Source organism: Leisingera sp. SA215 (assembly GCF_055902035.1).
The window spans coordinates 1-220,258 of the sequence record NZ_JBVVXU010000007.1 but is presented as its reverse complement, the minus strand read 5'-3'; the positions used below and the strand labels follow the sequence as shown (position 1 = coordinate 220,258).

Annotated in this window: 202 protein-coding genes; 98 read left to right on the top strand and 104 right to left on the bottom strand. The window is 63.7% G+C overall.

Annotated elements, in window-relative coordinates; translation table 11 throughout:
* Both AC0KW6_RS10270 and AC0KW6_RS10265 read left to right on the top strand, forming a co-directional pair.
* Positions 1-339: transposase (locus AC0KW6_RS10270; RefSeq protein ID WP_474034657.1), on the top strand; the 339-nt coding region annotated here is incomplete at its 5' end.
* Positions 340-1,036: 697 nt separating this feature from the next.
* Positions 1,037-1,720, top strand: a complete 684-nt coding sequence (locus AC0KW6_RS10265) for an ABC transporter ATP-binding protein (RefSeq protein WP_323781383.1) — start codon at positions 1,037-1,039, stop codon at positions 1,718-1,720.
* Positions 1,721-1,745: 25 nt separating this feature from the next.
* Here AC0KW6_RS10265 and AC0KW6_RS10260 read toward each other — a convergent pair whose 3' ends face one another.
* Genes AC0KW6_RS10260 through AC0KW6_RS10250 form a run of 3 tightly spaced genes read right to left on the bottom strand, consistent with a single transcriptional unit; the run spans position 1,746 to position 3,016 of the window.
* Entirely contained in the window at positions 1,746-2,210 is a 465-nt protein-coding gene (locus tag AC0KW6_RS10260) for a host attachment family protein (RefSeq protein WP_323781424.1), read from the bottom strand.
* Positions 2,200-2,412: a hypothetical protein gene (locus AC0KW6_RS10255; RefSeq protein ID WP_024092031.1), complete on the bottom strand. Its 213-nt coding sequence runs from the start codon at positions 2,410-2,412 to the stop codon at positions 2,200-2,202. The genes AC0KW6_RS10260 and AC0KW6_RS10255 overlap by 11 nt, the downstream gene beginning before the upstream one ends.
* Positions 2,405-3,016: a hypothetical protein gene (locus tag AC0KW6_RS10250; RefSeq protein ID WP_323781387.1), complete on the bottom strand. Its 612-nt coding sequence runs from the start codon at positions 3,014-3,016 to the stop codon at positions 2,405-2,407. Before AC0KW6_RS10250 ends, AC0KW6_RS10255 begins: the two co-directional genes overlap by 8 nt.
* A 260-nt stretch (positions 3,017-3,276) precedes the next feature.
* On the opposite strand from AC0KW6_RS10250, the gene AC0KW6_RS10245 reads away from it, so the two are divergent.
* Positions 3,277-4,689 (top strand): mechanosensitive ion channel domain-containing protein, encoded by a 1,413-nt coding sequence (locus tag AC0KW6_RS10245; RefSeq protein WP_474034850.1) that lies wholly within the window; start codon positions 3,277-3,279, stop codon positions 4,687-4,689.
* A 46-nt stretch (positions 4,690-4,735) separates the two neighbouring features.
* On the opposite strand, the gene AC0KW6_RS10240 is transcribed toward AC0KW6_RS10245, so the two are convergent.
* The 9 genes from AC0KW6_RS10240 to AC0KW6_RS10200 all read right to left on the bottom strand — a co-directional run bounded on the left by AC0KW6_RS10240 (position 4,736) and on the right by AC0KW6_RS10200 (position 9,614).
* A complete protein-coding gene (locus tag AC0KW6_RS10240) occupies positions 4,736-5,719 on the bottom strand; it encodes an AI-2E family transporter (RefSeq protein WP_323781392.1) in 984 nt (327 codons plus the stop codon).
* Between the two features lie 53 nt (positions 5,720-5,772).
* Positions 5,773-6,537, bottom strand: a complete 765-nt coding sequence (locus tag AC0KW6_RS10235) for a hypothetical protein (RefSeq protein WP_323781394.1) — start codon at positions 6,535-6,537, stop codon at positions 5,773-5,775.
* Entirely contained in the window at positions 6,524-6,925 is a 402-nt protein-coding gene (locus AC0KW6_RS10230) for a phage holin family protein (RefSeq protein ID WP_323781397.1), read from the bottom strand. Before AC0KW6_RS10230 ends, AC0KW6_RS10235 begins: the two co-directional genes overlap by 14 nt.
* Complete coding sequence (locus AC0KW6_RS10225) at positions 6,912-7,349, bottom strand: hypothetical protein (RefSeq protein WP_474034849.1); 438 nt, start codon at positions 7,347-7,349, stop codon at positions 6,912-6,914. The genes AC0KW6_RS10230 and AC0KW6_RS10225 overlap by 14 nt, the downstream gene beginning before the upstream one ends.
* A gap of 125 nt (positions 7,350-7,474) precedes the next feature.
* Complete coding sequence (locus AC0KW6_RS10220) at positions 7,475-7,660, bottom strand: PLD nuclease N-terminal domain-containing protein (protein WP_323781403.1); 186 nt, start codon at positions 7,658-7,660, stop codon at positions 7,475-7,477.
* Between the two features lie 179 nt (positions 7,661-7,839).
* Positions 7,840-8,121, bottom strand: a complete 282-nt coding sequence (locus AC0KW6_RS10215; RefSeq protein ID WP_323781406.1) for a hypothetical protein — start codon at positions 8,119-8,121, stop codon at positions 7,840-7,842.
* A 55-nt stretch (positions 8,122-8,176) separates the two neighbouring features.
* Complete coding sequence (locus AC0KW6_RS10210) at positions 8,177-8,338, bottom strand: DUF1328 domain-containing protein (RefSeq protein ID WP_024092022.1); 162 nt, start codon at positions 8,336-8,338, stop codon at positions 8,177-8,179.
* A gap of 563 nt (positions 8,339-8,901) precedes the next feature.
* Positions 8,902-9,450 carry an RNA polymerase sigma factor gene (locus tag AC0KW6_RS10205; protein WP_323781409.1) on the bottom strand — a complete coding sequence of 183 codons (549 nt, stop codon included), beginning with the start codon at positions 9,448-9,450 and terminating at the stop codon, positions 8,902-8,904.
* A complete protein-coding gene (locus AC0KW6_RS10200; protein WP_323781412.1) occupies positions 9,447-9,614 on the bottom strand; it encodes a NepR family anti-sigma factor in 168 nt (55 codons plus the stop codon). Before AC0KW6_RS10200 ends, AC0KW6_RS10205 begins: the two co-directional genes overlap by 4 nt.
* 392 nt (positions 9,615-10,006) lie before the next feature.
* On the opposite strand from AC0KW6_RS10200, the gene AC0KW6_RS10195 reads away from it, so the two are divergent.
* A complete protein-coding gene (locus tag AC0KW6_RS10195; RefSeq protein ID WP_323781414.1) occupies positions 10,007-10,495 on the top strand; it encodes a hypothetical protein in 489 nt (162 codons plus the stop codon).
* Positions 10,496-10,505: 10 nt separating this feature from the next.
* Entirely contained in the window at positions 10,506-10,631 is a 126-nt protein-coding gene (locus tag AC0KW6_RS10190) for an entericidin (RefSeq protein WP_323781416.1), read from the top strand.
* Between the two features lie 103 nt (positions 10,632-10,734).
* Here AC0KW6_RS10190 and AC0KW6_RS10185 read toward each other — a convergent pair whose 3' ends face one another.
* Genes AC0KW6_RS10185 through AC0KW6_RS10170 form a run of 4 tightly spaced genes read right to left on the bottom strand, consistent with a single transcriptional unit; the run spans position 10,735 to position 14,719 of the window.
* Positions 10,735-12,222 carry a phospholipase D-like domain-containing protein gene (locus AC0KW6_RS10185; RefSeq protein ID WP_474034848.1) on the bottom strand — a complete coding sequence of 496 codons (1,488 nt, stop codon included), beginning with the start codon at positions 12,220-12,222 and terminating at the stop codon, positions 10,735-10,737.
* A complete protein-coding gene (locus AC0KW6_RS10180) occupies positions 12,200-13,972 on the bottom strand; it encodes a sensor histidine kinase (protein ID WP_474034847.1) in 1,773 nt (590 codons plus the stop codon). The genes AC0KW6_RS10185 and AC0KW6_RS10180 overlap by 23 nt, the downstream gene beginning before the upstream one ends.
* A complete protein-coding gene (locus tag AC0KW6_RS10175; protein ID WP_323777152.1) occupies positions 13,969-14,526 on the bottom strand; it encodes an RNA polymerase sigma factor in 558 nt (185 codons plus the stop codon). The genes AC0KW6_RS10180 and AC0KW6_RS10175 overlap by 4 nt, the downstream gene beginning before the upstream one ends.
* Positions 14,519-14,719, bottom strand: coding sequence for a NepR family anti-sigma factor (locus AC0KW6_RS10170; RefSeq protein ID WP_474034846.1), 201 nt, complete (start codon positions 14,717-14,719; stop codon positions 14,519-14,521). Before AC0KW6_RS10170 ends, AC0KW6_RS10175 begins: the two co-directional genes overlap by 8 nt.
* Before the next feature lie 92 nt (positions 14,720-14,811).
* Between AC0KW6_RS10170 and AC0KW6_RS10165 the strand changes: the two genes are divergently transcribed.
* Positions 14,812-15,627: a response regulator gene (locus tag AC0KW6_RS10165; protein ID WP_474034845.1), complete on the top strand. Its 816-nt coding sequence runs from the start codon at positions 14,812-14,814 to the stop codon at positions 15,625-15,627.
* Between the two features lie 87 nt (positions 15,628-15,714).
* On the opposite strand, the gene AC0KW6_RS10160 is transcribed toward AC0KW6_RS10165, so the two are convergent.
* On the bottom strand, positions 15,715-15,885 hold the full coding sequence (locus tag AC0KW6_RS10160) for a DUF1328 domain-containing protein (RefSeq protein WP_323777199.1): 171 nt from the start codon (positions 15,883-15,885) through the stop codon (positions 15,715-15,717).
* A gap of 264 nt (positions 15,886-16,149) precedes the next feature.
* Between AC0KW6_RS10160 and AC0KW6_RS10155 the strand changes: the two genes are divergently transcribed.
* The 3 genes from AC0KW6_RS10155 to AC0KW6_RS10145 all read left to right on the top strand — a co-directional run bounded on the left by AC0KW6_RS10155 (position 16,150) and on the right by AC0KW6_RS10145 (position 19,875).
* A complete protein-coding gene (locus AC0KW6_RS10155; RefSeq protein WP_323777158.1) occupies positions 16,150-16,335 on the top strand; it encodes a hypothetical protein in 186 nt (61 codons plus the stop codon).
* Between the two features lie 319 nt (positions 16,336-16,654).
* Positions 16,655-18,844, top strand: a complete 2,190-nt coding sequence (locus AC0KW6_RS10150; protein WP_323777160.1) for a dehydrogenase E1 component subunit alpha/beta — start codon at positions 16,655-16,657, stop codon at positions 18,842-18,844.
* Complete coding sequence (locus AC0KW6_RS10145; RefSeq protein WP_323777161.1) at positions 18,841-19,875, top strand: ACP S-malonyltransferase; 1,035 nt, start codon at positions 18,841-18,843, stop codon at positions 19,873-19,875. The genes AC0KW6_RS10150 and AC0KW6_RS10145 overlap by 4 nt, the downstream gene beginning before the upstream one ends.
* A gap of 218 nt (positions 19,876-20,093) precedes the next feature.
* Here AC0KW6_RS10145 and AC0KW6_RS10140 read toward each other — a convergent pair whose 3' ends face one another.
* The 3 genes from AC0KW6_RS10140 to AC0KW6_RS10130 all read right to left on the bottom strand — a co-directional run bounded on the left by AC0KW6_RS10140 (position 20,094) and on the right by AC0KW6_RS10130 (position 22,777).
* A complete protein-coding gene (locus tag AC0KW6_RS10140) occupies positions 20,094-21,668 on the bottom strand; it encodes a DUF427 domain-containing protein (protein WP_323777163.1) in 1,575 nt (524 codons plus the stop codon).
* Positions 21,669-21,810: 142 nt separating this feature from the next.
* On the bottom strand, positions 21,811-22,512 hold the full coding sequence (locus tag AC0KW6_RS10135) for a winged helix-turn-helix domain-containing protein (protein WP_474034844.1): 702 nt from the start codon (positions 22,510-22,512) through the stop codon (positions 21,811-21,813).
* The gene (locus AC0KW6_RS10130; protein ID WP_323777167.1) at positions 22,484-22,777 is read right to left on the bottom strand and encodes a hypothetical protein; all 294 of its coding nucleotides are present in this window, start codon (positions 22,775-22,777) and stop codon (positions 22,484-22,486) included. Before AC0KW6_RS10130 ends, AC0KW6_RS10135 begins: the two co-directional genes overlap by 29 nt.
* 169 nt (positions 22,778-22,946) lie before the next feature.
* Here AC0KW6_RS10130 and AC0KW6_RS10125 point away from each other — a divergent pair, with 169 nt between their 5' ends.
* From AC0KW6_RS10125 to AC0KW6_RS10110, 4 genes are all read left to right on the top strand, one after another.
* Positions 22,947-23,462: a hypothetical protein gene (locus AC0KW6_RS10125; protein ID WP_474034843.1), complete on the top strand. Its 516-nt coding sequence runs from the start codon at positions 22,947-22,949 to the stop codon at positions 23,460-23,462.
* A gap of 94 nt (positions 23,463-23,556) precedes the next feature.
* Positions 23,557-24,174 (top strand): ribonuclease HII, encoded by a 618-nt coding sequence (locus AC0KW6_RS10120; RefSeq protein WP_474034842.1) that lies wholly within the window; start codon positions 23,557-23,559, stop codon positions 24,172-24,174.
* A gap of 107 nt (positions 24,175-24,281) precedes the next feature.
* Complete coding sequence (locus tag AC0KW6_RS10115) at positions 24,282-25,385, top strand: DNA methyltransferase (RefSeq protein ID WP_474034841.1); 1,104 nt, start codon at positions 24,282-24,284, stop codon at positions 25,383-25,385.
* 186 nt (positions 25,386-25,571) lie between these two features.
* Positions 25,572-26,960 carry an adenylate/guanylate cyclase domain-containing protein gene (locus tag AC0KW6_RS10110; RefSeq protein ID WP_474034840.1) on the top strand — a complete coding sequence of 463 codons (1,389 nt, stop codon included), beginning with the start codon at positions 25,572-25,574 and terminating at the stop codon, positions 26,958-26,960.
* A 2-nt stretch (positions 26,961-26,962) separates the two neighbouring features.
* Here AC0KW6_RS10110 and AC0KW6_RS10105 read toward each other — a convergent pair whose 3' ends face one another.
* Positions 26,963-28,096, bottom strand: coding sequence for an alkane 1-monooxygenase (locus AC0KW6_RS10105; RefSeq protein ID WP_474034839.1), 1,134 nt, complete (start codon positions 28,094-28,096; stop codon positions 26,963-26,965).
* Positions 28,097-28,181: 85 nt separating this feature from the next.
* Positions 28,182-29,246, bottom strand: a complete 1,065-nt coding sequence (gene mutY, locus AC0KW6_RS10100) for an A/G-specific adenine glycosylase (protein ID WP_323777178.1) — start codon at positions 29,244-29,246, stop codon at positions 28,182-28,184.
* A gap of 84 nt (positions 29,247-29,330) precedes the next feature.
* On the opposite strand from mutY, the gene AC0KW6_RS10095 reads away from it, so the two are divergent.
* A complete protein-coding gene (locus AC0KW6_RS10095; RefSeq protein ID WP_323777179.1) occupies positions 29,331-29,858 on the top strand; it encodes a DUF721 domain-containing protein in 528 nt (175 codons plus the stop codon).
* On the top strand, positions 29,855-30,526 hold the full coding sequence (locus AC0KW6_RS10090) for a DsbA family protein (protein WP_323777181.1): 672 nt from the start codon (positions 29,855-29,857) through the stop codon (positions 30,524-30,526). The genes AC0KW6_RS10095 and AC0KW6_RS10090 overlap by 4 nt, the downstream gene beginning before the upstream one ends.
* 109 nt (positions 30,527-30,635) lie before the next feature.
* On the opposite strand, the gene lpxK is transcribed toward AC0KW6_RS10090, so the two are convergent.
* The 5 genes from lpxK to AC0KW6_RS10065 all read right to left on the bottom strand — a co-directional run bounded on the left by lpxK (position 30,636) and on the right by AC0KW6_RS10065 (position 36,710).
* Positions 30,636-31,637 carry a tetraacyldisaccharide 4'-kinase gene (lpxK, locus tag AC0KW6_RS10085; protein WP_323777183.1) on the bottom strand — a complete coding sequence of 334 codons (1,002 nt, stop codon included), beginning with the start codon at positions 31,635-31,637 and terminating at the stop codon, positions 30,636-30,638.
* Positions 31,624-32,817: a 3-deoxy-D-manno-octulosonic acid transferase gene (locus tag AC0KW6_RS10080; RefSeq protein ID WP_323777185.1), complete on the bottom strand. Its 1,194-nt coding sequence runs from the start codon at positions 32,815-32,817 to the stop codon at positions 31,624-31,626. The genes lpxK and AC0KW6_RS10080 overlap by 14 nt, the downstream gene beginning before the upstream one ends.
* Before the next feature lie 104 nt (positions 32,818-32,921).
* On the bottom strand, positions 32,922-33,731 hold the full coding sequence (locus AC0KW6_RS10075) for a 3'(2'),5'-bisphosphate nucleotidase CysQ (RefSeq protein ID WP_323777187.1): 810 nt from the start codon (positions 33,729-33,731) through the stop codon (positions 32,922-32,924).
* On the bottom strand, positions 33,718-35,064 hold the full coding sequence (locus AC0KW6_RS10070) for a TldD/PmbA family protein (RefSeq protein WP_474034838.1): 1,347 nt from the start codon (positions 35,062-35,064) through the stop codon (positions 33,718-33,720). Before AC0KW6_RS10070 ends, AC0KW6_RS10075 begins: the two co-directional genes overlap by 14 nt.
* A 122-nt stretch (positions 35,065-35,186) precedes the next feature.
* A complete protein-coding gene (locus AC0KW6_RS10065; RefSeq protein WP_474034837.1) occupies positions 35,187-36,710 on the bottom strand; it encodes a DUF2125 domain-containing protein in 1,524 nt (507 codons plus the stop codon).
* Between the two features lie 135 nt (positions 36,711-36,845).
* Here AC0KW6_RS10065 and AC0KW6_RS10060 point away from each other — a divergent pair, with 135 nt between their 5' ends.
* Genes AC0KW6_RS10060 through AC0KW6_RS10050 form a run of 3 tightly spaced genes read left to right on the top strand, consistent with a single transcriptional unit; the run spans position 36,846 to position 38,886 of the window.
* The gene (locus AC0KW6_RS10060) at positions 36,846-37,595 is read left to right on the top strand and encodes an SDR family oxidoreductase (RefSeq protein ID WP_474034857.1); all 750 of its coding nucleotides are present in this window, start codon (positions 36,846-36,848) and stop codon (positions 37,593-37,595) included.
* Positions 37,592-38,203, top strand: a complete 612-nt coding sequence (locus tag AC0KW6_RS10055) for an enoyl-CoA hydratase/isomerase family protein (protein ID WP_474034836.1) — start codon at positions 37,592-37,594, stop codon at positions 38,201-38,203. The genes AC0KW6_RS10060 and AC0KW6_RS10055 overlap by 4 nt, the downstream gene beginning before the upstream one ends.
* Positions 38,200-38,886: a VOC family protein gene (locus AC0KW6_RS10050; RefSeq protein WP_474034835.1), complete on the top strand. Its 687-nt coding sequence runs from the start codon at positions 38,200-38,202 to the stop codon at positions 38,884-38,886. Before AC0KW6_RS10055 ends, AC0KW6_RS10050 begins: the two co-directional genes overlap by 4 nt.
* A gap of 79 nt (positions 38,887-38,965) precedes the next feature.
* Here AC0KW6_RS10050 and AC0KW6_RS10045 read toward each other — a convergent pair whose 3' ends face one another.
* The 3 genes from AC0KW6_RS10045 to AC0KW6_RS10035 form a co-directional block, all read right to left on the bottom strand.
* Positions 38,966-40,516: a TRAP transporter large permease gene (locus tag AC0KW6_RS10045; protein WP_474034834.1), complete on the bottom strand. Its 1,551-nt coding sequence runs from the start codon at positions 40,514-40,516 to the stop codon at positions 38,966-38,968.
* Complete coding sequence (locus AC0KW6_RS10040) at positions 40,513-41,010, bottom strand: TRAP transporter small permease subunit (RefSeq protein ID WP_323775505.1); 498 nt, start codon at positions 41,008-41,010, stop codon at positions 40,513-40,515. The genes AC0KW6_RS10045 and AC0KW6_RS10040 overlap by 4 nt, the downstream gene beginning before the upstream one ends.
* A gap of 65 nt (positions 41,011-41,075) precedes the next feature.
* A complete protein-coding gene (locus AC0KW6_RS10035; protein WP_323775504.1) occupies positions 41,076-42,161 on the bottom strand; it encodes a TRAP transporter substrate-binding protein in 1,086 nt (361 codons plus the stop codon).
* Between the two features lie 205 nt (positions 42,162-42,366).
* On the opposite strand from AC0KW6_RS10035, the gene AC0KW6_RS10030 reads away from it, so the two are divergent.
* The gene (locus AC0KW6_RS10030; RefSeq protein ID WP_474034833.1) at positions 42,367-43,068 is read left to right on the top strand and encodes a GntR family transcriptional regulator; all 702 of its coding nucleotides are present in this window, start codon (positions 42,367-42,369) and stop codon (positions 43,066-43,068) included.
* A 138-nt stretch (positions 43,069-43,206) separates the two neighbouring features.
* Complete coding sequence (locus AC0KW6_RS10025) at positions 43,207-44,406, top strand: TIGR03862 family flavoprotein (protein WP_323775502.1); 1,200 nt, start codon at positions 43,207-43,209, stop codon at positions 44,404-44,406.
* Here AC0KW6_RS10025 and AC0KW6_RS10020 read toward each other — a convergent pair.
* From AC0KW6_RS10020 to AC0KW6_RS10000, 5 genes are all read right to left on the bottom strand, one after another.
* Positions 44,379-44,969: a glutathione S-transferase family protein gene (locus AC0KW6_RS10020; RefSeq protein WP_323775501.1), complete on the bottom strand. Its 591-nt coding sequence runs from the start codon at positions 44,967-44,969 to the stop codon at positions 44,379-44,381. The two genes, AC0KW6_RS10025 and AC0KW6_RS10020, sit on opposite strands and share 28 nt — an antisense overlap.
* Before the next feature lie 72 nt (positions 44,970-45,041).
* Positions 45,042-46,070 (bottom strand): DNA polymerase III subunit delta, encoded by a 1,029-nt coding sequence (gene holA / locus AC0KW6_RS10015; protein ID WP_323775500.1) that lies wholly within the window; start codon positions 46,068-46,070, stop codon positions 45,042-45,044.
* Positions 46,067-46,582: an LPS assembly lipoprotein LptE gene (lptE, locus tag AC0KW6_RS10010; protein ID WP_323775499.1), complete on the bottom strand. Its 516-nt coding sequence runs from the start codon at positions 46,580-46,582 to the stop codon at positions 46,067-46,069. Before lptE ends, holA begins: the two co-directional genes overlap by 4 nt.
* On the bottom strand, positions 46,569-49,133 hold the full coding sequence (gene leuS / locus AC0KW6_RS10005; RefSeq protein WP_323775498.1) for a leucine--tRNA ligase: 2,565 nt from the start codon (positions 49,131-49,133) through the stop codon (positions 46,569-46,571). Before leuS ends, lptE begins: the two co-directional genes overlap by 14 nt.
* An 88-nt stretch (positions 49,134-49,221) precedes the next feature.
* A complete protein-coding gene (locus AC0KW6_RS10000) occupies positions 49,222-49,710 on the bottom strand; it encodes a DUF3576 domain-containing protein (RefSeq protein ID WP_474034832.1) in 489 nt (162 codons plus the stop codon).
* 307 nt (positions 49,711-50,017) lie between these two features.
* Between AC0KW6_RS10000 and AC0KW6_RS09995 the strand changes: the two genes are divergently transcribed.
* Together AC0KW6_RS09995 and AC0KW6_RS09990 are read left to right on the top strand one after the other, a co-directional pair.
* Positions 50,018-51,022: a porin gene (locus AC0KW6_RS09995; protein ID WP_474034831.1), complete on the top strand. Its 1,005-nt coding sequence runs from the start codon at positions 50,018-50,020 to the stop codon at positions 51,020-51,022.
* A 122-nt stretch (positions 51,023-51,144) separates the two neighbouring features.
* Complete coding sequence (locus tag AC0KW6_RS09990; RefSeq protein WP_474034830.1) at positions 51,145-51,804, top strand: YggS family pyridoxal phosphate-dependent enzyme; 660 nt, start codon at positions 51,145-51,147, stop codon at positions 51,802-51,804.
* Between the two features lie 47 nt (positions 51,805-51,851).
* Here the strand turns inward: AC0KW6_RS09990 and AC0KW6_RS09985 are convergent, their stop codons facing one another.
* Both AC0KW6_RS09985 and ribA read right to left on the bottom strand, forming a co-directional pair.
* Positions 51,852-52,325, bottom strand: a complete 474-nt coding sequence (locus tag AC0KW6_RS09985; RefSeq protein WP_474034856.1) for a L,D-transpeptidase family protein — start codon at positions 52,323-52,325, stop codon at positions 51,852-51,854.
* A gap of 35 nt (positions 52,326-52,360) precedes the next feature.
* Entirely contained in the window at positions 52,361-53,449 is a 1,089-nt protein-coding gene (ribA, locus tag AC0KW6_RS09980; protein WP_474034829.1) for a GTP cyclohydrolase II, read from the bottom strand.
* Positions 53,450-53,621: 172 nt separating this feature from the next.
* On the opposite strand from ribA, the gene AC0KW6_RS09975 reads away from it, so the two are divergent.
* The 5 genes from AC0KW6_RS09975 to AC0KW6_RS09955 all read left to right on the top strand — a co-directional run bounded on the left by AC0KW6_RS09975 (position 53,622) and on the right by AC0KW6_RS09955 (position 57,355).
* The gene (locus tag AC0KW6_RS09975; protein WP_323775493.1) at positions 53,622-54,308 is read left to right on the top strand and encodes a response regulator transcription factor; all 687 of its coding nucleotides are present in this window, start codon (positions 53,622-53,624) and stop codon (positions 54,306-54,308) included.
* Between the two features lie 233 nt (positions 54,309-54,541).
* Positions 54,542-55,330 (top strand): exodeoxyribonuclease III, encoded by a 789-nt coding sequence (locus tag AC0KW6_RS09970; protein WP_323775492.1) that lies wholly within the window; start codon positions 54,542-54,544, stop codon positions 55,328-55,330.
* A gap of 241 nt (positions 55,331-55,571) precedes the next feature.
* Positions 55,572-56,498 (top strand): tetratricopeptide repeat protein, encoded by a 927-nt coding sequence (locus AC0KW6_RS09965; RefSeq protein WP_474034828.1) that lies wholly within the window; start codon positions 55,572-55,574, stop codon positions 56,496-56,498.
* 27 nt (positions 56,499-56,525) lie between these two features.
* On the top strand, positions 56,526-57,170 hold the full coding sequence (locus AC0KW6_RS09960) for an LON peptidase substrate-binding domain-containing protein (protein WP_323775490.1): 645 nt from the start codon (positions 56,526-56,528) through the stop codon (positions 57,168-57,170).
* Positions 57,167-57,355, top strand: coding sequence for a Trm112 family protein (locus AC0KW6_RS09955; RefSeq protein WP_024091971.1), 189 nt, complete (start codon positions 57,167-57,169; stop codon positions 57,353-57,355). The genes AC0KW6_RS09960 and AC0KW6_RS09955 overlap by 4 nt, the downstream gene beginning before the upstream one ends.
* Before the next feature lie 26 nt (positions 57,356-57,381).
* Here the strand turns inward: AC0KW6_RS09955 and AC0KW6_RS09950 are convergent, their stop codons facing one another.
* Complete coding sequence (locus AC0KW6_RS09950; RefSeq protein ID WP_323775489.1) at positions 57,382-58,608, bottom strand: FAD-dependent monooxygenase; 1,227 nt, start codon at positions 58,606-58,608, stop codon at positions 57,382-57,384.
* Between the two features lie 111 nt (positions 58,609-58,719).
* Between AC0KW6_RS09950 and AC0KW6_RS09945 the strand changes: the two genes are divergently transcribed.
* The 4 genes from AC0KW6_RS09945 to AC0KW6_RS09930 all read left to right on the top strand — a co-directional run bounded on the left by AC0KW6_RS09945 (position 58,720) and on the right by AC0KW6_RS09930 (position 65,140).
* Positions 58,720-60,051 carry an amidase gene (locus tag AC0KW6_RS09945; protein ID WP_474034827.1) on the top strand — a complete coding sequence of 444 codons (1,332 nt, stop codon included), beginning with the start codon at positions 58,720-58,722 and terminating at the stop codon, positions 60,049-60,051.
* 109 nt (positions 60,052-60,160) lie between these two features.
* Complete coding sequence (locus AC0KW6_RS09940; protein ID WP_474034826.1) at positions 60,161-61,339, top strand: aminotransferase class I/II-fold pyridoxal phosphate-dependent enzyme; 1,179 nt, start codon at positions 60,161-60,163, stop codon at positions 61,337-61,339.
* Positions 61,340-61,455: 116 nt separating this feature from the next.
* Positions 61,456-64,476, top strand: coding sequence for a DNA translocase FtsK (locus AC0KW6_RS09935; protein ID WP_474034825.1), 3,021 nt, complete (start codon positions 61,456-61,458; stop codon positions 64,474-64,476).
* A 79-nt stretch (positions 64,477-64,555) separates the two neighbouring features.
* Positions 64,556-65,140, top strand: a complete 585-nt coding sequence (locus AC0KW6_RS09930) for a LolA family protein (protein ID WP_323775485.1) — start codon at positions 64,556-64,558, stop codon at positions 65,138-65,140.
* A 145-nt stretch (positions 65,141-65,285) separates the two neighbouring features.
* On the opposite strand, the gene AC0KW6_RS09925 is transcribed toward AC0KW6_RS09930, so the two are convergent.
* Together AC0KW6_RS09925 and AC0KW6_RS09920 are read right to left on the bottom strand one after the other, a co-directional pair.
* On the bottom strand, positions 65,286-65,873 hold the full coding sequence (locus AC0KW6_RS09925) for a transglycosylase SLT domain-containing protein (protein ID WP_474034824.1): 588 nt from the start codon (positions 65,871-65,873) through the stop codon (positions 65,286-65,288).
* A 72-nt stretch (positions 65,874-65,945) separates the two neighbouring features.
* Positions 65,946-66,827, bottom strand: a complete 882-nt coding sequence (locus AC0KW6_RS09920) for an AEC family transporter (RefSeq protein ID WP_474034823.1) — start codon at positions 66,825-66,827, stop codon at positions 65,946-65,948.
* An 86-nt stretch (positions 66,828-66,913) separates the two neighbouring features.
* Here AC0KW6_RS09920 and hspQ point away from each other — a divergent pair, with 86 nt between their 5' ends.
* Positions 66,914-67,240: a heat shock protein HspQ gene (gene hspQ / locus AC0KW6_RS09915; protein WP_474034822.1), complete on the top strand. Its 327-nt coding sequence runs from the start codon at positions 66,914-66,916 to the stop codon at positions 67,238-67,240.
* Positions 67,241-67,276: 36 nt separating this feature from the next.
* Here the strand turns inward: hspQ and AC0KW6_RS09910 are convergent, their stop codons facing one another.
* The 3 genes from AC0KW6_RS09910 to AC0KW6_RS09900 all read right to left on the bottom strand — a co-directional run bounded on the left by AC0KW6_RS09910 (position 67,277) and on the right by AC0KW6_RS09900 (position 69,986).
* Positions 67,277-68,851: a gamma-glutamyltransferase family protein gene (locus AC0KW6_RS09910; protein WP_474034821.1), complete on the bottom strand. Its 1,575-nt coding sequence runs from the start codon at positions 68,849-68,851 to the stop codon at positions 67,277-67,279.
* Between the two features lie 305 nt (positions 68,852-69,156).
* Positions 69,157-69,606: an ATP-binding protein gene (locus tag AC0KW6_RS09905; RefSeq protein WP_323775480.1), complete on the bottom strand. Its 450-nt coding sequence runs from the start codon at positions 69,604-69,606 to the stop codon at positions 69,157-69,159.
* Positions 69,607-69,641: 35 nt separating this feature from the next.
* Positions 69,642-69,986 carry an STAS domain-containing protein gene (locus AC0KW6_RS09900; RefSeq protein WP_323775479.1) on the bottom strand — a complete coding sequence of 115 codons (345 nt, stop codon included), beginning with the start codon at positions 69,984-69,986 and terminating at the stop codon, positions 69,642-69,644.
* 95 nt (positions 69,987-70,081) lie between these two features.
* Here AC0KW6_RS09900 and AC0KW6_RS09895 point away from each other — a divergent pair, with 95 nt between their 5' ends.
* The 11 genes from AC0KW6_RS09895 (at position 70,082) to AC0KW6_RS09845 (ending at position 83,220) form a co-directional block, all read left to right on the top strand.
* Positions 70,082-71,254 (top strand): acetyl-CoA C-acyltransferase, encoded by a 1,173-nt coding sequence (locus AC0KW6_RS09895; RefSeq protein ID WP_323775478.1) that lies wholly within the window; start codon positions 70,082-70,084, stop codon positions 71,252-71,254.
* A gap of 92 nt (positions 71,255-71,346) precedes the next feature.
* The gene (locus AC0KW6_RS09890) at positions 71,347-71,802 is read left to right on the top strand and encodes a GAF domain-containing protein (RefSeq protein ID WP_323775477.1); all 456 of its coding nucleotides are present in this window, start codon (positions 71,347-71,349) and stop codon (positions 71,800-71,802) included.
* Positions 71,803-72,002: 200 nt separating this feature from the next.
* Positions 72,003-72,572: a helix-turn-helix domain-containing protein gene (locus AC0KW6_RS09885; protein ID WP_474034820.1), complete on the top strand. Its 570-nt coding sequence runs from the start codon at positions 72,003-72,005 to the stop codon at positions 72,570-72,572.
* A 10-nt stretch (positions 72,573-72,582) separates the two neighbouring features.
* Positions 72,583-72,954: a GFA family protein gene (locus tag AC0KW6_RS09880; RefSeq protein ID WP_323775475.1), complete on the top strand. Its 372-nt coding sequence runs from the start codon at positions 72,583-72,585 to the stop codon at positions 72,952-72,954.
* 15 nt (positions 72,955-72,969) lie between these two features.
* A complete protein-coding gene (locus AC0KW6_RS09875; RefSeq protein WP_323775474.1) occupies positions 72,970-75,417 on the top strand; it encodes a GcvT family protein in 2,448 nt (815 codons plus the stop codon).
* A 122-nt stretch (positions 75,418-75,539) separates the two neighbouring features.
* Positions 75,540-76,436 carry a homocysteine S-methyltransferase family protein gene (locus tag AC0KW6_RS09870; protein WP_474034819.1) on the top strand — a complete coding sequence of 299 codons (897 nt, stop codon included), beginning with the start codon at positions 75,540-75,542 and terminating at the stop codon, positions 76,434-76,436.
* A gap of 23 nt (positions 76,437-76,459) precedes the next feature.
* Positions 76,460-77,479, top strand: a complete 1,020-nt coding sequence (locus AC0KW6_RS09865) for a GlxA family transcriptional regulator (RefSeq protein WP_474034818.1) — start codon at positions 76,460-76,462, stop codon at positions 77,477-77,479.
* A gap of 83 nt (positions 77,480-77,562) precedes the next feature.
* Positions 77,563-80,013, top strand: a complete 2,451-nt coding sequence (locus tag AC0KW6_RS09860; RefSeq protein WP_474034817.1) for a GcvT family protein — start codon at positions 77,563-77,565, stop codon at positions 80,011-80,013.
* Between the two features lie 292 nt (positions 80,014-80,305).
* Positions 80,306-81,427 (top strand): DNA polymerase III subunit beta, encoded by a 1,122-nt coding sequence (dnaN, locus tag AC0KW6_RS09855; RefSeq protein ID WP_474034855.1) that lies wholly within the window; start codon positions 80,306-80,308, stop codon positions 81,425-81,427.
* Between the two features lie 78 nt (positions 81,428-81,505).
* Positions 81,506-82,603: a DNA replication/repair protein RecF gene (gene recF, locus AC0KW6_RS09850; RefSeq protein ID WP_474034816.1), complete on the top strand. Its 1,098-nt coding sequence runs from the start codon at positions 81,506-81,508 to the stop codon at positions 82,601-82,603.
* Entirely contained in the window at positions 82,600-83,220 is a 621-nt protein-coding gene (locus tag AC0KW6_RS09845) for a LysE family translocator (protein WP_323775468.1), read from the top strand. Before recF ends, AC0KW6_RS09845 begins: the two co-directional genes overlap by 4 nt.
* Here AC0KW6_RS09845 and AC0KW6_RS09840 read toward each other — a convergent pair.
* The gene (locus AC0KW6_RS09840) at positions 83,217-83,810 is read right to left on the bottom strand and encodes a TetR/AcrR family transcriptional regulator (RefSeq protein ID WP_323775467.1); all 594 of its coding nucleotides are present in this window, start codon (positions 83,808-83,810) and stop codon (positions 83,217-83,219) included. The two genes, AC0KW6_RS09845 and AC0KW6_RS09840, sit on opposite strands and share 4 nt — an antisense overlap.
* A gap of 108 nt (positions 83,811-83,918) precedes the next feature.
* Between AC0KW6_RS09840 and AC0KW6_RS09835 the strand changes: the two genes are divergently transcribed.
* From AC0KW6_RS09835 to AC0KW6_RS09815, 5 genes are all read left to right on the top strand, one after another.
* Entirely contained in the window at positions 83,919-84,512 is a 594-nt protein-coding gene (locus AC0KW6_RS09835) for an NAD(P)H-dependent oxidoreductase (protein WP_323775466.1), read from the top strand.
* Positions 84,513-84,597: 85 nt separating this feature from the next.
* Positions 84,598-87,015, top strand: a complete 2,418-nt coding sequence (gene gyrB, locus AC0KW6_RS09830; RefSeq protein ID WP_474034815.1) for a DNA topoisomerase (ATP-hydrolyzing) subunit B — start codon at positions 84,598-84,600, stop codon at positions 87,013-87,015.
* Between the two features lie 914 nt (positions 87,016-87,929).
* Positions 87,930-88,247 carry a hypothetical protein gene (locus AC0KW6_RS09825; RefSeq protein WP_474034814.1) on the top strand — a complete coding sequence of 106 codons (318 nt, stop codon included), beginning with the start codon at positions 87,930-87,932 and terminating at the stop codon, positions 88,245-88,247.
* Positions 88,248-88,253: 6 nt separating this feature from the next.
* Positions 88,254-88,538 carry a nitrate reductase cytochrome c-type subunit gene (locus AC0KW6_RS09820; RefSeq protein WP_474034854.1) on the top strand — a complete coding sequence of 95 codons (285 nt, stop codon included), beginning with the start codon at positions 88,254-88,256 and terminating at the stop codon, positions 88,536-88,538.
* Positions 88,539-88,613: 75 nt separating this feature from the next.
* Positions 88,614-88,823, top strand: coding sequence for a NapC/NirT family cytochrome c (locus AC0KW6_RS09815; protein WP_323775507.1), 210 nt, complete (start codon positions 88,614-88,616; stop codon positions 88,821-88,823).
* Here the strand turns inward: AC0KW6_RS09815 and trhO are convergent.
* Positions 88,799-89,710, bottom strand: coding sequence for an oxygen-dependent tRNA uridine(34) hydroxylase TrhO (gene trhO, locus AC0KW6_RS09810; RefSeq protein ID WP_474034813.1), 912 nt, complete (start codon positions 89,708-89,710; stop codon positions 88,799-88,801). The genes AC0KW6_RS09815 and trhO overlap by 25 nt on opposite strands.
* Positions 89,711-89,889: 179 nt before the next feature.
* On the opposite strand from trhO, the gene pncA reads away from it, so the two are divergent.
* From pncA to pncB, 3 genes are all read left to right on the top strand, one after another.
* A complete protein-coding gene (pncA, locus tag AC0KW6_RS09805; RefSeq protein ID WP_474034812.1) occupies positions 89,890-90,486 on the top strand; it encodes a bifunctional nicotinamidase/pyrazinamidase in 597 nt (198 codons plus the stop codon).
* 72 nt (positions 90,487-90,558) lie between these two features.
* The gene (locus AC0KW6_RS09800) at positions 90,559-92,826 is read left to right on the top strand and encodes a PAS domain-containing hybrid sensor histidine kinase/response regulator (RefSeq protein ID WP_474034811.1); all 2,268 of its coding nucleotides are present in this window, start codon (positions 90,559-90,561) and stop codon (positions 92,824-92,826) included.
* Positions 92,827-92,888: 62 nt separating this feature from the next.
* Entirely contained in the window at positions 92,889-94,178 is a 1,290-nt protein-coding gene (gene pncB, locus AC0KW6_RS09795; RefSeq protein WP_474034810.1) for a nicotinate phosphoribosyltransferase, read from the top strand.
* Positions 94,179-94,298: 120 nt separating this feature from the next.
* Here the strand turns inward: pncB and AC0KW6_RS09790 are convergent, their stop codons facing one another.
* The 4 genes from AC0KW6_RS09790 to AC0KW6_RS09775 are packed head-to-tail and all read right to left on the bottom strand — an operon-like array spanning position 94,299 to position 99,106.
* A complete protein-coding gene (locus AC0KW6_RS09790) occupies positions 94,299-95,750 on the bottom strand; it encodes an aldehyde dehydrogenase family protein (RefSeq protein ID WP_474034809.1) in 1,452 nt (483 codons plus the stop codon).
* Positions 95,743-97,350 carry an ABC transporter ATP-binding protein gene (locus AC0KW6_RS09785; protein WP_474034808.1) on the bottom strand — a complete coding sequence of 536 codons (1,608 nt, stop codon included), beginning with the start codon at positions 97,348-97,350 and terminating at the stop codon, positions 95,743-95,745. The genes AC0KW6_RS09790 and AC0KW6_RS09785 overlap by 8 nt, the downstream gene beginning before the upstream one ends.
* Positions 97,347-98,162, bottom strand: a complete 816-nt coding sequence (locus AC0KW6_RS09780) for an ABC transporter permease (RefSeq protein WP_323780315.1) — start codon at positions 98,160-98,162, stop codon at positions 97,347-97,349. The genes AC0KW6_RS09785 and AC0KW6_RS09780 overlap by 4 nt, the downstream gene beginning before the upstream one ends.
* Positions 98,159-99,106: an ABC transporter permease gene (locus AC0KW6_RS09775; RefSeq protein WP_474034807.1), complete on the bottom strand. Its 948-nt coding sequence runs from the start codon at positions 99,104-99,106 to the stop codon at positions 98,159-98,161. Before AC0KW6_RS09775 ends, AC0KW6_RS09780 begins: the two co-directional genes overlap by 4 nt.
* 211 nt (positions 99,107-99,317) lie before the next feature.
* On the opposite strand from AC0KW6_RS09775, the gene AC0KW6_RS09770 reads away from it, so the two are divergent.
* A complete protein-coding gene (locus AC0KW6_RS09770; RefSeq protein WP_474034806.1) occupies positions 99,318-100,436 on the top strand; it encodes an acetoin utilization protein AcuC in 1,119 nt (372 codons plus the stop codon).
* 40 nt (positions 100,437-100,476) lie between these two features.
* Here AC0KW6_RS09770 and AC0KW6_RS09765 read toward each other — a convergent pair whose 3' ends face one another.
* On the bottom strand, positions 100,477-101,955 hold the full coding sequence (locus AC0KW6_RS09765; protein ID WP_474034805.1) for an ABC transporter substrate-binding protein: 1,479 nt from the start codon (positions 101,953-101,955) through the stop codon (positions 100,477-100,479).
* Between the two features lie 164 nt (positions 101,956-102,119).
* On the opposite strand from AC0KW6_RS09765, the gene panB reads away from it, so the two are divergent.
* The 3 genes from panB to glpK all read left to right on the top strand — a co-directional run bounded on the left by panB (position 102,120) and on the right by glpK (position 105,377).
* The gene (gene panB, locus AC0KW6_RS09760; protein ID WP_474034804.1) at positions 102,120-102,950 is read left to right on the top strand and encodes a 3-methyl-2-oxobutanoate hydroxymethyltransferase; all 831 of its coding nucleotides are present in this window, start codon (positions 102,120-102,122) and stop codon (positions 102,948-102,950) included.
* Between the two features lie 8 nt (positions 102,951-102,958).
* Positions 102,959-103,819, top strand: a complete 861-nt coding sequence (gene panC / locus AC0KW6_RS09755) for a pantoate--beta-alanine ligase (protein WP_474034803.1) — start codon at positions 102,959-102,961, stop codon at positions 103,817-103,819.
* A gap of 67 nt (positions 103,820-103,886) precedes the next feature.
* On the top strand, positions 103,887-105,377 hold the full coding sequence (glpK, locus tag AC0KW6_RS09750) for a glycerol kinase GlpK (RefSeq protein ID WP_474034802.1): 1,491 nt from the start codon (positions 103,887-103,889) through the stop codon (positions 105,375-105,377).
* Positions 105,378-105,627: 250 nt separating this feature from the next.
* Here glpK and AC0KW6_RS09745 read toward each other — a convergent pair whose 3' ends face one another.
* The 11 genes from AC0KW6_RS09745 to AC0KW6_RS09695 all read right to left on the bottom strand — a co-directional run bounded on the left by AC0KW6_RS09745 (position 105,628) and on the right by AC0KW6_RS09695 (position 115,282).
* The gene (locus AC0KW6_RS09745; RefSeq protein WP_474034801.1) at positions 105,628-106,887 is read right to left on the bottom strand and encodes a flavin-dependent oxidoreductase; all 1,260 of its coding nucleotides are present in this window, start codon (positions 106,885-106,887) and stop codon (positions 105,628-105,630) included.
* 78 nt (positions 106,888-106,965) lie between these two features.
* Positions 106,966-107,508 (bottom strand): isopentenyl-diphosphate Delta-isomerase, encoded by a 543-nt coding sequence (idi, locus tag AC0KW6_RS09740; RefSeq protein WP_323780339.1) that lies wholly within the window; start codon positions 107,506-107,508, stop codon positions 106,966-106,968.
* Between the two features lie 150 nt (positions 107,509-107,658).
* A complete protein-coding gene (locus tag AC0KW6_RS09735; RefSeq protein ID WP_323780341.1) occupies positions 107,659-108,120 on the bottom strand; it encodes a c-type cytochrome in 462 nt (153 codons plus the stop codon).
* A gap of 109 nt (positions 108,121-108,229) precedes the next feature.
* Positions 108,230-109,252 carry a P1 family peptidase gene (locus tag AC0KW6_RS09730; RefSeq protein ID WP_474034800.1) on the bottom strand — a complete coding sequence of 341 codons (1,023 nt, stop codon included), beginning with the start codon at positions 109,250-109,252 and terminating at the stop codon, positions 108,230-108,232.
* Positions 109,249-109,995 (bottom strand): SDR family oxidoreductase, encoded by a 747-nt coding sequence (locus AC0KW6_RS09725; RefSeq protein ID WP_323780348.1) that lies wholly within the window; start codon positions 109,993-109,995, stop codon positions 109,249-109,251. The genes AC0KW6_RS09730 and AC0KW6_RS09725 overlap by 4 nt, the downstream gene beginning before the upstream one ends.
* Positions 109,996-110,062: 67 nt before the next feature.
* Positions 110,063-110,482 (bottom strand): alternative ribosome rescue aminoacyl-tRNA hydrolase ArfB, encoded by a 420-nt coding sequence (arfB, locus tag AC0KW6_RS09720; protein WP_323780350.1) that lies wholly within the window; start codon positions 110,480-110,482, stop codon positions 110,063-110,065.
* Between the two features lie 260 nt (positions 110,483-110,742).
* On the bottom strand, positions 110,743-111,378 hold the full coding sequence (locus AC0KW6_RS09715; RefSeq protein WP_474034799.1) for a queuosine precursor transporter: 636 nt from the start codon (positions 111,376-111,378) through the stop codon (positions 110,743-110,745).
* A gap of 187 nt (positions 111,379-111,565) precedes the next feature.
* Positions 111,566-112,480: an esterase-like activity of phytase family protein gene (locus AC0KW6_RS09710; RefSeq protein ID WP_474034798.1), complete on the bottom strand. Its 915-nt coding sequence runs from the start codon at positions 112,478-112,480 to the stop codon at positions 111,566-111,568.
* Positions 112,453-113,322 (bottom strand): penicillin-insensitive murein endopeptidase, encoded by an 870-nt coding sequence (mepA, locus tag AC0KW6_RS09705; RefSeq protein WP_416361569.1) that lies wholly within the window; start codon positions 113,320-113,322, stop codon positions 112,453-112,455. Before mepA ends, AC0KW6_RS09710 begins: the two co-directional genes overlap by 28 nt.
* Entirely contained in the window at positions 113,319-114,683 is a 1,365-nt protein-coding gene (locus AC0KW6_RS09700; protein WP_323782910.1) for an MFS transporter, read from the bottom strand. The genes mepA and AC0KW6_RS09700 overlap by 4 nt, the downstream gene beginning before the upstream one ends.
* A 50-nt stretch (positions 114,684-114,733) precedes the next feature.
* Entirely contained in the window at positions 114,734-115,282 is a 549-nt protein-coding gene (locus AC0KW6_RS09695; protein WP_323782913.1) for an acyl-CoA thioesterase, read from the bottom strand.
* A 133-nt stretch (positions 115,283-115,415) separates the two neighbouring features.
* Between AC0KW6_RS09695 and AC0KW6_RS09690 the strand changes: the two genes are divergently transcribed.
* From AC0KW6_RS09690 to yaaA, 3 genes are all read left to right on the top strand, one after another.
* On the top strand, positions 115,416-115,703 hold the full coding sequence (locus AC0KW6_RS09690) for a YggT family protein (RefSeq protein ID WP_024091912.1): 288 nt from the start codon (positions 115,416-115,418) through the stop codon (positions 115,701-115,703).
* Between the two features lie 185 nt (positions 115,704-115,888).
* Complete coding sequence (gene recQ, locus AC0KW6_RS09685; RefSeq protein WP_474034797.1) at positions 115,889-117,946, top strand: DNA helicase RecQ; 2,058 nt, start codon at positions 115,889-115,891, stop codon at positions 117,944-117,946.
* A gap of 56 nt (positions 117,947-118,002) precedes the next feature.
* Complete coding sequence (gene yaaA, locus AC0KW6_RS09680) at positions 118,003-118,767, top strand: peroxide stress protein YaaA (protein ID WP_323782921.1); 765 nt, start codon at positions 118,003-118,005, stop codon at positions 118,765-118,767.
* 434 nt (positions 118,768-119,201) lie between these two features.
* Here yaaA and AC0KW6_RS09675 read toward each other — a convergent pair whose 3' ends face one another.
* Positions 119,202-121,475, bottom strand: a complete 2,274-nt coding sequence (locus tag AC0KW6_RS09675; protein ID WP_474034796.1) for a response regulator — start codon at positions 121,473-121,475, stop codon at positions 119,202-119,204.
* A gap of 148 nt (positions 121,476-121,623) precedes the next feature.
* Here AC0KW6_RS09675 and AC0KW6_RS09670 point away from each other — a divergent pair, with 148 nt between their 5' ends.
* Positions 121,624-127,071, top strand: coding sequence for an alpha-2-macroglobulin family protein (locus AC0KW6_RS09670; RefSeq protein WP_474034795.1), 5,448 nt, complete (start codon positions 121,624-121,626; stop codon positions 127,069-127,071).
* 143 nt (positions 127,072-127,214) lie between these two features.
* Entirely contained in the window at positions 127,215-129,221 is a 2,007-nt protein-coding gene (gene pbpC, locus AC0KW6_RS09665; protein ID WP_474034853.1) for a penicillin-binding protein 1C, read from the top strand.
* A gap of 180 nt (positions 129,222-129,401) precedes the next feature.
* On the opposite strand, the gene AC0KW6_RS09660 is transcribed toward pbpC, so the two are convergent.
* Genes AC0KW6_RS09660 through AC0KW6_RS09645 form a run of 4 tightly spaced genes read right to left on the bottom strand, consistent with a single transcriptional unit; the run spans position 129,402 to position 136,131 of the window.
* Complete coding sequence (locus AC0KW6_RS09660; protein ID WP_474034794.1) at positions 129,402-131,444, bottom strand: hypothetical protein; 2,043 nt, start codon at positions 131,442-131,444, stop codon at positions 129,402-129,404.
* Between the two features lie 9 nt (positions 131,445-131,453).
* On the bottom strand, positions 131,454-134,237 hold the full coding sequence (locus AC0KW6_RS09655; RefSeq protein ID WP_474034793.1) for a DUF4159 domain-containing protein: 2,784 nt from the start codon (positions 134,235-134,237) through the stop codon (positions 131,454-131,456).
* Positions 134,234-135,127: a DUF58 domain-containing protein gene (locus tag AC0KW6_RS09650; protein ID WP_474034792.1), complete on the bottom strand. Its 894-nt coding sequence runs from the start codon at positions 135,125-135,127 to the stop codon at positions 134,234-134,236. The genes AC0KW6_RS09655 and AC0KW6_RS09650 overlap by 4 nt, the downstream gene beginning before the upstream one ends.
* Positions 135,124-136,131, bottom strand: coding sequence for an AAA family ATPase (locus AC0KW6_RS09645; RefSeq protein ID WP_474034791.1), 1,008 nt, complete (start codon positions 136,129-136,131; stop codon positions 135,124-135,126). Before AC0KW6_RS09645 ends, AC0KW6_RS09650 begins: the two co-directional genes overlap by 4 nt.
* A 64-nt stretch (positions 136,132-136,195) precedes the next feature.
* On the opposite strand from AC0KW6_RS09645, the gene AC0KW6_RS09640 reads away from it, so the two are divergent.
* Complete coding sequence (locus AC0KW6_RS09640) at positions 136,196-136,780, top strand: DUF1285 domain-containing protein (protein WP_474034790.1); 585 nt, start codon at positions 136,196-136,198, stop codon at positions 136,778-136,780.
* 353 nt (positions 136,781-137,133) lie between these two features.
* Positions 137,134-137,886, top strand: coding sequence for a hydroxypyruvate isomerase family protein (locus tag AC0KW6_RS09635; protein WP_323776453.1), 753 nt, complete (start codon positions 137,134-137,136; stop codon positions 137,884-137,886).
* A gap of 109 nt (positions 137,887-137,995) precedes the next feature.
* Here the strand turns inward: AC0KW6_RS09635 and AC0KW6_RS09630 are convergent, their stop codons facing one another.
* The 4 genes from AC0KW6_RS09630 to AC0KW6_RS09615 all read right to left on the bottom strand — a co-directional run bounded on the left by AC0KW6_RS09630 (position 137,996) and on the right by AC0KW6_RS09615 (position 142,421).
* The gene (locus AC0KW6_RS09630; protein WP_323776454.1) at positions 137,996-138,259 is read right to left on the bottom strand and encodes a hypothetical protein; all 264 of its coding nucleotides are present in this window, start codon (positions 138,257-138,259) and stop codon (positions 137,996-137,998) included.
* 368 nt (positions 138,260-138,627) lie between these two features.
* Complete coding sequence (polA, locus tag AC0KW6_RS09625; protein WP_474034789.1) at positions 138,628-141,432, bottom strand: DNA polymerase I; 2,805 nt, start codon at positions 141,430-141,432, stop codon at positions 138,628-138,630.
* Positions 141,433-141,709: 277 nt separating this feature from the next.
* Positions 141,710-142,195, bottom strand: coding sequence for a flavodoxin family protein (locus AC0KW6_RS09620; RefSeq protein WP_474034788.1), 486 nt, complete (start codon positions 142,193-142,195; stop codon positions 141,710-141,712).
* Positions 142,196-142,238: 43 nt separating this feature from the next.
* A complete protein-coding gene (locus AC0KW6_RS09615; RefSeq protein ID WP_323776459.1) occupies positions 142,239-142,421 on the bottom strand; it encodes a zinc-finger domain-containing protein in 183 nt (60 codons plus the stop codon).
* A 71-nt stretch (positions 142,422-142,492) separates the two neighbouring features.
* On the opposite strand from AC0KW6_RS09615, the gene AC0KW6_RS09610 reads away from it, so the two are divergent.
* Complete coding sequence (locus tag AC0KW6_RS09610; RefSeq protein WP_323776461.1) at positions 142,493-143,422, top strand: ABC transporter ATP-binding protein; 930 nt, start codon at positions 142,493-142,495, stop codon at positions 143,420-143,422.
* A gap of 154 nt (positions 143,423-143,576) precedes the next feature.
* Here the strand turns inward: AC0KW6_RS09610 and AC0KW6_RS09605 are convergent, their stop codons facing one another.
* Positions 143,577-144,041, bottom strand: coding sequence for a DUF1203 domain-containing protein (locus AC0KW6_RS09605; RefSeq protein WP_474034787.1), 465 nt, complete (start codon positions 144,039-144,041; stop codon positions 143,577-143,579).
* Positions 144,042-144,270: 229 nt separating this feature from the next.
* On the opposite strand from AC0KW6_RS09605, the gene AC0KW6_RS09600 reads away from it, so the two are divergent.
* The 7 genes from AC0KW6_RS09600 (at position 144,271) to AC0KW6_RS09570 (ending at position 154,361) form a co-directional block, all read left to right on the top strand.
* Positions 144,271-147,198, top strand: coding sequence for an error-prone DNA polymerase (locus AC0KW6_RS09600; protein ID WP_474034852.1), 2,928 nt, complete (start codon positions 144,271-144,273; stop codon positions 147,196-147,198).
* Positions 147,199-147,346: 148 nt separating this feature from the next.
* Entirely contained in the window at positions 147,347-148,864 is a 1,518-nt protein-coding gene (gene gpmI, locus AC0KW6_RS09595; protein ID WP_323776465.1) for a 2,3-bisphosphoglycerate-independent phosphoglycerate mutase, read from the top strand.
* A complete protein-coding gene (locus AC0KW6_RS09590) occupies positions 148,861-149,994 on the top strand; it encodes a murein hydrolase activator EnvC family protein (RefSeq protein WP_474034786.1) in 1,134 nt (377 codons plus the stop codon). The genes gpmI and AC0KW6_RS09590 overlap by 4 nt, the downstream gene beginning before the upstream one ends.
* Positions 149,995-150,001: 7 nt before the next feature.
* Entirely contained in the window at positions 150,002-151,336 is a 1,335-nt protein-coding gene (locus AC0KW6_RS09585) for a S41 family peptidase (protein WP_323776468.1), read from the top strand.
* 496 nt (positions 151,337-151,832) lie between these two features.
* Positions 151,833-152,474: a LysE family translocator gene (locus tag AC0KW6_RS09580; RefSeq protein ID WP_474034785.1), complete on the top strand. Its 642-nt coding sequence runs from the start codon at positions 151,833-151,835 to the stop codon at positions 152,472-152,474.
* Positions 152,475-152,556: 82 nt separating this feature from the next.
* Positions 152,557-153,621 carry a bifunctional transcriptional activator/DNA repair enzyme AdaA gene (locus AC0KW6_RS09575; RefSeq protein ID WP_474034784.1) on the top strand — a complete coding sequence of 355 codons (1,065 nt, stop codon included), beginning with the start codon at positions 152,557-152,559 and terminating at the stop codon, positions 153,619-153,621.
* On the top strand, positions 153,618-154,361 hold the full coding sequence (locus AC0KW6_RS09570) for an isocitrate lyase/PEP mutase family protein (protein WP_474034783.1): 744 nt from the start codon (positions 153,618-153,620) through the stop codon (positions 154,359-154,361). The genes AC0KW6_RS09575 and AC0KW6_RS09570 overlap by 4 nt, the downstream gene beginning before the upstream one ends.
* A 6-nt stretch (positions 154,362-154,367) precedes the next feature.
* On the opposite strand, the gene AC0KW6_RS09565 is transcribed toward AC0KW6_RS09570, so the two are convergent.
* From AC0KW6_RS09565 to AC0KW6_RS09555, 3 genes are all read right to left on the bottom strand, one after another.
* On the bottom strand, positions 154,368-154,745 hold the full coding sequence (locus AC0KW6_RS09565) for a hypothetical protein (protein WP_323776474.1): 378 nt from the start codon (positions 154,743-154,745) through the stop codon (positions 154,368-154,370).
* Positions 154,746-154,757: 12 nt separating this feature from the next.
* Positions 154,758-155,519, bottom strand: coding sequence for a DUF6478 family protein (locus AC0KW6_RS09560; RefSeq protein WP_323776476.1), 762 nt, complete (start codon positions 155,517-155,519; stop codon positions 154,758-154,760).
* Positions 155,520-155,618: 99 nt separating this feature from the next.
* The gene (locus AC0KW6_RS09555; protein ID WP_474034782.1) at positions 155,619-156,434 is read right to left on the bottom strand and encodes a hypothetical protein; all 816 of its coding nucleotides are present in this window, start codon (positions 156,432-156,434) and stop codon (positions 155,619-155,621) included.
* 155 nt (positions 156,435-156,589) lie between these two features.
* Between AC0KW6_RS09555 and AC0KW6_RS09550 the strand changes: the two genes are divergently transcribed.
* From AC0KW6_RS09550 to AC0KW6_RS09540, 3 genes are all read left to right on the top strand, one after another.
* Positions 156,590-157,516 carry a lysostaphin resistance A-like protein gene (locus tag AC0KW6_RS09550; protein ID WP_474034781.1) on the top strand — a complete coding sequence of 309 codons (927 nt, stop codon included), beginning with the start codon at positions 156,590-156,592 and terminating at the stop codon, positions 157,514-157,516.
* Positions 157,517-157,578: 62 nt separating this feature from the next.
* The gene (gene accD, locus AC0KW6_RS09545) at positions 157,579-158,529 is read left to right on the top strand and encodes an acetyl-CoA carboxylase, carboxyltransferase subunit beta (RefSeq protein ID WP_323776482.1); all 951 of its coding nucleotides are present in this window, start codon (positions 157,579-157,581) and stop codon (positions 158,527-158,529) included.
* Between the two features lie 110 nt (positions 158,530-158,639).
* Entirely contained in the window at positions 158,640-159,911 is a 1,272-nt protein-coding gene (locus AC0KW6_RS09540; RefSeq protein WP_474034780.1) for a bifunctional folylpolyglutamate synthase/dihydrofolate synthase, read from the top strand.
* A 174-nt stretch (positions 159,912-160,085) separates the two neighbouring features.
* Here AC0KW6_RS09540 and AC0KW6_RS09535 read toward each other — a convergent pair whose 3' ends face one another.
* A complete protein-coding gene (locus tag AC0KW6_RS09535) occupies positions 160,086-160,991 on the bottom strand; it encodes a bestrophin family protein (protein ID WP_323776486.1) in 906 nt (301 codons plus the stop codon).
* Complete coding sequence (gene zapE, locus AC0KW6_RS09530) at positions 160,988-162,064, bottom strand: cell division protein ZapE (protein WP_323776488.1); 1,077 nt, start codon at positions 162,062-162,064, stop codon at positions 160,988-160,990. The genes AC0KW6_RS09535 and zapE overlap by 4 nt, the downstream gene beginning before the upstream one ends.
* A 184-nt stretch (positions 162,065-162,248) precedes the next feature.
* Between zapE and AC0KW6_RS09525 the strand changes: the two genes are divergently transcribed.
* Positions 162,249-163,505, top strand: coding sequence for an MFS transporter (locus tag AC0KW6_RS09525; RefSeq protein ID WP_474034779.1), 1,257 nt, complete (start codon positions 162,249-162,251; stop codon positions 163,503-163,505).
* Positions 163,506-163,631: 126 nt separating this feature from the next.
* Here the strand turns inward: AC0KW6_RS09525 and AC0KW6_RS09520 are convergent, their stop codons facing one another.
* The 9 genes from AC0KW6_RS09520 to mbfA form a co-directional block, all read right to left on the bottom strand.
* Positions 163,632-164,567, bottom strand: coding sequence for an alpha/beta fold hydrolase (locus AC0KW6_RS09520; RefSeq protein ID WP_474034778.1), 936 nt, complete (start codon positions 164,565-164,567; stop codon positions 163,632-163,634).
* A complete protein-coding gene (locus tag AC0KW6_RS09515) occupies positions 164,564-165,481 on the bottom strand; it encodes an ornithine cyclodeaminase family protein (RefSeq protein WP_474034777.1) in 918 nt (305 codons plus the stop codon). Before AC0KW6_RS09515 ends, AC0KW6_RS09520 begins: the two co-directional genes overlap by 4 nt.
* Positions 165,482-165,514: 33 nt before the next feature.
* Positions 165,515-166,135, bottom strand: a complete 621-nt coding sequence (locus AC0KW6_RS09510) for an HAD family hydrolase (RefSeq protein WP_474034776.1) — start codon at positions 166,133-166,135, stop codon at positions 165,515-165,517.
* Positions 166,136-166,140: 5 nt separating this feature from the next.
* Positions 166,141-167,103 carry a DMT family transporter gene (locus tag AC0KW6_RS09505; protein WP_474034775.1) on the bottom strand — a complete coding sequence of 321 codons (963 nt, stop codon included), beginning with the start codon at positions 167,101-167,103 and terminating at the stop codon, positions 166,141-166,143.
* Positions 167,104-167,333: 230 nt separating this feature from the next.
* Complete coding sequence (locus AC0KW6_RS09500) at positions 167,334-167,789, bottom strand: YaiI/YqxD family protein (protein ID WP_474034774.1); 456 nt, start codon at positions 167,787-167,789, stop codon at positions 167,334-167,336.
* A complete protein-coding gene (gene sthA / locus AC0KW6_RS09495) occupies positions 167,786-169,294 on the bottom strand; it encodes a Si-specific NAD(P)(+) transhydrogenase (protein WP_474034773.1) in 1,509 nt (502 codons plus the stop codon). Before sthA ends, AC0KW6_RS09500 begins: the two co-directional genes overlap by 4 nt.
* An 18-nt stretch (positions 169,295-169,312) precedes the next feature.
* Positions 169,313-170,146 (bottom strand): S-formylglutathione hydrolase, encoded by an 834-nt coding sequence (gene fghA, locus AC0KW6_RS09490; RefSeq protein ID WP_323777581.1) that lies wholly within the window; start codon positions 170,144-170,146, stop codon positions 169,313-169,315.
* A 266-nt stretch (positions 170,147-170,412) separates the two neighbouring features.
* Positions 170,413-171,348, bottom strand: a complete 936-nt coding sequence (locus AC0KW6_RS09485; protein ID WP_323777579.1) for an AEC family transporter — start codon at positions 171,346-171,348, stop codon at positions 170,413-170,415.
* A 296-nt stretch (positions 171,349-171,644) separates the two neighbouring features.
* Entirely contained in the window at positions 171,645-172,619 is a 975-nt protein-coding gene (mbfA, locus tag AC0KW6_RS09480; protein WP_323777576.1) for an iron exporter MbfA, read from the bottom strand.
* Between the two features lie 147 nt (positions 172,620-172,766).
* Between mbfA and AC0KW6_RS09475 the strand changes: the two genes are divergently transcribed.
* Positions 172,767-173,384 carry a TetR/AcrR family transcriptional regulator gene (locus AC0KW6_RS09475; RefSeq protein WP_474034772.1) on the top strand — a complete coding sequence of 206 codons (618 nt, stop codon included), beginning with the start codon at positions 172,767-172,769 and terminating at the stop codon, positions 173,382-173,384.
* Positions 173,385-173,414: 30 nt separating this feature from the next.
* On the opposite strand, the gene AC0KW6_RS09470 is transcribed toward AC0KW6_RS09475, so the two are convergent.
* Positions 173,415-173,891, bottom strand: coding sequence for a cytochrome c (locus AC0KW6_RS09470; protein WP_474034771.1), 477 nt, complete (start codon positions 173,889-173,891; stop codon positions 173,415-173,417).
* Between the two features lie 112 nt (positions 173,892-174,003).
* Here AC0KW6_RS09470 and AC0KW6_RS09465 point away from each other — a divergent pair, with 112 nt between their 5' ends.
* From AC0KW6_RS09465 to AC0KW6_RS09455, 3 genes are all read left to right on the top strand, one after another.
* Positions 174,004-175,698, top strand: a complete 1,695-nt coding sequence (locus AC0KW6_RS09465) for a Y-family DNA polymerase (protein WP_474034770.1) — start codon at positions 174,004-174,006, stop codon at positions 175,696-175,698.
* A gap of 80 nt (positions 175,699-175,778) precedes the next feature.
* Positions 175,779-176,468, top strand: coding sequence for an ArsR/SmtB family transcription factor (locus AC0KW6_RS09460; protein WP_474034769.1), 690 nt, complete (start codon positions 175,779-175,781; stop codon positions 176,466-176,468).
* Between the two features lie 115 nt (positions 176,469-176,583).
* Entirely contained in the window at positions 176,584-176,928 is a 345-nt protein-coding gene (locus tag AC0KW6_RS09455; RefSeq protein ID WP_474034768.1) for a DUF2794 domain-containing protein, read from the top strand.
* Positions 176,929-177,023: 95 nt separating this feature from the next.
* Here AC0KW6_RS09455 and AC0KW6_RS09450 read toward each other — a convergent pair whose 3' ends face one another.
* The 3 genes from AC0KW6_RS09450 to AC0KW6_RS09440 form a co-directional block, all read right to left on the bottom strand.
* Positions 177,024-177,848, bottom strand: coding sequence for a C40 family peptidase (locus tag AC0KW6_RS09450; RefSeq protein ID WP_474034767.1), 825 nt, complete (start codon positions 177,846-177,848; stop codon positions 177,024-177,026).
* Between the two features lie 4 nt (positions 177,849-177,852).
* A complete protein-coding gene (locus AC0KW6_RS09445; protein ID WP_474034851.1) occupies positions 177,853-179,235 on the bottom strand; it encodes a leucyl aminopeptidase family protein in 1,383 nt (460 codons plus the stop codon).
* Positions 179,236-179,320: 85 nt separating this feature from the next.
* On the bottom strand, positions 179,321-179,680 hold the full coding sequence (locus tag AC0KW6_RS09440) for a hypothetical protein (RefSeq protein ID WP_323777585.1): 360 nt from the start codon (positions 179,678-179,680) through the stop codon (positions 179,321-179,323).
* A 179-nt stretch (positions 179,681-179,859) separates the two neighbouring features.
* Between AC0KW6_RS09440 and AC0KW6_RS09435 the strand changes: the two genes are divergently transcribed.
* Entirely contained in the window at positions 179,860-180,510 is a 651-nt protein-coding gene (locus AC0KW6_RS09435; RefSeq protein WP_323777563.1) for a carbonic anhydrase, read from the top strand.
* Positions 180,511-180,512: 2 nt separating this feature from the next.
* On the opposite strand, the gene AC0KW6_RS09430 is transcribed toward AC0KW6_RS09435, so the two are convergent.
* Complete coding sequence (locus AC0KW6_RS09430; RefSeq protein ID WP_474034766.1) at positions 180,513-181,676, bottom strand: DUF3095 domain-containing protein; 1,164 nt, start codon at positions 181,674-181,676, stop codon at positions 180,513-180,515.
* Positions 181,677-181,805: 129 nt separating this feature from the next.
* On the opposite strand from AC0KW6_RS09430, the gene AC0KW6_RS09425 reads away from it, so the two are divergent.
* The 3 genes from AC0KW6_RS09425 (at position 181,806) to AC0KW6_RS09415 (ending at position 185,886) form a co-directional block, all read left to right on the top strand.
* Positions 181,806-182,978 carry an MFS transporter gene (locus AC0KW6_RS09425; RefSeq protein ID WP_474034765.1) on the top strand — a complete coding sequence of 391 codons (1,173 nt, stop codon included), beginning with the start codon at positions 181,806-181,808 and terminating at the stop codon, positions 182,976-182,978.
* A gap of 82 nt (positions 182,979-183,060) precedes the next feature.
* Positions 183,061-184,083, top strand: a complete 1,023-nt coding sequence (locus AC0KW6_RS09420) for an aspartate-semialdehyde dehydrogenase (RefSeq protein WP_323777557.1) — start codon at positions 183,061-183,063, stop codon at positions 184,081-184,083.
* Positions 184,084-184,221: 138 nt separating this feature from the next.
* Positions 184,222-185,886 carry a DUF4139 domain-containing protein gene (locus AC0KW6_RS09415; protein WP_474034764.1) on the top strand — a complete coding sequence of 555 codons (1,665 nt, stop codon included), beginning with the start codon at positions 184,222-184,224 and terminating at the stop codon, positions 185,884-185,886.
* 192 nt (positions 185,887-186,078) lie between these two features.
* Here AC0KW6_RS09415 and AC0KW6_RS09410 read toward each other — a convergent pair whose 3' ends face one another.
* From AC0KW6_RS09410 to AC0KW6_RS09380, 7 genes are all read right to left on the bottom strand, one after another.
* Positions 186,079-186,849 (bottom strand): HpcH/HpaI aldolase family protein, encoded by a 771-nt coding sequence (locus tag AC0KW6_RS09410; protein ID WP_323777553.1) that lies wholly within the window; start codon positions 186,847-186,849, stop codon positions 186,079-186,081.
* Positions 186,850-186,864: 15 nt separating this feature from the next.
* Positions 186,865-187,665: a 2-oxo-hept-4-ene-1,7-dioate hydratase gene (gene hpaH, locus AC0KW6_RS09405; RefSeq protein WP_323777551.1), complete on the bottom strand. Its 801-nt coding sequence runs from the start codon at positions 187,663-187,665 to the stop codon at positions 186,865-186,867.
* Positions 187,662-188,531: a fumarylacetoacetate hydrolase family protein gene (locus AC0KW6_RS09400; RefSeq protein ID WP_323777550.1), complete on the bottom strand. Its 870-nt coding sequence runs from the start codon at positions 188,529-188,531 to the stop codon at positions 187,662-187,664. The genes hpaH and AC0KW6_RS09400 overlap by 4 nt, the downstream gene beginning before the upstream one ends.
* Positions 188,528-189,940 (bottom strand): pyridoxal phosphate-dependent decarboxylase family protein, encoded by a 1,413-nt coding sequence (locus AC0KW6_RS09395; RefSeq protein WP_323777548.1) that lies wholly within the window; start codon positions 189,938-189,940, stop codon positions 188,528-188,530. The genes AC0KW6_RS09400 and AC0KW6_RS09395 overlap by 4 nt, the downstream gene beginning before the upstream one ends.
* Positions 189,941-190,017: 77 nt before the next feature.
* Positions 190,018-190,998: a 3,4-dihydroxyphenylacetate 2,3-dioxygenase gene (hpaD, locus tag AC0KW6_RS09390; RefSeq protein ID WP_323777546.1), complete on the bottom strand. Its 981-nt coding sequence runs from the start codon at positions 190,996-190,998 to the stop codon at positions 190,018-190,020.
* A gap of 92 nt (positions 190,999-191,090) precedes the next feature.
* Positions 191,091-192,602: a 5-carboxymethyl-2-hydroxymuconate semialdehyde dehydrogenase gene (gene hpaE, locus AC0KW6_RS09385; protein ID WP_474034763.1), complete on the bottom strand. Its 1,512-nt coding sequence runs from the start codon at positions 192,600-192,602 to the stop codon at positions 191,091-191,093.
* Positions 192,602-192,994 carry a 5-carboxymethyl-2-hydroxymuconate isomerase gene (locus AC0KW6_RS09380; RefSeq protein WP_323777544.1) on the bottom strand — a complete coding sequence of 131 codons (393 nt, stop codon included), beginning with the start codon at positions 192,992-192,994 and terminating at the stop codon, positions 192,602-192,604. Before AC0KW6_RS09380 ends, hpaE begins: the two co-directional genes overlap by 1 nt.
* A gap of 114 nt (positions 192,995-193,108) precedes the next feature.
* On the opposite strand from AC0KW6_RS09380, the gene hpaR reads away from it, so the two are divergent.
* The 5 genes from hpaR (at position 193,109) to AC0KW6_RS09355 (ending at position 198,973) form a co-directional block, all read left to right on the top strand.
* On the top strand, positions 193,109-193,549 hold the full coding sequence (hpaR, locus tag AC0KW6_RS09375) for a homoprotocatechuate degradation operon regulator HpaR (protein WP_323777542.1): 441 nt from the start codon (positions 193,109-193,111) through the stop codon (positions 193,547-193,549).
* A gap of 273 nt (positions 193,550-193,822) precedes the next feature.
* Positions 193,823-195,073, top strand: coding sequence for a sarcosine oxidase subunit beta family protein (locus AC0KW6_RS09370; protein ID WP_024091841.1), 1,251 nt, complete (start codon positions 193,823-193,825; stop codon positions 195,071-195,073).
* Between the two features lie 15 nt (positions 195,074-195,088).
* Positions 195,089-195,376 (top strand): sarcosine oxidase subunit delta, encoded by a 288-nt coding sequence (locus tag AC0KW6_RS09365; RefSeq protein ID WP_323778265.1) that lies wholly within the window; start codon positions 195,089-195,091, stop codon positions 195,374-195,376.
* Positions 195,373-198,399 (top strand): sarcosine oxidase subunit alpha family protein, encoded by a 3,027-nt coding sequence (locus AC0KW6_RS09360; RefSeq protein WP_323778263.1) that lies wholly within the window; start codon positions 195,373-195,375, stop codon positions 198,397-198,399. The genes AC0KW6_RS09365 and AC0KW6_RS09360 overlap by 4 nt, the downstream gene beginning before the upstream one ends.
* A complete protein-coding gene (locus tag AC0KW6_RS09355; RefSeq protein ID WP_474034762.1) occupies positions 198,392-198,973 on the top strand; it encodes a sarcosine oxidase subunit gamma in 582 nt (193 codons plus the stop codon). Before AC0KW6_RS09360 ends, AC0KW6_RS09355 begins: the two co-directional genes overlap by 8 nt.
* A gap of 664 nt (positions 198,974-199,637) precedes the next feature.
* Here the strand turns inward: AC0KW6_RS09355 and AC0KW6_RS09350 are convergent.
* Complete coding sequence (locus AC0KW6_RS09350; protein WP_024091837.1) at positions 199,638-200,642, bottom strand: GlxA family transcriptional regulator; 1,005 nt, start codon at positions 200,640-200,642, stop codon at positions 199,638-199,640.
* A gap of 90 nt (positions 200,643-200,732) precedes the next feature.
* Complete coding sequence (locus AC0KW6_RS09345) at positions 200,733-202,079, bottom strand: NAD(P)-binding domain-containing protein (protein ID WP_474034761.1); 1,347 nt, start codon at positions 202,077-202,079, stop codon at positions 200,733-200,735.
* A gap of 161 nt (positions 202,080-202,240) precedes the next feature.
* Here AC0KW6_RS09345 and AC0KW6_RS09340 point away from each other — a divergent pair, with 161 nt between their 5' ends.
* The gene (locus AC0KW6_RS09340; protein WP_323778258.1) at positions 202,241-203,542 is read left to right on the top strand and encodes an ABC transporter substrate-binding protein; all 1,302 of its coding nucleotides are present in this window, start codon (positions 202,241-202,243) and stop codon (positions 203,540-203,542) included.
* Between the two features lie 21 nt (positions 203,543-203,563).
* Here AC0KW6_RS09340 and AC0KW6_RS09335 read toward each other — a convergent pair whose 3' ends face one another.
* A complete protein-coding gene (locus AC0KW6_RS09335; protein ID WP_323778256.1) occupies positions 203,564-204,289 on the bottom strand; it encodes a FadR/GntR family transcriptional regulator in 726 nt (241 codons plus the stop codon).
* A gap of 1,101 nt (positions 204,290-205,390) precedes the next feature.
* Between AC0KW6_RS09335 and AC0KW6_RS09330 the strand changes: the two genes are divergently transcribed.
* Entirely contained in the window at positions 205,391-206,047 is a 657-nt protein-coding gene (locus AC0KW6_RS09330) for a helix-turn-helix domain-containing protein (protein ID WP_323778252.1), read from the top strand.
* A gap of 296 nt (positions 206,048-206,343) precedes the next feature.
* On the opposite strand, the gene AC0KW6_RS09325 is transcribed toward AC0KW6_RS09330, so the two are convergent.
* The 4 genes from AC0KW6_RS09325 to AC0KW6_RS09310 form a co-directional block, all read right to left on the bottom strand.
* Positions 206,344-207,390 carry a heme-dependent oxidative N-demethylase family protein gene (locus AC0KW6_RS09325; RefSeq protein WP_474034760.1) on the bottom strand — a complete coding sequence of 349 codons (1,047 nt, stop codon included), beginning with the start codon at positions 207,388-207,390 and terminating at the stop codon, positions 206,344-206,346.
* Between the two features lie 10 nt (positions 207,391-207,400).
* Positions 207,401-208,366, bottom strand: a complete 966-nt coding sequence (locus tag AC0KW6_RS09320; RefSeq protein WP_323778248.1) for a PDR/VanB family oxidoreductase — start codon at positions 208,364-208,366, stop codon at positions 207,401-207,403.
* On the bottom strand, positions 208,363-208,974 hold the full coding sequence (locus AC0KW6_RS09315) for a dimethylamine monooxygenase subunit DmmA family protein (protein WP_323778247.1): 612 nt from the start codon (positions 208,972-208,974) through the stop codon (positions 208,363-208,365). The genes AC0KW6_RS09320 and AC0KW6_RS09315 overlap by 4 nt, the downstream gene beginning before the upstream one ends.
* A 72-nt stretch (positions 208,975-209,046) precedes the next feature.
* Complete coding sequence (locus tag AC0KW6_RS09310) at positions 209,047-210,192, bottom strand: aminomethyl transferase family protein (protein WP_323778245.1); 1,146 nt, start codon at positions 210,190-210,192, stop codon at positions 209,047-209,049.
* Positions 210,193-210,744: 552 nt separating this feature from the next.
* Between AC0KW6_RS09310 and AC0KW6_RS09305 the strand changes: the two genes are divergently transcribed.
* The 9 genes from AC0KW6_RS09305 (at position 210,745) to folD (ending at position 220,151) form a co-directional block, all read left to right on the top strand.
* A complete protein-coding gene (locus AC0KW6_RS09305) occupies positions 210,745-212,121 on the top strand; it encodes an ammonium transporter (protein ID WP_474034759.1) in 1,377 nt (458 codons plus the stop codon).
* Positions 212,122-212,131: 10 nt separating this feature from the next.
* Positions 212,132-212,347 (top strand): hypothetical protein, encoded by a 216-nt coding sequence (locus tag AC0KW6_RS09300; protein ID WP_323778242.1) that lies wholly within the window; start codon positions 212,132-212,134, stop codon positions 212,345-212,347.
* Between the two features lie 134 nt (positions 212,348-212,481).
* Complete coding sequence (locus AC0KW6_RS09295; protein ID WP_323778240.1) at positions 212,482-213,378, top strand: class II glutamine amidotransferase; 897 nt, start codon at positions 212,482-212,484, stop codon at positions 213,376-213,378.
* 1 nt (position 213,379) lies between these two features.
* A complete protein-coding gene (locus tag AC0KW6_RS09290; RefSeq protein WP_474034758.1) occupies positions 213,380-214,063 on the top strand; it encodes a protein GlxC in 684 nt (227 codons plus the stop codon).
* 17 nt (positions 214,064-214,080) lie between these two features.
* Entirely contained in the window at positions 214,081-215,412 is a 1,332-nt protein-coding gene (locus tag AC0KW6_RS09285; protein ID WP_323778236.1) for an FMN-binding glutamate synthase family protein, read from the top strand.
* A 73-nt stretch (positions 215,413-215,485) separates the two neighbouring features.
* The gene (gene glnT, locus AC0KW6_RS09280; RefSeq protein WP_474034757.1) at positions 215,486-216,817 is read left to right on the top strand and encodes a type III glutamate--ammonia ligase; all 1,332 of its coding nucleotides are present in this window, start codon (positions 215,486-215,488) and stop codon (positions 216,815-216,817) included.
* A 299-nt stretch (positions 216,818-217,116) separates the two neighbouring features.
* On the top strand, positions 217,117-218,793 hold the full coding sequence (locus tag AC0KW6_RS09275; protein ID WP_474034756.1) for a formate--tetrahydrofolate ligase: 1,677 nt from the start codon (positions 217,117-217,119) through the stop codon (positions 218,791-218,793).
* Between the two features lie 59 nt (positions 218,794-218,852).
* Positions 218,853-219,161, top strand: a complete 309-nt coding sequence (locus AC0KW6_RS09270) for a chorismate mutase (protein WP_474034755.1) — start codon at positions 218,853-218,855, stop codon at positions 219,159-219,161.
* Positions 219,162-219,260: 99 nt separating this feature from the next.
* The gene (gene folD / locus AC0KW6_RS09265) at positions 219,261-220,151 is read left to right on the top strand and encodes a bifunctional methylenetetrahydrofolate dehydrogenase/methenyltetrahydrofolate cyclohydrolase FolD (protein ID WP_474034754.1); all 891 of its coding nucleotides are present in this window, start codon (positions 219,261-219,263) and stop codon (positions 220,149-220,151) included.
* The last annotated feature ends 107 nt before the right edge of the window (positions 220,152-220,258 follow it).

Here is a 220,258-nt window from a genome sequence, read left to right as displayed (position 1 = left end):
GGGCTGATGGCGCTTCTCCGCGCCGGGGAGCTGGCCTTCTTCGGCGGCCTGGAACCGCTGGCGCAGGCCGGTGCCTTCGCAGAGTGGCTGGCTCCTTTGCGCAAGTCCGAATGGGTGGTCTATGCCAAACCGCCCTTTGGAGGCCCGGAAGCCGTGCTCGCCTATCTGAGCCGGTACACCCGCAGGGTGGCCATCTCGAACCGCCGCCTCGTCAGCGCCGGCGCGGGCACCCTGCGTGAGCCATGCCCGTGCTGTGGCGGGACAATGCACATCATCGAGATCTTCCGGCGCGGGCAAAAACCCCGGTCCCGCGCGCCACCGCGGGACCAAGCCGCATGACGAAACACCCGTCCTTCCGGAATTGTGAACACCGGGCATCCCGACAAGCCCGGCGGGAACCCTGTTTGCGGGCTCTCTACCCGGAGCCGGGGACCACGCAGCAACGTCGCTGCCTATGCCCGATTTGGCCCACCGTCCGCAACGCAGGCATCCGCCCCGGCATCATTATTCAACCGGCATATTCGCTGGCACCAGCCGCGCATTGCACCGTCAGCGCTCTTTCCCCATAGACAGCCCCAAGAGCCCCGCGGCTTCCACCTTGGGAGGTTTTCCAACCCGGACCGATGCCGCGCCAAGCCGCACCTTCACACCGCGGCCCGCATCAGAAAACCTTCACCGAGGCAGTCCCGGCAGGAACAGTAGTATGACCATCTGCTAATTGGTCGAAATCGCAGGGCGACCTCTCCACCTCCGTCCAAGCCAGCCTGCCCTGGCTTGCCGATCAGCAGAAAATTTCTGGAGTGATCAACTGAATTGAGGCGGACTGGCAGACGAATGAGTGGGTGGCGCTGTTAAATTGCATGGGAGCTGTGTGTTGCCGGTGATAGGACGCGAACCTACGCCCCCATCATAACGAATGACTACGTATGGTGTTTTCCGTTGTTTGCTATAAACCGCGATGCTTTCATTTTTCGTCGCAAAACATTGACTTAGTCGTACGTAAGGTTTTCGTGCCCCGCCTACATTTGGCGACAATATGGCTTCAACGAAAGGTGCGGATCATGACGCGAACACCGCTCAACGCGAAGACAATATCCGAACTCTCCTACCCTGGCGAAGGCTCCAAAATCGTTTTGGACACCATATTCCGGGGGGCTGGCATTCTGCTTACCAAGGCGTCCAAAACGTACATTGCGGAAGGTCGCGTGCTGGGCAGAAAGCGCCGGGTAACTATTGGCCGAAGGCAGCAAGCGGGCGGATCCGCGTTGGGGGTGAAGACATTGCGCGTTTGTCCCCCCGCGCACTGGCCGGGCGGCAGGCCCTGTTGGCGCAGGACAATGAAGTGCCGCCCGGGGTCACCGTAGCTGATCTGGTGGGTTATGGTCGCGCGCCGCATCAGAACCTGCTGGGCATCGGTGATGCCGCCGACCGGGCTCATGTGGCCTGTGCCATTACCTGGACGGGGCTGGAGGATCTGGCCGGGCGCAAGCTGGCGGCCCTATCCGGCGGCCAGCTCCAACGGGCTTTCATTGCCATGGTTCTGGCCCAGGACATGCCCGCGATGCTGTTTGATGAGCCGACCAGCTGGCTCGACATCCGCCGCCATGTGGATGTGCTGCGGCTGATGCGCAGCCTTGCCCGCGTAGGCCCGGCCAGCAAACGCACTGTCCGTTCGTGTCAGAAGATATGCAAACAGCACGAGGCTTGCCACACCGGGTAACAGCCAGAGCGGCAACCGGTCCAGGTCAGGCCGTGTTTGCGGCCTCGCGCAGGATGGCCTGCTCGATCTCGTCCAGCGGGTGGTTGGTCAGTACCTTCGGCACGTCCAGCATCAGCTTCTCGGTCACTTCGGGGTGCATTTCATCACGCAGGGCACTGAGCACCGGGCGGCTGGCAGCTATCAGAAGCGTGTCGAACTTTCCAGCGTGGGCTGCTTTATACAGGTCTTCTGCCACTGTTTTCGCAAAGCGGGCCTTTTCCAACTGGTGCCAGTCGGTGTCATCGACTGCCGAGCGCTGTACACCAGGGCCGTCATTGAAGCGGCCGGGGCGGCTTGCGGCCCAGTCCTGCGCCTTTGGGTTGTCCTGCTCCTCCTTGCGTCGCACGGTGAGGTGTATGTTCTGTTCATCGCCCTGATTGACGAGGTACAATGCCTTCTCGCCGTCCGCAATGAGCACCCAAGCTCCGGATGGAATTCCCTTAACTGCCATCACCACTGCCCTCCTGTTCCTTGGACTTTGTCACGCGGGTTGCCCCGGCTGGCCTCTCCTGAGCGCGCTTCAACTCGTCTTCGGTGCCGATGTCGCGGGCCAGACGGCCGCCTGTGCGGCCCTGGTGGGCTACGCCGCCCTGTTTTCCCAACACTTCGTCGGTTTCCTTGCGTCCGTCTTTGGATCTGTGACGTTCAGCCATAACGTGCTCCTTTCATTTGAGATGGCGGTGGTAGCGGAAGGAAAAGGGCTGTAAGGCACGGCCTTTCGCCCATTCCGCATCGGCAGCGGTGCTCGACACAATGGGAACAACCATGCACCGCCTCCAGCCCGGTCTTGGACTGGCCAGTTGCCTTGGATGCGGAGTAGCAGGCCAAGCTAGGGATGGCACATGCGGCGATGCCGAGCGTCGTGCTGTCTGCCATCAGCACCTGGCGCAATTTCTCGAACGGGAGGAAACCGGCTTCTTCCGGCACCACTCCTGTAAGTATGTGAGAGTCCTCTAACATCACGCTGGGGGACAGCGTGATACATGCCAAAGCGGCCCCGGCAGTGGTGGAAGGGAACAGAAAAACAGGTGCGCGCAAGGTGATATCTGCAGTGAGAACATCTGAGCTTGCTGCTTTTTTGCACACCCAGTGGTAGCGTAAGAGGCGGATGCTTCCGGGTGCTGGTTCGCGTGTCTCCTGCATCGCCATTGGCATCCTCCTGCGTTTTGGGTTCACAAGCTCAACGCGCGGGAAGGGGAGTGGTTCCGGCATGATGCGCTCGGAAGAAGAAATCATCCGCAATTTTCTGAAGTTCAACGCCGAGCCTCATTAGCTGTCGCAAGGCAGATTTTTCCAGAGGAGCGTGCCAGAGTTTCGGTCGCCGCAGGCTTTCACGTGTTTTGGTATGCTTGATGGCAGATATGTACATCGTCCCATGTGGCTCCGCGCGGGTACCACCAGGCGTGTTCAAAACGGGGGTTCTGCTTTATGGACTTTGTATGGGGCAGCCGGCCTGCAGAGCAGCTGCGCGCAACGGTAGTGGATTTGATCGTGAGGATGCGGAATTGAACCGTAGAGTGACTTGCACCTGGCAGCACCTGAAAGGCATCCTGACACTAGGACGGAGGCTGAAGCCGCTTCTGCATTGCTGGGTTGTTACTGCTGCACTTTGCCTGGGGGGCGGCAGCAGCCAGGCCCAGACTGCGGCTGATCCGGTTCAGACCGACAGCCTTATCGAAGTCGGCGATGCAGCAGTGCGCGATAGTGCGATTCTAAGCAGGATAGAGAAACTGCTCGCTGAAATTGACGGATATAGTGCCGTGAAGGTGTCGGTGTCAGAAGGGGTCGTCCGTACCACCGGCCCAGTGATTGACAATGCGGCCCAAGAGCGGCTGACGCAGATCATCAACCGTGTGGCCGGTGTCGTCGCGCTAGAGAATGAAACCGAAATCAGCGGCACCCTCGAAGAACGGCTGGCACCAGCGGTGGACCGGATTGCAGCACGCACACGGAACCTGCTGGCGAACGGACCGATTTTCCTGGTCGCGGTGACGGCCTTCTTGCTCGTGGCGGCAGGGGGCTGGCTTCTGACCACGCGGATTGGCATCTGGACCCGGCTGGCGCCCAACCCTTTCATTGCAGATGTCTACCGCGCGGTGGCGCGTATCCTGTTCATCGTGATCGGACTGGTTCTGGCATTGGATATTCTGAACGCTACGGCTTTGATCGGGGCGGTGCTCGGGGCGGCAGGTGTAGTTGGCCTCGCGCTTGGTTTTGCTGTGCGTGACACGGTGGAGAATTTCATCGCCTCCATCTTGCTCAGCTTGCGCCAGCCGTTTCGGCCGAATGATTATGTGGACATCCAGGGCGACCAGGGAACGGTGGCGCGGCTGACGTCGCGGGCGACCATCCTGATTTCTCCTGAGGGCAATCATATCCGAATACCCAATGCTACCGTTTTCAAAGGGCGGATCGTGAATTTCACCCGCGATCCCCATCGCCGCTTTGGCTTCGATTTGGGGGTGGATGCCGATGCTGATCTGGCGGCGGCGTTGTCCACCGCCGTAGCCGCACTCGAGGTGCAGCCGTTTGTGCTCAAGGATCCCGAAGTCGGTGCCTGGGTCAGCGAGGTCGGGGATTCCAACGTTATTCTGACTTTTACCGGCTGGGTGGATCAGACCCGGGTGGATTTCGCCAAGGCGCGCGGCGAGGCGATCCGAGCCGCAAAATTGGCGCTGGAAGGCGCAGGTTTCGGTCTCCCTGAGCCTATCTACCGGGTTCGGTTGGACGGGGCGCAGGACCAGACAGCCGCCGCCTCGGCGAAACGTATTGGCACCCGGCAGGCCGGTCCGGCGGCCAGCAGTTCCGATCTGCCAGAGGCCGCTGATCCAGCCCGTGCCGAGCTACCCTCTGAAGGTGCAGCAGAGCGTGAGCGTGAAGGGTTGGACGGCGGGGAAAATCTGCTGGATGCGCAGCAGCAGGCAGAGTGAGGCCTGGAGGCCGCCGACACTGCTGGATCGGCGGGGGCGCCGTTCTTCAAAGGATCTTCTCCAGCGGATCCTCCATCTGCTTTTCCGGCAAACTGTGGCGTGGATCCAGCATCACACCCAGCCACAGCAGCAGCGGCAGCGCCACAAAGGCGCCGATCGGCCCCCAGAGCCAGAGCCCGAAGATGATGGCAAGGAAGACCAGCAGCGGATTCAATGCCATGCGGTTGCCAACCATCAGCGGAGTAACAATATTAGCCTCAGTCAGGTTAATGAACAGGAACAATATCGGCGGCAGAACCGCATACAGGCCGTGAAACTGCAGTGCTCCGGCAATCGCCAGTCCGATCATTATCAACAGCGGGCCGAGGTACAGAACATAGTTCAGCAAGGACGCCGCAAGCCCCCACAGCACAGCGTACTCCACCCCTGCGGCCATAAGAACCGCAGCCGTCACCACTCCAAGTCCGGCATTCACTACGGTTATGGCCGCAAAATAGCGGGCGACAATCTTATCGGCATGCTTGAGGCGGCCATACAGTGCACCGGTTAGGCGATAAAGGTCGTCCCGGGTCAGTGTGAAGAAAAACAATGTGCCTACGAAGATGAAGACCTGAGAGAGAAAGCTGGGCGCAAGCCATAGGGCGTTTCCCACCGAGGGGATGGCAGTCTGGGGTTCGACTGTGTCAGCGCCGACAGTGTTTTCAATTTCCTCGCTGATCGTCTCGATCCCGCGCAGCAAAGAAGAAGCTTGATCGACTAGAGAAGATACGACGGACCTGATGCGCGGAAGCTCCTCGATCAGGGCGTTCACAACGGGTTCGATAAGCAGTATTGCAGTGGCTACAAATAGAGTGCAGGCCAGAAGAAGGGACAGGGCAACCGCCAGCCGTGGCACACCAAAGCGAGCTAGTTTGTCTGCAAGCGGTGAGACAACAATGCCTAGCACCAGTGCAAAACTCATCGGTGCCAGAACCTGCTGGGCATGCTGCAATGCAGCTGTGATGCTGATGACCGTTAGGATCATCAGCATCACCCGCACCCCTCGGCCGCTGAGCGTGGTTTTCAGGATCCTTGGCATTCCCGTTAGCCAGCGGCTGTGTGCGGTGCCGGGCGGGATGGTCGCGGATCAAGACTGGCGCTGGCAGTGCGGTGCAATTTGTCCATTTCCTCCCGCAAGGCGGCCTCGGCTTTGACGGCCAGCGCATCACGGCGTGCGCCAAGCAACTCGTCTTCCTGGCGGGTGGAGGGCAGCAATGCCCCTATCAGCGCGCCCAGACCCAGCGCTATAGCCCCGGCGGCGAGTGGGTTCTGATCGTAAAACGTCCGCGAGCGTGCCGCAGCATTGGCGGCATGGGACTCGACCTTCTCCTGCGCCTGCAGGGCAGCAGAGCGCGCCTTCAGCACCCGCTTGCGGGCCGCGGCAGGCAGGACGTCCAGGCCTGCATTCAATGTCTCGCGCATCTTCCCAGCGCGGAGGTTTTCTTCACTCATACCGGTCATCTCCTTTTTCATGGCGGCATCTGCTGCGGCGACACGCGCGTCGAAACCGGCAAAGGCGGCCTCGGGGGGAACGGCAGCGGGGGGCGGAGGGGCAGTGCGCGAACGGCTGCTGCCGTTGCCGGTGAACAGAAGGGCCAGCCCGGCCCCGGCAAGTACAAGGGCAGCGGGATTACGCTTAGCTGCGCTTATGGCTTGGCGCCCGAGTTCGCCGCCATAGCCATTTGCCGCCGCCGAGAGCTGTTCTGCCACCGAGTGCGGGGCAACGGCGCCGGACAGGCCGGACAAGGTTTCTGCCAGCCGGCGGCGGTTTGCGTCCACGCGTTGTTCAATATCTTCAGTAGCGGGCATTTGCGGCCTCCATGATGCTTGCGGCATCCTGCTTGACACTGAGGATGGTGCGGTTTGGCAACAGCGCCTCGCTGCTAAGCCGCGATTTGCCGGCCAGTAACAGGCCCAGTGCAACTGCCATCAGCCCGCCGCCGACGATCAGCGCGGCCCACCCGGCCGACAGGCCCGAGGATGCGATCAAGGCGACCAGCGCCGCCGCCAGAACATGCAACCCTGTCAGCGCTATTAGCGCGGCGATGGCGAAACAGGCTATTCCGGTTCCGGCGCGGGCGGCGTTCTCCTTAAGCTCGCTCTTGGCAAGCGCTGCTTCACTGTGCAGCAACGCTGCGAAATGCCGGAGAGCCTCCGAGAACAATTCCGGCACTTGGCGGAGGTCATGACGTGCCATGGCCGACCTCCCGGGTCATATGTGTGCGGTCGGTACCAAGGCTGTCCTGTTCGCTTGCTTTGAGGAAGCGGGTAGCGGCAAATCCGGCCAATGCAGCACCGCCGAGAAACAGTAGCGGGTTGCGGCGCGCAAAGGCGCTGACATCCCGTACAGTTTGCTCGACATCCAAGGCTCGAACCCGGTGGGCGGCGTCCTCAAGGTGGCCCGCAACGACTTGTGCGGCCTGCGCTTGCATGGTGCCTGGTTCAAATGCATCTGCCGCGGCGCCAACAGCATCGGCGGTTGCCTGCACTTCGCGGGCGGCCTGCAACTGCGCTGCATCAGCGGTGCCGCGGACTTTGTCCGTAACTGCGGCTTTGGCCTTGCGGCTCAGGTCGGCAGCTTGGGCACGGGCCTGCGTTTCCAAATCAGACGGAACGGTCATATCATCTGCCTCCTTGCTATCAGTGTTCAATGGGGAAACGCGCGCTCGCGTTGTTTGTTCCCCGCATCGAAAGAAAATGGCCCGGCGTCCGAACGCCAGGCCGCGACATGTTGGCTGCAGCCCTGTCAAATGCTTGCAGCAGAGGATTTAGGACCTGCGATCAGCCAGATGATGAAGCCCAGCACTGGCAGGATGAGAATGACCAATGTCCACACGATCTTGGCAGCGGTGGAGGCACCCGAGGACAGGATTTGAATGATTGCATAGATATCTGCAGCCAGGACAAGCAGGCCAATAATTCCATATTCCATAATTCGCTCCCTTCAGTCTGTTGCTCTGAAAGAGGAACGCGGTCCTAGGAAAATTGTTCCCGGTTCGGCAAAAATTGCATTTATCGTAACCGCTTTAAATGGTGTGAGCCGTTTCCCGAATATGTCAAAGCCGCACTAAACGGCGCGGCTTTGGTTGGTTGCGATGTAGGGGATACAGGTCAGAAACGACTGCGCATTGCCAAGCCGAGCAGGACGCCAGCCCCTAAGGCCCCGGCAACGGCAAGGCCCGGATTTTTTTTCACAAATTCCTGACCCTCTTTTGCAAAGCGCTGCATTTCACCGGAACTGTACTGCAAGCCGGCGTCGATTTGCTCCTGCGCCTGCTGAACCGTTTGCGCGGCCTGCTCCTTGACGCGCCCGGTAAGGTTGCCGGACGCGTTGCCAGCGGCGGAGCCGGTGCTGCCTTTGGTTTGCTGCTGAGTTTCGGCTGTTTTGGTCATGTGTCTGTCTCCTTGTGTTAGCGGCCATTCTGCTGAGCGCAGCTGGCGGGGCGGGTCAGCCTTTAAAGAGGCGGACAACGATCGAGAGAACGAAAAGCGCGAGGAAAATCACAAAGAGGATCTGTGCGATCCCAGCGGAAGCGCCTGCGATGCCGCTGAATCCAAGAACTGCGGCGACGAGTGCCACGATAAGAAACGTGATTGCCCAACCAAGCATGGCTCTTTTCCTTCATTGTTTGCGCGCTGCGGTGAGCGCCATCTGGCAAGTCAACGGTTGAGCAGAAGAATGGTTCCAGCACTGTTCCTAGGGTTGGCGTTTTATCTGCACTAAGTGCGAAGAGCGGAGCTTTCGCGTGGCGAAGCAAGACCCGCACGGGCTGATCGGCGGACGGGTTGATCTTCTGCTCGTGCCTGATTTGTCTGCCTCATGTCGGGGCGGCAGCTCTTTTTAGGACCTGGTCAATAACTTCGTCATTTGGAAGAAACGAGGCCTAGCCCAGACCGATTAGCATTTGCAGAGAACTGCCCGCAAGGGGCCAGCACATCGTCTAACAAATGCTCCTCAACAGCACCGAATGGGCGACAGCAAAGGCACGTTCGCATCGGCCGTTACAATGTTGTCATCGTTGGCACCGCGGTACCGCTACCGCGGTGCAAGCACCTGCCGAATTCGCCCGCGCAGATTTTGTCACACGGCCCTGCCGCGGGCAAGGAAACGGCCCAGAACAACATCGGGCTTCCGGCAATGGGCAGCACCTTTCTAAGACCCGGGCCGGACACTCAGGCCGCGGGATGTTTGGATAGAATTCCCGCCGTTACACTGTCAGTCAGCTCCAGCGTTTCGCCATCTTTCAGGTGCAAAAGATTCACCAGCGAAGCGCGGGCGCGTCCCACGCGGCTTTTGATCGTGCCGACTGCGACACCGCAAGTTTCGGCGGCTTCTTCATACGAAAACCCCCCCGCACCCACTAAGGTCAACGCCTCTCGCTGGCTGTCCGGCAGTTGGTCGAAGGCTTGCATAAAATCGCGCATGTTCAGCCGGCCGTCGTGATCGGGTTTGGAGGCCAGTGCCAAAGCCAGTGAACCGTCAGCATCTTCGACCTCACGCTTGCGCTTGCGGCGCAGAGAATAGAAAGTGTTGCGCAGAATGGTAAAGAGCCAAGCCCGCATGTTAGAGCCTGGTTTGAACTTTTCGATATTGGTCCAGGCCTTGATCAGCGTATCCTGCACCAAGTCATCCGCGGCTGCGGAATTCCGGGTAAGACTGAGCGCAAAGGCGCGCAGCGCACCAAGATGCTCGGTCAACTCTTCGCGTGGATCAGCGGTCATCGCATGTCCTTCTTTTGAAGGTCAGCCTTACGTAACTGATCAAGCAGATCGGAGAACCGGTCCGGCAGCGGTTCCGTTGCCAGCTCGTGAAAGGCTTTCTTCAAGTTGCGGTCGATTCGATCCGCCGTTAGGGGCGCTTGATGGTTGTGTTCTAGCTTTGCCATTCTTCCCTCTGCTCAACGCTCACCGGAAGCCAACGCGTGAAGATGGGAATGGTTCCTGCCGGGGCCCTCATAACCGATGTGGGATGGGCACCCGCTTCAATCTCCGCGGATTTCAATCTGCAAGTTTAGATCCAATGCCTCGCCTGTGTCCGAGCCTATTGCCCAGAGGATACCGTGCCCGGATTTTGTATGCGCTGTTGCGCGACGCGTGTGGAAGCGCGTGTCTGTACCCTAGTGCGGGCAAACACGCACCGCTTGATGTTCTGAGGAAGAAAACAAATGGGTAACTGATCAGCTGCAGGTATCTCCAAAAATTCAGGAACCTTTTGAGAAACCCGCGCGTTTCTATGCTGCATCCCCTAAAGGGACAGAAATTGAAGGAGCATTCAAACATGACTCATCTGATCCGCACCACCGCTCTGGTTTCGGCGATTGCGACGGCCGCTGTTGCTGGCTCCAAAGTCTCCGAAATCGACGTGACGGCAGATCTGAGCGCGATCGAGAATTACCCGGCCGCTGCAATTTGGACCAGCCTTGAAACCGATTTGGAAACTGCTCTGGCCAAGCGCCTTGTCGGCCGGATCGCGGGTGAGGACACGGGAGAGGCGGCAGAGATCCATGTCGAGATTGATTCTGTTATGCTGGCCAGCAATTTCGAACAGGCGCTGGGCGTAGGAGAATGGATGCTGAAAGGCGATGTGGACATCGATATGCCCGATGCGTCCAAGGATATGCGCTATGACCTGACTGTCTCTGCGGACCAGCTGAATGCCTATTACCCCGACGGCACTGACCCTGCCGCCATCGCTGTTGACAGCGAAGTGTTCTACACCGCCATAATCGATGCCTTTGCAGGCAACATTGCGTCGAAACTGAAATAAGGAGGCTATAATGCGTATCTTTCTCGCACTTTTTGCACTGGCCGGCCTGGCAGCTTGTGAAACAACCGAAGGCTTTGGCAGGGACGTGTCCAATCTTGGGAATGAAATCACTGAAGAGTCCCAGGAAGCTCAGTAACGCGTTGCTGCGTTCCAGTTTCACATAGGCCCGGCGTTTTAACAGCGCCGGGCTTTTTGCGCAGACTGCGCTGACACGCCAGGCAAAGCGCGCTGCCGACGGCTCAGACGATGTCTTCGGTCGCGCCAGGCAAAGGCTGCTGAAGCTCTGCCATCCTGTCCGGGTCATGCGGTACCAGAAGCCCGCGGCGCGCTTCCGGGCGGCGGATCTTGTTACGGCGGATCTCCTGCTGCCACCAGGCGGCTGCACAGACCGGGTCCAGTGCTTCGGCCGGAAGGTCTTCCTGCCACCAATGCCGCGCCAGCGCATGCCACAGCTGCCCGATCCTGTCTTGCTGCTTGATCCGCAGGGCGGCCTCAGTATCCCATCGCATCGAGCGCCCGTTCAGATTGGCCGAGCCCACCATGGCAAAATTTTGGTCGGCAAGCAGAACCTTGCTGTGCAGATAGATCATCGGAGATCCCGCCAGAACAGAGGGCGATACACGAGCTGCCATGCGCCGCTGCACCGGGCTGGCAATACAGGCGCGGCCCCCGAAGGCAGCGCTTACCTCCTGCAGCGCTTCAGCCTGCAATGCCATGCCGTAGCGCGCATCCAGTCCGCAGTTTTCATCAAAGGCGACCTCTTCAGGCAGGGCCGGAAGGATCAGGATCAGTGATAAATCCGGGTTGCTCCGGGCGGCATCGGCCAGCCCGCGGGCTATGGGGCTGGAACGAAAGTACTGGGTTTCCAAGTAAATCAGGTGCCTTGCCTGTCCAAAGGCTTCAAGGTGGTCTTCTTCGATTTCCTTCAGGACAGTGCGCGGCGACAATGCCCAAAAACCACCGCGGCGCGGTACAGACAGGGTGCGGCGGATATGCTTGCCTTGGGGCGGCCGCCTGCGCAGTGCGGTTTCGTCCTGGAACCGCTCCAGATGGCTTGCAGCCTCCTCGGCTTCGGGCCCGCGCAGCATCAATTGGACATCAGCCCAGGTCTCATGCGCTGGCTGGTCATGGGCCTGGGTGTCAAAGCGGCGCCGGTTCAGATCCAGGCCGCCGATATATAGAACCTCGCGGTCGATCACCGCAATTTTTTGATGTTGCGAAACCGGACAGAGCTGCGGCAGCCGTTGACGGCTGGCCGCGGCGGGCCGCAATCGCTTGGGCAGTTTGCGCAGCTTGCGCAAAACAAAGGGTGAAAAGGCAAGCCGCGGCAATAGCCCCGCCCGTGCTGGATGCAACGCGGCGGAGACTGACAACAGCGCAACCTGTTCCGGGCCGAGCTGTGCCGCGATCTCTTGCGCCTGCTCAAGGGTCTTTTGTGCGGCGGCATGCAGGGGCGCTGCCATGACCGGATCAAAGTCGCTTACAACCAGCCGGACCCGCACCCCGCGACGCAGCGCATCGGTAATCAGATCGGCCCAGGTTCCGCCGGTTTTCTGCGCCTCGGGACTCAGCAGGAGGGTGGCGAAATCGAACAGACGGAAGCTGGCAATGATCTCGCGACGGGCATCCAGGACCGCGCGTTCAAAGGCAGGCCAGGCTTGCTCGGCTGTGATCAGCACTGCGAATTCCCCGCAGCGGTTTTCTTCAGGCGGCAGGCTCTGTTGCATCTTGTTTCTGTTCCTGCGAGTCGGCTTCTGGAGGTGCGGCCCCGGCAACGGCGGGGAAGCCAAGCCGGTACGTATACGTGTCTTCTGTTTCCTGAGTGACGCCTTTGCCGCCGAGCTGCGTCGCAAAAGCCGTCATCAGCCGTGCTCCGATTCCAGATCCGCCGACGTCCTCCTCCGGATCCAGCAGGGGCTGCCCTTTGGTGTTGGTCAATTCCAGCTCCAGCCAGTTCTTGGCTGTTTCGCGCAGGCTGACTTTGATTTCCGGCCGCCCCCCTTCAGGCACACCGATATATTTCACCGCATTGGTCATCGCCTCTGATACCAGCATTGACAGGGTTACTCCCTGATCCTGGCTGAGCGGCACCTGAGCAAGATCCGTTTCGATCACCACATCCTGTCCGCTACCGGCGTTCATCGAGCCGATCTCCGCGATCAGCTCGTCGATCAGTTCGCGGCTGTCCACTGTGGAAACGTCTGGATTGGTGTTCAGGCTGCGGTGGATGGTGGCCAGACCGCGCACCCGCCGCTGCAGCTGTGACAGCATACGCCGGGCTTCGGGAGTCTGCGCGTTCCGTCCCTGCATGTTCATGATGGACGCCACAAGCTGGAGGTTGTTTTTCACCCGGTGATGAACTTCGCGCAGCAGCATAGTCTTTTCATCAAGGTCAAGCTCGCGCCGTCTCTCTGCTTCGCTGAGGATTGCCACCATGCGGTTAAAGGACAACCGGGCCTCATCGAACTCGCGCGGGGGGCTTTTCAGATTGAGGTTCGGGTTATCCCGCTCTCCCAGCGCATACCGCCGCATGGCCCGGCGCAATGCGTTCAAGTGGCGGATCACCATCTGCTGCAAACCGAGAACAGCAACGGAAATCCCGGCAAGCCACATCAGCACCGGAAATGCCAGCGTCATCCATGAGGTCGGGCTTGCACTCACCGACATGGCTTTTTCCACCGGCCAACTGCCGACGACGGCAACCTGGCCAGGGAGAATTTCACTGACCGCAAAGAAACGCTCCTGTCCGGACCGCGCATCTTCAAAAAATGTGCCGCCGGCGCGGAGCAGCAGTTCGCGGCGAGGTACTGAAACCGGAAGTGACTGTGTGGCCTGCTCCTGCGGTACGCTGGCGGAGAGAATCTCCCCTTGCGCGTCCAGGGTGACAAACCGGATGCCCTGCTCGGCCCATTTTGTGCCCGCCAGTGACTTGGTCAATTGGTGGGGGACCGCGATGGAGACATAACCAAGCAGGATGCCGTCGCGCTGCACCGGGCTGGTTGCCACCAGTTGAGGCCCGTCTTTGCCCAATATGCCCTGGCCGGCTGCAAATGAAAGGCGGGAGGCTTGCTGGGCCTTTAGAAACAGCCACTTTTCGGAGACATCCCCGATACTACCGTCCGAGGTGCATTCCATCTTGCCGACGGGCGTGATGAAGGCTGCAAAAATGAATGGATTTTGCCCCCGCGTAAAGGCTTTCATGAGGTCTGCACAACGTCCGCCACTGGCGAATACCGGCAGGATCGCGGCGGCCAGCCCTTCGGTGGCGCCGCCGGCCCGCTGCAACAGTTCCCGCTCCCTGGCAGCGGCCTGTTGTGTATGGGCCAGCAATGATGCATGCGACAGCCGGTTGGCTTCCGCAACTACAGCGTTGGTTTGATACAGAGCGATCAGGCCCAGCGGTAGCAGCGCAAATGTCATCAGCGCAGCCAGACGTACCAGCAAGCTGCCGGCTTGCAGCTGCGGAACTTTGATCATGCGGCGCTTTGCTGAGCAACGATCCCAGCCGTGACCGTATCAGTCAGTTCCATTTTGCTGTTGTCATCCAGTTCCATCAGCTCAGCCAGTCGGGCACGGGCGCGGTTCACCCGGCTCTTGATGGTGCCGGTTTTCACGCCGCACATCTCCGCTGCCTCATCGTAGGAGAATCCGCCCGCGCCAACCAGCACCAGGGCTTCACGCTGCTCGTCATTCAATTGCGCAAAGGCCGAGTTGAAATCGCGCATGTGCAGACGCCCGTCGTGATCGGGTTTTTGTGCCAGGGTGCCGGACAGCGCGCCATCCGAATCCTCCACCTCGCGCTTGCGCTTGCGGCGCAAGGAGTAATAGGTATTGCGCAAAATTGTGAACAGCCAGGCCCGCATGTTCGATCCAGGATTGAACTTGTCGATATTGGTCCAGGCCTTGACCAGCGTATCCTGAACCAGATCATCGGCAGTGGCGCCGTTGCGGGCAAGGCTGAGGGCAAAGGCGCGCAGGGCGCCCAGGTGATTGACCAGGTCTTCTCTTGGATCTCGCGCGGTGTCAGCCATCGGAGCGGTTCTCCTCCGGCTGGTCCGGGACGCGGGTTTTATCCGCCTCCTTTTCCTTCAGCCGCTTCAGCAGATCGGTAAAACGGTCGGGCACAGGCTCGCTCGCGATCTGATCGAAGGCCCGCTTTAGATTTTCGTCTATTTCGCGGTCGGCCTGTTCATTGCGCGGCCGGGCGCGTCGTCGCTGTGTCATGCAATCCATCGGTTTTTTGCGCAGTTTCTGGAACCAAACGCATTTGAGCGCGTATAGTTCCATATGTATTGCAAAAAAGGGGACGACGCAAAATGACCGCTCAATCGGGAGACTTGATCGCCAGCCAGATTGGCGCAACCCTGCCCTACCTGCGCCGCTACGCCCGGGCACTGACTGGCAGCCAGAGCAGCGGCGACAAATTTGCGCTGGCTTCGCTGGAAGCCATCCTGTCCGGCGAAAGTGACTATGACAGCGGGCTTTCCCCCAAAGTCGCACTTTTCCGCGTATTTCATGCGATCTGGTCCTCTTCGGGCGCACCTGCCGGAGAAGATGAAGACGGAACCAGCCTGGCGGCGAAGGCACAGAAGCACTTGCGGCGGCTTACGCCGAACACCCGTGAAGCGCTTTTGCTGCACACAATTGAAGAGTTCAGTGCAGCGGATACCGGCACCATCATGGGGATAAGCCAAAGCGAAGCCTCCGAGTTGATCTCGATCGCTTACGAGGAAATGTCGCGCGCCACCGCAGGCCGGATCATGATCATCGAGGACGAAGCGATCATCTCAATGGATCTCGAGGCTATCGTGTCTGGAATGGGCCACAGTGTGACTGGCATTGCCCGAACCGAATCCCGCGCTCTGGAGCTGGCAGCCGAGGCTCAGGCCGATCTGATTCTGTCGGACATTCAGCTGGCAGATAACTCCAGCGGCATCGACGCCGTCAACAATATCCTGGCCAATCACGGTGATCGCCCGGTAATCTTCATCACGGCCTACCCCGAGCGCCTGTTAACCGGCGAAGGGCCGGAACCGGCCTTCCTTATCTCAAAGCCATATACCGAAGATCAGGTTCGTTCAGCAGTGAGCCAAGCGATGTTCTTTTCCTCGACCGAAACGCTGAAAGTCTAACCAGTGTCCGCAAGGATATGGAATGCAATATCCGGGCCAGGCTCCGGACTGGGCCGGAAGCCGCGCTGATTTCAGGAATCGCAAGGGTTAGCGGGAGGCACCGCGAAGAACGCGCACTATCACTGCTAGAGCAAACAAGCCGAGGAAAATAATGAACAGGATCTTCGCTATCCCAGCGGAGGCCGAAGCGATGCCGCCATATCCGAAAATGCCGGCAATTATGGCAACGGCCAAGAAAAAGAGGGCCCAGTATTGCATACCGTGTCCTTTCGATTGCGAGTTGCTGCTAGGAAAACCCCTAAGACCGCCGAAAGTTCCTGGTAGCGGTTTGAGACATCTGAGGCCGCCGGTTGTTGTCTTGGGCGCGCCAGTGCGAATTCGCTGATCAAGCAGCGGAACCGGAGCCTTCATTACCATGCCCACCGATTTTGGCCACCAGGGGCGGACACAAGGGGGAAGCTCAGTCAGGGCAGGACACGTGCCTATCCTATCATTTGCGATATAATCCCGGACTTCGATCTAATGGCCGAAATCAGCGTGCAAGCGTGGTATGCTGGCGCGCTGATGTTGATCACGCCATACTGGTGGGTTGCTGTGGCTTTTATCCAGGAGGGATCCGATCAGGCTACCAGGTTTATAGTCGATCAGGCAGTTCAAGACCGCGGTGGACAGCTTGTCCTGATGGGCGATGCTGCCGAAGAATACTGACATTGGCACGAGTGCCGCCAGGAGCGGCTGCCTGCTCTGAAACATAGATGTAGTACCGAGAATGACTAAGGTACGCGGCTAGTCTCAACCTGATAGTCCCTTGCTAGAATAATAATAAGTTATCGATAAACTTCATAAACTTTTATTCTATCAATCCCGACGGTCTCATTGGCATCGAAATGGCTTAAGCTGATGTGAGGAAACGGACTGATTTGGCGGCGTATCATTCCAATTTGGAATGATACAAGTAGGCAATCTCATTGGCCTTGGGGACGCGCTCGCGGATAAATGCACCCAGAGTTTACGCCAAGGAGGCCGCATGGACCGCGCCCAGATCGTGCATAAGAATTTCCTGGACCGGGTAAATGCCGCGGACTTCCCTGCAGGTGCGGCGCCTTCGGGGCCGCTTGCCGCGTCAGAAGCCGTCGGCATCTTCCATGCACAGGTGCTGAGCCGGGCGCTGGACCTGACCAGCCGGGCAATGCAAAAAGCGGGAGAGGGGTTCTATACAATCGGTTCCTCGGGGCATGAGGGGATGGCAGCGGCGGCGCGGGCGCTGCGTCCGACCGACATGGCATTCCTGCACTACCGTGATGCGGCGTTCCAGATTGCCCGGGCGGAACAGGTTCCGGGGCAGCGGATTGCCTGGGATATGCTGCTATCCTTTGCCTGTTCCAGCGAAGACCCGACCTCAGGCGGACGGCACAAGGTTTTGGGTTCCAGGGCGCTGATGATTCCGCCGCAGACTTCTACCATTGCCTCGCATCTGCCAAAGGCGGTTGGCGCGGCTTATTCCATCGGCGCGGCCAAACGGCACCAGCCGGAGCATCAGGTGATGCCGGAAGACGCCATTGTCATGTGCTCGTTCGGAGACGCTTCGGCCAACCATTCGACCGCGCAGGGAGCTATCAACACCGCGGGCTGGACCTCGGTGCAGTCGACGCCGCTGCCGTTGCTGTTTGTTTGCGAGGACAACGGTATCGGCATTTCTGTGAAAACGCCGAATGGGTGGATCGAAGCCTCAATGGCGCAGCGGCCGGGCATCAAGTATTTCAAGGCTGACGGGCTGGATATCTATAACGCCTTTGCGGTGGCGCGAGAGGCAGCGGAGTATGTGCGGACCCGCAAGAAGCCGGCATTCCTGCATTTGCGTACTGTAAGGCTGTACGGCCATGCCGGGGCGGATGTCCCGACCACCTATCTCAGCAAGGCCGAGGTTGAGGCGGATGAAGCCAATGATCCTCTGCTGCATTCGGTGCGGCTGCTGAATGAAGCCGGGGCGCTGTCTCCCATGGAGGCGCTGAAGGTCTACACGGATACTTGCGCGCGGGTGGAGCGGATCCGGGCCGAGGCGGCAACACGGCCGCATCTGAAAACGGCAGAAGATGTGGCTGTCAGTCTGGTCCCCCCAAAGCGGGACTGCTCGCCCACCAATGGCCCGCGCTTAGAGGAGCGGGCGGCGGCGTTCGGCAGTGACATGCGGGCGATGGAGGAGCCGCAGCCGATGTCGCGGCTGATCAACTGGGCGTTGACCGATTTGATGCTGGAACATGGCGAGATCGTTATGATGGGGGAGGATGTAGGCCGCAAGGGCGGCGTCTATGGTGTCTCTCAGAAATTGCAGCAGCGGTTCGGACCGGACCGGGTGATCGACACGCTGCTGGATGAGCAGTCGATCCTGGGGCTGGCAATTGGTATGGGCCACAATGGGTTTGTGCCTATCCCGGAGATCCAATTCCTGGCCTATCTGCACAATGCCGAGGACCAGTTGCGCGGCGAGGCAGCGACGCTGCCGTTTTTCTCCAACGGGCAGTTTACCAACCCGATGGTTCTGAGGATTGCGGGCCTCGGCTACCAGAAAGGCTTTGGCGGGCACTTCCACAATGACAACTCGCTGGCGGTGCTGCGGGATATTCCCGGAATTGTGATTGCCTGCCCGTCAGACGGGGCCGAGGCTGCAATGATGATGCGTGAGGCGGTGCGGCTGGCGCGTGAGGAGCAGCGGGTGGTGGTCTTTGTCGAGCCGATCGCACTGTATCCGATGCGGGATCTGTATGCGGCGAAGGATGGCGGCTGGATGCGGATCTACCCTTCACCGGACCGGCGGATCGCTTTGGGCGAAGCGGGTGTGCATGGGGAAGGCACCGATCTGGCCATCGTGACCTATGGCAATGGACGGTATCTCTCGACCCAGGCGCAGGCGGAGCTGGCGGTCCGGGGTGTGAACGCGCGGATTGTGGATTTGCGCTGGTTGGCACCCTTGCCCGAGGCGGCGCTGCTGGACGCGGTGAAAGGCTGCAGGCATGTGCTGATTGTCGACGAATGCCGGATCACCGGCAGCCAGTCGGAGGCGCTGATGGCGCTGTTTGCGGAACAAGGCGATGCTCCAACGGCGCGGGTTACAGCCAGAGATTGCTTTATTGCAACGGGGCCTGCCTATGGCGCGACGCTGCCGTCGAAGGACAGTATTGTCGAGGCCGCGTTGAAGCTGGCAGGAGCAAAGTCATGACCCGGACGGCCGTTCTTATCTGCCCGGGGCGGGGCACCTATAACAAGGCGGAACTGGGCTATTTGCACCGTCATCACGCGGACAAGGCTGCTCTGCTTGCCGGTTTTGACGCGCAGCGCCTTGCTGCCGGGCAGGAAGAGCTCACAGCGCTGGATGGTGCCACGCGGTTCTCGGTGTCGAAGTACTCACGCGGTGATATTGCGTCGCCATTGATTTATGCCTCAACGCTGGCGGACGCGCAGTCGCTGGCCAAGGACATAGAAATTGTCGCGGTTACCGGCAATTCCATGGGCTGGTACACCGCGCTGGCGGCGGCCGGGGCGCTCAGCGCGGCGGATGGGTTCAAGGTGGTGAACACCATGGGCACGCTGATGCAGCAGCAGCTGATCGGCGGCCAGCTGGTCTATCCCTTTTCCGGTCCAGATTGGCAGGATAACCCGCGCCGCAGGACGGAGCTGCTGACCTTGGCGGCGGAGCTCAATGCACGCGATGGCCATGACTTGGCGCTGTCGATTGATTTGGGCGGAATGCTGGTGCTGGCCGGAAACGAGGCCGGATTGACAGCCTTCGAGGCCGCGGTGCCGGTGCTGGACGACCGCTTTCCCATGCGGCTGGCCAACCACGCCGCATTCCATACTGCCATGCAAGCGCCGGTGGCGGCTGAGGGGCGCAGCCGGCTGAGTGCCGAGATGTTCACGCAGCCGGATGTGCCGCTGATCGACGGCCGCGGGCAGATTTGGTGGCCGGGTGCCACGGACAATCAGGCGCTGTGGGATTACACGCTGGGGCCTCAGGTGGTGGAGACCTATGACTTCACCCGTGCGGTGCAGAATGCAGCTTGTGAGTTTGCGCCGGACCTGTTCATCGTGACCGGCCCCGGAACCACCCTAGGCGGCGCCGTGGCCCAATCCCTGGCGCAAATTAATTGGAAAGGGGTGGCCGGAAAGGCGGACTTTAAAGTGCGGCAGGCGGAGGCTCCGCTGCTGATCTCAATGGGGGATGACGTACAGCGGTCATCGGCGACCGGCTGATCCAGCAGCCTCCCGCGCCTGTTGCCTGCATCATAGATGCAGGCAAATCAGCCTTGGGCATGGCACTGCCCTGCGGGCAGTGCTGTGTAGGCATTCAGGGGCAGGTTTTCCCCGAAAGCCTGTGTGCATCGAGAATCTGCATCCCGGCCTCTAGGATAAACCTCGCAAAGCGCGGCGGCTGGCGCTGCTCTCGATCCGGGGATGAACCCGTGGCAAGGTTACTCGGCTGCGGCTTGCGGTTCGGTTTTGACCCGGATAGCAAAACAGGTCACCGGCTGGGACACGTTGTGCAGGGTGACCGCACCCAGCGAAACACCTTGCGACGGATCGCTCAAGATGTCGCGGCTGACGACGACCGGATAATTGACTGTCTTGCCGTAGTCGCCCAGCCGGGCGGCGATATTGGCGGCCTGGCCGATCACCGTGAAATCCAGCCGCTCGCGGGAGCCGACGTTGCCGTAGGTCACGCGCCCATAGGCGATGCCGATGGCGGCTTCGCAGTGGTGGCCGTTCTCCTCTTTGGCGATTTCTTCCAGCCGGGCCACGATGGTGCGGGCGCTGTTCAGGGCCTGGGTGCGGGCCTTTTCAGGATCGCTGCCAGCCGGGAAAACCGCTAGCACAGCGTCGCCGATGAATTTCAGCACTTCGCCGCCGTGATCATGCACGATGGTCGAAGCGGTTTCGAAAAACTGATTCAGGAGCGCGATATAATCCTGGCGGCCCAGCTGCTCTTCCAGCCGGGTAGAGCCGCGCAGATCGCAGAACATAATGGCGGCGTCGATTTCGTCTCCGTCGCCGCGCCGGATTTCGCCACCCAGCACCCGGGCACCGGTACGCTTGCCGACATAGGTTTCCAGCAGCGACTGTGCGTTTTCGCGCTGCATGAAGATTTCATAGTAACGGGCGATCACATCCGAGCATTCGAAGATCAGCCCGAGATTGGCGGTGGAGAAACCGTTCGGGTGGTCGCTGGTGAGGGTTAGTACATTGATGCGCCCGTCGGAAAACCGCAGCGGCATCGCGACATAATCAGTGGCGCCTTCTTTGCGCAGGTCCTCAAGAATGGGGAATGCATCCGTGGACCGGCAGCAGCCGAGCCGGTGCCGCACACCGCCCAAGCCATTGGAGACGTGGCGCAACGGGCTGTTCTGATAGGCTGGGTGGTCGTGGATTTCGTAAGATGGAGCGTAGGTGGTGACCTGGCCGGTATTCTTCTGCCAAATGTAATTCTTGCCTGCGATCATCGGGTGCAGCGACCATGCCATGACGGATAGGCGGGACAAGCAGATGCCTTGCTCCACGAATTTTTCTGCGAGGGCGGCTGTAAGGTCATCGGGGGTCGGAATCAGGGCGGCGTCCCGCAGCAGCCAGTCGATCACCGGGCCGGATATATTGCCGTAGTCCGGCATCTCGACGCTGTTGCTGCCCAGGTCGAATTCGGCTTCAGCGCCAGGCATAAATCCGATATAGCCTGAGATGGCTGCTGCCTCCGGCATCGCCTCCTCATAAGACCAGACACCGTTCTCTACGCCGCTGCCAGTCAACATCAAGTCGCGGTAGCTGGCAGTGCCCTTAAAGGGGCAGAAGGTCTGCAGGGGGGTTTTGGGCGATAGCGGAGTCGCCACATCTTCCAAGGGAAAATAGATCGCCGGGGGAAGCCGGGTTTCATACATCACCTTTGCGCGGGAGCTTTGCGCCAGAAGGCTGCCATTGCGCCGGGCGGTGACCAAGCCTTGAAGCGGCTCGATAACAATGCCGTAGCCTCGCTGCGGTGCGTGTACCTGTGCATCCATCCCTGAGGTCCTTGTCATTTGCTCCGGAGATGCGCTGAAAATCAGGACCGGCCGGAGTGGGCCGCTTCTGGACTATCTGGGGTTCGGGGACAGAAATTCCAGAGCCGAACACATGATGTTGAGCACAGCGGAGCCATACTGTTCAGACCATACGGATCACGTCTCTGCTGATGGCCAGAACATAGCCGCGCTTAGCAATGTTCTTGACCAGCAGTTCGCTCACCATCTGATTGCCGAGAGTGTCCCGCAGGCGTTTGATCCGGGTGGCGCCGGCGGCTTCCTCGCAGTCGGCGGAGGTGCGGCCTGAAATCACCGCTTCGATCTCGGCGCCTGATAGAACGTCATCGTCGAGCCGGGCCTCTGCCAGAACCGCCAAAGTTTCCATCGCAGCAGGCGTCAGTTTGAACCCCATGTTGTTCAGGTAGACAGTGTTCTCATCACGGCTGATCAGAAGTTCGTTCACCTGGATGCCGGAGCGTTCGATCTGCGCCATGCGGCGGTTGAGCATCACCAGCATGCCAAGCACCGTCAGTGCGGCCACCATCATTGCAGTGGCGAACAGCAGCAAGACAAAGATCACCATCCGGTAACTGGTCAGGGTGTCGGCAAAGGCGGTGCCGGACTGGGCCAGGATTTCCAGCAGTCTGATCTCGGCCTGGGCTGTCAGGTCATTTTCGACAAACAGCTGCTCAACCCGTGCGTTAAAGGCATTGGCATCAGGCAGCGTCAGAAAGAGAACAGTGCCGGCAATGACTAAAAGCGCAACAATGGCGGCTATGCCGAATGCGATTACCCTGCTGCCAGCCGCGCGAGCCTCAGAAACGGAGATAATAGGATCCGGCATTGGCCTTCCTTTGCTGCAGGCCTTCGGGGCCGAAAACGGACAGGACATTCAAAAGCTTCCAGCCGCCGGGTGCAATACGGGCCTGGATCTCGTCCCGCGCGGCCTGTTTCTTGCAGGCGCCGGAGAGCTGGATCACACCGTAGTGCAGGCGCAGCGGGTTGTCCTGCTTGGCTTTGTAATCGGCATAGCAATCAGCCGCTTGGGCTGGCAGGGACAGCGCCAGAAGGGCAGCTGCAAGTGCGGGGATCAGGAGGTACTGTTTCATACGGGCATCCTGCGGCGGCGGGCCTTGAAATTCAATAACCGCAAAGGGTTGAGACCGCTGATATTCGATAACAAGCGGCCGATATTGCCTGTCTGAAGGGGTTGGGGACAGGTTGGAGACATCCAAGCGCACAGGCTGCGCATCCGGCAATCAATAGAAAGGTCCCGACATGGCCCAGACAAAAGGTTCCCAGCCGCACCGCAAATTCATCGCATTGATTGTGGCAGCCTCAATCGCCATTACCGGCTTCTCGGCAGCGCCTGCCCGCGCAGACGAGGATGTCGCCAAGTTCATTGCAGGCATGGCCCTGCTTGGGATCCTTGGCGCTGCAATCAATGATGCGAGGAAAGACGACGACCACGCAGTGACCCGGACCTACAATCCCCCGCGCGGCCACGGGCATGGCGGTCACAGGCACAATTCGCACAAACGCTATGGCGGGCATGTGAAGCCGCTGCCGCCGCGGCTGCACCGCTATGACTTGCCAGCGCAGTGTGTCCGGTACTTCCCGCGCTACAGCCGCAACTATCCGCTGGTCGGCAAAGGCTGTCTCGACCGTAATTACGGGTACACACAGAAACTGCCGCGGGCCTGCAAGGTGACCTTCTGGAACGGCAACCGCAACCACACCGGTTACAAACCCCGCTGTCTGAACCAGCATGGGTACCGGATGGTCAACCGCTAACGACACTCCGCTATCGGGCAGCATTAACTCGGGGGCTTTGGCCCCCTTTTTTTGGCGGGTTGAAATTCGTGCCTGAATTGGTTTTCTCATTGGTATGACAAAACCTGACTACAGCCTGGAAGATGCCGCTCTTGCCCAAGGGTTTCTGAGAATAGCCGGAGTGGACGAGGTGGGACGCGGACCGCTGGCCGGGCCGGTCACCGCCGCAGCGGTGGTGCTGGACATCTCAGCGATTCCCGAGGGACTCAATGATTCCAAAAAACTCAGTTTGCGAAAACGCCAAGCGCTGGAAGGAAAAATTCTGACTGCTGCTCAGGTGACCGTTGCGCATGCATCGGTTGAGGAGATTGATTCTTTGAACATTTTACGTGCCTCGCATCTGGCGATGGAGCGCGCGGTGTCCGCACTTGATCCGGCGCCTGATTATCTGCTGATTGACGGCAACTTGATCCCAAAAGGATTGAGCCTGCCTGCAGAGGCAGTGGTCAAGGGGGATGCCAAATCGGTCTCCATTGCGGCGGCGTCAATCATCGCCAAACAGGTGCGTGACAGGGTCATGGTGGATTTGGCGCAACAGTTTCCGGGATATGGCTGGGAGAAAAATGCAGGCTATCCCTCGAAACAGCACCGTGAAGCGCTAGTTGATCTAGGTGTGACCCCACATCATCGGCGATCATTCAAACCCGTACACAACATCTTGTATCAAGAGTGAACCGTAGGGTGTTGTTCTAATAAACAAATTGACCTCGAATCCGCGATGACTCATCCTGTGGACAACCTAATGAGCGCAAAAATGCGCCGCGGTTATGAGGCAGAGCAATGAATAAAACCATGACAAAGGGCGCGGCAGCGCTCCCTTTAAACACGATTATGGGCGGGGACTGCATCGAGGCGATGAACAGTCTTCCGGCCAATTCGGTCGATCTGATCTTTGCGGATCCGCCGTATAACCTGCAGCTGAAAGGCCAGCTGCACCGTCCCGACAATTCCAAAGTCGATGCCGTGGATGACCACTGGGACCAGTTTTCCAGTTTTGCGGTCTATGACCAGTTCACCCGCGAGTGGCTGAAGGCGGCGCGCCGGGTGCTGAAGCCGAACGGTTCGATCTGGGTGATCGGCTCTTATCACAATATCTTCCGTGTCGGATCTGCGCTGCAGGACGCAGGCTATTGGGTGCTGAACGATGTTGTTTGGCGCAAATCGAACCCGATGCCGAACTTCCGTGGCAAGCGGTTCACCAATGCGCATGAAACAATGATCTGGGCCTCCAAGTCCGAGGGTGCGAAATACACCTTCAACTACGAAGCCCTGAAATCGCTGAATGAAGGCATTCAGATGCGCAGTGACTGGGTGCTGCCGATTTGCACCGGGCATGAGCGGCTGAAGGACGAGAACGGCGACAAGGCGCATCCGACGCAAAAGCCGGAATCGCTGCTGCACCGGATTCTGGTCGGCTCGACCAATCCGGGCGATGTTGTGCTGGATCCGTTTTTCGGGACCGGGACCACCGGTGCTGTTGCCAAGATGCTGGGACGCGAATTCATCGGCATCGAGCGCGAGGAAGCTTACCGTAAGGTGGCGGAGAAGCGGATCAAGGCCGTCCGTAAGTTCGACCGCGAAGCACTGGAAGTGTCCGCCAGCAAACGCGCGGCACCGCGGGTTCCCTTCGGTCAGCTGGTTGAACGCGGCATGCTGCGCCCGGGCGAGGAGCTGTATTCGATGAACCGCCGCCACAAGGCCAAGGTGCGTGCCGATGGCACTTTGATTGGCGACAACATCAAAGGTTCGATTCATCAGGTGGGCGCGCATCTGGAAAATGCGCCGTCCTGCAACGGCTGGACCTACTGGTGCTTCAAGCGCGAGGGCAAGACAGTGCCGATCGACGTGCTGCGCCAGCAGATCCGGGCTGAGATGCAGAACTAAGGCTAAGGGCTTTTCTGAACGTGAAACCTATTGCAGGTGCCTGTGCTTGTTGCACGGGTGCACACCTTGCCCCGCCTGCTTCAGGCGGGGTTTTTTGCTATTGCGGCCTGATGCGCTATTCCCTGCTTGAGGCGCAGCACTTATCTGGAGCTCGATAGCCGCGGCACCTAGCGGAAAGGGAAAACAATGACCGATACCGCGTTCGTACCCGGGCACCATGCGCCCCAGGCGGCAGCAAGCAAAAACCAGCAGATTTCTGACGCGGAAAACAGGTTTGCAGAGGCCGCGCTGGATGCGCACAAACGGCGGGGGCTGCAGCTGGCGGTAAGAGCCCGGTGGATTGCATTGCCCCTGATCGCGGTTTTCATAGTCTTCTTGAACCCGCATTGGAACGTTCTCTACTATCACGGCCTTCTGGCGTTGTTGTGCCTCAACGGCTGGTTCATTAGCCGCACTGGCAAAGTCGGCCGGTCACGCCTGGAACTATTCCTTATATTTCTTGATCTTGTGATCATGACCTTTGCGCTGGTCGTGCCCAACCCGTTTGATACCCGCGAAATACCGGCGGCGATGCTGTACCGATTCGAGAACTTCCAGTATTTCTTCATCATCCTTGCGGCTGGCACGATGGCTTATTCCTGGCGCACAGTAATTGCGATCGGCACATGGACGGCGGCAATGTGGCTCAGCGCGCTGGCGCTGGCTTGGTGGTTTGCCACTCCGGTTCCCGGCCTTTCGGAAGCTGTGGCCGGAGTGCTTGAATTGGACCCAGAGCTGGCGGAATTTTTTGACCCTAATAGTTTTGTGATTCAGTTGCGGGTGCAGGAGGCCGTGGTCTTTGTGCTGGTGGCGGTAACGCTGGGATTTTCGGTGCGCCGGTTCAACGCGCTGCTGAGGAGCAACGCCAGCCTGGAGCGGGAACGGGCCAATCTGTCGCGTTATTTCTCGCCTAATGTGGTGGAGCAGCTGTCAAAGAACGACGAGCCGCTGAAGCAAGTGCGCAGCGAAAATGTGGCGGTGCTGTTCATCGATATTGTTGGCTTTACCAAGTTGTCTTCAGGGATGGACCCGCGACTGGTGATTGACCTCCTGCGGGACTTCCACGGCCGGATGGAGCGGGAGGTGTTCCGTCATCACGGCACGCTGGACAAATACCTGGGCGACGGGCTGATGGCGACTTTTGGAACGCCGGTTGCTGGCCGGCAAGATGCCACCAATGCGCTGGCCTGTGCCCATTCGATGCGCGTCTCTCTGATGGCATGGAACAAGGAACGCGCCCGCGAGGGCAAACTGGAGATCCGCGCCGGGATCGGCGTTCATTGCGGCGAAGCGCTGCTGGGCGACATTGGCTCCAACCGGCTGGAGTTCGCGGTGCTGGGTATGACGGTGAACATCGCCGCCCGGCTGGAGAACCTGACCCGCAAGCTGCAGGCCGGGATTGTGATCAGCGAAACGCTGGCGGCGCAAGTGAGGACGGAGCAGGCAGGTCTGGATCTGCTGGCCGGCAACGCCCGGCACCCGGATCAAGAAGTGCGCGGACTGGATCAGCCGATGACGGTTCTGGCCTGGACGTAAGGCTATCGCGGCATCGGATTCTGCGCTTTGTTGTAAGCATGCCAATCAGTGATCTCGGGGTAATACGTCTGCCGCCAGCGCCGCACCCGCGGGTTCATCACCCGGCGCCACAAGGGCGGGATCATCGCAGCGACAGTCATCACCGGGTAGCCATAAGGCAGCTGCGGCGCGTCAGCTTCAGTATAGTTCTGCAGCAGCGGAAAGCGGCGGTTTGGTTTGTAATGATGGTCCGAATGGCGCTGCAGGTTGATCAGAAGCCAGTTCGATGCCTTATGCGCAGCATTCCAGGAATGACGCGGCTGCACGGGTTCGTATTTTCCATCACCAAGATGCTTGCGGGTCAGACCGTAATGCTCGACATAGTTGACCACCTCCAGCTGCCAGATTGCGACGCCGGCCTGCACCAAGAACAGCAAGACGCCGGTCAGCCCGCCCAGCATCAGCGCCAGCAACAGCATGGCTGCCTGCAGCGCCCAATACCGGAAGAACGGATTCGAGCGGTCGGTCCAGGGGCGGTTCTTCTTCCCCAGCTTCTCCCGTTCGGCGCGGAATGCGGAATGCCAGCACTGCCGCAAAACACGCGGGTAAAACCGGTGGAACCCCTCGTTATAGCGGGCAGTCACCGGATCGCGCGGGGTGCCGACATAGCGATGATGCACCAGCAGGTGTTCGGACCGGAAATGGGAGTACATCACCATCGCCAGCAGAATGTCGCCGAGCCAGCGCTCAACCCGGCTGGACTGATGCATCAGCTCATGGCTGTAATTGATGCCAACAGCTCCTGTAACCACGCCAACGCCAAAGAAGGCTGCGAATTTTTCGAAGGCACTGAGGTGCTCCGCGCTGCTGACATACCAGATCAGCCAGAACAGCGTGACGAATTGCAGCGGCACCCAAGCAGCGGTCAGTGCCTTGTACCATTTCAACTCGCTGTCCGGCGTTTCCGGGTCGGCGTTTTCCAGGTTCAACCCGAATGCCCCGTCCAGCACTGCAAACAGATGCCAGGTTACCAGCGGCGGCAGGATAAGTGCCCAGCCGCCTTGAAGTGCAGCAATCCAAACCAGCGGCAGCAGCAAAAAAGACATCCAGAACGGCAGGGCGCTTTGCCATCGGGAAAGGGTTTCGGGGGCGATCATGCCTGTGTCTTCCAATTCAATCAGAGCGCGTTTTCACCGACACTATGCCCTAACATCTGAAAACCCAAGCGCGTCGCCGGGTTCCTCAGCGGCCTTGATAAAGCTCGAAGGCCTTGCGCATTACCGTAGGCAGGCTGGAAGGGCGGAAGTCGCGGCGTGATATCAGTTCCTGTGCTGCGTTCTGATTGAAACCTGCTGGCAGTTCGGCCGTCATCACCCGCAGCATCAGGTGGAAATGAGTAAAGGTGTGGCGCACTTCACCATCCTGCTCCTGCCAATCCGCTTCAAAGGGCGGGTTCGGACACGGGGCGTCACTCCACTCCGAACCGGGCCAGCCAAGCATGCCGCCCAGCAGCCCCTTGTCTGGCCGCCGTTCCAGCAGCCATGTGCCGTCGGCAGATTTCGCCAGGTAAACGATGCCGCTCCGGGTGGGTTTTGGTTTTTTCGGCGTCTTCTTCGGCAGCTCAGCCGCAGTGCCCGCAGACTGCGCAGCACAGTGTTCGCGCCAAGGACAGATGCCGCAGGCAGGGTTGCGGGGTGTGCAGATGGTGGCGCCAAGGTCCATCACCGCCTGGGCGTAGTCACCGGGGCGCTGGGACGGGGTCAGTTCTGCCGCGTGCGCTTTCAGCACCGGTTTCACACCTGGAAGCGGCTCGTGAATGTCATGCAGCCGGGCCATCACCCGCTCCACATTGCCATCCAGAACGGTCTCTGGTCGGCTAAACGCAATCGAGGCGATGGCGGCGGCCGTGTAGGGGCCGATACCAGGCAGCTTTAACAGGTCATCGTAATTGTCCGGGAACGCTCCACCGAAACCGTCTGCGACCGATCGGGCGCACTTCAGCAGGTTGCGGGCGCGGGCATAATAGCCAAGGCCGGCCCATTCGGCCATGACTTCGGCGTCAGCCGCCGCGGCAAGATCGGACACAGTCGGCCAACGGCTGGTAAAGCGGAGAAAATAGTCCCGCACTGCGGCCACCGTAGTCTGCTGCAGCATCACTTCGCTGAGCCAAACCTTGTATGGATCGGGGCGGATGCCTGCCGTACGTTCGGCGGGGCCCACCCGCCAGGGCATCCCGCGGGCATGGACGTCATACCAAGCAAGCAGGTCTCCGCTCATCGCGGCGGAATTGCTGTTCAAGTCACGCATTCGTTATTCCCTGGCTCGAGGTTTGGCTGGCGCCTGCATTCCGGCTCTTTACAATAGGGCAGGCAGTCGAGCAAAAGCTAGATCATGGCATTCAGGCGCAGCACCACACGCGGGTTCGCACGAACCTCCAAACTCCTTAACGAGCAGATCCGCAAGGCAGGGGAGAGCCGCGGTTTTGCGGTGTCGCGGCTGTTGACCCATTGGGAAGAGATCGCCGGGCCGGATATCGCTGCAATGGCGCGTCCGGTGAACGTGGGCTATGGGCGCGGTTCCTTTGGGGCGACGCTGACGGTGCTGACGACCGGAGCCAATGCTCCAATGCTTGAAATGCAAAAGGAACGCCTGCGTGAGCGGGTGAATGCAGTTTATGGCTTCAACGCCATCTCCAAGGTGCGGATCACGCAAACGGCACCGACAGGATTTTCCGACGGCCGCGTGGAATTCAAGTATGCCCCCAAAGTGCAAGCGCCGGGTCAGCCCGATCCGCAGGATAAAGCGGCTGCCAGCCAAGCGGCGGCCGGTGTAGAAAACGATGATCTGCGCGCCGCCCTGGAGCGTCTGGGGCAGAACGTGCTGACAAAACAGAAAACGCAAGGAAAGGGGTTTAAATGACCCGTCTGATGTCTGGTGTCTTTGCCGCGTTTGCGGTTGTAACAGGTAGTTATGCCCTGTCCGGGTTCAACACTCAGAACAATCTGTCGCAGAGTCCTCTGGTAGGCGCGGCCTTTGCACAGGAAGCCGAAGTCGACACATCCACTGTAGCTGAAATGACTCTGGGGGCGGAGGACGCTCCAGTCACTCTGATCGAATATGCCTCCTACACTTGTCCGCATTGCGCTAACTTCCACAACGAGACTTTTAAGCAAATAAAGGCCGATTACATTGACACCGGCAAGGTGAAGTTCATTTACCGCGAAGTCTATTTTGATCGTTACGGGCTGTGGGCTTCGATGATCGCGCGCTGCAGCGGGCCGGATAAGTTTTTTGGTATCTCCGATCTGATCTACAAGGGTCAGTCCGAATGGGCACGGGCCGGCGGCGCAACCGAGATTATCGATGAGCTGCGCAAGATCGGCCGACTGGCGGGGATCGGGGACGAGCAGTTGGAAGCTTGCCTGCAGGATGGCGAGAAAGCGCAAACCCTCGTGGCCTGGTATCAGGAAAACGCAACCGAGCACGGAATCGAGTCAACGCCGTCGTTCATTCTGAACGGCGAGAAGATTTCTAACCAGTCTTATGAAGATTTTAAGGCGCTGTTGGACGCAGAACTGGAAGGCTGAACTGTTTTCTGCAGAAAAGATTTTAAGCCTGGGTCGTGAGCCCGGGCTTATTTTTAGGCGGAGAATGCCGGGCAGGCGCTCTTCCCGCGGCCTCGGCTGGAGCTAAGGGTCAGGGTGCAGGTGCCGCCTTCTTCAACAGTTCCTTCAACGCATCATCTCCAGCAACCTGCATCCGCACAGGCAAGGTGATGACCTTGGAACGGAAGCTATCCGGCAGGCGGACGGCGTCTTTTTCTGTTGTGACCAGCTGGGCGTTCAGCAGCTTGGATTCGTTTTCCAGCCGGGTCATCAGCGCCGGTGAAAGCGGCTGGTGATCGTCCAGCGCTTCGGCGCGGGCAATGTCGGCGCCAAGGCCGCGCAGAGTGTTGAAAAACTTCTGCGGGTGACCGATGCCTGCAAAGGCAAGAACGCGTGTCCCGTTCCAGGGCATCCCGGTTTGCAAAGGCCGCAGCGCACCAGTGAAATGCGGCAAGCCCTGCAGATGGCTCCCCCAGCCCGCGGCAAAAGTTTCCTGAGCCTCTTGCGGCCCAAGCGAAAGCACGGCGTCAGCCCGCTTCAATCCAATGGCAACCGGCTCGCGCAGCGGGCCGGCCGGCAGGCAGCGGCCATTGCCGAAGCCTTGCTGCGCATCCGCCACGATCAGGGACAGGTCCTTGGCCACCGCGGGGTTCTGAAATCCGTCGTCCAGCACGATGACAGTTGCCCCTGAGTCTGCTGCGGCGCGCGCGCCGGCGGCACGGTTCTTGGCAACCCATACATCGGCAAAGGCTGCCAGAAGAAGCGGTTCATCGCCCGTCTGCGCGGCTTTGTGGCGGTGAGGAAAGACTTGCACCGGCCCTTCCAGCGTGCCGCCATAGCCGCGGGTGACAACATGCGGTTCATGCCCTTGGTTGCGCAACGTTTCCAGCAGCCAGATCACAGTGGGCGTCTTGCCGGTGCCGCCGGCATTCAGATTGCCAACGCAGATCACCGGGACGCCAGCCCGCACTGGGCTGCCTTTGGCTATCCGGAAAGCAGTGGCGCGTGCATAGAGCCAGCCAAGCGGCGCCAGCAAAGCTGACCGGAAGTCAAAATCACCCGGCGGTTTGTGCCAGAATTCAGGTGCCCGCATCGGTCTCCTCGCGCTGGTCCAGAAGGGTCTGGACCATTTCCAATAACATGTCTGCTGTGGCGGCGCTTTCAGTGACGCTTTGCCAGCCGGCCAGTGCCATTTCGGCGGCCTTGTCCGGGGCGGAAAGCGCAACGACTGTATCGGCCAGTTCCGATTGAGACAGCACCGGCTGGGCGGCACCCGCCGCGGCCAGTCTTTCATACAGGTCGCGGTGAGCATGGATACCCGGCCCGTGCAGCAGAGCCGAGCCTAAGGCTGCGGCGTCCAATGGTGACTGGCCCTGCGCCCCAGGGTCCAGGCTGCTGGCGATCAGCGCGGCTGGAGACAGGCGGTACCACAGGCCTAAATCCTCGCTGCCCGCCAACAGCACCTGGGTGAGATCCTCGGGTTCACCGCCGTCTTCCCAATCGGCAAAGGACAGCCCGCTGTCCTGCAGCAGGCGGCGGGCTGCTGCAAGATCTACGCTGTTTTCCAGCGCGACCACAAGCAGCAGCCGGTGCAGCAGCCGTAAGGCGGCGCGATGCGCGTCCAGAATACGGGGAAGTTCGCTGAGCTTGGTATGGGCGGCCAGCCAGACCGGGCGGCTGCCCAGGGTCTGCTGCATTGCGACAAGTTCCTCATCATTGCATCCGGGCGGAATTGCTGACACCCGCAGCTTGCCGGCCAATTGCACCCGCTCGCCAGGAAATCCGATCCGGAGCAACCGGGCATGTACTGCCTTGGAGGGGGTCAGGATGCAGGTTAGCCCGTCCAGCAGCCGCCGCCGCTGGTCCGGCAGCCAGCGGCTGGCGCGGTTGGGCATTTCATCCTCCAGCAGATCCGCCAGCAGCACCCCAATGCCGTTCTCACGTAATTGCCGAAGCAGTACCCGCCGTGCCGGTGGGCCGGTCCAGATGCAAGCGTCGGGTTGCCAATGGTTCAGGAATCCGCGGGCCTCGGCCATGGTGTCTTCAGGCAGCGGGCCAATCGGAATATCGCAGCCAACTGTGCCAGTCAGCCGCAGTCCGGGCTCCCAGCTCGCCAGCACCGACAAGTCCGGGCGCAGGGATTTGAGGCGGCGGCCGATATCGCACAGTGCGTGATACCGTTCAGAAGTGGTTGCGTGCACCCACAACAGCTCTCCTTTGGGGCGGGGCTGCAGAACGGAGGAGGAGTTGGAAGCTGTGGTTCGCCGTTGCATCTGGCTCGATCTGAAATTTCCGGCCCAAGGTATCTGCAACATGCGGGTTTGTCTGTGATAAATTTGCGCGTGACGATGGCGCTGCTGCTGCCGCTTAAGGCCGGTCAGGTTAAATGTCCAGCGATGCCAGGACCGTTCGGGTCCAGTGCCGCCAGCAGCGAAGCCTGCAGCGCCGAATTACCAGCGACCACACCGTTCAGGCGCGGGTGCGGATTGTTAAACCGCAGGGGTTTGCCGGCTTGGTCCGTAAGAATGCCGCCGGCCTCGCGTATCAGCAGATCGCCTGCCGCGATGTCCCATTCCCAACTGGGACGCAGCGTCAGCATGGCGCCGAAACGGCCGTCCGCCACCTTGGCCAGCCTGTAAGCAAGCGAGGGCCGGTAGCTGCGGATAAATGCGGGCGGGCTGCCGCCCTGCCAGTGATGGGCCTGCAGGTTGGGTTTGGCGGCAAGCACTTCAGTACGGGACAGATCCGTGGCGCGGGACACATGAATCGAAGCGCCGTTGCAATCCGCCCCCAGTCCCTTGGCGGCTGTGTACATCAGCTCCCGCTGCGGCAGGTAGATCACGGCGGCGGTCACCACGCCGTGTTCAGCGACGGCAATGGAATGCGCCCAGGTGCGAGAGCCTTCGGCAAAGCTGCGGGTGCCGTCGATGGGGTCGATGATGAAGACCTTTTCGCGCAGCAGCCGCGCGTTGTTGTCTTCGCTTTCTTCAGACAGCCAGCCGTAGCCGGGCCGCGCCTGCTGCAGCAGGTCTTCGAGCATGGCATTGACTGCCAGGTCGGCTTCGGTCACGGGACCAGCGCCGCCGGGCTTGTCCCAGCGTTTGGCTTGGGGGCCAGAAAAACGGCACGCAATATCGCCGGCCTGTTCCGCCGCTTTCACAAGCAGGGAAAGGTCAGTTGCCGGCAAGGGTCATTCCTTCGATCAGCAGTGACGGCACTACGGTCGATAGGTGCCGGCGCGCGTCATTGGCGGGAACGATCCGGCGCAGCATTTCCAGCAGGTTGCCCGCGATGGTGCATTCATTGACCGGGTAGGCGATCTCGCCGTTTTCCACCCAGAAACCCGACGCCCCGCGGGAATAATCGCCGGTGTTGGGGTTGATGGTGGATCCGATCATCGATGTCACCAGGAGGCCAGTGCCCATTTGCCCAAGGAGATCCTCGCGGCTGGCTTCTCCTTCAGTCAGCGCAAGGTTCCAGGTCGCGGGCGAGGGCACCCCACCGATACCGCGGGCGGCGTTGGCGGTGCTTTCCAGGCCCAGTTTTCGGGCAGAGGCAAGGTCCAGCGTCCAGCCGGTCAACATGCCGTTGTCGACCACGGTGCGCTTGCTGGTGGGCAGCCCTTCTCCGTCAAAGGGGCGGGAGCCGGAAATGCGCGGCCGGTGCGGATCTTCAATAATGGACAAGGTGCCGGGCAAAACCTGTTCACCCAGTGAATCCTTCAGCCAAGAGGAGCCGCGGGCGATCGCGGCACCATTGGCAGCAGACAGCAAGTGGCCGACCAGAGACGAAGATATACGCTCGTCAAAAAGCACTGGAAAACTGCCGGTCTTGGGCTTGCGGGCGCCCAGCCGTGCAACCGCCCGTTCACCGGCGGTGCGGCCAATATCCCGGGCGCTGCGCAGATCGGACTGAAAGGTGCGGGAATCCCCGTCGTGGTCTCGCTCCATGACTGAGCCGCTGCCTGCGATACCGGTGCAGGAAAGTGACCGGCCGGTACGATGGTAGCCGCCGGAAAATCCATTGGTCGCGGCCATATGCACAACGTGTCGGCCATAACCCGCCGCTGCGGATTGCACCTGGGTTATACCGTCGATTTCCTGACAGGCAGCTTCGGCCGCCAGTGCGTCAGACTGGAGGGCAGAGGGTTCCGGCTCTCCACTGGGGTCTTCCAGCTCCAACGCCGCTAGATTCCAGTTCTTGGCCAGCTGCGACGGTTCGGCAAGGCCTGCATAAGGGTCCTCGGGTGCTTCCTTGGCCATGGCAACTGCTCGCTCGGCCATCGCCGCGATGGTTTCGGGGCGCATGTCCGATGAAGAAACCAGCGCCTGCCGCTTGCCCACAAATACACGCAGGCCCAGATCGGTGCCCTCGGAGCGCTCTGCATGCTCCAGCTTGCCGGTCCGGACTTCGATGCTGAGAGAACTGCCCTCTGCCGCCATGGCATCGGCGGCATCCGCACCTGCCTTGCGGGCGGCATCAATCAGGGCGTGGCAAAGCGCTTCGGGGGATTGGGTCATGGGCACCTTCTGTTCTGCTCCCTTAAAGAGCTATCCAGTGAGGCGGCTTGCCGCAAGGGCGGGCTGCAAAAAAGGGGCCGCACGCGGCGGCCCCTTTGCAAAACCTGTCAGAAATTTGACGGTTATTTGATGCGCTGGCCATTGGCGTGGATCTGGCCGTTTTCGGAGATCGCAATCTTCGAAGTCAGGGTGTCCTCACCCTCGCCCGGCACGGCTAGCATGCCCATCATCATCCGCGCGCCCATGGCGTCGCTGTCAGACATCAGGCCCATCCCGATCAGCTTGTCGATCAGGGTATTGGCGCCGGTCAGTTTAAGGTCAGCCTCGCCCGACGGGGCAGGCATGCCGTCAAAGCTGACGAGGTCCTCGTTGTTGAAAGTGAAGTTGCCTGTGCCGGTCAGCTCGGCACCCGCTGCGGAGACCTGCAGTTTCTTCACGGTCAGCGCATTCAGCTCACCCGGCTGCTCATCACCCGATTCCACGGCTTCCATGGCTTCCGGGTCGAACAGGTCGAACAGCACTTTGCCTTTGCCGGCAAGGTCCAGCACCACAGTGGCCGGATCATGCGGCAACTGGCCGGTCGGGTCGACCATGCCCCACAGCATTTCCGGAACCGCAAAGTCGCGCAGGGTAACTCCGAGGGCAAAGTCCTGCTCTTCCTCGGATTTGGCGAGCGGCATCATCAGTTTGAAACCGGTTTCGGCCATGCTCAGCGCCAGCGGGAAGGGGATCTCGGAACCGGTGATATTCACATTGGTGCCGATCTGGGACACATCATAGGTCATATGCTGCCTGTCCATCGCCACTGTGATTGATCCGCCTTGGGAATTGCTCTCCATGGCGAAGTTCTCGCTGCCATCCGCACCGGATACTGCACCGTTGCCGCCGGTGAAGGTGAAGGTGCCGTCAAATGCAAAACCGGCCCGCAGAAGCGCCGCCATGTCGGGGCCTTCCAGATCGGCAGGCACGGTGCTGGTGCCTGTAAAGCTCAGACCTTGCAGGGCACCCTTAAAAGAGCCTGTGCCGTTGCTCTCCGGATCGTTGAACCCCATGTCATAGCTGAGGCTGGAGGCAGTCAGCGCCTGGTCATAGTTGCGCGCGCCAGCGATCTTCATAACGGTTTTTGTGGCAACATCGTTCATGACGATCTCAACATTCGCCACGTCCGCGGGCACAGCCTCACCATCTGCAGTCAGCTCCTGCAGCGTCATGGTGACCTTGGAGGAGTTGTAATCATATTCCATGCTGTCGGTGTCGCCCGACACTTTCATCGGAGCACCGTCATGGGCATAAACCAGTTTGCCCGCAAAGCTCTCGCCTTCGCCTGAAAATTTGAAGCCCACAGGAAATTCCGCAGGCAGCAGCACATTGACAGTGCCATCGCCGTTTTCCACAAACTGGATCTCCGGGAAGCTCACCGTGCCGGAACCGTCCTCTTCCGGGATCGGCATGACCATCGAAACATCGGAGACGGTCAGGGTACTGCCTGAAACAGCTTCAGTGCCGGAAACGGTGTAGCCGGTGCTGGTCAGATACGCCTTCCAGTCAGCCCAGACGTCCTGGGCACTCAGATCGGCCAGGGCACTTTGGGCGGACACAACAAAAATTGCTGCTGCAACGCCGCTGCGTGCAATAATAACGGACATATGAGAACCTTTCTCAGTGAGATAATTGAAATCATCGTCGGCCCGGCGGACGGTGCCGTCAAGGGGGCCTTGGACTGGACCGTTCCCCTTAACCGCTTTACCACTTGGGTCAGCAGCCACTTGGAGGGACGGCGGATGGATTTCAATGGAAAAACAGTTGCAATTACAGGCGCCAGCCGCGGGATCGGGGCAGATACCGCCCGGGTTTTTGCCGCTGCCGGAGCCAACCTGGCCTTGTTGGCAAGGAGTGGGGAGGCGCTGCGGGAGCTGGCGGAGGAGATCGGCGGAAATGCGCTGACCTATATCTGCGATGTATCAGACTATGCGGCGGTGGAGGACGCGTTGGTCAAGGCGCATCAGCACTTCGGCAGCCTGGATATATTGATCAATAACGCTGGTGTGATCGAGCCTATTGCGCGATTGGCTGATGCGGAGCCCGGCGGCTGGAGCAAGCTGATTGATGTTAATCTGACCGGGGTGTTCAACGGAATGCGGGCGGCGCTGCCGCTGATGAAGCCGACGGGCGGCGGCACCATAATCACCGTCAGTTCGGGCGCAGCGCACCATGCGCTGGAGGGCTGGAGCGCATACTGTTCGTCAAAAGCAGGCGCGGCAATGCTGACCAAAGCACTGGACCTGGAAGAGCGCGCCAACGGGATCCGCGCCATGGGACTGTCGCCGGGCACGGTCGCAACTCGGATGCAGCGCGAAATCAAGACCAGCGGCATCAACCCGGTGAGTGAGCTGGAATGGGAAGACCATATCCCTGCCGAATGGCCCGCGCGGACGCTGATGTGGATGTGCACGGATGATGCGGACGATTGCATCGGCTTGGAAGTTTCCCTGCGCGAGGACAGCATCCGCCAGCGGGTTGGCCTGGCATGATTGATCTGGAGATTGCGCAGAACGGCCTGTGGACCATCACCATCAACCGTCCTGACAAGGCGAATTCCCTGACTGAAGCGATGCTGACCGAACTGGCTGAAATCGCCGAACGCGCGCAGCAGGCCCGCGGATTGATCCTGACCGGCACTGGTAAGGTGTTCAGCGCGGGTGCTGACTTGGACGAGGCGCGGGCGGGTCTGGCGACTTCGCCGGTATGGGAGCGGTTGTCGAATGCGATGGCTTCAATTCCCTGTCTGAAAGTTGCGGCGCTGAATGGCACTTTGGCTGGCGGTGCCAATGGCATGGTACTGGCTTGCGATATTCGCATTGCAGTGGCCTCGGCCAAATTTTTCTACCCGGTGATGAAGCTTGGCTACTTGCCGCAGCCCTCGGATGCCGGGCGCATGGCGGCGCTGATCGGACCTGCGCGCACCAAGATGCTCTTGGCGGCCGGGCAGAAAATCTCTGCCCAGGAAGCCTGCAACTATGGCCTGGTCGACCGGATCGTGGAACCGGACGCGCTGATGGATACTGCGCAGAATCTGCTGGCGCATTCCTTGGAGGCCCGACCGGAGATTGCGGCCGGGATTTTGAGGATGTGCCGGTGAAACGGCTGTCCGGCTTGCGGCTGCAGGTGCAGAACCCTGAGCGGCTCGCTGGATTCTACGCGGATGTGTTCGGCATGGACGTTCAGGCTGAAGGCGAGGCCTGGCGTGCGGGTTATGCAGGTCAGGATGCAGATCTGATCTTGCTGCCCGGCGGTGTCCAGGTTCCGCCCAAGCAGGATGAGCGGTATTGGAAGATCGGGATCTGTCTGCCCGATCTGGACATCGCCTGCACACAGCTGCGGCACAAAGGAGTTGAGGTTTCCGCCCCGCATCAGTTCCGCGATATCGGGTATATGGCGCATCTGCATGATCCCGAAGGATATGCGATTGAGCTGCTGCAGCATGATTTTGCCGGCAGCCGGCCTGGCAGGGCAGGCGATACAGCGCTGCCGCTGGGCGGCGGGGCGCATATCGGCCAGATCACCTTGCGCACCGGGGACATCGCCGCCGAAATTCTGGCACATGCGGATATGAAGCTGGTGTCGGTGCAAGATGTTGCGGAATTCGGGTTCGACCTGCATTTTCTGGCCTTCACAGACGAAACACCGTCGGACCCGGATTTGCGGGCCGTGGCGAACCGCGAATGGCTGTGGCGGCGTCCTTATACCACTTTGGAATTTCAGCATATTGCCGGTGCGTATTTGCGGCAAAGCCCAGCGTTCCTAGGTTTGGAAAACACCTAGCGCAGGCACCGTTTCCCAGGCACGCCCAACCCCCGGATGCCGCTGGCCGGGATGGGTGGCGCGGAAAAGGCGCCTGGTGTCAGAAAATTGCGGACGGCAGCCAGGTCGCCAGGCCGGGGATCAGCCAGACCAGCAGCACCCCCAGCGCCTGCAGGCCGATAAATGGCACGACACCCTTGTAAATGTGGCGGGTGGTGACCTCCTTGGGGGCGGCACCGCGCAGGTAGAACAGCGAGAAACCGAATGGCGGCGTCAGGAACGAGGTTTGCAAGTTGATCGCGATCAGGATGCCCAGCCAGACCGGGTCATGCCCCATCAGGATCAGGGCCGGCGTCACCAGCGGCAGCACGATGACCGAGATCTCGACGAAATCGAGGAAAAAGCCCAGCACGAAAATGAACAGCATGCAAAAGATCAGGGCGCCGGTCGGGCCGCCCGGCATGTTGCCGAGGATATGGGCGACCCGCTCCTCGCCGCCAAGGCCGATGAACACCAGCGAGAACATGCCCGCGGCCAGGATGGTGGCAAAGATCATCGCCGTCATCGTGGTGGTTGAGGTTACCGCCTCGTGCAGGACCCGCTCTTTCAACCCGCTGCGCAGCGCCGCGGCAATCGCAACCGCGCCGGCCGCTGCCAGGAGCGCATAGAATAGCCCCGCCGCAAAATCGCTGCTGCTGAGGTCGCCGCGCTGCAGGCGGACCGGATGCAGGCCGGACAGGATGCCCAGCAGGATCAGCGCCGCTGCGCCCAGCAGGATCAGCCGGGCCGGGCCGCCTGCGCGCACCCCCGCCATCAGCAGCGCGCCGATGCCGCCCACCGATGCCGCCTCGGTCGGCGTGGCGATGCCGCCCAGGATGGCGCCAAGCACCGCAAAGATCAGCAGGATCGGCGGCACCACCGCGCGCACCACCTGGCCGCGGCTGGGCCGTGCCATCCCGGCCGGAGCCGAGGGCATGTCCTGCGGGCGCAAGAAGCCGCGGACCAGGATATACAGCAGATACAGCAGTACCAGCACCAGCCCGGGGATCAGGGCGGCGGCAAAGAACTGCCCCACCGACAGCGCCTCGACCGAGAATTTGCCCTGCTCATACTGCGCTTGCTGAAAGGCGTTCGACATCACGTCGGCGAGGATAATCAGCAGCGTCGAGGGCGGGATGATCTGCCCCAGCGTGCCGGCCGTGCAGACGATGCCCGAGGCGACCCGCGGGTCATAGCCTGCCCGCAGCATGGCGGGCAGGGCGATCATGCCCATCGCCACAACCGTGGCGCCGACAATGCCGGTCGAGGCCGCCAGCAGCGCCCCTACCAGCACCACCGAGATGCCCAAGCCCCCCTTGAGCTGGCCGAACAGCCGCCCCATAGTGTCCAGAAGCTCTTCGGCGATGCGGCTTTTCTCCAGGATCGCGCCCATCAGCACGAACAGCGGAATGGCGATCAGCACCTGGTTGCTGAGCAGGCCGAAGGCGCGCTGGCCGAGCGCGCCCAGCAGGGTGACATCCATCACTCCCAGAACCCAGCCGAGATAGGCAAACAGGATGGCGATGCCCGCGATCGAGAAGGCCACCGGAAACCCCATGAGGATCGCTGCCATCAGGGCCGCGAACATGATCAGGTCAAGATATTCGGTCATTGGGGGGCTCTCTCCGAAAACAGGCGGATCAGAAGGGAAACAGATTGCAGCATGACCAGCACGCAGAAGGCGGGGATCAGCGATTTCAGCAGGAACACGGCTTCGATGCCGCCAACGGCAATCGGGCCCTCTAAGATGGCCCAGGAATTGCGCACCGAGGGCCAGGACCAATAGATCAGCGCTGCCATCGACGGCAGCAGCAGGAACAGGTGGCCGAAAATGTCGATGCGCCGTTTCGTGCGCGCCGCCGCCGCCGCATAGAACACGTCGACGCGGACGTGCTTGTCTACCAGCAGCGTGTAACCCGCGGCCAGCATGAACAGGGTGGAATGCATGTACAGCACGCTTTCCTGAGCGGCGATCGAATTCACCCCGAACACATAGCGCCCGACCACAATGGCAAACTGCACCAGCACCATGATCAGCGCCAGCCAGCGTATCACATGCGCCAGCCCCTGGTTGATGACGTCCAGCGTATCCGCAACCCGTAACATGCTGCTCTCTCCCCATCAAAAAGCCGGCGCCTGGTTTCCTCAGGCGCCGGCAGGTGTTTTGCAGATCAGTAGCCCATCACCGAGGCGCGGGCATTCATCTGGCCATTGTCGGCGTAGGTCATGTAACCGCCGACGCTGTCGCGGTAGGCGATGAAGCTTTCGGTGATGCGGCGGACCAGTTCGTCTTCATCTTCCTGCAGCTCGGCAAGCACTTCCTTGGCGGCGGTGCCCATGGCGGTGATAACGTCTTCGGGGAACATCTTCACTTGCACCCCATGCTCGTCGACCATCGTCTTCAACGCCAGCGCGTGCTTTGTGGTGTATTCGGTCCACACCGGGTTGTAGAGGCTTTCGCAGGCCATCGTCACCACCTGCTGCAGATCTTCTGGAAGCTCAGCAAACACGGCGGCGTTGACACCGCACTCCTCGGCCGAGGATGGTTCGCCCACGCCGGGCCAGTAGTAATTCTTAGCCACCTGGTAATATCCCAGCGCGCTGTCGGTCCACGGCCCGATGAATTCGCCCGCGTCCAGCGCCCCGGTCTGCAGCCCTTGGAACATCGCCGGGCCGCTGGTGGCTTCCGCCGCCATGCCCAGTTTCGATGCCATCTCCGATGCCAGACCTGTTGTTCGGAACTTCAGCCCTTTCAGGTCCTCGGCAGAGTTGATCTCGGACTTGAACCAGCCGCCCCACTGCGGCCCGGAATTGCCGCACAGGAAGGGTTTGATGCCGAAACGGCCGTACATCTCGTCATAAAGAGCCTGGCCGCCGCCGTGGTACATCCAGCCGAATTGCTCGTCCGCGCGGAGGCCGAAAGGCTGCGAGCCGAACAGCAGGATACCTTTGGATTTCGACCCCCAATATGCCGGCACGGCGTGGTACAGCTCGGCTGTGCCTTCGGAAACCGCGTCAAACGCACCCCGGCCCGGAACCAGTTCACCGGCGGCAAAAAGCTTTACCTCGATTCTGCCGCCCGAAAGGGTGGTGATCCGGTCGGCCAGCATCTGTGCCGCTACACCGGGGCCAGGCAGGTTTTTCGGCCAGGCGGTAACCATCTTCCATTGCATTTTGCCCTGGGCAATGGCGGGGCTGGCCAGCGTTGCTGCTGCTGCGCCCAATGCGCCGGTTTTCAAAAACGCGCGTCTTTCCATGTTTTCATTCCTCCGTCTGTCGGTGCATCTGCGATGGGCGGATGCCGGCAGCGCAGACTTCGCTATGTTTTGTAGGCGCTTTACATTAATATGTGGATACATATTAATGTCAATCACAGTTGCGCGGATCAATTTCGCCTTTCTGCGCAGACTGCAATATGGAGCGGCGGCAATTGTTTTCCCGTTTGATCTGGGGGAATGAATATTGACGGACAAGCCACGGCATTCCTGGGTAACTATCCGCGATAGCATCCGGGAGATGATTCTGAACTCCACCTACGGGCCGGGAGACAAGCTGCCGCAGGATGAGGAATTCGCCGCCCGATTCGGCTGCGCCCGCTCCACCGTTCACCGGGCAATGCAAGATCTGGCCCAAAACGGGCTGGTGCAGCGGCGCCGCAAGGGCGGCACAACGTTGCAGCGCGATCCTGTGACCCGCGCAACCCTAAGTATTCCAATCACAAGGCTTGAGGCCGAGCAGAAAGGCAGCGTGTACCGCTACCAGTTGATCCGACAGTCGAGGCAGCCATTCCACCCGGCCATACTGGCCAATTTCGGCCTGCATGAAGCCCGCCCGATGCTGCGAGTCGAAGCATTGCATCTTGCCGACAGCCGCCCCTATGTCTTCGAAGACCGTTGGATCTGCGTGGAAACCGTGCCGGAGATAAAGGATGTGGACCTGACCCGCGAAAGCGCAAACGAATGGCTTGTCCGCAACCGTCCCTACAGCAGGTGCGATTTACGCCTGTATGCGCGCCGCGGAACCAAACGCGACAGCGAAATACTCCAGAGTGACGTCGGCAATGCGCTGTTTGTCATGGAACGCACAACCTGGATCGGCGACGCTCCGATTACCAGCCTGCGCGCCGTAGCCCACCCGGGTTACCATTTGTTCACTCAGGGTTGACGGGACGTGTATAGCCCGGGAGTGACTGGCCGCTTTGCGGGCGGAATGGAATGAATATACACGGGCTGCATGGGCCCCGTGCAGTGAAGTGAAGCGCTGTCGCCGGGCGCTGGAAACGGGCGCTGGCAAGGGGGTGGCATGACGGAAACTTGGGATGCAGTGGTGGTCGGAGCCGGGCCTGCAGGGCTTATGGCCGCCGAGGAGCTGGGCCGCGCCGGGTACCGCGTGCTGGTGGCCGAGGCCAAGCCGTCGGCGGCCCGCAAGTTCCTGATGGCGGGCAAATCCGGATTGAATCTGACAAAGGACGATCCGTTTGAGCAGTTGATTGCCCGCTATGGAGAGGCCGCAGACTGGCTGATGCCAATGATCCGCCTCTGTGATGCACAGGCCGTTCAGGATTGGGCGCGGGGATTGGGGAGCGAGCTGTTCACCGGCTCAACGGGCCGGGTGTTTCCGGTGGTCATGAAAGCTTCACCGCTGCTGCGCGCCTGGCTTGCACGCCTTGATGGCTTCGGCGCACATGTCCGCACGCGCTGGCGCTGGACTGGCTGGGAGGGCAGCGTGCTTGCTTTTGAAACCCCGGACGGGGCAAAACGGATTGAAGCCAGGGCGGTGGTTCTGGCACTGGGCGGCGCCAGCTGGGCGCGGCTTGGCTCGGACGGGGGCTGGGTTCCTCTGCTGCTCGAAAAAGCTGTAGAATTTGCACCGTTCAAACCTGCAAATGCAGGGCTCCTGGTGGATTGGTCCGGTTTCATGGCGCTGCAGTTCGGGCAGCCGCTCAAGGGAATCGCATTGCAGGCCGGCCCTGTGTCTTCCCGCGGGGAAGCCGTGATATCGGAGCGCGGGCTGGAAGGCGGTGGGGTCTATTCCGTCTGCGCCGCCGTGCGGGAGGGAGAGACGCTGCGGATGGATTTGCTTCCGGATCTGGACATGGCAGAAATTGTCCGCCGCCTGTCCCGTCCGCGCGGTAAGGCGAGCCATACTAATCATTTGCGAAAGGTGCTGAAGCTGGGAGCTGCCCGGGCAGCAGTACTGCAAGAGTTCGGACGGCCTTTGCCGCAGGATATCCAGGCCCTGGCCCGGTTGATCAAAGCGCTGCCAGTCAATCACGCAGGCCTGCGGCCGATGGACGAAGCGATTTCCACCGCTGGCGGCGTATGCCGGGATGCGCTGGACGAGGGGTTGATGCTGAAACAGATCCCCGGCACGTTCTGCGCCGGGGAAATGCTGGATTGGGAAGCGCCGACAGGCGGCTACCTGCTGACCGCCTGCCTGGCAACCGGGCGCTGGGCCGGGCGGGCTGCCGCAGCTTACTTGGCGAGCGCCGCAACCCGCTGATAAGCCTCGCGGTCCCGCATCCGCTTGCCGTAGTCCTGCAGCTTTTCGCCTTCGACAGGGAATTTCGCGCTGCGGGCCCAGTTCAGACAGTGGGTGCAGATGATATCCGCGATGGTGAACTCCTCTCCCATCAGGAAGGGGCCGGCCATCTTGCCTTCGAGCCGCGCCAGATTGTGGGAAAATTCCCATTTCAGGCTGCCTTTCACTTCCGGCACCCGCTGTTCCTCAGGCAGGATGAAGCTGTGGCGGGCTGCGGCCCAGAGCACGGCATCGACTTCGTCCAGCAATAAATGGGTGATGGCGTCCTGCTTGGCGCGGGCCACGGTGCCGGCGGGGGCGGTCAGCGCGCCATGCTTGTCGGCCAGGTAAGTGAGGATGGCGGTCGAATCGGTGATGGTTTCCCCATCCGCCTGCAGCACCGGCACCTTGCCCGAAATATTCAGCGCCTGAACTTCCGGGCTGCGCGGCCCGTGCTGTTTCAGTTCGTAAGGTTCCCCAAGCTCTTCAAGCGCCCAAAGCACCCGGAAGGTGCGGGTGAGCGGGATGCCGGTGACGGTATACATCGTCTCTCTCCTGTTGTGCCCTGCTAAGATGGGCAGCCCGGGGGAGCGGATCAAGCCGAGGGGCTGTGATGATCAGCGCGCACGGCCCAGCATGGCAAGCCGGATCAGGGCGCGCTCCATCAGCGCCAGCGCCGGGGCGGTCTGACCTGCAGAGCGCAGTGCCAGGTCTGTGTCGGTAATGATCGTCAGCGCGGTTTCCAGCCGGTTCGCGCCCCAGTTCTGCGCTTGGCGCAGCATCCGGTCGCGGCGCTTGCCATATAGCGGCGGGCGCAGCTGGCCGATGCCCTGGGCCGGGCCGCCGGGGGCGGCGGCAATGGTGTAAAGCGTGCGGAAATGGCGGGTGGCGCCGATGCAAAGCGTCACGGCATTGGTGCCTTGGGCTTGCAGGCGGCGGATCAGCGGGCCGATTTCGGCGCTGCGGGCCTCGGCCACCACATTCAGAACGTCGTCCAGCGCGGCCTCGGTCGATTGCGGGGCAACGGCGCTGATGTCGTCCAGTGACAGCGGGCTGCTGTCGCCGTGCTTATATAGCGCCAGCTTTTCGATCATGCGGGAGAAATCGCCGGGACCGGTATCATTGGCGATATCCGTCAGCGCCGACATGCTGTCACCCGGGACCTCGCGGATACCGGCCTCAGTCAGGATCCGCTCGATCTCGGCGCGCGAGGGCGGGTCGTCGTAGATGCCCACAGCATAAGCATTTTTGTGGCTTTCAAACGCTTTGCGCAGTTTGGACGTTGCTTTGAGCGGTCCAGCCGTAACCACGATCTGCGCGTCGCCGGGCTGCCATTCCTCCAGTGCGGCCGCTATAGCAGGGGTCGCGGTGTCATTGGCACCCTCGACAAAAACCGCCCGGACGCCGGGGAAAAAACCGACCGCCTTCACCGCATCCAGCAGCTGCGCCGGGTCTTTGCGCAGGTCACTGCCGGGCATCCGGTTCAGCCTCATTTCCTCTTCGGCGCCGGGGCCAAGCAGGGCAGCTAGAACCTGCTGCCGTTTCAGCGACACGCGCATCGCATCGGCACCATAGATCAGAATACCGGTTTTGCCCGGATCGGGCTTGGCAAAATAGCCGTCAGCTTCACGCGGGGAGAGCTTCATTCCGCAGGCGCGGAAAGATCCGCGGTTGCCAGGATCTGCGCGGTGATTTGGTCGGCCAGGATCACCATCAGCCGCTCATGCGCGTCGCGCTCGCCTGCCAGCGTCTCCACGGTCGAACCAGTCGCGGAATAGCCAGTGAAGTTTCGTACCGTTCCGCTGGATGCCACGTTGCCGTCCGACAGGCGGGTAAGCGAATAGCCTGCACTTCCGATCACCGAATAACGGGTGATCTCATTGCCTGCAGTAATCGCCTGGCCTTCTTCCTGGGTGCTCAGCGTCAGGTCCAGCTTATAGGCGGTGCTGCCGCCGCGGCCCAGGCGCTGCTCCAGGTTCCGCACCAGGAAATAGGCGTCCGTGCCGCTGGCCGCCTTGATCTCCTCCGGTGCTTGCACCGCGATCCGGCCGTAAAGAGCTGCCCCGGTGCCGCCAGGAGCATGCACCGGGGTAAAGCCGCAGGCCGCCGCCACCAGGGGCAGGGCCAGCAGCAGGGTTCGACAGTTAAGCAACGACATTCACAATCCGGCCCGGCACAACGATCACCTTTTTCGGGGCGGCGCCATTCAGCGCCTTCTGCACAGTTTCATGGGCCAGAGCGCGTTTTTCAACCTCTGCCTTGTCCAGATCCTTGGCAACTTCGATCTCACCGCGGCGCTTGCCGTTGATCTGGATCGGCAGGGTGACAGTGTCCTCGACCAGCATCGCCTCATCGGCAACCGGCCAGGGCGCCGTAGCCACCAGACCCTCGCCGCCCTGATGACTCCAGATGTCCTCTGCCAGGTGCGGGGTCATCGGCGACATCAGCTGCGCCAGCGTCATGATTGCCTGCTTTTGCACCTTGGCGCCGGCCTTGGATTTGGCAAGCGTGTTGGTAAAGGCATAGAGCTTGGCGATTGCAGCGTTGAATCCAAAGGAGTCCACGCCAAGGGTCACATCGCGGATCGCCTTGTGCATCTCGCGCAGCAGATCCTCGTCGCCCTGACCTGTGGTTTCGGGGTCCATGGCGGCGATCTTGTCGCAGAGGTTCCAGACGCGGTTCAGGTGCTTGTAGGCGGCTTCCGCACCGGAGGCGGTCCATTCCACGTCACGTTCGGGCGGCGAATCGGACAGCACGAACCAGCGTGCGGTATCGGCGCCAAAGGACGAAATGATGTGCAGCGGGTCCACCACGTTGTTTTTGGACTTGGACATCTTGGCCGAGGGGATGATCTCCACCTCGGTGCCGTCCTTCAGGAAGCCCTTGCCGTCGCGCAGTTCCACTTCCTCGGGGTAGTGGTAGACAGGGCGATGGTTGCCGCCGGTAGTCTTGTAAATTGCGTGGGTCACCATGCCCTGGGTGAACAGCGCATCAAACGGCTCGATGGATTTTTCCGGCAGGTGGCCGCAGATCTGCATCGCGCGGGCAAAAAAGCGCGAGTACAGCAGGTGCAGAATCGCATGCTCGATGCCGCCAATATACTGGTCGACGTTCATCCAGTATTCGGCCTCGGCCATGTCGGTCGGGGTTTCGGCGCGGGGCGCGGTGAAACGGGCGAAATACCAGGACGAATCGACGAAGGTATCCATGGTGTCGGTTTCACGCAGGGCCGGTTTGCCGCAGGAAGGGCAAGCACAATCGCGCCAGGAAGGGTGGCGGTCCAGCGGGTTGCCCGGCACCGAGAAGTCGATTGCTTTGCCGTCCTCGTCATAAGGCAGGGCAATCGGCAGGTTTTCTTTCTTCTCCGGCACCACGCCGCAGTCTTCGCAGTGAACCACAGGGATAGGGCAGCCCCAATAGCGCTGACGGCTGAGGCCCCAGTCGCGCAAACGGTATTTGGTGACGCCCTGGCCCCAGCCGGCCTTTTCCGCAAAATCGACGGTGGTGTTTATTGCATCCTCGCCAGTGGCCCCGGTCAGCCCGGCAAAATGATCGACCCAGCGGACCTTTTCGGTTTTCGGTGGCACCAGTGCCTCATTCACAACCGGCGTGTCATCGTCCAGCGCAAAGAAGGCATTGGTGACCGGCAGATCATACTTGCGGCAGAAGTCGAGGTCGCGCTGGTCATGCGCCGGGCAGGCAAAGATCGCGCCGGTGCCGTAGTCCATCAGGATGAAGTTGGCGATCCAGACCGGCAGTTCCCAGTCGGGGTTCAGCGGGTGCTTCACGCGGATACCGGTGTCATAGCCCAGCTTCTCGGCCGTCTCGATGGCTTCCTCGGTAGTGCCGCCCTTGCGGCACTCGGCAACAAATGCTGCGACCTCTTCCGATTCGGCTTCCAGTGCTTTGGCAATCGGGTGGTCGGGCGAGATGCCGACAAAAGACGCGCCCATCAGCGTATCGGGGCGGGTGGTGTAGACCTCGATCGGCTCACCGTTATCGGTGCGTTCAAACGAGAACTGCAGGCCGCGGGACTTGCCGATCCAGTTCTCCTGCATCAGCCGCACCTTGGCGGGCCAGTTTTCCAGATCGTCCAGCGACGCCAGCAACTCTTCCGAGAAATCGGAGATCTTGAAGAACCATTGGGTCAGCTCGCGCCGTTCCACCAGCGCCCCGGAACGCCATCCGCGGCCGTTTTCGACCTGCTCATTGGCCAGCACGGTCATGTCGATGGGGTCCCAGTTGACCACGGCGTTTTTGCGGTAGACCAGACCTTTTTCCAGGAAATCAAGAAACAGCGCCTGCTGCTGGCCGTAATACTCCGGGTCGCAAGTGGCGAACATCCGGCTCCAGTCCAGCGACAGACCCAGCGGTTTCATCTGTTCGACCATGGTGTCGATGTTGGAATAGGTCCAATCCTTGGGGTGGCCGCCGCTCGCCATCGCGGCGTTTTCAGCCGGCATGCCAAAGGCGTCGAACCCCATCGGGTGCAGCACGTTGTGGCCGGTCGACAGCTTGTAACGCGCGATCACATCGCCCATCGTGTAATTGCGCACATGGCCCATATGCAGCTTGCCCGACGGATAGGGGAACATCTCCAGCACATAATACTTCGGCTTGCCGCCGGTACGCTTGGCCTGAAAGATCCCGGCCTTGTCCCAGGCTTCCTGCCATTTTGCTTCGATTTCCGTGGCGGAGTAACGCGACATCAGAGCGGTCCTTTGCATAAAAACGCCGGGCAAGTGGCCCGGCGCTTCTGATAATGGGGTTTGGCTGGTGTTTCCAGAGCGCAGCGGATCAGAGTTTTTTGTCTGCGATCCGCAGCTGCCGGGCGCGGGACAGAATCGCGTCCTCGACCGCTCGGGAGGTGCTGGCGCTGACCGGGCCGCCCTTGGACTGCAGCGCAACATTCAGGGACCGTGCGTCCAGTGCAGGATCCTTTATATGCACCGTGGCCCGGTAGCTGCGGCCGCCGCCAGGCGGGGTGCCATAGCCGGTGACGATAACTCCGGTGAATGGATCGACCGATTGCACCGGCAGGAAGTTCAGAATATCCAGGCTGGCAGCCCAGAGGTAGCGGTTGACCTGCACGGTCTGGTCCGGCTTTGCATTCAGAAAATCAAAGACCGAGGACTTGGTCGCGGCGCCCTGGATTTCTTCTTTATGGCTGGTTGTCCGCGCTGTGCTCGCCGGCGGTTTTCCGCCCTTGTTACCACCGCCGCAGGCCGCAAGGCCAAGACAGATCGCGCCGATCACTGTTACCCGCAGGGTCTTTCCGTATTTCATAACCGCTCCCGGAGCCATTTTCTGCGCGAACACCTAACGCAAGCCGCGCCGGCGGAGCAAGGCCTTAGCGTCTATAGGGCTGCTCCATGTGCGTTTCCGGGAAATTCAGGGCCTGGAAGGGGTAAAGGTTCCTCAGGACGGGCGCCGCGGAAGCGGGACTGTGGCAAAGCTGCACCATCCCGCGGCACATCGTTTCGCCTGACTTTCCCAACACTTGCCAAAACGGGGGTGAAAGAGCGAAACCCCTTGGCATACCCACGCCGGATTCCCCGGTTTGGGCTGTGGAATTGAAAACCGAGGGAAAAACATGAAAAAGGTTCTCTTCGCGACTACCGCGCTGATCGCCACCGCAGGCATGGCCGCGGCAGAAGTCAAAATCTCCGGCTACGGCCGTTTTGGTCTGGATTACAACGAAGCCAACAAAACTGTTGTTGGTCGTTCGGACACCAACATCACCAGCCGTTTCCGCCTGACCTTTGACGCGTCGACCGAAACCGATGGTGGCGTCACCGTTGGCGGCCGTATCCGCGCTCAGGCAGAAAACCGTGACGGCGGCCAAGGCGCAGCCACCTTCTCCAGCCCGCAGTTCCACGTCGCATACGGCGGCCTGCGTGTGAACGTTGGCAACATCTGGGGCGCGATCGACTCCGCACCGGGCTTGTACCTGAACACCACCTCGGTTGGCACCGGCATCGACGGCATGGGCTTCAACTCCCTGGCCATCAAAGGCGCTGGCTTTGACACCTTCACCTCCGCAGGTGCTGGTGTTGGCGGCGTGGAAGCCATCTACTCCGCTGGCGGCTTCACTGGCCACATCTCCTTCTCGCAGCAGAATGGCGGCGCTGTCGCTGGTTCCGCTGATGGCCTGCAGCGCACCGCCATCATGCTGAACTACGCGTTCGGTGATTATTTCGTGACCGGTGCTTACCAGTCCGCAGACAACGGCCGTACCATCACCAAAGGTGGTGTTGCAGGTGTTGAAGCAGACGACGATCTGATCTTCCTGGCTGCTGGTGCAGACTTTGGTCAGTTCGGCGCAACTCTGCAGCTGGCACAGACCGAAGAAGCTGACAGCGTGACCCTGGCAGGCGAAGCCGAAATCGGCGCAGCCTCCACCCTGATCGGCTGGGTGAACTCCACCGACATCGACAACAGCGTGACCGTTGGTCAGACTGTAACCGACGGCACCGCCTTCGGCATCAACTACGAGTACGACCTGGGTGGCGGCGTGACTTTCGTTGCTGGCTACGTTCAGACTGCAGCTGCGGTCAACGAAAACTCCGTTCAGGCAGGTCTGCACTTCAGCTTCTAAGCTGAAGCACGCCTAGCGTGAATTCGGGGCGGGTTCCTTCGGGGCCCGCCCTTTTCTTTTGGCTCTTAACATTTACCGGCAAACAGTGTTTTTTGCGGCCGAACAGATGCGAGGCCAAATCCATGCCGCTTGAAGAGATCAAATCCCGAATCGCCAAAGCTGAAGACCAGGCCGGCCGCGTGCCGGGCTGCGTGCAATTGATTGCTGTTTCCAAGGTGCAGCCGGACAAACGGGTCGAGGCCGTTCTGCAGCAGGGCCATCGCTGTTTCGGTGAAAACAAGGTGCAGGAGGCCGCTGGAAAGTGGCCGGGATTCGCCGAGCGGTTTGACGATATCGATTTGCATTTGATCGGCCCGCTGCAGACCAACAAGGCCCGCCAGGCGATGGAGTTGTTTGGCAGCATCCATTCAGTCGACCGGCCCAAGCTGGCCAGCACGCTGGCCCGGCTGGCGCAGGAATTGGGCAAGTGCCCGGAATTGTTCATTCAGGTGAATACTGGCGAGGAGCAGCAAAAAGCAGGCGTGATGCCGTCCGATGCAGATGCTTTCATCGCAGACTGCCGCCAGCTTGATCTGCCGCTCAAAGGGCTGATGTGCATCCCGCCGGTGGAGGAGGAAGCCAGCCTGCATTTCGCGCTGCTGGCCAAGATTGCCGAGCGCAACGGCCTGAAGGGACTATCAATGGGAATGAGCGGCGATTTCGAGAAAGCCATTGCGCTTGGCGCCACCCATGTTCGCGTCGGATCTGCCATTTTCGGCGCCCGGACCTACCAGGGCGGATAAGTATTCGGAAATCTTTGGTCAGGACTTTTCTACAAGTGTTCGCCGCGTCAGGCCTGCGCCAGAGGTGGTACAATGATCCGGGTTCCAGGTTGAACCCGGTCAGCAAGCCAATGAAGATCAGCGCGCGAGAAAGCGATGCAGCCTTCGGTGGGGTATCCAGGGCGGCGCCATTGGTGAATGAAGATTGCAGAACCGCTTCCCGGAGATGCGGCTGGCCAGTTCCAATCGGTGACCAAAACCAGATCATACAGCGGATCGCTGCGCCGCAGCCTTTCGTGGCTGAACGGATAGGGCGCCCGCACATGGCGATTGTAATTTGCATCCCCCGAATCATCCGACCACAAGTCCTGCGGCCCAATAGGCTTGGCCCAGAAGGCCGGGCGGGGCAGCCTGTCAGGGCGGTAAAGCATCCCCGCAACGCGGTGCACTCCGACGGGGGTCGCACCATCCCCTTCGCGTTTGTTCCGGGACAGTCCGCCTTTGCCGATTGTGCAAGGCAGCACCCGTCCCAGGAAACGCATCCCGCGGGGCGTCAGGACCAGATCGGCGGGTGATGTCACAGCATGTGCCCGGATTTCCGGGCCTTGGTGGCCAGGTAATGCTGGTTGTGGGCGTTTTCACCTACCTTCAACGCCACCCGTTCCGCGACGTGCACGCCGGTTTTCTCCATCATCGCGATCTTGTTCGGATTGTTGGTCAGCAGCCGCACCTGGGCAAAGCCCATCTTCTTCAGAATGGCGGCCCCCAGACGAAAATCGCGTTCGTCATCCTCGAACCCAAGCCTGTGGTTGGCCTCCACCGTGTCAAAGCCCTGGTCCTGCAGGGAATAGGCCCGCATCTTGTTGGCGAGGCCGATGCCGCGGCCTTCCTGGTTAAGGTACAGAAGCACGCCTGCGCCTTCCTCGCCCATCTGGGCCAGCGCACCGCGCAGCTGCGGGCCGCAATCGCATTTGAGCGAGCCCAGCACGTCGCCGGTAAAACAGGCGGAATGCAGCCGCGCCAGAACCGGTCTGGAGCGGTCGGGGCGGCCGATTTCCACCGCGTAATGCTCCTCGGCGCCGTCCTCGGGCCGAAAGATGTGCAGCCGCCCGGCTTCGGCGGCGTCCATCGGCAGGCGCGCCGCAGCAACAGGGTGCAAGGGCGAGCTCTCGCTGAGCAGCGGAGCCGCGGCTGTCCGCGAAATGACAGTCAGCCCATGGTCCGCGGCAAAGGCGGCTGCACCCTGTACCGGCACCAGTGCTGCGGCCGGCAGCAGACGGGCTGATTTCACCAGCGCAATCGCCAGCCGGTGCAGGTCTGCGCTGCCGCCGCGCTGGCTTGCCAGCGGGCCCTTCATCGGTGTGTTCAGATCATCTGCCGGATCCGCCAGCGCCTGGATCCAGTCCAGGCCTTCGGATTCAGGCACGGTTACGCGGGCAACGTCTTCATCATAGACGCGGGCTTTAAGTGTTTCCGCCCTGCGCGCCGTCACCGCCAGTGACAGGTCTCCCAATGTGCGCATGGAATCCAGGCGGGCACTGGTCAGCGTCTCGACCGCTATGGCCAGAGCGGCGTCATCGCCGCAGGTCAGGACCACCGGCAGGCCCATGCGCAAATCGACCCGGGCGCGGGCCAGCAATTCGATCATAGTGGGCATCAGGCTCATTCGGGGTTCCGGTGTTATTTTGTAACAAAGGCTCGCTGTCTTTACGCCCAAATGCAACGGATGTGAAACAATTTCCCTGCCATGGACACGTCGGCGTGAGAGTATTGCAGCAAATCTTGCCGAGGGCGCAAGGGATGCGCATGTGTGGTCATGTGAACAGGAGGGCGAGCCGATGGCGCAACTGAAAAAAATTCTGCTGGTTGATGATGATGAAGACCTGCGAGAGGCCTTGAGCGAGCAGCTGGTGATGACCGAGGACTTCGATGTATTCGAGGCTGAAAACGGTCAGGGCGCGATGGAGCGGGCCAAGGAAGCCCTGTATGATCTGATTATCCTGGATGTCGGCCTGCCGGACACCGACGGGCGCGAGCTGTGCCGCCTGATGCGCAAGCAGGGGGTGAAGGCGCCGGTGCTGATGCTGACCGGTCACGACAGCGATGCAGACACCATCCTGGGTCTGGATGCCGGCGCCAATGACTATGTCTCCAAACCCTTCAAGTTCCCGGTTCTGCTGGCACGGATCCGCGCTCAGCTGCGCCAGCACGAACAATCTGAGGACGCGGTCTTTGCGTTGGGGCCGTATACCTTCAAACCGTCGATGAAGCTTTTGATCGCCGAGGATGAACGCAAGATCCGGTTGACCGAGAAAGAAACCAACATCCTCAAGTTTCTCTATCGCTCCAGCGATGGAGTGGTGCCGCGTGATGTGCTGCTGCATGAGGTGTGGGGATACAATGCGGGCGTCACAACGCATACGCTGGAAACCCATATCTATCGTCTGCGGCAGAAAATTGAGCCTGATCCGTCGAATGCGCGGCTGTTGGTGACGGAATCCGGGGGCTACCGGCTGGTCGCCTGATGTATTCTGCGTTAAGTCAGACCAAAGAAGACTCTTTGGTTCATCTTTGAATCAGGCCCTATCCCGCGCATATCCGGGTCACGATATGCACCTCCCTGTTGGACTTGGCCGGGCATGACGCCCGGCCTTTTTTGTCTGGGTTGTTTGCATCCGCTGAACATTTCCACTCTGGTCCTTCCCTGCCCGGACAGGCAGTATCGCGCGCGAACCCGGATTTCATCATGAGGCGCGCGATGCCATTTACTCTTGCCACCTGGAATATCAATTCGGTCCGCCTGCGCGAACCGATTGTGCAGAAGCTGTTGCAGGAGGAGGGGCCGGATGTGCTCTGCCTGCAGGAGTGCAAAAGCCCGGTGGAGAAGATTCCGTTGGAAGGCTTTGCGGCTTTGGGCTACGGCCATGTGGTTGCGCGCGGCCAGAAGGGGTACAACGGGGTGGCGATCCTGTCGCGCCTGCCGATCGAGGATGCAGGGGATCAGGATTTCGCAGGTCTTGGCCATGCCCGCCATGTGGCCGGGCGGCTGGAGAACGGAGTGGTGATCCACAATTTCTACGTACCGGCGGGCGGTGATGTGCCGGACCGGGAAAAGAATGTGAAATTCGGCCAGAAACTTGATTACCTTACGGAAATGCGCGACTGGTTCCAGTCGGATAAACCGGAAAAGTCCATTCTGGTCGGCGACCTTAATATCGCCCCCCGCGAGGATGATGTCTGGGACCACAAGAAGCTGCTGAAGGTCGTCAGCCATACGCCCGTCGAGGTGGAGCATTTCGCACAAGTGATGGACGCGGGCGGATGGTCCGATGTGACCCGGAACGATGTTCCCGATGGCCGCCTGTACAGCTGGTGGAGCTACCGGGCCAGGGATTGGGATGCTGCCGACAAGGGACGCCGTCTCGATCACGTCTGGGCGACGCCGGACATCAAGAACGCGGCCCACTCCAGCCGTATCCTGCGGGCTGCCCGCGGCTGGGAAAAGCCCAGCGACCATGCGCCGGTGTTTGCGACCTTCGATCTGTGACCGCAGCCCCGCACCCCAGCCAACGACCAGATGGCGGTTGTCACCAGAGGCGCAACCGTCATTATTATCGCTACGCTTCACGGGCTCGAGTGCCGCGCCCAGGCGGCGCCATCCATGCGCATCTTCTTTCCGGATAACGCGATGGGATCGAACCTGCGGCTGGCTACCTGCAAACTCCTCTCTTGGTTTCCGGCGCTTAGGATTCCATATAGGGGGCAAGTTCCAAGCGGAGAACAATCTGATGACCGAAATTCTTGGCAGCACCGCACCGGCGGGTGATCTGATCAAAGACGTGACCGAAGCCACTTTTATGCAGGACGTTGTCGAAGCGTCGATGCAGGCGCCGGTGATCGTGGACTTCTGGGCGCCCTGGTGCGGCCCGTGCAAGACCCTGGGCCCGATGCTGGAGGCGGCCGTTACCAAGGCCAAGGGCGCGGCCACCATGGCCAAGATCAACGTGGACGAAAACCAGCGCCTGGCGCAAGCACTGGCGCAACAGGGGCTGCCGCTGCAGTCGATCCCCACAGTGGTCGCCTTTGTGGAAGGGCGCCCGGTCGACATGTTCCAGGGCGCTCTGCCAGCATCAGAGATCGAAGCTTTTGTGAAAAAGGCCATCGAAGCCGGAGGCGGATCAGCCGACGGCGGTCTGGCCGAGGCGTTGGAAGCGGCCGAACAGATGCTGGCTGAAGGCGCCGTGGCGGATGCCGCCCAGACCTTTGCCGCGATTCTGGGGGAAGATGACAAAAGTGCTGCTGCTTACGGCGGTTTGGCACGCGCGCATATCGCGCTCGGCGATCTGGATCAGGCAGAGGCCGTTCTGAACGGCGCTCCCGCCGAAATCGCGGAGGCAGCAGAGATCGAAGCAGCCCATGCGCAGATCGCCCTGGCGCGGCAGGCAGAGAACGCAGGCCCGGTGGGGGAACTGAGCGCTGCGGTGGCCGCCAGCCCGGATGACCTGCAGGCGCGGTTCGACCTGGCGCAGGCGCTGCACGCAGCAGGAGACGCGGAAGCTGCAGTGGACGAACTTCTGGAACTTTTCCGCCGTGACCGCGAGTGGAACGACGGCGCCGCCAAGGCGCAGCTCTTCACCATCTTCGATGCGCTCAAACCCAACGACCCGGTGGTTCTCAACGGGCGGCGGAAACTTAGCTCGATGATATTTGCCTAAGACCGGGGCAGCACTACACTCTGTCCCATGATCCAGCCTGCTGATCTGCCGGACACGATTGCCGTGTTTCCATTGCCCGGGGCACTTTTGCTGCCCCGGTCGCGCTTGCCGCTGCACATCTTCGAGCCCCGCTACCTGCAGATGCTCGAAGACACTCTCAAAACGCCGCAGCGGCTGATTGGCATGGTGCAGCCCTGTCCGGGTCCGCAAGGGACGGGGGAAGAACTGCACGCGATCGGATGTGCCGGACGCGTCACGCAGTTTTCCGAGACGGAAGACGGAAGATACCTGGTCACGCTTTCAGGCGTGTCCCGGTTCCGGATTACCCGCGAAGCCAACGGATTTACCCCCTATCAGCGTTGCGATGTCAGCTGGACGGGATTTGACCGGGACCTTGGCCGCTCCGAGGCGGATGATACCCTTGACCGGCCCTCCTTCCTGGATCTGCTGGAGCGTTTCTTTTCTGCCCGGAGCCTGTCGACTGATTGGGAAGCATTGAAAGATGCGGACGACGAGCTGCTGATCAATTCCCTGGCGATGCTTCTGGAATTCGACATTGAGGAGAAACAGGCCTTGCTCGAGGCGCCCTGCCTTGCCACAAGGCGGGAAACGCTTGTCACTTTGATCGAATTCGCCCTGCGCGGCGGCTCTCAGGAGGAAACCCTGCAATGACCGAGACACAGGCGCCCGCCTTTGACCGCAGGATGCTGGAAGCATTGGTCTGCCCGCTGACCCAGGCGGTGCTGGAGTATGACGCTCCGGCGCAAGAGCTGATTTCACGCAAGGCCAACCTTGCCTTTCCGATCCGCAATGGGATCCCGGTGATGCTGGTGGACGAGGCCCGCGCGCTGGAGTGACACCGTATTGGTCACCGCCAAGGCAATCAGATTGCCTGCCCCTTCAGCAGCTTGGGCACATCACCGGTCAGGCCCGCAGCCTCGCGCAGGAAATTGCGGCGCAGGCTGGGAAACGCCCCTGCCACTCCCATGCCGATGTCCCGTCCCAGCCGTAGCAGCGGGTTATCGTTGGAAAACAGTCGGTTGAAAACATCCGTGGCCGCGGCCAGCGAGGCGGTGTCGAAGCGGCGCCATTGCTGGTAACGTTCCATCACTAGGGATGAGCCGATATCTTCGCCCCGCCGTGTGGCTTCGGTGATGACTTCCGCCAAGGCGCCGACATCGCGCAAACCCGCATTCAGCCCTTGGCCAGCGATTGGGTGCATCCCATGCGCCGCATCGCCCACCAGCGCCATGCGGTCGCCGATAAAGCTGTTGGCGATGGTCAGGTTCAGCGGGTAAGTGAAACGCTTGCCCGCCAGTGAAATCTCTCCGAGGAAATCACCAAAGCGCGGCCGCAGTGCCTGAATATATTCGGCGCCCTCCAGCGCGTGGATGGCCTTGGCGGTCTCCGTCCGCTCACTCCACACGATGGAGGAGCGGTTGCCCGGCAGCGGCAGGATCGCAAGCGGCCCAGGCGGCATGAAAAACTGATGGGCGATGCCGTGATGCGGTTTTTCGTGGTCGATGGCGCAGACCAGGGCCGTTTGGCCGTAATCCCAGCCGGTGCGCCTGATGCCTGCCCGCTGCGCAGTACCGCTGCGGCGCCCGTCCGAGCCGACCAGAACCTGGCCGCGCAGCTCTCCGCCATCGTCCAGCCTGACAGTTACACCGGTCTGGTCCGGCGTCTGCGCCACCACGGTGCGCCCGGACACCAGGGTGATTCCCGGCGCCTCTTCCATTGCCTGCAGGAAGGCCCGGCGCAGGAAACGGTCTTCAATCATATAGCCCATCGGGCCTTCTTCCAGCTCGGCATGATCGAAATGGATGAAAAACGGAGATGGGCCGTGACCCGCATGACCGTCTGTCACCTTGATCTCCAGCATGGGTTGCGCCTTGTCCCCGGCATGCTGCCAGACGCCGGTCTGCTGGAGCAGCCGCTGCGAAGCCAGCGCCAATGCATAACCGCGCCCGTCAAAGCCCTCGTCAGCAAGCTTGTCCGGGGTCAGCGCGTCGACCACAGTGACGCTGTGACCGGTCTGCGCAAGGGCCAGGGCCAGCGCGGGGCCGTTCAGCCCGCCGCCCACGATCAGGATATCAGACGTGTTTTTCATGCCCCGCAATATGCGCCTGCTGACGGGATTGTCCATCCGCCAAGCACGGGATTGTGCCCGTGTCTTACTGCAGCTACCGTTTGCATCAACTGCATTTGGGGAGACGGGCTGATGCAAGATTGGCTGACAATGACCGCCGCTGATCTGGGGCGGGGGATCAAAGCGGGTGAAATCGGTCCGCTGGCGCTGACCCGCTGTTATCTGGATGCCATTGACGCGCACCCGCTGAAGGACCGGATCTTTACCCAAGTGACCCATGATCGCGCCTTGGCAGAAGCCGAGGCTGCGCAGCAGCGTGCGGATCTGGGCCTGCGGCGGTCGTTGCTGGACGGGGTGCCGCTCAGTTGGAAGGATCTGTTCGACAGCGCAGGCACCGCGACCGAATCCGGGTCGGATCTGCTCAAGGGCCGGGTGCCGGACCAGGATGCAGCAGTCCTGCGCAACGCAACCCTCATGGGGGCGGTCTGCCTGGGCAAGACCCATATGAGCGAACTGGCGTTCTCTGGCCTTGGCTTCAATCCGATCAAGGAAACGCCGCCCTGCGTGAATGATCAGTGTGCTGCACCGGGAGGGTCGTCTTCCGGGGCGGCTGCGTCCGTTGCCTTTGGTCTGGCCGCCGCCGGGATCGGCTCTGATACGGGCGGCTCGGTCCGTATACCGTCTGCCTGGAATGATCTGGTGGGTCTCAAGACCACCTCAGGCCGGATTGCCCAGGAAGGTGTGGTGCCGCTGTGCCTGAAGTTCGACACCATCGGCCCGCTGGCCCGCTCGGTGGAGGATGCCGGGCTGTTGCTGGGGGTGCTGGAGGGAATGGCGGGACCGGATCTGCGCAATCCTGCGCCGCTCAAAGGGCGCCGTTTTGCTGACCTGCAAAACGTGGCGCAGAACGATCTGGATCCGCAAATCGCCGCCGCCCACCGTGCAGCACTGGACAGGCTAAGGCAGGCCGGAGCGGAGATTGTGCCGCTGGAAGTGCCGGAGCTTGAGGCGGCGATGGAGCTTAGCCCGATTCTCTACACCACCGAGGCCTACGGCCTGTGGAAAGACGTGATCGAGGCAGCGCCGTACCTGATGTATGCGGAAATCCTTGAACGCTTCCGCTCCGGCGCGCAGTTCAGCGGTTCGGATTATGTCGCGGCATGGGGTAAACTGGAACAATGCCGGATGGCCTGGGATCAAGCGGTGGCCGGGTTTGATGCGGTGCTCAGCCCGGTATCGCCGATCATGCCGCCAAATTTGGACAGGCTGCAAAGCGATCATGACTTCTATGTGCAGTCAAACCTGCTAGCACTGCGCAATACGCGGATCGGCAACCTGATGGGGCTGTGCGCGCTATCTTTGCCCTCCGGCACTCCCAGCTGCGGCCTCCAGGTGCTCGGCCAGCCGGACTGCGAGGAAGCCCTGCTGCGCACCGGTGCCGCGATCGAGATGGCCTTGGCCTGAAAGCCACATTCGGCCCAGCGGGCCACTCACCGGGTGGACGCATCCGCCCGCCACCTGTATCCTGAGGCGCAAACGGGGCGCCAATGATCCTGTGACTGAGGCATTAGATATGGATTTTCCTGAGCGGTTTTCGAACCTGCCGGCCTATGCTTTTCCGCGCTTGAGGGCGCTTTTGGACCATCACACTCCCGGCGGGGATGTGGTGCATATGACCATTGGCGAGCCGAAACATGCGTTTCCGGCCTGGGTCACCGATGTCATCACTGAAAACGCTGCCGGGTTTAACCAGTATCCCAACAACGACGGCACGCCCGAGCTGCGCGGGGCCATCGCGGGCTGGATTACCCGCCGTTATGGCGTGAGCGCGGACCCGGAGACGCAAGTTATGGCGCTGAACGGGACCCGCGAAGGGCTGTACAATGCCGCCATGGCGCTGTGCCCGGAGCAAAAGAACGGGCAAAGGCCGGTGGTTCTGATCCCGAACCCCTTCTACCAAGTCTATATGGTGGCCACGATTTCGGTGGCGGCAGAGCCGGTGTTTGTGCCCGCAACCGCCGCCACCGGCCATCTGCCGGACTATGAAAACCTGCCCGAAGAGGTGCTGAACCGCACCGCAGCGGCCTATATCTGCTCGCCCGCTAACCCCCAGGGCGCTGTCGCGTCGCGCGGCTACTGGACCCGTCTGATCCAGCTGGCCGAGAAATACGATTTCCGTATCTTCGCGGATGAATGCTATTCCGAGATTTACCGCGATGAAGCCCCCGTCGGCGCATTGACCGTGGCCCAGGAGCTGGGTGCCGACCCCGAGCGTGTGGTCTTGTTCAACTCCCTGTCTAAACGCTCCAACCTTCCGGGGCTGCGCTCTGGTTTGATTGCCGGCGGCCCCGAAACCATCAAACAGGTCAAACAGCTGCGTGCCTATTCCGGTGCCCCGCTGCCGGCCCCCCTGCAGGCGGCCGCGGCCAAGGTCTGGGCGGATGAGACGCATGTGGTGGAAAACCGCGCGCTATATCAGGAGAAATACAGGATAGCCGATCAGGTCTTTACCGGCCTCAACGGCTATATGGCGCCCGAAGCGGGCTTCTTCCTTTGGCTTCCGGTAAAGAATGGCGAGCAGGCTGCGCTGAAGCTGTGGCAGGAGACCGGCGTGCGGGTGCTGCCCGGCGCCTATCTGGCGCAGGGTACGCCCGGACAGAACCCCGGCGAAAGCTACATCCGGGTGGCGCTTGTCGCCCCCGCCGAGGACACCCGCAGGGCGCTGAGCACTCTGCGCGGCTGCCTGTACTGAACTTTTGCAGCGCGGCTCCTGGCTGGGGGCCGCGCAGCCAAGACCAATAAACGGACAGGTTCGTGACTTTGCGGGTAACAGCGGGCACGGACAAAGGAAACGGAACTGAGGTAGGCATGGCATTTCAAACACGCAGCCGCGATCCGCTGCTCGACAGCAATATGCAGGCAGCCATTGAAAAGCGCGGCAAGGAACTGATCGGGATTGCATTGATCCTCGTGGGGCTGGTGGTTGCCGCCATGCTGGGTTCGTATACGCCGGACGATCCGAACTGGACCGTATCCACGGATGCGCCGGTGCAGAATTGGCTGGGCCGTCCCGGCGCCTCTGTCTCTTTCATCCTGATAACCCTGTTCGGCAAGGCCAGCTGGGCCATGCCTCTGTTCCTGTCCGCCTGGGGGCTGCGGTTCGTGCTGCACCGGGGCGAGGACCGGGTGGTCTGGCCGCTGCTTTTGTCGGTGCCATGGCTGTTGGTGGTGGCGCTGCACATGGAAACCCTGAACGCCGGCAGCACCTGGCAGCAAAACTATGACTTCGGCCTTGGCGGCATGGTCGGCTACACCTTCCTGGGCGCCTTGCTGGCGCTCCTGCCCGTGGGCCTGCATTTCATGGTCAAAATCATGTCGCTGCTAAGTGCTGCGGGAATGCTGGCGCTTGGCTGCGCGGTGCTTGGGTTCACATGGCCCGAGGTCAAGAAGGGTCTGCACAAAGTGATGATCGGTCTGATCCTCGGCTATGGCGCTGTGGCCGCGTTGCTCGGCCGCGGGGCGTCCAGCGGGTTGCAGGCTGCGATGACCTATCGCAAAGGGCGGGCGGAGCAGGCGGACGGTTCTGCTTACGAGGCTGCAGAACCCGAGCCCGAGATGTTCGAGGACTATTCTGAAGCCAGTCACATCGCTTACGATTCTCAGGAAGAGCAGGAAGAACCTGCAAAAGGCGGCCTGCTGTCGCGTGTGCCCGGCCTGATCCGCCGGGTTGCGCCCGGACCGGCACCTGAAAGCTTTTATTCTGCTGAGACGCAGGATGAGGCTGAGTCCGAAGCCCTGGCAGATGGCGAGGCTGGCGAAGACCGGATCTCCCAGAAAATCGCCAACGCCGTGCGCATTCGCCGGGCAGCAGATGTGCCGCCGGAGCAGGATCCGGCCCTGCCGCTGACCAAAGGCCGCGGCCAGCGCCCTGCACCGCTGATCTACAACCCTGCCGCGGCCCACGACGGCCTGCCGCCAGAGCCGCCGCTGACCTCTGCGTTCGCACCGGTACCGCCGGTGCCGGAAGATCCTTCGTTGTCCTGGCCGGCTCCCACTGATGGCGCATATGGTCCGGATGCATCGGATCCCGGCCTTCCAGACGAAGTTGAGATTGCAGATTTCGCTCCGGATCACAGTATGATTGCCCCGGACCACGTGCCGGCCGAGGCTCTGCCGGATGCTGCGGAACCGCCTGCTCCGGTTCCCTCCGCGCCCGAGCCGCACCCGGCGCCGGGACCGCGCCTGACCGTGGACCTGCCGGTGGCCGAGCCGCGCAAAGCGGTGGTTGAAAAGCCGGCCCGTAAAACCGTGCAGCCCTCGGCGCGTGCCAAGGCCGAAGCTCAGCCCAACTTGGCATTCGATGACAGTGGCAGCGATTTTGAACTGCCGCCGCTGAGCCTGCTGACCAACCCGAACGGCGTCGAGCGTCACCACCTGAGTGACGAAGCGCTGGAAGAAAATGCGCGGATGCTGGAGGCCGTTCTGGATGACTATGGCGTCAAGGGAGAGATCACCTCAGTTCGTCCCGGCCCTGTCGTCACAATGTATGAGCTGGAACCGGCTCCGGGCCTCAAGGCATCCCGGGTGATTGGGCTATCCGATGACATCGCCCGCTCGATGTCGGCGCTTTCGGCACGGGTATCAACCGTGCCGGGCCGGACGGTGATTGGCATCGAACTGCCGAATGAGAAACGCGAAAAGGTGGTCCTGCGCGAGATCCTGTCGTCCCGGGATTTCGGCGACGGCAACCACGCGCTGCCGCTGGCGCTGGGCAAGGATATCGGCGGCGATTCCATGGTCGCCAACCTCGCCAAGATGCCCCACCTGCTGATTGCAGGCACCACCGGCTCCGGTAAATCTGTGGCCATTAACACCATGATCCTGTCGCTGCTGTATAAGCTGACGCCGGATGAATGCCGCCTGATCATGATTGATCCCAAGATGCTGGAACTTTCCGTCTATGACGGCATCCCGCATCTGCTCTCACCTGTTGTGACCGACCCGAAGAAGGCCGTGGTGGCCCTGAAATGGGTGGTGGGCGAGATGGAAGACCGCTACCGCAAAATGTCCAAGATGGGTGTGCGCAACATCGCAGGCTACAATGGCCGCGTGAAGGAAGCGCTGGCCAAAGGCGAGATGTTCTCGCGCACCGTTCAGACCGGCTTTGATGATGACACTGGTGAGCCGGTGTTCGAGACTGAAGAGTTCCAACCCGTTGTGCTGCCCTATATCGTTGTGATTGTTGACGAGATGGCAGACCTGATGATGGTTGCGGGCAAAGAGATCGAAGCCTGTATCCAGCGACTGGCGCAGATGGCGCGGGCTTCGGGCATCCATCTTATCATGGCGACCCAGCGCCCCTCGGTTGACGTGATCACCGGCACCATCAAGGCCAACTTCCCGACCCGGATTTCCTTCCAGGTCACCTCCAAGATCGACAGTCGCACCATTCTGGGCGAAATGGGGGCCGAACAGCTCTTGGGCATGGGCGACATGCTGTACATGGCCGGCGGCGCCAAGATCACCCGCTGCCACGGCCCGTTCTGTTCGGACGAAGAGGTCGAGGAAGTGGTCAACCACCTCAAGCAGTTCGGCCCGCCGGACTATGTCGGCAGCGTTCTGGATGGTCCGGCTGACGACAAGGCTGATAACATCGATGCGGTTCTGGGGCTGAACACCGGCGGCAACACAGATACCGAGGATGCTTTGTATGACACCGCGGTTGCGATCGTGATCAAGGACCGCAAATGCTCCACCTCCTACATCCAGCGCAAGCTGGCGATCGGTTACAACAAGGCCGCACGGCTGGTTGAACAGATGGAGGACGAGGGCGTCGTTTCGGCTGCCAACCACGTGGGCAAGCGGGAAATTCTGGTGCCAGAGCAATAGCCTGACAAAAATCTGCCGATGCCGGGCCCGTAGGGGCCCGGCATCTTCACTTCTGCCGCAGCGTGCCTATGTTGAGGCCATGAAACGGATTGTACTAGCCCTTGCGCTGACCTTTGCAGCCCCGGCCGCCTGGGCGGCTGAACAGCTGAGCCTCAATGAGATCTCCAGCTACCTGAACGGGATTTCCACCGCGGCTTCGCCCTTCACTCAGATCAATGACGACGGCAGCCTGTCGACCGGCAAGCTTTACATGCACCGCCCGGGCCGGATGCGATTTGAATATGACGGCAAGGGCGGCGGCACTGTGGTTGCCGGCGGCGGCGCGGTGGTGATCCACGATCCCAAATCAAACCAGCCACCCGAGACCTACCCGCTCAAACGGACGCCGCTGTCGATCATACTGGACCGCAACGTGAATTTGGGGCGGGCCAATATGGTGGTCGGCCATAGTTTTGATGGAACCTCCACCATCGTGCGGGCGCAAGACCCTGAACACCCGGACTATGGCAGTATCGAAATGATGTTCACCAGCGCTCCGGTAGAACTGCGCAAATGGGTCATTCACGACAGCGCGGGCGGCCAGACAACCGTGATCCTGGGCGCAATGGAAACCGGTCAAAAACTGTCCTCCAGCCTGTTCACCAACAGCGGCAGATCCCGCTAGGGCAGTGGCTCCCGCGCCTGCGGCGGCTCCGGCTTTGCCGGAACCGTCTGGCGGCCTTGGGCCCGGTGCCGGGCTGGCGCCCGGGGCGCATAGCCACCTCAATTTCAGCTGTCAGGAACGGGCGGGAGACCGCCCCTTTGGTATCTCAGCGGAACTTACGGCAGGTCGCGAGCTGGGCCTGATAGGTCTGGGCGCGGGATTCGACTTGTCCTGCAACACGCTGCAGCCACGGTTTGGACCGGTAGCTGCCGCGCGAATAGCCATAATGCCCTTCGTGGTAGGCGAGGTATTGATTGCGCGCGTCATAAAGCTGGATGCCGTTCTTTTCGCGGCTCTTGCGCATGTACCAGCCCATGAAATCAGCCGCATCGCTGATCCGGTCGCGCTTGGCCCGCCGCCGCCCGGTATCGCGCCGGTAATCGTCCCAGGTTCCGTCCAGCGCCTGGCTGTAGCCGTAAGCACTGGATTGCCGCCCGACCGGGATCACGCCCAGCAGATACTGATGCGGGGTGCGGGCATCGCCGCGAAACCGGCTTTCGTGATAGATCGTTGCCATCTGCACATGCACCGGCACACCCCAGCGGCGCTGGGTTGCACGGAAGGCTTTCAGGTATTCGGGCCGCTGCTGAATGATGCTGCACGCATTATCCAGATTGCGCGGCGGCGCTTTGTGCCCGCCTCCGCAAGACGCAACCGCCATGAGGAGAACGAGGGCGCTGAAGAGTCTGCTCATTGCCTCTGCCCATATTTTTTTGGGTTATTCTGCAGCAAGTTTAGCGGATTGCGGCAGGCGAGGAAATCACATTTACAGAAGCCGCGACAGAAGCAGTGGCAGCAAGGCCGCTGACATCAGGGTTGAAACCACCACAAGCCCGGCCACAGCGCTGGAATCGGCTTCATATTTCTCTGCCAGCAGATAGGCGGTCACGGCAACAGGTGTCGCGAACTGCAGAATCAGCACCCCGGAGGCTGTCGGATCCAGCCCGAAAGCAAACGCCAGCGCCCAGCCTGCCGTGGCGCTGATCAGGAATTTCACCAGCGAAAATGCAACGGCGGTTCCCGTCTTGCCCGGGGTCAGCCGTGCGACCGCTGTGCCTAGGGTGATCAGCATCAGCGGCACCGCCATCTGCCCGGTCAACTCCAGCGCATTGGTCAGGAAACGCGGTGTTTCCCAACCCTGCCACAGGAACAGCCCTCCCAGCAGGGTTGCCCAGACCATCGGCTCGCGGATTACTTTGCTGCCGGCACTGCGGCCTGCGACCAGATAGATGCCGTAAGTGAAGGATAGGATGGCCGAAACGGCAAGCATGACAACGGCATAGCCAAGCCCGGCCTCGCCAAAGGCAAACATCGACAGCGGGATGCCCAGGTTGCCGGTGTTGCCAAAAATGAAGGGCGCCAGATAGGTCCGGCGGTCCAGATGCGCCATGCGGCAGGCAATTTCGCCTGCGCCGGCCAGCACCGCATGGCCGGCCAGCGCGGCCAGCATGAATGCGCTGAGCGCCCCCTTGTCCAGCTCCGATTTCATCAGTGCGGTGAAGATCAGGCAGGGCACGGCGAGCGTCATCGCCAGCCGGGTTACAAACTGGGTCCGGTACTCAAACCCCAGTTTCACCCAGATGAACCCGGCCATGGCCAGCAGGAACACCGGGGCGGATATTTCGAGCACTGTCAAAGCGAGGTTCACAGTCTGTTTCCCTGAAAATTTACGTCAAGAGTTGGACAATTGCTTGATGGGCGCGCTATTTACAATGAACGGGGGCGAACATGATCATGATGAGAACACGCGCGAAATACAACCTTGGCCAAGTCGTCCGCCACCGGAAGCATCCCTTCCGCGGGGTGGTCTTTGATGTTGATCCTGAGTTCTCCAATACCGATGAATGGTATGAGGCGATTCCGGAAGACAGCCGCCCGGTAAAGGACCAGCCGTTCTACCACCTGCTGGCGGAAAACGACCAAAGCTATTATGTGGCGTACGTGTCGGAGCAGAACCTTGTCGCGGACTATTCCGGGGAACCAGTTGGCCACCCGGATGTCCCTGAAATGTTTGGCAATTTCGATGGCGGCGCCTATGTGTTGCATTATCAGCTGAACTGAACTCCGCTGTTTCAGGCGGGCAGGAACACCCGGAAATCAATATCCCAGCGCGCAGCCGTCCTTGCGCGGATCACTGGCGCCTTCCAAAACGCCTGAGGCGTGCATCCGTATTGCCTGCGCGCCGCCCAGCGGTGTGTCCGGCACCACCACACGGTGCCCCGCATCTGCAAGCTTCCGGTGAACCTCAGCAGCATAGCCGCGCTCCAGTTTCAGCACGCTGCCATCGGCAAAGCAGCGGGGCGCATCGACAGCGGATTGCAGGTCCATGCCAAAATCAGCGAGGTTTGAGACCAGCCGGGCGTGCCCGGTCGGCTGATAACCGCCGCCCATCACCCCAAAGGGCATGATCACCTCCCCGTCCTGCTGCAGCAGGGCGGGGATGATCGTATGCATCGGCTGTTTTCCGGGGCCGAATTCATTCGGGTGACCCGCCTTCAGGGTAAAGCCAGCGCCGCGGTTCTGCAGCAGGATGCCGAATTTTTCCGACGCAATGCCAGAGCCGAAGCCGTGGAAGATAGAATAAATCAGGGAGACCGCCATGCGGTCCTTGTCCACCACGGTTATATAGACCGTGTCCCTGTGCACCGCCTCCGTTAGCGGCTGCGCTGCCGGCAGGGCGTGCTTGGGGTCAATCAGCGCGGCAAGCCCGGCAGCCGTTTCAGGCGCCAGCATATGCGCCAGCCGGGTGGTGTGGCCGGGATCTGCGAGGAAACGGTTGCGCGCATCATAGGCAAGTTTGGCGGCCTCCGCCTCGATATGCGCACGGTCTGCGCCAAAGGGATCCATCCCGGCGATGTCGAAATGCTTGAGGATGTTCAGCAGCAAAATGGCTGTTGCACCCTGGCCGTTGGGCGGATGCTCGGATAGACTCAGGCCTTTGTAGCAGCCGTCAACCGGCTGCGTTGCAAAGCTGCCAGCCGCGGCGAAATCCTCCAACGTGTGGACGCCTCCAAGCTCCGTCAGTGCGGCGGCCATATCTTCGGCCACTTCCCCGCAATAAAAGGCATCCCGCCCGTCCTTCGCGATGCGGCGCAGTACCTCGGCTTGTCCGGGCGCGCGGAACACATCGCCGGTTCTTAACGGCTGGCCGTCTTTTAAATAGTGGCGCCGGGCCGCGCCCTGCAAAGCCTTCGCATTGTTTTGCCAGTCAAAGGCGGTGCGCGGTGCCACGGGAACGCCCTCTTCGGCATAGTGGATTGCCGGTTGCAGCAGTGCATCCATCCCAAGCCGCCCTTCGCTTTCGGCCAGGCGGCAGAACGCGTCAATCGCGCAGGGGATCGTCACCGCATCGGGGCTGTCCAGCGGCACGGTTTCCAGCCCCTTTGCCCGGAGTGCTGCAGCGCTGGCCCCGGCAGGGGCGCGGCCCGATCCGTTCAGTGCCTCAATGCCCTGTCCCGGGCGGGAATAAAGAACAAAGCAATCCCCGCCGATTCCCGTCATTTGCGGTTCGCAGATCCCCAGCAAGACCGCCCCGGCCAAAGCGGCGTCCATTGCATTGCCGCCGCGTTTCAGGATGTCGATGGCGACACTGGCGGCCAGAGGATGCGAGGTTGCGCACAGGCCGTTTTGGGCCAAGACCGCTGATCGCCCCGGAAGATGGAAGTCGCGCATTTTCCTGCTCCTGCTGTCACTTGCCAAAGGCTAGGCGCAAGCGGCGGGAACGCAACCTAAATCCACCGCGGGTCCGAAGGAACGGAACGTTATCGTGAAGCAGGAAAGCTGGCCAGATGAATTATCCCCGGTGCCGCGCACTGGTGGGGGCTAGAACACGCGGCACCGGGGGAAGCTCATTTCAGCTACAGCTCAGACGTCGCATATCTATCTGGCCGAGGTGGGCCGGGTTTGCGGCGGGATTATGGCGCTGCGTTAAAATGCAGCAAACCGGCGGCCGTGTCCCCGGCGAACCGGAGCCCGGTTCAGACTTCGGCTGAAGGGCTGGTCACTTTGAATTCAAAGCAGAGCGACAGTTTGTTGCTTCCTTCCGAACGCTCATATTGGACTTGGCTTGCCAATTCGCGGATCAGAAACCAGCCGAACCCGCCTTCGGGCAGATTTTCGGCCGGAACGTTGATATCCGCGGGTTTGCCCTCCGGCAACTCACCTTTAGGATAGGGGGCGCCTGCGTCCTGAATGCTGATCCACAAGTGTTCAGGATAAACCTCGCCCCGAATCCGCACCTTCCCCGGCGACGCACTTTCATAGGCGTGTTCAACGATGTTGTTCACGGCCTCCGTCAGAGCAATTTGCACCTCATCCACACGGGCTCCCGGTACTCCCAGGGACCGAAGCCGGGCCACAATCGAGGAAATGCCGGAACGGGCATCCAAGTTCGTCGCCGTGAACGAGCAGGCAAAGGTTTTTACCATCGATTTCTCGCTTTACGCTGACAGCGCAGTTGTCGTCAGGAGCTTGCTTCTGCCGGAGCGATTGCGTCGCTAAGCGAACCATAAAGGTCAAAGATCGTATCCATGCGGGTCAGCCGGAACACTTTTTCGACCATCGGGGTCAGTCCGGCGAGGTCCAGTTTCCGGGTGCCGCCAAGCTGTTTCATCGCGGCGACGATCGCGCCAAGCCCGCTGGAGTCGATAAACTGCACTTCGGAGAGATCCAGGATGACACGATCGGCACCGGATTCTGTTTCCGCGCGCATGTCCTCCTTGAACTGGATGGCCATGGCGGCATCAATGCGATCGGCATTGACTTTGACGATTTGTGCATCGTCCGTCATGGTAGTGGTCAGGCTCATTTCAGTCCCCCGGGATGTAACGTCATTTGCCAGCACTCTAGACCGCAAAGCTTACTATTCTGTAGGTATTATTTTGACGATTGGAGGAAAATTGCATGAAAGATGTTGTTATCGCCGGGGCGGCCCGGACCCCTATGGGCGGGTTCCAGGGAATGTACGACGGGGTGACGGCTTCGGAGCTGGGCGGCGCGGCCATCCGGGCGGCCCTTGAAGGCGCCGGTGCTGCCACTGTCGATGAGGTGCTGATGGGCTGCGTTCTGCCTGCCGGCCAGGGCCAGGCGCCGGCGCGTCAGGCGGGTTTCGCCGCGGGCCTGGGTGAGGAGGTTCCGGCCACGACCGTTAACAAAATGTGCGGCTCGGGCATGAAGGCGGCGATGATCGCCTTTGACCAGATCGCGCTGGGCCATGCCGGGACAATGGTGGCCGGCGGCATGGAAAGCATGACCAACGCGCCCTATATGCTGCCCAAGATGCGCGGCGGCGCCCGTCTCGGCCATGGCCAGGTGATCGACCACATGTTCCTCGACGGGCTGGAAGATGCCTACGACAAGGGCCGCCTGATGGGCACCTTTGCCGAGGATTGCGCTGAAAAATACCAGTTCACCCGCGAAGCTCAGGACGAATACGCGCTGAAATCGCTCGCCAACGCGCTGGAAGCCCAGGACAGCGGCGCATTTGACGGGGAAATTGCGGCCGTTACCGTAAAAACCCGCAAAGGGGAGGTGGTGACCGACGCGGATGAGCAGCCGAAATCGGCGCGCCCGGAAAAAATCCCGACCCTGAAACCGGCGTTCCGCAAGGACGGCACTGTAACGGCGGCGAATGCCTCCTCCATTTCCGACGGCGCGGCTGCACTGGTTCTCGCCTCAGCCGAGGCTGCCGCGGCACAGGGATTGCAGGTCCGCGCCCGTATCCTCGGCCATGCCAGCCATGCGCAGGCACCGGGCTTGTTCACCACCGCACCGGTCCCGGCGGCGCAAAAGCTGCTGAAAAACATTGGCTGGCAGGTTGAAGACGTCGACCTGTGGGAAGTGAACGAAGCTTTTGCTGTGGTGCCGATGGCCTTCATGCATGAGATGGGCATTTCCCGCGGCAAGGTGAATGTAAACGGCGGCGCCTGTGCGCTGGGCCACCCGATCGGGGCCTCCGGCGCGCGGATCATGGTGACCCTGCTGAACGCATTGGAAAAACGCGGTCTCAAGCGCGGCGTGGCCGCCATCTGCATCGGCGGCGGCGAGGGCACGGCGATTGCAATTGAGCGGGTCTGACCTTCACCTTTGTAAAATACTCAAGGGGTGAATTGACCGTTAGGTCAAGAGGGGGCATTGAGCCCCCTCAATGCGTTGAAGGAGAACAGGACATGCGGGCCGACTATGAAACCCTGGCCAAGACAATCGCGTCGCTGACCGAAGGCGAGACGGATGAGGTCGCTCTGATGGCCACTGTCACCTGCGAAGTGCATCATGCCGACGACCGGTTCGACTGGACCGGCTTCTACCGCGCTGTTGCTCCGGAGTTGCTGAAGATAGGCCCGTATCAGGGCGGCCACGGCTGCCTGCAGATCCCGTTTTCCCGTGGTGTCTGCGGTGCCGCGGCGCGCACCGGCGAGGTGCAGCTGGTGGCGGATGTGGAGGCGTTCCCCGGCCATATCGCCTGTGCCTCCTCAACCCGTTCGGAACTGGTGCTGCCGGTCTGGAACGGGCAGGGGGAGTTGATCGGGGTGTTCGACATCGACAGCGACCAGCCGGACGCTTTCACGGCGGAAGATGCGGATCACCTGGCCGCAATCCTGCAGCAGGTGTTCCGCCGCATCTGATTCGCGCATTCAGGGGCTTTGCCCCTCGGCCTGCGGTCTCACCCCAGAGTGTTTTTGACCAGAAAGAAGCAGCCCGGCGCCTGATGGCGCTGGGTTTTTCCTTGCCGGTTACAGGCGGCGTGAAAAAATGCTTGGAAATTTCACGATTCCGGGGCATCGTGAAAAACGAGAGGAAATTTTCACGGACGGGGAGAAGGCTGGTGAACGATCAGGCGCTGGCAGCGGCCACACTGGGGGCGGACATCAGGGCATTGCGCAAGGCGCGCGGGCTGACGCTGGCGGATCTCGCGGCGGTGCTGAACCGGTCTGTCGGCTGGCTGAGCCAGGTTGAGCGGGACAAGTCGGACCCCTCGATTTCCGATCTGCGCGAGCTGGCGCAGGCGCTGGGCGTGCCGATGTCGATGCTGTTCGCCCATTCCGAGGCGCCGGCCGAGGAGCATGGCTATGTGGTGCGGGCCGGCAGCCGCCGCCCGATGGGCTCGGGCGAGGAAGGGTTGATCGAAGAGCTGCTGTCGCCCGACCTGACCGACGATTTCGAGATGGTGCATTCCACCTTCCGCGCGCACTCAAAGATGCAGAAACCGGCGCACCGGCCGACGCAGGAGGTCGGCTATGTGATCTCGGGCAAGCTGGATCTGCTGATCGGCGGCCGCGCCTTTACCGTTGGTCCTGGCGACAGTTTCCGGATCAAGCATGAACCCTATCAGTGGTCGAACCCCTATGACGAGCCTGCCGTGGCGGTCTGGGTGATCGCGCCGCCGGTGTATTAGGAGAAGTTCAATGATCAAGGGATCCTGCCTCTGCGGCGACATCCGCTTTGAAACAGTGGCCCGGCCGCAAGGCGCCTCGATGTGCCATTGCAGCCAGTGCCGCAAGCAATCCGGCGGCATCTGGTCCTCGGCTTATGTCAAGGATGACGAATTGACTATCACCGGCCCTGTCAGCTGGTTTGCGTCCAGCCCGCTGGCCAAACGCGGCAGCTGCCCGCGCTGCGGCTCCTTCCTGTTCTGGAAGGCGCATGACGAGGACACCACCAGCTTTGCGCTTGGCGCAGTCGACGGCGCCACGGGGATGAAGATCGAAAAGCACATCTTCACCGCCAGTAAAGGCGATTTTTACGAGATTGCGGACGGCGTGCCGCAAAAGGACTGAGACTAGGGAGCGACAATGTCTGATTTTCCAACCAAGGCCCGCGTGGTCATCATCGGCGGCGGCGTCATCGGCGCCTCGTCGCTTTATCATCTGGCCAAGAAAGGCTGGACCGATTGCGTGCTCTTGGAAAAGAACGAGCTGACCGCCGGTTCGACCTGGCACGCGGCCGGCAATGTGCCGACCTTCTCGACCTCCTGGGCGATCATGAACATGCAGCGCTATTCGACCGAGCTGTATGCGCGACTTGGCGAAGAGGTCGACTATCCGATGAACTACCACCAGACCGGCTCGATCCGGCTGGCGCATACCAAGGAGCGGATCCAGGAGTTCGAGCGCGCCTGTTCAATGGGCCGCTACCAGGGCATCGGGATGGAGATGTGGACTCCGGAACAGGCCAAGGCGAACTACCCGTTCCTGGAAACCCACGACCTGGAAGGCGTTCTGTGGGACCCGTCGGACGGCGACATCGACCCGGCGCAGCTGACCCAGGCGCTGGCCAAGGGCGCGCGCGACATGGGACAGAAGATCATTCGCTTTTGCCCGGCCACCGGTGTGACCCAAAAGGAAGACAAGACCTGGGTCGTGCACACCGAAAAGGGTGACATCGAGTGTGATTACGTGGTCAACGCGGCTGGGTATTATGCCCAGCGTGTCGGGGAATGGTTCAAACCCTTTGGCGGCCGCACCGTACCGATGATGGTGATGTCCCATCAGTATCTGCTGACCGAGCAGATCGATGAGGTGGAAGCCTGGAGCAAGGAACACGGCAAAAAACTGCCGCTGATCCGCGACGTGGACGTGTCCTATTATCTGCGTCAGGAAAAGAACGGCTACAATCTCGGCCCTTACGAGCCGAACTGCAAAGGCCACTGGATGACCGACGACGACCGGATGCCGGACGATTTCTCGTTCCAGCTGTGGTCGGACGATCTGGACCGGATCGAGGACATCGTGACCGATGCGATGGAGCGGGTGCCGCTGATGGCTGCCTCGGGCGTCTCCAGCGTGATCAACGGGCCGATCCCCTATGCCCCCGACGGTCTGCCGCTGATTGGCCCTATGCCGGGTGTCGACAATGCGTTCGAGGCCTGTGTGTTCACCTTCGGCATCGCTCAGGGCGGCGGCGCGGGCAAGGTGCTGGCGGAATGGATCGTCGATGGTCAGACCGAGTGGGACATGTGGGCGGTCGATCCGCGCCGCTACACCGACTACACCGACCAGGATTACTGCGACAAGAAAGGCATGGAGGTCTACGGCAACGAATACGCCATGCACTTCCCGCACCACGAATGGCCGGCCGCGCGCGGCAAGAAGGTCAGCCAGGTCCATGACAAGATCAAGGAGCTGGGCGGCCAGATGGGGGCCTATAACGGCTGGGAACGCGCCAACTGGTTTGCCAAACCCGGTGACGACACCTCTGAAGAGGCTACCCATACCTGGGGCCGCTCCGGCCCGTGGCAGCAGCGGATCAAGGAAGAATGCGAGGCGGTCCGCGACAGCGTCGGCGTGCTGGATCTGCCGGGTTTCTCCCGCTTCAACCTGGAGGGTGAAGGCGCCGCGGAATTCCTGCGCGGCCTGGTCACCGGCGGCCTGCCGAAAGCGGGCCGGATGAACCTGGTCTACATTGCGGACGAGCGCGGCCGCATCCTGACCGAGATGTCCTGCATCCGCCATGGCGAAGACCACTTCACCATGATCACCGCAGGTTCGGCCCAGTGGCACGACTTCGAGATCCTGCGCAAGGCACTGCCCGCAGGCCTGACCCTGACTGATCGCACCACCGATTTTGCGACCATGATTGTCACCGGTCCGAAATCGCGTGAGCTGTTTGCGGGCCTCTCTGACGCCGACTTGTCCCTGGGCTGGCTGACCCACCAGGAAGCCACCGTCGCTGGCAAGCCCGCCTTCTTGGCGCGGGTTTCCTATGCCGGCGAACTGGGCTGGGAAGTCCACTGTGCCAACGAGCATCAGGCAGAGATCTATGCGGCCCTGATCGAAGGCGGCGCCAAACCGTTTGGCATGTATGCGCTGAACTCTCTGCGCATTGAAAAAGGCTACCGCAGCTGGAAGGGCGATCTGTCCACCGATTTCTCCCTGCTCGAAGGCGGGCTGGAGCGGTTTATCAAACTGGACAAGCCGCAGGGCTTCCCGGGCAAGGCCGCTATTCAAAGGGAAAAGCAGCAAGGTCCGAAAAAGACCTTTGTGACCCTGATCGTCGAGGCTGGCGATGCGGATGCACCCTATATGTCCTGCATCTGGAAAGATGGCGGGATCGTGGGCGAGACCACCTCGGGCGACTGGGGCTACCGGGTCAACGCCTCGATTGCGCTGGGCATGGTGCGCAGCGACCTTGCGGTGCCGGGCACCGAGCTGGAGGTCGAAATTTACGGCCAGAAATGCCGTGCGGTGGTCCAGAAAGACGAACCGCTGTGGGATCCGGTCAACGAGCGCCTGCGTGCCTGATAACGGCCATGAGTCCGGGCTGTAGCGGTCCGGGTTGACGCCGCAAAGAAAGACAGCCTGCGCCGCCGGATCGTTTCATGTATCCTGGCGGCGCAGGCGCTCCACGGAAAGGACAGTCCGGTATGGCTGAGATCACGCTTCTTGACGGCTCGATCGGGCAGGAGGTTGTCAAACGGTCCGGCGACCGGGCAACCCCCCTATGGTCCACCGCAGTGATGCTTGACAGGCCCGAAGTGGTCGGCGGCATCCATGCCGATTACTTCGCCGCAGGCGCCACGATTGCCACCACAAACACCTATGCGGTTCTGCGCGACCGGCTGCAGCGCGCCGGGCTGGAAGGCCGCTTCGAAGAACTACTGGAAACGGCAGCTGTTCAAGCGGCCGCCGCACGGAACACCCATGGCTCCGGCCGCGTCGCTGCAGCGCTTGGCCCGCTGATCGCCTCTTACCGCCCGGACATCTGTCCGCCGCAGGACGAAGCGAAACACACTTACGCCGAGCTGGTCTCGCTGCTGGAGCCTTCAGCCGACCTCTTCCTGATCGAGACGGTCTCCTCAATAGAGCATGCCAAAGGCGCGCTGATGGGCTGTTTGGACACGGATAAGCCGGTCTGGCTGGCCGCCTCCGTCAAGGACGAGGATGGCACCCTGCTGCGTTCCGGAGAGCCGCTTTCAGCGCTTGCCCAGATAATCGAGGAGTTCCAGCCCGATGCGGTTCTGCTCAACTGTTCCCGGCCCGAGGTCATCGGCGAAGGACTGAATATCGTGAGAGGATTCGGTAAGCCGTTTGGGGCCTTCGCAAACGGGTTCACCCGGATATCCGAGGGTTTCCTGCAGGACGCCGCCACCGTGGATGCGCTGGAGCAACGCCAGGATCTGGGGCCGGCGGCCTATGCGGATTTTGCGATGGCCTGGGTTGCCCAGGGCGCCGCAATCGTGGGCGGCTGCTGCGAAGTCGGCCCGCATCATATTTCCGAACTGGCCCGCCGGCTGCGCGCGGCCGGGCACCGGATCGTCTGACATCGTCTGGCAGGGGGATCTGCATGGCTACTCCGGAAAAACTCAAACCCGCCGCCCCGGCCCCGGCCCGGGTCTGGAATATAGACATCATCGTCACCGAAGGATTTGTGCTGATCGAGATGTCGGCGCTTCTCGAAGTGCTGCGCATTGCCAACCGGGTGCTGGCACAGCCGCCGTTCAAGTGGACGGTGCGCTCGCTGCAGGGCGGCCGGGTTGGCTGCCGGGCAGGCCTCAGCCTGGATACCGAACCCTTTGCGGCAAAACCGGACGCGGATTTCGCCTTCTTCCTGGGCAACTCGGATCCGGATCATCCGGGCCTCAGCTTGGGGCGGGTGATCTCCAGCTACACCTGCCGCGGCATCAAGGTCTATCTGCTGGCCGAGGCCGCCGCCCGCTATATCCGCGACCAGGGCGGGACGGCCGGACGGCTGACCACCCATTGGGAAAACTCCGCCCTGCTGCGCGAGCGCATGGGGCTGAACGATTCCAGCCATGCGCTAGCCAGCGAGGACGGGCTGGTGGTGACCTGCGCTGGCATGGGCTCCACAATCGACATCGCACTGGCTCTGGTCGGGCGGCTCACCTCTGCCGCGGTGCAGATGACCGTGGGCAACATCATGCTGCACGAACAGGTGCGCGATTTCTCCTCACTGCAGCCCTTTGCCGGCGCCAAACCGACGATCACCGGCGACAGCGACCTGGACCATTGCATCCGCATCATGCAGGACAATATCGAGGAACCGGCGCCGATCAGCGAAATCGTGGATGAACTCGGCATCTCGACCCGCTCCCTTGAACGCAAGTTCAAGACCTTCCTGGGCACCACCCCCAACGGTTTCTACCGTGAAATGCGGCTCTCCAAAGCCAATAACCTGCTGCTCAACACCACGATGAGCGTCCGCGAAATCGGCCTCGCCTGCGGATTCCCGAACGGGTTCTCTTCCCTTTACAAAAGCTTCTTCGGCATCACGCCTTTCACCTTGCGCAAACGCCGCCGGCTGGGACAGGACGGTTCGGAGAATATCCTCAAGACCGGAGAATAGCCGGGGAAGCCTGGCGTTTTTGATACATTTTCCGCCGCCTGCTCATGGTAATCAGATGCAAACACTGACTGTGGAGCGATGAGATGAGCGATCTTCCCAACAAGGCCCGCGTGGTCATTATCGGCGGCGGCGTGATCGGCTGCTCGGTGGCCTATCACCTGACCAAGCTCGGCTGGAAGGATGTTGTGCTGCTGGAGCGCAAGCAGCTGACCTCCGGCACCACCTGGCACGCCGCCGGCCTGATCGCCCAGCTGCGCGCCACTGCCAACATGACCAAGCTGGCAAAGTACAGCCAGGAGCTGTACGGCGCGCTGGAAGAGGAAACCGGCGTTGCCACCGGCTTCAAGCGCTGCGGCTCGATCACCGTTGCCCTGACCGAAGAACGCAAGGAAGAGATCTTTCGCCAGGCTGCCATGGCGCGGGCATTCGGCGTCGAGGTAGAGGAAATCTCGCCTGAGGAAGTAAAAGCCCGCTACGAACACCTGAATGTCGGCGACGTGACCGCTGGCGTGTGGTTGCCCAAGGACGGGCAGGGCGACCCGGCCAACATCGCCCTGGCCCTGGCCAAGGGCGCCCGCCAGCGCGGCGCGCTGGTCAAGGAACGCATCAAGGTCACCGGCATCTCCAAGGACGGCCGCCGCGTCACCGGGGTGGATTGGATCAGCGACGACGGCCAGTTCCAGGGCCATATCGAGGCCGACATGGTGGTGAACTGCGCCGGCATGTGGGGACACGAGGTTGGCCGCATGGCAGGCGTCAACGTGCCGCTGCACGCCTGCGAGCATTTCTATATCGTGACCGAAGGCATCGCGGGCCTCACCCAGATGCCGGTGCTGCGAGTGCCGGACGAATGCGCCTACTACAAGGAAGACGCCGGAAAGATCCTGCTGGGCGCCTTTGAACCGAACGCCAAGCCCTGGGCGATGAACGGCATCCCCGACACATTCGAATTCGACCAGCTGCCCGAGGATTTCGACCACTTCGAGCCCATTCTCGAGGCCGCCTGCAACCGGATGCCGATGCTGGCCGAGGCCGGTATCCATACCTTCTTCAACGGGCCTGAATCCTTCACTCCCGACGACGCCTACCACCTGGGCCTGGCACCGGAGATGGACAACTTCTGGGTTGCTGCGGGCTTCAACTCGATCGGCATCCAGTCGGCCGGCGGCGCTGGCATGGCTCTGGCGCAGTGGATGGAAGACGGCCAGAAACCGTTTGATCTGGGCGATGTGGACATCTCCCGCATGCACCCGTTCCAGGGCAACAAACACTACCTGTTCGAACGTTCGAAAGAGACCCTGGGCCTCTTGTACGCCGACCATTTTCCCTATCGCCAAAAGGCCACCGCCCGCGGCGTGCGCCGCAGCCCCTTCCACCACCATTTGCTGCAGCAGGGCGCGGTAATGGGTGAAATCGGCGGCTGGGAACGCGCCAACTGGTTTGCGGGCGAAGGCCAGGAACGCGAATACCAGTACAGCTGGAAGCGGCAGAACTGGTTCGAAAACTCGGCTGCCGAACACAAGGCGTTGCGCGAAAACGCCGGCATGTACGACATGTCCTCCTTTGGCAAGATCCGCGTCGAAGGCCCGGATGCCGAAGCCTTCCTGAACTACATCTGCGGCGCCAATGTCTCGGTGCCTGCGGGCAAGATCGTTTACACCCAGTTCCTCAACCCGCGCGGCGGCATCGAGGCTGACGTCACCGTCACCCGCCTGTCGGAGACCGTCTATCTGGTGGTCACCCCGGCAGTGACCCGTCTGGCCGATCAGACCTGGATGATGCGGCACAAGGGCGATTTCAACGTCGTGCTCACCGATGTGACAGCGGGCGAGGGCGTGCTGGCAGTAATGGGGCCGAACGCCCGCAAACTGCTGCAGAAAGTGTCGCCCAACGATTTCTCCAACGAGGTGAACCCTTTTGGCACCGCGCAGGAGATCGAGCTGGGCATGGGTCTCGCCCGTGTGCACCGGGTGACCTATGTCGGCGAACTCGGCTGGGAGATTTATATCCCGGCGGAAATGTCCGGCCATGCGTTCGAAACCCTGTGGGAAGCCGGCCAGGACATGGGGCTGAAACTCTGCGGCATGCACATGATGGACAGCTGCCGGATCGAAAAGGGCTTCCGCCACTTCGGCCATGACATCACCTGCGAGGACAATGTCATCGACGCAGGCCTCGGCTTTGCGGTTGCCACCGGCAAGGACGATTTCATCGGCAAGGCGGCGGTGCTGGCACGCAAGGAAACCGGTCCCAAGAACCGCATGGTTCAGTTCAAGCTGACTGACGCCGAGCCGCTGTTGTTCCACAACGAACCGATCCTGCGGGACGGCGAATACGTGGGCTACCTCAGCTCCGGAAACTACGGCCACACGCTGGGCGCTGCCATCGGCATGGGCTATGTGCCCTGCGAAGGCGAAAGCGCAGCAGATGTTCTGGGTTCATCTTACGAGATCGACGTCTGCGGTGTGAAGGTCAAAGCCGAAGCCTCCTTGAAGCCGATGTATGATCCGAAATCGGAGCGGGTGAAGGCCTAAGCACCTCTCCAGTGTTTTGCCCGCCCCCTATCACGCCCCGGCCGCAACGCCGGGGCGTTTTCCGGTACTGTCCCCGCGGGGATACGACCAGATTATCCAACCTTGTCCCCGCAGGGACAGCGACGGGTTCTGCGGCAACGTTTTCCACGGTTTGGCCCTAATGCCGCCTGCCGCCTCTTGACCCCGCCGGGAAACCCTTGGAGAAATCCATAAAAGCCTTGTGCGGCAGGGGTAAACCGGTAGGTTGCTTGTCCCGGCCACTGACACGGGCATGACGAAGAGGATTTGGGACATGAAGATCAGCATCGAACGCGGCACGCTTCTCAAGGCTGTGGCTCAGGCACAGTCTGTGGTTGAGCGCCGCAATACCATTCCAATCCTGGCGAATGTGCTGATCGAAGCCGAGAGCGACAGCGTCCAGTTCCGCGCAACCGACCTGGATATCGAAGTGGTCGACAAGGCGCCCGCCCAGGTGGAGCGCGCCGGTGCCACCACCGTGGCCGCCACCACCCTGCACGAGATTGTCCGCAAGCTGCCCGACGGTGCGCTTGTCACCTTGAGTGCGGACGCCGCAACCGGCCGTCTGACGGTGGAGGCGGGCCGGTCGAACTTCTCGCTGGCGACCCTGCCGCGGGAGGATTTCCCGGTGATGGCCTCGTCGGAATACCACTCGAATTTCGCCGCCAAGGCCGCGGTGCTGCGCCGTCTGTTCGACAAGTCGAAATTTGCGATCTCAACCGAGGAGACCCGGTACTATCTGAACGGTGTCTATTTGCATGTCTCCACCGCGACGGAAGGCGGCAAGGCGCTGCGGGCCGTGGCCACCGACGGTCACCGTCTGGCCCGGATTGACGCCGAACTGCCGCTGGGCGCCGAGGACATGCCGGGCGTGATCGTGCCGCGCAAGACCGTGGGCGAGCTGCGCAAGCTCCTGGACGACGATGACATGGACATCGCCGTGTCGGTTTCGGAAACCAAGGTGCGCTTTGCCACCCCGAACATCACCCTGACCTCCAAGGTGATCGACGGCACCTTCCCCGACTACACCCGGGTGATCCCGGCCGGTAACACCCGCCGTCTGGAAGTGGACGCCGCCGAGTTTGCCCAGGCGGTGGACCGGGTCGCAACTGTGTCCTCGGAACGCTCCCGCGCGGTGAAGCTGCAGCTGGAAGAAGACCGCCTGATCCTGTCGGTGAATGCCCCGGACAGCGGTGCCGCGGAAGAAGAGCTGGCGGTGGCTTACAATGATGAGCGGCTGGAGATTGGATTTAATGCCAAGTACTTGCTGGAGATCGCCAACCAGGTGGACCGGGAGAATGCCGTGTTCATGTTCAATTCCTCAGGCGATCCGACGCTAATGCGCGAAGGCAATGACGAAAGCGCTGTCTACGTCGTGATGCCGATGCGGGTCTGACGCGGCTGACGGTGCTGACTGCCCTGCCGGGCGGCGGGACGCGAGTATTTTTGGAAAGATGAAACGGGAGCGCGCCGCGTGCTGGCCCTGACAGCCCTGACCTTGTCCCATTTCCGCTCGCATTTGCGGGCGGAACTGCGTTTGGACGGGCGTCCCGTGGCCATTCACGGGGACAACGGCGCGGGCAAGACCAATATCCTGGAAGCGGTGTCTCTGTTTTCGCCCGGCCGCGGGTTGCGCCGGGCCAGCGCGGCGGAGATGGCGCGCCAGCCGGAGGCGCTTGGGTGGAAGCTGAAGGGGGAATTGCGGGCGCCCTCGCAGGCCTATGAGGTGGAAACCTGGTCCGAGGGTGGCAATGCCCGGCAGGTGAAGATCGACAATAAATCCGCCAGCCAGATTGCGCTGGGGCAGGTGGCCCGGGTGGTCTGGCTGATCCCGGCGATGGACCGGCTGTGGATTGAAGCAGCCGAAGGGCGGCGGCGCTTTCTCGACCGGATTGCGCTGAGTTTCGAGCCGTCTCATGCCGAGGTCTCGCTGGCCTATGAAAAGGCGATGCGCGAGCGCAACCGGCTGCTGAAGGAGCAGGTGCGCGACGCCGCCTGGTACCGGGTGCTGGAAGACCGGATGGCCGCCGCCGGGCACCGGATCCATGTGGCACGGGTGCAGGCAGTGGATTTGCTGCAGCTGGCGCAGGCGGAGGCGGAAACGGCCTTTCCAGCGGCGGAGCTGGAGTTGCTGCAGTCCGAAGGCAGCATGCCGTCGTCTGAGGCGGATTTCAAAGAAGCCCTGGAGGAAAGCCGGTTCCGCGATCTCGCGGCGGGCCGGACCCTTGTCGGGCCGCACAGAACCGATCTGATCGGCACCTACCAGGCAAAAGGCATCCCGGCCAAAGAGTGCTCCACCGGCGAGCAGAAGGCGCTGCTGGTGTCGCTGATCCTGGCCAACGCGCGGGCGCTGGCGCAGCGGGAAGGCGCGCCGCCGATCCTGCTGCTGGATGAGGTCGCCGCGCATCTGGATGCCGCCCGCCGCGCCGCGCTCTATGACGAGATCTGCACGCTCGGCACCCAGGCCTGGATGACCGGAACCGGGCCGGAGCTGTTTGCCGAATTGGACGGGCGGGCGCAGGTGCTGGAGGTGTCCGACAGCGGCGGCACCTCGGAGGTTTTGCAGAAATGACCGTTTCTCCCTGGGATCTGACCCTCTATGCGGGGGCGCTGCTGATCTTGTTCCTGACTCCCGGCCCGGTGTGGCTGGCGCTGATGGCACGTTCGGTGTCGGGCGGGTTCCAGGCGGCCTGGCCATTGGCGGCGGGGGTGGCTTGCGGCGACATCCTGTGGCCGCTGATCGCCGTGGCCGGCATGTCCTGGGTGGTGTCGGAATTCACCGGCATCATGACCGCGCTGCGCTGGCTGGCCTGCCTTATGTTCCTCGGCATGGGTTATTTGCTGATCCGCCATGCCGGCGAGGCGGTTGAAGAAAACCGGGCACTCACCCGCCCTGGCATTTGGGCGGGGTTCATGGCCGGCATAGCGGCGATCCTGGGCAATCCCAAAGCCATTCTGTTCTACATGGGCGTTCTGCCCGGTTTTTTTGACCTGACGTCCACGTCCTGGACGGATGTTGCCGCGATCGTGACGTTGTCTTTCGTGGTTCCGCTGGCGGGCAATCTTGCATTGGCGGGCATGGTGCACCGGGTGCGGCGTGCGGTGACCTCGACGCGGATCCGGCGGCGCATCAACCTGGTCTCCGGCGGCCTGCTGATCGCGGTGGGGCTTTTGATTCCGGTATTCTAGGCAGGCGGCTGCAGCCAGGCCTTCAGGTAAGGCTCCAGCGTCCGGGCAGGCGGTGCCTCGTTGTTATGCTCCATGCAGAACCAGACGCCCAGCACATGGTTCAGGAAGGCCTGAATGCCTTCTGCCAATAGCTGCGGCGGCGGGCTTTGGCGAATGCTGCCGGCGGCCTGCATGTACTGCAGCCAGCGGGCCAGCAGCGCGACCTGCCGGGTGAAGCTTGCGGTAACCACCTCATCCGGTTCCGCCGCTGTGGTGCCTGAGTAGCGCAGCAGAAGATCGAAAATGACCCGGTCTTGCGCGACATAGTCTAGATGCGGTGCGAGGCGGGCGGTCAGGCCGGGAATATCCGAAGGGGCCCCGGCGGATTCCATCCCGTCGAGCAGCCGCGTCACCTCCTCCCCGATCAGGACTGCCAGCAGCCCGTCCTTGTCCTTGAAATGGGAAAACAGGGTGCCCTTGGCGACGCCGGCCCGGGCAACCACATCTTCGACCCGCAAACCGCTGTAGCCCTGCTCCTGCACGATGGCTGCCGCCACACTTAGCAGTTTTGCCCGGGTTTCCAGCCGCCGCTTCTGGGGTGCGCGTGTCATGTCTGAGCCTCACGGGTTCGTTATTGACCGCGGTCACTTTTATAATTGACCGCGGTCAATTTTGATTCAATAAAGTGACCAAGGTCAACTTAATGCGTGGAGCCCGAAATGTCTGCCCGGAAAATCCTGATCCTGAACGGCCACCCCGGCCAAGCATCCCTGTCGAAATCGCTGTGCGCCGCCTATCAAGCCGCCGCAGAGGAAAACGGCCATAAAATACGCAGCCATGACATCTCGCAGATGCAGTTCGACATGGATTATGGCCAAAGCGGGTATAAGGATCCCAAGCCGCTGGAACCGGATCTGGCAGCCTTTCTGGAGGATCTGGAGTGGGCAGAGCATGTGGTCATGGCCGCGCCCCTGTGGTGGGGTGCGATTCCTGCCAAGCTGAAGGCAGTCTTTGACCGCGCATTGCTGCCCGGGCGGGCCTTTGACACCCGCAACGCCAATTTCATGGGCCTGCCAGCGCCGATGCTGACAGGAAAGACGGCCCGGGTTCTGCTGACGTCGGACACCCCGGCGCTGCTGCTGCGGCTGTTCTACGGTAACGCAGTGAAGACATTCATCAGCCGCCAGATCCTCGGCTTTGTGGGCATTAAACCCACCCGCTTCACCACTTTTGCCCCTGCAACAGACGCGCCGGAAACCAAGGTGAAATCCTGGCTTGCGGCGGCTGGCGGGCTGGGGGCCAAGGCGGCCTGATTCTGCCCAGAAAAAAAAGGGCTTGCGCGTGACAATCCCGGCCAGGTTTCGTATAAAATCCCGAAGCAAAGACAGGAAGATGCGAATGTCCGGAAACGAGCAGGCCCCCGCAGAATATGGCGCGGATTCCATCAAGGTTCTCAAAGGGTTGGAGGCGGTTCGCAAACGCCCCGGCATGTATATCGGGGACACCGACGATGGCTCGGGCCTGCACCACATGGTCTATGAAGTCGTGGACAACGGCATCGACGAGGCGCTGGCGGGCCACGCCGACCACGTGACGGTGAAAATCCACGCCGATTCCAGCGTCTCTGTCAGCGACAACGGCCGCGGCATTCCGGTCGGCATCCACGAGGAGGAAGGCGTCTCGGCGGCCGAGGTCATCATGACCCAGCTGCATGCCGGCGGCAAGTTCGACAGCAACTCCTACAAGGTCTCGGGCGGTCTGCACGGCGTGGGTGTTTCGGTGGTGAACGCACTCTCCGATTGGCTGGAACTGCGCATCTGGCGCGACGGCAAGGAGCATATCGCCCGGTTTGAACGCGGCGAGACCGCCAAACATCTGGAAGTGGTCGGCGATTGCGGCGACCGGACCGGCACCGAGGTGCGTTTCCTGGCCTCGACTGACACGTTTTCGAACCTGGACTACATCTTCGAGACGCTGGAAAAGCGCCTGCGGGAACTGGCCTTCCTGAACTCCGGCGTGCGGATCATCCTGATTGACGAGCGCCCGGCCGAGCGGCTGGAGATTGAGCTGTTCTATGAGGGCGGGGTCAAGGAATTCGTCAAATATCTGGACCGCCACAAGACTCCGGTGATGGAAACCCCGGTTTACATCATCGGCGAACGGGACGAGATTGTCGTCGAGATCGCCATGTGGTGGAATGACAGCTATCATGAAACGGTGCTGCCCTTCACCAACAACATCCCGCAGCGCGATGGCGGCACCCATGTGGCGGGCTTCCGCGGCGCGCTGACCCGGACCATCAACAATTACGCGCAGACCTCGGGCATCGCAAAGAAGGAAAAAGTCAGCTTCACCGGCGACGACGCCCGCGAAGGGCTGACTTGCGTGCTGTCGGTGAAAGTGCCGGATCCGAAATTCTCCAGCCAGACCAAGGACAAACTGGTGTCGTCCGAGGTGCGCCCGGTGGTCGAAAGCCTGGTCGGGGAAAAACTGTCAGAGTGGTTTGAGGAAAACCCCGGCCAGGCCAAGCAGATCGTCGGCAAGATCGTCGAGGCCGCGCTGGCCCGCGAGGCCGCCCGCAAAGCCCGCGAACTGACCCGCCGTAAGACCGCGATGGATGTGAATTATCTGGCCGGCAAGCTGAAAGACTGTTCCGAGAAAGACCCCTCCAAGACCGAAGTCTTCCTCGTCGAGGGGGATTCGGCCGGCGGCTCGGCCCAGACCGGCCGGGACCGGCAGACGCAGGCGATCCTGCCGCTGAAAGGCAAGATCCTGAACGTGGAGCGCGCCCGCTTTGACCGGATGCTGGGCAGTCAGGAGATCGGCAACCTGGTGATGGCGCTGGGCACCGGCATCGGCCGCGACGAGTTCAATATCGAAAAACTGCGCTACCACAAGATTGTCATCATGACCGATGCGGACGTCGACGGCGCCCATATCCGCACCCTGCTGCTGACCTTCTTCTACCGGCAGATGCCGGAGCTGATCGAAGGCGGCTACCTCTATATTGCGCAGCCGCCGCTCTATAAGGTCAGCCGCGGCAAATCCGAGGTCTATCTGAAGGATCAGGCCGCTATGGATGACTACCTGGTCAACCAGGGGGTCGAGGGCGCGGTGCTCAAGCTGGGAACGGGCGAAGAGCTGACCGGCCAGGATCTGAAACGCGTGGTTGACGAGGCGCGCCAGCTGAAACGGGTTCTGGATGCCTTCCCGACCCATTACCCGCGCCACATTCTGGAGCAGGCCGCCGTGGCAGGCGCCTTTGTCCCCGGTGCGGTGGATTCCGATCTGCAGGGCGTCGCCGATAAGGTTGCGGCGCGGCTGGACGCCATTGCGCTGGAATATGAGCGCGGCTGGCAGGGCCGGATCACCCAGGATCACGGCATCCGCCTGGCCCGCATCCTGCGCGGCGTCGAGGAAGTGCGCACCCTGGACGGGCCGATGCTGCGCTCCGGCGAGGCGCGCAAGACCGGCAGCTTCACCCAAAGCCTGCAGGAAGTCTACGGCACCACTGCCCAGCTGCACCGCCGCGACCGCAGTCAGATTATCCACGGGCCGCTGGAGCTTCTGAAAGCGATCCTGGAGGAAGGCGAAAAGGGTCTTTCGCTTCAGCGCTACAAAGGTCTCGGCGAAATGAACCCGGACCAGCTGTGGGAAACTACACTGGATCCTGATGCCCGCACCCTGCTGCAGGTGCGGATCGACGATATGGTCGAGGCGGATGACCTGTTCACCAAACTGATGGGCGATGTCGTCGAACCCCGCCGCGAGTTTATCCAGAAGAACGCGCTCAGCGTCGAAAACCTGGATTTCTGATCGGTTGTAGGGAAGCGGATATTTCTTCGCGGCGCGCATAGTTTTTCGCGCTGCGAGAGACCCAAAATCTAAAATAATTGTTTATTATAAGTAGATTGTAGAAAAAATGCTCTCCAGCACCGTGTCGGGCAGGATTACCCCGCGTCAGTGTTTTAGTTAGGTCTTGGAACTTCGTGCTTGCGCCCTGATTATTCTCAATTTTGCCATTGCCCATGAAGGGCAACGGAAGACGGTTCCAGCAAAACTCCAACGCTCGATGCGGGGGGAGAGAGAGGACAACGAAAACGGCGGAGAGCAGATGGGGTGGACGACTCCCGCTCCCGGCGTAGCAATGCGCCATAAAGCAGGTGTCAGAATCTGCGATAGAGAGGAGTCAGCCCATGAAAGTTTCCACCGCGGTTTGGATTTGGCCAAGTCCATCTTTCATGTGCACGGTGTCACGGAGGACGGAGACACTGCGTTCAACCGCGGGCTCAGGTGTTGACATTCTTTCAGCGTATTGAGCCGTGGCTTGTAGGCTTGTATGTTACCGCTTCGACCGCGAGTATGCAGTGCTGCGGTCGAACAGCACCATTGGCGGTGACTTCTGGAGGCTCCAGGGCAATGGCGCGGAGTGGTGAAAAAAAATTGCGCGCAAAGTAAGCGCAAGTCATTGCCCGGTAACACCACAGACGAAAAAATAAGCGGACACCTACAGACGCTTCGCTTGAGATCTGCGGTGCATTGCTACCTGCTGAATTTTGAGTTGTTGTGCCCCGATGCCCATCATTTATGGGGCCAACCACCATCAGCACGGGTATTTCCCTGTGAACAGCGTTCTCGGCTTCTCTCGCTGTCGCTGCTGTAATTTTTAACTGCCGAGGGCCACATTGAGCCTCGTTGCCACGGTGGCCGCAGTCGGTGGGTAACTACGTTTGCCGGAAGAAAACACCTGGCGTTCGGCTGGGTGGATTACGGGATTACTCTACGCGCCAAGGCAGCGCTCAGACATGGTGGTGGACAAGCCCGAACACGGCGCAACCGCCGAAAAGATCTGGAAACTTCCTGCAGGCACCGTTCCCGGCTGGGCCGGCTCCCATGCGGTGAATCAGAGCCGCGCTCCGAAGGACGGCAAAATCCACTGCTGCTGGGGGCAGGTGAACAACAATATGCAGGCCGCCCCCAACATGATACAGGAAGGGCCGCCGGGTTCCCGCAATCCCGACAACTTCATCGTGGTGCCGAATGCTTAGCCGCCGCTGATCCCGCACAAGACCGACAACTACAAGGTCGATCGCAACTCCAACAAATGCCTGACCTGCCACAGCCGCACCACGGGGGAGGACAGCCATACGCCGATGATCCCGGTCACCCATTTCATGAACCGCAAGGGCCGGACACTCGGCGCGGTCAGCCCGCGGCGCTATTTCTGCACCCAGTGCCATGTGGTGCAGACCAATGCGCGGCCGCTGGTCGAAAATGAGTTTGTCGATGTCGACAAGCTGCTGGACTACGTGCATTCGAAACAGGACGGGGCTGACTGATGTAGAGTTTCATCAAACGCGCCTGGTGGATCATCACCCGCCAGTCCAAGCGCGGCAGATGCCCATGAGCGGTTCCTGTTCACCGGTGAAAAGACCTGCATCAACTGCCACAAGGGCATCGCCCACCAGCTGCCTGGCATGGCCGCAGCCGAAGGCAAAGACCACGCAGGCGCGTGGCCGCCGCTGGCGGGGCGGGCAGCCGCACACCGCACGGCCGCGCCGGCGCGGCCGTTTCGAAGGGCTGATTTCGCGCCGCAGGCTTACAGCGGGATGCTGCCCAGATGATCCGCACCGCGCGCGCGGGCCAGCTTCATCTGCTTCTGCCGCTCGCGGAACCGTGCCTTGTCCTCGTCCGAGGTCCGATCGATGCACAGGTGGCAGGACACGCCCTGTTCAAACCCGGGGCGGGTCTTGTCTTCCGGCAGGATCGGGCGGCGGCAGCCGTGGCACAGCTCATGCGGGCCTTGCACCAGCCCGTGGCCGACCGACACCCGGTTGTCGAAGACAAAGCATTCGCCGTCCCAGGTGCTGTTCTCCGCCGGCACTTCCTCCAGATAGCGCAGGATGCCGCCCTTCAGGTGGTAGACATCCTCCACCCCTTGGCCCAGCAGGTAATTGGTCGATTTCTCGCAGCGGATGCCGCCGGTGCAGAACATGGCCACGCGTTTGTTATGAAAACGCGCCTTGTTTTCTTCCCACCAGGCCGGGAATTCGCGGAAGCTTTCGGTCTTGGGGTCGATCGCGCCCTGAAAGGTGCCGATCGACACTTCGTAATCGTTACGGGTATCGATCACCACAACGTCGTCCTGCTGGATCAGCGCGTTCCAGTCTTCCGGCTCGACGTAGTTGCCGACGCTGGCCCGCGGGTTCACGTCGGGCTGACCCATGGTCACGATCTCTTTCTTCAGCCGCACCTTCATCCTGCCGAACGGCGGCTCGGCGGCGGTGGCTTCTTTCCACTCCAGATCCGCACAGCCGGGCAGCGACCTGATATGCGCCAGCGCCGCATCGATTCCGGCCCGCGGGCCGGCAATGGTGCCATTGATCCCTTCCTGCGCCAGCAGCAGCGAGCCTTTGACGTCCTGAGCCTGGCACAGTTCCAAAAGCGCCGGGCGGATCGCGGCGGGATCGGGGAAACGGGTGAAGTGATAGAGGGCGGCAATCGTGTACATACCCCGGCCTTAGAACCATGGCGCGCGGTTTTCAAGAGAAAGAACCCCCTCCGCGGCGCCAATAAAATAAGGGCTTTGGATATATGTTTTCCGCGGCACCGGGCGGCCGTCGGCCAGCAGGAGTTCCCAAGACGCAGCTGTATCGCTACAAATTGTGCAAGCCAGCAAAGGAGTTGCCGATGACCGAGGCCCTGATCGTTGTCGATGTGCAGAATGATTTCTGCCCCGGAGGCGCACTGGCGGTACCCGGCGGGGATGAGGTAACGGCCCCCATCAATGCGATGATGGACCGGTTTGACGCGGTGATCCTGACCCAGGACTGGCACCCGGCGGGGCATTCCTCCTTTGCCTCGTCGCATCCGGGAAGGGCCCCGTTCGACACGGTGGAGATGCCCTATGGCCCACAGGTTCTGTGGCCGGATCACTGCGTGCAGGGCAGCAAGGGGTCGGAATTTCACCAGGATTTGCGCACCGGCGGCGACCTGATCATCCGCAAGGGCTTCCGGCCGGGAATCGACAGCTACTCGGGGTTCTTCGAGAACGACCAGACCACCCCGACCGGGCTGGAGGGGTACTTGCGCAGCCGTGGCATCACGGCGCTGACCCTGGCCGGGCTGGCCACAGATTTTTGCGTTGCCTTCACTGCCCTGGATGCGGCGCGGCTTGGCTTTTCCGTCACGGTTGAACTGGCGGCCTGCCGCGCCATCGATCTGGATGGATCGCTGCAGACAGCACTGGAGGGAATGGCGAGTGAAGGTGTGAACCTGCAGCCTTGAGGGGAGTGGAAAAATATTAACAAACGTGTTGCTATGCTGCCCGGGCACCCGGACAGACGCCAAGGCTGATTGATGGACACTTCGGACTGGGCCGGCAATGGACCGCTGGCCAACTTCAACAGGCGATACGGTTCGCTTGAGCTGCTGCTGCGCTATTGCCGCGGCCATGTCCGGGCGTTCCGGGCCCGTCTGCTGTTCATGACCTTTGCCTTCGCCGTTCTTGGCCTGGCCGTGCCGCCGGTTTACGCATTGCTGGCTTTTGCGCTTGCCGTTGCCGGGGATGTTGCCGACTGCCTCCTGCTGCGCCGGGCGGATCATCTGGTCCGCCGCGGGATGGGCGAGGGGGGGCTGCGGCGGCTGACAGCGCTGACCGCCTTTTTGCACGCCTTGGCGCTTGGCGCGGCGGCGTCGGTTCCGTTCTGGGGCGAAACGCAGGCACCGCTGTCGCACGCGCACTATGAACCGCTGTATACTATCTGCCTGCTGACCGGGATGGCGATCAATGCCGGGCTGGTGCTGCCGTATCACCCGCTTGCGGTCACTGCCAGACTTGTCACCTATGCTGTGCTGCCGGTTGTCTTTCTGGCAGTGGAGATCGTTGAAACCCCGGTCATGGCGCCAGTGTATTCGCTGCATCTGGCCGGGCTGCTTGCGCTTATTGCCTCGTTTATCTGGTTTCTGACCCATGTCATGCGCAATTTCAGCCGGAACCGCAGCGTCCTGCTGGCCCAGGCCCTCCAGCAGGAGGAACTGGAAGCCGCCTATGTCCGGCTTTCCGATCAGAAAATGGAGGCCAAGCGCCTGGCGCTGGTCGCCAAAAATGCCAATGACAGCGTGATGCTGATGGACCGCGACGGGCGCATCACCTGGGTGAACGACAGTTTCACCCGCATCTCCGGTTACAGCTTTGACGAGGCGCGGGGCCAGTTTCCCGGCGATCTGCTGAAATGCGATGAGACCGATCCTGCGACGGTCCAGCTGCTGCAAGACAGCCTGCGTCATGCGCGGCCTGTGCGGGTGGAGGTCCGCAACCGCTGCAAGGACGGGCGGCGGGTCTGGATCGAGACCAACCAGGTGCCGATGCTGAATGCGGCCGGCGATCTGGAAACCCAGATCGCGGTGGAGCGCGACATCACCGCGGCCAAGGAGCATGCTCAGCAATTGGAGCAGGCCCGTGCCGCTGCCGAGGAAGGCGCCCGCGCCAAGGCCGACTTCCTGGCCACGATGAGCCACGAAATCCGCACCCCGATGAACGGGGTGATCGGCATGGCGCAGCTGTTGCGCGAGAGCAGCCTGACCGAAGAGCAGGCCCTGTACGCCGACACCATCCTCAGTTCGGCGGATACCCTGCTGGCGCTGATCAATGATGTCCTCGATTTTTCGCAAATGGATGCCGGGGAGCTGAACCTCAGCCAGGTCAACTTTGATCCGCACGCCTGCTTTGAAGAAACGATCCGCCTGCTGCAGGCCCAGGCAGACGCCAAGGGGCTGGAGCTGGTTCTGAAAATCACGGGCCGCGTGCCCTGCCGGCTATGCGGGGATGACCGGCGGATCCGGCAGATTCTGATGAACCTCACCGGCAATGCGATCAAGTTCACGGAACAGGGCCGTGTGGTGGTGACGCTGGATGCCGAACCGGCGGCATCGGGGGCCGGCTACGATCTGGTGTTCTCGGTGGCAGATACCGGAATTGGCATCGCCGCAGAAAAGCTTGGCAAGGTGTTTGAGCGGTTTTCCCAGGCGGATGCCGCGATCAGCCGCCGCTTTGGCGGCACCGGGCTTGGGCTGGCCATTTCCCGCCGCTTGGCGGAAGCAATGGACGGCAGCATCGCGGCCGCGTCGGAACCGGGCCTGGGATCCTGTTTCACGGTGCGGCTGGGGTTGCAAACGCCTCTGGCGGAACCTGTAAAAACGCCCGCTGCACCGGCCTGTCCGGATGGGTCCGCGGCACTGGAGGGGCTGCGGGTTCTGGTGGCCGAGGACAACGCGGTGAACCGGGTGCTGATAGAAAAGTTCCTGCAATCCACCCCGGTGGCGCTGGCCTTTGCCAAGGATGGCCGCGAGGCCGTGGCGCGTTTTGAAGACTTTGCGCCGGATGTCATTCTGATGGATATGTCGATGCCGCAGATGGACGGGCTGGAAGCCACCCGGGCGATCCGTGCCGGGGCCCTGCCGCAGCCGGCCATCGTGGCCCTGACCGCCAACGCATTCGAGTCCGACCGCAAGGCCTGCCTGGATGCCGGCATGGATGACTTTATGAGCAAGCCGATCAGCCGGAGTGCGCTTCTGGACGTGCTGGGCCAGGTGGCCCAGCAGGCGCAAGCCCGCCGCGCGGGTTGATTTCCTTGCCCCTGCAGTCGGGCTAATCTATCAATCAGTGACCCTTATGATCGAGGCTGCCGGTGGATATTGCAACCCGCGTTTACAATCACAAATGGAAGATCGATCCGATCGTCCGGTCTCTGATTGATACCGACTTCTACAAGCTTCTGATGTGCCAGTCAGTGTTCCGCAACAAGCCGGACACCACGGTGACATTCTCGCTGATCAATCGCTCCGCCCATGTGCCGCTGGCCCGGCTGATCGACGAGGGCGAGCTGCGCGAGCAGCTGGATCACATCCGCTCGCTGTCGCTCAGCCGCGGCGAAAGCACCTGGCTGCGCGGCAATACGTTTTATGGCAAGCGGCAGATGTTCCGCCCCGATTTCATGGAATGGTTCGAGGGGCTGCGCCTGCCGCCCTACCATCTGGAACGGAAGGGCGACCAGTATGAGCTGACCTTCGAGGGCAAATGGCACGAGGTGATGCTGTGGGAAATCCCGGCGCTGGCAGTGCTGATGGAACTGCGCAGCCGTGCGGTGATCAACAGCATGGGCCGGTTTGAACTTCAGGTGCTCTATGCCCGCGCCATGACCAAGGTCTGGGAAAAAATCGAACGCCTGCGCGGCATCGGCGGGCTGACGATTGCCGATTTCGGCACCCGCCGCCGCCATTCCTTCCTGTGGCAGGACTGGTGCGTGCAGGCGATGCACGAGGGGCTGGGGGGCAAGTTCACCGGCACCTCCAACTGCCTGATCGCCATGCACCGCGAGGTGGAGGCGATCGGCACCAACGCGCATGAGCTGCCGATGGTCTATTCGGCACTGGCAGACAGCGACGCGGCGCTGGCCCGGGCGCCCTATGACGTGCTGTCCGACTGGCATGACGAGCACGAGGGCAACCTGCGCATCATCCTGCCGGATACCTATGGCACCCAAGGTTTCCTGGACCGCGCCCCGGACTGGCTGGCCGGCTGGACCGGCATCCGCATCGACAGCGGCGACCCGGCCAAAGGCGCGGAGGTGGCGATCAACTGGTGGCAGCAGCGGGGCGAGGATCCGGCGGACAAACGGGTGATTTTCTCGGATGGCCTCGATGTGCAGCAGATCGCCGACCTGCACGCCCGGTTTTGCTCCCGCACCAAGGTCTCCTTCGGCTGGGGGACGCTGCTGACCAATGATTTCCGCGGCCTTGTCCCCGGCGACGCGCTGGCGCCGTTCTCGCTGGTCTGCAAGGCGGTTGCCGCCAATGGCCGCCCCACGGTGAAACTCTCCGACAACCCGGAAAAAGCGATGGGACCGGCGGCAGAAATCGCGCGCTACAAGCGGGTGTTCGGCGTTGGCGATCAAGAGCGGCAGGCGGTAATCGTTTGATAAGACTTCGCCAGTCTTGCGGCGGGTTTCAGGCAAGGCGGTACAATTAGTGGCAGAACCTCTGCCCCAATGTTTCGCGCGCGAAACATTGGGTAATAGTTGCTGACCTGAATGCCGGCCCTAGCCGTGATGCGCCGCAACGGTTTTAAGCTGCGAAAATCCGTACAGCGCCTCAAACCCCTTTTCCCGCCCGTGGCCGGATTTTCCGACCCCGCCGAAAGGCAGTTCCACGCCGCCGCCGGCGCCGTAATTGTTGAGGAATACCTGCCCCGCGCGCAGGCGTTTCGCCAGCCGCATCTGCCGCGCACCGTCACGGGTCCAGACGCTGGCGACCAGCCCGTAATCGGTCGCGTTGGCGATCCGCAGCGCGTCTTCCTCCGTGTCAAAGGGGATCAGCACCTGAACCGGGCCAAAGATCTCCTCCCGTGCCAGCACATGGTCTTCCGGCACGTCGGCAAACAGGGTGGGGCGCACATAGGCGCCGGTCTTTGGCGCCTGCGGAACGATGCTGCCTTGCGCCGCCACCAGCAGGTCTGCGCCCTGCTCCAGATAACCCTCGACAATCTGCTTTTGCCGGGCAGAGATCAGCGGTCCTAGCCGCAAGTCCGCGACTGCCGGCCCCACGGTCAGCGCGCCATAGGCCGCTGCCATCCGCGCCTTCACCTCGTCATAGACCCCGCGCTGCACCAGAATGCGGGAGGAGGCCGAACAGGTCTGGCCCGCATTCTGAATGCCCGCGTTCACCAGAAATGGCAGCGCCGCATCCAGATCGGCATCGTCAAACACCAGCTGCGGGGATTTCCCGCCCAGTTCCAGCGTCACCGGAACCACATTGGCGCCCGCCGCCTGCTGCACCAGCGCCCCGGTCCTGACCGAGCCGGTAAAGGAGATGTGCTGCACAGCGGGATGCCCCGCCAGCGCTGCGCCGGCGTCCCGTCCCAGACCCGGCACCACATTCAGCGCCCCGGCGGGCAGCCCGGCCTCCATCGCGATATGAGCAAAAGCCAGCGCCGTGAGGCAGGCCTCTTCGGCGGGTTTCAGCACGCAGGCATTGCCCATCGCCAGCGCCGCCCCGACCGAACGTCCGATGATCTGCATCGGGTAATTCCAGGGCACGATATGGCCGGTCACCCCATGCGGCTCGCGCAGGGTATAAACGGTGTAGCCGTCGAGATAGGGAATGGTCTCCCCCGTCACCTTGTCCGCCGCGCCGCCGTAGAACTCGCAGTAGCGCGCCAATGCCACCGCATCGGCACGGGCCTGGGCCAGCGGCTTGCCCACATCCATCGCCTCCAGCGCGGCCAGCAGTTCCACCCGCTCCAGCACAAACCGGCCGATCCGGGTCAGGATGCGGCCCCGCTCCAAAGCGGTCATGCGGCCCCATTCACCGTCCAGCGCCGCCTCTGCCGCTTGTACGGCGGCGTTTATGTCGGCCTCTCCGCCCCGGGCAATCCGGCAGATTTCGCTGCCATCCGACGGGTTTGCCAGCGGCAGGGTCCCGCCGCTGGCGGCAGGCCGCCACTTCCCACCGATGAGGCAGTGTGCGGGATCAAACCAGAGAGGGTCAGACATGCTGCGGGCTCCTTTCGGTATCGGTCAGCTCCGGCAGCACCGGGGCTGCGGCAATCAGCTGCCGGGTATAGGGATGCTGCGGATTGGAGAACACATCCTCGGTCCTGCCTTGTTCGACGATCTCTCCCTGCTGCATCACCAGGCAGCGGTCGGTGATCGTCCGCACCACGCTCAGGTCGTGGCTGATGAACAGATAGGTGAGGCTGTAGGCCTCGCAAAGCTCCGCCAGCAGGTCGAGGATGCGGGCGCGGACTGAAACATCCAGCGCCGAGACAGCTTCGTCAAAGATGATCAGCTCCGGCCGTGTGATCAGCGCGCGGGCAATGGCGATGCGCTGGCGCTGGCCGCCGGAGAACTGGTGGATGTATTTGCCGCCATCTTCAGGCTTTAGCCCGACGGCGGAGAGGGTTTCGGAAATAAGCCCGGCGCGCGCCGCCCCGGTCGGCGGATCGGACAGCGCGTAAAAAGGTTCGGTGATCAGCCGCTCCACCTTATGGCGCGGGTTGAAGCTGCCATAGGGGTCCTGGAACACCACCTGCATCTTGCGCCGGACCGTTGGACCGGGGTGAGTCGCGACGAGTTCTCCATCAAGGCGAATCTCCCCGTCCTGCAATGGTTCCAGCCCCAGAATCGCCCGTGTCAGGGTCGATTTACCGCAGCCCGACTCACCCACCAGCCCCAGCCGCTCCCCCCGGTTCAGGGTGAAGGAGACATCGTTCACCGCCCGGAATGTGCCGGGCCTGGCAAACAGCGATTCGCGCGGGGTTTTGTAGTCGCGGACTGCATTCCTGACCTCCAGCAGCGGCGCCGGGGCAGGCGGGTCCGGCAGCGCCACCTGATGGTTTGAAGCGGCAAACAGCATCCGCGTGTAGGGATGGCGCATGTTGCGCAAAAGCCAGCTGGTGCGGCCGGTCTCCACCACCTCGCCGTGGCGCATGACGACGATCCGGTCGGCCAGATCCGCAACGACGGCCAGATCATGGGTGATGATCAGCAGCCCCATGCCATAGTCCTGCACAAGATCCTTCAGCAGGTCGAGGATCTGCGCCTGGGTGGTGACATCCAGCGCGGTGGTCGGCTCATCCGCAATCAGCAGCTTGGGGCGCAGGGCGATGGCCATGGCGATCACCACCCGCTGCCGCTGGCCGCCCGACAGTTCATGCGGATAGCGCGTGAGGGGGAACCGGTCCGCCGGCAGGCCCACCCGCTGCAGCACCTCGCGGGCGCGGGCTTCGGCCTGCGCGCGGGGCATCGCCTGGTGGATCAGAATCGTCTCCATCACCTGATCGCCGATGGTTTTGACCGGGTTCAGCGCGGTCATCGGCTCTTGGAACACCATGCCGATGGACTGGCCGCGGATGGCGCACATCTGCGTCTCGGACTGCTCCAGCAGCTGGGTTCCGTTCAGGGTGATGTAGCCCTTGGCGTGGACTGTTTCCGGCAGCAGCTGCATGATGGCCAGCGCGGTCATCGACTTGCCGGATCCGCTCTCGCCGGTGACGGCGACGGTTTCGCCCGGATCGACGTGGAAGCAGACGTCCTTCAGCACCTGAAAAGCGCCGATCCTGACCGACAGGCTGGTGATATCAAGCAAGGTCATGCGCGCGCCACCCGCAGCTTCGGGTCCAGCCAGTCGCGCAACCCGTCACCCAGCAGGTTAAGCCCCAGCACGGTGAGGATGATGGCAGTGCCTGGCACCAGCGCCAGATGCGGGGCAAAGCTGACCATGGTCTGCGCGTCCGCCAGCATCCGGCCCCAGCTGGGCGTGGGCGGCTGGGCGCCGAGGCCGACATAGCTGAGCCCCGCCTCCGCCAGGATGCCCAGCGAGAACTGGATGGTGCCCTGCACGATCAAAAGGTTCATCACATTGGGCAGGATGTGCTCGGCCGAGATTCGCGCGGCCCCCTTGCCGGCAACCCGCGCGGCGAGAATGAACTCGCGCTCCCACAGCGACAGCGCTGCGCCGCGGGTGATGCGGGCAAAGACGGGGATGTTGAAAATGCCGATGGCGATGATGGCGTTGACGGCACCGGCGCCAAGGACCGCGGTGATCAGGATGGCAATCACCAGCGAAGGGAAGGCAAAGACCAGATCATTGCCGCGCATGATCCCCTCATCCAGCCAGGTGCCCTTGCGCGCCGCAGCCGCAAGGCCCAGCGGCACACCGGCGCCCATGCCGATGCCGACAGCCACCAGCGCCACCGCGATGGAGGTGCGGGCGCCGACCATGATCATCGACATCAGGTCGCGGCCGAAATGATCGGTGCCCAGCCAGTGCTGCGCATTGGGCGGCTGCAGCTTGGCGGGGATGTTCATGGCTGCGTGGTCAAAGGGGGTCCACAGGAACGACACCAGCGCCGCCAGCAAAACCAGCGCCGACAGCGCGCCGCCAAGGATCAGGCCGCGGGTCATGTCCGGCTCCTCAGCCGCGGGTCCACCAGCGCATAGGCTAGATCGACCAGGAAATTCACCGTGATCACCGCAAAGACCAGCAGCATCACCACCGATTCCACCACGATCAGATCCCGCGCCGAAATCGCCTGGAACACCAGCCGCCCGAGGCCGGGCAGAAAAAACACCTGCTCGATGATGATGGCGCCCGCAAGCAGGAAGGAGAATTGCAGGCCGATGATGGTCAGCACCGGGATCAGCGCATTGCGGACCCCGTGCCGCCACAGGGCCTGGCGCCGGGTCAGCCCCTTGGCGCGGGCGGTGCGCATGAAGTCTTCGCCGAGAATGTCCAGGAGTGCAGAGCGCATCACCCGGGTCAGGATCGCCGCCTGCGGCAGCGCTAGCGCGATGGCGGGCAGGGTGAGCGCATGAAGACCCGCCCAAAGCCCGGCCTCCCAGCCCGGAAAGCCGCCGGCCCCGAACCAGCGCAGGTTGATGGCAAAGACCAGCACCAGCATCATCGCAAACCAGAAATTCGGCACCGCAACACCCAGCTGGGTGGCGCCCACCACCGCCATGCCGCCCGGCTTGCCGCGGCGGGCGGCGGCATAGATGCCGGCCGGAAAGGCGATCAGGGTGGACAGGGTCAGCGCATATAGCGCCAGCGGCAGCGACACCCACAGCCGGTCGGCGATCATCCCCGCAACCGGCGTGCGGTAGGTATAGGAGGTGCCGAAATCGCCGCCCAGCAGACCCGCGGCCCATGTCAGGTAACGGGCCGCCTTGCCCTGATCCAGCCCCAGCTCTGCCCGAAGGGCCGCAACCGTATCGGGCTGCGCATTGACCCCCAGCATAAAGGCCGCAGGATCGCCCGGCGCCACCTCCACCACAAGAAAGATCACCAGCGAGGCAACGGCCAGGCTGACGATCAGCGACAACAGGCGTTTCAGGGCATAACGCAGCATGGCCGCCACGTTAGGAGCGCAGCGCAGCGCGGTCCAGAGGAGATGCCGAGAGCAGAGCCAAAAAAGGAAATAACCTCCCGTTCTCAGCGGGTTAAATGTGCAGCATTTGAAAATTTGCGCGGGTATCGCACAGATCACGGGGGCCGCGCCTGCGGCTTGTTTCCGGACGGGGTCTTCCGCATTGCGGGCCGGGCAGGCTATCACATGCTTCATGCTGGCGCGTCCCTTGTTCATCGGATCGGAAATCTACCGTGGCTCCTCTTATGGCGGCACCCACCCCCTGCGGGTGCCGCGGGTGTCGACCGTAATGGACCTGTCCCGGGCGCTGGGCTGGCTGCCGGACGGGGCCTATGTGAATTCCCCGCGGGCGAAACCGGCGGTGCTGACGGCCTGGCACACGCCGGAATATGTGGCGGCGCTGCAGGCGGCCGAGGCCGCGCAGGCCGTAACCGGTGCGGTGCGCGCGCGGCATCATCTGGGGACACTCTCGAACCCGGTGTTTCCGGAGATTTTCCGCCGCCCGGCCACCGCGGCGGGCGGGTCGGTCCTGGCCGGGGAGCTGCTGGCGGATGGCGGCATTGTCTATAACCCGGCGGGCGGCACCCACCACGGGATGCCGGACCGGGCCAACGGCTTCTGTTATCTGAACGATCCGGTGCTGGCGATGCTGTCGCTGCGCCACCACGGCGCGCAGCGGATCGCCTATGTGGACATTGACGCCCATCATGCGGACGGGGTGGAGCATGGCTTTGCCGGCGATGCGGAGGTGCTGATGATCTCGGTGCATGAGGAAAACCTGTGGCCCAAGACCGGCAGGCTGACCGAGGATGCAGGCGGGTCGGCGCTGAACCTGCCGGTGCCGCGCGGCTTCAACGATGACGAAATGGCCCATATCCGCGACGGGCTGATCCTGCCCGCGGTCGCGGCCTTTGCGCCGGATGCCATTGTACTGCAATGCGGAGCGGATGCGGTGACGGAAGACCCGCTGCCGCATCTGGATCTTTCGAACAACGCCCACTGGTCGGTGGTGCGGGCGCTGATGGGGATGGCGCCGCGGTATCTGGTGCTGGGCGGCGGCGGCTATAACCCGTGGTCGGTGGGGCGGCTGTGGACCGGGGTCTGGGCCGTGCTGAACGGCTTCGAGGTGCCGCAGCGGCTGCCGCAGGCAGGCGAGGACGTGCTGCGCGGACTGGAGTTCAACGGCAACCGCCTGGGCCGCAATCCGCCGGAGCATTGGTTCACAACGCTCAGGGATCAGCCGCGCGGCGGGGCGGTGCGGCAGGAGATTCGGGAGCGGGTGAAATACTTGCGGGCAAGGCGGCGATTATAGCCCGGCCTATCGGCCGGGCGGTCTTCTTGCATTGCAGGCTCTACTCCGCCCAGCTGATCGCGGTCAGGTCGATGGCGGCTGTGGGGGCGTTCTCCCACAGCCCCTGCAGCCCGGCCTTGGCGATGCCCAGCTTGGCCAGCTGGAACAGGTAGCCGTTGACATAATCCGCCGAAATCATCTCCTGCGCCTCTTGCAGCAGCGCGGTGCGGGCGTCGGGATCAGTGGTGGCGTTCAGCTTGGCCATCAGCTCCTGAAAGGCTTTGCTGTCATACTGGAAGTAGTAATCGGGCCGGGCGTAGATGCCGATGTCCATCGGCTCGGTATGGCTGACGATGGTCAGGCCGAAGTTCTTGCCGCGGAACACCGTCTCCAGCCATTGCGCCCATTCCACGTTGACGATCTCGGCCCGGATTCCTACTGCGGCCAGCTGCGCCGCCACAATCTCACCGCCGCGGCGGGCATAGGAGGGCGGCGGCAGGTGCAGGGTGGTCTCGAAACCCTCGGCCAGGCCAGCTTCGGCCAGCAGCGCCTTGGCTGTCTCCGGGGCAAAGGCAGAATTGCCGGTCAGGTCTGTGTAGGCCGGGTTGTGCGGTGCAAAATGGCTGCCGATGGGGGTGCCATAGCCGAACATCGCGCCGTCTATGATCGCCTGCCGGTCAATGGCATGGGCCACCGCCTGGCGCACGCGCAGATCGTCGAACGGCGGCTGCTTGTTGTTGATGGACAGGATCGTCTCACCCTCGGTTGAGCCCACCAGCACCTGGAACCGTGGATCGGCCTCGAACTGCGGCAGGTTCTCCGGCGCTGGGAAATTGTCAAAGGCGTCGATATCCTCGGCCATCATCGCGGCAAACGCAGCGGTCGGGTCGGAGATGAACTTGAAGGTGGCCGACGCCAGTGCGGGCTGTTCGCCCCAGTACTCCGGATTGCGGGCCAGGCTGATCCGGTCGCCCTGCACCCATTCCTGGAAGGTATAGGCGCCAGTGCCGACCGGGGCGGTCTTGATATCTTCGATGCTTTCGGGCGCGACAATCACCGCATCGCCCCAGGCAAGATTGAACAGGAAACCGCCGTTCGGGGCGTCCAGCGTGACTTTGACGGTATGCGGATCCACCGCCTCCACCGATGAAATCCCCTCGAACAGTGTCTTTTGTGCGTTGGTGCTGTCGTCGGCGCGGGCGCGGTCGAGCGAGAATTTCACGTCCTCCGCATCCATCGCGCTGCCGTCATGAAAGGTCACGCCCGCACGCAAGTGAAAGGTATAGACAGTGCCGTCTTCGGAAATTTCCCAGCTTTCGGCCAGGCCTGGCACCACAGATCCATCGCCCATGAACCGGGTCAGCCCTTCGAAAATGTTGCTGTAAACCACCGAGTCGATGGCCTGAGCCGCGGCGCTGGTCGGGTCCAGATGCGGCGGCTCCAGCTGCAGCGCAATGGTGACGCTGTCCTTGGCCCAGGCGCTGCCTGCCGCCAGTGCAAGCGCCGAACCGGCGGCGAAAACGTAGGATCTGAAAGCCATCGGAAAACTCCCTGTGTGCAAAATACGGGCCGGTTATGGCGCCTATTGGAAACGAGTTTCCCCTTTTCCCAAGCGTAATCAAGGCCGGGCGGCATTTCGCGCACTGGAAGCACGCGGCGTTAATTGATAATCCGTGTCCACTCTTGAACCGCGGACAGGACACCATGAGCGCAACAGCCAAGAAACAGGCGCCCAACGCCGAAGACATCCGGGCCCGCAAGGGCGGCACGCCGCTGGTGAGCCTCACAGCCTATACCACGCCGATGGCGCGGCTGATGGACAAGCACTGCGATTTCGTGCTGGTCGGCGACAGCGTCGGCATGGTGCTGCACGGTCTGACCTCGACCCTGGGCGTGACGATGGAGATGATGATTATGCACGGCCAGGCGGTGGCACGCGGGCTGGAACAGGCGATGCTGGTCATCGACATGCCGTTCGGGTCCTACGAGGAAGGCCCGCAGCAGGCGTTCCGCAATGCCGCCCGGCTGATGGCCGAGACCGGCTGCGCCGCGGTCAAGCTGGAGGGCGGTGTCGAGATGGCCGAGACCATCCGCTTTCTGGTCAAGCGCGGCATTCCGGTGATGGCGCATATTGGTCTCACGCCGCAGTCGATCAACACCCTTGGCGGCTACAAGGTGCAGGGCCGCGATACGCAAGCGGAGGCGGTTCTGGCGGATGCCCGTGCCGTGGCGGCGGCCGGGGCGTTTTCGGTGGTGCTGGAAAAGGTGCCGCAGAAACTGGCCGACAAGATCACCGCCGAGGTTGCCATTCCCACTATCGGCATCGGCGCCAGTGCCGGATGCGACGGGCAGATCCTGGTGGTCGACGACATGCTGGGCTTTTTCACCGCCTTCAAGCCGAAATTCGTGAAACGCTACGCCGATCTTGGCCCGCTGGCCGAGGCCGGCATTGCGGAATACGCCGCCGAGGTGCGCGCCCGCAGCTTCCCGGCGGCGGAACATGTCTTTGCCGATCAGGCGCCCTCCAAAGGATGACTTCCGATATGACTGCTCCTATCCTGCGCCGCCTGCCGGACCTGCGCGCCAAGACGGCAGAGTGGCGCCGCGCCGGTGAAACCATTGCCGTGGTGCCCACCATGGGGGCGCTGCACGCGGGCCACCTGTCGCTGGTGGCGGCGGCCAAGGACGCCTGTGACCGCGTGATCGTCACAATCTTCGTGAACCCCAAGCAGTTCAACACACCGGAAGACCTGGAAAACTATCCCCGGACCGAAGCTGACGACGCGCAAAAGCTCGCGCATCTGGGGGTGGATCTGATCTATGTCCCGGACCCGGATCAGATCTATCCGGACGGCTATGCCACCAATGTCTCGGTCGGCGGCAGCATCACGGATGTGATGGAGGGGCCCTTTCGCCCCGGCCATTTCGACGGGGTGGCAACGGTGGTGGCCAAGCTGTTCCTGCAGACCAGCGCGGACAAGGCGTTTTTCGGCCAGAAGGATTACCAGCAGCTGATGGTGGTGACCCGGATGGCCCGCGACCTGGATATCCCGATCGAAGTCGTCGGTTGCGAAACCGTGCGCGAGGCGTCGGGGCTGGCGATGTCCTCGCGCAATCTGCGCCTGTCCGCGGATCAGCTGGCGCGGGCGGCCGCTCTGAATGCGGCAATGCGGGAGGCCGCTGCCAAGGCATCGGCGGGAGAACCCTGGGCGCCGCTCGAGGCCGCCGCGCGCAAAACACTGGCCGAGAGCGGGTTCGGCGAAGTGGAGTATTTCGACCTGCGTTGCGCCGGGACGCTGGAAGCCCTGGAGACACCCGCCCGGCCTGCTCGTCTGCTGGCCGCCGCCTGGATGGGAAACATCCGGCTGATCGACAATATCGAAGTTCTCCAACTAAAATCTTAGTAGGGACTGGCAGCGGTAACACATTTGCGTTTATGCTCCCCGGTCAGAGGAGACTGGAGGGCAGCAGATGACCTATATTCTGGCAATTGATCAGGGCACCACGTCGACCCGGGCAATCCTGTTTGATGCGGGCATGCAGGTCGCGGGCACCGCGCAGCAGGAGTTCACCCAGCATTACCCGCAGGCGGGCTGGGTGGAGCACGACCCCGAGGAGATCTGGGACACCACCGTCGCGGTCTGCCGCAAGGTGATGGCGGAGCTGGATGTCTCTGCCCCGGATATCGCCGGCATCGGCATTACCAACCAGCGCGAAACCACCGTGGTCTGGGACAAGGCCAGCGGCAAAGCCATCCACAATGCCATCGTCTGGCAGGACCGCCGCACCGCCGCCATTTGCGAGCAGCTGCGCCAGGACGGCCATGAGGACATCGTCACCGAACGCACCGGGCTGCTGCTCGATCCCTATTTCTCCGGCACCAAGGTGAAGTGGATCCTCGACCTGGTGCCCGGCGCGCGGGACAAAGCGGCGGCAGGGGAGCTGCTGTTCGGCACGGTGGACAGCTTCCTGATCTGGCGCCTCACCGGCGGCGCGTCGCATGTGACCGATGCCACCAATGCTGCGCGCACGCTGATGTATGACATCCGCAAGGGCTGCTGGAGCCGCACCATCAGCGACCTTTTGGAGGTTCCGCAGCAGATGCTGCCGGAGGTGAAGGACAGCGCTGCCGATTTCGGCACCACCGATCCGGAGATCCTGGGCGGCGCTGTTCCGATTCTGGGCGTGGCCGGCGACCAGCAGGCGGCCACCATCGGCCAGGCCTGCTTCCGCCCGGGGATGATGAAATCCACCTATGGCACCGGCTGTTTTGCCCTGTTGAACACCGGCGATGCGCCGGTGGTGTCGAAGAACCGGATGCTGACCACCATCGCCTATCAGCTGGACGGCAAGCCGACCTATGCGCTGGAAGGTTCGATCTTCATCGCCGGGGCCGCGGTGCAATGGCTGCGCGACGGGCTGGGGATCATCGAACAGGCATCCGACTCGGGCGAGCTGGCGCTGCGGGCGGATCCGGGCCAGGACGTGATCCTGGTGCCCGCCTTCACCGGCCTTGGCGCGCCTTACTGGCAGCCGGAGTGCCGCGGCGCGGTGTTCGGCCTCACCCGCAATTCCGGCCCGGCGGAATTTGCCCGCGCAGCCCTGCAAAGCGTCGCCTATCAGACCCGCGACCTCTATGAGGCGATGCGGGCCGACTGGGAGGACGACAGCCATCACACCGTGACCCTGCGCGTCGATGGCGGCATGAGCGCCAGCGACTGGACCATGCAAAGCCTCGCCGACCTGCTGGGGGCCGCTGTCGACCGCCCGGTGATGCAGGAAACCACCGCGCTGGGCGCGGCCTGGCTGGCGGGGATGCGGGCCGGGATCTATCCGGACCAGACGGGTTTTGCCGATACCTGGAAGCTCGACCGCCAGTTCGTGCCGCTGATGCAGCCTGCCGCCCGCCAGGCGGCCTATGCCCGCTGGCAGCGTGCCGTGCAGGCGGTGATCGGGGTCTGACTGCTTGCGAATAGGGCAGGGCGGGGGGCTCCCGCCTGTTCCTGCCCATTCACAGAATGGGCCACACAGTTGGGCGTGGCGCCGCGCTTTGCGCGGCGTTTTCTGTTTGCTGAGAAGCGATTGAAGGTCAGGACTGCCCTTCAATGCGCCTTTCTGACTCTGTGTCCGCCCCTCCGCGCCTCAAAGGGGAACCGTGCCCGCGGCACGGCGGCTGGGCCGCCCTTGACCCGCGGCTGGCCGCGGGCGCGCCTTAGTAGCTGACGCGGGCGCCTGCCGGGATGGTGGGGGGGCGGGCGTTCAGCCCCTCGATGGAAAAACCAGCAATCGACTTGTACTTGGCTGCATGGGCAGCCAGCTCCGCCTGCGGGATCACCTCGCCGATATCCGTGAAGTTGCCGCCGCAGAGATCCTCGACCCGCTGCAGCACCCCGTCCGGCCCGCTGCCTGCGCGATTGGCACGGCCCACGGCTGTGGTCAGCGGGCGCAGTTCTGCCTCATAGGCCTGCAGCGCCTTTGCTGTCACGCCGTGTTCCAGCAGCCGCGCACCGATCACCCGCGCATCGACGATGGCCTGGCTGGCGCCGTTCGATCCGACCGGATAGGTCGGATGCGCCGCGTCGCCCATCAGGGTCGTATTGCCGATCGTCCAGCTGTCCAGCGGATCACGGTCCACCATCGGGTATTCATAGACAACGTCCGCCCCCCGGATCAGCGCCGGCACATCGATCCAGCCGAACCGCCACTCCGCAAAGTCGGGCAGGAAGTCATTGATATCCGCAGGCCGGTTCCAGTCCTCCCGGCGCCAAGGCGCGGAAGGGTCAAAGCTCTTTTCCGCAATCCAGTTCATTGCAACGCGGCCCGCCGCGTCCGGTGCCGAGATCGGATAGGCCACCAGCCGCAAGTGGTCGTGCCCGATCATCGCCATCGCCGCGCCGCCCTTGAAGGCAGGCGCGCAGGCGGTGGCGCGCCACAGGATGCGGCCGTTCCAGACCGGGGCGCCCTCCTCCGGCACCATCTGCGCGCGCAGGGCGGAGTGGATGCCATCCGCGGCTATCACCAGGGAGCCGTCAACCCGCCGCCCGTCCGCCAGCAGCAAAGCAGCGCCGCCCGCAGTGTTCTCAAACCCCGCCGCCCGTGCTCCGGTTTCGATGCACTCCGGCCCGGCGCGCTCCATCAGCGCGCGGTACAGCAGCATTTGCAATTCGCCCCGGTGCACCGAGAACTGCGGCCAGGCATAGCCTGCGCTGGTGCCGCGGGGCTCCTCCCAGATGGTGTTGCCAAGCTTGCTGTAAAACCCCAGCTGCCGGGTCCGCACGCCGATGGCGTCCAGCTCCGCCTCCAGCCCCAGATCCAGCAGCTCCCGCACCGCGTTGGGCTGCAGGTTGATACCGACGCCCATCGGTTTCAGTTCCCGGGCGGCCTCAAAGATGCGGAACGGCACCCCGATCTGATGCAGTGTGAGCCCCAGTGACAGCCCGGCTATGCCGCCGCCGGCGATGAGAATGGACATATTAAGTATACTCCCTAATTGTGCGGGCACATAACCACGGCGCGCGGCCGCAGGCAAGCTGGCAATAAGGGAAAGCGGTCAGCGCCGCCCGGCGATCATCAGGTCAGGCCCGAAAATCACATCCGCATAATTGTGCAGATAGATTTTCAGCCACGGCGTGAAACGCTCCGGGTGGCGGCTCACTTCGGCCAAAAGGTCATGGTATTCGACCCAGCGGGTCTCCATCACCTCATCCGGGTCGGGGGTGATAGTCAGGGGGCGGTGGGCATGGGCCAGAAAGACATCGACGGCCTCATGTTCGATCAGGCCATTGCCGACATCGGCGCGGTATTCCAGGTGATGGCGGAACTCGGGATAGAGACCCGTCAGCCCCAATTCCTCACGCATCCGCCGCACGGCGCAGGCCGAAGGCTGTTCATCCCACATCGGGTGGGTGCAGCAGGTGTTCGCCCAGAGGCCGGGCGTGTGGTATTTGCCCATCGCCCGGCGCTGCATCAGGATATCCACGCCTTTGACCACAAAGACGGACACCGCCTTGTGCTTCAGTCCGCGCTCATGCGCGGCGAGCTTGTCCACCGGTGTCAAATCGCCGTTCACCCAGGCGGGGATCATGTGGCTCATACTGTGTCCATGACGGTTCTTTTGCGGGGCGGCCTGCCGCAACTGCGATGGCCTGGCTCCTACCGCTAACGTCTGCGGGTGACGAAAGCAATTACGCGAAAAGCCGCGGCGAAAATGCCGCGGCTCTGTGGCCGGTCTGTCAAAAAGACCTTATTCGGAAGCGGCTTCTGCGGCGTCCCCGGTTGCGGCGTCCTCCGCCGGCGCCGGGCCGTGGCCGGCCAGGAAGGCAAAGATATCCTCGCCGCCCTTCTTCAGGCGGAAGGACATTTTCGACTTGGCTTTGGCGTTGCCGGTTTCGGCCTGCAGGAATTTCTTGGGATCGGTGGTGAAGCTGACGAACTTCTCTTCGTCCCAGACCAGCCCGGCTTCGCCTGCCGCAACCAGGTCGTCGCTGTAATTGAAGCCTTCAACGCTGCCCGCGGTGCGGCCTGCCAGGCCCCACAGGTTGGGGCCGGTCTTGCCGCCCTTCACGATCACATCGCCGCTGTCCGAAACGACCGTGTGGCAGGATTTGCATTTGTTGAACCCCTTCTCACCCTTGGCCGGGTCGCCTTCGGCAAAGGCTGGGGCGGCGAGGAGGCCGAAAACGGCGGCTGTCACGAGAAGTTTCATATTGCTTGCTCCGGTTTTGAGTTGGCAGGTTTGACTCATGATCCAATAGCCTGCGGTGTCAACAGGCAGTTTGACGCGCATCAATGCCATGGCAGGACGTTGCGGAGGTTCAGGGCGCCGCCCAGCAGGGCAGCAGATCGCCGGGTTCCGGACGGGCGTGAGAGATGGCGCGGGCGATGGCGCGGCTGAGGCACAGCGCGGCGGCATGGCAGAGCGGCCCAAGCTCTGCGTCCGGGTGTGCCAGGGCGCGGGCGCCAGTGCTGGCGGCAAAGACCAGATCGCCGTCGCCGGGCGCGTGGGCCGGCACGATGGCGCGGCCGATGCCATCATGGGCGGCGGTGGCCAGCCGCTGGCACTGCGCCTTGCTGAGTGCGGCATCGGTGGCAACGATGGCGATGGTGGTATTGGCGCGTTCTTCCGGCAGGCGGGCATTGCCCAGCGTCTGCATGGCGGCCAGCTTGCGGCTCTCCAGGCTTCGGCCCAGCCCGGCTGCGGGGTCCGGGCCCAATCCGCCGAATTCATCCCCGATTTCAAACGGCGCCGCCCAGAAATGCCGCTCACCCGGCGTGGTGACGGCGCCCAGCGGGTTGGCGGCCACCAGCGCCCCCACGGTCACGCCGCTGTCCAGAACCAGCGAGGCCGACCCCAGCCCGCCCTTCAGCATCGCGGTCAGCGCGCCTGTGCCCGCACCAAAAGTGCCAAGATCAAACGCCCCTGCCGCGGCTTTGAACGCCGCCCGGCCCAAGGCGCGGTAAGGGTTTTCCTCCCATGCCTTGTCGCCGCCGTTCAGCAGATCGAACAGGATCGCGCCCGGCACCAGCGGCACCCGCGCCGGGCCCACCGGAAAGCCGCGGCCCTGGCTGTGCAGCGCATCCATCACGCCGGAGCAGGCATCCAGCCCAAAGGCCGAGCCGCCGGACAGCACCAGCGCGTCGATCTTTGCCACCGATTTGTCCGGCGCCAGCAAGTCCGTCTCCCGCGTCCCCGGTGCGCCGCCCATCACATGAACGGATGCCGCGAAGGGCCTGTCCGAGGTCAGCACCGTAGTGCCGGATTTCAGCGCCGTATCCTGCGCATTGCCGACCAGGATACCGGGCACGTCAGTGATCAGGTTCCGGGGGCCGGGGGTCATATGCAGCGCCCTCCGTCCACTTCCATTGCCACACCGGTCACCATGCCGGCCTCGTCCGAACACAGGTAGCAGGCCGCGTTGCCCATGTCTTCGGGGGTCGAAAAGCGGCCGATGGGGATGGTCGACAGGAACTTGGCGCGCATTTCGGGGGTGTCTTCGCCCATGAAGGTTTTCAACAGCGGCGTTTCCCCGGCCACCGGGTTGATCGCATTGGCCCGCACGCCGTGCGGCGCCAGTTCCACCGCCATGGTTTTGGTGGCGGTGATCATCCAGCCCTTGGAGGCATTGTACCAGTTGAGGTTGGGCCGCGGCGACACGCCGGCGGTGGAGGCGACGTTCAGGATCGCGCCGGTCTGCCGCGCCTTCATATGCGGCACCAGGGCGCGGGCGGTCAGGTAGACGGATTTCATGTTGACGGCCATCACCCGGTCGAAATCATCCTCGGCGATTTCCTCCAGCGGCGCGGGCAGATGGGTGACCCCGGCATTGTTGACCAGAATGTCGAGGTGGCCAAAGGCGGCAAGCGCGGCCTCTGCCATCGCATTGACCGAGGCGCCGTCGGAGACATCCACCTTATGGGCGGTGGCGTTGCCGCCCAGTTCGGCGGCCAGTTCCGCAGCCGCGGCGCCATTGATGTCGGCGATCATCACCCGCGCGCCTTCCGCCACGAACTTGCGCGCAATCCCGGCACCAAAGCCCGAGGCGCCGCCGGTCACGATGGCGGTCTTTCCTGCCAGCCGCATGATTTTATCCTCCCTGCTGTTTTGCCAGCAGCATGGGCGGAGCGGGCGGCGGGTGCAATCCGCTGGATCAATCCGGGTCGATTTTACCGCGCGTCGCTTTCAGCCCGCCGCGCTGTTTCTTGGCCTCAAGCCGCCGCTTGACCGAGCCGCGGGTCGGTTTGGTGGCAATCCGCCGCTTTGGCGCCACCAGCGCCTTGCGCACCAGCTCGGCCAGCCGTTCGCGCACAATCTCGCGGTTGCGCTGCTGCGACCGGGTCTCGTCGCATTGCAGGATGATGGCGCCTTCCTTGGTCCAGCGGCGCCCGGCCAGCCGTTTCAGCCGGGTCTTGACCGCGGCCGTCAGCGCAGGCGAGCGTTCGGCCTCGAACCGCAGTTCCACTGCGGTGGCCACTTTGTTCACATTCTGGCCGCCGGGGCCCGAGGCGCGGACAAAGCTTTCGGTGACTTCCCAGTCCTGCAGGGTGATTTGCGCGTTAACGTGGATCATGGCTCTTTATGAAACGCGCTTTGCAAAAACGAAAGGGCTGTCCCTTACACGCGGGGACAGCCCTTCGAGATGATAGGAGGTGCGCCGGTTAGGTCAGCACCAATTCAGGGGTCTATACGCACCAAGGGCTGCCTCGGCCGCACACCTTCTGAACTGTTCCGGCACTGCTCTCCATAGCTTCTCTAGACAATGGGCACCTCCTTTCTGAATGTTTCGTGTGACTTCAGCCTGCCACAGATTCGGCAGATGTCAAAACAAAATCATGTGGTCTTTTCAGTCAGTTTACGCACGATGATGCGGAACGGCACAAGCGCCAGCAGCGCAAGCGACAATTTCACCATCCAGTCGGCCGCCGCCAGCGAGACCCACAGCGGCGCCAACGGGCCGCGGCCCAGCAGCGGCAGCACCTCGCCCGCCCAGGCCACATCGTTGCCGGGCTCCAGCCAGCTGAGCGCGCCGGAGAAGGCGATGGTGAAGAACAGCGCGGTATCGACGGAGGAGCCGATCAGGGTCGAGGCCAGCGGCGCGCGCCACCATTTGCCCTCGCGCAGGGCCGAAAACACGGCCACGTCCAGAAGCTGCGCGGTGAGGAAGGCAACACCGGAGGCAAGCGCAATGCGCAGGGTCACGGCCGGATAGGTAAAACCGTCGCCCTGCAGCATGATCCGGGTGCCGATCAGCGAACAGGCAACCCCGGCCAGGAAACCGGCCACAACCACCTTGCGCGCCGCTGCGGTGCCGTAGACCCGGTTCATCACATCCGTGACCAGAAAGGCGATGGGATAGGTGAAGGCGCCCCAGGTCAGCCATTGGCCGAACAGGAATTGCACCAGGATATTGGAGGCCACCACGACGGCAGCCATGGCAACGATGCCGGGAATATGCGAGCGGGTCATGGGCCGGATCCATTTTTCAAGGCCGCGGGCATCATCCCTGCCACGGCAGAAGTCTGGCGCTTTAAACCGGAGCTGCTGCTGCTGCAAGCAGCCTGCGGGGCAGGGGCTCCCGCCCGCTTGGGCGCATTTCAGGAAATGCGCCGCCCGGTTGGGCCCGGCGCCGCTGCCGCGGCGCGGCGGCAGCAGGTCAGCGGGGCAGCGCGTATTCCACTATCTCGGTGCGTTGAAAGGGCAGGAAATTGTCGTCCGAGACCATCGTGGCGCGCAGCCGCCCGCCGCCATCAGCCCAGACCGACAGCCCTTCCAGATTGTCATGGGTGCCGGGGCGGGTCTGCAGCAGGATCGCCTCGTTCACCGGCCCTGCGGCGGTGATATCCCAGCGCCGCAGCCGGCTGCGGAAGCCGAACAGGGTAAAGTCGCGCTCCAGCAGGTAGAACCGCCCGTCGGGGCCGAAATCGGCGTCCACCGGCAGAAAACCACCCTCGGGCGGCAGGCTGAACGGGTGCGACCAGCGGCGGCCGTTCCAGCGCCAGACCGGGATCTGCCCGTGTTTGTCCAGGGCGCGTTCGGGCAAGGTATACAGCCGCCCGCGGGAATCGATAGCCAGGGTTTCCAGCGATTTATTGGGCGGCAGGCTGCGGAAGGCCTTGGGGCGCGGCAGCACCGTGGCGCGGCTCCCTGGGCTTTGATAGCGCGCCACCCGTGCGGCGCCTTCAAAGGAGATATAGCGGCTGCCGTCCGCGGCCACCGCCAGCCCTTCGCTGTCGCCGGCAAAGCCCTTGAGCGTTTTGCCGGTGGAAGACCGCAGTTCGTGCGCGCGCCGGGCGGTGATGGCTGAAATCAGACCCTGGCTGCGCTGGATCCGGGTTGTCACCAAAGTGGCCCGGTCGCTGAGCACGGTCATTGCGGAGCCGCCGCGGCTGAGCTTCAACGCCGAGAACCCGCCGAACCAGCGCTGGTTCAGCTTCCAGGTATAGCTGCTGAGGTACTGCGCCTTGCCCGCCGCGGCGGCGGCGGGGCGGTTGGCCGCATAGGCCGCCGCTGCCAGACAGGCGGCGGCCGCAAGGGCCAGGGTCAGTTTGATCGCAGAACGGCGGCGCATTGCTTGGGCAGGTCCGAAAGGGTGTAGTCCCTTCTCGGTTTAGGCTTTGGCGCGTTTGGGTCAACTGGTTTCGGCGGCGGCGGGTTCAGAATGTCATTGACCCAGCGCTGCGCATCGGCGCAGCCGTCGCCCCTGGGCGGGGCGGCCTGATCCGCGCAGCCGCGCGCGCCGCGCGGACAGGCCAGCCGCACATGAAAGTGGTAGTGATGGCCCCACCAGGGCCGGATCTTGCGCAGCCAGCGGCGGTCGCCCTTCTCGTCATTGCACATTTGCACCTTGGCGCCGGGAAAGACAAAGATCCGCGCCACCCGCTTGTCCTTGGCCGCAGCCTTGAGGATTTCGTGATGGGCGCGGGTCCAGCTGGAATTCACATAGGCGCCCTTGGCCCGGCGCATCGAGATCGAGGAGATGTTTTCGCGCGCGCTGCGGCTGAGGTTCAGCCGGTCCGGCGGCCGCATCCAGATGTCGATATCGAGGCCGATCTGATGGCTGCGGTGGCCCGACAGCATCGGCCCGCCGCGCGGCTGGCTGATGTCGCCGATATACAGCCCCTTCCAGCCGCGCTGTCTGGCCGCCACGCGGCTCAGGTCCTTGACGAAATCAATCGCTGCCGGATGGCCCCAGTTGCGGTTGCGGCTCAGCCGCATGGCCTGCCAGGTTGGGCCGGTCTCAGGTAATTGCGCAGCCCCGGCAACGCACCCCTTGGCATAAGAGCCAAGCGGCGCGGGGCGCTGCTGCGAGGCGCTGGGCTTGGCTCCGAACAGGGCCTTGGCGGGGGTTTGCGCGCTTGCCGGGCTGGATAAGCCCGCAACCGCCAAACAGATGGCAAGAAACAGTTTCACTCCTGATCTCCTTCTCCTTGAACCCAGAACAACAATACCAATCCGATCAGAAACAGCCCGATCACGGGGGTGATCCCCAGCCGGGCGCTGCCGGTCACGGTGGTGGCCAGGCCGATCAGCGCCGGCGCGAGGAATGCGGTGGCGCGTCCGGACAATCCGTACAGGCCGAAGCTTTCGGTCGCATCCGCAGGGCTGGTGTGGCGCACCATCAGGCTGCGGCTGGCGGCCTGCAGGATGCCGCCGAAGCCGCCGATCAGAACGCCGCAGCCGAAAAACACCCTGTCGGGCAGGGTGGAGCCCTCTGCCAGGGCAAAGCCGAAAATCTGGCTTCGCGACATGCTGACGATGATCAGGCAGACAAAGGCCAGCACCAGGACCGAGGTGATAATCACCGGTTTCGGGCCCAGCCGCCGGTCGGCCTTGCCGCCCAGCCAGCTGAACGCGGTGGCGGCAAAGGCGGCGACAATGCCGAAAATGCCGATCTGGGTGATCTCCCAGCCCAGCACCAGCTTGGCGTAGACACCGCCGAACCCGTACAGCCCGTTCAGCGCATCGCGGTAAAACATTGCCGAGCCAAGATAGGCCGCCAGGCTCAGCCGGTGGCGCAGGCTGGCAACCAGTTTGACCACCATCTGCCAGGCTTTGCCCAGGCTGGCCTTGCGCCCGGTGGCGGCCTGGTCCTTGACCCACAGGAAATAGGGAACCATGAAGACGGCAAACCAGACCGCGGTGAACGGGCCTACGGCACGGGTGCCCTCTTTTGCCGCCGCGTCCAGCCCCAGGGCCGGGTTTAGGCCGATCAGCGTCTTGCCTGAGCTTTGCTCGACAAACAGCAGCAGCATGATGAACAGCGCAATCACACCGCCAAGATAGCCAAAGGCAAAGCCGGAACCGGACACATCCCCGACATCCTCGCGGCTGGCGAGGGTGGGCAGCTGAGCATTGACAAAGATCAGCGCGAACTCGGCCCCGATGAAGCCAAAACCAAAGCTGACCAGCATCCACCACAGGTTGCTGCCCGCGGGATCCATGTGCCACAACCCCCAGGCGCCGATCAGATACATCAGGGAAAACATCATGATCCAGGGCAGGCGCCGCCCGGTGATATCGGCCAGCGCGCCCAGAAACGGCGCGCCAAAGGCGATGATCAGCCCGGTCACCGTCAGGCACAGCGACCAGACGGTCTGCGCCTGCGCCTTGGCAGCCTCGCCCGGCAGCCCCTGGGTCAGGAAATAATCCGCCGCGGCAGCGGCAAAAAACGGGCTGAACACAAACGTCACCAGCAGCGTCTGATACGGCTGGCTGGCCCAGTCAAAGAACCACCATCCCCAGATCCGCTTGCGCGTGGATACCTGCTGCATGCCCGGCCTCTTGTTATAGTTGCCTTCAGGTATGGCAGGCGGGCAGGGGCCTAGGCAAGCCCGTCCTGCATCGGCGGCCAGGGGCGGCCGCCATCCGCTTGGCACCAATCCTTGATCCAACCGGGCAATTCGGGAGAAACTTCAGCGTCTTGCCCCAAGGCAGCCAGAACCTTGGCGGGCGGGACAATCCCGGTCCGGCCGGTGACTGCGGTGCGCAGCATCACATGGCTGGCGCAGTCGCCGTTTTTCTTCCACATCGACTGCTCGACATAGATGAATTTGTCATCCCAGCCCACTGCGCGGCTGCGCATCTCAAACCGCTCAAATCCCCGGATCCGGCGGCGGTAGCGCACCGATGATCCTGCCACTGTCAGCCCCCAGCGGTTCTTTTTCAGGGCCCCGATCAGCCCGGCCCGCTGCGCCAGCATGGTGCGGCCCAGATCATAAAGCGTCATGGTGCGGCCGTTGTTCAGCTCCATCCACATGTCCAGGTCCCAGGGCCAGCAGATGTGGTGCGAGACATGCAGGCCGGTGATCGGCAGCCGCGGCATCCGGCTGGCCAGAACGGTATCCTTGATCAGGCGGAATATAGGGTACATGCGCAGGGCCTCCTGTTTCGCTTGCACCCGTGATGCCACCCGTTTACAGCGCGTCAACTGCAACCTCGCGGAAGCCTTGCGCATTTCGCCGTGTCTGCTTACCTGTGTGGCTGTTCGAAAGAGGGAATTACAGATGGTTTCGCTGTTCCAAATCCTGATGCTGATCCTGGACATTGTCTGGTTCTTCATCATTGCCCATGTGATCATGAGCTGGCTGATCAACTTCCAGGTCCTGAACCTGCACCAGCAGCTGGTGGCGCAGATCTGGTACGGGCTGAACCGCATTCTGGAACCGCTCTATGCGCCGGTGCGCCGCATCATTCCCAATATGGGCGGCATCGACCTGGCGCCGCTGGCGGTGCTGATCGCGGTCTATGCGCTGCGCATCATCCTGGTGAACAACGTTTCGGCCTTCTACTAAGCCCGATGAGGGCAGCGCCCGCCCATGGGGCGGACGGGCGCTGCCCGGCGCTGTGGCGCCGGGCGGAACCTGATTGATGGCTCTGACACCGCTCTCCCCCTTGCCGCCCTATGCCTCCTGTGGGATTGTGTCCGCCAAGACGAGCAGACACCAGTACCACCAGCACCACGAGGCCACCCGCCCCCATGACAGCCCCGGCAGCCCTGACAGGCGCGTCCCCGATTCTGCGCGAGATCTTCGGCTTTGACGCCTTCCGCCCCGGACAGGAGGAGATCGTCGACGCCGTGACCGCGGGCGAAAACGTGCTGGCGATCATGCCCACGGGCGGCGGCAAATCCCTGTGCTTTCAGCTGCCTGCCCTGCTGCGCGACGGGGTGACCGTGGTGATTTCGCCGCTGATTGCGCTGATGCGCGATCAGGTCCGCGCCCTGCAGGAGGCCGGTGTCACCGCCGGTGCGCTCACCTCCGGCAACACCGAGGAGGAGACCGAGGCGGTCTGGCAGGCGATCGAGGCCGGGCAGCTGAAGCTTCTCTACATGGCGCCGGAACGCCTTGCCTCCGGTGCGGCGATGGGCATGCTGCGCCGCATCGGCGTCAGCCTGATTGCGGTGGACGAGGCGCACTGCGTCTCCCAATGGGGCCATGATTTCCGCCCCGATTACCTGCGTATCGGCGAGCTGCGCCGCGCGCTGGACGTGCCGCTGGCCGCCTTCACGGCGACAGCAGACCAGGAAACCCAGGAAGAAATCGTCCAGAAACTGTTCGACGGCGAGGCGCCGCGCAGCTTCCTGCGCGGTTTTGACCGGCCCAACATCCACCTCGCCTTTGGCGCCAAGGACAGCCCGCGCCGCCAGATCCTGGAGTTTGCCGCCGCCCGCAAGGGCCAGTCCGGCATCGTCTACTGCGGCACCCGCGCCAAGACCGAAGCGCTGTCTGCCGCCCTGCGCGAGGCCGGCCATTCCGCCTGTTTCTACCACGGCGGCATGGACGCCGAGGACCGCCGCATCGTCGAGACCCGCTTTGCCCGCGAGGATGGCTTGATCGTGGTTGCCACCGTGGCCTTTGGCATGGGCATCGACAAGCCCGACATTCGCTGGGTCGCCCATGCCGACCTGCCGAAATCCATCGAGGCCTATTACCAGGAAATCGGCCGCGCGGGGCGCGACGGCGCGCCGGCCGAAACCCTCACCCTGTTCGGCCCCGATGACATCCGCCTGCGCCGCACCCAGGTGGATGAGGGCCTCGCCCCGCCGGAACGCCGCGCCGCCGACCATGCCCGGCTGAACGCCCTGCTGGGATTGGCCGAGGCGCTGCGCTGCCGCCGCCAGAAGCTCTTGGCCTATTTCGGCGAGGCCGCGGAGCCTTGCGGAAATTGCGACCTCTGCGACAGGCCGGCCGATGTGTTCGACGGAACAACTGTGGTGCGCAAGGCGCTGTCGGCTGTGCTCAGGACCGAGGAATGGTTCGGCTCCGGCCATCTGATCGATATTCTGCTGGGCGCAGACAACGAGCGGATCCGTGCCAGGCGCCATGACCAGCTGTCGGTCTATGGCTGCGGCAAGGAATTCGGCAAGCGCCAGTGGCAGGCGGTGTTCCGGCAGATGATGGGCCATGACCTGCTGCGCCCCGACCCGGAGCGCCACGGCGCGCTGCGCTTTACGGAAGCCGCGCTGCCGATCCTGCGCGGCGAGCAAAGCATCGAACTGCGCCGCGACACCATCAAATCCGCCGAACGCCGCCCGGCGGTGAAGGCGCTGGTCTCGGAAGAGGACGCACCGCTGCTGTCGGCGCTGAAGGCCAAGCGGCGTGCATTGGCCGAGGCGCAGAAAGTGCCGGCCTATGTGATCTTCCCTGACCGCACCCTGATCGAGATGGCCGAGACCCGCCCGGAAACCCTGGACCGGATGGCCCGCGTCAGCGGTGTCGGCGCCAAGAAGCTGGAGCGCTACGGCGATGATTTTCTGGGCGTGATCACCGGGGCGGCGGACCAACTCCACCCGGCGCGCCGCAAACTGGCGGGACGCGAGGCGGGGCCGGCTTATGACCGGCTGCTGGAGGTTCAGGCGCAGCTGGCGCGCGGGGACTGCGGCACGCTGAAACCGCTGACCTGTTCGGCCTCGCTCTTGGCCAAGGTGGCGCAGATGCGCAGCGATGACGAGGCCGGGATCACAAGACTGTTAGGGGAGCGCCGCGCCGAACGTTTCGCGGCGGCGTTTCTGGACGTCCTGCGCGGCGCGGGCTAGGGTCGCGCCAAGGAACCAGGGCCTGGCAGCCGGGCCAAGAATTCAAAGGGGCAGATATGCTGGTAGTGACCTCTCCGGCCAAGAAGCTGGACTGGGCGGAACGGGAGCAGGCGATGACCTGGCCCGCGCTGCATGACGACGCGGTAGAGCTGGCAGAGGTGGCGCGTGGCCAATCCGTGGCCGATCTGATGAAGCTGATGCACATCAGCGAGGATCTGGCCAAGCTGAACCATGCGCGGTTTCAGGACTTTGCCGCCGATCCGAAAACGGAAGCCACCCGCCCGGCGGCGCTGGCCTTTGCCGGCGACACCTATCAGGGGCTGGAGGCCGGCTCGCTGGATGCTGACGAAATGGCTTGGGCGCAGGAGCATTTCCGCATCTTGTCAGGTCTTTACGGCGTGCTGCGTCCGCTGGATGCGATGCAGCCGTACCGGCTGGAAATGGGATCGCGGCTGAAAAATGCCCGCGGCAGGAACCTTTATGAATTCTGGGGCGGCAAGATTTCCGACGCTCTGAATGCGCAGGCGGAAGCGGTAAATGCCAGCGTTCTGATCAACTGTGCCAGCCAGGAATATTTCGGCGCCGTGGACCTGGCGGCGCTGAAGCTGCGGGTGGTCACACCGGTGTTCATGGAAGACAAGAACGGCACGCCCAAGGTGGTGAGCTTCTACGCCAAACGCGCCCGCGGGGCGATGGCGCGGTTCGTTATCCAGAACCGGCTGACGGATGCGGCGAGCCTCACCGACTTCGACGCCGGCGGCTACGTCTATCAGCCGGCACTGTCGGAGGCCGGCAAGCCAGTCTTTTTGCGCAGCGCCTGAGACAGGCGGAAGGCTCCCGCCCGCTCCGGCGCATTCAAAGCATGCACCTTTACGGTTGGGCGTGGCAACGAGCAGAGCGCGCTGCCACGCCCAAGGCCGCACAAGGGCGGTTCCGGCGCAGCCGGTGCGCCTGCGGGCGCGGGAGCGCTGCGCCGATAGAAACGGATCCGGTGATGGACAGGGCGTCCGCTGCAGCCGGATGGGACAAGATCCGGAAACGCCGGATCCCGGCGGCGCCTGGAAACCGGGCCCCGGCCAGGCACTGGTGCAATGGCCCAGGTGCAAAGGTCCAGGTGCAAAGGCTCAAATGCGCAGGCCAAGGCGCGCCTCGGGAACAGCTCCGTCTTTAAGAGTGACCGGCTTGAAGAGTGACCGGCTTGGCGTGATGGCGGCAGGAGAGACCTGCCGGCTCAGACGCTCAGCCCCTCAGATGCTCAGGCGGCAGCGGGGGCAGGCGGGCCGTCCGGATCCAGGGGCTGTGTCCCCTTCGGCGCATAGGCGCGGATCTTTTCGTGGATCAGCGCCTTGCGCAGCGGCTTGGTCAGGTAATGGTCCAGCCCGGCCGCGAGAATTCCGTCTGAATCGCCTGCCATCGCATGGGCGGTCAGGGCCACAACCGGAACATGGCCGCCGGTGCCCGCCTCGATGCTGCGGATTCTGGCTGTGGCTTCCTTGCCGTCCATTACCGGCATCGAAATGTCCATGAAAACCATATCCGGGCGGAACGTCTGGAAGGCTTCGACCGCCTCCAGCCCGTTGCCGGCAAACTTCAGGTCCAGGTTCAGCTCTTTCACCATTTTGCTGAACACCAGCTGATTGGTCTTGTTGTCCTCTGCCGCCAGCACCCGCATCCGGCGGAGTTCGGGCCGCGGGCCGGCGGGCGGTTCGCTCTGCGGTGCCGCAGCATCTGCCTGCGGTGCTGCCGCCCTGTCTGCCGCCGGCGCGTCCTGCAGCGGTGCCGCGCAGCCGGCGCCGGCTGCAACCGCCCCCAGCCTGGCCAGCTGGTTGAAAAGTTCGTCGCGCGGGGCAGGGGTTTGCAGCACCCCGTCCGCCAACTGGCGGATTTCCGGGTCATTGGCGCCCTGCGGACCGGAATTCAGCATCAGCACCGGCACCCCGTGCCAGGATTCGGATTTCAGGGTCCTCGTCAGCTGCACGCCATCCAGTCCGGGCGGATTATGGCCGCAGATGACCAGATCAATGCCGCCGTGCATCGCGGCCAGCGCGCCAGCCGCGGTTTCCGCAGTGGTGACCTGAAGGCCCAGCATCAGCAGGTGTTTCTGCAGGATCTCGCAGTTGAGCGGCGAATCATCCGCCAGCAGCACATGGCGCAGCGAGCCGGGCAGCTTCGGCACATCCCGTCCTGCTGGGCCGTCAATGGGCAGCGGCAGGCGGAAGCCGAAGCAGGAGCCCTTGCCTTCCTCGCTGTCGACCCAGATTTCGCCGCCCATCAGCTCGATCAGCCGCTTGGAAATCGCCAGCCCCAGCCCGGTGCCTTCGAACTGGCGGTTGCGTTCATCCTCGACCTGGTTGAACTCGCCGAAGATGTGGCCGGCCTTCTCCTCCGGGATGCCGATGCCAGTGTCCTCGATGTTGACATGGACCGCGCATTCCCTGTCGTCGGGCGATGTGATGCCGGTCACCCGCAGGGTCACATTCCCCTCCCTGGTGAATTTCACCGCGTTGCCTGCCAGATTTGTCAGCACCTGCCGGATGCGGCCCGGGTCGCCGGTAAAACGGGTGGGCAGGAACAGGTCGTAATCCACCAGCAGTGCCAGCCCCTTGTCCCGCGCGGCGGGCTGCAGCAGCATTACCACCTCATGCAGGCAGCGCTCCAGATCAAAGGGCTCGGGGTGCAGCTCCAGCTTGTCGGCCTCGATCTTGGAATAGTCGAGCACGTCATTGATGATGACCAGCAGCGCCTCGCCCGAGGTCTTGATGGTGCTGGTGTAAAGCCGCTGTTCTTCATCCAGATCGGTGTCGGACAGCAGTTCCGCCATGCCCACCACCCCGTTCATCGGGGTGCGGATTTCGTGGCTCATATTGGCAAGGAAGGCGGATTTGGCGCGGTTGGCCGCTTCAGCGCGGGCGCGGGAGGCGCAGAGCTCCTTCTCATAGTGCACGGTCGAGGTGATATCGAGCGCCAGCGACACCATGTCGCCGCCATGGCCGCGCTGATCGATCAGCCGCAAATACCGTTCATCCCACAGCTGGATCACCACCGGATCGGGCGCGGGGGAGAGCCAGCGCTCACTCATCATTTCACGCCAGGCACCGGTGCTCAGCTCGCCGGTATTGATCAGCCCCTCGTCGGTCAGAAGCTCCAGGATCCGCAGATAGGAGATGCCGGGCGCGACCTCTTCCAGCCCGTCAAAGATATTGAAGTAGGCGGTGTTCGCCCCGATCAGGCTGCCGGCGGCATCAAAAAAGGCAAACCCGTCCTGAAAGGCCTGGATCGAATGCCACAGCCGCCGCTCCGCAGTCTCCACCTTTTCATGCGCGGTGGAGAGATCTGATTTCACCTTGGCGTTCTCGTCGCGCACGGTGGCCACTTCGGCCTGGGTCTGCCCGATCTGTTTGGTCAGCGCCAGCGCATGCCGGCCCAGCTTGCGGTTGGCAGCAGACAGCTCAGCCTTCTTCAGCTCAAGCAGCCGCTCGGCGGCCAGCCGGGCCCGTCTTTCTTCCGCTAATTTGCTGGCAAGGGTCATCCCTGCGAACTCCGGAAATACATTAGCACAAACAGCGCGCAGCAATTCCGCACGCAGGATACAGCAGGGCTGCCCCTACGTGTTACGCGGGTGAATCTTGCTATGACGTTAAACCCGTGCCAGCCTGCGCCCGATATTGGAGGGTGCCATGCCGCGTCTGTTTGCTTCTGTTTTGCTGTATGTTATTGCTTTTATTGCGTTCCTGCCCGCTTCTTGGGCCGGTCCGGCGGTTCCTGATTTCCGCTACAAGGCGTTTGCCGACACCGATTTTTTCGGCTCGGACCTGCAGCCGCTGTTCGAGACCGACGTGGAGGCCTGCGCGCGGGCCTGTTCTGCCCAGGCGGATTGCGCCGGCTTTGTGTTCAACCAAAAGGCAAATGCCTGTTTCCCGAAATCCGCCCTGAACCGGCCCAGCCCTTATGCGGGCGCCTTTTCGGCGCTGAAACAGCCGGCCCCCGGCGCGCTTCCGGCAGAGGCCGCCGCGCGGGCAGGCCGGCTGGAGGCAATCCCGGGCCTGGATCTGCCGCGCGCCGCCGCGTTTGCCGAGTCGCTGGGCCTGGCCTACCCGCTGACCGCAGACAATGCCGCCGAGGCGGTCGCGGCAGCCCGTTCGCTGTTCCGCGCCGGGCAGCCGCTCGCGGCGCTGCGCTGGATGGGGCAGGCAGTTGTGCTGACGGATTCCGCCGCGGACTGGACCCGCTTCTCGGCTTATTTGCTGCGGGCCGCCCAGGACTCGGGCAACCGCTCCCAGCAGCGCCGCTTCCGGCAGGAGGCTCATTCAGCGGCGCTCAATGGCTACTTGCGGGCGGCGGCCCCGGCGGATCAGGCACAGGCCCTTCGTCAGGCTGCAAAAGCGGCGGAGGCGCTTGGCCGCGGCCGCGGGATGCTGCCGCTGCTGCGCCTGGCCGACGAGATCATTCCGCTCAAGGAAAATGCCGATCTGATTCAATATGCGATCCGCAAATACGGCTTCCGCGTCACCGGTTCCACGGTTGAAAGCGACAGTGCCGCGCCCCGCATCTGCGCCGAATTCTCCGAAGATCTGGAACAGGCCGGAACCGATTACGAAAACTATGTGCGTTTGGGCAGCAGCAGCCTGGCGGTCACCGCATCCGGCCGCCAGCTGTGCTTTGACGGGGCGGAGCATGGCAAGCGCTACCAGCTGACCCTGCGCCGCGGTCTGCCTTCGGCCAGCGGCGAGCAGCTCTATAAAGATGTGGAGCTGACACATTATGTCCGCGACCGCGCGCCCAAGGTCCGTTTCCCGGGCCGCGCCTATGTGCTGCCGGCCGGCGGCGCGGCCGCGTTGCCGGTGGAGACGGTGAACCTCACGGAACTGGACCTGCACCTGCGCCGGGTCAGCAGCCGCAACGTCCTGCGCACCCTGCAGGAGGGCTATTTCGCCCGGCCGCTGTCGCAATGGGAGGATAAGCATTTCGCCGCAGATATTGCCGAGGAAATCTGGCAGGGCAGCGCCGGGGTGGACACCGTGCTCAATCAGGCAATGACCAGCCGCCTGCCGCTGGACGAGGCGCTGACAGGACAGAAACCGGGTCTCTACGCCCTCACCGCGCGGGTGCCGGGCGCCGATCCCTATGATGACGCCGGTGCCACGCAATGGTTTGTGCTGACCGGTCTCGGCCTCAGCACCATGTCCGGCAGCGACGGTCTGCATGTGCAGGTGCAGGGGCTGGCAGATGCCAAACCGCAGGCGGATGCCAAGGTCAGCCTGATTTCCAGCGCCAACGAGGTGCTGGCGACGGAAACCAGCGACGCCAGCGGCTATGTGCATTTCGCCCCGGGCCTGACCCGCGGCTCCGGCAGCGCGGCGCCGGCGCTGATCACCGCGCAGGCGGGGCAGGGGGATTTCACCTTCCTGCCGCTGAATGACGCCGCCTTCGACCTCTCCGACCGCGGCGTTGCCGGCCGCCCGGCGCCGGGGCCGGTGGATGTGTTCCTCGCCACCACCCGCGGCGCCTTCCGGGCAGGTGAAACCGTGCATGTGACCGCACTGGCCCGCGACGCCAGGGCGCAAGCCGTCGAGGGCCTGCCGCTCACCGCGATCCTGCTGCGTCCCGATGGGGTGGAATACAGCCGCCAGACCTCTGCGGCGGACCGCAAGGGCGGGCATGTCTTTGCCCTGGCCACCGGCCCCGCCGCGCCGCGCGGCACCTGGCGGATCGAGATCAGGAGCGACCTCAAGGCGCCCGCGCTCGCCAGCCGCCAGATCCTGGTTGAGGATTTCCTGCCCGAGCGTATAGATTTCGCGCTGGAGGTCGCCAATGCCGGCAGCCTCCAGCCCGGCGGCGCCGCGCAGATCGCGCTGCAAGCAGATTACCTGTTCGGCGCACCCGGCGCGGGGCTCAAGGTGGACGGAGACATCCGCCTCACCGCCGCCAGCACGCTGGACCAATGGCCCGGCTTCCGCTTCGGCCGCTATGACGAGGTTTCCTCTGCCCAGACCGGGTATTTCGGCGGTCAGGAAACCGGCCCCGATGGCCGTGCCGTCTTTGCGGCCAGCCTCCCCGCCGTCCCCCCGGCGGAGGGCAAACCGCTGTCGGCCACCCTTGCCACCCGCGTCGCTGACGGCGCCGCCCGCCCGGTGGAGCGCACTTTGGAGCTGCCGGTCCGCCCTGCCGGTCCCGTGCTTGGCATCAAGCCGCTGTTTGCGGAGGTCGCGGCGGAAGGGTCCGAGGCCGGCTTTGAACTCATCGCCCTGTCGCCGGAGCTGACGCCGATGCCGATGCGGGTGAAATGGACCCTGAACCGGGTCGAGACCCGCTATCAGTGGTATCAGCTTTACGGCAACTGGAACTGGGAGCCGGTCACCCGCCGCAGCCGGGTCGCCACTGGCGAGGCGCAGCTGGGCCGCGACCCGCTGCCGCTGTCGCAGCCCGTCGATTGGGGCCGTTACGAGCTGGTGGTGGAGCGCCTCGACGGCGCCTATGCCTCAGCCGCCTTCGACTTCTACGCCGGCTGGTACGCGCCTGAGGGCAGCACCGAAACCCCGGCAAGGCTGGAGCTGTCGCTGGACCGCGAAAGCTATGCGCCCGGCAGCACCGCCCGCCTGCGCATTGTGCCGCAGGCCGCAGGCACCGCACTGATCTCGGTGGTCTCGGACCGCCTGATCCACCGGATGGCCGTCGAAGTCCCCGCCGGCGAAACCGTGATCCCGCTGGAGGTGACGCAGGACTGGGGCAGCGGCGCCTATGTGACCGCGACGGTGATCCAGCCGGTTGCGGGCAAGCAGGGCCGCACCCCGCTGCGCGCCCTTGGTTTGGCGCATGCCGGCATCACTCAGCCCGGCCAGCAGCTGGAGGTCGCCATCGAGGTGCCCGACGTGGCCCGGCCGCGCGGCACTCAGGTCGCGAAACTCCGCGTGGATGGCGCTGACAAGGGCGAGGATGTCTGGCTGACGGTCGCCGCCGTCGACCTTGGCATCCTCAATCTCACCGGCTTCACCAGCCCCGACCCCAGCGCGCATTACTACGGCCAGCGCCGCCTGGGAATGGAGCTGCGCGACGTCTATGGCCGCCTGATCGACCCCGGCAACGGCGCCATGGGCCGCATCCGCTCCGGCGGTGATGCGGTCAGCGGTCTCAAGATGCAATCGCCGCCGCCGACGCAGGATCTGGTGGCTCTGTTCTCCGGCCCGCTGAAAGCGGACGCGAATGGCGAGGCCGAATTCCCGATGACGCTGCCCGCCTTCAACGGCACCGTGCGGCTGATGGCGGTGGCCTGGTCGGGCAAAGCCGTAGGACAGGCCGAGGCCGACATGCTGTTGCGCGACCCGGTGGTGGTCACCGCCTCCCTGCCGCGCTTCCTGGCGCCGGGTGATGAAAGCCGCGCCAGGATCGAGATCGTGCATGCCGGCGGCGCCGCTGGTGAAATGAAGCTCAGCGCCAGCACCGCAGGCGGCCTGACCCTGGGCAGCCTGCCCGCCTCCGTCACCCTGGCAGAGCAGGGCAAAGCTGTGCTGGAATTGCCAGTAACGGCACAAGGCGCCGGCGACCATGAACTGACCCTCACCCTGACCACCCCGGACGGGCAGCAACTGCGCCAGGACCTGCGGCTGCCGGTCCGCGCCAATGATCCCGTGGTCTCGCAAACCCGCCGCTTCACCCTGGCAGGCGGCGACACCTTCCTGTTCAGCAAGGACGTCTTCACCGGCCTCCTCCCGGGCACCGCGCGGGCCGCAATCTCCTCCGGCCCGCTGGCCAAGTTCGACGTGCCGGGCCTTTTGGCAGAGCTGGACCAGTACCCCTACGGCTGCACCGAACAGGTCGCCTCCAAGGCGCTGCCGCTGTTGTACCTCAGCAGCGTGGCCCAGGCGGCGGGGCTGGGCGATGGCCCGGCGGTGGACGCCCGCATCAACGCAGCGATCCGCAAGGTGCTGACCCGCCAGGCCCCCAGCGGCGCCTTCGGGATGTGGCGCGCCGGCAGCGGCGAGTTCTGGCTCGATGCCTATGCCAGCGACTTCCTCAGCCGCGCCCGCGCGCAGGGGTATGAGGTGCCGCAGCAGGCCTTTGCCCAGGCGATGGACAACCTGCGCAACCGCATCAACTACGCCCCCGACTTCGACAGGGGCGGCGGGGAGATCGCCTATGCCCTTCTGGTGCTGGCCCGCGAAGGGGCGGCCCGGATGGGCGACCTGCGCTATTACGCCGATGTGAAGGGCGAGGCCTTTGCCACCCCGCTTGCCGCCGCCCAGCTGGGGGCCGCGCTCGCGGCCTATGGCGACCAGCGGCGGGCGGACGCAATGTTCGCCCGCGCCGCGCAGATGATCGGCAATGCCGGCCATGAGGACAGCCGCCTGTGGCGCGCTGATTTCGGCACCGCCCTGCGCGATACCGCCGGGGTTCTGGCCCTAGCCGCAGAGGCGGGATCAGAGGCCGTGGACCGGGTCAGCCTGTCCGCGCGGCTCTCGGGCGCCAGCGGCACCCGGTCCACGCAAGAGGCGGTCTGGACCCTGATGGCCGCCCACGCGCTGAGCCAGCGGCCCGAAGACTCCGGCCTGCTGGTGAACGGCCAGCCCGTCCAGGGCCCGTTCGTGCAGGCCGCAGACGGGCAGGACATGCCGGAGCTGGCCCTGACCGCCGCCAATGGCCGCACCGCGGAGATCACCCTGACCACGCTCGGCGTGCCGCAGGTGCCGCCCGCCGCGGGCGGCTATGGCTACACCATCGAGCGCAGCTACTACACGCTGGAGGGCCAGCCGCTGGAGGCCGGGTCTGTCCGCGCCGGCGCGCGCTTCGTGGCGGTCCTGCGGGTGAAGCCGCATGAAAAGACCGGTGCGAGGCTGATGATCAACGACCCGCTGCCCGCGGGATTTGAGATCGACAACCCGAACCTCCTGCGCTCCGGCGATCTGCGCGACCTCGACTGGCTGAACCCGGCCAAGGCCGAACACGCCGAGTTCCGCAGCGACCGCTTTCTGGCGGCGGTGAATGTGCGCGACGCCGCACCGGTGACGCTGGCCTATGTGGTCCGCGCGGTCACGCCCGGCGTGTTCCACCACCCGGCGGCTTCGGTCGAGGACATGTACCGCCCTGCCTACCGCGCGCGCAGCGCAACGGGGCGTGTGGTCGTGAAGTGAAGCGCTGGAAGAAAAGAACGGAGGGCAGCGCCCGGCCCGGCGGGGTGGGAAGCGAAGCGCCCGCCCCGTGGGGGGCGGGACGGGCGCTGCCCGGCCTGCGGCCAGGCAAAAGGTGGAAATGGTACACCGCTACTTTAGCGGTCCTGTTTGTTATAGTCTTTACAGCCTGCCGCATCTTCGACACGTGGATCGACAACACGAACCTCCCCCTCACCCTCGCGGAAACCTCCACTGAAGTCCTCGACCGGAACGGCAAACTGCTGCGCGCCTACCCGGTGGGAACCGGCCTCCGGCGCCTCGCCGTCCAGCCCGCCGAAGTCGACCCGCGCTTCCTCGAGATGCTGCTGCGCTACGAGGATAAGCGGTTTCATTCCCACGCCGGCGTCGATCCTATCGCCCTCCTCCGCGCCGCGGGCCAGGCGCTGTGGAACACCCGCGCGGTCTCCGGCGGCTCCACCCTCACCATGCAGGTGGCGCGCCTCCTGGAGGACGGCACCACCGGCCGATGGGCAGGCAAGCTGCGCCAGATGCGGATGGCGCTGGCGCTGGAACGCCGTCTCAGCAAGGACCAGATCCTGACGCTTTACTTGACCCACGCCCCCTATGGCGGCGCGGCCGAGGGCATCCGCGCGGCCGCCTACAGCTGGTTCGGCAAGGAGCCGGGCCGGCTGACCCCGGCCGAAGCCGCGCTGCTGGTCGCCCTGCCGCAGAGCCCCGAACGCCGCCGCCCCGACCGCTTCCCCGAAGCCGCAAGCAAGGCCCGCGACCGGGTGCTGGCGCGGATGCAGCGGCAGGGCATTCTGACAGAGGAACAGGCAAGGACCGCCCGCCAAACCCCGCTGCCGCACCGCATGGCCGCCTTCCCGCGGCTGGCGCCGCATCTGGCCGACCGGGTAAAGGCCGCGCAACCGGGCCAGCGGCAGATCCGCCTGACCATCGACCGGCAGATCCAGGCGCAGATGCAGCATCTGGCAGCAGAGGCGGTCCGTGCGGGCGGTGAACGCCTCTCTGCCGCGCTGATCGCCGCCGACCACCAGACCGGCGAGGTGCTGGCGCTGGTCGGCTCGCCCGGCTATGCCGATGCGCAAAGGCGCGGCTTTGTCGACATGACCCAGGCGATCCGCTCCCCCGGCTCCACCTTGAAACCGCTGGTCTACGGGCTGGCCTTCGACCAGGGCCTGGCGCATCCCGAAACCCTGATCCACGACGGCCCGGCCGATTTCGCAGGCTATGCACCGCAGAATTTCGATGGCGCATTCCGCGGCGACATCCGCGTGCGCGAGGCGCTGCAGCAATCGCTCAACATCCCCGTGGTGAAGCTGACGCAGGAGCTGGGCCCGGCGCGGCTGATGGCGTCCCTGCGCGCAGGCGGCGCGGCGCCGGAGCTGCCCGGCGGCGCCCCCGGTCTGGCGCTGTCGCTTGGCGGCGTCGGCATCAGCCTGCAGGACATGGTGCAGCTCTACGCCGGGCTGGCGGCAGGCGGGCAGGGGCCAAGGCTGCGGATGGTTCAGGGCGCGGCCCCGCAGCCCGCAGGCCGCCTGATCTCGCCCGAGGCCGCCTGGCAGGTTGGCGACATCCTGCGCGGCCTGCCGGTGCCTGCGGGCGCGCGCCGCGGCACCATTGCCTATAAGACCGGCACCTCCTATGGCCACCGCGACGCCTGGGCGATCGGCTGGGACGGGCGTCATACGGTCGGCGTCTGGATGGGCCGCGCCGACGGCACCCCGGTACCGGGGATCTTCGGCGGCGATCTGGCGGCACCTGTGCTGTTTGAGGCCTTCGGGCGTCTGAAACCCGTGCTGGAGCCGCTGCCGCCGCCGCCGCCCGCCACGCTGATCGTCAGCTCTGCCGAATTGCCGCAGCCGCTGCAGCGCTTCCGTCCCCGCGATGCGGTGTTCTCGGCGCCGGCAGATGCGCCGGAGCTGATCTTCCCGCCCGACGGCGCCCGGCTGGCGCTGGACAGCGGCAGCCTCACTCTGAAACTGCGCGGCGGCACCGCGCCATTCCTGGTGCTGGCGAATGGGCGGCCGGTGCTTGCCGGGCAAAGACAGCGTGAGTTCCCGGTGCCCAGCCCGGGCCCCGGTTTTTCCTCGCTGGTGATTATCGATGGTGCAGGCCGCTCGGACCGGGTTGATTTGCGGATCGATTGACGGGGCGGATCGATCGATGCGGCGGATCGGTTGTTGCGGGGCATTGCCGGGCATGAGCTGTTTCGCTTCGGGCTCTGCCCGAAGCGACCGGCGCCGCGCCTTTGGCGCGGCGCTTGGCCCAACCGGAGCAGTGCCTTTCAAGGCGCTGGCGGCGGGCGGGAGCGCCTCCTTGGCGCGGCCTTAGCGGCGGCCTTCGCGCAGCCAGCCCGCGACGATGAAGAAGGAGGCCATCAGCAGCGCCAGCCAGCCGGGCAGCAGCGGTCCCTGGCTGACCGACAGGGTTTCATAAGCGGCGCGCGGCGTCAGGCCGATCCAGCCGCGCCCCGCTGCCGGGCGCCCGGCCCGCACATTGCGCAAGGACGGCATCCCCTGCTCCAGCCGCAGCACGCCGCCGCGCAAGGGCTCCAGCACCGGCGCCAGCACAGCGCCGGTGGCAATGGTTTCCTCGAATTCCTTCGGTGCCGCTGGCCCCAGCCCGGCCACCGCCGTCTCGCCGCCTTCTTCCAGCCGGTAAAGCCCCGCTTCCGGCCCTTGATAGCGGGCCTCCCACTGGCCCGGCGCGGTCTGGCGCAGCGCCAGCTCTACGGTGGAGCCATCCGGGTTGGTCACCGTCACCGGCCCGGCCTGCCCGGCCAGGGTGCGGCGCAGGATCCGCATCCGCTGGCCCGAGGCCTCGGCCCACAGCGCTTCTTCCTCCAGCTCGGGTTCCTTCATCATCCAATGGGCCAGGCGGCGCAGCAGCTCCAGCTGCGGCCCGCCGCCCTCATAGCCGCGGCTCCACAGCCAGGCGTGATCCGAGGCCAAAAGCGCCACCCGGCCCTCGCCGACCCGGTTCAGCACCAAGAGCGGCCGCCCGCCCGCACCGTTCATCAGCACATGGCCTTCGGGGCGGCGCAGCTCAATCTGGCGCAGCCAGCGGCCCCAATCCGCCGCCCCCTCCAGCCCCGAGGTCACCGGATGCTGCTTGCCCAGCTCGGTCACTTCCGGGCGGTAGGCCTCTTCCAGCACCCGCGCCGAGGGTTCGGCGGGCAGGATCAGCGACAGCGGCGAGCGGTAGATGCTGTCGGCGCTGGCAAAATCCGGCCCCGCCGCCACCAGCACCGCACCGCCGCCCAAAGCGTAATTGGCCACATTGTCCAGATAGACCGCCGGCAGGATGCCGCGGCGCTTGTAGCGGTCGAATATGATCAGGTCGAAATCCTCGATCTTCTCCAGAAACAGCTCGCGGGTCGGGAAGGCGATCAGCGACAGCTCCTCCACCGGCACCCCGTCTTGCTTTTCGGGCGGCCGCAGGATGGTGAAATGCACCAGATCCACGGCGCTGTCGGATTTCAGCAGATTGCGCCAGGTGCGCCCGCCGGCATGCGGCTCGCCCGAGACCAGCAGCACCCGCAGCCGGTCGCGGACCCCGTTGATCTGCACCAGCGCCGTGTTGTTGCGCGCCGTCAGCTCGCCCGGCTCCTCGGGCAGGCTGAACCGGATCACATTGCGGCCGCCGTGCTGCAGCACCATCGGCAGCTCGAAATCGACGCCCACCGGCAGGGTAAAGCGCTGCGGCGCGTCGCCGCCGACCGAGATGTCCAGATCGGCAAAACCGCCCTCAGCCGGCGCCGCGCCCTGATCCTCGATCCGCAGCGTCAGCTTCACCGGCTCGCCGATGATGGCAAAGCCGGGGGCGTTTTTCACGATCAGGCGGCGGTCCCAGTCGTCCGCGCGGCCGGTCAGCAGCAGATGCATCGGCGCAGGCAGGTTCAGCGTCTGGCCCGCGTCATGCACCTGGCCGTCGGACAAGGCGATCACACCGGCCACCCGCGCCCGCGGCTCATCCGCCAGCGCCTGCGCGATCGCCGCCAGCAGGCGGGTGCCCGCGTCGCCTGCGCTGTCCGGAACAGTGATCCAGCGCACCTCGGTGCCTGCCCGGGCTGCCAATGCCGCCTTCAGCTGGGTCCGCGCGCGCGCCGTCTGCTCCGGACGGCCGCGCAGCTGCTGGCTGGCGGTCTGGTCCTCGGCCACAATCACGATATCGCTGAGCGGCGCGCGGTCCTCGCTTTGATGCACCGGGCCGGCCAGGGCGGCCAATAAAACCAGCGCCGCCAGCGCCCGCAGCGCCCAGCCTGACAGCCCCTTCCACAGGCCCAGCACCAGCGCCGCCAGGGTAATGGCGCCCGCGGTCCAGATCACCGGCCAGGGCACCAGCGGATCAAACAGGATCGTCTGTGTCATCGCGTTCCCCTATTGCCCGAGCCGGTCCAGCAGGGCCGGCACATGCACCTGGTCGGATTTGTAATTGCCGGTCAGCACATGCATCACCAGATTGACGCCGAACCGGAACGCCAGTTCGCGCTGCCGCTCGCCGGCATAGCCGCGCCCGACCGGCAGCAAGGGCCGCCCGTTGCCGTCCACCGCCCAGGCCGCCGCCCAGTCATTGCCGCCGATCACCACCGGCGTCACCCCGTCGTTGAGATTGCGGAACGGGATGCCCTCGGCCTGTTCCGCGCCGGGCGGCGCCGCCTCGACCCAGACCGGGCCGCGGCTGTGGCGCCCGGGAAAGGCCTGCAGCAGGTAGAAAGCGCGCGTCAGCACATGATCTTCCGGCAGCACTTCCAGCGGCGGCACGTCCAGCGGCAGGGCAATCTGCTGCAGCCGCCGCGATGCCGGGCTGGTGGCGCCGGAGACCGCCAGATCCGCATCCCGGGTGTCGAACAGGATCATGCCGCCCGCGCGCAGATATGCGTTCAACTTGCGGTAAGCCGCGGAGGAGGGCAGCGGCTGATCCCGCGTCACCGGCCAGTACAGAAGCGGATAAAACACCAGCTCATCGCGCTCCAGATCGACGCCCGCCGGGGCGGCAGGCTCGACCGAGGTGCGGAAGAACAGCGTCTCGGACAATCCGCGCAGGCCGGCCGCCGCAATGCGGTCCACCTCCCGCTCGCCGGTCAGCACATGCGCCAGCACCAGCTCCGAGGCCAGCTCCGCTGCCCTGAAATCCTCAGGCGCCGCTGCGTCCTGCGCCCGCAGCGGCTGCGGCGCGGCGGATGCCGCCAGCGCCAGTGCCGCCGCCAGCGCCGCAGTCCGGGCCCGGCCCAGCAGGCCGGAGAGAGCCAGCGTGCCCAGCACATCCGCCGCCAGCAGCAGCAGCGCCAGCGTCAGAAGCGCGCCGCCCAGCGGCAGCTCCTGCGGCGAGTCATAGCTGCTGACTGCAACCGAGGCAGGCCAGCGCGCCGCCTGCAGCTCATCGCCCGGGCGCAGCACGTTGCGGGCCAGCATCCGGCGCCCGCCGTCATAAACACCGGGGCGCAGCTCCGGCCCGGCGGGCGCCGCCACCAGATCCGGGCCTTTGACGCCCGGCAGCGTTTCCGCCGCTTCCAGCCGGCCAAAGCCGTCCAGCACTTCAACCGGGGTCCAGGTTGTGCCCTCCAGGTCCTCGGCCTTGGGCGCGGCGGCAGAGGAGGACACCGCCAGCCGCTCCAGCATCGACACAAACAGGCCGGACAGCGGCAGGCTGCTCCATTCCGCATTGGCGGTCACGTGAAACAGCACCACCTGGCCCTGGCCCAGCGTCTTGCGGGTGACCAGCGGCGTGCCGTCACCCAATTCGGCAATCACCCGGTCCGCCAGTTGCGGATCGGGCTGCGCCACCACCTGCGAGCTGACCGAGACCTCGCCCGGCACCTCCAGCCCGTAAAACGGCGAGGTTTCGGCAAACGGCGCCAGTGTCTTCGGTTCGCCCCAGCTCATCGCGCCGCCAATGCTGCGGCCGCCAATGCGCAGCCGCACCGGCATCAGGGGTTCCTCGCCGCTGCGGGCCGTGTCGCTGGCGGCCAGCCGCGGCCCGGCAAAGCGCAACAAAAGACCGCCGTTTTCCACCCATTGGATCACCGCCTCTTCCTGCGCTGGCGCCAGCCGCGCCACATCCGCCAGCACGATCACATCCGGGTTCGCAGGCAGCAGATCCGCCAGCGCCCCCTCCAGCAGCTCGGCCGAGGGCGCCAGCGCCTGGCGCAGGTAATGCAGCGGCGACAGCAGCGCCAGCGCCTCATCCTCGCTGGCTGAGGAGACCAGCGCCACCTCGCGGCGGCGCAAGCTGTCATCGGTCAGCGCCACCGCGCCTGCGGATTTCACATCGCGGATTTCGAACCGCGACAGCCGCGCGCGCAGCTCGGCCGGCAGCGACAGCTCGGCGGTGGCGCTGCGGGCGCCATCCGCAAACCGCAGCGGCAGCGCCGCCAGGCTGCGGGCGGTGCCGCCCGGATCCTTGCCCTGCGCGACCACCGAAATCTCCTGGGCCGGCCCGCCGCGGCTGCGCTGCACCGTCAGTTTGATCGCGCCGCCGGAATAGCTGGCGGGAAGCAGCCCCAGCACCGGCAGCGGCTGCTCATAAACTTCGATGCCGCCGCGGCGGCTCAGGGCTTCGATCAGCCCGCTGCGGCCCGGATACGCCAGCCCGTCGCTGAACCAGATGGAGTCAAACCCGCCCTCAGCCCCGCTGATCGCAGCCAGGGCCTGCTGCAGCTGATCCGGTCCCGGCTGCCAGGGCAGGGGCGCCAGCCCGGCCAGCTGCCGCTGCCAGTCGCTGGCAGCGCGGAATTGCAACACTTCCGGCGCGCTCAGCCGCAGCACCGCCACCGGGCGTCCGGCGCGGCCCGCCTCCTCCAGCTGCGCCGCGGCCTGGGCACTGGTCTGCGCCCAGCCCGCAGCCCCGCCCCAGCTGGCATCCATCACGATCAGCAGCGGCCCGCGGCCGCCGGGTTCTTCGGCCGAGGGGTTCAGCACCGGCCCCGCCAGCCCGATGACCGCCGCCGCCACCGCCAGCATCCTGAGCAGCAACAGCCACCACGGCGTGCGGTCGGACAGGCTTTCGTCGTCCTTCAGGCCCAGCAGCAGCGTCACCGCCGGAAACGGCTGCCGTTTCGGCGCCGGCGGCACCGCCCGCAGCAGCAGCCACAGCACCGGCAAGGCCAACAGCCCCAGCAACAGCCAGGGCGCGGTAAAGCCGATGCCTGCAATCATTGTCATGGCGCGGTCCGCTCCAACGCGTGATAGAGCCACATCAGCGCATTCTGCGCCGTGTCGCCCGTGTGATGCTGGCCGAACCGCCAGCCGGCCTCGCGGCACAGGCGCTCCAGCACGGTGCGGCGCTCTGCCAGCCGGTCCAGATAGCGGTCCTGCAGCGCCGAGGCCTTCAATGTTTCATGTGTGACACCGCCATTGATGCTCTGAAACAGGGTGCGCCCCGAGAACGGAAAAGCTTCCTCTGCCGGGTCCAGCACCTGCAACAGCACCCCGCGCACGCCGCGCGCGGCGGCCTTGGACAGCGCCTGTTCCATCGGCGCGGACGGCCCCAGGAAGTCCGATATGAACAACGCGCGGGCATGCGGGATCAGCGCCCGGTCGTTGGGCGGCGCGTAATCCTGCTCGGCGTCGTCCGAAAGCGCTTCGGCCAGCCGCAGGATCTGCACATTGCCGCGCCGGGGCGGCAGGCTGCCGCCGGTCAGCCCGACCCGCTCGCCGCCCTGCACCATCAGCACCGAGGCCGCCAGCGCCAGCAACCGGGCGCGGTCGATCTTCTGCGGCAGTTTCGCCGTCGAGGAAAACCGCATCGAGGCGCCGGTATCGACCCACAGATGCACCGTCTGGGAAATCTGCCATTCCCGCTCGCGCACATATTGCACATCGCCCATCGCCGAACGCCGGTGGTCGATCATCCGGCGGCTATCGCCGGCCTGCGCCGGCCGGTACTGCCAGAAATCATCCCCGGTGCCCGCGCGGCGGCGGCCATGCTCGCCCATCAGGACGGACCCGGCCAGATGCCGCGCCTGCACCAGCAGGGGCGGCAGGGCGCTGGCCGCGGCCTCGGCCCGGTGCCGCAATCCGGTTGCAGCCTGAGAGGTGGCGGGCCTGGTCACGCGGCGGCCCCGCTCCGGGCCAGATCCGCTGCGGTTTCCGCGATCAGGGCGGCCAGGCTGTCACCGCGCGCCCGCGCCGCAAAGTTCAGCTGCATCCGGTGGCTCAGCACCGGCTGCGCCATGTCCAGCACGTCCTCGGCATTGGGCGCCAGCCGCCCCTGCAGCAGCGCCCGTGCCCGGACCGCCAGCATCAGCGCCTGTGCGGCGCGCGGCCCCGGCCCCCAGGCCACCGTCTGCGCCACATGGTCGGACACGCCGGGTTCTTCGGGACGGAAGGCGCGCACCAGATCCAGGATCATCTCCACCACCGATTCCCCCACCGGCATCCGCCGCAAAAGGGTCTGCGCCGCAATCAGATCGGCAGCGGTAAACACCTGATAGGCCTCGGCTTCCTCGGCCCCGGTGGTGGCCAGCAGGATATCCCGCTCGGTCGCGCGGTCGGGATAATTCACATCGATCTGCAGCAGGAACCGGTCCAGCTGCGCCTCCGGCAGCGGATAGGTGCCTTCCTGCTCGATCGGGTTCTGGGTCGCCAGCACGTGGAACGGCGCCCCCAAGGGCCGGTCCTCGCCCGCCACCGTCACCATCCGCTCCTGCATCGCCTGCAGCAGCGCCGACTGGGTGCGCGGGCTGGCGCGGTTGATCTCATCCGCCATCAGCAGCTGGCAGAACACCGGCCCCGGCACAAACCGGAACGACCGGTGGCCGTCGGCGGCGGTGTCCAGCACCTCGGAGCCCAGAATATCGGCGGGCATCAGGTCCGGGGTGAACTGGATCCGGCTGCCATCCAGCCCCATCACCGTGCTCAGCGTCTCCACCAGCCGGGTCTTGCCCAGCCCGGGCAGGCCGATCAGCAGCCCGTGGCCGCCGCACAACAGCACCGAGAGGGTGAGGTCCACCACCCGTTCCTGTCCGATAAAGCGCTTGGTGATCGACGCGCGCGCCTGTTGCAGCTTGGCGTCCAGCGCTTCGATGCCGGCCAGCAGATCGTCCGTTTCAGGCATGACATTCCTCGTTTCCCGGATATATGCTGTTACTCTATCGTGCTGACTGGAAATGGCAAAAGCAATGAGCGGACAAAAAGCTGTGACACCCGATGCAGACGGCATCGCCGCGGCGGCCAAAACGGCCGCCAAGGGCAAAGGTTTGCCGCCTGTCCACCTGTGGAATCCGCCGTTCAGCGGCGACCTGGACATCCGCATCGCCCGCGACGGCAGCTGGTATTACCTTGGCACGCCGTTCACCCGGTTTGAGCTGGTCAGGCTGTTCGCCTCGATCCTGAAACTGGAGGCGGGAAAATATTACCTGGTAACCCCGGCTGAAAAGGTTGGCATCGCCGTCGAGGACGCGCCATTTGTTGCGGTGGATTTCGATGTTGAAGGCGCGGGGCGTGATCAGCTGGTCACCTTCACCAGCAATATCGGCGACACCGCCGCGGCGGGGCCGGAGCACCCGATCCGCGTCGAGCGCGATGGCGAAAGCGGCGAGCCCTCTCCCTATGTCATGGTGCGGGCCGGGCTGGAGGCCTTGATCGACCGTAAAAGCTTCTACCGGCTGGCGGAGCTGGGCGTCCACAAAGATGGCTGGTTCGGCGTCTGGTCCGGCGGCGCATTCTTCCCGCTGATCCCGTCTGCGGAACTCGATCCGGATTAAACGTCTGTTCTGCCTGCCGCGTAGGCGGCGCAGGCAGGCATCCGCCCGCCCCGCGGCGGCCGCGTTCCGTTCCCGCCCGGGCGGGAGCTTCCCGTTCAAACCATTGCAGCAGACTCACCGGCGGCCAGGTCGGCAGCCGCACCTCTGCCGCAGGAAACCCTGCCGGCCAGGCGCCCGGGGCTCATCAAGAAGGCTGCTATCTTTGGGAAATCCGGCGGAAACATGCCGGTTTCCGGCAGCGGCATCCCGATCGCGGCCTCAGCTCTTGCGGGAAAGCGACAATGCGTCGTTTTCTATCTCTTGGCCTTACGGTTTTGCGCGGGATAAACCTCCGTGAAGCCAGGAGTAAACCGATGCCCAGATTCGCAGCCAACATCTCGATGCTGTTTGCCGAGCTGCCCTATCCCGACCGGTTCCAGGCCGCTGCGGCGGCAGGGTTCGAGGCGGTGGAAATCCTTTATCCTTATGAGCTTGCGGCCAAGGAGACCCAGCGCGCCTTGCTGACCTACGGGCTGGATCTGCTGCTGATCAACGCGCCGCCGCCCAATTATACTGGCGGCATGCCCGGTTATGCAGCCCTCCCCGAGGGCGTCGACCGGTTCCAGCGCGACATCCGCCGGGTGCTGCGCTATGCCGAGGTGCTGAAGGCCGGCAAGATCCATGTGATGGCAGGTTATACCAAAGATGCTGCGGCGCAGCGCACCTTCGTGCAGAACCTGCAATGGGCTGCCGACCGGGCGCCGGAACAGCAGTTCACCATCGAACCTTTGAACAGCGGCGATCAGCCCGGCTATTTCCTGGATGACTATAATTTGGCGATGGCAGTGCTGGAGGAAGTGAACCGTCCCAATGTCGGTCTGCAATATGACGCCTACCATGCCCAGATGATCCACGGCGATGCGGTCAAGGTCTGGGAGATTTTCGGCCGCCACGCCGCCCATGTGCAGATCGGCGCCGCACCGGGGCGCTGCGAACCGGGCACCGGGCCTGTGGATTTCCAGCAGCTGTTCGCCGCCATCGACGCCAGCGGCTATGACGGCTGGATCAGCGCCGAATACACACCCTCGACCCGGCGCACCGAAGACAGCCTCGGCTGGATGCGCTGAGCCGCAGCCGGCCGGCCGGGCCGGGGCAGGCTCCCGCCCGCTGCAGGCTGCATCGAAGATGCCGCCGCACCGGTTGGGCCGGGCGCCGCTGCCGCGGCGGGCGGCGCCGTCAGTTCAGGCAGAGAAACAGATCGAAATTCCTGCGCTCTGCCGGAGCTTTGCGGACCGAGGCATGTTCGGCATGCTTGCCGTGGCCCATCTGGCAGACCCGCTCCGCTTCGCCGGTGGCGGCGGCCAGCGCCCAGCGGCGCTTGTGATGCTGCGGCGTTGCAATGGTCACGCTGTCGCCATTGTAATGCGTGACCGCAGGCTTGATGTGATGCGCGCAGCCGCCCGCGGCTGCCAGAAAGCTGGCAAAGATAATATTCTTCAATGTCTTGCACCGGAATAATTGATCAGAATCCCGGTCCGGCGGCTCCTGCGGCCGGACCGGCAAAAGACTTCCCAGCCGGCCTGCCGGATGTCAATGCACCTCAGCCCCAAGCAGCTTTGCCCGATGCGTCTTGGCCCGGTTGCTGCCCTGATTGCGCCGGCTGCTGCCGGTAAGGCGCAGGTTGGGGCTGAGAGGCCCGCAAGGGCAAGCCGCGCAGTCTGCGCGGAGCCTGACGGCTCCTTGGCCGGGAGAGGCAGCCTGGCGCCCCTTTTCACGCCGCGCCAGCGGCGCCCGGCCCAACGGGATGAGATCACCAGATCGAAGCCGGGCGGGAGCATTCCACCGCCGCGGCGGGGTGGCGGGCCGGCTTAGTGCGCCTCGGCCCAGTTCCGGCCGCGGCCTGCGTCCACCACCAGTTTCACGTCCAGATGCACTGCCGGATCGGCAGCGGTTTCCATCACCCGGCGGGCGGTTTCGATGGTTTCCTCCACCGCCGCTTCCGGCACTTCGAACAGCAGTTCATCGTGCACCTGCAACAGCATCCGCGCGGGCAGATGGGCAATCGCGCTTGGCATCCGGATCATCGCCCGGCGGATCACATCGGCGGCTGTGCCCTGGATCGGCGCATTGATCGCCGCGCGTTTGGCAAAGCCCGCCTTGGGACCTTTGGCGTTGATCTCGGCGGTGTGGATCTTACGCCCGAACAGGGTCTGCACATAGCCGTGCTCCTTGGCGAATTCGACGGTGCGGTCCATGTATTTGCGGATCCCCGGGAAGCGCTCGAAATAGCGGTCGATGAAGCCCTGCGCATCCTTGCGCGGAATCCGCAGGTTGCGCGCCAGGCCAAAGCCGGAGATGCCGTAGATCACACCAAAGTTGATCGCCTTGGCCTGACGGCGGATCTCCGGTGTCATCTCCTCCAGCGGTACGTCGAACATCTCCGAAGCGGTCATCGCGTGAATGTCCTGGCCCTCGGAAAAGGCCTGTTTCAGCGCATCGATTCCGGCCATATGGGCCAGAATGCGCAGTTCGATCTGGCTGTAGTCGAGCGACAACAGCACATTGCCCTCTTCCGCGACAAAGGCCTCGCGGATGCGGCGGCCTTCCTCGGTGCGCACGGGGATATTCTGCAGGTTCGGATCGGTCGAGGCCATCCGCCCGGTGCTGGCGCCGGTCTGGGCATAGGACGTATGCACCCGGCCGGTGTCCGGGTTGATGTGGTCCTGCAGCGCATCGGTGTAGGTCGATTTCAGCTTCGAGAGCTGCCGCCAGTCCAGCACCCGCGCGGGCAGGTCGTGTTCCGTTGCCAGATCCTCGAGGATATCGGCACCGGTGGCATAGGCGCCGGTCTTGCCCTTCTTGCCGCCCTCGATCCCCATCTTGTCAAACAGGATCTCGCCCAGCTGCTTGGGCGAGCCGACATTGAAGGTCTGTCCCGCCAGCTCATGGATTTCCGCCTCCAGCGCCGCCATCTTCTGGGCAAAGGCGTTGGACATCCGGCTCAGCGTGTCGCGGTCCACCTTGATGCCGTTGCGCTCCATATCCGCCAGCACCGGCACCAGCGGCCGTTCCAGCGTCTCATAGACCGTGGTCACCCGCTCCTGATGCAGCTGCGGCTTGAAAGTCTGCCACAGGCGCAGGGTGATGTCGGCATCCTCCGCCGCATAGGGCACCGCGTCATCAATCGCGACCTTGTCAAAGGTGATCGCCGATTTGCCGGACCCCAAGAGCGGCTTGATCGGGATCGGCGTGTGGTCCAGATACCGTTCCGACAGCGTATCCATGCCATGCCCGTGCATGCCGGCGTGCAGCGCATAGGACATCAGCATGGTGTCATCAATGGGCGCCACATCGACGCCATAGCGATGCAGGATCTTGGCGTCGTATTTCATGTTCTGGCCGATCTTCAGGACCGCCGGATCCTCCAGAACGCCCTTCAGCATTGCGACAGCCTCTTCCAAGGGCATCTGCCCCTCGGACAGTCCCTCGCCGCCGAACAGATCATCGCCCCCGGCCTTATGCGCCAAGGGGATGTAACAGGCCTCGCCCGGTTCGACACACAGCGAAATGCCGACCAGATCGACGACCATTTCATTCAGGCCCGTGGTTTCGGTATCCACCGCCACCCAGCCGCGCCGGCGGATACGGTCGACCCAGGTTTGCAAACCCGCCCCGTCGCGGATGCATTCGTACTTTTCCTTGTCGAACGGCACCGCTTCCGGCGCTGCCGCGGCGGCCGCGGCGGCGGCGGGGGATTCCGGGATTGCCGGCGCATCCATGCCCAGCTGATCGGCCAGCCGCTTGGTCAGGGTGCGGAATTCCATCTCCGACAGGAAGGTCAGCAGGGTTTCCGCATCCGGCTCCATCACCTCCAGATCATCCAGGGTGAAATCCAGCTCCATGCTGCAATCCAGCTGCACCAGTTTTTTGCTCAGCTCGATCTGTTCGCGGTTCTCGATCAGGGTCTGGCGGCGCTTGGGCTGCTTGATCTCCTCGGCGCGGTCCAGCAGGCTCTCCAGATCGCCGAATTCATTGATCAGGAGCGCCGCGGTCTTGATCCCGATCCCCGGTGCGCCCGGCACGTTGTCAACGCTGTCGCCGGCCAGCGCCTGCACATCCACCACCCGGTCGGGGCCGACGCCGAACTTCTCCACCACGCCGTCGCTGTCGATGCGCTTGTTCTTCATCGCGTCCAGCATCTCGACGCCGCCGCCGACCAGCTGCATCAGGTCCTTGTCCGAGGAGATGATGGTCACCCGCCCGCCGGCATCGCGCGCCTGATGCGCCAGGGTGGCGATGATGTCGTCGGCCTCATACCCTTCGACTTCCTTGCAGGCGATGTTGAACGCGCGGGTCGCCTCGCGGGTCAGCGGGAACTGCGGCACCAGATCCTCCGGCGCCGGCGGGCGGTTGGCCTTGTACTGGTCGTACATCTCATTGCGGAACGACTTGCCGGAATAGTCGAAGATCACCGCCACATGGGTCGGCGCATCGGGGCCTTTGTTGTCCTCGACCTGCTTGAACAGCATGTTGCAGAACCCCGCCACCGCGCCGATCGGCAGCCCGTCGGATTTGCGGGTCAACGGCGGCAGCGCGTGATAGGCGCGGAAGATGAAGGCCGAGCCGTCGATCAGATGCAGATGGCAGCCCTTGCCGAATTGTGTCCCGCTCATGGCCTGTCGCGCTCCCGTTGGAAATCCGTTCGTGTTCTGTTTCCCGGTTATCGGTGATCCTGCGGGGAAGGGCAATTGCGAGTTTGGCGCGGGGGCCACTCAATGCCTTGGCACGGGCTGCAAGCCCGGGCCGCGCCCGACCCTCCCCCCAGGAGGGCGCTTTGCAACGTTTCAGCACACGCAGCGCTGGTAATTTTCTAAGGGCAAGGGCAGCCAGACGCCGTGCGAACGCCCTCCCAGGCCCGGGCGCGTCCCTCCGCAGCTGGCAGCAGGTTAGTTAAAACACCCCCATCGCCAGCCCCGCGCCCAAGGCCATCCCCAGCTCGCGGCAGCGCTCCAGCTGATCCTCCGGGATCACCTTTTCTGCCAGGATCGCCTCGGGCGTCTGCGCATGGGTGCAGATGATCAGCGGCTCCTGCACGTCCTTCAGGCGCCAGCCGGTGGCGATCCGCGCGCATTGGCGGGCGGCGTTTTCCCCGTCCGAACCGGCGCAGACCATCTGCGCATAAGGGCGGCCGTTGAGGCGCCCCAGCACCGGGTAATAACAGCGGTCGAAAAATTCCTTCATCTGGCCGGACAGCGCCGCCAGGTTTTCCGGCGCGCAGAAGATATAGCCAGCCGCCGCCAGCAGATCCAGTGGCCCGGCGTCCTCGGCCCGCTTCAGGATGGCCTCGGTCTCACCGCGCGCGGCCTCATACGCGGCCTCCGCCATCTGGCGGCTGCCGCCTGTGCGGCTGTGATAGACGATCAGAAGCTGTGCCATCAGCCGCAGCCTGCGCCGTCATCTGACAGGCGGAAGGCCCGGATCACTCCGCCGCCTTGGCCGCGTCCTCGTAGATGTATTTGCAGTCGCAATAGGGGCATTCCACAAATCCCTCTTCCTCGGGGATCAGCAGATAGACCCGCGGATGCCCCAGCGCGCCCTCGCTGCCGTCGCAGGCCACCTTGCGGCTGTTCACGGTCTTGGTTTCCGGCGCTTCGGTGCTCATGGCTGGCAGTCCTTTCACTTTTCGGCTAGGCGCTTTTATGAGCCAAGCAAAAACCGGGGGCAAGAGCGGCGATGACAAGCGATGCAATCCGCATTGAGGCTTTGCGCAAAATCTACAAGGGCCGCAAAGGCCAGCCGGAGAAACACGCGCTGAAAGATGTCGACCTCACGGTGCCGCGCGGGTCAGTTTTTGGCCTTCTGGGGCCCAACGGTGCCGGCAAGTCGACGCTGATCAACATCCTGGCAGGCCTGGTGCGCAAGACTTCGGGCAAGGTGTCGATCTGGGGGTTTGACCAGGACGCAAACCCGCGCCAGAGCCGCGCCGCCATCGGCGTCATGCCGCAGGAGCTGAACCTGGATCCCTTTTTCACCCCGCGCGGCGCGCTGGAGGTGCAGGCGGGCCTTTACGGCGTGCCCAGATCCGAGCGCCACAGCGACGAGATCCTGCGGATGATCGGGCTGGAGGACAAGGCAGAGGCCTATGCGCGCACCCTGTCGGGCGGCATGCGGCGGCGGCTGCTTCTGGGCAAGGCGCTGGTGCACCACCCCTCGGTGCTGGTGCTGGACGAACCCACCGCGGGCGTCGATATCGAGCTGCGCCAGATGCTGTGGGAAAACATCCGCAAGCTGAACGCGCAAGGCATGACCATCATCCTCACCACCCATTACCTGGAGGAGGCCGAGGAGATGTGCGACGAGATCGCCATCATCAGCCAGGGTGCGGTTGTGGCGCGGGATTCCAAGGCCAGCCTCTTGGGCCGGCTGGATGCCAAGGCCATGGTGGTCCATCCCGCGGCGCCGGTGACGGGGCTGCCGCAGGGCGCAGGCATCGAGGCCGAGCTGCGCGAGGACGGCGCCGTGGTGCTGCGCTACCGCAGCCGTCTGACCAGCGCCGAGGAGGTGCTGGCCGCGGTCCATGCGGCAGGCATCAGCATCCGCGACGTGAAGACCGAGGAAGCCGATCTGGAGGATGTCTTCCTGTCGCTGACGAAATCCGCCTGAGTGATTAGCGTGAGTGATTAGAATGCCTGTTCTGCCCGGGCGGCAGGCCGGGCTGCGCCGGCCTGCCGCCCGGCAGGCGCATTCGCGCCAGCCCAGGCAGACGCAGCCCTCAGCTTTCTGCAGTTAAGCTGCCGATCTTGTCCTCAACGCCAATTCACTCCCGGTCAATCCGCGCCTGATAGCAGTTGTTGCGCGACGACCGGATGTGGATGTAGTTGACCCGCTCGTCCGCAAAAATCGCCTCGGCCCGCGCCATCATCTCCGCCTGCGGAATGACAATGCCGGTGCCGTAAACGATCCGGTGACCGGCGCTGTAGCCCTTGATCAGATAGTCGGGCGCGCGCTCCAGAACTTCCGGCACCGCCTCGCCCTGATGCCGCGCGCAATGGCCGGCGCACAGGAAAATGGGCCCGGTCTCGGCATAGGGCTGCGCCTCGGGGAAGGGGCGGTGGGCGAGAATCAGCATGCCCGCACCTTCGGGGATGTATTGCAGGCAGTGGCGGCAGGGGTTGCTGCCGCCGTCGGACACCGTGCGCTCCGGTATCTGGCCGTGGGCATCGGGGCCGCCATCCTGCAGGGCGCGGACAAGGTCTGTGGGCAGGGCAGTGATTCTGGTCATGTTTTTCTCCTTTTCTGATGGGACCATGCCGTATTCGAGCGGGCGCAATCGACCCGGATCTTGCGCATCCCGCAGAGGGACCGAGGGCTCCCGCCCGCCGCGCAGGCATTGAAAATGCCCTCCGGCTGTTGGGCCGGGCGCCGCGCTGATGCGCGGCGCGGCAGCGCCTGCCGGCAGATCTCCGCAGCATGACTCCACATGGGAACAAAACGGGAATATCATGCGACTCATGTTTGCCGAATTCGCCTGCCTGTCCAACTTCACCTTCCTCACCGGGGCGTCCCACCCGGAGGAGTATGTGACCCGCGCGCTGGAGCTGGGCATCGGCGCGGTTGCGATTGCCGACGAGAACTCGGTGGCGGGCATCGTGCGCGCCCATGCGGAATGCCGCGACATTGCCCGAAGGGTGCAGGAGCGGCGGGTCTGGGACCGGCGGAACGCCCCGATCGGCCCGCCGCGGCCTGAAACGCTGGCGCCGCCGCCCTCCTTCCCTGTCTATGAGGTGCCGCGGCTGCTCCCGGCGGCGCGGCTGATCTTCGCCGATGCGCCGCAGGTGATTGCCTTGCCGCAGACCCGGGCGGGCTGGGGCAGCCTGACGCGGCTGCTGTCCATTGGGCGGCTGAGGGCGGAAAAAGGCAGCTGTATGCTCCGCCTGTCCGACCTGATGGAATTCGCAGAGGGTTTGCACCTGCTGCTGCTGCCGCAGGCGGGACAGACGCCTTGCGGCGCGGGCGGATGGGGGCCGCATATGGACGGGCTGACGCGGCGCTTCGGCCCCCGTATGCATCTGCTGATGGCGCCTGCCTATGATGGCGGCGACCGGGCCCGGTTTGCGCAGCTCGCGGATCTCGCCAGGCATCTGAACCTGCCGCTGCTGGCCAGCGCCGCGCCAAAGATGCATCACGGCCGCCGCCGCCGCCTCGGCGATGTGCTGACCGCCATCCGCCTGCGCCGCAAGGTGGAGGATCTGGGCCGCGCTGCCATGGCCAATGGCGAGCAGCGGCTGCGCTCCGGGGCGGAAATGCGCCGCCTGTTCCGCGGCTATGAAGACGCGGTGGACAATGCCGCCCGGCTGGCGGCGCAGCTGGCCTTCTCGCTGGACGAACTGCGCTATGACTACCCGGACGAGGGCCGCGGCAGTGAAACCCCGCCGCAGCGGCTGCGGCGGCTGGCCGAAGAGGGCCTCAGCTGGCGTTATCCCGGCGGCGCGCCGGAGCGGGTGCGCGGCCTGCTGGAGCATGAGCTGGCGCTGATCGGCAAGCTGAAATACGACCCCTATTTCCTGACCGTGCGCGACATCGTCGCCTTTGCCCGCTCCCGCGGGATCCTGTGCCAGGGGCGCGGCTCGGCGGCGAATTCGGTGGTCTGCTACTGCCTCGGCGTCACCTCGGTCAGCCCGGAACTGGGCACCATGGTGTTCGAGCGTTTCGTCAGTGAAGCCCGCGACGAGCCGCCCGACATTGACGTCGATTTCGAACACGAACGGCGCGAGGAGGTGATCCAGTGGATCTATGAACGCTACGGCCGCCACCGCGCAGGGCTCTGCGCCACGGTGATCCACTACCGCGGCAAGCGCGCGATCCGCGAGGTGGGCCGCGCCATGGGGCTGACCGAGGACACCATCTCGGCGCTCAGCTCTCAGCTGTGGGGGGTCTTCAGTGCCAAGGGGGTGGAGGCCGAGCGGATGCGCGAAATCGGCCTCGACCCCTCCAGCCGCCGCCTGCAGCTGACGATGCAGCTGGTGGAGGAGATCATCGGCTTCCCCCGCCACCTGAGCCAGCATGTGGGCGGCTTTGTCATCACCCAAGGAAGGCTGGACGAGCTGGTGCCGATCGAGAACGCCACCATGGAGGGGCGCACGGTGATTTGCTGGGACAAGGACGACATCGACACGCTGGGCATCCTCAAGGTCGATGTGCTGTCGCTGGGGATGCTCACCTGCATCCGCAAGGCGTTTGATCTGATGCAGCAGCATCACCAGCTGGATTACAGCCTCGCCACCCTGCCGCCGGAGGATCCGGCGGTCTACACCATGCTGTGCCGGGCCGACAGCATCGGGGTGTTCCAGGTCGAGAGCCGGGCGCAGATGAACTTTTTGCCGCGGATGCAGCCGCGCAATTTCTATGATCTGGTGATCGAGGTCGCCATCGTCCGCCCCGGCCCGATCCAGGGCGACATGGTGCACCCCTATATCCGCCGCCGCAATGGCGAGGAGCCGGTGCATTTCCCCTCCGACGCGCTGGGCGAGGTGCTGGGCAAGACCCTTGGCGTGCCGCTGTTTCAGGAGCAGGCGATGCAGATCGCCATCGTCGGCGCGGGGTTTTCGCCGGAACAGGCCGACCGGCTGCGGCGGTCGCTTGCGACCTTCAAGAAGCATGGCAATGTCAGCGAGTTCCGCAGCCTGTTCCTGCGCGGCATGGCGCAGAACGGCTATGACGCCGCATTCTCCGAACGCTGCTTTTCCCAGATCGAGGGGTTCGGCTCCTACGGCTTTCCCGAAAGCCATGCCGCCAGTTTCGCGCTGCTGGTCTATGCCTCGGCCTGGATCAAATGCCACCACCCCGGCATTTTTGCCTGCGCGCTGCTGAATGCGCAGCCGATGGGGTTCTACGCGCCCGCGCAGATCGTGCGGGACGCCCGCGCGCACGGGGTCGAGGTGCGCCCGGTCTGCATCAACAGTTCCTACTGGGACAATGTGATGGAGCCGGACGGGTCTGGCGGCCTGGCGCTGCGGCTGGGGCTTCGGCAGGTCAAGGGGCTGCGGGATGAGGACGCGGCCTGGCTGACGGCGGCGCGCGGCAATGGCTATACCGAGGTCGAGGACGTCTGGCGCAAGGCCGGCATCGCGCCGCCGGTGATCGCGCGGCTGGCGGAGGCCGATGCCTTTGCCGCCCTCGGCCTCAACCGGCGCGAGGCCCTGTGGGCGGCCAAGGCGATCACCGCCCGCAAGCCGCTGCCGCTGTTTGCCCGCGAGCTGGAGGGGGAGGGGATCTGCGAGCCGGAAGCCGACCTGCCGCAGATGGGGCTGGGCGAGGAGGTGGTCGAGGATTACGTCGCCATGCGGCTGTCCTTGCGCGCCCATCCGGTGGCGCTGCTCCGGCATCTGCTGACGCCGCAGAGCCCGGGCGGCGGCGCGGGGCGCGGACCGGGGAAGTGAGTATTTGGGGAAAGATGAAGCGCAGAGCGGGGGCACAGCAGCACGGCAGCGGCCCTGATAACGCCAACTGTGGCAGGAATGCCGGTTCACCCCGGCGCGGCGAGGCGTTAGAAGGCTTGCGAACACTGCCTTGCCCAGGAGCTACCCCATGACCGCACCCAAACCCGTTGTCCTGTGCATTCTTGACGGCTGGGGCAGTGGCGAGCCGGGCAAGGCAAACGCGCCCTATCTGGCGCAGACCCCGGCCTTTGATGCGATCATGGCCAAAGGGCCGGCGGCCAGGCTGATCACCCACGGGCCGGACGTGGGGCTGCCGACCGGGCAGATGGGCAATTCCGAAGTCGGCCACACCAATATCGGCGCGGGCCGGGTGGTGGCGATGGATCTGGGCCAGATCGACCTGGCGATCGAGGACGGCTCGTTCTTTGAAAACGAAGCCCTGCTGGCGTTCATCGCCCGGCTCAAGGAAAGCGGCGGCGCGGCGCATCTGATGGGGCTGGTCTCTGACGGCGGCGTGCACGGGCATATCAGCCACATCCTGGCGGCGGTGAAGGCCATTCACGAGGCCGGGGTGCCGGTCTGGCTGCATGCGATCACCGACGGCCGCGACGTGGCGCCGAAATCGGCCTTCCGCCACTTCCGCCGGCTGGAGGAGAAACTGCCCGCAGGCGCGCGGATTGCCACCGTCACCGGGCGCTATTTCGCGATGGACCGCGACAACCGCTGGGGCCGGGTGAGCGAGGCCTATGACGCGATGATCCACGCCAAGGGGCGGCCGGGGCTGAATGCCCATGGTGCAGTGGACCATGCCTATAACCAGTCGGAAACCGATGAATTCATCGCCGCCACCGTGCTGGCGGGCTATCAGGGCGTGAAGGACGGCGACGGGTTCTTCTGCCTCAACTTCCGCGCCGACCGCGCGCGGGAGATCCTGCGCGCCATCGGCGAGCCGGGCTTTGATGAGTTCGACACCGGCCCCCGCCCGGACCTGGCCGCATTGCTGGGCATGGTGGAATATTCCGACAGCCATAGCAGTTACATGACCACCTGCTATCCCAAGGCGGCCATCGTCAACACGCTGGGCGCCTGGGTGGCCAAACAGGGCAAGCGCCAGTTCCGGCTGGCGGAGACCGAGAAATATCCGCATGTGACGTTCTTCCTCAACGGCGGCAAGGAAGAGCCGGAAGAGGGCGAAGACAGATTCATGCCGAAGTCGCCGAATGTGGCGACCTATGATTTGCAGCCGGAGATGAGCGCGCCGGAGGTGACGGAGAAGTTCATTGAAGCAATCGAGGCGGGCTATGACCTGATTGTGACCAATTACGCCAACCCTGATATGGTTGGCCATACCGGCGATCTGAAGGCGGCGATGCTGGCCTGTGAAGCGGTGGACCGCGGCCTGGCGCAGGTGGTGGAAGCGCTGGAAAAGGCGGGCGGGGCGATGATTGTCACCGCCGATCACGGCAATTGCGAGGTGATGGTGGACCCGGACACCGGCGGCACCCATACCGCGCATACGCTGAACCTGGTGCCGGTGGCACTGGTCGGCGGGCCGGAGGGCGCGACACTGCGCAACGGCCGGCTGGCGGATCTGGCGCCGACCATACTGGAGCTGATGGGGCTGGAAAAACCGGCAGAAATGACCGGGAAGAGCCTGCTGTCATGACGCTGCGGGCGGGCCTTTTGCTGCTGGCCCTGCTGGGGGCGCCGCTGCAGGCGGTTGCGGACCCGGGCCAGGCCGCGCGGGAGGCGGCGGCGCAGCTGGAGAGGGCCTCGGTGCAGTTGCAGGAGACCGGCAGCTCGCGCGACCGGGTGAAAGCGCTGACCGCAACTGTGCAGGCCTTTGAGGCCGGGCTGGCGGCGATGCGTGATGGCCTGCGCCGGGTGGCGCGGCGCGAGGCGCAGCTGAGCGCCCAGCTGGCGGCGCGGCAAGGCGAGGTCTCGGGGCTTCTGGGCATTATCCAGACCATTGAAACCTCGCCGCCGCCGGTCCTGTTGGTGCATCCTTCGGGGCCATTGGGGGCGGCGCGGTCGGCGATGATGCTGGCCGAGGTGACCCCGGCCTTGCACGCCAGGGCGCAGATGCTGAAGGCGGATCTGGACGAGGTTCAGTCCTTGCGGCTGCTGCAGCAGAACGCGGCCAGCACGCTGGAGGAAGGGCTGGCGGGCGTGCAGTCCGCGCGGGTGCAGCTGTCCACCGCGATTGCCGACCGCACCACATTGCCCAAGCGGTTCACCGCCGATCCGGTGCGCACCGCGATCCTGATATCCTCGACCGAGACGCTGTCGGGCTTTGCCGATGGTTTGGCCGAGATTGCCAGCGGGGACATTGCCGGGACCAGCGCCGACATCAGCGAGCTGCGCGGCAGCCTGCCGCTGCCGGTCGAAGGGCTGCTGCTGCGCGGCTACGGCGCGCGGGATGCGGCGGGCATTGCCCGCCCCGGCCTGCTGATTGCGGCCCGCCCCCGCGCCCTGGTCACGGCGCCGGCCGCCGCCACCATCCGCTACCGCGGGCCGCTTCTGGATCTGGGCAATGTGGTGATTCTGGAGCCGCAGCCGGACACCCTGTTTGTGCTCTCCGGCCTGGCCGAGGTGTTCGGCGAAGCAGGCCAGGTGATCCCCGCGGGCACCCCGGTTGGATTGATGAGCGGCGAAAACCCCAAGCCGGATGCAATTCTGTCACTTAGCGGTGAAGGGGGTGGAACTGACCGGACAGAAACGCTCTATATAGAAGTAAGAATGGACAACAGCCCGGTGGACCCGGAAACATGGTTCCGCACTGGAAAAGGTGGATGAAGGCTTGATGAAAAAATTTGCGATGGCGGCCATTGGCGGCACGCTGGCAGGGATTGTTGCAACAACCTATGTCGCGGGTCCTCTGCTGGCGCAGGAGGGCGCGGGCGAGGCAAACGTCTATGAGCAGCTGGACCTGTTCGGCGACATCTTCGAGCGCATCCGCGCGCAATATGTCGAGGAGGTCGACGAGAAGGAGCTGATCGAGGCGGCGATCGGCGGCATGCTGACCTCGCTGGATCCGCATTCCAGCTATCTGTCGCCGGATGACGCGGCCAGCATGCGGGTGCAGACCCGCGGCGAATTCGGCGGCCTGGGGATTGAAGTCACCCAGGAAGAGGGTTTTGTCAAAGTTGTCTCTCCGATCGATGGCACCCCGGCGGATGAGGCCGGGATGGAAGCCGGCGATTTCATCACCCATGTGGACGGCGAAAGCGTGCTGGGCCTGTCGCTGGACGAGGCCGTGGAGCTGATGCGCGGGCCGGTCGGATCCGAGATTGTGATCACCGTAGTGCGCGAAGGCGAGGCGGAGCCGTTTGATGTCTCGATCATCCGCGACACCATCAAGCTGACCGCGGTGCGCAGCCGCACCGAAGGCGACACCGTGGTGATGCGGATCACCACCTTCAACGACCAGACCACGCCGAACCTTGAGGAAAACCTGAAGAAGCAGATCGAGGAGGCCGGCGGCATGGAGAGTGTCAACGGCATCGTGCTGGACCTGCGCAACAACCCGGGCGGGCTGCTGACCCAGGCGATCAAGGTGGCGGACAGCTTCCTGGAATCGGGCGAGATCGTCTCGACCCGCGGCCGCGACCCCGAGGACGGCGAGCGGTTCAACGCAACCCCGGGCGATCTGGCCAAGGGCAAGCCGATTGTGGTGCTGATCAATGGCGGTTCGGCCTCGGCCTCGGAGATTGTGGCCGGAGCGCTGCAGGACCACCGCCGCGCTATCGTGATCGGCACCAAGTCGTTCGGCAAGGGATCGGTGCAGACGGTGATGCCGCTGAAGGGCGACGGCGCGATGCGTCTGACCACCGCGCGCTATTACACGCCGTCGGGCCGTTCGATCCAGGCGCTGGGTGTCAGCCCGGACATCGTGGTTCAGCAGCCGCGCCGCAAAGCCGCTGCGGAAGAGGAAGAGGCCAGCCCGGCCCGCCGCTCGCGCTCCGAAGCCGATCTGCGCGGCCGCCTGAACAATGACAGCCTGAGCGAGGATGAGATCCGCCAGATCGAAGCCGACCGCGAGAAGGCCGAAAAAGCCGCCGAGCTGCGCGAGGAGGACTACCAGCTGGCCTATGCCATCGACATCCTGAAAGGCCTGGTGGCGCTGGGGCCGAACTGAGGCCCGCAGCAATGAGTTTTGAAAAGGCCGCCCTAGGGCGGCCTTTTTCATGCAGCAGGTACAGCCGCCCGGGCGTATCGCCTGGGCGGTTCCATTCCGTTTCCGGTCCTTCTGGTGCAGCCTTGATCCGGTGAAGGATGGCGGCGCCGCCGGGGGGAGTTGGACAGACCCCGCGGGGCCTGCTCGGACAGGAGTTCCTGAACGACCCCCTTATTATCGGGGCCGGTCTCCGGGTGTTGCGCAGGCAGCCACACAGATGCCTGCGCCTCGTATCATGGCCCATGCGCATGGGGCATGGCGGGTGATCTCGATCAGAGAGGAGTATGCCGCGAATATCTGAGAATCGGGTGAAGGGGGCGTACGGCGGCGGCGCAACACCCGGAGGGGAAAGGGGCGCAGTCCGCCAAAAGCAATGTCTGCCGGGATATTTTCTCCGGCTTGCCAGGCGCAAAAACCTTGGTAGAGTCGCGCAGAAATTGCATTCAGGATTGTTCCAATGGATTTACTGGCTCCGCTCATCGCCTATTCCGTCGCTCTGTCTATCGCGGCTGTCATTCCCGGTCCGGGTGTGGCGGGTCTGGTCGGGCAATCCCTTGGCAATGGCCTGCAGGTGTCGCTGTTCTTTCTGGCGGGCATTGCGCTGGGCGATGTGGTCTATCTGACCATTGCCATTGCAGGCCTGGCTGCGATCGCGCAGCTGTTCTCGGGCGCGCTGCTGGCGATCAAGGTGCTGGGCGGCCTGTATCTGGTTTACCTGGCCAGTAAGTTCTGGCGCAACGAGGCCGGCCTGACCCTTGTGCGCAAGGCCGGCAACCGCCGCGGGCTCAAGACGTTCCTGTCGGGGTTTGCGCTGACGCTGGGCAATCCCAAGACGATCATCTTCTATCTCGCCCTGCTGCCAACCGTCATTGATCTGGAAGCGGTGGGGGTGTCGCAATGGGCCGCGCTGAGCGTGCTGACCGTTGCGGTGCTGTTTGTGACGCTGCTGCCCTATGCGCTGCTGGCCTCGGGCGCCCGGACGATGATGACGCAGGCCGGCGCCTTGCAAAAGCTGAACCGGGTTGCCGGTGCCATCATTGGCGCCGCCGGGGTCTTCATCCTTGGCCAGGCGGCAACAGCCGTTGCCCGCCGTGCGTGAGCTCCGGGCAGATCAGCCGAATATGAAAATCAACGCCCGATCTCCGGCGTACTGAACGGACAGGTTGGTCTATGCTCGCCCCATGATGTTTGACCTGCCTGATTCCCGGACACTGTACCAAGCGCTGATCAGCCGTGACGCGGCTTACGAGGGGCGCGCCTATGTCGGTGTGACCTCCACCGGTATCTTCTGCCGGCTGAGCTGCCCGGCGCGCAAGCCCAAGTTCGAGAACTGCCGGTTCCATGCCACCCCCGGCGCCTGCATTGAGGCGGGGTTCCGCGCCTGCAAGCGCTGCAAGCCGCTGGCCGCCGCTGCCGGGGATGACCCGGTGGTGCAGCGCCTGCTGGCGCGGCTGGAGGACCGCCCGGCGTACCGCTGGGGCGAGGGCGATCTGCTGCGGATGGGGCTGGATGCGTCCACTGTGCGGCGGGCATTCAAGCGGCATTTCGGCATGACCTTTCTGGAAATGGCCCGGCAGCGGCGGCTGCGCGAAGGCTTTACCGCGCTGAAGGCGGGCGAGCCGGTGATTGCAGCGCAGATTGACGCTGGCTTCGAGTCTGCCAGCGCCTTCCGCGCGGCCTTTGCGAAACTGGTGGGGATTGCGCCCGGGGCGTTCCGCAAGGATGCGCTGCTCTTGGCCGACTGGATCGACACGCCGCTGGGCGCGATGATTGCGATCAGCTGCCGCCACCAGCTGCATCTGCTGGAATTTGCCGACCGCAAGGCGCTGCCGCGGGAAGTGGTCAAGCTGCAAAAGGCGCAGCCCGGCGGCCTGGGTTTCGGCCGTCCGCCCCCGACCGAGCAGATTGCCGAAGAGCTGCGCCGGTTTTTTGCGGGTGAGGGCGCGGATTTCCAGACCCCGCTGGCGCTGCACGGCACTGCGTTTGAACGCGAAGTCTGGCGCTATCTGCTGACCATCCCGGCAGGCGAGACCCGCAGCTATTCGCAGATCGCGCGGGAGCTGGGCCGGGCCTCGGCGGCGCGGGCGGTGGCGCGGGCCAATGGCAGCAATCAGCTGGCGCTGGTGGTGCCCTGCCACCGGGTGCTGTCGGCGGATGGATCGCTGACCGGCTACGGCGGCGGGCTGTGGCGCAAGCAGCGGCTGATCGAAATTGAGACAAGTTACAAACAGAGGATTTCTGCATGACATATTCCGAACGCGCGGCGGCTTTTGCGGCGCTGCATCAGCCGGGCAACCCGGTGGTGCTGTATAATATCTGGGACGCAGGCAGCGCCAAGGCGATTGCCGGGGCGGGGGCCGCGGCCCTGGCAACCGGCAGCCATCCGGTGGCCGCGGCGCAGGGCTTTGCCGATGGCGAGCAGATCCCGCTGGAGTTTGTTCTGGGCAATGCCGAACGCATCATTGCCGCGACCGGCCTGCCGGTGACCATTGATTTCGAAGGCGGTTATGCCCGCGCGCCGGAGCAGCTGACCGCCAATGTGAAGCGGCTGGCAGAGACCGGCGCGGTGGGGCTGAACTTTGAGGACCAGGTGGTCGGCGGTGACGGCTTTTACAGCATCGAAGAACAGGCCCGGCGGGTTGCCGCAGTACGGGCTGCCAGTGCGGACATTTTCGTCAATGCCCGCACTGATCTGTTTCTGAAGGAAAAGGATGCCTCGAAGCACGCTGGTCTGCTCAGCGAGGCGCTGGAGCGCGGCGCCGCCTATGCCGAGGCGGGGGCCAGCGGGTTCTTTATCCCCGGGCTGAGCGATCCGGATCTGATTGCGCAGATCTGCGAAAGCGCCCGCCTTCCGGTCAACACGATGATGCGCGGCATCACGCTGGAAACCGCGCGGCAGGCAGGTGTTGCGCGGGCCAGCTATGGGCCAATCCCGCATGCCAGGCTGATGCAGGTGCTGGCAGAGCATTTTCAGACGCTGGCGTAACCGCGCTCAGGTGGTTTCCAGGCAGTGGCGGCGGAAGGCGCGTTTCAGCATGTCGAGTTCTGCCCGCAGCAATTCGACTTCGGCGCGCAGATCGTCCGCCACGGCCTCGCCGGCGATCAGGGTGAAATCGCCCAGCCGGGTGCTGTCCGCGGCATCAAAGATCACAAAAGTCTGCACCCCGTCGGCCAATGCTTCGGCGGGGACCGGCACCGAGATCAGCCATTCGCCGCCTGCCTGGCCTTCGTCCAATTTTGCATCGGCGACCGGCTGATCCTGGAACATCACGGAAATCTCCGGCCGCGCGCCGCTGGCGGGGGCGTTGCTGATCCGGCCCTCCCAGATGCCGTTGCGGAAGCGGATTTTGGTCAGTGACAGATCGCTCATGGGGCAGGGTCCTCAGATCGCGGCGCGGCGGTGGCGCGAGAAGGTCAGGTCGCGCAGGATCACCTGGTTCAGATCAGGTGCTTCGAATATCAGATCAAGCCAGATCTTTTCGATCCGCTTTTCGTTCAGCTTGGAATAGGCCAGGTCGAACTCCGCCACGATGTTCTTTTCCTCCTGCGGCAGCTCGCGCACGATCTGTTCGGTATTGGGGCCGTGCTGGATGTTGAGCCGGGCGAAAATCTCGATCGGCTTTTCGGATTCGATGATGCTGTCGATCCGCAGCAGGTGCTGCCGGGTGATACCATCGGCAGCGGCCGGCGGCAGGTCGATGACCAGCGACAGGAACGAGCCGTCGAATTTGAACACATCCATGCGCAGGCCGAAAGGGGCGAGATCCTCTTCGCGGGTGTTGCGCAGCTGGCGCAGGGTCAGCTCGGAAAAGGCGCAATCGTGGAACAGCTGCACCTCATCGCCCAGCCGGGCCTTGGCGGGCACCGAGGACAGCCCGCGTTCCGGCAGCGGTCCGCGCCACAGTTCCGGGCGCCAGGACCAGTCTGTGCCATGCGGGCGGGGAAAGAAGGAGGAGCCGATCTGCGGCAGCGCCAGACGGCCGTCGGCGGTGTGGATCAGCCGGTCCAGATGGGTGCGCAGCTGGCGGGCCTGATTGCGCTGGCGGCGCAATTCAGACAGCGGCGCGCGGGCCGACTCTTCAGCGGCTGCGCGCCAGCGGCGCAGGCTGCGCAGGTGCAGCAGCCGGTCCATGATCCTGCCCATCGTGCTCTCTCTTGCCTGTTGCGCCGTGTTGCGCCGTGTTGCGGAGACCGGCCCGCGCGGCAATGCGGCGGGCGGTGGCGCCAGTGTAACCGCTGGAGGCTATTGAAATAAACCGGCAATCCGCTGGCCAAGCCCGCGTTTTTTGCGCTGCGCAGGCGTGGCGGCTGTTTCCGCGGCGGCCGCCGCGGGCCGTGCCAGGGGCCGCAGGGACTGCCGGGGGCCTTTGGGCAGCACCGCGCCGGCGGCCTCAAGATCCGGCAGCGTGGAGGCCTCCAGCGTGCGGTGGGTCACTTCGTTCAGCAGCGCCGCACCCTGGCGGCCCAGGGCGCGGCTGCCCTCCGGTGCATAGAGCGCCAGGGCGACCAGATGCCGGTCGAGCACAAAGGCGCCGCGCCAGTGAACCGGGCTGGCGCCTTCGGCGACGGCTTCGGGAAACTCCAGCCGGACCAGCGGCAGCAGCTGGTCGTTGCGGGTCTCCAGCAGCGTGGCGCCGGGGAACATGGCCACGATATCAGCCGCTTGCGGTGCCAAGGCGTCCTGTTCCGCCGGACCGATCGAAGCGGTCAGCACGGCCGCATTGCGGGATCCGAACCAGCGGTTCCGGTGCAGCCGGCTGCACGGGGCCATCAAGGCAAAGCCGCCGGTTTCATCCGCGGTGCTGCTGCGCCGGTCAAAGCAGTAGCTTTCCGGCGCGGCCAGCAGCACGCCGCCGCCGGCAAAGGACATGACCTGGCCGAGAGGCGACTGCGCCTGGCCGGCATCGCGGGCGGCAAAGGACATGCTTTTGGGGGCGGGGCTGCATCCCGCCAGGGCCAGCGCGGCCAGCACGGCAGCGGCTGCAGCCTTGCGCAGTCTGGGCGTCTTTCCGCCGGGGCGCGGAAAAGACACAGGTTTTCCGTTGCTTGATCTGGTCACTGCTGTCCCTGCCAGTCTTGTTTTTTGCCGATTTCATTACGGGCAGGCCTGCTGCGCGGCAAGTGTGAACCGCGCGCCGGGCTGTCTGCCTTGCCATGGCGTTGCAGCAATGCATAACGTTGGCGCAAATTGCCGCCTTTCCAGCCGGAGGACACATGCCGCACAGGCGCAGCGACGGCCACAGTGACGGACACAGGGACGGGCCGGGCTACCGGGCGCATGAAGCCTTGGTGCGCTTTGCCCGGAGGCAGCCGCAGCTGTGGCGGCTGCTGTTGGGGCTGGGGCTGGTGGCGGCGGTCGGCTTTGCGATGACCGCGGCGCTGCAGGTGGCGGTGGCAGGCCTGTTCCCCGGTGCCTGGCTGCAGGGGCTGGCCGACGGCAGCACGCCCGGCGCCATGCTGGTGCTGCTGGGCAGCTTTGCCTTTTTGACGCTGGGCGTTGCGATGGCGGCGCGGCTGTTTCACCAGCGCAGCTTTGCCAGCGTGACCGGGCATCTGCGGCCGCTGCTGCGGCAGTTCGCCAGTGTGGGCCTGTATCTGACAGGGCTGAGCGTGCTGATCATGCTGCTGCCGCCCTACAGCATGGGGCCGCCGATGACCCCGAACCTGCCGGTCTGGACCTGGCTGGGCCTTCTGCCCGTATCCGTTGCCGCGGTTCTGGTGCAGACCTCCTCGGAAGAGATCCTGTTCCGCGGCTATATCCAGCAGGCGCTGGCGGCGCGGTTCCGCAGCCCGGCGGTGTGGCTGCTGGGGCCTTCGGCGCTGTTTGCGCTGGGGCATTACCTGCCTGCCGAGGCCGGGGACAATGCGCTGATGATCACCGGCTGGGCGGGGCTGTTCGGGGTGCTGATGGCGGATCTGACGGCGCGGGCCGGCACCCTGGGGCCGGCAATGGCGGTGCATTTCTTCAACAATGCCGCGGCGCTGCTGCTGTTTGCCTCGCCGACCAGCCTGAACGGGCTGGCGCTGTATCTGATTCCCTTCGAGATGGCCGATGTCCAGGCGCTGCGCCCGTGGATGGCTGTCGACATTGCCCTGATGCTGGTCAGCTGGCTTTGCGCGCGGCTTGCCATACGCCGCTGATTGCAATTGCGGCAAATGCGCCTTATCTGGGGGCAAACCGCGCCCCCGGAGAGGCAAGCACTATGAACTGGATCACCAACTACGTCCGGCCCAAGATCAACTCGATCTTTTCGCGCCGCGAAGTGCCCGAGAACCTTTGGCAGAAATGCGATGAATGCGGCACCATGCTGTTTCACCGCGAGCTGAGCGACAATCAGAATGTCTGCACCAGCTGCGGCCACCATATGCATATCACGCCGCGCGACCGGTTCACTGCGCTGTTTGACGGCGGTGTGTTCACCGAGGTCGCGGTGCCGGAACCGCTGGCCGATCCCTTGAAGTTCAAGGATCAGAAGAAATACCCCGACCGGGTGAAAGCGGCGCAGAAGAAGACCGGCGAAAAAGACGCGATGCTGGTGGCCGCGGGCGAGATCGGCCGCACCCCGATCATCGCTGCCGCGCAGGATTTTTCCTATATGGCCGGCTCGATGGGCATGTATGTCGGCAACGCCATCATTGCCGCGGCTGAAGAAGCGGTGAAACTGGGCCGCCCGCTGGTGCTGTTCTCGGCCGCCGGCGGCGCCCGGATGCAGGAGGGCATCCTGTCGCTGATGCAGATGCCGCGCACCACCGTGGCCGTGCAGATGCTGAAAGAGGCCGGGCTGCCCTATATCGTGGTGCTGACCCATCCGACCACCGGCGGGGTGACGGCGTCTTATGCGATGCTGGGGGATGTGCATATTTCCGAACCCAACGCGCTGATCTGCTTTGCCGGCCCGCGGGTGATCGAGCAGACCATCCGCGAGAAGCTGCCCGAGGGCTTCCAGCGCGCCGAGTATCTCTTGGACCACGGCATGCTGGACCGGGTGACCCCGCGCACCGAGATGCGCGAAGAGCTGATCACCATCACCCGGATGCTGATGGGCCTGCCGCCGCAGGTGGTGGGCGACCTGCCCTCGCCGGAGGAGGACGCACCCGCCAAGGCCGCAAACGCCCCGGCGGATGGCGCAGTCAGCGAAGAAGCAGCCGAGTAATCCGGCTTATATTGAAACGCCCGGCCGTCAGGCCGGGCAGCGCCCGTCCTCAACAGGGCGGGCGCTGCTCTTTGCCAAGTAAGACTTCGAGTTCAAACAGGACCAGGCTGATGACCCAGACCTCCGACGCGATCCTTGCCCGCATGATGGCGCTGCACCCCAAGATCATCGACCTGACGCTGGACCGGGTCTGGCGGCTGCTGGCCGCCCTGGACAACCCGCAGGACAAGCTGCCGCCGGTGATCCATCTGGCAGGCACCAATGGCAAGGGCTCGACCCAGGCGATGATCCGGGCCGGGCTGGAGGCCATGGAGAAAAGCGTGCACGCCTATACCTCGCCGCATCTGGCGCGCTTTCACGAGCGGATCCGGCTGGCGGGCGAGCTGATTTCCGAGCCGCATCTGACCGAAATCCTCGACGAGTGCTATGCCAAAAACGGCGGTGAAAACATCACCTATTTCGAGATCACCACGGTGGCGGGGCTGCTGGCCTTTGCCCGCACCCCGGCGGATTACACGCTGCTGGAAGTGGGCCTGGGCGGGCGGCTGGATGCGACCAATGTCATTGACAAGCCCGCAATCAGCGTGATCACCCCGGTTTCGATCGATCATGAGCAGTTCCTGGGCGACACGCTGACCAAGATCGCCACCGAGAAAGCCGGGATCATCAAGCGCGGTGTGCCGGTTGTCGCCGGCCCGCAGCCGGAGGAAGCGATGGCGGTGATCGAAGCCGCCGCCGCCCGCCTTGGCGCGCCGCTGATCGCCTGCGGCCAGCAGTGGCATGTGCATCAGGAGCATGGCCGGCTGGTGTTCCAGGACGACAACGGCCTGCTGGACCTGCCGCTGCCCGCCCTCCTGGGCGCGCATCAGGTTCAGAACGCGGGTGCGGCGCTGGCGGCGCTGCGCCATCTGGGCGCCGATGAGGCGGCCTGCGAAGCGGCGATGAAAAACGCCGAATGGCCCGCCCGGATGCAGAAGCTGAAAACCGGCCCGCTGGCCGAGGCGGCACCGGAGGCCGAGCTGTGGCTGGACGGCGGCCATAATGCTGCCGCGGGCCTTGCGCTGGCCGAGGTGCTGGCGGGTCTGCCCAAGCGCCCGACGCATTTGATCTGCGGCATGCTGAACACCAAGGATGTGAGCGGCTACATGGCGCCTCTGGCGCCGCATGCCGCGAGCCTGACGGCAATTTCCATCCCGGATGAGGTGAACACGCTGAGCGCCGAAGACACCGAGGCTGCCGCCAAATCGGTGGGCATCGCGGCCGCCACCGCAGAAAACACCATGGCTGCGCTGCAGGCGATCATCGCCAGCGACCCGCAGGCGCGGGTGCTGATCTGCGGCTCGCTCTATCTGGCAGGCCATATCCTGCGCGAGAACGGCTGAGGCTTGCGGCCGTGGCGGGGGAGGTTCTCCCGCCCGGCTTCGATCTGACGATCTCATCCGGTTGGGCCGGGCGCCGCTGGTGCGGCGCTGGCCGCTTTTCATCTTTCCAGAAGTACTCCGGGGGTGAGGCCGTGAGGCCGAGGGGGCAGCGCCCCCTTGTGCCGCCGGGCCCTCCTAGTCCAGAACGTAGTTCACTGGCTCCAGCTTGGGCGGCACCGGGCGGCCGAGGGCGTTGCAGACCGAGATTTCCATCACCCGGCACATCGCGCTGAGGGGGACGGAATTGGCCTGTTCGCGGAACGGGTGTTCCAGCTCATGCGTCACTTCGGCGAGGCCGAAGAACACATAGGCCACCACCGCGGCGACCAGCGGTTCAAACCAGCCGGCACTGTCCAGCAGGGCAAAGGGCAGCAGCAGGCAGTAAAGATAGGTCGTGCGCCAGACCAGCAGCGAATAGACAAAGGGCAAGGGCGTGGTCAGCAGCCGCTCGTTGCCGGCCTGCGCCGCGGGGAAGGCGGCCAGCCGTTCGGCCAGGGCGCGCTGGCCGAAGCCGTCGATGCGGCCGTCCTCTGCCATCGCGCGCAGCCGGGCCGCAATGTCGCGCAGGGCGGCGTTGGGGCTGTTTTCTGTCTGCATCAGCAGGTCTGCGTCTTCCGGCCCGACCCAGTGCCGGACGCTGTCCGCCACCTCGTCGCCGCGCAGCTGGGCGCGGTGCAGGTGGTGGAAGGCCAGGATGCGGGTGAGGATATAGTCCTCGTCCGGGCCCTGGCCTGCAAAGATGCGCAATTCCTGCGCCAGGCTGCGCACGTCCGACACCATCCGGCCCCAGATCTTGCGCGCTTCCCACCAGCGGTCATAGGCGGCGTTGTTGCGGAAGCCGAGAAACAGCGACAGCGACAGGCCGAACACCCCCATCGCCCCGACTGGGATCTGCGGCACCGCTACCACATGGCGGTCCAGCATCAGCACCACAGCCGCCCAGAGCGCGGCGCCGGTGATATTGGGCAGGATGCGCGGCACCACCGAGCCGTTCAGGATCAGGAAGATTTCCCACCGGCGGGGGGTATGACGGACGATCATGGCGCTGCGGCTCCCCAGTCCTTGTCCTGCATCTCGCGCAGGCGGGAGGCGGTGCGTTCGAACTCAAAGGTGCCTTCACCCTCGACATAGAGCATTTCGGGCTGTGCGGCGGCGGAGCAGATCAGCCGCACCTTGGCCTCGTACAAAGCGTCGATCAGGGTGACGAACCGCTTGGCCTCGTTGAAATTGTTGCGGCTCAGGCGGGGGATGTCCTCGAGCACCAGCACCTTCAGGGCTTCGGCGATGGCCAGATAGTCGCCCGGCCCCAGCATCTTGCCGCAGAGGTCATAGAAGCTGGCCCGCGCGACGCCGTTGCGGAAGGCGGGCAGGGTCACCTCGCGGCCCTTCACCTGCAGTGTCAGCGGCGGGGCATCGCCGCCGCCGGAGAGGTCCCGCCAGATCGCCCGGATCTGCGCCCGGGCCTCGGTGTCGACGGGGGAGAAATAGACCTGCGCGCCGGTCAGCCGGTGCTGGCGGTAGTCAGTGGGGCTGACCATTTCATGCACCGCCATATGGTCCTTGATAAGGTCGATAAAGGGCAGGAACAACTGCCGGTTGAGGCCGTTCTTATAGAGGTCGTCCGGCACCCGGTTGGAGGTGGTGATCACGGTGACGCCGGCGGCAAACAGCGCCTCGAACAAACGTCCCACGATCATCGCATCGGTGATGTCGATGATCTGCATCTCGTCAAAGGCCAGCAGCCGCACCGACTCTGCGACCTCTGCCGCGGCGGGCGCCAGCGCGTCCTCGGCGCCCTGCTGGCGGGCGGCGTGCATCCCGGCGTGGATTTCCTGCATGAAAGCGTGGAAATGCACCCGGCGCGCGGGGATGCCGTCGAGGCTGTCGACGAATATGTCCATCAGCATCGACTTGCCGCGGCCCACCCCGCCCCAGAGGTAGAGCCCCTGGACCGGTTCATATTCCGGCTTGCGGAAAAAGCCGCGTTTCACCGGCGGTGCCATCAGCCCTTCGGCGATGCGGTCGAAATGGGGCAGCACGGCCTCCTGGGCCGGGTCAAGCGTCAGCTCGCCTGCGTCGATCTTCTGCCGGTACAGCGTGGTCAGATGGGTCATGGGGAAGGGATAGCGCGGGGCGCGGGGGATGGGAAGCGGCGGATGCAAATTCCGCGCGGCGGCCCAAGCGGTGTACCGGGCGGCAATGGAATAGATCAGAAACCCTTAACACTGCGCGCAAAAATCCTGATTTGACGCCTGGGGAAATATGCTTAGTGTCGCCCCGATATTCAGGAGAGACGCCATGGACCGTTCCGCGCCGTTGTTTACCCCGGTTCTGATTGCGGGGTGCATCATCATCATGATGAGCTTTGCGGTGCGCGCGTCCTTCGGGGTGTTCCAGATCCCGATTGCCGAGGAGTTCGGCTGGCTGCGCTCGGAATTCTCGCTGGCGATTGCGATCCAGAACCTGGCCTGGGGCATCGGCCAGCCGGTATTCGGCGCCATTGCCGAGAAGATCGGCGACCGCAAGGCGATCGTCATGGGGGCCGTCGTCTATGCCGCCGGGCTGGTGCTGAGTGCCGGGTCCACGACACCGTTTGAAATGCAGGCCTATGAATGGCTGGTGGGGTTCGGCATTGCGGGCACCGGTTTCGGCGTGGTGCTGGCGGTTGTGGGGCGGGCAAGTTCTGACGAGAACCGGTCGATGTCGCTGGCGGTTGTCACCGCGGCGGGCTCTGCGGGCCAGATTTTCGGCGCGCCGGCGGCGGAGTGGATGCTGGGCTTCCTGCCCTGGCAGATGATTTTCCTGATCTTTGCCGGTGTGGTGCTGGCGCTGATTGCGACGCTGCCGCTGATGCGCGCACCGGAGACGGCCGGCCGGGCCGAACTGGAAGAGAGCATGGGGGCGATCCTGATCAAGGCGTTCAAGGATCCGTCCTATACGCTGATCTTCCTGGGCTTTTTCAGCTGCGGCTATCAGCTGGCTTTTGTCACCGCGCATTTTCCGGCTTTTGTCACCGAGATGTGCGGGCCGATCCTGCCGGGCGGGGCGCTGTATTCCATCGGCATCACTTCAACCTCGGCGCTGGGGGCGGTGGCGATCTCGCTCATTGGCGCGGCCAATGTGGGCGGCACTTTGCTGGCGGGGTACCTGGGCAAGCGGTATTCCAAGAAATACCTGCTGGCGGCGATCTATACCGGGCGGACCATCGCGGCGGCGGCGTTTATCATTTTTCCCATCACGCCGCTGAGCGTGATCATCTTTTCAGTCGTGATGGGGTCCCTGTGGCTGGCGACGGTGCCGCTGACCTCGGGGCTGGTCGCGCATATTTATGGCTTGCGCTATATGGGGACGCTGTACGGGATTGTCTTTTTCAGCCACCAGCTGGGCAGTTTCCTGGGCGTCTGGCTGGGCGGGCGGATGTATGACATCTACGGTGATTACACCACGGTCTGGTGGATCGGCGTGGGCATCGGCGCCTTCAGCGCGATTGTGCATCTGCCGGTGAAGGAGCGGCCGCTGCGGGCGGCGGCCCCGGCGGCCCCGGCAGCCGGGTAAGGCCGGCGGTCCTCTGCGGGGCAGCGCAGGGAGCGGGGGGCTGCCCGCCGCCATCGGGTCTGAACCCATGGCGCAGCAATGCCGGACCCCGGAGTATTTTTTGAAAGATGAAAACGGCGGGGCGGATCAGAGCAGGCCGCGGCGGTGGTTTTGGGCGATGATCTGCAGCACTTCCTCGGTGTGGGTATAGGGCAGGCCGTGGCCGGCGCCGGGGATTTCCTCCTGCCGGATCGAGCGGGCGTGTTCGGCCAGGCGGCCCGGTGAATTCGGCGGGATCACCGCGTCCTCTTGGCCCCAGATCGCCATCACCGGCACCCCGTGGCTGTGCAGGCGGCGGTGGTCTTCGGTGAAATCCTCGTTCAGGATTCCGCGCAGCGAGGACAGCACGGCCGGGATGTAGCCGCGGCAGGCCAGCTCCCTTTGCTGCAGATCGGTGATGCCGGGGACCGAGGAGGGCAGTTTGCGTTCGGCGTTGGTGCCGCGGATGTGCAGGGCGGGGAAGAGCGCGTGCATCAGCCAGTCGCCAAGGCCCGGGATCTGGCGGATCATCCGTGTCAGGCGGCCCGGGCTGGTGCCGAAACCGGCAGGGGCCAGCAGGATCAGCTCGCGCAGGCGGCCGGGGCTGGCGGCGGCAAAGGCGGTGGCGATGGCGCCGCCCATGGAATAGCCGATCAGGGTGATATCATCGTCAACCTCCTGATCCGCTAGCAGCTCTTCGAGCTGGGAGGTGAAGAAGGCCCGGTCCTGCAGGCCCGCGGGGCGGTCCGAGTAGCCGCGGCCGTACAGATCGTAGCTCAGCACCCGGTAGCCCATGGCGGCCAGCCCCTGCGCCACCCCGTCCCAGACAAAAGACGGCGTGGTGAGGCCGTGGACGCAGACCGCGACGGGGCCGCGCAACGGTCCGTTCCAGCGGTAGTGGGTCAGCCCGCCGGAGAGCCGGGCAAAACTGCCGGGGGCGGATTGCCGGGCCTTGGCATTCATCGGTTTGCGCAGCTGTTCCCGCAGCAGCGGAAAAAGGATCAGGATCAGGATGGCGGCAATCAGTGCCGTCAGCCAGCTCATGCTGCGGCTTTCCATTTCTGCAGGATGTGGTGGCTGGTCATCAGATCCAGATGGGCGCCGCCGCCGTTTTTGAACAGGGTGATCCGGTCCGCACCGAAGGCGGGGAACCGGCCGAGGCTGTAGAAATCGGCCAGCACGTCGCTGCGCTGGATGATGCCCTGTTCCAGCGGGGTCTTGAATTCGCCGATGTGGTCCAATGTGGTGTCGAAACTGTCGCAGTAGATTTGCGCGCGTTTCAGTGCTGCGTCATCGGCCTCGCGCATGTCGGGGCGGTAGGCGCCGATCAGGTTGAGGTGCTGGCCGGGGCGCAGCCATTCCCCCTTGATCACCGGCTGCGATGACATGGTGCAAGTGACGATGATGTCAGCGCCGCGCACCGCCGGTTCCAGATCGGCGGCGTGCCGGGTGCCGGGGTACTGGGCGCAAAGCTCCTGCGCCTTGGCGGCGGTGCGGTTCCAGACCCGGATCTGCGCCTGCGGGAAACCGGCGCCGAAGGCCTCGATCAGCGAGGCGCCGACGGTGCCGGCGCCCACGATCAGCACCTCCTGCGCGTCCGGGTCGGCCAGCCGCAGCGCGCCAAGCAGGCTGTCGCCCGCGGTTTTCCATTTGGTGACCAGGTGGAAATCCACCAGCGCCTCGGGGGTGCCGTCCTGGTCGGAGTAGAGGCAGACAGAGCCGTTGATCATCGGCTTGCCGGCGTCCGGGTTGCGCGGGAAGATGTTGGCGGTTTTCACCGCCAGCCCCAGCCCGTCGATCCAGGCGGACCGGCTGAGCAGCGTGTCGGGATCGCGGTAGAGGAAGGTGTCGCCGATTTCCGCCTTGGGCAGATCGTGGCTGGCGGCCAGCGCCTCTGCAAAGCCGACCCAATCGAGCAGCGCCTCGCCCTCTTCGAAGCCAATGTATGGAATGCTCATCCGTGCCTTATCCTGTGTCTGTTGCGGGCCGGGTCAGGCGGCCTCTTGTTCTGTCAGCAGCCGCTCCTGCACCAGCCGTGCGGCGAAAGGGCCGGGGGTGGTGAACAGATGGGTCTGCCAGCCGCGCAGGCGCGCGGCCTCGATGTTTTCGGGGCGGTCGTCGGTGAACAGCAGGTTCTCCGGAGCAACCCCGGTTCCGCCTTCCAGAATGGCATAGATTTCCGGCTCTGGCTTGATGCATTTCAGATGTGCGGAGACACATGTGTGGTCGAAGCCACGCAGGAAAGAGTAGGTCCCGCAGGCGGTCTCAAAGGGCTCGGTGCCGAAGTTGCTGAGCGCGAAGACCGGGATGTCCTTGGCCTGCAGCGCCTGCATCAGCCGGACAGAATGCGCGATGGCGCCTGGCACCATCTGCAGCCAGCAATCATGCCACCAGCGGATTTCTTCGGCCCAGGCGGGGTGGGCGTCCGCCAGCGCATAGACGCTGCCGCGGAACGGCGCGCCGCGGTCGATCTCCAGGTTGACGGCATGCAGCGGAACCTCTGCAAACAGCTGCCTGCGCCGGGCCGGGCCGATACGGCTGTCATAGAAACGCTCAGGCTCCCATTCGATCAGCACCCGGCCAATGTCAAAGACGACGGCATCAATGGGCATGCGGGTTATCCTTCTGCGCGCGGGCGGGGCCGCGGGACGGGGCGGTTGCGGCGGGTCTCGCGCCAGACCGAAACCAGACCGGAGGCGATGATCAGGCTGCTGCCGGCCCAGACCGCCGGGTCAGGCCATTCGTTGAAGATCAGCACGCCCCAGAGCACCGACATCGGCATGGCGATATATTCAAACGGGGCGGCGAGGGCGGCCTCGTTCATGCGGTAGGCCTGGGTCACCAGATAGCCGCCGATGGAGCCGGCCAGGCCGACGCCGATCAGATAGGGCCAGTCTTCGGGGGCGGGCCAGATCCAGGCGCGCAGGATAAAGTCCAGCGCCGGGCTGCCGCCATCCGCAAAGCGGCCGTTGCCGAACAGGATCCCGGCCAGCGCGCTGACGATCAGAAAGCCCAGCATCGGGAAAAAGGCCATGGTCGCGCCGGATTCCACGCTGCCGGCGCGGCGGGTCAGCACATGCAGCGTGGCATAGCCGCAGGCGCCGAGCGCGGGCAGCAGCGCCGCGGCCTGGAAGGTGCCGGGACCGGGGCGCATGATGATCAGAACGCCGAGGAAGCCGGTGGCGACCGCGCCCCAGCGCCACGGGCCCGGCCGTTCGCCCAGAAACAGTGCCGACAGGGCGGTGACGATCAAGGGCGTGGCAAAGGCAATCGCCACGGCTTCGGCCAGCGGCAGGATGGCAAGACCGGTGAAAAAGCAGATATTGGCAAACAGCACCGCAAGGCAGCGGGCGAAATGCAGTTTCGGCTGGTGGGTGCGCAGCAGGTGATAGCCGCCTTCCAGCGGCAGGATCACAGCGAGCATCACGCCGAGCGCCACCACTGAGCGGAACAGCACCACCTCATAGAGCGGGTAGTCGCCGGACAGGAACTTGAAGGTCATGTCGATGACGGAAAAGGCAATGCCGGCGCCGGCGGCTGCGAACAGGCCGGGAACGCTGATCTTTATCTCTGCGCTCATTTGTGTCCCCCCTTTGTGCTGGCCTTGATCAGTGGCGGATTTGATCCAAGCGGGCAATGGGGCGGGGGGCGGAAAGATGCAATTTTCCGCCGCAGTACGCCGCAGTACGCCGGGGGCAGGGCGGGGAGGTTCAGCAGTTTCCCGGGTGTGCGGCGGCCTGATCAAGCCTAAAGGCCAAGCCGCGCTGCCGCGCTGCCGCGCGGTCCGCTGCGCGGAGCCTTGACCTGCGCTCAGCCCGCCTTGGCCGCCCGGAGCTCCCGTTCCAGCGCGTCCAGAAAACGGGAGCGATCGGCCTTGGTAAAGCCCTTGCCGCTGCCGCCGGCACCCAGCGGGTTGGCAGCGCGCAGGTCCGCCATCAGGTCGCGCATCGCCAGCTGCTGGCCGATGTTGGCCTCCGTGAAGCGCTCGCCGTTGTGGCGCAGGACGCGGGCGCCGGCCTCAATGCATTTGGCGGCCAGCGGGATGTCGCCCGTCACCACCACATCGCCGGGGCCGCAGCGGTCTGCGATCCACATGTCGGCCACATCGGCGCCTTCCGCCACGATCACGTTCTCCACCAGCGGGTTCTGCGACGGGCGCAGCCCGCCGTTGGAGACCACGAACATGCGCAGCCCGTGCCGGGTGGCGACCCGCTCGGCCTCCGCCTTGACCGGGCAGGCGTCGGCGTCGATGTAAAGCGCGATCACTCTGCCGCCTTCTTCCCGGCCTCGGGCTTTGTCTCCGCCGCGGCCGCGGCCTCGGCCTTGGGGGCGGGTTTGGCCTTGCGGGCGGGTTTTTTCACCTTGAACTCCTCCGGGATCGGCATCCGGTTGAAGGCGTCGAGACCGGCGATTTTATACGCCTCGGCCAGGGTCGGATAGTTGAAGGTGTTCTGCACGAAGTAATCCACCGTGCCCTTGAGGTTCAGCACCGCCTGGGCGATGTGGATAAGCTCGGTGGCGCCTTCACCGACGATCTGCACGCCCAGTACCCGGCGGGTTTTCAAGGAGAACAGCATTTTCAGCATGCCGTGCTCCAGCCCCATGATGTGGCCGCGCGAGGTTTCGCGGAAGCGGGCGACGCCGACCTCATAAGGGATGCCACGCTCTTGCAGCTCTTCCTCGGACATGCCGCAGGTGGAGATTTCCGGCACCGAGTAGATGCCATAGGGGTACCAGGGGCTTTCCGGCAGCGTCGGGGTGTCGAGCGCATGGCAGGCGGCAACCCGGCCCTGCTGCAGCGAGGTCGAGGCCAGCGACGGATGCCCGATCACATCGCCGGCGGCATAGATGTGCGGCACCTCGGTCTGGTAGGTCTTGCGGTCGACGCTCAGGCGGCCGCGATGGTCGGTCTGCAGCCCGGTTGCGTCAAGATTCAGCGAGGCGGTGGCGCCCAGCCGGCCGGCCGCAAACAGCAGCATTTCGGCGCGCACGCGGCGGCCGTTGCTGAGGATCACCTCAACATATTCGCCGGCATCCTCGATGGTTTCAACCGCAGCGCCAAGCCGCAGGTCGACGCCGTTTTCGCGGATCTGGTGGGTGAATTCCTGGATCAGGGTCTTGTCGATGAAATCCAGGAAGCTCTCGCGCGGCTCGATCAGGGTGACGCGGACGTCAAGGGCGGCGAACATGGTGGCATATTCCACCCCGATCACGCCGGCGCCGATCACCACCAGCGAGCGCGGAATATCCGCCATTTCAAGGAAATCATCGCCATCGACCACGGTGCGGCCATTGAACGGAACATAGTCCGGGCGGTAGGTGCGGGTGCCGGTGGAGATCAGGAATTTCTCTGCCGTCAGCCGGGTGGTTTCGCCGGCTTCGGTGGCGATCTCCACTTCGTTCGGGCCGATGAATTTGGCCAGCCCCATCAGCGTGTCCACATGGTTGCGGTTGAACTGGTGCTCCAGCACGTCAACCTCGTGGTCCAGTGTCTTGTGCAGGCGCGCCTTCAGGTCATCGGCGAGGATGTCATCCTTCACCCGGTAGGAGCGGCCGTAAAAGCTGCGTTCGCGCCAGCCGGAAAGGTTCAGCACGGTTTCGCGCAGGGTTTTTGACGGGATGGTGCCGGTATGCACCGACACCCCGCCGAGACGGTCCTTGCGGTCGATCACCAGCACCCGGCGGTGCAGCTTGCCGGCCTGGATGGCAGCGGCGCGGCCCGAGGGGCCGGAGCCGATGATGATCAGGTCATAATCAAAGTCTTCACTCATGGCCGCGTCCTTTGTTGCTTAGGTCTGGTACAGCGCGTCGGCATGGAAGGAGACGTGCTCCTCCATGAAGGTCGACACGAAGAAATAGCTGTGGTCATAGCCCGGCTGCATCCGCAGGGCGGCCTGCTGGCGGCGCTCGGCCGCCGCGTGCGCCAGCGCCTCGGGCTTCAAGAGGTCGATGAACTGGTCGCTGGTGCCGGTGTCGATCAGGATCGGACCGTCAAAGCCTTTTTCGCGCATCAGCAGGGTGGCGTCGTGTTTGGCCCAGGCGGATTCATCACCGCCCAGATAGGCGTGCAGCTGCTTGCGGCCCCAGTCTGAGGCCGTGGGGTTGCAGATCGGCGCAAAGGCGGAGACCGATTTGTAGCGGCCCGGCAGGTTCATCGCCAGGGTGAGCGCGCCGTGGCCGCCCATGGAATGGCCGGTGATCGCCTGGCGGCTGAGGTCGATGGCGAAGTTTTCGCCCAGCAGCGCGGGCAGTTCCTCGGCCACGTAGTCCCACATGCGGAAATGCGGCGCCCAAGGGGTCTGAGTGGCGTTCACATAGAAGCCCGCGCCCTGGCCCAGGTCGTAGGCGTCATCATCGGCCACGCCTTCGCCGCGGGGGCTGGTGTCGGGGAAGACGATGGCGATGCCCTGCTCGGCGCACCAGGCCTGGGCGCCGGCCTTGGTCATCGCGTTTTCATGGGTGCAGGTGAGGCCCGACAGGTACCACAGCACCGGCACCGGGCCGTCCTTGGCTTCCTCCGGCAGGAACAGGCCGAATGTCATATCGCCGCCGGTGGCGCTGCTGGCGTGTTTGTAGACGCCCTGGGTGCCGCCAAAGGCGCGGTTCTCGGAAACGGTTTCCATCGGTAAGGCTCCTTAATTCTGTTAGCTCTACCGCTATCCGCAGTTGGCCTCAGGGTCCAGCGGGTGGGCGGCAGCAATGCCGGTTTTTGCGGCACGAGGCTTGCGAAACCGCAAACATTCGGACTGCAGGCCGGGGGAGGGCTCCCGCCCGTCGCAGCAGCATGGCGCAGGAAGATGGGGCAGGTTCCGCTCCGGCCAGCTGCGCGCTGGCGGCAGCCAGGGCGCCCTGCGGGCGCGGGCGCTTTCCGGGGCGGGCGGGGGGCGTGTCAGGAGACCCAGGCGATCACCGCAGGCACGGTGACGATCGACAGCACGGTCGAGATCAGGATGGCGGCAGAGGCCCGCTGCGGCGCGACGCCGTAATGCTGCGCCAGCATGTAGACATTGCCCGCAACCGGCAGCGACGCGGCGGCGATGGCCACCGCGGCGGCGAACGGCGCGGCGGGGATCAGCCACAGCACGGCGGCGGCGACGCAGGCCGGGTGCAGCACCAGTTTGGCAAAGCTGAGCCAGCCGGAGACCTGGACCCTTTCGGCAGATTTCGAGGCCAGCGAGGCGCCGATGGCAAACAGCGCGCCGGGGGTGGCGGCGCCGCCGAGGATGGTGAGAAAGTCGTTTGCGGGCGCGGGGATCGGCCAGGCAGACGCCGACCAGGCAAGGCCTGCGCAGATCGACAGGATCATCGGGTTCTTCAGCAGACCCAGCCCCACCAGTTTCAGCGTGGCCAGCTGCACGCCCGCTCCCTGGCCCTGGCCGCGGCCGGTGTTGATCAGAATGACAATCAGCGAGGAGAACACCACCAGATCGACGCTCAGCACCACCATCATCGGCGCCACGGAGGCAGGCCCGAACAGGATCGCCATCATCGGCAGCCCCAGGAAACCGACATTGCCGATCGCGGCGCATTGCGCCTCGACCGCTGCGGTGGGCATGTCCAGCCCGCGGACCCAGGCCACGGCGGTCACCAGCAGGTAGACCGCCAGCGTGCCGGCCAGGTAGCCGAGAATCAGGGCAGGATCGAAGATTTCGGCAAAGGACAGGTTGGCGGCAAAGCCGAAGATCATCGCCGACAGCGGGAAGTAGAACACGAAGCGGGTGAGGTAGGCGGTGGCGTCCTCGGTGAAGAAGCGGCTGCGCCCGGCCCAATAGCCAAGGCCGATGATTGCGAAGAAGGGAAGGGTGCGGAAGAAGATTTCGGCCATGGGGCGAACTGGTAACGGGATTTGACCAATTGGCAAAGAGCCTTTTGCCGCGGGGAAGGCGGGAGGCTCCCGCCTGTTCAGGGCATTCCGGAGAATGCCCGTCGCAGTTGGGGGTGGCCCCGTGCGCTGCACGGGGCAGGGTTGCCGCCGGGACGCGGTCTGCGGGCCGCTGCACCTTGAGCGCGCCGCCTCTGTTGCGAGGCCGTCCCGCAGCGCGCCAGCGCTGCCGGGCCCAACCGGGGAGGGGCAGGCTGCGGCTGCTCCGGCGCGGGCGGGAGTGCTGCCGGTGCCGTGTCTCAGCCGCTGCCGATCAGCGCGCCTGCGCCCAGCACCAGCGCGCCGCCCAGCACAACCTGCATCGCGGCGCGCCAGAACGGGGTTTGCATGAAGCGGTTCTGGATCCAGGCAATCGCCCAAAGCTCCACAAAGACAATCAGCAGGGCGAGGGTGGTGGCGGTCCAGAAGTCCGGGATCAGATAGGGCAGGGCGTGGCCGAGGCCGCCGAGGGTGGTCATCACCCCGGAGGCCAGCCCGCGTTTGACCGGCGAGCCGCGGCCGGAGAGTTCGCCGTCGTCCGAGGCCGCCTCGGTGAAACCCATCGAGATGCCGGCCCCGACCGAGGCCGCCATGCCGACCAGAAAGGTGGTCCAGGTGTCCTGGGTGGCAAAGGCGGTGGCAAAGATCGGCGCCAGGGTGGAGACCGAACCGTCCATCAGCCCGGCCAGCCCCGGCTGCACCCAGGTCAGCACGAACTGGCGGTGGGCAGCGCGGTCCTCGTCCGCGCGGGTGTCCGTATCCAGATGCGTGTCCTGCAACTCGCCCGCGAGGGCCTGATGGCCGGCCTCGGCTGCGGCCAGATCGCCCAGCAGCTTGCGGGTTGCGGCATCCTGCGTCCGGGCGGCGGCGGCGGTGTAGAAGCGCTCGGCGTCGCGCTCCATCGCGCGGGCCTCGCCGCGGATGCGGTCGAGGCTGAGGTTTTCCATCAGCCAGACCGGGCGGCGGGCATAGAAGCCCGCCACATGCTCGCGCCGGATCAGCGGAATTGCCGGCCCGAATCGTGCCTGGTGCAGGTCGATCAGCCGGGCGCGGTGCTCGTCTTCTTCTGCCGCCATGCCGTCGAACATTGCCGCCGATGCAGGATATTCGGCGCGCAGCCGTTCCGCATAGCCGCGGTAGATCCGCGCATCATCTTCTTCTGAAGCAATTGCCAGGGCCAGAACCTCTTGCCCGGTCAGCTCTGCAAAGCGCTTGCGCTGGGTGAAAAACCGCATCATCTGCCCTCAATTTAGAATTGTTCTAACTATACCCCTTCCGCGCGCCGCCGCAAGACTCAACGGGTAATGCTGTTGCAAAGCGGCGGCGCGGATTACATTAGGGTCAGACCGTGCTGCCTGCAGCCCGTATCCCGAGGAGCCCGCATGAACCAGCAAGCCAGCGTCCTGCGCACCGGCCGGAAATTCGATCAGGTCCTGGCAGGGGCCCGCGCGGTTTTCCTGGCTGACGGGTTCGAGGGGGCGAGCGTCGACAAGATCGCCAAGGCGGCGGGCGTGTCCAAGGCGACGCTGTACAGTTATTTCCCCGACAAGCGGGTGCTGTTCATGGAGGTGGTGCGTTCGGTCTGCGGGCAGCAAGCGGATGCCTCGCTGGATCTGGAAACGGGCTGCTGCGGCCCGCGGGAGGTTCTGCGGGCGGCGGCGGAGCGCATTCACGGCGCCTTGCTGGGCGGTTTCAGCCTGCAGCTGTTCCGCATCTTTGTGGCCGAGGCCGACCGCTTCCCTGAGCTGGGGCCGATGTTTTATGAGAGCGGGCCGATGGTGATGCACGCGGAGATCCGCGATTATCTGGAACGGGCTGCGGAGCGGGGCGAGCTGGCCATTGCGGATGCCGATCTGGCCGCCGCGCAGTTTGCTGAGCTGTGCAAGGCGGATATCTTTCTGCGCTTCCTGTTCAAGATCGACGGGACCTTCAGCGAGGCCGAGCGCGAACGGGTGATCAGCGGTGCAATCGACACTTTCCTGGCGCGTTACGGGGTTTGAGCGGACCCTCCCGGCCGCAAGCCGGAACGGTCAGTGGGTGGTGAAGGCGTTCGGCGTGTTGCGGTAGGTCTCGTGGCAGCTGAGGCAGCTTTGCACCAGGCTGGGCAGGGTGCGGCGCAGGGCGGGCAGGGACCGGGTGCTGAGGTTGCGGGCGGCTGCTTCGGCGCTGTCTGCGCGGGCTTTGAAATCTTTCCAGCCGTGCCAGATCGAGGGCCGCGCATGGGAGCGCGGATCCATCTGGGCCTTCTTGAAATGCTTGCGGATTGCGCCGGTGGATCTGATCAGCTGCCGCCGCGCCGCGCGGGCCCTGTCCCGGTCGAAAGAGCTGCGCCCGGCCATCATGCCGGTCAGCACATCCATCGCCGCCTTTTGCGAGGTCATCAGGGCCATTCTGTGTGTCACATGCTTGCTGTCGCCGTCCCTGGCTGTGACCGGAGCGGTGCTGCCAATGGCAAGGGCTGCGAGGAGTGCCATGAAGGCAATGGTTTTGAACAGGCGGATGCTCATCGGGCTGCCCCCGGGCGGATCGGCCGAATCGCATGACAGGAACAAAATAAGAACATATGCTGTGGAACTCCTGTAATCCGCCGCCTGCCGGCCCCTGCTGCCCGATCTGCCCATGCCCCACCGCCGCATCTTATCGCTTTGGTTTCCGCGCCTTGGCGCCGAACGTATCATGCGGGCAGAGCGCGGCGGCATTGCCGGGCCGCTGGCTGTTGCCGGGGAAGTGTCCAACACCCAGGTTATTTCTGCGTTAAACACGGCGGCTTCGGCGGAAGGTTTGCAGCCGGGCCAGCCGCTGCGCGATGCCCATGCGATGTGTGCGGGCCTGGTGGTGCGGCCGCGCAACCGGGCGGCTGAGGCGGTGTTCCTGGCCGCCCTCAGGCGCTGGGCCGGCAAGTTCAGCCCCTGGGTGGCAGCGGCCGGGGAGGACGGGCTGACCATCGATCTTACCGGCTGCGCGCATCTGTTCGGCAGCGAGGCGGCGCTGATGGCGGCGGCGGGGCAGGACTGTGCAGAGATGGGCCTGAGCGTGCAAATGGGGCTGGCGGATACCCTGGGTGCGGCCTGGGCGCTGGCGCGCTACGCGGGCGAGGACGCGGCGCCGGACCGCTCGGGCGATGCCATCGACCAGGAGGCCCGCGCGACCCGGTCCCGGGCGCAAAAGCGCCGCCCGCGGCAAAGCGCCGAACGCCGCCACTGGACCCGCGGCGGTGCGGCGCCGCAGCTGCAGGCGCCGCCGCCGCCGGAGGCGGGGCGGATTGCGGAACCGGGGCAGGCTTACGGCGCGCTTGGGCCGTTGCCGGTGGCGGCCTTGCGGCTGGACGGCGCCACGGTGGCGCAGCTGAACCGGCTGGGGTTGCGGCGGATCGGCGATCTGCTGGGGCAGCCGCGGGCCGGCCTGGCGCGCCGGTTCGGCCGCGGGCTGGTCTTGCGGCTGGATCAGGCGATGGGCAGCGCGCCGGAGCCGGTCTCGCCCGCGCGCAGCCCGGATCATTTTGCGGTGCGGCTGACCCTGCCGGAGCCGATCGGGCTGATGGAGGATCTGCTGGCGGGGATCGACCGGATGCTGCCCAGGCTGTGCGCCCGGCTGGAAGCGCGCGGCAAGGGCGCGCGGGTGCTGCGGCTGGAGGCGCACCGCTGCGACCAGGAGATGGAGGCCGTGACCCTGGGCCTGGCGCGCGCCAGCCGTGAGCCGGACCGCATCCGGCCGCTGTTGGAGATGAAGCTGGAGCAGATTGATGCGGGCTATGGCATCGACATGCTGCGGCTGGAGGTGCTGCAGGCCGAAGCGATCCACGCCCGCACCCCCGCGGGCCATATGCAGGCGGGGGCCGCGGCGCGGGCGCGGCAGGAGGACGGCGCGGCGCTGGAGGATCTGATCGGCCGCCTGGGCGCGCGGCTGGGGCTGGAGGCGATCACCCGGTATCACCCGGCAGCGAGCCATATTCCGGAAAAGGCTTTTACCGTGCAGGCGGCAGCCTGGTCGGAGCCTGCCGCCGGAGGCACCGGGGACTGGCCCGTGCCGCCGCGGCCGCGGCCGCTGCTGCTCTGGCGGCCCGAGCTGGTCACCGCGCCGGAGCGGCCTGAGGTGCCGGAGCGTTTCCGCTGGCGGGCGCGCGACTGGGAGCTGGCCGGGGCCGAAGGGCCGGAGCGGATTGCGCCGGAATGGTGGCTGGAGGACCCGGAGTGGCGCAGCGGCGTGCGCGATTACTGGGTGGTGGCGACCCGCAGCGGCGAGCGGCTGTGGCTGTTCTTTGCCCATGGCGGCGCGCTGTCGCCGGGCTGGTTCTGCCATGGCTCGTTTGCATGAGGGGACAGGCGGGAAACAGTTCGCTGCGCGGCGAAGGGTTTTGCTTGGGCCTGCCGGAAGGACGCGGGTAGAGTGCAACCATGATCACACCGCGTTTCGACATTCTGGGCCAGGCCATCAGCGACGCCAGCCGCACGCAGATGCTGTGCGAGCTGATGGAGGGGCGCGCCTATACCAACAAGGAGCTGGCGGCGGCAGCCGGGGTGACGCCGCAGACCGCCTCGGCGCATTTGCGGCTGCTGCAGGATGCCGGGCTGGTGGTCGCCGAAAAGCGCGGCCGCTGTGTCTATCACCGGCTGGCCGGGCCGGAGGTGGCGCATGCGCTGGAGCAGCTGGCGGCGATTGCGCCCGCAGACAGCCTGCACCGGGCGCAGCAGCGCAAGGCGGGGGATCTGGCACAGCTGCGCAGCTGCTATGACCATCTGGCCGGGCCTTTGGCTGTGGCGATGACCCGGGCGCTTCTGGACCGCGGGATGCTGCGGCAGGAACACGGCGCCTTTTGCGCTGTTCCGGCCGGCGAATGGCTGAAGCTTGGGGTTGTTCTGCCTGACAAACCGGGCCGCCAGCCCTTTGCCCGGCCCTGTCTGGACTGGACCGAGCGCAAGCTGCATGTGGCGGGGCCGATGGGGCGGCTGATGCTGGATCACGCCCTGGACAGCGGCTGGGTCAAGCGCCGCCGGCACAAGCGCGGGCTGGCGCTGACAACGCCTGGAGCACGCGCGCTGGAGCAGGTTCTGGGCCTCAGCTGCGGCGGGCTGGTGGCGGCCTGAGGCAGGCCCGAGCGGGCTGAGAACAGGGGGCAGAGCCTGTGCGTCTTCTGCATCACAGCAAAATTCGAAGCGGATAAACCTTGATTTGCCCGGGAAACGGCGCAACCTATACACTATGAGCTTTGATCAGGTGCAGCCTTTTCCCGGATCTTCCTACCCTCAGCAAGTCGCGTTTGACCGGCGGGAACTGTCGGTCATTATGACGTTGTACGGCCGCATGGTCGCGGCGGGGGAATGGCGCGATTACGGGATTGCCTGCCTGCGTGATCTGGCAGTTTTTTCCATCTTCCGGCGCACCGCAGAGCATCCGCTTTACCGGATCGAAAAGCGCCCCAGGCTGCGGCAGCGGCAGGGGCAGTATTCGGTGGTGGGCATGGACGGGCACATCCTGAAGCGCGGCGCCGATCTGAAGACCGTTTTGCGGGTGCTGGAGCGCAAACTGATCCGGTCTGTGGACTGACGGGTGCGGCTGCTGCCGCAGAGGGACCGGAAAACTCAAATTTTCCGGTCAGAAAACTTCGCAAGATTTTCACTGCCTGCGGCGGCTGATGCCGGTCACGCCAGCCGTTTATGTGCGGTGACCGGGCCGTCGCCCTGGGCCTGGATCCGTTCAACCGCCTCTTCTATGGGGTCGATCGCCACCGCCATATCATGCGCGTTGGCGTGGATCAGAGTGCGGGAGTCCCGCACCAGCGCCACATGGCCTTTCCAGAACAGCAGGTCGCCGCGCTGATAGTCTTTGGATGCGGCTGCCTCTCCCAACTCTGCCTCCTGCATGCCGCTGTCGCCGGGGCAGGGCAGGCCGCAGGCCAGCAGCGCCGCTTGCACCAGGCCGGAACAGTCGATGCCGAACCGGCTGTTGCCGCCCCAGAGGTAGGGGGTGCCGAGAAACAATTCCGCCACTGCCGCCGGATCCGCGGCATGGGCGCCCAGCGGCGACAGGTGGCGGGCGGGAATGTACCCCAGATTGGTGTCAAGAAACCGTCCGGTGCCGCCCAGGACCTGCACCCGGCTGCCATGGCTGAGCGCCTGCGTCTCCGGCGATTTGAAGTCATCCGCCGAATAGCTGTGGGTCGCCGGGGCGCTGACCCAATGGGTGGCTTCAAACGGCGCTGTAAGGGCCGTGCCGGGCACATATCCGACGTAGGAATCCTTGGCGGCTTGCACAAACGACCAGCCGTTCCGGTCCTCGTAGACGGTCACCGGCTCGCCATAGAGAAGCTGCCGGTCGCGGGCGCCGTCCGGCGCGCGCAAAAGGTCCGCAACCGGCACCCCGATGCGGGCAGCGGTGCCCGCGACCAGGTCCAGGCCCGCGGGCGCATCTTTCAGATGCGCGGCGGCGATGCGGGTATTTATGGGCGTGCGGCGTTGGTCTGGCATGGGATCACAGCTCCAGCAGGCCAGGCAGCGCCGCAAACAGGGCGCGGGCCCCCTGCAGGGCGCCGCCCTTGGGGCGGCCGGGGGCGGCGTTGGGGGTCCAGCCGTAGATGTCGAAATGCATGTAGCGGGCATCGCCGGCAAAGCGGCGCAGGAACAGCGCGGCGGTGATCGAGCCTGCAAAGCCGCCGGAGGGCGCATTGTCCAAATCCGCAATGCCGGGTTCGATCATGGTCTCGTAAGGGTCATAAAACGGCATCCGCCAGACCGGGTCGGCGGTATGCGCGGCACTGGCCGACAGGGCTGCGGCATCGGTATCGCGGTCGGTGTAGAAGGGCGACAGGTCGGGGCCGACGGCGACGCGCGCGGCACCGGTGAGGGTGGCCATGGAGATCAGCAGATCCGGCTCTTCCTCGGCGGCCAGCGTCAGCGCGTCGGCCAGCACCAGGCGGCCCTCGGCGTCGGTGTTGTTGACCTCGACCGTCAGCCCCTTGCGCGAGGTCAGCACGTCGCCGGGGCGGAAGGCGGGGCCAGAGACGGCGTTTTCCACCGCCGGAATCAGCACCCGCAGTTGCAGCTTCAGCCCGGCGGCCATGATCATCCGCGCCAGCCCCAGCACATTGGCGGCGCCGCCCATGTCCTTTTTCATCAGCGCCATGCTGTTTCCGGGCTTCAGGTTCAGCCCGCCGGTGTCGAAGCAGACGCCCTTGCCCGCCAGGGTCAGCCGCGGCCCGGCGCTGCCCCAGCGCAGCTCGATCAGCCGCGGCGCGCGGTCCGAGGCGCGCCCCACCGTGTGGATCAGCGGAAAGTTCTGCGCCAGCAGATCCTCGCCCAGAATGGTAGAGGTCTCGGCGCCGAATTCTTCTGCCAGGCCCTCGGCGGCAGCCTGCAGCTCTGCAGGGCCCATGTCGGAGGCGGGCGTGTTGATCAGGTCGCGGGTCAGGCATTCGGCGGCGGCGAGGGATTCCACGGCGCCTGCATCCAGACCATCCGGCGCCACCAATGCGGCGGTCTGTGCCGCGTTTTCCTTGTAGCGGTCAAAGCGGTAACCGGTCAGCAGCCAGCCCAGCGATTCGGTTGCGGCAGCTTCCTGCGGCAGGCCGGAGGCGATCCGGTAGGTCCCGGCGGGCAGTTTCGCGGCGGCCTCGGCCAGCACAAAGCGCAGGCGCGTGCGCGCGGCGGCATTGCCATAGCCGGCCAGGGCCATTTCAAATGTGCCATCCGCCGCCGGCACGGCCAAAGCCTGGCCGCAGGCGCCGGTGAAGCCCTGCGCCGTTGCCCAGGCCTGAACACGCTGCGGCTGGCTGGAGAGCCAGCTGTCGAAAGTGTCGCTTGCGATGACATGCACAGGACAGGCGTCCGGGCTGGACGCGGCAAAGACGGGCGGCATGGGCATACTCCGGTTGCGGATCAGTAATGATGCGCCAGAGTAGCCGCCGCAGCGCCGCCTGCAAGCCCTGCCGGCCGCGGATCTGTCAGATCGTCATGTCCTGCTGATCCCAGACCGCGGTCAGCGAGCGTTCGCCCACCCGCATCAGCCGGAACAGGATCGCGGCCACCGCCGGAGCATCCTCGGCATCAATGGCCACGGTCGCATCCCTGGCAATGGCTGACAGCGCCGTCATGCCGATCTGATCGGCCATTGCGATCAGCGACCGGGCGCTTTTGCGCAGGCTGACCATGTCGTTCTGCCGCCAAAGCCGCTCGCAATGCGTCAGGCGCACGGCCATTTCTTCGACCGCCCGGCAGACCACATCTTCGGCACCGGCTTCGCCGAGCTGATCGTAAAGCGAAGAGAGTTTATTAGGATCAAGGCACACTTTTTCCGCGTGCATCACTGTTAAAATATTGGCCACCACATTCACCCAAGTTGTATGTACCCCCACGGCACAACTGCCAATTTGGACCCGACAAGTTTTCAAAAGGTTTCCAGTGCGGTGATCAAATCCCTCGAATTTACTGACAATGCGGGGTATCACGTCCGGCAACGCGCAAACAATCGGAGGATTCGACAATGGAATTTGCCAAACCTCTCCCCAGTTATCTGGTGACCCGCTACCACGGCTGGAAAGCCACATCCTACAAGGAAAACCAGGGCTGGTACCGCCGCCTGGCCACCGAAGGGCAGCGTCCGCGCGCCATGGTGATCTCCTGCTGCGACAGCCGCGTGCATGTGACCTCGATCTTCGGGGCTGATCAGGGTGAATTCTTCATTCACCGCAATATCGCCAATCTGGTGCCGCCGTTTGCGCCCGATGGCGATCACCACGGCACCTCGGCGGCGGTGGAATATGCGGTGACAGCGCTGAAGGTCTCGCATCTGATCGTGCTGGGCCATTCGCAGTGCGGCGGCGTGCAGGGCTGCATCGACATGTGCAAGGGCAACGCGCCGCAGCTGGAAGAGAAGACCAGCTTTGTCGGCCGCTGGATGGAGATTCTGAGGCCCAAGTTCGACGGCGTTGCCGGGATCGAGGATCCGGAGCAGCAAGCGCGCCAGTTTGAGCGCCAAGCCGTTGTTGCATCATTGGAAAACCTGATGACCTTTCCCTTCATCGAATCGTCGGTGAAGGCCGGACAGCTGAGCCTGCATGGCCTGTGGACCGACATCGGCGAGGGCGGGCTGGAATGTTATGATCCCAAGACGGGCGTGTTTGCGCCAGTCTGACGTCATGCCGGGGTTTTGCTGATACCAAAAGCAGCTGCCAGATTGGCGGCTGCTTGCGTATAGCCGCCGCCGGCCCCATCGACAAAGTGGATGTGGTCGTCCTCCACCGGCGAGGGCACGATGCAGGTGACCATGGCGGCGTCTTGTTCGTGCAGCCCGAATTGCACCAGCCCCGCGCCGGCGGCCTGCTGCAGACGGTCGCGGATCCGGCTGCTGATGGCCGGGGTGCAATCCAGCGTCATCTTCAGACCGTCGTCAAATTTGCGAAAGTCGGAATGGGCTTTGAGAACGGACAGGTAATGCACCGGGTCAAAGGCGCCCGCCGGGCGCTTCAAGGCGAAAAGCGCGCCGGCAAAGAGGCTGTGGAAGAATAGATAAAACTTCCGCAAAACCACCGGCTGATTCCCGCGGGACGCCTGGGCTTCCAGCGCCAGGCCGGCGGGTGGAAAGCGCAGTTTCGGGCCGGAATCGGGCACCGGGTGGCCGTCTTCCGCAAGTTCAGAGGCCAGATCCAGCAATTCTGCCGAGAGCCGGGCAAAGGCCCGCGGGCTGGTGCCCGGCGCGGGCTGGGCCACCACCGACAGGATAATACCGTTCCGTGCGGGTGTGTTGCTCCAGCGGCAGGACAGGCCGCTGAGGTCGGGCGGTCCGGCCTGCGGGGCGGCGGCCACCGTAAAGGCGCCGGCCTTCATTTGCGTCTCGGCCCAGGCCAGGCCGCCGCCGTTGAACATGGCGAAATCCGCGTGGTCCGACACCGCATAGCGGGCAATCCGGACATCCAGCCCCTCGGCCCGGATCCAATCCATCGGCACCATCGCAGCCCGCAGGCTGACGCCGTATTCCGCTTCGGTCCAGCTGCGCAGACCCGCCAGCACCGTCTTGGCGGTGTCCTTGTGCCGGGCCGGCACCGCAAAGGAGGCGCCGTCGCCGCCGAAGATAAAAGGGAACGCCTCGCCCTGCAGCGCATTGCGCATGGCGGCGATCACGGCGGCGCCGATCATGTTGACGGTCTTGTAGCGGCCCGCCGCCGCCAGCCCGGTGGAGTTGACGATATCGGTGCAGCACAGGTGCCAGTCCGGCGGCAGCGGCACAAAGGCTTCCGGAGCCGCAAGGCTGTCGAAGGACCGGGTTTTCGGCAGGCCGGCATAGAAGCTGTCTGTCGTCATTCCATTCCCGCCCCAGTAACCCGTCCCAGTAACCCGCGCCAGTGACCTGCCGTTTCTTCCTAAACGAATTGTGTGTCTGGGCCAAACATGCAAGCTGTGCCGCGGAAACGGCAAGCCGGGGAGCGGGGAATGCAGGCAGGATTGGTCTTATTGTGCCTCGCTTACGTGCTGAGCCAGTTTTTCCGTGCTTTTCTGGCGGTGCTGTCCAGCGTGCTGGCGCAGGATATCGGAGCGGCGCCGGATGATCTCGCCTTTGCGTCGGGCATGTGGTTCCTGTCCTTTGCGGCAATGCAGCTGCCGGTGGGCTGGGCGCTGGACCATGCGGGGCCGCGCCGGACCGCGGCGCTGCTGCTGCTGCTGGGCGGCGGCGGCGGGGCGGCGCTGTTTGCCGCGGCGGCCGGGCCCTTGCATGTCAGTATCGCGATGTTCCTGATCGGCATCGGCTGTTCGCCGGTGCTGATGGCCTCTTACTATATCTTTGCGCGCCAGTACCCGCCTGCGCGGTTTGCGACCCTGGCGGCGCTGATGCTTGGGGTGGGGTCGGCCGGCAATCTGGTCGCCTCCTACCCGACAGCGCTGGCGGTGGATCTGTTCGGCTGGCGGCAGACGCTGGCGGGGCTGGCGGTGGTTTCCGCGGTGGTGGCGGCCGGGCTCTTTGTGACCGTGTCAGATCCGGACAAGCCGGACGGCGAGCACAAGGGATCGGTGCTGGATCTGCTGAAGATGCCGGCGCTGTGGGCGATTTTCCCGCTGATGCTGGTGGCCTATGCGCCGTCAGGGGCGCTGCGGGGCCTGTGGATCGGGCCCTATCTGAACGACCTTTACGGGCTCAGCACCCAGCAAGTGGGGCTGGCAACGCTGGTGATGGGGGCAGCGATGATTGCCGGCACCTTTGCCTATGGGCCGCTTGACCGGATGCTGGGTACCCGCAAATGGGTCATACTGGGCGGCAACCTGCTGGCGTGCCTGGCGTTGGGCGGATTGATTCTGGCGGCTGGCACGCCGGTCTGGATGCCGGTTTTGCTGATGGCGGCGGTCGGGTTCTTTGGCGCCTCCTTCCCGGTGATCATGGCGCATGGCCGCGCCTTTGTGCCGCCGCATCTGGCCGGGCGCGGGGTCACATTGCTGAATTTCTTTGGCATCGGCGGGGTGGGAATCATGCAGTTCGCCACCGGCCGCATCCATGCGGGAATGGCCGGAGCGGACCTTTCCCTGCCCTATACCGGGATTTTCAGCTTCTTTTTGGTCTGTTTGGCGTTGGGATGCGCCATTTATCTGCTGAGCCGGGACAGCATGGACTGATCCGGGACTTTAAACTTTTCCCCGGAGGCAGTATCACTCCGCCGCCGGCCATGGGGCCGGGCATTACTGGAGAAACAGACAAATGGGTTACCGCATCGTCGTCGTTGGCGCCACTGGCAACGTGGGCCGCGAAATGCTGAACATCCTGGCCGAGCGCCAGTTCCCTGTGGATGAGATCGCTGTGCTGGCCAGCCGCAAATCTCTCGGCACCGAAGTCAGCTTTGGCGATAAGACACTGAAGACCCAGGATCTGGACACCTTCGATTTCAGCGGCTGGGACATGGCGCTGTTTGCCGTCGGCTCTGCCGCGACCAAGGATTACGCGCCCAAGGCCGCTGCCGCCGGCTGCACCGTGATCGATAACTCGTCGCTGTACCGTTACGATCCGGACATTCCGCTGATCGTGCCGGAGGTGAACCCGGACGCCGTGCACGGCTATGCCAAGAAGAACATCATCGCCAACCCCAACTGTTCCACCGCGCAGATGGTTGTCGCCCTGAAGCCGCTGCATGACCGCGCCAAGATCAAGCGCGTTGTCGTCTCGACCTATCAGTCGGTGTCCGGCGCGGGCAAAAACGGCATTGATGAGCTGTGGGACCAGACCAAGTCGATTTACAACCCGACCGATGACAAGCCGGCCCGGCAGTTTACCAAGCAGATCGCCTTTAACGTCATTCCGCATATCGACGTCTTCATGGAAGACGGCTCGACCAAGGAAGAGTGGAAGATGGTCGCCGAGACCAAGAAGATCATCGACACCTCGATCAAGGTCACCGCGACCTGTGTCCGCGTGCCGGTGTTTGTCGGCCACTCGGAAGCCGTGAACATCGAGTTCGAGGACTTCCTGGACGAAGACGAGGCCCGCGATATCCTGCGCGAGGCGCCGGGCGTCATGGTGATCGACAAGCGTGAAGACGGCGGCTATGTGACCCCGGTGGAATGCGTCGGTGATTTCGCCACCTTCATCAGCCGGATCCGCCAGGATTCGACCATCGAGAACGGCCTGAACCTGTGGTGCGTCAGCGACAATCTGCGCAAGGGCGCGGCCCTGAACGCGGTGCAGATTGCCGAGCTGTTGGGCCGTGAGGTCCTGAAGAAAGGCTGAGGTTTCCTGCCATTCTGATGAGGGGCCGCTTCGCAAGAGGCGGCCCTTTTCTTTGGCGTGGCCTCCGGGCGGGGCGGCGGTTAGGGTCGGCATCGGGCGGGCAGTTTTGCGCCGCGGATATTTGTTTGAGAGATGCCAATGCGATTTCCCCTGATGGCCTTTGCCGTCACTTCCTTTGCCGTGTCTGCCGCACCCTTTGCGGCGGCTGAAACTATTCCCGTCAGCAGTTCTGTGTCGGAGGTGACGCTGTACCCGGGGCTGGCAGAGGTCACCCGCGGCGCCGCGCTGGCTCTGCCGGCAGGCCGCCACCGGCTGATCCTGCAGAATGTTCCCAGGACCGCCTTGCTGGAGACCCTGCAGGTTGAGATCGCCGGCGCCCGCCGCGTCGCCACCCTGCTGCGCGAGGATTATGTGCCGCCGCGCAATGCCAATGATCCTGAGGCCGAGGCTGCAGAGGCGCAAGTGCGCGAGGCCGAGGCGCGGATTGCAGCGGTGCGGGATGAGGCTGCGCGGGCCCGTTCCGGGGTGCGGGCGGCGGAGGCTTCGATTGGCTTCCTGCAGCAATTGGGCGCGAACGAAGGGCTGGCGGCAGCGGATGCCGCCGCGCTGAGCGCGATTGCCCGGATGATTTCGGACGAGGCAGCCGGGGCCAGCCAGGCGGCGGTGGCGGCAGAGGCAGAGGCACGCCGGATCGAGCTGCAGCTGGAGCACCTGGAAGAGGAATTGGCAGAGGCGCAGGCGGCGCTGGCTGCGATCACGCTGGAAGATAAAGACCGTCTGTTTATCGCCGTGGATATCGAGGCCGAACAGGCGGGCGAGGGCGCTATCAAGGTCAGCTACTACACCGCGGGTGCGGGCAATACCGGCTGGCAGCCGTCCTACGAGATGCATCTCAGCACCGTGGCGGAGCAGCAGGTCATCCTGAAACGGGCGGTGATGCTGGTGCAGGACACCGGCGAAAATTGGCAGGACGTGGGGCTGACGCTGTCGACCGCGGTTCCTGGCGGGCAGGGCAGCCCGGCTGTCTTGCATCCCTGGCTGCGGCGGATCGAGGAACCGCAGCCGCGGAGAACGCTGAAATCCTTGGGGCAGGATGCGGCGGAAATGTCTGCGCTGGCAGAGCCGGCACCGGAGGCGCCGCTGATTGCTGATGAAGCCCAAGGCAGCTGGGGCGCCGATCCGGGCGGCGCGGCAGCGACCTACCGGTTCGGCCTGCCGGTCTCGATTGCCTCCGGCGCCGACCTGCTGCGGCTGGAAATGGACAGCCTGACCGCTGAGGCAAAGGTGCGGGCGGTGGCAGTGCCGTCGCGGGACAAGACCGCCTATCGGGTAGCCAGTTTTGCCAACACATTCGGCGAGCAGCTGCTGGCCTCGGACCAGGTTCCGCGGTTTGTTGATGGCAAGCTGGTCACGGTGGAGCCTTTTGCAGGGCTGGCGCCCGGGGCGGAGATGGACGCCGGTTTCGGCCCCGTCGAAGGCCTGCTACTGCGCCGTGATGTGCTGGGGCAAAGCGAGGGGGAGCAGGGGCTGATCTCGCGCAGCAACGCGCAGGTGCAGAAGGTGGAGATCACGGTGGAGAACCTGACCGCGCAGGACTGGGTGGTACGGGTGCTGGACCGGGTGCCTTATTCGCAGCAGGACGATCTGGAGATCGAGTGGAGCGCGAAACCGCAGCCCGCGGAAGAGAACGTGGAGAAACAGCGCGGCATCCTGGCTTGGGACATGGAGATTGCAGAGGGCGAAAGCGGGACAATCCGCCTGGACACCGCACTCAGCTGGCCCGAGGGGATGGTGCTGCGCTGATTTTGCTGCGGCGACGGGCAGCAGGCGGCGCACTCCCGCCCGTCGCCAGGTATTGAAAATACCTTCCTCCCGTTGGGCGTGGCACCGCGCCCCGCGCGGTGCCACGCCCAAAGCCGCTGCCGTTGCTCTGGCTGTGCCAGGGCGGCGGGCGGGCACGGGAGAGCTTCTTTTGTCAGAGCCCAAGGGGCGGTGTTATTCCGCCTTCCAGCGGGCTGCCAGCGCGCGGGCATTGCGGGCAAGCACCATCACGTCGATGCCGACGGCCAGAAATTGCGCCCCCATGTCCGCATACGCCTGAACGGCTTCCTCTGTGGTTCCCAGTATGCCGGGCGCCAGGCCTGCAGCCCTGATCCGACTGATCGCATCGGCGATCACCGCGCGCACGTCCGGATGCGCGGAGTTGCCCTGATGGCCCATATCTGTCGACAGATCCGCCGGGCCGATGAAAACGCCGTCAATGCCCTCGACCTGCAGGATTTCATCCAGAGCGTCTATCCCGGCGCGGTTTTCCACCTGCACCAGCAGGCAGACCTCCTGATCGGCGGTCTGGATGTACTCAGTCACCGTGCCGAACATGGTGGCGCGGGCCGCCGTGGCGCCGACCCCGCGCAGGCCCTTCGGCGGGTAGCGGCAGGCGCGGACCAGTTCCCGGACCTGATCTGCGCTTTCGACAATCGGCACCAGCACGGTCTGGGCGCCGGCATCCAGCACCTGTTTGATCATCCAGGTCTCGCCAACCGGCACCCGCACCACCGGATGGCTGGGGGAGGCGGCCAGCGCCATCAGCTGGTCACGGATCGAGCGGATGCCGTTCGGGGCGTGCTCGCCGTCGATCACCAGCCAGTCAAAGCCGCAGGTGCCCATGATCTCGGCTGCGGAGGCCTCGGCAAAGCTCATCCAGCAGCCGATCTGGCGCTGGCCCTTGGCTAGGGCCTGTTTGAAGGTGTTTAAAGGGGCGGGCATGGGCAGGGCCTCCTGTCAGGCAAAGGTGATGGATAGGGAGCCGAAGGGCCCGAAATCGGCGGCAATCTCCGTGCCCGGCGGGCATTCGATGGGGCGGATGAAAGAACCTGAGAGTACGATATCCCCGGCCTCGATCCGTTGTCCATATTCCGCCATCCTCCGCGCCAGCCAGAGGACCGAGGTGACGGGATCATTCAGCACCCCCGCGCCGAGGCCGGTTTCCTCAACCGTGCCGTCGCGGGAGGTGATGGCGCCCACCCAGCGCAGATCGTGGGCGTCGGCGGCGTGGCGTTCTTTGCCCAGCACGATACCGGCATTTGCGGCGTTGTCGCTGATGGTGTCGGTGATGATGCGGGCCTGACCGGTCTCCGGATCCGCACGCAGGATGCGGGTGTCGAGGATTTCCAGCGATGGCGCAACATAATCCGTGGCGGCCAAGACGTCCGCGCGGCTGCACCCGGCGCCTGCGAGGGGGGATTTCATGACAAAGGCAATCTCGGCCTCCACCCGCGGCTGGATGAAGCGGCCAGCGGGGACGGTGGCGCCGTTTTCAAAGAGCATATCGTCCAGCAGCACGCCGCTGTCGGGCGTGGTGATGTTCAGCGCCTGCTGCATGGCGCGGCTGGTGAGGCCGATCTTCCAGCCGATTTTCCGGCGCCCCGACGCCAGCTTTTGCCTTATTAGAGCCTGCTGCACCGCATAGGCATCGTCCAGGGTCATGCCGGGATAGGCCAGCGAGAGCAAGCCGCATTGGCGGCCGGTTGCCTCGGCCGCCAGCAGGGTTGCGGCGGCCTCCTGATGCTGTTCCGGGGTCATGCCTCGTCCTCGCCAAACTCATCCGCGACGGTGTTGCGCAGGAGGCCGATGCCCGCGACCTCAACCTCGACCACGTCGCCGGGCGCCAGGTATTTCGGAGGATCGAAGCGGGCGCCTGCGCCGGTTGGGGTGCCGGTGATGATCACGTCGCCGGGCTGCAGGGTGGTGAAGGTGGAGATATAGGCGATCTCCTCGCGGATCGGGAACATCATGCGGGCCAGGGTGTCGTCCTGGCGGACCTCTCCGTTGACGCGGGTCATGATGCGGGCGTCATCCAGTTGCGCGGCGTCGGTGAAGGGCACCAGCCAGGGGCCGATAGAGCCGGAATTGTCCCAGTTCTTGCCTTGGGTGACGTTGAATTTCGCATGCCGCACCCAGTCGCGGATGGTGCCCTCGTTCGCCAGCGTCAGCGCGGCGATGTGATCATAGGCGTCTTCCGGCTTGATCCGGCGGCCTGCCTTGCCGATCACCACCGCGACCTCGCCCTCGTAATCCAGGGTGTGGTTCTCCGGCGGGCGGATCAGCGGGCGCTCTGCCCCGGTGAAGGAGCGCGCAAAGCGGGGGAACAGGGACATGTGTTTGGGCTGGGCCGAGCCGTCCTTGTATTCGGCGTTGCGGTCCGGGAAGTTGACGCCGACGCAGAGGATCTTCTCCGGGTTGGGGATCGGAATCTCATAGGTGAAATTTCTGTGGGTGACGGGCTTGCCCTCGGCGGCCTTTTCCAGCGCGGGCAGGGCCTGGGCCGCGATCACCTCGCGCAGGGTGGGCCAGTCGGGAAATTGTGGCGACAGGGCGATCATGCCGGCATCCGTCACTGCGCCATAGAAGGTCTCGCCGTCAGCGGTATAGGTGGCAAAGCGCGTCATGTCAGGTTCCTCGCGATTTCGGTGATGACGTCAAAGGCCATCATCACGTCTGCTTCGGTGGTTTCAAACTGGCCCGCCTGGAAACGGATCACCAGATCGCCGTCGACGCGGGTCTGGGTCAGGTAGATGCGGCCGTCGTCGTTGATCGCATTGACCAGCTGGAGGTTCAGCGCATCCAGATCCGCGGCGCCCTCAGGCGCATAACGGAAGGTCCAGAGCGACCACATCGGCGGGGTGGTGATTTCGAAATCAGGCTCTGACTTAAGCTTTTCGTGCAGTTGGCTGGACCAGTTGACGTGGTTGCGCAGCCGCTGGCGCAGACCCTCAAGGCCGTAGGTGCGGATCAGAAACCAGATCTTGAGCGCGCGGAAGCGGCGGCCCAGCGGCACCGACCATTCGGAATAATTGATGATGCCGTCATGGCCGTGGGTCTTGAGGTACTCCGGGCTGATGGCGAGGGTCTGCACCAGGTCGTCCGGGTTCTTCAGGAAATGGGCGGAGCAGTCGAACTGCACCCCCAGCCATTTATGCGGGTTGAAGACGATGCTGTCGGCGCGCTCTACCCCCGGCCAGTAGTGGCGGTATTCCGGGCAGATCATCGCGGAACCGGCCCAGGCAGCGTCCACATGGGTGTAGAGGCCATGCTTTTCGGCCACGTCCAGCACTTGATCCACGGGATCGGTGGCGCCGGTGCCGGTGCCGCCCACACAAAGGATCACACCGGCGGGCTGGTGGCCTGCGGCGAGGTCGGCCTGAATTGCGGCCTCGAGGGCTGCGGGGTCCATACCGCGCCAGTCGCCCTTGATGGGCACCCGGATCAGGTTCTGCTGGCCAATGCCCGCCACCCAGATGGCGCGGTCGATGGAGGTGTGGACCTCGGAAGAACAGTAAATCCGGAGCGCCCTTTGGCCGAACAGCCCGTGGCTGTTGCCCTGCCAGTTCAGGGCTTTCTCCCGCATGGTCAGCACCGCAGCCAGAGTGGCGGAGGAGGCGCTGTCCTGAATGACGCCCTGGAACTGGCCGGGCAGGTCCAGCGCCTGGCGCAGCCAGTCCATCATTCTTGTTTCCATCTCGGTCGCCGCCGGGGAGGTCTGCCACAGCATGCATTGCGGCGCGATGGCGGCGGCGAGGAATTCGGCCAGCACCGAGGGCGCGGCGGCGTTGGAGTTGAAATAGGCAAAGAAGCGCGGGTGCTGCCAGTGGGTGATACCGGGCATCACGGCGTTTTCAAAATCGGCAAAGATCGCCTCCATCTCCTCGCCCTGTTCGGGCGGGGTTTGGGGCAGCGCGTTGAGCACCTCGCCGGGGCGGGTCTGGGCGCGCACCGGGCGGTCGCCCACCGTCAGATGGTAGTCCTGCGCCCAATCGGCCACCCGGCGGCCCCAGTCGGAGAATTCATTCCATTTCATCTCGTCTCGTCTTTCTTTGCCCGTACCAATGGCACGAACAGCGCCTCACCGTGGCACGGCGCCGTCCTCATGTTGTATCAGGGTGCAATAATCGGCTGCGCGTCCAAGGTGCTGGGTTTCGGGGCGGTGCCTTCGAACACCGAGCCCTCCTCGAACCAGCTGCGCGGGGCAGGGGCGCCCCAGAGGGTCTGGCGCTGCGGATCGGTGAGCGACCATTTGATCGGCTCCAGATCCGGGTCGACGGTCTGGTAGTCGGAGCAGTAGATCTCGATCCGGTGGCCGTCGGGGTCGCGCACATAGAGGAAGAAGGCGTTGGAGATGCCGTGGCGGCCGGGGCCGCGCTCGATGTTATCGACATAGCCGGTGGTCGACATCAGATCGAGCAGGTCGATGATGTTCAAGGGGGTCGGCACCCAGAAGGCGGTGTGGTGCAGGCGGGGGCCAAGACCATTGGTGAAGGCGACGTCATGCACGCCGCCCTTGCGGTGCATCCAGGCGGCCCAGACGCGGCCGCTGTCGTCGTCCTCGGTGTATTCGGTGACGCGGAAACCCATTTCGTTATAGAAGGCGACCGCCGAGTCCACATCGGCACTGAACATGTTGAAATGGTCGATGCGCAGCGGTTTTACTCCGTTATAGAGCCTGTATTTCTGGTGGATCGGCTCCAGCCGGTCCATCCTGACATAGAACTCAAGCGGGATGCCCCAGGGGTCGCGGGTGCGTAAGGTCTTGCCCATGTGGGGGCGGTCGATCCATTCCACCGGCAGATCCCGGGAGGTGAAGAATTCCGCTGCCTTGTCCAGGTCCGGCTCATCGTAAAGCTTGAAGCCGAGAACCCCGACGGAGGCGGTCTCCGCCTTGACCAGCACGATGCAATGGTGGCCGCGTTCCTCCATCGCGCGCAGATAGATGCGGCTGTCGTCCTCGTGCGTGACCTGAAGGCCAAGCGTGTCCACGTAGAAGGCGCGCGAGGCGGCAAGGTCGGTGACGGCGTATTCGACGTGGGACAGCCGGACGATGTTGAAGGGCGGATAGAGGTTTGCGGCGGGGACGGGCATGGTCGGAACCTTTCGCGTGGGGCCGGGGGGCGGGAGCGAGGGGCCGGCCCCTCGCGCTCCCCGGAATATTTTTTGAACAGAAAGAAGCGGGCTCAGGCGCCGAGGCGCGGGATCTTGTGATGGCCGGTGGCAAAGCCGATGTGCTTTTGTTCCATATAGAACTCGAACGACCAATCGCCGCCGTCGCGGCCGATGCCGCTGGATTTGACACCGCCGAAGGGCGTGGGCAGGTGGCGGACGTTTTCCGAGTTCACCCAGATCATCCCGGCCTCCAGCTGATTTGTGAAGCGCAGGGCGCGGGTGAGGTCGTTGGTCCAGACATAGCCGGTGAGGCCGTATTGGGTGTCATTGGCCAGTGTCAGAGCTTCATCCTCGTCCTTGAACCGGATCGCAGTGAGGACCGGGCCGAAGATTTCCTCCTGGGCGATGGTCATGTTGTTGGTGGCATTGGTGAACAGCGTGGGGCGGACGAACCAGCCCTTGTCTCCGGCGCGGGTGCCGCCGGCGGCGATGGTGGCGCCGTCCTGTTCGGCGGTCTTGAAATAGGACGTCACCTTGTCGAAATGCACCTTGTGGATCAGCGGGCCGACTTCGGTGGCCGGGTCCAGCGGGTGGCCGACCTTGATGCTGTTGACCCGTTCGATCAGTTTGGTCTCGAATTCCCCGGCGATGCTTTCCTGAACAAGGAGGCGCGAGGAGGAGGTGCAGCGCTCGCCGTTCAGCGAGTAGATCATGAAGACCGCGGCATCCAGCGCGCGGTCCAGATCGGCGTCGTCAAACACCACCACCGGGTTCTTGCCGCCCAGTTCGAAATGCACACGCTTGAGGGTATCGGCGCCCTGTTTCATGATCATCGAGCCGGTTTTGGACTCGCCGACAAAGGCGATGGCCTTGATGTCTGGGTGTTCCGTGAGGGCTTTGCCGGCATCCTCGCCAAAGCCGTTCACAAGGTTCCAGACGCCGGGCGGAAGGCCTGCTTCCTGGGCAATCTCGGCCAGGATGCGGGCGGTGAGGGGGGAAAATTCAGCCGGTTTGTGGACCACGGTGCAGCCGGCGGCCAGCGCGGGCGCGATCTTCCAGGTCGACAGCATGAAAGGCGTGTTCCAGGGGGTGATCACGCCAACCGGGCCGATCGGCACGCGGGTGGTGACATTCATCAGCGTTGGCGACTGCAGTTGCTGGCCGTCGCGGGCTGATGCGGCCTTGTCCGCAAAGAAACGGAAGTTTTCCGCCCCGCGCAGGGCGGCCTTGGCCATGAAGCGGATCGGCTGGCCGGTGTCCCAGCTTTCGCACAGGGCGATTTCCTCGGCGCGGCCGGCGATCAGATCGGCGATGCGGTGCAGGATCTTCTTGCGCTCCAGCGCCGGCATGTCGCGCCAGGCGGGGAAGGCGGTTTTGGCGGCCTTGGCGGCGGCGTCGATATCCGCGGCACCGCCCCTGGCAACTGTGCAGATCACGCTTTCATCCACCGGCGAGGATGTTTCAAACGTGGCGCCGGAGGCCGCGGGCCGGCTTTCGCCTGCGATCAGGTTCCGAATGCCGCTGTCGCGGAAGCGGCTCAGGTGGCCGGTCAGCGTTTCGATGTTGGTGGTCAGATCGCGCATCACTGGTCCGCCTTTTGCATATGGTCGCGGATGGTGCCGCATTTGGGAGAAAGGTCCGGGTCGATGTCGCGCATCTCCAGCGAGAGCGCGATGGAGTGCTGCTGCATCGCTGGCGCAAGGAAGGCCCGGGCCGCCTCGAACACCGCCTGAGCCGCGCGTTTGCGGGTGTCTGGATCGCGGCCGGCCCGCAGGCGGATCGAAATGTCGATGTAGCCGTGCTGCGGGCCGCCATCCGCGATTGAGACGTGACTGGCGGCAAAGGCGCGGACCCGGAGGCCCGCCAGAGGAAACACGCCGGTGGCCGCTGCCGCCTGCCGCAGATGGCCGCAAAGCGCGGCAATATCGGCGCGCTCCTCCATATTGGGTGAGTAGTCCAGGGTGATGTGCGGCATGTCCGGTATCCCTTCTGAATTACTTAACATGTTTAGCAAAATGAAGGGCGCCAGTCAAGCAGAAGAAATCCAAGCGGTAATTGCGTTTAGCCGTGAGGGGGGTGATAATCGGATATGACCAAGATGATGCCGGCCACTGACCGATCCCTTCCCATCGCGCTGTTGCGGGCGCGTGAGCGTGTGATGGGGCCGATCCGGGCCTTGCTGAGCGGCGCCGGCCTGACAGAGCAGCAATGGCGGGTTCTGCGCGTGGTGCAGGAGAGCGGGCCGATTGATCCGACCCAGATTGCCGATAAGGCCTGCCTGTTGTTGCCCAGCCTGACGCGGATCCTGCAGAAGCTGGAGGAGAAGCAGCTGATCAGCCGTGAGCGGGATCGGCAGGACCGCCGCCGCCAGGTGGTGCGGATCACCACTGGCGGCGCGCGGGTCATTGCCGACAACATTGACGCGAGTCTGGAGCTGATGAACCGCACCCGGGCCAAGATGGGGCCGGAGCGTTATGAGGCCCTGCTGGATCTGCTGAACGAGCTGGATCAGATCGACCTGTCCGGGTGAGTCGCCTTTGACGCATATGGCGCGGATTCTGGAGCAGGTGACGCAAACCGGGCGGGGCCTGCGTGTTGGCTGTATTTCCGTATGACCGTGTATATTCTTAATAAATTCAAATATTTACTCGTGATTTAACGCAAGGGTTGCGCCGTAAGTCATGCTGCGCCTGCATGGATGAATTCCTGCTAATGCCGCAAATGGCGCGGCCGGTGTCTGAAATCGCTCTGTGAATTGCCGCATTTCTCAACAAATCTGTCGGTGACAGTTGGTGAGGACAAAATGCGGTACTCTGGCCTGAAAGTGATCAAGGAGGCCCTGACGGGCCACAAGGGATGGCGCCCGACCTGGCGCGATCCGGAACCCAAGAAAAGCTACGATGTGGTGATCATCGGCGGCGGCGGGCACGGGCTGGCAACGGCCTATTACCTGGCCAAGGAGCACGGCATCACCAATGTTGCTGTAATTGAAAAGGGCTGGATCGGCGGCGGCAACGTGGGCCGCAACACCACCATCATCCGCTCGAACTACCTGCTGGACGGCAACGAGCCGTTTTACGAGCTGTCGCTGAAGCTGTGGGAAGGGTTGGAGCAGGACTTCAACTATAACGCCATGGTCAGCCAGCGCGGCATTTTGAACCTGGTGCATTCGGACGCGCAGCGCGATGCGGCGCGGCGGCGGGGCAATGCGATGATCCTGAACGGATCGGACGCGGAGCTGCTGGACGTGGAGGGCGTCCGCGCCATGTACCCGTTCCTGAATTTCAACAACGCGCGTTTCCCGATCAAGGGCGGATTGCTGCACCGCCGCGGCGGCACCGTGCGCCATGATGCTGTGGCCTGGGGCTATGCCCGCGGCGCGGATCTGCGCGGGGTGGACATCATCCAGAATTGCGAAGTCACCGGTTTCAGGATCGAGAACGGCAAGTGTCTGGGTGTTGAGACCACCAAGGGTTTCATCGGTGCCAACAAGGTGGCGAGCTGCGTTGCCGGGTCGTCGAGCCGGGTGATGGAGAAGGCGGGCATGCGCCTGCCGATCGAAAGCCACGTGCTGCAGGCCTTTGTGTCCGAGGGGCTGAAGCCGGTTCTGGACGGGGTCATCACCTTTGGCGCCGGTCATTTCTACTGCAGCCAGTCGGACAAGGGCGGCCTGGTCTTTGGCGGCGACCTGGACATGTACAATTCTTATGCGCAGCGCGGCAACCTGCCGGTGGTCGAGGACGTGATGGAAGGCGGCATGGCGCTGATCCCCAGCTTAGGCCGGGTACGGATGCTGCGCAGCTGGGGCGGTATCATGGACATGTCGATGGACGGCTCGCCCTTCATCGACAAGACCCATGTGGATGGCCTCTATTTCAATGGCGGCTGGTGCTACGGCGGGTTCAAGGCGACCCCGGCCTCGGGCTGGTGCTATGCGCATCTGCTGGCGACGGACACCCCGCACAAAGTGGCCACGGCCTACCGGCTCGACCGGTTCCGCAAGGGCTGCATGATTGACGAAAAGGGCCAGGGCGCCCAGCCGAACCTGCACTGAGGAAAGGAGCAAACGATGATTATCAACCATCCGATCCTCGGGCCGCGGGACAGCCAGGAATTCACCTACCTGGGTGACGCGGCGCTGATCGACCGGCCCGACTGGCAGGCCGAGAACGCGGCGGATCAGTTTCACGACTATCTGTACCTGCGCGACAACCCGGCGGGCGAGCACCGCGAGCTGTGGTTCCATGAGCAGGGCGACCGGTCCTGGCTGGTGGTGACCCGCAATACCGTGACCCATGAAATCCTGACTGTCGAACTGGCCCGCGATGTGGCCCGGGCAAGGGGGCGCAGCAAATGACTGATGCAATACTGAATGCCGGAACCGTTGCGTTCCAGGCCGATGGCAGCACCGGTGCCCGCAAGGGCGTGCAGGTGAACCGCCTGGATGGCGGGCTGATCAAGGGCAGCAAGGCGCTGACCTTCACGTTTGATGGCAAGCGATACAAGGGCTTCGAGGGCGACACGCTGGCCTCGGCGCTTTTGGCCAACGGCGTGCGGCTGATGGGCCGCTCGTTCAAATACCACCGCCCGCGGGGCGTGCTGACCTCCGGGTCGGAAGAGCCCAACGCGCTGGTTGAGCTGCGCAGCGGCGGACGGCAGGAGCCGAACACCCGCGCCACCACGGCTGAGCTGTACGATGGCCTGGAAGCCAATTCGCAGAACCGCTGGCCGTCGCTGAAGCATGACTTCATGGCTGTGAACGACCGGTTCTCGAACTTCCTGACCGCCGGGTTCTACTACAAGACCTTCATGTGGCCTGCGGCGTTCTGGGAGAAGATTTACGAGCCGATCATCCGCAAGGCGGCCGGCCTCGGCAGCATCAGTTTCGAGGATGATCCGGACGCCTATGACAAGGGGTTCCTGCATTGCGACCTGCTGGTTATCGGGTCCGGCCCCTCCGGCTTGATGGCAGCGCTGACCGCGGGCCGGGCTGGCGCCCAGGTGATCATCGCGGACGAGGACTTCCTGCTGGGCGGACGCCTGAATGCGGAAACTTTCGGCATCAATGATCTGACCGGTTCCGCCTGGGTGGAGCAGGTGCAGGCCGAACTGGCCGCGTTGCCGAATGTGCGGGTGATGCCGCGCACCTCGATCATCGGTGCCTTCGACCACGGCATTTATGGCGCGGTGGAGCGGGTGGCCGACCACGTGCTGGCACCGGAAGCGGGCAAGCCGCGGCAGATCCTGTGGCGGATTTATTCCAAGCGGGCGCTGCTGGCGGCAGGCGCCACCGAACGGCCCATCGCGTTTGAAAACAACGACCGTCCGGGCGTGATGCTGGCGGGGGCGGTGCGCGCCTATGCCAACCGCTGGGCGGTGACGCCGGATCAGAGTGTTGCGGTCTTCACCAACAACGACGACGGCCACCGCACCGCAGCGGATCTGATCGCCAAGGGGGTGAAGGTGACCGCGGTGATCGACACCCGCCCGGATGCGCCCAAGGTCGACGGCGCCGAACTGTTTGCCGGTGCCCAGGTGATCGACACCCAGGGCCGGCTGGGCCTGGAAACGGTGCGGTTGCGTCTGGCCAATGGCGCCACCCGCGATGTGCCTTGCGGCGCGCTGGCGGTGTCCGGCGGCTGGAACCCGAATGTGCATCTGACCTGCCACCAGCGCGGCCGCCCGGCCTGGCGCGAGGATATTGCCGCCTTTGTCCCCGCGGGGACATTGCCGCAAAACATGTCTGTGGCGGGGGCTGCCAATGGCGATTTCTCAACCGCTGCCGCCCTGCGCGCAGGGGCCGAGGGTGCGGTTGCCGCGCTGTCGGATCTTGGGATCGATGCGAAAGCTGCCGATCTTCCCGCGGCCGAGGATGCGCCCGTCAACGTGACCCCCTTCTGGTATGTGAAAGAAGGAAAAGGCCGCGCCTGGCTGGACCAGCAGAACGACGTCACCGTCAAGGACGTCAAGCTGGCGCATCAGGAGAACTTCCGCTCGGTCGAGCATCTGAAGCGTTACACCACGCTTGGCATGGCGACCGATCAGGGCAAGACGTCGAACATGGGCGGTCTGGCGATCATGGCCGAACTGGCGGGCAAGCAGATCCCCGAGGTCGGCACCACCATGTTCCGCCCGCCCTATACGCCGGTGTCCTTTGGCGTGATGGCCGGCCGTTCGGTGGGCGAGGAGTTCCGCCCCACCCGCAAGACCCCCAGCCACAAATGGGCTGAGGAGCAGGGTGCGGAGTTTGTCGAGGTCGGCCAATGGCTGCGCGCCCAATGGTTCCCCAAGGCGGGCGAAACCCATTGGCGCCAGTCGGTGGACCGCGAAGTGCTGCAGACCCGCAACTCGGTCGGCATCTGCGATGTGACCACGCTGGGCAAGATCGACGTGCAGGGCAAGGATGCGGCGGCATTCCTGAACAAGATGTACGCCAACGCCTTTGCCAAGCTGCCGGTCGGCAAGGTCCGCTATGGCCTGATGCTGCGCGAGGATGGCATTGCCTATGACGATGGCACCGCCGCCCGCTTTGCCGAGGATCATTTCGTGGTGACCACCACCACCGCCAACGCAGTTCTGGTCTACCGCAACATGGAATTTGCGCGCCAGTGCCTGTTCCCTGACATGGATGTGCAGCTGATCTCGACAACCGAGGCCTGGGCACAGTTCGCGGTGGCGGGTCCGAATGCCCGCAAGCTGCTGCAAAAGGTTGTGGACCCTGAGTTCGACATCTCGAACGAGGGTTTCCCCTTCATGGCCTGCGGTGAGATCACCGTGGCGGGCGGCTGCCGGGCGCGGCTGTTCCGGATCTCCTTCTCGGGCGAGCTGGCCTATGAGATCGCGGTTCCGACCCGTTACGGCGACGCGCTGCTGCGCAAGCTGATGGAAGCGGGCGAGGAGTTCGGCGCGGTGCCCTATGGCACCGAGGCGCTGGGCGTGATGCGGATCGAAAAGGGCCATGCAGCCGGCAACGAGCTGAACGGGACAACTTCGGCGCTGAACCTCGGCATGGGCCGGATGGTCAGCAAGAAGAAGGACTGTATTGGCAACACCCTCAGCGAACGCGAAGGCATGAACCGGGAGGATGCGCTGAAGCTGGTTGGTTTCAAGCCGGTGAACGCCGCCGATCCGGTGCCGGCCGGATCGCATCTGATGAACGCCGATGGCGAAGTCAGCGCCGCCACCGATCAGGGCTATATCACTTCGGCCGCCTATTCGCCGGTGCTGGGATGCGCGATCGGGATCGGTTTCCTGAAGCGCGGTGACGCGCGCTTGGGCGAGGTGATCCGCGCGGTCAACCCGCTGGAAGGCAAGGAAGTCCAGGTCGAAGTTGTCAGCGCGCATTTTGTGGATCCGGAAGGGGAGCGTCTCCGTGGGTAAGTTCGATAATCATGGTCTGAAAGCCATTTCGCCGCTGGGCGGTCACGAGCCGCGGGTCGATGCCTTTACCGGGCTGCTGATCCGCGAGGTCACCGACCGGGCGCTGGCCTCGCTGGCAGCGCGCCAGGGGCAGGAAGAGGCAGTGAATTCCGCCGCTGCCGCATATCTGGGCGGCGCGCTGCCCGGGCCTGCGGGCTGGACAGAAACCGGTGCATTCGCCACCTGGTGGATGGGGCCGGATCTGTGGATGGTCTCGGCACCGCATGACAGCCACGAACTGCTGGCGGGTGAGCTGAAACGGGCCGTCGGCGAGGCTGGTTCTGTTGTGGAGCAGACCGACGGCTGGTGCCGCTTTGACATGGAAGGCGCGCGCTGTTCCGATGTGCTGGAGCGGTTGTGCAATGCTGATGTCCGCGGCGGAAAAGCGGGGAGTGCGGTGCGGACCTCAATGGAGCATCTGGGCGTCTTCCTGCTGTGCCATGCTCCGGGGCAGCAGTATTCGATCATCGGCCCGCGTTCCTCGGCCGGCTCCCTGCATCATGCGCTGATGGCAGCGGCAAAATCGGTGATCTGAGCCGGGTTGAAACAAAGAGAGCGCCGCATGTTTCCGTGCGGCGTTTTCCTGTTGGTGTGCAGCGAGGCGCCGCAGGACGGGCAGATCGCAAACTGTTGCATGGCCCCCATAGCGCATACGATGCCGGGGCGCATTGCGGCACCGTTCATCGCAAACCGCAGTTCTATCAGGCCGGACCCGCCGAAAGCCTCAGCTGCCCCGCTGCGGGCATCGGAATCATCCTGGCGCCTGCCTGTGACGGCCTCAGACAGCCGGGCAACAGAGAACAAAAGAGACAAGGTCCGGCGGCAGTGCCTGTGCGTCCGCCCGCAGGATGGCGGTGACTGGGTGTTTCTCCAGGCCGGAAGCGATTGCTGGATTGGTTTCCGCCGCCACGCAGCTCCCGCAGTCCGCCGCAAGTGTACCGCGCAGACGGGCAGCGTGGCGCTTGGGGGCAAGAAATCCGAAGATCCTGTTGTCGCGCAAAAGCAGCGGCATACTGACCTTCGCAATGCGGGGGCATAATCCAGGATTACGTCCATCCGTCTTTCCGCGCGGCGGATTAATATGCGGCAATTGGGCAGAATCGCCTGTTTTTCACAATACCGGTCGCACCAGCAGGGAGCGGAACCGGGCGCGTTTTTGTGTCAGGCCGGGAAAACCCGCCGCTGCTGCCCGGGGTGCGTCAGGCTGAGGGAATGGGGCGGTTGTCCTGGACCCGGAACAGGTTCACCTTCCGGCGTTCCTCCTGCGGGGTGACGCCAAAGCTGTCGCGGTAGTGCTGCGACAGGGTGGAGGAAGTGGCGTATCCCACCGCATTGGCGATCGAGGTGATGGAATCCCGGGAGTACATCACCAGCTGCCGGGCCGCGTTCATCCGCAGGGTACGGTAATAGATTGCAGGGCTTTGCCCGGTGGCGGATTTGAAGCTGCGCTCCAGCTGCCGCGGGGAGACGCCGATTTCGCTGGCGGCGTCGCGGATCGACACCGGATGCTCCAGATTGTCGGCAAACAGCTCCACCGCCTTGGCGACCGGCGGCGGCAGGCTGTCGGCGGTGCTGTCGGTCTTGAAGGCGGGGATTTTCTGACGCACGCCCTCGGCCCGGACCATCGGGTGCTGGAACCAGCAGGCGACTTCGGTCATCACCGCGTCGCCGAGGGCCTGTTCAATCAGCTTCAGCGACAAGTCGAACATAGCCGCAGCACCGCTGGCGGTAAAGCGGCGGCGGTCCAGAACAATTACATCGTCGACCGTTGCGAGCGATGGGAATTCAGCGCTGAAGGCGGCCTTGTAGCACCAGTGGACGGAGCAGCTGTGCCCGTCGAGCAGGCCGGAACGGGCCAGCGGGAACACCCCGCCTGACACCGCGCCCATTGTGGTGCCGTGGCGGGCCAGGTGGCGCAGCTTGCCGTTGGACCCCTTGGGGTCCTCGAACTTGCCTTGCGGGCTGGACAGCAGAAACAGCGTGTCGATGTCCTCGGCCTGGTCCAGGGCGCAGTCGGGCTGAAACGCCACATTGGCAGAGGCGTTCACGCCGGCGCCGGTTTCCGAGACCAGTTTCCAATGAAAGGTTTCAGTGCCGGCAATTTCGTTTGCCGCCCGCAGCGGCTCGATAGCCGAGGTCAGGCAGGCCATTGGAAAGCCGGGGAAAATCAGAAAGCCGAGTGTCATGGTTTTATCGCGCTGCATAAGGTGGATATTAGCTTGCGAACAGGGATTCGCACAGCGGCGAAAGGTGCCTGCGCCGCCCAGGAAGGAAAACGGCGCAGGCGGATCTGCTTAGTTTTGCAGATATACTTCCAGCGAATCGTCCAGGGCATCCTTCCACGGGGTGTGGTGGAGAGGTGCCATGGTGCCGGTGATGACCGATTTGTAGGAATGGTTGCGGAAGGCCATGATGTCTTCGGCCTTGTGCCCCTTCCATTCATAGAAGGCCTGGCAGGCGCCGGCCACGTCGAAGGTCGGGTAATCGGTCTCTTCGATCAGTTCCAGCACGTAGTCGCCCTGGTATTTGATCGCGTATTTGACGTCGTCCGAGGCTTCTTCGCGCTTCTCGCGCTCCTTCACGTCGGCCAGCAGGGTTGCCTTGTCCGAGGGGATTTCGATCTTGCCCATGATCGCATCACGGACCCACCAGGCCTGGGCGTCGAACATGTTGAAGGTGAACCACTGATCCTGCATGCCCAGATAGAACATCTTGGGGTTATGGGCAAAAACCACACCTTTATACAGGTCAGCCGCGGCAAGGCGGTTGGCGGTCTTCAGGCGCAGGTCGTCGGGCAGGAAGCTGAAGAAATGCTTGTAGCCGGTGCAGAGAATAATCGCGTCGACTTCTTTCTGGGTGCCGTCCGCGAAGAATGCGGTGTTGCCCTTGACCGTTTCCAGCGCCGGAACCTCGTCCCAGTTGTCCGGCCATTTGAAGCCCATCGGAGCAGACCGGTAGGAGGTGGTGATCGATTTGGCGCCGTATTTCCAGCACTGCGAGCCGATGTCTTCGGCCGAGTAGGAGGCGCCGAGGATCAGGATGTCCTTGCCCTTGAATTCGCGCGCGTCGCGGAAGTCATGGGCGTGCAGAACGCGGCCGTTGAAGGAGTCGAAACCCGGGTAGAACGGCACGTTCGGAGTCGAGAAGTGGCCCGAGGCGCAGATCACGTGGTCGAAGTCTTCCTTGTAGGTGCTGTCCTTGGCGTGGTCGTGCACGGTGACGGTGAAATTGCCCTTGTCCTCGTTGTATTCGACCCAGCGGATCGGCGAGTTGAAGCGGATCCACTTGCGCACATCGGCTTTTTCCACCCGGCCTTGGATATAATCAAACAGCACGGCGCGCGGCGGGTAGGATGCGATCTGCTTGCCAAAATGCTCTTCGAACGAATAATCGGCAAACTCCAGGCCTTCCTTGGGGCCGTTGGACCACAGGTAGCGGTACATCGAGCAATGCACCGGTTCGCCGTTTTCATCCAGGCCGGTGCGCCAAGTGTAGTTCCACAGCCCGCCCCAGTTGTCCTGCTTTTCAAAGCAGACGATTTCCGGGATCTCTTCGCCCTTGTTGGCGGCGGATTGGAATGCGCGCATCTGAGCCAGGCCGGAGGGGCCGGCGCCGATGATGGCAATGCGTTTCTTGGTCATGTGTCTCTCCCATTGGTATGGACCAATATTATGGTTTGGTTCCTTTGGTCTGGTCCAATTAGTCCAAAGCTGCACCGTCAAGTCAACATATTTTCACGGAAGGAATAAGATTTTTACTCAATGGACTGGCGGGACAGAGAAATATTGTTAGGATTCGAGCCATGAAGACAACGAGTTTTGTGCATCAGCTGACGGCCCGCGCAGCGCTGCCGCGGCTGTCGGTGGAAATGACAGAAACGGTGAATATCGGCTTTCTTGGGCCGCTGTCGGGCCGGGTGGAGAGCTGGGGGCTGCCCGGGCTGAATGGCTGCCGGATCTGGGAGGACGGGCTGAACAAGGCCGGCGGGGTGCTGATCGGCGGCCGCCGCTACCCGATCCGCATCCATGCCTACGATTGCGGATATGACCCGGAACGCGCGCTGGAGGGGGCAATGGAGCTGGTGCAGCAGCGCAAGGTGAAGCTGATGCTGATGCTGGGCGGCGATACCTTTGCGCCGGTGCGCGATTTCCTGATGCGCAACAAGGTGTTGACCTCGACACTGCTGCCATCCGATTTGTCGCCCGATACGCCCTATCTGATCGCCCCCAGCGAAGCGCACCCGATCCAGAATGTGACCGGCGTGGCCTGGCTGGCGGAGAACAAACCGGATTTGAAAACCGTGGCCTTGTGCAGCCAGGCGGATCTGCTGGGGATGCCGTCGCAAGCAGTTTACCGGGCGGCGTTCAAGGCCGCAGAGAAAACGATTCTGCGCGAGGTGCAGTATGATCCGGGCTCCAGCGATCCGGGGCCGGTGGTGGACCCGATGCTGGAGAGCGGTGCCGATATCCTGTGCTGGTGCTCGTCATATGCGCCGATGGTGCATGCGATGACGGAATATGCCTATGCCAAAGGGTTCAAGGGGCAGATCATCAGCTGCACCATGGATGGCTATGATCAGCTGGTGGAGCGGACGTCGCCAGAATTCATGGAGGGCGTGGTTTTCCAGTTCCCGGATTTTGACGATCCGCTGCTGCGGGAAAAGGCGTTTTTCTTTAACCGGCCGCATGTGTTTTACGAAGAATACAACCGCCGTTTCCCAGGCAGCTGGTCGGCGGTCAGCTGGGAGTATGTGGCGATCCTCGACATCTGGCACAGCGCGGTGGAGAAGGCGGGATCGGTCGAGCCTCCATCTGTGCTGGCGGCGATGAAACAGTTGGGCCATGTCACCCACGCCTTCGGCCATGCGGAATGGTGGGGAGAGGAGATATTCGGCATTTCCAATGCCTTGGTTGGGGATTGGCCAGTCGTGACCATACAGGAAGGCAAGGCGCGGATTGCCAGTTTCAAGTCGATTCCCGGCTGGCTGGTGCAGCATTCCGATTTGCTGAAATCCGAAATGGCGGCCTTGGGGCAGCTGTGGCACCAGCGGCTGGAAAGCGGTGCGCCGGGCAGTGAAGTCAGCTCGCGTGCGGTGAAGGTCTGATCGGGCAGGGCCCGGCCCGGCTCAGACCTCCTGCAGCAGCAGTTTCTGTTCGTCGATCAGATGCAGCTTGATGAATTCCACCGCGGATTCCACATCGCGTGAGGCGATCGCGTTGAACAGCGTGTTGTAGCGTTTCTGATATTCCTGGATCCGTTGCGGCGTCAGATGGCGGCGGCGCAGCGCGGTGCGGTAGGACAGGCGGCAGGCCTCGATTGTCAGCTCATAGCAGGAGTGCAGCAGCGGGTTGCCGGTGCCCTCGGCAATTTTGCGGTAGAGATCTTCCTCCGCCTCGATGAATTCCCCCGGATCGGTGCGCACGGCTTCGACGCGGGACAGGGTCTGGTCCAGCTCCTCGATCTGGCGCGGGGTCATGTTGATCACCGCAAGGCGCACCAGTTCCGGTTCCAGAATGCCGCGCACCACCAAATGGTCCAGCGGCGAAACTTCCCTGGCAAGTGCAGAATAGGATGTTTCGGGTTTGGGATCAGAGCGGAATTTGACAAAACTGCCGGACCCGGGGCGGCGGTGGATCACGTCCTGACCGGTGAGAACATCCAGGGCTTCACGCACGGTGTTGCGGGCAACGCCCAGTTCCGAGGCCAGCGTGCGTTCTGACGGCAGCCGGGTGTCGACCGCATAGGTGCCCGCCTTGATGCGGGCGAACAGCGTGTCGATCACGACTTGCACCGTGGCACCAACCGAATGGGTGGTCAGAATTTGCGAGGTGGTGTCTTCCGCTGAGCTCATAGTCTGTATTTTCCGGGCCGGATGGGCGGGGGAATCCCCTGCGCCTGATCGCTGTGACAAAAGTGCAGTTACCCGCTTTGACGGCCTTAATGCAACTGTCTGACACAGCTGGGATTGGTCTTGAGGCTAACGGTTCTTCGGCACGGCGGCAAGAAAGTTGATGAAAATTGGTTCTTAAATTGGTTGGGCAGGTGTCCTGCTGACACTTTCCGCAAAATCCTGTTTTTGCTCAATTTTAAGAGAGATCATTGCCATACTTCCGTGCGAATGGTTCTGGATTGGTGCTTTTTTGGTTCGTTATTTGAAAGAATATATCTTTGCGGTGAACCAGTTCGCTATTGGCCTTGATCCAAGATAGGGCCAATTTATCCCAGCTGGTTCAGTTCTATTGCGCAGAGATCAGGGAACGCCAAGGACTGCGGCCGCACCCCGCGTAAAACACCGCCGCTTAAAAACAGGCGGGTCCGCCAAGGGAGAAGAGAAAGATTTCCATGATCGTGAAATCGGGGCTGACCCGGAGGATGTTCCTTCAGCCGGCGGCGGCAAACGCATATCCTGCTACTCTTGCGAGGGGGTCATCGTGGCGGTCTGCCTGTGGAGCCAGTGGCGGATCGAGAAATCACCGGTGCATTCCGTTCAAACATTTTTGCCGCGATCATCGGCTGGGACCGGGAGAACCGCCTGCGCAAGGCTATGAGGCTGTTCCGCTTGGCGGATATGTTGGCGCGGGCTGCCCTTCGCGGCGGATGATCTGCGCCGGCCGGCCAGCGGCATGCCAGCCGCTGGCGCGTCGAAAATCCAGTGCTGTTTGACGGCACGCGCAAGGTTCCGGGGACCTGTTTTCTGCCGCTGGGTGACGGACTTTATCCAGGTCCGAATGCTTTTATGCGCAAATCCAGGCCGGATGGTCCGGGTTGTGGTGGCAGCGTGCCTGCAGAATTGGGCGGCTCAGCAACAAATTTCTTTCCTGTGGCGGTAAGGGGTTGGGAAAAAGTGGTAATGGCAGTAAAATAATTTTCGCGTGGTTTCTTGTGTCCGGAAAATTTTTGCGTACCGCCCGCTGCGCGCTTGTCAGAGGCTGTCCAGAAGGAAGATAACACAGTGGCTAAACCCAAAGACGATAGCGACGCAGTGGCAAACTACCTTTCTCAAGATCCGCACCGGGTCCGCGACGGCGCGGAAAAAGTTCTGGAAGTGGCGATTGGCCGTGAAGTCCGGTCGTTCCGGCGCCAGCAGGGAATCACCGTGGCGGATCTTGCCACGCTGACCGGGCTGTCGATCGGGATGCTGTCGAAGATCGAGAACGGCAATACATCCCCGTCGCTGACCACGCTGCAATTGCTGGCCAACGCGCTGAGTGTTCCGATCACTTCGTTCTTCCGCCGTTTCGAGGAAACCCGTGAGGCGGTGCATACCAAGACGGGCGAAGGCGTCGAGACCGAGCGTGCCGGTACGCGGGCGGGTCATCAGTATCAGTTGCTGGGGCATCTTGGCGCCAATGCCTCGGGTGTTTTGGTGGAACCTTACATGATTTCCCTGACCGAGGAGTCGGATGTCTTTCCGACCTTCCAGCATGATGGCGTCGAGATGCTCTATATGCTGGAGGGCGAGGTGGATTACCGGCATGGCGACAAGGTTTTCACGTTGAAGCCGGGCGATACGCTGTTTTTCGACGCCGACGCGCCGCATGGGCCGGAACAGCTGATCAAGCTGCCGGCGCGGTACCTGTCGATCATTTCCTATCCGCAGTCGAGCTGAGCCGCGGCCGAAGCGCTCCCGCCTGTTTCGGACCATCTGAAAATGCCCCTGCACAGTTGGGTCCGGCGCCGCGCACTGCGCGGCGCGGTGGCACCCTGCTGCGAGCCTCCCGGCTGAGGCCTGCGGCGCGCCAAGCACGCTGCCCGGTCCAACGCTGCGAGGGGCAGGCGCCGCCTGCCGTCTGACGCGCGGGAGCGTCCCGGCACACAAAAAAACTGCCGCGCCAGAGGCAGCGGCAGTCAGAGAGGCGGGCCTGAATGACAGGGGGGGGGACGGCCCGCCAAATCCGCTCGGGATCAGTCGTCGTCGGCCCAGATGCCATCCGAAGTCGGGCTGCCGTCGTCATGTTGCGAGAGCCATTCGACCATCATCGGCCGGTTGTCGATGAAGCCCTTGTAGGTCGCCAGCTCCTCGGGCAGGTCGCGGATCACCCGGTGCAGGCGGCGGCCCCATTTCGGCACCGTCACCAGATCGTTGAAGCTGATCAGGTAGCAGCGGATCGGAAACACCAGCGCGTTGGAGCGCGGCAGCCGGAAGAAGGTCTGCAGCTCGACCCGCAGGTGCTGCTTGTCGCCCAGGTTCTCCATGGTGAGTTCCTGCTTCATCTCGCCCCACTTGTGGTAGTTCTCGGGGCTGGTGTCGAGCAGCGGGTTCACTGTCATGGTCCAGTTCAGGCGCCGCGCGGGCTGGCCCTGCTGGATGTTCAGAAGGAATTTCAGGGCACGCACGAAGATGCCCATCTCATGCGCCTTCGGCACCGGCGCATGCCATTCAAAGAAGTTCATGCCGATGTCGAAATCCAGGCTCCAGTCGGCCTGGGTGGTGACCATGCCGGCATCCATCCACAGGTTGTCGTCGCGCTGGTCCAGCAGGGCAAAGTCGCCCTGCGTCTGGCGGGTGATGTATTCCATCGGCCCGTAGGGCAGGGTGCTTTCATCGAGGAAGGTGAAGGTGTCGTCGATGCCCAGCGGCTTGTTGACCCAGCGCCAGCGGTTGCCGTTCTTGTGCAGTTCGAACAGGTCGGGGTATTCGCGCGCCTTGGCTTCCATGATCAGCTCGACCAGGTCCCAGCCTGCCAGCGTCATATGCGGCAGCGACTGGCAGCGCAGCGGATCATCCGCCAGCACCTGGGCGCGGTCCTTCATTTCCGCGACATAGTGCTCGTCCACGTCGAAGGTGCGCTCGAACACCGAGCCGGGCCGGTAGGAGGTGTGCGGCTCCATGTTCACCGAATACATGTAGCTGTCTTCATGGAACGGGAAGGGGAAGCGCTTGATCGCCCACTCCGAGTTGCGGAAGGTGAAGTCGCCGCGAAAGGTTTCGTCGTTGAATTGAATGGTCATTTTCTTTTCCTCAGCGATCCAGAACCAGGGTCTTGCCCTCAAAACGCGACACGCAGGGCATGATATGCTTGCCGCCGGCCTTCTGCTCGTCTGTCAGCCAGTGATCGTGGTGCAGGAACTTTCCGTCGTAGCCGATGACATTGGTTTCGCACTGGCCGCAGGCGCCGCCGCGGCAGAGGTAGGGGGCGTCGACGCCCGCGGCCTCGATGGCTTCCAGCAGCGACTGATGCTCGCCGACCTGGATCACCTTGCCGGAGACCGCCAGCTTTACCTCAAACGGTTTGCCGGAGGCGGGCGCCAGGAATTCCTCGGAATGCACGGCCTCGCGCGGCCAGCCCATTTCCGACGCGGTGCCATGCACCCAGTTGATCATGCCCTTGGGGCCGCAGACATAGACATGCGTGCCCAGCGGTTGGGTGGCGAGCAGGGTCTTGAGGTCGATCGCCTCTCCCTGGTCGTCATGATAGATATGCACCTTGCCCGGGTAGTTCGCCGACAAGTCGCCGGAATAGGTGCCGAGCGAAGCGTTGCGCACCGAATAGTGCAGCTCAAACTGGCCGCCCATCATTGCCAGCTGATGCATCTGGGCCATGAACGGGGTGATGCCGATGCCGCCGGCCAGCATCAGGTGCTTCTTGGCGCGCAGATCAAGTGAGAACAGGTTCACCGGGTTGGAGATCACCATCTCCATGCCCTCTTTTACCTGGGAATGCATGAATTTGGAGCCGCCCCGGCCTTCATCATCACGGCGGACCGAGATCGTGTAGGCGCCGCGGTCGGCCGGATTGGACATCAAGGAATAGGCGTTGAGCCGGGTGATGCCGCCATCCTGCATTTCGACCACGGTGTGTGCTCCGCCCGAGAAGGTGGGCAGGGCGCCGCCGCCGGTGCGGACGAATTTGAAACGGGTGACCAGTTCATTGATCGGTTTGACCTCGGCCACGGTGACATTCAGTTTTGCGGTGCCAGCACTCATTTAAACAGCTCCACTTTCTCGGGGATATTGCCCGGATCTTCGGCATCCACCCGCACGCCCTGGAAGGCGGCGATGCGGCGCGAATAGTGGTCGCGCACAAACAGGCTCAGGCCGCAGTGGCTGCATTCGAAGGGATCGGTGGTGACGTCCTCGGTGATGCCTTTGCAGTGGACGCACTGCATGCGCCGCGCGGTCGAGCCGCGGTGTTCGGTCTGGATCGCAGTGTGCGGAATACCCGCTGTGGTCGCCTCATACATCGCCTGGCCCATCAGGCTCTCGGTGCCGGTCAGGTAGACCTGGGTGCCCATGTGGCAGTTGTTCAGGGCGCGGCGGATGCGGCTTTGCGCGGCCTCATAGGAGGGGCCTGCGTAAAACTGGCCCGCACCCAGCTGTTCCAGCTGGCTGCTGTATTTGGTGCCGGTTTTCTTGGGGATATAGATGATATGGGCCTTGGCCCAGAAATCCTTATCCGCGGTTTTGGCCAGATCAAGGATTGCTTCGGCGCCTTCGGCGTCGGCGATCATCAGGTGGCCGCTGCCCGGGCGGGCTTCGAGCTCGCCGTAGACGGGGCGGCTGTTGATGGAGGGGGGGAATTCGGTCTTAGGCATGTGGGTCGCTTTTCCTGCAGTCCGGGTGAACGAAAGCGGGCGCCCCCGGGATGGGGACGCCCGGGATCCGGATCAGCCCTTTGCGGTGCGGATCGATTTGTCCTTGTCGTAGAAGGGCATCTCTTCGGCGGTGGCTGCAATCTCGGTGCCATCGCCATTGCGGACCGTCAGCTTGGTGCCCGGCTTGGCGCAGGCCACCGGCATCCGGGCGATGCCCACGTTGTGGTTGTTGACTTCGGAGTACATACCATAAGTCACCACGCCGACTTTCTCGCCGTTTTGCAGAAGATCGGCGCCTTCGTCCGCCGGGGTGGTGCCCTCCAGCATGACGCCGTAAATCTTGAAGCGTTCCTTGCCTTCAGCGGCATAGTGGTTTTCGGCGCCGATGAAGCCGGTCTTGCCGGGGGACACGGTGAACTCCAGACCCAGCTCCCACAGAGTGTCGCCGCAGGTCTCATTGTCGAACGGATAGGTTTCGGAGTTGTCGCCCGGATAGAACAGCAGATAGCTTTCGGTGCGCAGCAGATCCAGCGTCGAGAATTGGACCGGCACAATGCCCAGGCCTTTGCCCTCTTCCAGAATGCTGTCCCACAGGTGAACCGCATCTTTGGATTGGCAGAAAATCTCATACCCGCGTTCGCCGGTATAACCGGTGCGGGAGATCATCACCGGGCAGCCGAACAGTTTGGTCTGGATGATGCCGAAATAGGCCAGATCGCGGATGCCAGGGACATATTCGGCCAGAAAATCAACGGCGACAGGGCCCTGCAGCGACATGTCGTGCAGATTGTCGTCGAAGATCACCGAGCAATTCTTGCCTGCGGCAACCGCGTTCAGCTGTTCCATGCCGGTTCCGGTGCCGTGCACAATCAGCCAGCTGTTCACCGACAGGCGGTAGATGATGCAGTCGTCGACAAACTTGCCCTGGTCATTCAGGATCGAGGCGTAGGTCGAGCGGCCCGGCATGATCTTTTCGACGTTGCGGGTGGTGACCCGGTCGATAACTTGCGCGGCGTGTTCGCCGACAACATGGACTTTTTTCAAACCGGACACGTCCATAAGGCCGGCCTTGGTGCGGACCGCCTCATAGTCGGCCTTGGCGCGTTCGGGGCTGTGGTCATAGAACCACGCGGTTCCCATGCCGTTCCAATCTTCCAGCTCGCCGCCGATTTCCTTGTGCCGCTGCGCCAGTGCTGAAGTCCGCCAGATAATGGCCATGATCTATGTCTCCCAAGATAGTGGTGGACCAAATTTCGCGATTTGGTTCCATTGGTCTGGTCCAGTTAGCCAAGAGAGTAGGCGCTGTGTCAACGATTATTCCTAGCAGGAAAAAGATTTTGCCGAAAAGGCCGATTCCGAATGGGTTTGCGGCATAGAATGGCCGGAAATGGTCTTTTAGGCAGGATATTTGAGGCTGCACCGGCCGCGGAAGGACCTGTTTCGGGGGGAATCGGCACCTTCCAATGCCGGAGATTCGGTTGATTGCGTCGCAAATCCACAATTATGCCGCGTATCCCCAAAAAAACCAAGCGCGGGCAGCTGCCATGAGGGGGAAACGGGCAGAATGCCGTAAGCCCTTGGGAGCGTACGTTTAAGAGGTTCTGCAGCTGCGCAGTTCAGTGGTTTGATGGCTGCGCTGGCTTTTCTGAGGGTAAATAAACTTTCACACGATTATTGACAGCTCCGCCTCCTGAGACTCAATAATATATGAAAATAATATTCCCAAGAGGCAAGAAAGCCCGGGAGAACTGCCAACAGGAGGGCAAAACATTGGATGGAAATCTGAACGCGTTAACAACGGTGTTCACCGAGTTCTACTACTGGGTGACCGTTGTCTTCATGTTCCTCATACACGTGGGGTTCTGCATGTACGAGGTCGGCGCCAGCCGCCACCGCAACCACATGCACACATTAATGAAGAACATCATGATCATTCCGCTGGTCACGGTGACATTCTTCTTCTTCGGCTGGTGGATCTACTGGTCATTCCCGAGCTTTCCGTTTTTCGGCGGGCTGAATCACGAAGCCGGTTCCGCGAACCTGCCGTGGTCGCAGAACATGGCCACCAACCTTTCCGACCGGATCACCGGTGTGTTTTGGGCTGCATTCCTGCTGTTTTCCTGGACTGCCGCCTCGATCGTGTCGGGCGCTGTGATCGAACGGATCCGCTCTTCGGCTTTGTGGGTGCATGCGGTGATGATCGGTTCGGTGTTCTGGATCATCGACGCAGCCTGGGGCTGGCACGCCGAAGGCTGGATGGTGAAGTATCTCGGCTACCACGATGCCTATGCATCCGGGGTGATTCACGCGGTGGCCGGCGGTTACGCGCTGGGTGTGATCATGGTGCTGGGCCCGCGGATCGGCAAGTTTGCCGCCGATGGCACCCCGCGCGATATCCCGCCGCATAATCCCTGGATGCTGACCATCGGTATCTTCCTGATCTACACAGGGTTCTGGGGCTTCTATGCTGCTTGCAACATTCCGGTGATCTCGCCCGACGGCATCGGCGGACTGCTGACCGGTGAAACCTGGACGGCCACCAATATCTATCTGGCGCCGACCTCGCTGTCTGCAATCACCTTCAACTTCCTGATGTCGATGTCGGGCGGGCTGATGGCGGCCTATCTGGTATCCAGGGGCGATGCATTCTGGACCTTCTCCGGCGGTCTGGCTGGAATCATCACCGCATCTGCCGGCAACGACCTCTATCATCCGGTCCAGGCGATGCTGGTTGGCGCCGTCGGAGTGGTGATCGTGTACAAGCTGCACTACTGGATGGAGCGTACCTTCAAGCTAGATGACGCAGTGGGCGCGGTTGCCGTGCACGGTTATTCCGGCATTGTCGGCCTTATCCTCGCGGGCTTCCTGCTGTGGGGGGCGCCGAGTTCGCCGTACGATGGCTATGCAACGGTCAATCCGGTCGGCCAGACCATCGGCGCGGTGATCATGTTCGGGGTGCTGGGCTGGCTGCCAGGCTTTGTGATCTCCAAGATCCAGGCCGCTGCAGGTGTGCTGCGGATCCCGCTCGAAGTCGAGCTTCAGGGCCTCGATTACGCAGAGCACCATGCCTACGAGGATGCCAAGGCAGCCATCATCGAAGCCGACAAGGCTGCCTTGACCGGCAGTTCCAGAGTCCCTGCAGAATAAGGAGAACGAAATGTCTACCATTGGTTATGACAGCTGGGCAGTGGACCTGGCGGAGGTTGGGCCAGTCTACCCCTTCCAAGGATACGAAGTTTTCATGGTGATCTTGGGGGTGATCTTCTGGATTGGCTGGCACCGGATCCAGTTTGCCCGGGAAAGTAAACACCTGGAGAAGGCCAGGCATATGGGTGATCAGGATAAAATCCACGCTTTGCTCGAAAAATACTGACCTGAATACATCGAAGGGCGCGCCAGTAAGGCGCGTCTTTCACTTCCGTCAGAGGAAAAAAAGTTTCATAAGAGTTGAACGGTCGCTCGCAAGGTGCTAGCGTTGATTCGAGATGAAAAGTAGGAGGCACACCCATGTGCGGGATTGTCGGTCTTTTTCTAAAAGACAAATCACTTGAGCCTAAGCTGGGCGATATGCTCACCGATATGCTCATCACCATGACGGACCGCGGTCCGGACAGCGCCGGTATTGCCATCTATGGTGCCGATACCGCAGGGCGGACCAAGGTCACGGTTCAGTCGGATTCGCCGGATGAGGCGTTTGACGGCTTGGACGGCGTGCTGGCCGAGGCGTTGAGCGGCGATGTATCGATCCGGGTGATCGATACCCACGCGGTGCTGGACCTGCCTGCGGGCAAGGAAGAAGAGGCCCGCAGCGTGCTGGCCGAACTGCGCCCCGGCATGCGCATCATGAGCGCTGGCGAAGCGATCGAGATCTACAAGGAAGTGGGTCTGCCCGAGAAGGTCGCCGAGCGATTCAACGTGCGCGGCATGAGCGGCAGCCACGGCATCGGCCACACCCGTATGGCCACTGAATCCGCCGTCACCACCGAGGGCGCTCACCCGTTCTCGACCGGACTGGACCAGTGCCTTGTGCACAACGGTTCGCTGTCCAACCACAACGCGCTGCGCCGCCGCCTGAAGCGCGAAGGCGTCCGCATCGAAAGCCAGAACGACACCGAAGTCGGTGCCGCCTATCTGACCTGGAAGATGCAGAACGGCGCCACCCTGGGCGAAGCCCTGGAAGGCACGCTGGAGGATCTCGACGGTTTCTTCAACTTTGTCGTTGGCACCAAGGACGGCTTTGGCGTGGTCCGCGACCCGATCGCCTGCAAGCCGGCCGTGATGGCGGAAACCGACCAGTATGTGGCGTTCGGCAGCGAATACCGCGCGCTGGTGAATCTGCCGGGCATCGAAGACGCCAAAGTCTGGGAGCCCGAACCCGCAACCGTTTACTTCTGGAACCACTAAGATGCAGACATATGATCTTGAAGCAAATGGCCTGCGCGGTCTGAACTCGGCCCTGCAGGAACTGAATGGCAGCTCGAACAAGACTGCCTGGGAAATCGTCAACCCCAAGGGCAGCCATGCGATTGCCGTGGGCCTGAACTCGCCGGTTGAGGTCACGGTCAAGGGCTCGACCGGCTACTATTGCGCCGGCATGAACCAGCAGGCGACCGTCAAGGTCGAAGGCTCGGTTGGCCCCGGGGTGGCGGAAAACATGATGTCCGGCACCGTGATTGTAGACGGCGATGCCAGCCAGTACGCCGGTGCAACCGGCCAGGGCGGGCTGCTGGTGATCAAGGGCAACGCGTCGTCGCGCTGCGGCATCTCGATGAAGGGCATCGACATCGTCGTGCACGGCAACATCGGCCATATGTGCGCCTTCATGGGGCAGGCTGGCAATCTTGTGGTGCTCGGCGACGCCGGAGATGCGCTGGGCGACAGCTGCTATGAAGCGCGGTTCTTTGTGCGCGGTTCGGTCAAAAGCCTGGGTGCCGATTGCATCGAAAAGGAAATGCGCCCCGAGCATATCGAGATCCTCAAGGATTTGCTGGCGCGTTCCGGTGCAGACGCCAAGCCGGAAGAGTTCAAGCGCTACGGTTCGGCCCGTAAGCTTTACAACTTCGACGTCGACAACGCGCAAGCGTACTAAGGACAGGGATCACAAACATGGATAACACTAAAATCCCCCGTACGGTCCCGATCCAGTCGGCGACTTTCTCCAACCCGATCAACGCGGAAATCCGCCGTGCTGCAGCCACCGGGATCTATGACATCCGCGGCGGCGGCGCCAAGCGCAAGGTTCCGCATTTTGATGATCTGCTGTTCCTCGGCGCATCGGTCTCTCGCTACCCGCTGGAAGGCTATCGCGAGAAATGCGAAACCAAGGTGACCCTGGGCACCCGTTTTGCCAAAAAGCCGATCGAGCTGGACATCCCGGTCACCATCGCCGGCATGAGCTTTGGCGCGCTGTCCGGTCCTGCCAAGGAGGCCCTGGGCCGCGGCGCATCCGCTGCAGGCACGTCCACCACCACCGGTGACGGCGGCATGACCCCGGAAGAGCGCGGGCATTCCAGCAAGCTGGTCTATCAGTATCTGCCCTCGCGCTACGGGATGAACCCGGATGATCTGCGCAAGGCTGATGCGATTGAGGTTGTTGTGGGCCAGGGCGCCAAGCCCGGCGGCGGCGGCATGCTGCTGGGGCAGAAGATCTCGGACCGGGTTGCGCACATGCGCTGCCTGCCCAAGGGAATCGACCAGCGTTCGGCCTGCCGCCATCCCGACTGGACCGGCCCGGATGATCTGGAAATCAAGATCCTCGAGCTTCGCGAAATCACGGATTGGCAGGTTCCGATCTATATCAAGGTTGGCGGCACCCGCCCCTATTACGACACCGCGCTGGCGGTGAAGGCCGGGGCTGACGTTGTGGTCCTCGACGGCATGCAGGGCGGCACCGCTGCGACCCAGGATGTGTTCATTGAACATGTCGGCTTGCCGACGCTGGCCTGTATCCGCCCTGCCGTGCAGGCGCTGCAGGACCTGGGCGTGCACCGCGAAGTGCAGCTGGTGGTTTCCGGCGGCATCCGCACCGGCGCAGATGTGGCCAAGGCGATGGCGCTGGGCGCCGACGCGGTGGCCATCGGCACCGCAGCGCTGATCGCGCTGGGCGACAATGACCCGAAATGGGAAAGCGAGTACCAGAAGCTGGGCACCACCACCGGCGCCTATGACGACTGGCACGAAGGCCAGGATCCGGCTGGCATCACCACTCAGGATCCCGAGCTGATGAAGCGCGTCGATCCCGTTGAAGCCGGCCGCCGCCTGCGCAACTATCTTAAGGTAATGACGCTGGAGGCGCAGACCATTGCTCGCGCTTGCGGCCATAACCATCTGCACAACCTCGAACCTGAGGATCTGTGCGCCCTGACAATGGAGGCCGCCGCCATGGCGCGTGTGCCGCTGGCCGGTACCGACTGGTATCCTGGCAAAGCAGGGTTTTAATGATTGGCAGGCGCGGCCGGGCAATGGCCGCGCCTTTTCCACAACACACTCAACAGGGAAAGGGAGTGGGACCATGACGACAGATCTGGCTGCTTTCGCAAAAGAAAAAGGCGTCAAATATTTCATGATCTCCTTCACCGACTTGTTCGGTGGCCAGCGCGCCAAACTGGTGCCGGCGCGGGCGATCGCAGGTATGCAGGAGGATGGTGCGGGGTTTGCCGGTTTTGCAACCTGGCTTGATCTGACCCCGGCGCATCCCGACATGCTGGCGGTGCCGGATCCAAACGCCGTGATTCAGCTGCCTTGGAACAAGGAAATTGCCTGGGTCCCAGGCAATTGCGTGATGGAGGGCGAAGATGTCGCCCAGGCGCCGCGCAACGTGCTGCGCCGTCTGATCAAGGAGGCCGCGGACGAAGGCCTGCATGTGAAAACCGGGATCGAAGCCGAGTTTTTCCTGCTGACCCCCGATGGCGAGGAAATCTCGGACCCCTTCGACAGCGCCGAAAAGCCCTGCTATGATCAGCAGGCCATGATGCGCCGTTTGGACGTGATCCGCGAAATCAGCGACTACATGCTGGAGCTGGGCTGGGGCGCGTATCAGAACGACCATGAGGACGCCAACGGCCAGTGGGAAATGAACTGGGACTTCGATGATGCCCTGGCCACCGCTGACAAACACAGCTTCTTCAAGTTCATGGCAAAATCGGTGGCGGAGAAGCACGGTTTCCGCGCGACCTTCATGCCGAAACCGGTAGAGGGCCTGACCGGCAACGGCTGCCATGCGCATATCTCGGTCTGGGACGCTCCCGGCGCGGATTCACGCAACAATGTCTTCGCGGCCGAAAAAGGCACAGGCGATATCGCTGAACTGGGACTCTCCGAACAGGGCGGCTACTTCCTGGGCGGCATCATGAAACATGCCTCGGCGCTGGCGGCGATCACCAACCCGACGGTGAACTCCTACAAGCGCATCAACGCGCCGCGCACCATGTCGGGCGCGACCTGGGCGCCGAACACCGTCACCTGGACCGGCAACAACCGCACCCACATGGTGCGCGTGCCCGGCCCCGGCCGGTTTGAATTGCGCCTGCCCGATGGCGCCGTGAACCCCTATCTGCTGCAGGCGGTGATCATTGCAGCCGGGCTTTCCGGCGTCCGCTCCAAGGCCGACCCCGGCCCGCGTCATGACATCGACATGTATGCCGAAGGCCACACCATCACCGACGCGCCGAAGCTGCCGCTCAACATGCTGGATGCGCTGCGCTTCTACGACAAGGACGACGGCCTGAAAGCAATGATGGGCGAGGAATTCTCTGCCGCTTACCTGAAGATGAAGCAGCAGGAGTGGAACTCCTTCGTCAACCACTTCTCCCGCTGGGAGAAGGACAACACGCTGGATATCTGACCCGGCAGTGATTCCCCCTGTCTGGCCTTCGGGCCGGACCTTGCATGGCCCGGGCATTGCCCGGGCCCTTTTTGTTTGCGGCAGCACTTGCCGCATATGCGCCGTCTTCACCCGGGGTGAAATTCCGCTTGTTTCCGATTGGCGCCGGAAATGGAGAGAATGCCCTGTTTTTCAGGCGGATTTGGTCAGGAATGTGTTGACGTGCAGGAAAATAATTTGAGTAATAGGAATATATAGAGCCTCGCTAAGGCACCCGCCGCGGGGGTTCAGCCAGAAAAGACGGCAAAAGGGAGATAGCCATGAGCTACAAGAGTGACATCGAGATTGCGCGTGAAGCGCAGAAGAAACCGATCCAGGAGATTGGTGCGAAGATCGGGATTTCGGACAGCGATCTGCTGCCCTACGGCCACGACAAGGCAAAGGTGTCGCAGTCCTTCATCAACTCGGTGCAGGACCGCGAAGACGGCAAGCTGATCCTGGTGACCGCGATCAACCCGACGCCGGCGGGCGAAGGCAAGACCACCACCACCGTGGGCCTGGGCGACGGTCTGAACCGGATCGGCAAGAACGCGATGATCTGCATCCGCGAAGCCTCGCTCGGCCCGAACTTCGGCATGAAGGGCGGCGCCGCAGGCGGCGGCTACGCCCAGGTGGTGCCGATGGAGGAGATGAACCTCCACTTCACCGGCGATTTCCATGCCATCACCTCGGCCCATTCGCTGCTGTCGGCAATGATCGACAACCACATCTACTGGGGCAACGAGTGCGAGATCGACACCCGCCGCGTCGCCTGGCGCCGGGTTGTCGACATGAACGACCGCGCCCTGCGGGTGATCACCGCCTCTCTGGGCGGCGTCTCCAACGGCTTCCCGCGCGAAGCCGGTTTTGACATCACCGTGGCCTCGGAAGTGATGGCGATCCTGTGCCTCGCCAACGACCTGAAAGACCTGGAAAAGCGGCTCGGCGACATCATCGTGGCCTACCGCCGCGACAAGACCCCGGTCTACTGCCGCGACATCAAGGCCGAAGGCGCGATGACCGTGCTGCTGAAAGACGCGATGCAGCCGAACCTGGTGCAGACCCTGGAAAACAACCCGGCGTTTGTGCATGGCGGCCCGTTTGCCAATATCGCCCACGGCTGCAACTCGGTGATCGCCACCAAGACCGCCCTGAAAGTCGCCGACTACGTGGTGACCGAGGCCGGTTTCGGCGCCGATCTGGGGGCTGAAAAGTTCATGAACATCAAATGCCGCAAGGCAGGCATCGCGCCGTCGGCAGTGGTGCTGGTGGCCACCGTGCGGGCGATGAAGATGAACGGCGGCGTTGCCAAGGCGGATCTGGGCGCCGAGAATGTCGACGCGGTCAACGCGGGCTGTGCCAACCTCGGCCGCCACATCGAGAACATCAAATCCTTCGGGGTTCCTGTTGTGGTTGCGATCAACCACTTTGTGACCGACACCGATGCCGAAGTGGAGGCTGTCAAAGCCTATGCCGCCACCCATGGCGTCGAGGCGGTGCTGTCGCGCCACTGGGAACTGGGGTCGGAAGGCTCGGCGCCGCTGGCGCAGAAGGTTGTGGAAATCGTCGATGCGGGCCAGGCCAACTTCTCGCCGATCTACCCGGACGAGATGTCCCTGTTCGACAAGATCGACACCATCGCCAAGCGGATCTACCGCGCCGACGAGGTGCTGGCGGACAACAAGATCCGCAACCAGCTGAAGGAATGGGAAGAGGCGGGCTACGGCAATCTGCCGGTCTGCATGGCGAAGACCCAGTACTCCTTCTCGACCGACCCGTCGCTGCGCGGTGCGCCGGTGGGCCATTCGGTGCCGGTGCGCGAAGTGCGCCTCTCGGCCGGTGCCGGCTTCATCGTTGCGGTCTGCGGCGAGATCATGACGATGCCCGGCCTGCCGCGCAAACCGGCGTCGGAAACCATCCGCCTGAATGACGACGGCCAGATCGAAGGCTTGTTCTAAACGGCGATATGCGACATTCACGGCCCGGGACCCATCCCGGGCCGTGAGAGTTTTGAGACATGAGCACCACACGCACCCCGCCAGATGCCTGCAGCGATATGGCAAGCCTCCGGCTGCAGATCGACCACCTCGACCGGGAGCTGATCGCGCTGCTGGCCGAGCGGGCCGGATACATTGACCGGGCGATTGCGCTGAAGCAGGCAAACGGCTGGCCGGCGCGGATCCCGGAACGGGTCGAGGAAGTGGTGCTGAATGCCCGTGCCGCGGCCGCGGAACAGGGGCTGGACCCCGGTCTGGCCGGGCACCTGTGGCGGCAGCTGGTGGAGTGGTCGATTGCCCGCGAGGCGCGGGTGATCCGGGAAGAGTGAGGCTGAGCGGGGGCCTGCGGCGCGGGCATCGCGAGCGACTGAGATGGACAGGCAGGCTTCAAGGGCGATCCGTGCCTGCGGCAAAGAGGAAGAGATCAAATGGCAGCAACATTGATTGACGGCAAGGCCTTTGCGGCCAAGGTGCGCGGCCAGGTGGCTGAGCATGTGGCGCGGCTGAAAGAGGAACACGGCATCACCCCCGGCCTGGCGGTGGTTCTGGTCGGCGAAGACCCGGCCTCCCAGGTCTATGTGCGCTCCAAGGGCAAGCAGACCGTCGAGGTCGGCATGAACTCGGTCGAGCACAAGCTGGATGCGGAGACTTCCGAGGCGGATCTGCTGGCGGTGGTCGACCAGCTGAACAACGATCCCTCGATCCACGGCATCCTGGTGCAGCTGCCGCTGCCGAAGCATATGAACGAGGATCTGGTGATCAATTCGATTGCGCCGGAGAAGGACGTCGACGGTTTCCACATCTCCAACGTCGGCCTGCTGGGCACCGGCCAGAAATCGATGGTGCCCTGCACGCCGCTGGGCTGCCTGATGATGCTGCGCGACCACCATGGGTCGCTGTCGGGCATGGATGCGGTTGTGATCGGCCGCTCCAACATCGTCGGCAAGCCGATGGCGCAGCTGCTCCTGGGCGACAGCTGCACGGTGACCATCGCGCATTCGCGCACCAAGGATCTGCCCGATGCGGTGCGCCGCGCCGACATCGTGGTGGCGGCGGTCGGCCGTCCGGAAATGGTGCCGGGCGACTGGATCAAGGAGGGCGCGACCGTGATCGACGTCGGCATCAACCGCATCGAGCGCGACGGCAAGACCAAGCTGGTCGGCGACGTTGATTTTGCCACTGCGGCCGAGCGCGCGGGCGCCATCACCCCGGTGCCGGGCGGCGTCGGCCCGATGACCATCGCCTGCCTGCTTGCCAACACCGTCACTGCGGCCTGCCGCGCCAACGGCCTCAAGGAACCCGAAGGCCTGACCGCCTGACCCAGCGCTGACCGCTGACCGCCTGACTGATATGCTCCCGCCGGACCGCCTCCGGCGGGAGTATTTTTTGGAAAGATGATGGCTGGCAGGCCTTAGGCCGTCACCGG

Bases quoted from the DNA above. Each gene is read 5' to 3' on its own strand.
- AC0KW6_RS10265 (WP_323781383.1), top strand. From the start codon at position 1,037: ATGGCTTCAACGAAAGGTGCGGATCATGACGCGAACACCGCTCAACGC.
- AC0KW6_RS10260 (WP_323781424.1), bottom strand. From the start codon at position 2,210: ATGGCAGTTAAGGGAATTCCATCCGGAGCTTGGGTGCTCATTGCGGAC.
- AC0KW6_RS10255 (WP_024092031.1), bottom strand. From the start codon at position 2,412: ATGGCTGAACGTCACAGATCCAAAGACGGACGCAAGGAAACCGACGAA.
- AC0KW6_RS10240 (WP_323781392.1), bottom strand. From the start codon at position 5,719: ATGCTGATGATCCTAACGGTCATCAGCATCACAGCTGCATTGCAGCAT.
- AC0KW6_RS10235 (WP_323781394.1), bottom strand. From the start codon at position 6,537: ATGCCCGCTACTGAAGATATTGAACAACGCGTGGACGCAAACCGCCGC.
- AC0KW6_RS10230 (WP_323781397.1), bottom strand. From the start codon at position 6,925: ATGGCACGTCATGACCTCCGCCAAGTGCCGGAATTGTTCTCGGAGGCT.
- AC0KW6_RS10225 (WP_474034849.1), bottom strand. From the start codon at position 7,349: ATGACCGTTCCGTCTGATTTGGAAACGCAGGCCCGTGCCCAAGCTGCC.
- AC0KW6_RS10220 (WP_323781403.1), bottom strand. From the start codon at position 7,660: ATGGAATATGGAATTATTGGCCTGCTTGTCCTGGCTGCAGATATCTAT.
- AC0KW6_RS10215 (WP_323781406.1), bottom strand. From the start codon at position 8,121: ATGACCAAAACAGCCGAAACTCAGCAGCAAACCAAAGGCAGCACCGGC.
- AC0KW6_RS10210 (WP_024092022.1), bottom strand. From the start codon at position 8,338: ATGCTTGGTTGGGCAATCACGTTTCTTATCGTGGCACTCGTCGCCGCA.
- AC0KW6_RS10205 (WP_323781409.1), bottom strand. From the start codon at position 9,450: ATGACCGCTGATCCACGCGAAGAGTTGACCGAGCATCTTGGTGCGCTG.
- AC0KW6_RS10200 (WP_323781412.1), bottom strand. From the start codon at position 9,614: ATGGCAAAGCTAGAACACAACCATCAAGCGCCCCTAACGGCGGATCGA.
- AC0KW6_RS10195 (WP_323781414.1), top strand. From the start codon at position 10,007: ATGACTCATCTGATCCGCACCACCGCTCTGGTTTCGGCGATTGCGACG.
- AC0KW6_RS10190 (WP_323781416.1), top strand. From the start codon at position 10,506: ATGCGTATCTTTCTCGCACTTTTTGCACTGGCCGGCCTGGCAGCTTGT.
- AC0KW6_RS10185 (WP_474034848.1), bottom strand. From the start codon at position 12,222: ATGCAACAGAGCCTGCCGCCTGAAGAAAACCGCTGCGGGGAATTCGCA.
- AC0KW6_RS10180 (WP_474034847.1), bottom strand. From the start codon at position 13,972: ATGATCAAAGTTCCGCAGCTGCAAGCCGGCAGCTTGCTGGTACGTCTG.
- AC0KW6_RS10175 (WP_323777152.1), bottom strand. From the start codon at position 14,526: ATGGCTGACACCGCGCGAGATCCAAGAGAAGACCTGGTCAATCACCTG.
- AC0KW6_RS10170 (WP_474034846.1), bottom strand. From the start codon at position 14,719: ATGACACAGCGACGACGCGCCCGGCCGCGCAATGAACAGGCCGACCGC.
- AC0KW6_RS10165 (WP_474034845.1), top strand. From the start codon at position 14,812: ATGACCGCTCAATCGGGAGACTTGATCGCCAGCCAGATTGGCGCAACC.
- AC0KW6_RS10160 (WP_323777199.1), bottom strand. From the start codon at position 15,885: ATGCAATACTGGGCCCTCTTTTTCTTGGCCGTTGCCATAATTGCCGGC.
- AC0KW6_RS10155 (WP_323777158.1), top strand. From the start codon at position 16,150: ATGGCCGAAATCAGCGTGCAAGCGTGGTATGCTGGCGCGCTGATGTTG.
- AC0KW6_RS10150 (WP_323777160.1), top strand. From the start codon at position 16,655: ATGGACCGCGCCCAGATCGTGCATAAGAATTTCCTGGACCGGGTAAAT.
- AC0KW6_RS10145 (WP_323777161.1), top strand. From the start codon at position 18,841: ATGACCCGGACGGCCGTTCTTATCTGCCCGGGGCGGGGCACCTATAAC.
- AC0KW6_RS10140 (WP_323777163.1), bottom strand. From the start codon at position 21,668: ATGGATGCACAGGTACACGCACCGCAGCGAGGCTACGGCATTGTTATC.
- AC0KW6_RS10135 (WP_474034844.1), bottom strand. From the start codon at position 22,512: ATGCCGGATCCTATTATCTCCGTTTCTGAGGCTCGCGCGGCTGGCAGC.
- AC0KW6_RS10130 (WP_323777167.1), bottom strand. From the start codon at position 22,777: ATGAAACAGTACCTCCTGATCCCCGCACTTGCAGCTGCCCTTCTGGCG.
- AC0KW6_RS10125 (WP_474034843.1), top strand. From the start codon at position 22,947: ATGGCCCAGACAAAAGGTTCCCAGCCGCACCGCAAATTCATCGCATTG.
- AC0KW6_RS10120 (WP_474034842.1), top strand. From the start codon at position 23,557: ATGACAAAACCTGACTACAGCCTGGAAGATGCCGCTCTTGCCCAAGGG.
- AC0KW6_RS10115 (WP_474034841.1), top strand. From the start codon at position 24,282: ATGAATAAAACCATGACAAAGGGCGCGGCAGCGCTCCCTTTAAACACG.
- AC0KW6_RS10110 (WP_474034840.1), top strand. From the start codon at position 25,572: ATGACCGATACCGCGTTCGTACCCGGGCACCATGCGCCCCAGGCGGCA.
- AC0KW6_RS10105 (WP_474034839.1), bottom strand. From the start codon at position 28,096: ATGATCGCCCCCGAAACCCTTTCCCGATGGCAAAGCGCCCTGCCGTTC.
- mutY (WP_323777178.1), bottom strand. From the start codon at position 29,246: ATGCGTGACTTGAACAGCAATTCCGCCGCGATGAGCGGAGACCTGCTT.
- AC0KW6_RS10095 (WP_323777179.1), top strand. From the start codon at position 29,331: ATGGCATTCAGGCGCAGCACCACACGCGGGTTCGCACGAACCTCCAAA.
- AC0KW6_RS10090 (WP_323777181.1), top strand. From the start codon at position 29,855: ATGACCCGTCTGATGTCTGGTGTCTTTGCCGCGTTTGCGGTTGTAACA.
- lpxK (WP_323777183.1), bottom strand. From the start codon at position 31,637: ATGCGGGCACCTGAATTCTGGCACAAACCGCCGGGTGATTTTGACTTC.
- AC0KW6_RS10080 (WP_323777185.1), bottom strand. From the start codon at position 32,817: ATGCAACGGCGAACCACAGCTTCCAACTCCTCCTCCGTTCTGCAGCCC.
- AC0KW6_RS10070 (WP_474034838.1), bottom strand. From the start codon at position 35,064: ATGACCCAATCCCCCGAAGCGCTTTGCCACGCCCTGATTGATGCCGCC.
- AC0KW6_RS10065 (WP_474034837.1), bottom strand. From the start codon at position 36,710: ATGTCCGTTATTATTGCACGCAGCGGCGTTGCAGCAGCAATTTTTGTT.
- AC0KW6_RS10060 (WP_474034857.1), top strand. From the start codon at position 36,846: ATGGATTTCAATGGAAAAACAGTTGCAATTACAGGCGCCAGCCGCGGG.
- AC0KW6_RS10055 (WP_474034836.1), top strand. From the start codon at position 37,592: ATGATTGATCTGGAGATTGCGCAGAACGGCCTGTGGACCATCACCATC.
- AC0KW6_RS10045 (WP_474034834.1), bottom strand. From the start codon at position 40,516: ATGACCGAATATCTTGACCTGATCATGTTCGCGGCCCTGATGGCAGCG.
- AC0KW6_RS10040 (WP_323775505.1), bottom strand. From the start codon at position 41,010: ATGTTACGGGTTGCGGATACGCTGGACGTCATCAACCAGGGGCTGGCG.
- AC0KW6_RS10035 (WP_323775504.1), bottom strand. From the start codon at position 42,161: ATGGAAAGACGCGCGTTTTTGAAAACCGGCGCATTGGGCGCAGCAGCA.
- AC0KW6_RS10025 (WP_323775502.1), top strand. From the start codon at position 43,207: ATGACGGAAACTTGGGATGCAGTGGTGGTCGGAGCCGGGCCTGCAGGG.
- AC0KW6_RS10020 (WP_323775501.1), bottom strand. From the start codon at position 44,969: ATGTATACCGTCACCGGCATCCCGCTCACCCGCACCTTCCGGGTGCTT.
- holA (WP_323775500.1), bottom strand. From the start codon at position 46,070: ATGAAGCTCTCCCCGCGTGAAGCTGACGGCTATTTTGCCAAGCCCGAT.
- lptE (WP_323775499.1), bottom strand. From the start codon at position 46,582: ATGTCGTTGCTTAACTGTCGAACCCTGCTGCTGGCCCTGCCCCTGGTG.
- leuS (WP_323775498.1), bottom strand. From the start codon at position 49,133: ATGTCGCGTTACTCCGCCACGGAAATCGAAGCAAAATGGCAGGAAGCC.
- AC0KW6_RS10000 (WP_474034832.1), bottom strand. From the start codon at position 49,710: ATGAAATACGGAAAGACCCTGCGGGTAACAGTGATCGGCGCGATCTGT.
- AC0KW6_RS09995 (WP_474034831.1), top strand. From the start codon at position 50,018: ATGAAAAAGGTTCTCTTCGCGACTACCGCGCTGATCGCCACCGCAGGC.
- AC0KW6_RS09990 (WP_474034830.1), top strand. From the start codon at position 51,145: ATGCCGCTTGAAGAGATCAAATCCCGAATCGCCAAAGCTGAAGACCAG.
- AC0KW6_RS09985 (WP_474034856.1), bottom strand. From the start codon at position 52,325: ATGCGTTTCCTGGGACGGGTGCTGCCTTGCACAATCGGCAAAGGCGGA.
- ribA (WP_474034829.1), bottom strand. From the start codon at position 53,449: ATGAGCCTGATGCCCACTATGATCGAATTGCTGGCCCGCGCCCGGGTC.
- AC0KW6_RS09975 (WP_323775493.1), top strand. From the start codon at position 53,622: ATGGCGCAACTGAAAAAAATTCTGCTGGTTGATGATGATGAAGACCTG.
- AC0KW6_RS09970 (WP_323775492.1), top strand. From the start codon at position 54,542: ATGCCATTTACTCTTGCCACCTGGAATATCAATTCGGTCCGCCTGCGC.
- AC0KW6_RS09965 (WP_474034828.1), top strand. From the start codon at position 55,572: ATGACCGAAATTCTTGGCAGCACCGCACCGGCGGGTGATCTGATCAAA.
- AC0KW6_RS09960 (WP_323775490.1), top strand. From the start codon at position 56,526: ATGATCCAGCCTGCTGATCTGCCGGACACGATTGCCGTGTTTCCATTG.
- AC0KW6_RS09955 (WP_024091971.1), top strand. From the start codon at position 57,167: ATGACCGAGACACAGGCGCCCGCCTTTGACCGCAGGATGCTGGAAGCA.
- AC0KW6_RS09950 (WP_323775489.1), bottom strand. From the start codon at position 58,608: ATGAAAAACACGTCTGATATCCTGATCGTGGGCGGCGGGCTGAACGGC.
- AC0KW6_RS09945 (WP_474034827.1), top strand. From the start codon at position 58,720: ATGCAAGATTGGCTGACAATGACCGCCGCTGATCTGGGGCGGGGGATC.
- AC0KW6_RS09940 (WP_474034826.1), top strand. From the start codon at position 60,161: ATGGATTTTCCTGAGCGGTTTTCGAACCTGCCGGCCTATGCTTTTCCG.
- AC0KW6_RS09935 (WP_474034825.1), top strand. From the start codon at position 61,456: ATGGCATTTCAAACACGCAGCCGCGATCCGCTGCTCGACAGCAATATG.
- AC0KW6_RS09930 (WP_323775485.1), top strand. From the start codon at position 64,556: ATGAAACGGATTGTACTAGCCCTTGCGCTGACCTTTGCAGCCCCGGCC.
- AC0KW6_RS09925 (WP_474034824.1), bottom strand. From the start codon at position 65,873: ATGAGCAGACTCTTCAGCGCCCTCGTTCTCCTCATGGCGGTTGCGTCT.
- hspQ (WP_474034822.1), top strand. From the start codon at position 66,914: ATGATGAGAACACGCGCGAAATACAACCTTGGCCAAGTCGTCCGCCAC.
- AC0KW6_RS09910 (WP_474034821.1), bottom strand. From the start codon at position 68,851: ATGCGCGACTTCCATCTTCCGGGGCGATCAGCGGTCTTGGCCCAAAAC.
- AC0KW6_RS09905 (WP_323775480.1), bottom strand. From the start codon at position 69,606: ATGGTAAAAACCTTTGCCTGCTCGTTCACGGCGACGAACTTGGATGCC.
- AC0KW6_RS09900 (WP_323775479.1), bottom strand. From the start codon at position 69,986: ATGAGCCTGACCACTACCATGACGGACGATGCACAAATCGTCAAAGTC.
- AC0KW6_RS09895 (WP_323775478.1), top strand. From the start codon at position 70,082: ATGAAAGATGTTGTTATCGCCGGGGCGGCCCGGACCCCTATGGGCGGG.
- AC0KW6_RS09890 (WP_323775477.1), top strand. From the start codon at position 71,347: ATGCGGGCCGACTATGAAACCCTGGCCAAGACAATCGCGTCGCTGACC.
- AC0KW6_RS09880 (WP_323775475.1), top strand. From the start codon at position 72,583: ATGATCAAGGGATCCTGCCTCTGCGGCGACATCCGCTTTGAAACAGTG.
- AC0KW6_RS09875 (WP_323775474.1), top strand. From the start codon at position 72,970: ATGTCTGATTTTCCAACCAAGGCCCGCGTGGTCATCATCGGCGGCGGC.
- AC0KW6_RS09870 (WP_474034819.1), top strand. From the start codon at position 75,540: ATGGCTGAGATCACGCTTCTTGACGGCTCGATCGGGCAGGAGGTTGTC.
- AC0KW6_RS09865 (WP_474034818.1), top strand. From the start codon at position 76,460: ATGGCTACTCCGGAAAAACTCAAACCCGCCGCCCCGGCCCCGGCCCGG.
- AC0KW6_RS09860 (WP_474034817.1), top strand. From the start codon at position 77,563: ATGAGCGATCTTCCCAACAAGGCCCGCGTGGTCATTATCGGCGGCGGC.
- dnaN (WP_474034855.1), top strand. From the start codon at position 80,306: ATGAAGATCAGCATCGAACGCGGCACGCTTCTCAAGGCTGTGGCTCAG.
- AC0KW6_RS09845 (WP_323775468.1), top strand. From the start codon at position 82,600: ATGACCGTTTCTCCCTGGGATCTGACCCTCTATGCGGGGGCGCTGCTG.
- AC0KW6_RS09840 (WP_323775467.1), bottom strand. From the start codon at position 83,810: ATGACACGCGCACCCCAGAAGCGGCGGCTGGAAACCCGGGCAAAACTG.
- AC0KW6_RS09835 (WP_323775466.1), top strand. From the start codon at position 83,919: ATGTCTGCCCGGAAAATCCTGATCCTGAACGGCCACCCCGGCCAAGCA.
- gyrB (WP_474034815.1), top strand. From the start codon at position 84,598: ATGTCCGGAAACGAGCAGGCCCCCGCAGAATATGGCGCGGATTCCATC.
- trhO (WP_474034813.1), bottom strand. From the start codon at position 89,710: ATGTACACGATTGCCGCCCTCTATCACTTCACCCGTTTCCCCGATCCC.
- pncA (WP_474034812.1), top strand. From the start codon at position 89,890: ATGACCGAGGCCCTGATCGTTGTCGATGTGCAGAATGATTTCTGCCCC.
- AC0KW6_RS09800 (WP_474034811.1), top strand. From the start codon at position 90,559: ATGGACACTTCGGACTGGGCCGGCAATGGACCGCTGGCCAACTTCAAC.
- AC0KW6_RS09790 (WP_474034809.1), bottom strand. From the start codon at position 95,750: ATGTCTGACCCTCTCTGGTTTGATCCCGCACACTGCCTCATCGGTGGG.
- AC0KW6_RS09785 (WP_474034808.1), bottom strand. From the start codon at position 97,350: ATGACCTTGCTTGATATCACCAGCCTGTCGGTCAGGATCGGCGCTTTT.
- AC0KW6_RS09780 (WP_323780315.1), bottom strand. From the start codon at position 98,162: ATGACCCGCGGCCTGATCCTTGGCGGCGCGCTGTCGGCGCTGGTTTTG.
- AC0KW6_RS09775 (WP_474034807.1), bottom strand. From the start codon at position 99,106: ATGCTGCGTTATGCCCTGAAACGCCTGTTGTCGCTGATCGTCAGCCTG.
- AC0KW6_RS09770 (WP_474034806.1), top strand. From the start codon at position 99,318: ATGCTGGCGCGTCCCTTGTTCATCGGATCGGAAATCTACCGTGGCTCC.
- AC0KW6_RS09765 (WP_474034805.1), bottom strand. From the start codon at position 101,955: ATGGCTTTCAGATCCTACGTTTTCGCCGCCGGTTCGGCGCTTGCACTG.
- panB (WP_474034804.1), top strand. From the start codon at position 102,120: ATGAGCGCAACAGCCAAGAAACAGGCGCCCAACGCCGAAGACATCCGG.
- panC (WP_474034803.1), top strand. From the start codon at position 102,959: ATGACTGCTCCTATCCTGCGCCGCCTGCCGGACCTGCGCGCCAAGACG.
- glpK (WP_474034802.1), top strand. From the start codon at position 103,887: ATGACCTATATTCTGGCAATTGATCAGGGCACCACGTCGACCCGGGCA.
- AC0KW6_RS09745 (WP_474034801.1), bottom strand. From the start codon at position 106,887: ATGTCCATTCTCATCGCCGGCGGCGGCATAGCCGGGCTGTCACTGGGG.
- idi (WP_323780339.1), bottom strand. From the start codon at position 107,508: ATGAGCCACATGATCCCCGCCTGGGTGAACGGCGATTTGACACCGGTG.
- AC0KW6_RS09735 (WP_323780341.1), bottom strand. From the start codon at position 108,120: ATGAAACTTCTCGTGACAGCCGCCGTTTTCGGCCTCCTCGCCGCCCCA.
- AC0KW6_RS09730 (WP_474034800.1), bottom strand. From the start codon at position 109,252: ATGACCCCCGGCCCCCGGAACCTGATCACTGACGTGCCCGGTATCCTG.
- AC0KW6_RS09725 (WP_323780348.1), bottom strand. From the start codon at position 109,995: ATGCGGCTGGCAGGAAAGACCGCCATCGTGACCGGCGGCGCCTCGGGC.
- arfB (WP_323780350.1), bottom strand. From the start codon at position 110,482: ATGATCCACGTTAACGCGCAAATCACCCTGCAGGACTGGGAAGTCACC.
- AC0KW6_RS09715 (WP_474034799.1), bottom strand. From the start codon at position 111,378: ATGACCCGCTCGCATATTCCCGGCATCGTTGCCATGGCTGCCGTCGTG.
- AC0KW6_RS09710 (WP_474034798.1), bottom strand. From the start codon at position 112,480: ATGCGCCGCCGTTCTGCGATCAAACTGACCCTGGCCCTTGCGGCCGCC.
- AC0KW6_RS09700 (WP_323782910.1), bottom strand. From the start codon at position 114,683: ATGCAGCAGGTATCCACGCGCAAGCGGATCTGGGGATGGTGGTTCTTT.
- AC0KW6_RS09695 (WP_323782913.1), bottom strand. From the start codon at position 115,282: ATGTACCCTATATTCCGCCTGATCAAGGATACCGTTCTGGCCAGCCGG.
- AC0KW6_RS09690 (WP_024091912.1), top strand. From the start codon at position 115,416: ATGGTTTCGCTGTTCCAAATCCTGATGCTGATCCTGGACATTGTCTGG.
- recQ (WP_474034797.1), top strand. From the start codon at position 115,889: ATGACAGCCCCGGCAGCCCTGACAGGCGCGTCCCCGATTCTGCGCGAG.
- yaaA (WP_323782921.1), top strand. From the start codon at position 118,003: ATGCTGGTAGTGACCTCTCCGGCCAAGAAGCTGGACTGGGCGGAACGG.
- AC0KW6_RS09675 (WP_474034796.1), bottom strand. From the start codon at position 121,475: ATGACCCTTGCCAGCAAATTAGCGGAAGAAAGACGGGCCCGGCTGGCC.
- AC0KW6_RS09670 (WP_474034795.1), top strand. From the start codon at position 121,624: ATGCCGCGTCTGTTTGCTTCTGTTTTGCTGTATGTTATTGCTTTTATT.
- AC0KW6_RS09660 (WP_474034794.1), bottom strand. From the start codon at position 131,444: ATGACACAGACGATCCTGTTTGATCCGCTGGTGCCCTGGCCGGTGATC.
- AC0KW6_RS09655 (WP_474034793.1), bottom strand. From the start codon at position 134,237: ATGACAATGATTGCAGGCATCGGCTTTACCGCGCCCTGGCTGTTGCTG.
- AC0KW6_RS09645 (WP_474034791.1), bottom strand. From the start codon at position 136,131: ATGCCTGAAACGGACGATCTGCTGGCCGGCATCGAAGCGCTGGACGCC.
- AC0KW6_RS09640 (WP_474034790.1), top strand. From the start codon at position 136,196: ATGAGCGGACAAAAAGCTGTGACACCCGATGCAGACGGCATCGCCGCG.
- AC0KW6_RS09635 (WP_323776453.1), top strand. From the start codon at position 137,134: ATGCCCAGATTCGCAGCCAACATCTCGATGCTGTTTGCCGAGCTGCCC.
- polA (WP_474034789.1), bottom strand. From the start codon at position 141,432: ATGAGCGGGACACAATTCGGCAAGGGCTGCCATCTGCATCTGATCGAC.
- AC0KW6_RS09620 (WP_474034788.1), bottom strand. From the start codon at position 142,195: ATGGCACAGCTTCTGATCGTCTATCACAGCCGCACAGGCGGCAGCCGC.
- AC0KW6_RS09615 (WP_323776459.1), bottom strand. From the start codon at position 142,421: ATGAGCACCGAAGCGCCGGAAACCAAGACCGTGAACAGCCGCAAGGTG.
- AC0KW6_RS09610 (WP_323776461.1), top strand. From the start codon at position 142,493: ATGACAAGCGATGCAATCCGCATTGAGGCTTTGCGCAAAATCTACAAG.
- AC0KW6_RS09605 (WP_474034787.1), bottom strand. From the start codon at position 144,041: ATGACCAGAATCACTGCCCTGCCCACAGACCTTGTCCGCGCCCTGCAG.
- AC0KW6_RS09600 (WP_474034852.1), top strand. From the start codon at position 144,271: ATGTTTGCCGAATTCGCCTGCCTGTCCAACTTCACCTTCCTCACCGGG.
- gpmI (WP_323776465.1), top strand. From the start codon at position 147,347: ATGACCGCACCCAAACCCGTTGTCCTGTGCATTCTTGACGGCTGGGGC.
- AC0KW6_RS09590 (WP_474034786.1), top strand. From the start codon at position 148,861: ATGACGCTGCGGGCGGGCCTTTTGCTGCTGGCCCTGCTGGGGGCGCCG.
- AC0KW6_RS09585 (WP_323776468.1), top strand. From the start codon at position 150,002: ATGAAAAAATTTGCGATGGCGGCCATTGGCGGCACGCTGGCAGGGATT.
- AC0KW6_RS09580 (WP_474034785.1), top strand. From the start codon at position 151,833: ATGGATTTACTGGCTCCGCTCATCGCCTATTCCGTCGCTCTGTCTATC.
- AC0KW6_RS09575 (WP_474034784.1), top strand. From the start codon at position 152,557: ATGATGTTTGACCTGCCTGATTCCCGGACACTGTACCAAGCGCTGATC.
- AC0KW6_RS09570 (WP_474034783.1), top strand. From the start codon at position 153,618: ATGACATATTCCGAACGCGCGGCGGCTTTTGCGGCGCTGCATCAGCCG.
- AC0KW6_RS09565 (WP_323776474.1), bottom strand. From the start codon at position 154,745: ATGAGCGATCTGTCACTGACCAAAATCCGCTTCCGCAACGGCATCTGG.
- AC0KW6_RS09560 (WP_323776476.1), bottom strand. From the start codon at position 155,519: ATGGGCAGGATCATGGACCGGCTGCTGCACCTGCGCAGCCTGCGCCGC.
- AC0KW6_RS09550 (WP_474034781.1), top strand. From the start codon at position 156,590: ATGCCGCACAGGCGCAGCGACGGCCACAGTGACGGACACAGGGACGGG.
- accD (WP_323776482.1), top strand. From the start codon at position 157,579: ATGAACTGGATCACCAACTACGTCCGGCCCAAGATCAACTCGATCTTT.
- AC0KW6_RS09540 (WP_474034780.1), top strand. From the start codon at position 158,640: ATGACCCAGACCTCCGACGCGATCCTTGCCCGCATGATGGCGCTGCAC.
- AC0KW6_RS09535 (WP_323776486.1), bottom strand. From the start codon at position 160,991: ATGATCGTCCGTCATACCCCCCGCCGGTGGGAAATCTTCCTGATCCTG.
- zapE (WP_323776488.1), bottom strand. From the start codon at position 162,064: ATGACCCATCTGACCACGCTGTACCGGCAGAAGATCGACGCAGGCGAG.
- AC0KW6_RS09525 (WP_474034779.1), top strand. From the start codon at position 162,249: ATGGACCGTTCCGCGCCGTTGTTTACCCCGGTTCTGATTGCGGGGTGC.
- AC0KW6_RS09520 (WP_474034778.1), bottom strand. From the start codon at position 164,567: ATGAGCTGGCTGACGGCACTGATTGCCGCCATCCTGATCCTGATCCTT.
- AC0KW6_RS09515 (WP_474034777.1), bottom strand. From the start codon at position 165,481: ATGAGCATTCCATACATTGGCTTCGAAGAGGGCGAGGCGCTGCTCGAT.
- AC0KW6_RS09510 (WP_474034776.1), bottom strand. From the start codon at position 166,135: ATGCCCATTGATGCCGTCGTCTTTGACATTGGCCGGGTGCTGATCGAA.
- AC0KW6_RS09505 (WP_474034775.1), bottom strand. From the start codon at position 167,103: ATGAGCGCAGAGATAAAGATCAGCGTTCCCGGCCTGTTCGCAGCCGCC.
- sthA (WP_474034773.1), bottom strand. From the start codon at position 169,294: ATGAGTGAAGACTTTGATTATGACCTGATCATCATCGGCTCCGGCCCC.
- fghA (WP_323777581.1), bottom strand. From the start codon at position 170,146: ATGGAAACCGTTTCCGAGAACCGCGCCTTTGGCGGCACCCAGGGCGTC.
- AC0KW6_RS09485 (WP_323777579.1), bottom strand. From the start codon at position 171,348: ATGGCCGAAATCTTCTTCCGCACCCTTCCCTTCTTCGCAATCATCGGC.
- mbfA (WP_323777576.1), bottom strand. From the start codon at position 172,619: ATGCGGTTTTTCACCCAGCGCAAGCGCTTTGCAGAGCTGACCGGGCAA.
- AC0KW6_RS09475 (WP_474034772.1), top strand. From the start codon at position 172,767: ATGAACCAGCAAGCCAGCGTCCTGCGCACCGGCCGGAAATTCGATCAG.
- AC0KW6_RS09470 (WP_474034771.1), bottom strand. From the start codon at position 173,891: ATGAGCATCCGCCTGTTCAAAACCATTGCCTTCATGGCACTCCTCGCA.
- AC0KW6_RS09465 (WP_474034770.1), top strand. From the start codon at position 174,004: ATGCCCCACCGCCGCATCTTATCGCTTTGGTTTCCGCGCCTTGGCGCC.
- AC0KW6_RS09460 (WP_474034769.1), top strand. From the start codon at position 175,779: ATGATCACACCGCGTTTCGACATTCTGGGCCAGGCCATCAGCGACGCC.
- AC0KW6_RS09455 (WP_474034768.1), top strand. From the start codon at position 176,584: ATGAGCTTTGATCAGGTGCAGCCTTTTCCCGGATCTTCCTACCCTCAG.
- AC0KW6_RS09450 (WP_474034767.1), bottom strand. From the start codon at position 177,848: ATGCCAGACCAACGCCGCACGCCCATAAATACCCGCATCGCCGCCGCG.
- AC0KW6_RS09445 (WP_474034851.1), bottom strand. From the start codon at position 179,235: ATGCCGCCCGTCTTTGCCGCGTCCAGCCCGGACGCCTGTCCTGTGCAT.
- AC0KW6_RS09440 (WP_323777585.1), bottom strand. From the start codon at position 179,680: ATGCACGCGGAAAAAGTGTGCCTTGATCCTAATAAACTCTCTTCGCTT.
- AC0KW6_RS09435 (WP_323777563.1), top strand. From the start codon at position 179,860: ATGGAATTTGCCAAACCTCTCCCCAGTTATCTGGTGACCCGCTACCAC.
- AC0KW6_RS09430 (WP_474034766.1), bottom strand. From the start codon at position 181,676: ATGACGACAGACAGCTTCTATGCCGGCCTGCCGAAAACCCGGTCCTTC.
- AC0KW6_RS09425 (WP_474034765.1), top strand. From the start codon at position 181,806: ATGCAGGCAGGATTGGTCTTATTGTGCCTCGCTTACGTGCTGAGCCAG.
- AC0KW6_RS09420 (WP_323777557.1), top strand. From the start codon at position 183,061: ATGGGTTACCGCATCGTCGTCGTTGGCGCCACTGGCAACGTGGGCCGC.
- AC0KW6_RS09415 (WP_474034764.1), top strand. From the start codon at position 184,222: ATGCGATTTCCCCTGATGGCCTTTGCCGTCACTTCCTTTGCCGTGTCT.
- AC0KW6_RS09410 (WP_323777553.1), bottom strand. From the start codon at position 186,849: ATGCCCGCCCCTTTAAACACCTTCAAACAGGCCCTAGCCAAGGGCCAG.
- hpaH (WP_323777551.1), bottom strand. From the start codon at position 187,665: ATGACCCCGGAACAGCATCAGGAGGCCGCCGCAACCCTGCTGGCGGCC.
- AC0KW6_RS09400 (WP_323777550.1), bottom strand. From the start codon at position 188,531: ATGACGCGCTTTGCCACCTATACCGCTGACGGCGAGACCTTCTATGGC.
- AC0KW6_RS09395 (WP_323777548.1), bottom strand. From the start codon at position 189,940: ATGAAATGGAATGAATTCTCCGACTGGGGCCGCCGGGTGGCCGATTGG.
- hpaD (WP_323777546.1), bottom strand. From the start codon at position 190,998: ATGCCCGTCCCCGCCGCAAACCTCTATCCGCCCTTCAACATCGTCCGG.
- hpaE (WP_474034763.1), bottom strand. From the start codon at position 192,602: ATGCGCGATCTGACCACCAACATCGAAACGCTGACCGGCCACCTGAGC.
- AC0KW6_RS09380 (WP_323777544.1), bottom strand. From the start codon at position 192,994: ATGCCGCACATCACCCTGGACTACTCACCCAATATGGAGGAGCGCGCC.
- hpaR (WP_323777542.1), top strand. From the start codon at position 193,109: ATGACCAAGATGATGCCGGCCACTGACCGATCCCTTCCCATCGCGCTG.
- AC0KW6_RS09370 (WP_024091841.1), top strand. From the start codon at position 193,823: ATGCGGTACTCTGGCCTGAAAGTGATCAAGGAGGCCCTGACGGGCCAC.
- AC0KW6_RS09365 (WP_323778265.1), top strand. From the start codon at position 195,089: ATGATTATCAACCATCCGATCCTCGGGCCGCGGGACAGCCAGGAATTC.
- AC0KW6_RS09360 (WP_323778263.1), top strand. From the start codon at position 195,373: ATGACTGATGCAATACTGAATGCCGGAACCGTTGCGTTCCAGGCCGAT.
- AC0KW6_RS09350 (WP_024091837.1), bottom strand. From the start codon at position 200,642: ATGCAGCGCGATAAAACCATGACACTCGGCTTTCTGATTTTCCCCGGC.
- AC0KW6_RS09345 (WP_474034761.1), bottom strand. From the start codon at position 202,079: ATGACCAAGAAACGCATTGCCATCATCGGCGCCGGCCCCTCCGGCCTG.
- AC0KW6_RS09340 (WP_323778258.1), top strand. From the start codon at position 202,241: ATGAAGACAACGAGTTTTGTGCATCAGCTGACGGCCCGCGCAGCGCTG.
- AC0KW6_RS09335 (WP_323778256.1), bottom strand. From the start codon at position 204,289: ATGAGCTCAGCGGAAGACACCACCTCGCAAATTCTGACCACCCATTCG.
- AC0KW6_RS09325 (WP_474034760.1), bottom strand. From the start codon at position 207,390: ATGACCATTCAATTCAACGACGAAACCTTTCGCGGCGACTTCACCTTC.
- AC0KW6_RS09320 (WP_323778248.1), bottom strand. From the start codon at position 208,366: ATGAGTGCTGGCACCGCAAAACTGAATGTCACCGTGGCCGAGGTCAAA.
- AC0KW6_RS09315 (WP_323778247.1), bottom strand. From the start codon at position 208,974: ATGCCTAAGACCGAATTCCCCCCCTCCATCAACAGCCGCCCCGTCTAC.
- AC0KW6_RS09310 (WP_323778245.1), bottom strand. From the start codon at position 210,192: ATGGCCATTATCTGGCGGACTTCAGCACTGGCGCAGCGGCACAAGGAA.
- AC0KW6_RS09300 (WP_323778242.1), top strand. From the start codon at position 212,132: ATGTCTACCATTGGTTATGACAGCTGGGCAGTGGACCTGGCGGAGGTT.
- AC0KW6_RS09295 (WP_323778240.1), top strand. From the start codon at position 212,482: ATGTGCGGGATTGTCGGTCTTTTTCTAAAAGACAAATCACTTGAGCCT.
- AC0KW6_RS09290 (WP_474034758.1), top strand. From the start codon at position 213,380: ATGCAGACATATGATCTTGAAGCAAATGGCCTGCGCGGTCTGAACTCG.
- AC0KW6_RS09285 (WP_323778236.1), top strand. From the start codon at position 214,081: ATGGATAACACTAAAATCCCCCGTACGGTCCCGATCCAGTCGGCGACT.
- glnT (WP_474034757.1), top strand. From the start codon at position 215,486: ATGACGACAGATCTGGCTGCTTTCGCAAAAGAAAAAGGCGTCAAATAT.
- AC0KW6_RS09275 (WP_474034756.1), top strand. From the start codon at position 217,117: ATGAGCTACAAGAGTGACATCGAGATTGCGCGTGAAGCGCAGAAGAAA.
- AC0KW6_RS09270 (WP_474034755.1), top strand. From the start codon at position 218,853: ATGAGCACCACACGCACCCCGCCAGATGCCTGCAGCGATATGGCAAGC.
- folD (WP_474034754.1), top strand. From the start codon at position 219,261: ATGGCAGCAACATTGATTGACGGCAAGGCCTTTGCGGCCAAGGTGCGC.